Raw genomic sequence first — 230,686 nt, 5'->3', positions numbered from 1 at the left:
GAACTCTAAGGCTTCGCTTAAAGTTGTTGCTCGCTCTTGATTCATAACGCGCGCTTGTACTAGGGCTTTTAGCCGATCTCGAGTGCTAGGAACATGTAAGATGTCGTACTCCAAGGCCATAGCCCGTATGCCGTGTACCAAAGGAAAGATACCCGCTTTTTTTAGATCGATAGTACTACTAGAGGGCTTACCCAGTATAGGCACAAACCTTTGCCACCACTGATTGACATCACCGAATTGTAGAGCGGCGCGTGCGAATTGACGCACAAACATAGGATCGGACTGACGATGCGCGACCTTTAGATGATTACGAACTTGGGTCAATAGCGACTCATCACCACAGACATACTCGCCATCAAGTATCGCTGATAGATAAATACCGTGCATAGCATCAGTGTTTCTAAACCATAAGCTAATTTGTGCCTCAAACTTTTTAAGCGGTTGTCGCCACATTGGGTTGGTCATCATAATATTACCATCACAAAGCGGGTAGCCCAGCGTCGCTAATTGATGGTTAAAAGTCTCAGCGAACTGCGCTAGCTGTGGATGCTCAAAACCATCGCGGATAATAAGCGCATTGTCTTGATCGGTACGCATGATCTGCTCGCCGCGTCCCTCAGAGCCCATAACGATGACGCAAGTATTTTGCAGGACTTCCTCAGGGACAATAAGTTGCCACAGTTTAGTAAATACCTGCGCGTTTAGGGTCTGTACCATTCTACTGACCACGCCTATTTTTACCCCGTTTTGCTGCTGGGCGCGAATATAACGACCAATGAGCTCGACGGCGGTATCAATACTCTCAAAATCCTTAGCTTGTTCTATTTGTATACTAATCAGCTGTGAGTGCTGACCGATATAGGCCAGCATATCACTTTGACCCAAGATACCTACCACTTTGCCATTATTATCGATAACGGGTAGACGGTGGATACGGTAGCGGGTCATGGTCAATAAGGCATCGCCAATCTCGCTATCGGCGTTGATGGTACGCAGATTAAAGCTAGCATAGTCTTGGCAAGGCGTTGTAGCCGGATTTTGCTCATCACTTACCGCTCGGCAAATATCGGCATCAGTCAAAATACCAAACTGGCTGTCATTAGCATTATGGAATGCGCTGTCAGCCAAGGTAGAATGATCCGGTAATTCAGTGGCAGGACGAACTAAAACATGCTTGAGCCGAGCCTCTGTCATAACTTGAGCAGCTTGTTGCAAACTACTACTTGCATCAATAATATGTACCGATAATAAGGTTACATCGGTCACAGGTTGCAGCATAATTTGTTGTACTTCTTGCTGAGCAGTATAACCGGTATTACTGATAGATAGGTTTTGTGAGGTGGTGCCTTGGCGTTGTTGTAAGGCTTTTATCTTTTCGGGTAATTTGTCGGAGAGGAGCTGACGCACCAGATGATTTTGGGCACTGATTTTATCGATAGCAGCGCCATCTATTTGCAGCAATAGCGTATCTTCGCTAGCGCGGTAATCATAAGGCTGAGTAGATGACGAATCGCTTTGAGTGGATTGGGGAGTACGGCGACTATCAAACCAATCATTACTATGAAGATGATCGGAGTGATTGCTTCCTAAGTAAGCAGCGACAAACTCACCTGCCAAGCTTTGCTCAATTTGACCTTTTATTACCACATAAAAATACTGTAAATCCTCAGCGGGTAAACTCTCATCTGCTGCTAAATAACGTATCTTTGTATGTTTTCTAATGCTTTGACGCTCAGCTAAGCTCAAGACATCGAAGGGCGGTTGAGTAAAATCAAGATGGTTCATAATATCATCCATGATAGCGCTGTTAATCATTCATACAGCTATATTAAATATAGTAAATTAAATATAGTAACCGTGACTTTTCTAACTTTATTTACTATAGCATTATCTATCGCTGTTATCCCTAATAAGATTAGGGTTATTTTATAAACTGAGCACTATAGAGCTTAGCCTATCAGTTAATTTATCAATTGAACGACTTATCAATCTTTAGTGATCATGTTACGGATACGGCTAATAGCTTCCCGGCTCTCTGACACGCTAGCCACTAGGGCTATACGCACGTAACCTTGACCTGGGTTTTTACCATTGACCTCGCGCGATAGATAACGCCCAGCCAAAGCATGAATATTAGCCTCTTCATAAAGCGCTGTGACAAAAGCCTCGTCATCGCCTGCAAAAAGCGGCGGCACTTTTATCCAAAAATAAAACCCCGCATCCGGCATGCGTAAATCTAATAGCTCGCCAAGCTCCTCCATCCATAAGGCAAACTTCTCTTTATACAAGGCTCGATTGTGCGCCACATGCTTCTCATCTTGCCAAGCTGCAATAGAGGCTAGTTGATGAGGAATAGGCATCGCGCAGCCTTGGTAAGTGCGATATTGTAAATAAGACTTTAAGATATCAGCGTCACCAGCGACAAAGCCTGAGCGTAGACCGGGAAGGTTTGAGCGTTTCGACAACGAATGAAAAACGATGCAGTTCTTATAATTATCACGGCCAAAACTAGTACAAGCTTGCAATAAACCAATAGGCGGCTGATCAAAATACAGCTCGCTATAGCACTCGTCACTAGCAATAATAAAGCCATACTTGTCAGATAAACGCATGATAAATTCCCAATCATCCAAGCTCATCATCGAGCCAGTCGGATTATTGGGGCTACAAACAAATAACAGCTGTGTGCGACTCCAAACCTCTATTGGCACAGCGCGATAATCACCTTTAAAGTTATTCTCGAAAGTACAAGGAACAAAATAAGGGGTGGCATTTGCCAAAATAGTAGCGCCTTCATAGATCTGATAAAAAGGATTGGGCATGACTACTACCGGTTCTAGCGTATGGTTCTCGCCATGATTGACCACTGCTTGCACCAAGCTAAAAATAGCCTCACGGGTTCCCATGACTGGTAAAACTTGCTGATGAGCATTAACATGACGCAAAAAAAAGCGCTTCTCTAACCAATGAGCGATGGTTTGACGCAGCTCAAATAGCCCCTCTGTGGTTGGATAACGATTGAAGCGGTCCAGATTTTGTTGTAAGACGTCCAAAACAAAACTTGGCGGCGGATGTTTTGGCTCGCCAATACCAAGCTTTATTTCACTACAAGCAGTATTGGCTATGCTATCGGCCAATAGACTGTTCATCTTAGCGAACGGATAAGAATGCAGATGCGACAAGTTGTGATTCATAGGCGTAGTAACTATAATAGACAATTGATAATAAAGTTATAAAGAAAAATTACAATAGGGCAGTGTAGCACCTCTCTGATTTTTTGTCCTTTTCTTATAGTAGCTATCAAGCCAAGACCAGCTTTGGCTCTATGATAACTGCTTAGTGTGACCTAATAGTTGGGGTCACCCTAGTTACTCACTTTTGAGGAGTGTTATAAAATGACCCAAAGTTACAAGACTTCCAAGTCTGACAATCTAAGCAATTTGGAGCTTACTAACCCCTCAAACTTTGAGCGTGACCAAAATCATGAGCACAAGGTATGTGAACAACTAAAAAATCGCGAACAGCAGTGGTGGCAGGCTCGTCAGCGTCTTATTGATCTCAAAGAGCGCCAAGTGTTTTGGTTTGGGGATAACAGTGGCATGATGTGGCTGCTTTGGCAATTGGTCAGCTATGTGGTTATGGGTCTATTACTGATGCTAGCGACCAAAATGTTCGAGATATCTTTTTCTTTAAAACAATACATCCTTATATTTACGCTACAAACGCTAGTCTTCATCGTGGCTTTTATTTTTAAGGGCAATTTAGCCAATTTATTACAAAACAAGATTAAGACGGCAGAGCTACAACGTGATCAATGTTTGAATGAGATGATTATATTAGCCTCCGATAGTCTTTTTCCTCGGGTTTATGCTCAGGCTCCGTTATCGCTGCAAACTATCTACGAAAGCAATCAGCGCCAGCTACGGCTGGTAAGCTTGCATGCCTTATTAACTCATGAGATTAATGCTGGAAGACTAATCTTGCAGCATCAAACTCAAGCTAATTTATTACCGTTAGAGCTGGCTGAGGATGAGTTAAATCATCTGGCTTGTGAGATGATTTATAGAAGCGCTATTGCTTAGCTCTCAACCATAGCTTGGATCATGACGCACGCTAAGACTGGCTATCAAAGCCTGTTTTAGAGTTTCAAGCATCGCCTCAGATAAAGGCGCGTCATTTTGATCACTAATATAAAACATATCCTCTGCGCGCTCGCCTAAAGTCGTGATACGCGCTGAGTGCACCTCGATACCTTGCTGCAAAAATACCTGTCCGACGCGAGCTAACAATCCGGGTTGATCAAGGGTTTGTAGACTCATGATATGTTGACCAGAGGCTTCATTGAATTCAAAGCTGATAGTCGTTGGTATATCGAAATGCAGCAATTGACGGGGCAAGCGCTTACTTGTCAGTTTAGGTGCTGTTGGGTTTTTGAACGCCTCAATCAAACGTCGTTTCAGCTCCTCTTGTTCGTCTTTTTCGGTCAGTAAAGTACCACTACGATCGAGCAGCACATAAGAGTCCAAAGCAAAATCGCGAGTAGCGGTAATAATGCGAGCATCTAGTACATCCAAATTCATCTGATCAAACACAGCCATGGTGACCGCAAATAAGTTCGCTTGATCTTGGGTGTAAACAAACACTTGTACTGCATCTAGTGCCAACTCTCGATGCTCACGCAGCACTACTAGCGGCGCACTATCGGCATCTGAGGCGCGACCCATCGGCGGATGCGCCAAAATCGCCTCGGTATGCCAAAGAATATCTTCTGCAATCTCTCTTAAAAAGTACTCATCGCCTAAGTCGTCCCATAGCCTTAGCACTTCCTCGCGATTCATATGCTGATTATCCACAGTATCGAGCATCTGTAGCGCTTGCTTACGGGTGGCAGCAATCATATCTTGACGATTGGTAGGAGCGTCGATGTCAGCGCGTAATATCCGCCGCGTCTGCGTATACAGCTGCTTCATAAGGCTGGCGCGCCAGCTGTTCCATAGCTGCGGATTGGTCGCATTCATATCAGCAACGGTTAGGACATACAGATGATTTAGATGAGTGACGTTGCTGACTAAATCGGCAAAAACTGTTACTACCTCTGGATCTGAGATGTCCTTTTTTTGCGCGGTCATCGACATCAGTAAATGATAGCGCGTCAGCCAGCCTACTAGATTGGCATCCGCAACACTCATGCCGTGCTTGAGACAAAACTCAATCGATTCGCTTTGTCCCAGCTCGCTATGGTTGCCGCCGCGACCTTTGGCTATATCATGGAACATCGCCGCTAGTACCAAGATCTCTTTGCGCTCAATACGCTGAAAGATAGCACTGACTAACGGGAAGTCTTGCTGAAAACGATCATCGGTAAATCTATGCAAAATCCGAATAAGAAATAGCGTGTGCGCGTCAACCGTATAACGATGAAACAAGTCATATTGCATCAAACCGGTGACTTGCGCAAAAGAAGGAATATAGTTGCCTAATACCCCGTAGCGGTTCATAGTGCGCAGACGATGAAACAGATAGTTCTGCTCTTTTAGATTGGCCAAAAACAGTGCTTGATGCTCGGTATTATCACGATAGTTTTGATCAATGCCGCGCGCTGCGACTTTGAGCGCCCGTAGCGTATGAGTACGCACTTTTTTGAGACCATGCTGACCCATGAGTAAAAACATCTCTAGGATAGCTTCGGGATGCTGAGCGAAGACGCGGTGATGGGCGATAGCGATTTGATCGCCGATTTGATTGAAGCGCGCATTTAACGGATGCTTGCTTGGGCGCTCATCGACAGGCAGGTGCGGCTCTATAATGGTTTCAAAATAGTGATTGGTTAGCATCTCAGATAATGTTGAGATTTGCATAGCGCAGCGATAATAGTCGCGCATAAAACGCTCAACTGCAGCATTAGGCTCGTCATCAGGCTGAGTCTCATAACCCATCAGCTGCGCGATATCTCGCTGATAATCGAACAATAAGCGGTTCTCATTACGCCCGGTCAACTCATGTAGATGATGACGAATTTGCCACAGATAGCTCTCAGCAAAGCTTAGCTCATCAAACTCTTTTTCAGTCAAAAAATTCTGCTGAACTAAGTCATAAAGCTTACTGACTCTAAAATAACGCTTAGTCACCCAGCCAATGATATGAATATCACGCAGACCGCCAGGAGCGGTTTTTATATTAGGCTCAAGATTATATTCAGTAGCATTATGCTGCAGGTAACGGTTTTTGGCTTCTTCTATTTTGACCTCATAAAACTCACGCTGCGTCCAAAGCTTGTTGACCACCGCGGTAGGGGTATCTTTTAGCTCCTCATTACCTACTAGTAGCCTAGCCTCAAGCAAGGTACTAGCGACAGTATGATCGGTAGCCGCTTCTAGACAGTCTTTGACGCTACGTACAGACAGGGCAGGCTCAAGACCGATGTCCCACAGCATAGCTACTAGGCCATTGATTTGAGTCGTCATACTAGCGGCAATCTCATCGGGAGCTAGCAGTAAGATATCAACGTCTGAATACAGCGACAACTCGCCGCGTCCGTAGCCGCCAGTGGCAAACAGCGCAAGATCCGTCTTATCAAGCTCAAACCAAGAAAACAGCGCAGTAAGCAGCTCATCTATCGCACAGGCACGCGCTGTCACTAATTGGCGAATATTGACCCCGCGTTCTAGCGCGCGGCTGATGTCTTCATTGATTTGAATGAGCCACTCAGGAATGCCAAGCAGCGACTTTTTAGTAGGGTCGTTGACAACTAGCAAAGGGGTTTCCATCGTGCCATTTGGAGGTGACAACGCCGGCAGAGGCGTAATATAGACCGAGGCAACATCACAAGTAAACATGATCGCTATTCCATAAAATATGCAGCTAAAAACTAAAATCTTTAAAATTAGGCGCTTATAACTAACCTGGCTATGCTCTTATTTTTTGCTAAATTGCGAGTCCGTAACAATAGTTAATAATATAAAGCAAAAGCAAAATTAAAAGCAAAAAAAAGACCGCGTAAGCGATCTTCTCTTTAACTAACTACTGGCGCAAAAAACTTAAATCTTCTTCAGGGCGCGTCGTAAATACCTCACAACCGTTATCGGTCACGACCATAGTATGCTCCCACTGGGCTGAGAGCTTACGGTCTTTGGTAATCGCCGTCCACTCGTCAGGCAAAATCTTCGTCTGCCAAGTGCCTTGGTTAATCATCGGCTCAATGGTAAAGGTCATGCCTGTCTTAAGCTCAAAGCCGGTGCCTTTTTTACCATAATGCATCACTTGCGGCTCATGATGAAACTCATTAGAGATACCATGACCACAGAACTCGCGCACGATACTAAAACGCTCAGGCTCGACCACTTCTTGAATAGCCGCACCTATATCACCAAGACGCGCACCGTTTTTGACCACGCTCATTCCTGCATACAGCGCATCTTGTGCCACTTTGCAAATACGCTGCGCCATGATAGAGCCATTACCGACGATCCACATTTTTGAGGTATCACCGTAGTAGCCATCCTTGATGACCGTGACATCAATATTGATAATATCGCCATCTTTGAGCAGCTTATTATCGCTAGGAATACCGTGACAAACCACATGATTGACTGAGGTGCAGATCGATTTTGGGAAGCCGTTATAGTTGAGCGGTGCAGGAATTGCATCTTGTACGTTGACAATATAGTCATGAGCAATTTGATTGAGCGCTTCGGTGCTGACCCCAACTTTGACATGCTCATCTAGCATTACTAATACATCGCTAGCTAGCTTACCAGCGATACGCATTTTGTCTAAAGCTTCAGGAGACTGAATGAGAGATTTTTTTGTCATATTCTTATACTTACGCTTATAGATTTGAAGTGGCCTAATTATAGCATAAATGCACTATTAAGGACTATTGAGCCATTAGTGATGGTTATATTAGGACAATGCTTGATAATCACAATACTTTGTTTGCTATATTATTTTATAAAATGAGCGAAAAAGCTTGGCAGGTTACAGCGCGCTGCAATCTATTAATAACAACAACAAACCCTAGATAAGTCAGTCTTCGATAACACAAAATTGATGTTTTGAATTTATGTAGCAGCTAATAAGTCAATAAACAAGTGCTGTTAGCAAAATCTGTCTAAAGTAAAACAAAGCGCTGGTTACCCTATACTTAACTCTTCATGACAGTCACAATTTAATCCTGCATAATGGCCTCATTGTTTAGTTCAATGAATAAAACAATGAATTTATCATTACAAACTAGCAAAATAAAAACCAGTTATTTATAACTATTTACTTATAATCATAATTAATTTTTTAACTTTTAGGAGCAAAATATGAGAAATATGACCAAAATAGCACTAGCCGCTACCTTAGCAGTGGGTACGCTTGCAGGTTGTCAAACTACGCCAGGCGTTACCGCACCAGTAGCTCAGCCGCTAACCGTCAATGCGCTAGAAGCTTACAACTGGCAGTTGGTAGATGCCAAACGTGCAAATGGTGATAAAGTCACTCAGCTATTTACTATGCCCAATAAACCTTTGACTTTGAATTTCTTTAGAGACAATGGCAATAAGCGCGTTAGCTTTATGAATACGTGTAATAATATGGGCGCTAACTATAGTATCGTCAACAATAACGTGCAGTTAGGTAACGTGTTGAGTACTATGATGGCTTGCCCAGAGCCGCAAGCTAGCTTTGATACTGCGACGATGGCTACTGTACAAGGCAAATATAGCCTAACTAAAAACGCTAACAATGTCCCTATCTTAACTATTCGTAATGATAACCAGATTGCTCAATTTAAAGCGGTTGCTAAGTAATTTTAATTATTTATCAATCAGTGTAGCTAACAACTATTAAAGTTTTAAAGCTCATTAAAATAGCAAAAATGCCTCACTACTAAGTGGGGTATTTTTTTGAGTAAAATTAACTAAGGTTTAGGGTAAACTTATGCTTATATTCTTTTTATGAGAGTTAAAGCATGCCCAAAGTCATCCTTAGTCCTTTTGCTATGAGCCAAAATACTTTTATGGCTATCTTTGCCGTAACGCTTCTTACCGCCTGCCAAACTCTACCAAGCCACTATACAGCAGCTATCGATAGAGCCCATCCTTTGACCGCTAACATGCCTACTATAGACCGCGCAGGACGTATCGCTTATATCGAAGAGCAAGGCATAGGAGTTACCAAAGTCTCTACTTTATATAGTATTCGTCCTGATGGTAGCGATAGGCAGATGATAACGCAGCTCAATGGCTATCTCTATTCGCCAGCTTGGTCCGCTGATGGCCAATTGCTGGCTTATAGCAAACAATTACCGCGCCAAAGCCCCAAGATTTATATCTACGATCACAGTAATCAAACCCATAACCTCGTTGTCCATAATAATGGTAGCAATCTATCTGCGGTATTTTCTCCCGATAATCAAAAACTGCTTTATAGCTCCACGGTCGGCGGCAATGCTGATATTTATGAGCTAAACCTCGCTGATGGTAGGAGCAAACAGCTAACGACTTTGCCAAGTACCGAAGTGCAACCTAGTTACGCCGCTGACGGTCAAAGCTTTGTTTATGTCAGTGATAAAGTTCGCGCCGGTCGTCCCCGGTTGTATCGCTATGATTTTGCTAGCGCTAAAGCCACGCTTATACCAACTGATGGCTATGCTGCCAGCCCGCAGTTGAGCTTAGATGGTACGCGCATGAGCTATCTCAGTGGTAGCCAAGCTGCGATAATGACGTTAGCCACCGGACAAGTTGTCAATCTAGCTGACACTGGACTTGATGAGCCGGCAAGACTATCTCCCTCTGGTCAATACGCGGTTTATCCGACAAGGCAGTCGCAAATAAGCGGACAGCAGGGCGGCAGTTTGGTTATTCGCTCTTTGACGGGCGGCGATAGTTACGCCATAGGCAGTAAAACAGGCGGAGTAGTGCGTTCACCAGTGTGGGGAAAGTCGCTTCTTAATTATCATTGATTTTATAAAACAGGAGGGGAATTATGGCACATAAAAAAGAAAATCTACCCCAAAAAATATGCCCCGTCTGCCAGCGACCTTTTACGTGGCGCAAGAAGTGGGCAAAGGATTGGGAGCAGGTGATTTATTGTTCTGAGCGTTGTCGGCGGACAAAGGGTAAGAGCGCTGACTAAAATTAAAATAAAAATTCAGCCTATAATAAATAAGCTGAATTTTATATTGTAGTGTTCTTTTTAATGATTATTGACGATCAAAGATAATGGTTTCGCCATCATTATTTTGTACTTCAGTTTGATCTTCGTAGCCAGTAAATGTCAATGTATCACCTACGACATTGATAGTCATCTTATAGAAAAATGACAAATCATCATTACCAGTACTGCTATACAGTGACTGACCCAGGGTGAATAGACCACTATTGTTTAGGGTATAGAGATTCCAGTCCATACCAGAGAGGGGCACAGTACCATATTCATAAGGGAGCTCTTGGTCAACTTCTATATGGAAAAAGGTCTGGTTGTCTAAAAAGCCAAACAACACCAACTCATCATTAAGTTGACCCGCTTGCGCCTTCCAAATACCTAGCTCGTTTTCGGACTTGGCTTTTGAGAACGTATAAAGCTCATTGTTCTCTATGACTTTATTGTTGTTTTCATCCACACCTAGCGTTAATGTATTGCCGGAGATTTGTACGGTTCTTAGCAAATCATCTGATAAACCCGCGTTGCCATTGTTATCATAAACTACTTCATCAACTTTTAGCTCATTATTAGCTTTGAGAGAGTATTTACCCCATTCAATGCCGCTATTGCTATCTCTTAATGAGGTAGGGCCAGTCACTTGGGTTTGTACATAAGTGCCATCATCTAAAAAGGCTAAAGTCACTAGCTCTTCATTACCTTGAGCCATCTGCCAAAGCCCAGATAGTCTCTCAGGGTCAACTGTATTATCAGTCTCTGAGCCCAAGCCATCTCTTGAGAAGTTGAACATCTCATCAGTCTCTATCGTACCATTTTGATTGTTATCGACTTCAATGGTAAGAGCAGTGTCACCAGTCACACGCGCGTAACGGGTGCGTGGTTCTGATAAGCCAACTTCACCATTATCATCATAAAATTGAGAAGTTGTTAATTCTTCAGTCGCAGCATTAATGGTGTAAGAGCCCCATTCCATGCCATTTTCAGGATTACTGATCAAACCATCTTTATCGACTTGTACATAGAGGTAAGTGTTATTTTCTAAGAAAGCCAACCCAACCAGCTCATCATCATCAGCATCATCCAAACTCCAAGGTCCTAAGATACCTTTGGGTTTAACCTTTGAGAACACGTATTGCTCATTGCTAGTAATAACGCCATCTTCATTTTCATCGACTTCGAGAATAAGCTTGCCATTAACGACTTTAACAAAAGGGTTAGGAGCATCTGATAATCCAGCGTCACCATTTTTATCAAAAGTAGGTGTAGCGGTGAGTGCACCTGTCTGATTATTAATGCTATAAGTTCCTGACTCCATACCATTTTCAGGATCAGTTGTTGAACGACTGGCATTGACTTGAGTTTGTATATATTTACCGTCATCGGTAAAAACAATCACTGATAAGTCGTTACCCGCATTATCGCTACTCCACATTCCAACGATTTTAGTATTGAGATCTGTCTGATTAGAGGGAGGTACGTACAATACATTGGAATCGTTATCGTCATTACATCCTGGTAGTAATAAGGCCATTGAGACCGCTAATAAAGCTATTTTAAATGGTTTTATTTCATCTCTCCTTGATTAAATAATTGAATATCGCTACCACATCATTTATTTTTACCTCCTTGTAGCAATGTAGATTTACTCTTCATTTATGGCTATTTATTAGATTCACTAAAGAGACTTTAATATTCATAATTTTGAATATAGCAAAAATATTTATGATAAGCTAATTAAAATAGTAACTTTTATTCATTATTAAATCAGAGTCTGCAACTTACAATAATTTATCAAAATCTTATATCTAGCAAGATCTTTTAGGGCAGTAGACAACTCGACGCTATCAAACGTGCTATAGATAGGTCTGATAAGCCTGTTTATTTGGTTGTTTATGTCCATGGCTGGAATAATAATGCAGATGATAAAGACAAAGAGGATAAACAGAATTTTGATACCGCTGCTTTTCCCTATCTCCTTGCTCGTCGCCACTTCCAAAATCCTAATATGAACGTCATTGGAGTGTATGTTGGTTGGCAAGGCACTAAATTTAAATTTCCTCCCGCACATTTTTTAACACCGCTGAATAGAGCTCTTGTCGCTGACGCTATTGGTAACGGTGATGAGATAAGAGACGACATAGTGAGTCTGACCAACCATGTTGAACAAAGCATTCACTCAGGCTATTCACCGATCCTGAGAAGTAGGGGTATTATTTATAGTTTGTAAGAGCTAAATTCGTTACTTGTTTTACTACCTAAAAGGGCGCTACTCCCTTGAGCAGTGCCTTTTTTGAGTCAGTGATTGTATTAGACTAAAGTTGCTAATATATAAGTTTAAAATCACTATTGTCAGGTGTAAGATTAATATCTCAATTGATTTAATGGATATAAACAAATGATTTTATATAAAACGAATAATCTTAATTTTACGAAATAATTTATAAATTTTTAGGGGTTATCATCTTTTATAATTACGATTTAAAACCAATCAACAATTTGCAAACCCTCCACACGTTCAAACTCTTTAATATTATGCGTCACCAAGGTGGCGTTATTGGCAAGCGCACAACCTGCAATCTGAATGTCGTAAGGTCCAATAGTTTTGCCTTGACGTTCAAGCTTTGCTCGAATCTGCGCTGAAACCTCCGCCTCTTTGCGACCAAACGGCATTACTTGAACTTGTTTCAAAAGAGTAGATAGTTGACTCAAACGTTTATCAGGGCTAGTAGATTTTTGGATACCTACATTTAGCTCATAAAGTACAATAGTAGGAATGATAATTTCATTTGGGTCGCAAGAATAAAGGTGTGAAGCAACTTGTCCCACACCTTTAAAAAAGTAAATGAGCGTATTCGTATCTAAGACGTAGCTCATAATGATTCACGCTCGGCATCATCACCTTGAGCGCTTCTAATTTCATCCAAACTCGGAAAATCAGCCCAACTACCAGCCAGTGCTTTAACCTCTGGCGACCAGCCTTTATGCTGTTTGACTTGTTGCTTGATAAACTGACTTAACCAAAGAGCAGGCGCTATGTTTTCAGCATCCGCCATTTGATAAATGATAGCTTCAACCTCTTCGTCTAGCGTTAAAGTAATTTGGCTCATATTAGTTCTCCTTCTATCTACCTATAGTTATAAACTATATAGGGTTATATAGATAAACTCCATCATCTTTGATTCAGATATATAGAACAACTCTGCCATAGCAAAGCTTTTTAGCCCCGATTGTCGCGGATATCCTGACGGGCTAGGCGAGTTGCGGTAGATCGTTTTGAGACGGTATCGAGGCAACAGGAACAGCTCAAAACTTAGCCACCGCCTCGGCTAGACTGGCAGATAAAAGCAAAAGCAGGATCAGCTGTAAAAACTAATCCCACAACAAAAAATTTCTCTAGCAAACCTTAAAACCGCTCCTACAAATTCGGATTTAACCATTTCTCAGCCGTTTTGATATCCCACTCTTTACGTTTGGCATAATCTTCTAACTGATCTCGGCTGATTTTACCGACATTAAAGTATTCGCTATCTGGATGCGAGTAATAAAAGCCGCTGACTGAGGACGCAGGCCACATCGCAAAGCTTTCGGTGAGCGTGGTGCCAATCGCCTCAACGGTACCAAGCCAATCAAACAGTTTGCCTTTTTCGGTGTGCTCAGGACAAGCCGGATAGCCCGGAGCCGGACGGATACCGACGTATTTTTCTTTAATCATCTCATCATTGGTTAAGTTCTCATCAGCCTGATAGCCCCAGTAGTCTTTACGAATCAGCTCATGCAGATGCTCAGCAAAGGCTTCGGCGAGACGATCAGACAGCGCTTGTACCATGATAGCGTTATAGTCATCGCCTGCTTCTTTATACTGCTCAGCCAACTCTTCTGTGCCAACGATAGATACGGTAAAGCCGCCGATATGATCAGTGTGCTTATCTGATGGCGAGATAAAGTCAGCCAAGCTAAAATTAGGCTTGCCGCTCGCTTTATCAGACTGTTGACGCAAATGCTCAAAGGTATAGGTCGGTTTGCCGCCTTGAGTAGGATCATTATCATAGACTGTGATGGTATCAGCGCTGGTACGACGCGCAGGCATAATCTTAAACACGCCTTTAGCGACGATAAGCTTTTTATCGATCATGTTTTTCAGTAGCTCTTTGGCATTATCAAACAAATCGCGCGCCGCTTCACCAACGACTTCATCTTGCAAGATTTTGGGATATTTGCCAGCCAGACCCCAGGAGATAAAGAACGGCGTCCAGTCGATATAAGGCACTATATTATCGATAGGGTAGTCGTCCAGTATCACTTGACCTAGAGTGTTTGGTACAGGCGGCGTGTAATTGTCCCAATCGTACTGGAAGCCGCCTTCGATTGATTCTACATAAGATAGCTTAGCCGCTTTGGGTTGGCGTTTTGCTAGACGCTCGCGCACTTTGATGTACTCGCTACGGGTCTCATCGATTAGCTGTTGGCGATGCTCCTTTGAGAGTAGTTTGGTCACTACTCCAACTGAGCGCGAAGCATCAGTGACATAGATGACACCATCGTTTTGATATTGCGGTTCGACCTTGACTGCGGTATGCGCTTTAGAAGTAGTCGCGCCGCCGATCATCAAGGGCAGAGTCATACCGCGCTCTTGCATTTGCTTAGCAACATAGACCATTTCATCGAGACTTGGGGTAATTAGACCAGACAGTCCGATGATATCGACTTTCTCTTTGATGGCGGTATCAAGAATCGTTTCGCACGGTACCATCACGCCAAGATCAACAATATCGTAACCATTACAGCCGAGCACTACGCCGACGATGTTTTTGCCAATATCGTGAACGTCGCCTTTCACCGTCGCCATCAAGATTTTACCTTTGACTTCCCCTTCAACTTTTTCCGCTTCGATGTACGGGTTTAGCCAAGCCACTGATTGTTTCATCACACGCGCTGATTTGACCACTTGCGGCAAGAACATTTTGCCTGCGCCAAACAGATCACCGACGATATTCATGCCATCCATCAATGGCCCTTCGATGACTTCTAGTGGTTTGGGATATTTCTCCCATGCCTCTTTGGTATCTTCTTCAATAAAGGTAGTGATACCTTTGACCAGGGCATGGGCGATACGCTCTTCTACTGTGCCTTCGCGCCAGCTCATATCGACGGTGCTGTCTTTTTTCTTCCCATCGTTTTGGAAGTTCTCTGCTACCGTCATTAGTCTTTCAGTGGCGTCTTGACCGCTCTCACCTTGATTACGGTTTAGCATCACATCTTCGATAGCATCGCGAGCCTCGATAGGAATATCGTCATAAATCTCTAACATAGCAGGATTGACGATACCCATCGTCAAGCCGTTTTTGATGGCGTGATATAAGAATACCGAGTTGATCGCTTCACGAATGGGGTTACCACGGAAGCTAAAGGAGACGTTAGAGACGCCGCCTGATACCATGGCATTAGGTAAGTTTTCAATGATCCATTTAGTAGCATTGATAAAGTCGGCCCCATAGTTATTGTGCTCAGTGATGCCGGTGGCGACTGCGAAGATATTGGGATCAAAGATGATATCCTCAGACGGGAAGCCCACTTCATCAACGAGTACATCATAGCTACGCTTACAGATCTCAATTTTGCGCTCAAAGGTGTCCGCCTGACCGTCTTCATCAAAGGCCATGACGATGACGGCTGCGCCATAACGCATACACAGCTTGGCACGCTCGACAAATTCGTCGTAGCCTTCTTTTAAGGAGATGGAGTTGACGACTGACTTACCTTGTACGCGTTTTAGACCTTCTTCAATGATGTCCCATTTGGACGAATCGAGCATCAAGGGTACTCGGCTGATATCTGGCTCACCGGAGACTAAATTGACGAAATGAATCATCGCTTGCTTAGAGTCAAGCATGCCCTCATCCATATTGATATCGACGATTTGCGCGCCGCCTTCGACTTGATCGCGAGCGACATCGAGCGCCTCGGTATAAGCTTCGGTCTTGATTAGGCGCAGAAACTTTTTGGAGCCAGTAACGTTAGTACGCTCACCGACGTTGACGAACAGGCTGTCTTTAGTGATATTGAACGGCTCGAGCCCTGATAAGCGGCAGGCAGGAGCAATCTCAGGAATCACGCGCGGTGCGTAGTTGGCGACCATGTTAGCGATTAAGCGGATGTGCTCAGGTGTGGTACCACAGCAGCCACCAACGATATTTAAGATACCCGCTTTAGCGAAGCCTTCTAGTAAAGCCGTGGTCTCTTCAGGAGTCTCATCATACTCGCCAAATTCATTGGGCAAGCCGGCATTAGGATGCGCTGAGACGTAGACATCAGCGATGTTTGAGAGCGTCTGAATGTGTGGTCGTAGCGCATCAGCGCCTAAGGCGCAGTTAAAGCCTACTGATAAAGGCTTGGCATGGCGCACCGAATTATAAAAAGCCTCAGCCGTTTGCCCTGATAGAGTACGTCCTGAGGCATCAGTAATAGTACCCGATATCATAATCGGTAGCTCAAAGCCGATATCATCGAAGACGCCGGTAATGGCGAAAATAGCCGCTTTGGCATTTAAGGTATCAAATACCGTTTCAATCAAGATAATATCGACGCCGCCTTCTATTAGCGCCAGCGTCGCCTCGCGATAGTTGTCTGCTAACTGATCAAAGGTAATATTGCGATAGGCAGGATCATTGACATCAGGCGATAGCGAACAGGTGCGAGAAGTCGGGCCGATGACACCAGCGACAAAACGCGGCTTATCAGGGTTTTTTGCAGTAAACTCATCAGCCGCCTCGCGTGCTATTTTCGCTGCGGTAATATTAAGCTCAGGGACTAGATATTCCATATCGTAATCCGCCATGGATAAGCGCGTACCGTTGAAGCTATTGGTTTCAATAATATCAGCGCCAGCGGCTAGATGATCATTATGGATATCTTTGATCATTTGCGGCTGGGTCAGCACGAGTAGATCATTGTTACCACGTACATCTTGCTTAATATCGGCAAAACGCTCACCGCGATAGTCGGCCTCTTCAAGCTTATAGGTCTGAATTTGCGTACCCATAGCGCCATCGAGCATCAAAATACGCTTGGCCATTTGTGCTTCAATACGTGCGCGTGCGGTGAGTTGTTGCTCTTTATAAGGAAAGATACTCGGAGGCGTTAAGATAAAATCGTCAGCAGAGGCGGTACTAGTATCAGGAGCTTGAGTATTTGCAGAGATGGTTTCAATCATAGGAATACAGCTTATATCGTCAGTTATATAGAGGAGTGAATCAGCTAATTATATATAAAGTATAGAGTCAAATGAGAGCTATTTTAGCATGAAAACCTAGGCAGTCAGGGCCCACTTAGCGCTAGAGTGATTATCCTTATACCCTTTATTTAATCAAGGTTGCATAGCTGTCTAAAAAACAGTCAAAACTTACATTCTCATTACAAAAAGTAGCGTAATAGTAGAATTATATTATTGTGCTATATGTTAATTTAAGTTTAGAAGAATTACCGTTATATAAGAATTACTTACTAGTTTTTATATTTTTTGATAGCTTTCTTTGTAATGGTGTCTTTTACAAGCAAATCTTAGAATAATTAACTTTAATAGATAAAATACTACTCTTTAAAATAATTAGTAGCATGGCTCTCATAAATAAGGATATCACTATGAAAATGACTAAACTGGCGACCATTGGAGCATTAGCAATATCATTAGCAGGCCTTTCGGCTTGTAATAATATGATGCCTGCCAAGAGCGCTGCAATGAAAACACCGATGATAAAGCCTGCTATGGCGAATATGAATGTAGTACAAGTGGCACAAAGCAATGCTGACTTCTCAATTCTAGTAGAGGCAGTGCAAGCAGCAGGATTGGCTGGTGCATTGTCTAACCCTGACACTAATTTTACGATATTAGCGCCCACTAATGCCGCCTTTGCGCAAGCCTTGGCAGAAACTGGTATGACCAAAGCCCAGCTTTTTGCTAATAAGCCGCTATTGACCAAGATTTTATCTTATCATGTCATCAACGGTAGTGCGCCTGTCTACAAAAAAGATGTTATGCCTGGCAATGTCACTATGCTTAGTAATGATACGTTGATGATTACGCCACAAGGGACATTGATGGATGAGAACGGTCGTACAGCCAACATTCTAAAAACCGACATTATGGCTACTAACGGCGTAGTACACGTTATCGACAAAGTGTTATTACCTAAATAAACCTACTTAAGCGCTAATAAAACCTTAGCCCCACTATAAGTATCAGCGATAGTAATAATAAAAAGTGCCAATATTGGAGAATTTCGATATTGGCGCTTTGATAATTGGTGCTTTGATAGCGGTACTTTTAATATTGATAATATTGACACTATTATCAACCGCTTATCAAAACCACCCAGCAGATTACAAAGTCTACTTTTTATTAAATCTATCTACTACCCTAAAGCTAGTCTTAGCTTTACCAAAAGTAATACTCATATCAATACCTATACATAGCATGAGTCGTGTTTTGTGTTAAGCTAGCAGATAGATTACTAATGTTGTATTTTATCGTTTAATATTAGTAGTTCCCGTATTTAATTCACTGTTATAGTCTAGCAATTACAGATAATTGCTAACGATAGTTATAGTTACTGCATTTACAAATATTTAGTGACTATAAGTTTGTAAAAAACGTTTTTTACTTAATATTAATTGGAAAGGATATCTCTATGTTAAAAAAGACTTTATTATCTCTAGCGATTGCTACTACTGCTCTATCACTAGCTGCCTGTAACGATACAGAAACCGTTGCTGATCCTGTAGAGCCAGAAGTAACCACTACTGAAGAAGTCGTTGAGCCTGAAGTTGTCGTTGATCCAGCAGTGGAAGTGGACCCAATGGCAGAGACTATGGCCACTCAGTCTATTGCTGAGATAGCAGCAGGTAATGAGAATCTAACTATCTTGACAGCAGCGTTACAAGCCGCTGGATTAGATACTATGATGATGGATGCAGGAACTTATACTGTATTTGCACCAACTGATGATGCTTTTGCTCCAGTCCTAGAAAAACTAGGCGTGACAAAAGAAGAGCTACTAGCAAATACAGATTTGCTCAAAAAAGTACTTCCTTATCATGTCGTACCTATGGTTGTAAAAGCAGCTGATATTCCTTACGGTACTGATATCGAAACGGTCAATGGTGCTACTATTTCTATCAGTGATGCTAACGTCATTACAGATGCTATCGGTGGTACTGCTAATATTACGGGTACAGATATCATGGCTACCAATGGGGTAGTGCATACTATCGATGCAGTATTAATGCCTGAGTAAGTTCAGCGTATGAACTTATTATAGTTATTTAACTTCTCCAAAAGCCTAGCTGTTAATGCTGGGCTTTTTTGTGGATGAAGATAAAGTAGCCAAGCTGGTGAGTATCAATAAGTGAATACTAATCAGTAGTAGAGCTGTAGTAGAGCTATATAAACTTACTAATCTAAACTAGCTGGCTAAGAGGTGAATGCAAAAATAAAAAAACTCGCAACCTAAGCTGCGAGTTTTTATCAAAAGAGCAAATCATCTTTAGCAAAAATTCTGCTAGTTAGACTTATACTCTAGGCTGTTTGCGAAGGGCATCTTGCTTAAGCAATTCTTGCTCTTTAAGATGACGCTCTTCCCAGTAAGGCGCATTTTTGATACCGAATTTCTTTGGATCAAAGCTATAGCGTGCTACGCCAGCTTTACGCTGCGCTTCATAGTCTCTAAGCATAGTAAGCGTCGGACGTGCTACAACAAAGATAACTAAGATACCAACGATATTTAACCAAGCCATCAAGCCTACACCGATGTCACCGATAGCCCAGATGTAACCTGCTGAGTTAAGACCACCATAAGCGACCATAACCATAATTAGTACTTTGACTAAGAATAAACCTGTCTTATTAGCATTACGGCCTAAGAAACGAGTTAAGTAAGCTACGTTCACCTCAGCAATATAGTAATAAGCTAAAATAGTAGTAAAGGCAAAGAAGAATACCGCGATTGCAATAAAGGTATTACCAAAATTACCATAGACGGATTCCATCGCCATTTGGGTAAAGGCTGGCGCGTTAATCTCAGTAGTAGCGGCCACGTTTTGTACGATGAATTGACCGTCTGGTAGAGTACCTTGAATGTTGTACATACCAGTAGATAAAATCATAAAGGCAGTAGCCGAACAGACTAGTAAGGTATCGACATAGACTGAGAATGCCTGTACTAGACCCTGCTGTGAGGGATGCTCAACTTCAGCAGCAGCAGCAGCGTGAGGGCCTGTACCTTGTCCAGCTTCGTTAGAGTAAATACCACGTTTTACACCCCAACCGATAGCAGCACCGAAGCCTGCTTGAGCTGTGAAGGCGTCACCTACGATCATGCCAAATACATCAGGGATCAGGCTAAGATTAGAGAACATGATAATTAGAGCTAAGATGATATAACCTAGCGCCATAAAAGGGACTGCGTACTCAGTAAAGGTTGCAATACGCTTAATACCACCAAAGATGATGACCCCTAATACAAAAAGGATAATACCTAAGGCAACTAGACGCATAGAGCCAACTTCTAGGCTGCCGATATTCATAACTGTACCTTCACCCATAACCTGAGCAAAAGCATTGATAACGCCGTTAGCCTGTACGCCTGGTAAGAACATACCACAAGCTAAAATAGAGGAGATGGCAAAGATAATACCGTACCATTTTTGACCTAGGGCACGCTCAAAGTAATAAGCAGGACCACCACGATATTCGCCGGTCACCACGTCTTTTTCTTTGTAAATCTGTGCCAATGTGGCTTCGACATAAGCGGTTGAAGCGCCTAAAAAGGCTACTACCCACATCCAAAATACCGCGCCTGGGCCACCAAAACCAATAGCAGCGGCAACCCCTGCGATGTTACCCATACCTACACGTCCCGCTAGAGAGACGGCAAGGGCCTGAAATGATGAAATACCATCAGCACTAGACTTACCAGTGAAGAGTAGTTTAATCATTTCACCAAAAAGACGCACTTGTACGAAGCGCGTCATAATAGAATAAAATAAACCTGCGCCCAAACAGAGGTAAACTAACGCTGGGCTCCAAATAATTCCGTTTACTAGATTGACTAAACCTTCCATATCTATATTCCTCAAACGTCCTCAGCAGAGAAAATAATAAAAGAAGCGGCATGACCGTTAACAGTAATTAGTGCTTCTATTAAATTGACTACTGAGTATGGATATTAGTTGTCTGTGTTTACCCGCTAATCTTACTTACTCACTCTATTAATACCTCTAGGTAAATATTTGAAGAAGCTAGTAAGCTGCGGTGCAATTCCTTTTGCCGTATTGGTTGTTATAATATAGCAGTTTTATCACTTTATAATGACTTAAAATATCATAAGCTAATGTTTTAAAACATCATAAAATAAAATAACGGGTCCATCAGTACTAACCAATGACTTAATAACTATACTCTAAATATTTAGTGTTTGTAACAGACTATCTCTACATAGTACTAAATATACTGCTAAATGTATGTCAACCGTACGGCTGCGTAACAGCAATTTGCCACAGTTTTTGGCAAATTACTAGATATTTCTTAACTCATAACTTATTTTTTGCATAAAAATAATAATTGATGATTAATAATAAATCTCAAGATCAGTTGTATTGATATCCATAATTGAGTGTAGAAAAAACCCTTATGTTATCGAGGGTTACTAATAATATTGCGGTTGTGTTTTAGTAACGGTCAATTGTAAAACGGCTATGATGTTGCCATTATTAGCACCATAACCTTATATTAACTATATTATAGTAGTTTATATGCTTTATTATTAAAGCTTACTCTTTGGAGAAATAGAGATGACACGTAAATCTATCCTTAAACCCATGCTGTTATCAGCGGTATTAGCAACCTCTGCTGTAAGTTTAAGTGGTTGTGGTTATAACAACTTGCAGGCTCAAGATGAGCAAGTTACCGCCTCTTGGTCGGAGGTTGTCAACCAGTATCAGCGCCGAGCGGACTTGGTACCTAATTTGGTAAAAGTAGTACAGCAATATGCCGATCAAGAACAAGAGATATTCACGGAAGTGGCGGCAGCGCGTTCGCAGGCAGGCGGTATCACGGTGACGCCTGAATTATTGAATGATCCTGAGGCAATGGAGCGCTACGCTGAGGCGCAGTCCCAGCTCACTGGTGCTTTATCAAGACTGATGGCAGTCTCAGAGCGCTATCCTGATCTAAAATCTGATGCTTTATTTCAAGATTTACAGGCGCAATTAGAAGGCACGGAAAACCGTATTGCTGTAGCTCGTAACCGCTATATTCAAGAAGTGCAGGGTTATAATACTACTGTGCGTCAATTTCCAACCAATATTACCGCCAAGGTATTTGGGATGGATGCCAAGCCGAACTTTACGGTCGACAATGAAGACGCTATTTCCACAGCACCTGAAGTTAATTTTGGTGAGTAGCTGTTTGCAAAAACCGCTAATTAACTATTTTCAAATAGTAAGGTAGGTTTTAGTGAAGTTATGGCGTGAAAATCTAAGGCTTGGAAAAGGTTTTATTTTTACTACTTTATTAGTAAGCCAGTTTTTCTTAAGTGCTTGTAATCATGATGATGTAATAGTTCAAGAGGCCAAAAGTTATAGTGATCCGTTTAAAAGCGAAATTGCTGAAAAAGAAATTTACTCAACAAGGAGTCAGCTAACTTCAACAGAAAACCTTTCAACAACTAAAGAGGTACTTAAACCTTCTTTTGTTGATAAGGACTTATCAGAAACCTACATTACACCAGAAGCTTTAAGCAAACAGCTTAAGCATCCGGTTAATGATTTTACTAATAGCTTAAGCACGGCTGAGCTTACTTATTTGAATGAAAAATTGCGTGAGATTTATGAAGAAGGATTGCTACAAATAGGAATTGTCGTTGTTGCAACTACACAAGATACACCCATTTTTGATTATTCGATGAAAGTGGCAAAAAGTTGGCAACTGGGGAGTTCTGAGAACAATAACGGACTATTAATATTAATGGCACTTAATGACCGCCAGATTTATATTTTAACCGGTCTTGATATCGAAGATGAGCTAACAGATGAGCGTGTTGCTAGTGTCATCGATAAGGACATGACACCCCATTTCCAAAAGGGAAATTATGTAACAGGACTATCAGCAGGCATTGATTCATTAGTTGATAGCATCAGGATGTCTCATTAATATAGAGCTCTAGTAAACTGTTTATTAGACTAAAACACTAGGTAAAATAGATCAGATGAATAACTCAAGAGCAATAGCTACAGCATTATTAGTTACCCTCAGCGCGGCTACTGCCACTGCATCCAATGCCGCGCAGAATGATGTCGCTGTGGCTACTGCTGACGACGCTAACGGTTTACAAAGCAATCGTAGTGTGGAAGAGCTGGTAGCTATTGCCAAAGCTAGTGAGAATAACGAAGCGCTTAATGAGGCGGTGCTGGGTAACGAAGCCATCAATGACGCTATACTTGGTAATGAGGCTATTAATCCAAATTCGGTAAATACGGATAATAGCGCTACTACTAATCAAAACCAAGCTAATAATTTACCACCAGTTCAATCTACCGCTGCCAGTGTTGACGCTGATAAACTCATTCTTAATAGTCCAGTAGTTGATCAGGCCAATATCTTAAATCCGCAACAAAAGCAGCGCCTGCAAGCACAGTTGCAAGGAATTTACCGTAAGGGCCTAGCACAAGCGGCAGTAGTGATAGTGCCGACGACTAACGGAGTTCCTATTTTTGACTACTCTCTTCAAGCCGCTGAGAGATGGCAATTAGGTGAGGCCGATACTGATGATGGTCTGCTTATATTGGTAGCGGTGAATGATCGTGATATATATATTCAGTCCGGTTATGGCTTAGAAGGGGTATTACCTGATGCAGCTCTTAATCGCATTATTCGAGAGGATATCACCCCTTACTTTAAGCAAAACGATTATGGCGCCGGGTTAATAGCTGGATTAAATAAAATCCAACAACGCCTAGAAGCGGATCCAGAGATATTAGCGCAAGCTGATGCTCAAGCCGAAGCGCGCAGTGCTCAACAAGGATCGGATGAGCTACCATCACCTATTTTCTTATTCATAATGGCGATGATCTTTGGTAGTTTTATTACTAATATATTTGGCCGTGTTTTTGGTTCTATTTTGACCGCGGGCGGGTTTTTTGCTGGATCTTTAGCCTTGGGTGGTGGGTTTTTTATGACTGTCATCATGGCGATATTTATATGGTTGTTCCTGATTTCTCGTGGCAGCGGCGGTGGTCGTGGCGGACGAGGAGGGGGCGGCGGCGGTATGGTGTTCTTACCGGGTCTGGGCGGCGGTGGCGGTTTCGGCGGCGGTGGTTTTGGTGGTGGCGGCTTTGGCGGCGGCGGTGGCGGCTTTGGTGGCGGCGGCGCTGGCGGCTCTTGGTAACTCAAAGTCGCTTACCTATTATAAAAAAGAGCTTGTTTGGCAGTGAGCTTAATTTAATCAGTGTTTATCGATTTGGTACTTATTCATAGCGCGATAGTATATTTGAGGAAAGACAAGCATGGTTCAAAACAACTCGTCACAGGCAAGTTTCGCTCGCTTATGGCGTCAAGTCATATTTGTACCCGTGCTTCATAGTAGATGGCTAACCGCTGAGGCTAGAACACGTTTGACCGTAAAAGTCACCGAAGCTGAAAAGGGTCATCGCGGAGAGGTGTTTTTGATTATAGAAAATGCTTTGCCTATTCAAACCGCCTACTATACGGATGCGCGCGCCCGAGCTGTTGAGCTGTTTAGTGATTACCGTGTGTGGGATACCGAAGAGAACACCGGCGTGCTAATTTATGTCAACGTCTGTGAACAAAGCTTGGATATCATCGCTGATCGCGGTATTAGTGGTCATGTTAGTCCCACCGTTTGGCGAGCGATGTGTGACAAAGCGGTAGCTGGTATCGCTAATAAAAAAGTCGAGGAAAGTTTGTCAGATTTACTCGATGAGGTCGGGCAACTGCTACGTCAATACTACCATCTTGAGCATGATCCCGCTGGCAATGAGTTATCTGATGCGGTCGTCTTTTTAAAATAGATAGTATGGATAAAGCCTTTATAAGGTATAAAACAAGGTTGAGATAAGATGATTGAGCTGATAAAAAGATTGCCAAAAGCCGAGCTGCATCTCCATATTGAGGGCTCTTTAGAGCCTGAATTGATGTTTAGGCTCGCTCACAAAAATAACGTAGCCATTCCCTATAATAGCGTCGAGGAAGTTCGTAGTGCTTATAACTTTACCAACTTGCAGACTTTTTTGGATATCTACTATGCTGGGGCCAATGTTTTACTGACCGAAGATGACTTTTATGATTTGACTTGGGACTATATTAAAAGGTGTGTTGAGAATAATATCATTCATACTGAGATATTTTTTGACCCACAAACCCATACTTCTCGAGGTATTGCTTTTGACACTATCATCAGTGGTATCAAAAGAGCGCTTAGCGATGCTAAAGAGCAATACGGCATTAGCTCTTGTATTATTATGTGCTTTTTACGTCATCTCTCAGAGCAACAAGCCTTTGAGACTCTTGAACAAGCCTTAGCTTATAAAGACGATATCATCGGTGTCGGCCTTGATTCGGCTGAGATTGGTAACCCGCCTTCAAAATTTGCAGCGGTCTTCAAAAAAGCTAAAGCGGAAGGTTTTAAACTGGTAGCTCACGCTGGCGAGGAGGCCGACTTTAGCTATATATATGAAGCGCTTGATTTGTTAAATATTCAAAGAATCGATCATGGCGTACAGTCTATTCATAGCCCAGAGCTGATGGCTAGGTTAAAACAGGAGCAAATACCGCTTACCGTCTGTCCAAACTCTAACATCGAGCTAAAAGTATTTGATAACTATCAAGCGCATAATATCAAGCAGCTATTAGACTACGGTCTAAACGTCAGTGTCAATTCTGACGACCCTGCTTATTTCAAAGGCTACGTCAATCAAAATTTTATCAACTTATATGAGAATATTGACTTATCAGCAGAGGATATTATTACTTTAGTCCGTAATTCCTTTAAGGCAGCTTTTATTGATGATCAGTTAAAAGCAGAATATTTGGCCAAAGTAGATGCTGCTATTTCATGTACTTAAATACTCTAAGCTTAGCTAACTTTGTATTACTAACTTTATATCACTAACTTTGTCATTAGCTTTTTGACTGCTCTAATGTGCTCACCAATAATGGCATTACTGCTCCTGCTTTGGCCGCTAAAGTAATGTCCACTACGGTACTTGGCGTAGGATTGGGGTTTATCTCAATAATCTTGGCGCCGTTTTGTTTGGCAAGCTGCGCCAGACCGGCCGCAGGATAAACCAAGCTTGAGGTGCCAATACTTATAAACACCTCACAATTGGCAGCGGCTTCTTCAGCTTGTTGCCAAGCCTCTACTGGCAATGACTCTCCGAACCAAACAATATCAGGCCTGATATAACCGCCGCACTGCGGACAGGCTATCAATTCATCACTAAAGCGCTTTATTTTCTCTACAGCATTCTTGGTTTCTTCGTTATTTGCTGAGCTTTCTACAAAAACACTATCGCATTGGCTACAGCGATTGCGCCATAGATGCCCATGCAGATGAATAGCTTCGCTGCCTGCTTGCTCATGCAAGTCATCAACGTTTTGGGTGATTAAAGTGAGGCGCTGTTTTGAGGCTAGATTTTTTAAAGCTAACCCTTGTTGCCATTTTGCTAGCGCCCGGTGTGCCGGATTAGGAGCTTTATCCTGCACTAGCTCGCGTCGCCATTGATACCATGACCATACCAGTTTTGGGTCACGGGCAAAAGCAGTAGGACTAGCTAAGTCTTCGGCGCTAAAATTCTCCCACAACCCTGTTTGCTTATCCCGAAAAGTTGGAATACCACTCTCGGCCGAGATACCAGCACCGCTTAAGATACAAACTTGCTTAGCTGAGCGTAATAACTTTGCTGCTTGCTCAACTTGTGCTACTAATTTTGTTGATAATTCTGCTACCATAACTTAACCCTCATTAATAATGGATAACTCTCTTTATGATAGACGGAATTTGGTGGCTTGTCATATTGCTAAGCGTAGTTGTGGCTCTATGGCTGCTAGCGAAGTCGCGCGGCGCAAAAGTAGCAGCGCAACAAAAGGGTGGCGCTGATAAAAAATTACCAAGCAACGATGCGCTACAAAAAACCTCACTATTGATAAAAAAACATCTTCCTGATTATCGAGTAACGCGAAAGACCAATCATCTGCTAGTCACCAAACAAGGAAAAAAGATAGTAATGATTACTATCGATAAACAGCTAGCGGCCGGTCAGCGCCTATTAGATGATGTTGCTGTTATCAATTATCACCGTGTCCCTAGTCGTGAGTTGATAGCGGTAAGTTTAGAGAATGCCAAATAAAGTCATAATAAATAGATTGGTGGCGTTTATAGCAAATATATGTTCTGGTTTTGATAACTATAAAACCCTAATAAATATACTAAGATAGGTAGGTGTTAAGATATCTCGATAAGTGAGCTACTTTTGCGTTTTTGTGTATGCAGAGTGCTAACAAACGAAAGTACACATTTCTTGCTAACACTTTACATCAAAGAACATGATTTTTTGCTAGTATTAGCTAGTGCTAGATAAGCCTAATGTAATAACTAAGATAACTAAGTAGTCAATCAAAAAGTGGTCAATCAAAAGTTATCTTCGAGTTAATAATTAAGGTCTATTCTTTAAATCACTATCGCCCTATCACTTACTTAATAAAAGGATGACTTATAATGACTTTAAAAGTCTTTAGACAAGCAAATCGCGTTATTGCCATTACCGCTATTAGCAGCCTTGCTATGCTCAGTATTACCACTCACGCGGCCACTTACGAGCTTGATCCTAAACATACGGCAGTACGCTTCACTGTCGATCATTTTGGTACTTCTACCAATGCAGGCGGTTTTTATAACCTATCAGGTATGCTTGAGTACGCTCCTAAAGAGCAAAAGGGTTTTGTAGGTATTACTATTCCTATGGGCAGCTTAGATACTGGTCTCAAAGCTTTTAATAATCATCTAAAATCAGCTGACTTTTTTAATGTAGAAAAATACCCAACCGCTTATTTTAAGTCAACGAACTGGCAGTTTAATGGTGATAAAGTGAGCGCGGTTACGGGTGATTTGACTTTACTGGGCAAAACACACCCTGTGACTTTGATCGCCACCAAGTTCAATTGTTATGATAGCCCAGTTTTAGGTGTCGAGGCTTGTGGCGGCGATTTTGAAACCACTATCGATAGAACCAAATGGGGTATGGACACTTATACCACCGGCGGTATGATGAAAGACATCAAACTAGTGGTGCAAGTAGAAGGCAGCAAAAAAGCAGATCTAAAATCGCAGTAATTTATTCCCTAAAATTATCTTTTAAGGGATAGAGACTATCTAAAGCCTAAGCCCTAAAAGGTATAGTAAATGCCAGATTGAGTATCTAACTTAGTCTGGTATTTTTTATTTAACAATAAAAAGGTTGAGAGCGGCAATCATGGCATCGTCTACCAGAGCTTATAGGGAATGTGTAAAGATGTGAGTTTTTTGAGAGAAAGGAAGGAGAGAACAGGATAATAATAGTGGTGCGCTCGGCGGGAGTCAATCATAAACCTGTAACCCTTTAATTTAAAAGGATTCGAATATATTTTAAATTATTTTAACAACGGATTTAACAACATTTTGTAGTTGTTACTCTTGGCTTATAACGTGGTAAGTTACTCTTAGCTGTTTACAAAATAATTATGCTAATGAAAGTGAGTTATCTGATTTTAGCAATTAATATCTTATAAGCTGACTCAACCCATACTTGCTCACTAGAATAACCATATAGTAAAGGGTTGAAGTCAAAGCTGTTAGCTTCAAAAGTTGTTTTTGCGAGATTGTTCTCTATTATATATTCAAGATCTTGAACTAAGCTGTTTAAAGTCTCTAAATTTTCCTTACTTGCAAAGTGAATGATTACATCTGCGTCATTCACTTTGGTATCAGAATACTCCGCCCACCAACTTTGATAGAAGTAGGCGTTCATTAGATATATAAATGTATTTATCATAATGTCTTCTGTAGAGAATCTTCGCTAACTTATTATTCTTTATCTGCAAGCTAATTCTACTGCTTGCAATGCGGAGTCTCCATAACTATCAAGCATATCAGTAATCTTACAGCCTTCATCAGAACACTTCAATGAAAAGTCCTTATAGTTGTTAAAGTCACTGTCTGCGATATCTTCATCACCTTCAAGCAAGATACTAGCGCGCACATTACCATTATCTAGCACCTTATATTTTACATCAGCCGCTTCATCTATTGAATAGCCGTTCCCCACGCTTAAGTTCAAGATATAACGAACTTCACTGCAGTCTGAAATTTCATCAGCATAGCCATCATAAGTATTCATAGAATCCGCTTTAACAAGAGCAATAGCATTTTGTAAATCTCTATCTGCGTAAGCGAATAGTGTGTCTAACTCTTCAGCTGTATCATCGTTTTTAAGTGAAAGCACGGCATCGCGATACAAAAATTTAATAATATCTTTCTTATGACTATCATTATTAACTATTTCATCTTTAATCTGAGGCGCTTCTTCAGTTTTTTCAGGTGTTGGAAGGATTACTTCATCACTACTTAAAGTATCAATATTTTCTGAAGCTTGATCATTAGGGCTATTATCAGTCTGATTATTGGCATTATTGCAAGCCGATAATAAAAGGGCGATTGTCAGAGGTAGGACAAGAGCAATATTTTTCATGTAGTATTTCTAACCTAATTTCTAATAGATGATGAACCAATATACTTGTGATAGCACAAATGTGCGCGTTATCGCGCGCAAAATTGCACTTTTTCGCGCCATAAAAATCAGCGTATTTTGTAAGCCGTTGTATTAATTGGCTATATTTTTTTAAATAATGTGTTTTTCGCGCGAAAATGGCCTCTAGGGCGCGCAACAATGAGCGAAATATGGGTATATAGAGTTAAATTATTATTGCCGCTTAACTTTAAAAAATAATAATTTGGCATGCTTTAATACTGTAGTTATTGTTGTGTCATTCCTACACATCGCATTCTCTCCTAACTACCTTTTGTATGCAACAAAGTTCTATTCTTATTACCTGCCATGCCTGCAACTCACCTATGGAACTGATATAATCCCAAGTATTTTATCGGTATTCCTATATTTTGGTTTATCCTTATAAGTTTTCCTTTATCAGACTCAAATAATAAGACTCTCCTATGACGACCAAAAACTTCTCTCAAACAGCGGCTTTCATCTGGTCTGTCGCTGACCTATTACGCGGTGACTTTAAGCAATCTCAGTACGGTCGCATCATTCTGCCGTTTACGCTATTGCGCCGCTTAGAGTGCGTATTAGAAGATACTAAGGCAGAGGTGGTCGCTGAGAGCCAGCGTATCGCTGAGATGGGTTTGCCTGAGGAAGCGCAAGAGAAGTTCTTGATACGTGCCAGCAAACGCCCCTTCTATAATATCTCGCCGATGGATCTCAGCAAGATGGGTCAAAGCGACATCAAGGATAACCTCAATACTTACGTGCAATCTTTCTCTAAAGACGCGCGTGAGATATTTGAGCATTTCAAGTTTGAAGAGTTTGTCGGTCAATTGGCTGATGCTAACTTGCTGTATAAAGTCGTGCAGATGTTCGCCAATACCGACCTTAGTCCTGAGACTATCTCCAATCATGAAATGGGCTTTGTGTTTGAAGAGCTGATCCGCCGCTTTGCTGAAAGCTCAAACGAAACGGCAGGGGAGCACTTTACCCCGCGCGATATCGTGCGCCTGACTACCTCATTGGTATTTATGGAAGATGATGACGCACTGACCAAAGATGGCATTATTCGCACCATTTATGACCCTACAGCGGGGACGGGCGGCTTCCTATCCTCTGGTATGGAATATGTGCTAGAACTCAACCCTGACGCAGTCATGCGCACCTATGGCCAAGAGTTAAACCCTGAGTCTTATGCCATCTGTAAAGCCGATATGCTGATCAAAGGGCAAGAGGTGAATAACATTAAGCTGGGTAATACCTTATCCAATGATCAGCTGGTGGTTGAGAAGTTCGACTACATGCTATCTAACCCGCCGTTTGGGGTGGACTGGAAAAAAATAGCAGGCGAGATCAACGATGAGCATACACAAAAAGGTTTTGACGGCCGCTTTGGGGCTGGCTTGCCGCGCGTGTCTGATGGGTCGCTATTGTTCCTAATGCATCTGCTTAGCAAGATGCGTCCGATTACTGGTGATGATAAAGCGACAGATAACGGCAGTACTCAAAACAGTAATCAAGGCAGCCGTATCGGTATCATTTTAAATGGTTCACCGTTATTCACGGGCGGCGCGGGTAGTGGTGAGAGTGAGATTCGCCGTTATATCTTAGAAGCCGATTTGCTAGAGGCCATCATCGCCTTGCCAAACGATATGTTTTATAACACGGGCATTGCTACTTATATCTGGATATTAAGCAATAAGAAAGCCGCTGAGCGCCGCGGCAAAGTGCAATTGATTGATGGTAGTAACCTATATAGCAAGATGCGTAAATCTCTTGGCTCTAAGCGTAATGAGATGAATGATGACGATATCAAGACCATTACCAAAAGCTTCGGTAACTTTGAAGTGGTTGATGCGCGCGTACTCGATAAGGTTGATGAGGTAAAATCTAACCGTGGCCGTCAGTCTGCCAACCCAAAAACTGAACCTGCCAAGACCTTCGCCAGTAAGATATTTAAGACCCATGAATTTGGCTATCGCCGTATCACCATTGAGCGGCCGCTACGTCTATCGGCTCAGCTGTCAGATAACGCGTTAGAGACCCTACGTTATGCACCTAAACCATTCGATATGGTCATGCCAGCGCTGTATGAGGCGTTTGGTGGTAATTGGACGACTGATAGCTATGGCGACTTATCGGCGGTCACGTTAGAAGCGCGTGCGATGATTAAGGCGGACTTCTCTGAGCTAAAAGAAAAGCAAATCAAAGACGTGCTTGACTCTAAAGTATGGCGAGATCAGCTTGAGATCATGAATAAAGCCAAAGCCTTGCAAGCCGCGATAGGTGAAAACCAATTCGATGACTTTAATGAGTTTGAAAAAGTGTTTAAGCAAGCGTTAAAAGACGCTGAGATTAGCTTAGACACCAAAGAGAAAAAGCAGCTGATGGATGCTATCACATGGAAAAACCCTGAAGCAGAACCCGTCATCAAAAAAGCGGTCAAGGTTGCCAGTCCGCTTTATGGTGCGTTTACTTATCGTTCCAAAAATAGCACCGATCCTGCCAGCAAGACCAAAATAGTTGAGTTCCAAACAGATAGCGACTTACGTGATTATGAAAACGTGCCACTTAATCCTGAAGTGACGACCACTGAGCTGATTGAAAGTTACTTCGCCCGTGAAGTACAGCCGCATGTGCCTGATGCGTGGATCAATGCGGACAAAGTAGATGCGATTGATGAAGAGGTTGGCGTTGTGGGCTTTGAGATACCGTTTAACCGTCATTTCTATGTGTATGAGCCACCGCGTCCGCTAGCTGAGATTGATGCAGATTTGGATGCGGTTAGTAGCGAGATTATGCAGTTATTGGGTGAGGTGCATTCGTAATGGCTATATATAACGATTATAAAGCCACTCAAACCTTGGGTTTCGAAAGTATTCCTTATGACTGGGAGATCAAAAAAGTTAAATATCTTTTTAGTATTGGTCGAGGAAGAGTCATTGCGCAAGAAGAGTTGATGGTTGATGGTCTCTATCCTGTATATTCTTCACAAACTCAAAATAATGGCTGCTTGGGTTATATAAACTCTTTTGATTTTGATTGTGATCAATTAACTTGGACAACAGATGGTGCAAATGCTGGAACCATATTTATTAGATCAGGAAAACATAACTGTACGAATGTTTGTGGAACGTTGCAGTTGAAAGGTAATTTAACTTCCTTAGATTTTATTTATTATGCACTTCAGTATGCTGCACAGTTTTATAAAAGACCTGATACAAATGGTGCCAAAATCATGAATAATGAGATGGCAGAAATTGGATTGGCTACTCCATCGATATTAGAACAACAAAAAATTATAGGATTCCTCGACCATGAAACCGCCCAAATCGATACCTTAATCGAAAAACAGCAAACCCTTATCCAACTGTTAAAAGAAAAGCGCCAAGCCGTCATCAGTCATGCCGTGACTAAAGGCTTGAACCCTGATGCACCGATGAAAGATTCGGGCGTGGAGTGGTTGGGGGACGTGCCGGAGCATTGGGATATTATGCCTGCAAAGCGATTTTTTAAATTAGTTGCTGAGCCAGCACCTTCAAATAACGATTATGAGTTATTATCGGTTTATACAGCGATTGGAGTTCGTCCTCGTAAAGATTTAGAGCAGAAAGGGAATAAAGCGTCTACGACTGATGGGTACTGGAAAGTAGAGAAAGGGGATATAGTTGTAAATAAACTATTGGCTTGGATGGGTGCAGTAGGCTATTCGGATTATGAGGGAGTTACTAGTCCAGCGTATGATATTTTGCGAGCAACAAAAGATATTAATTCTAAGTTTTATCATTATTTGTTTAGAACTAAATTAGCTAATATGGAGTTTAAGCGATGGTCTAGAGGAATAATGGAGATGCGTTTGAGACTTTATTTTGATGAGTTAGGTCGTATTTTTATGCCTTTACCTTCAAAAAAAGAGCAAGACCTAATAGTTAAAAAAATTGAAAAAATGGATAATCAATTTGATAATTTGATCAAAAAGTCAGAGTACAACATCCAACTCATGCAAGAACGACGCACTGCTTTAATCTCCGCCGCCGTTACGGGTAAGATTGATGTGCGGGGTTGGCGAGCGCCTGAGTAGCTGTAAATAGAGATTAAGCGCATATTGCGTTTGATAAAAGAAAATCAATAAAAGGAGTTATATGATGAAAGCAGTTACCGTAGCAGCTCTATTAGCATCAATGGCCGTGACCACCATCGCCCAAGCACAGACCTATAAATGGCAAGATGATTTTTGCAGTATGCAGGGTGACTTTGACAGTAATAAATATACCGCTAAGCAAATCAAGAATTCACATTTAGTATTAGAAAGCTTAACCAGATCAAATCTAGATAGCTTTTTTCCACCGATGGATATTGACGCGCTAGACAAGTTATCGATGAAAGACTTAGACAAGCTTACTGAAGAATATATAAAAGTTAAGAATAATATTGAACGACTTGATGTGGTGCCTGAAGCAAAAGGTTATAAGCAAGAGTTGGTCAAGTCTATTGACGGCGAATATGAACAAAATAAATTGACGATTTTGGGATATCTGAATCCCAGTGAGGCACTCAAGCAAAGCCCGCAAATGTGTAAAACTTATATTGAGCCGTTATTAAAGAATGAAACGGCTGTGCAAAATAGATGGAAGCAGTTTGTTGAAGAGCAAATTCAAGAACAAGCAGATATCACAGACGATGGTGGTAAGTATTACCGCAGTTTGGCTACCAAGCGCTATCAGGAAGAAAAAGCCAGCAACCCTACTAAGTACGCCAAGATAAACTTGGTTACTTTTGGTTTTGGTAATTGCGTCAATGATCAGGTCTATCATGCCGACTCTGATGAAGTGTTTAGTAATCAGCAAAAACTGAATAAAACATTATTTGGTAAAAGCTTTAAGCAGATGTGCGATGAGCCGTAAAACTTGGATTACGTTTTTTAATGAAGCCGAATAAACCGCCCAACTCGTGCAAGTATGCCGCACCGCTTTAATATCTGCTGCTGTTACGGGTAAGATTTATGCGGGAGGTTAGCGAGTGCCTGATACTCTATAGGAGTAATACAGCAGGAACTTTACTTCATATTTATATATCGACTATTTTGTAATACGTGTTGTAATACTTGTAGAATTACAATATGATGGTGACTCTTACCAATAATTGAGGGTCAACCATGTCCACATCTAGTCGTATTAAAAATTTATTGAACCATAAGGGTGATTTACAGGTATTGTCATTGCGCCTTAAGCCTGAGCTAATTAATAAGTTGGATGAGTATTCACAAACAGTATCAGCCCTTACTTCTGAGACCGTTACCCGCTCTAGTCTAATAGAGACTTTTATACAAGGCGGTATTGAAGAACTAGAAAAACAACTTGCTAAAGAGAATGATGACGACGCATTAATCACTACTAAAGACAATCAACAAGAGCAACAAAGGTTTTTCCTACTCAATACTAACTTCACTAACGATGAAAATGATCATTATAAAATGCTAGAAAACGGTGAAGCTTCAGCATTCTATGGTGATTGGAAACACAATATAGAACGCTTAAAGGAAGGCGATATCGTCTTCCTTTATCAAAGCGGTCATGGCATAGTTGGCTATGGCAACGCTGATGCTTATTTAGATAAACGAGAGCACCATGGTGAAGTAGCAGAATGTTATACCCGTAAGCTAAACAATTTTATCCGTTTAGATAATGCTCTATCAGCACGAAAAATGAAAGATGTCACTAAAACAGATTTTAACTTCATGCGAACAATGGTGCAGTTAAATAAAAAACAAGGCGAGGCACTTCTAAACAGTTTTAAGGCATAATTTCCGTTAAAGTTTACAAGCCTTCGTGGTCAGTTTACTCGCCTCTAGTCTCAATAATCAGGGACTGGAGGTGAATAGTATCTTATTGGCAGTAGTTATTTATAAGCGCTTTAGGCTCAATAATAGCGATACTTGCATCTTAATCATGCAAGGGCGGCTAATGTAATCTAAGTATCACGGCATTACTAACGAAACCCGTAAACTACCTCTTAAATGGACTTAACATGACCGACACTACCTACGAATCTGTCTTCCAAGCCGATATCGTCACTCAGATGCAAGCGCAAGGCTGGCAATTGGGTAGTCCTAGCGGCTATCAGGCAGAGACGGCACTTTATGAGCAAGACGTACTAGACTTTGTACAGACCACCCAGCCGCAAGAGTGGGAGAAGTTCTGCCGCACCTTTCCTATCGACTCAGAGCGCCACTTTATCGCCGCATTGGTCAAGCAGCTCAATAAGGCAGACGCGCAAGCCACCGATAGAGCCTCGCGCACTTATGGCACACTAGGCGTCTTACGTCATGGCCTCAAGATTCGTAACGCGCGCTTTTCATTATGCCAGTTTAAGCCTGAGCATAGCCTAAACCCTGAGACCATGGCGCGCTATGAAGCCAATATTTGCCGTGTTGTGCCTGAAGTCGTCTATAGCCCTCATACCAGTCTTAAAAACGGCGCTGACGCTAATGGCAAGGTCGCTAAGCGTAACCGTATTGATGTGGTGCTGTTCGTCAATGGCTTGCCCGTCACAACGATGGAGCTAAAGTCGGAGTTTAAGCAAGCGGTACAAAATGCCATTACTCAGTATAAGAAGACCCGCCTGCCGAAAGATCCTGATACCAAGAAACCTGAGCCGCTACTGACGTTTAAGCGTGGCGCATTGGTTCATTTCGCTGTCAGTCAGTATGAAGTCTATATGACCACTAGGCTGGCAGGAGACAGCACGTACTTCTTGCCGTTTAACAAAGGCACCAGTGAGGGTGGCGCAGGTAACGATATCCCTGACGATATCAGCCAATATGCCACTGACTATCTATGGAATGAAGTACTCACACCAGAGAACTTACTCGCCATCCTCGGCCACTTTATGCACTTGCAGATAGACGAGGAAGAAGACGCTATTGGCCGCAAGTCCAAAAAAGAAACCATGATGTTCCCGCGCTACCATCAGTGGGATGTGGTGACCAAGTTGGTTAATGCTGCTGTGTCTGAAGGCGCTGGTCAAAAGTACCTCATTCAACACAGTGCAGGCTCAGGAAAATCTAACTCTATCGCATGGACTGCCCATCAGCTATCCACCTTATACAACAGTGACGGCGATAAGCAATTTCACTCTGTTATTGTCATTACCGACCGTACCGTGCTTGATGACCAGCTTCAAGATACTATTTATCAGTTTGAACATGCCGATGGCGTGGTCGGTAAGATCAATAGAAAAGAAGGTGACGGCTCAAAGTCTGAGCAGCTTGCCAGTGCATTGGTCAACTCACAGCCGATCATTATCGTGACCATTCAAACTTTCCCGTTTGTACTCAAAGCTATTGAAGACTCTAGCGTTTTAAAGTCGCGCCGTTATGCGATCATCGCCGATGAAGCGCATTCCTCACAAACAGGCTCTACCGCCCGCCAGCTCAAAGAAGTGTTGGTCTCAGGTGATATAGAGAGTAATGCTGCCGAGAATGATGCACCGCTATCTAGCGAAGACATATTGGACGCCACGCTAGCCGCCCGCCGTAGCAGTCCTAACCTAAGCTATTACGCCTTTACTGCCACGCCTAAGCCAAAAACTATTGAGCTGTTTGGGCGCTTGCCTAACCCTGACTTGCCAGCTGCTAGCGATAACTTGCCCGCCGCTTATCATGTGTATTCCATGCGCCAAGCCATTGAAGAAGGCTTCATCCTAGATGTGCTAAAAAACTACACCAACTATAAGGTTGTCTATCAGCTTAAGCAGAAGCTTGCTGCCGAAGATGATGAGGTCGATGCTCGCCGCGCCAAGATTAAGCTCAATAACTGGGTGCGCCTCCATGAGCACAATATCGCACAGAAAGTTAAGATCATCATTGAGCACTTTAACGACAACATTAAAGGCTTACTCGGCGGGCAAGCCAAAGCCATGGTCGTGACAGGGTCGCGTAAAGAAGCGGTACGTTATAAAATCGCCTTTGATGACTATATTGCAGATAGTGGCTATCGTGGCATCAATGCCATGGTCGCCTTCTCAGGGGAAGTCACCTTCAATGATAACGACCCTGACAGCGGCGCACTCATCGGTGAGAAGTTCACTGAGCACAATATGAATATTGGCCTAAAAGGCCGTGACCTACGTAAAGCTTTTGACAGCGATGACTATCAAGTGATGCTGGTGGCTAACAAGTTCCAGACAGGCTTTGATCAGCCGAAACTGTGCGCTATGTACGTCGATAAGAAGCTGACAGGCGTGGACTGCGTACAGACCTTATCACGGCTTAACCGTACCTATAAAGGTAAGGCGGAGAGTGGCACGTTTGTCCTCGATTTCTTTAATGATCCTGAGGATATTTTAGAGTCCTTTCAGCCGTATTATGAGACCGCCACCTTAGCAGATGTGTCCGATCCCGATCAGGTGTATGACCTGTATGAGAAACTACGTGCCAGCGGCATCTTCTTATGGAATGAGGTCGAGCAGTTTGTTGAAGCCTTCTATAGCAAGAATAAGTCTAACGCGGCCATTAGTAATATCTGCAAGCCAGCGGTCGAGCGTTGGCAGAAGCGTTATAAGCTGGCGCGCGAACAAGCACAGCACGCCAAAGTGATGCTAGAGCGTACCAAAGCGACTGGTGATGTGGTGCTGATGACCAATGCCGAAAATGATTACAAAGGCTTTAAGGCCGATCAAGATGCGCTGGAGATCTTTAAAAAGGATTTAGGGACATTCACCCGCCAGTATGAGTTTATGTCGCAAATCGTCGATTATGACGATAAAGAGCTGGAAAAGCTGAGCCTATATGCGCGTAACCTACAGCCGCTACTGCGCGAAAGTGTGGACAACGAAGATGACGTTGATCTAAGTAATATTGTCATGAGTCATTACCGCGTCTCAAAGCTGTATCAACAAGATCTAAAGCTACAAGAGGGTAGTGGTGAGCTAGAAGCAGGCGGCGGTGGTGGTACAGGAAAGCCAAAGGATCAGAAAGAAGAGCTGCTGTCGAAAGTCATTAATAGATTGAACGAGGTGTTTGCGGGCGAGGACTTTACTGATAAAGACAAAGTTAATTTTATGAACACTATTTGGGATAAGGTCACGGAAAACGAAATTGTGGTCAAGCAATTCAGTAATAACAGTACCGATCAGATTATGCTTGGTGGTTATCCTGATGCCGCCGAAGACGCTATGTTTGAAGCGAAGGATGCGTTTGAAGATATGACTATGCACTTACTGTCTAATCCCAATCAGTTTAAGAAGTTTATTAGATTGATGCTTGATACGAAGTTGGGTGCTTAAAGGTTAGGTTTTTCACTTATGACATATGTTAATTAAGTTAAATCTGAGGTTTTATGAGGTTTTGACAAGTTTTTATTCTATATAGATGTTGGGTTTTAACCTTAAATTTTCTAAACCAATTACAACAAAAAAAGGCACTACTTCTACATAATGCCCTAATTTGAATAGAATATTTAAAATAGTCTAACTATCAATAACAGTAGCCTTTAGAAAGCTCCCACTGTTTACCGTCTTGGTCATAACCTTCGTTACCAAAGTAGCTAAGGTATCGATTATCAAGTTTAATGACCGTTGTACCATTATTACTCCAAAACATGACCGCATATTTTGAAAAGCTATCATAACAAGAATAGCAACTAGTCTTACTTTTAAGCTCACTGCCATCGATCAAAGTGGCACTTACTTTATAAGACTTTGACCATTCACCAAAAGCTTGCCTATATTTGGCACATACTTCTTCTACCTCAGCGGCATTTGCTAAAGGGATAAAACCTATAATAGCAAGAGTAATTAAAGGAGTTGTTAAGTATTTCATAAATATTCCATAAAATAAAAAATATAAATTATTTTTAACCTTCTGTTTTTTAAACAATATCTTATAAATATTTATTGGTGGTGTGTCAAAAAGTATGCTGATCAAAATTTGAACAATTTTTGAAGCTTTGAAAGCCATATAGAATCAGAGAACTTAGCATAGACTTCTTATTGACTTTTAGCGCCAGCATACTTTTTAGAACACCACCATATTTATTTAAACGCTCATCTACCATACTACCATTATAATACAAACAGGAAATAATACAGATAAAAAAGGACGCTATTTTTTAATAGCACTCAGATATAGCACTGACATAACTGACAAAACCTATAAAAGCTCGGTTAATCTTAAGTTGATATAATAACGCTCTGTTGGTCTGCCTCCTTGCCCTGTGCTTTTTACTTCCTGCCAGCTTAGCCAGTTGTGTTCGACTAATATTTCAAGCGCATTGAGTACGTCATCAGCATCAGTTAACCCTTTCCAACCTTTGCGGATTAGCTGCCTAGCTGTAAAGCCATGACTAATCCAGTCGGTTGTGTCAGTTTTGTCAGTTCCCTTTCTGACCATTTTCATTATTTTATCGGCTAAATAAGACGCTTTGATATTAGCGCTATCAGTGACAGTGCTATATATTCTAATCATGTGGCTTTCTAATACTTCGCACCATGCTAGCGCTGCTCTAAGTGCGTTCATGTTGACTGCACCTAAAGATTTGCCGTGTTCGATACAATCCACTAAGTGAAAGACTAGCGCTAATGACGGCACTGTTTTAGCATATTTGATGAGATGCTCAGCTATGATGCTATGCTCAGCTTCACCGGCTCTGAGTTTAAGCGCGTCATACCAACTCATAAATTCTTGATAAGCCTCATCGGTAAAGCGGTAGTAAGGACGCTTGTGGTACTCATCAATGGGGTTTGCACCGTAGCGTAGGAAGTCACCTAACTGCATACTGTCGATAGTTTCAAACAAGTTATAGATAGCATCACGGCTTAGCTTGTCAGGTGGCAAGTCACGCTCTTTACTGTTCGGTAGTGAGTCAGGATAGACCATTAATTGAAAGCGTTGTATCAAGCCGTCATTGCCTAGACCTTTCATCGTCTTAGATAAATAATACTCAAGCTTGTCAGGCTGTATGCCACCAATAACCGATAGACAATGAGTATCGATAAATACTGAGCCGCGACCTATTCTATCCACTTGAAAGCTACCTAAGCCGTTAAAGCCCTCAAGATAGAATGATCTTGCTTGTTGATTGCTTTCATTCTCTAGTGAAGCAAGCCAACCTGTCAGCTCATCACGCTTAATTAGCATACCGTTTTTGTGTTTGCTCTCAAGTTCTCCGATACTCTCAATCGTACCGTCATCAGTAACATAGCGTTTAATCTCAGGTATCAGCTCATCACTCTGCTTTGCCTCTGCCAACTCTTTCGCTTTAACTTTTAAGTCATCTCGACTGATCTCAGCATCGTCATTGGTTTGGGTCGCTAGCTTCTTGGTAAGGTCACTGAGCTGCTTCTCAGCTGCCTTTGTCATGTGCTTGCTTAGCTCTTTTTGGGTGTCATGCTCAAGCTTATCTTCATCATACTTATTTTTAGCGAGTGTGACTAAATGCGATAATGGCTTTAGTCCATCAGATAATGACGGTGATTTCTTACTCGATGGGTTGCCAATGATTGCACCATAAAAGTTAGGTACTACTTCCCAGTTATCATACATTTTTGGGTAAATGCTCAGCTTAGCGCCTATCAAGCTGCCTAACGTTACCATCAAGGGCATGAGTACATACTCAATAGGTACGCTCAAACGCTCAGCACAGTTTGAAGCATAATCCCATAGCAGTTTTGGCATCATTGAGCTTGTTAGCGTTTTAACCGGCGGCAGTGTGCGATTGATTTGTTTTGGCTTTGGTTTACCAAGTATCTTCAAGTCGATGGTATTTGCGGCAGATATCAAGTCGTCATAGTTAGCGTCGAACTCAAGCGCGTCATAAACAAGCGTATGATCACAAATAATAGCTTTAACATTCACGCCTTTAAGCGGTGTTATCACTTTGGCTTTGTGCTGTGAGGTGGTCATGATTGTCACTTGCTGCACTTCCGCAAAATGCTTCACCGTCTGATTAAATAAACTAGGTATAAGACAAGTGAGTACCGTCACATCAATCTCTAGCTTGCGATAAGCGTTATAACATCGCACTGCCTCAGCCAAGTCAGCTATGACTATCCATTTACTCTCTTTACTCATTGAGCCAATGACAAACGCGCTTGGTGTATTGGTATCAGAGATGAAAGTGCGTCCGTTATCCTCAAGCGGTATGCTGGCAAGATTAACTTGCTCAGCTTGGTTATTGAGCATAACCAGCCCTATCGTATCGGCGGTATCAAGCTTTTTTTCTCCTACAAGCGCTCCTGTAAATATGCTAATATCTTCATCTAGATAGATGACTGAGTTTGATATTCCATTGCTTAGTAAGCTTTCTAGCGTGTTATGACAAGCTACATCTGCCAATGTAGCTTGTCTAAAGTCTGCAATGTACTGTGACAAGCCTGTGCTAATAGCACGGGCTTTTTCTTCGCTGTCTGTTTGATTTGAAACAATCATAACTTATACCTCACTATTTTTAGTAGTGTTATGACTTTCTACCCATTGGTTGATTTCAGACAAGCGCCATAGACTCGCTCGTCCGATCTTTACGGGGGCTGGAAATTTGTCTTGATTGATTAGGTGGTAGATATGCTTAGCACTAAAGCCTGTGATACCGCGTGTAGCGAGTTTGGCGGTGACGGTGCGCTGCTGACCTGATTTTGTGATGTAGGTCTTAGCGGTTCGCGCTGGCTGGTTGGCGAGGTCTGCCATTCTTAGGTATTGGTCAATAAGTGTCATGATATATCACTCCATAGCGGTTAAAGGGATTGCCAGTAATGGCGGGTTGCTATGGAGTTGATAATAAGTTTTAAATAAAGATTATAGAATAGACATGCTAAGCAGGTAGTATTGCTTACTTAGCAAATAGTAGTGGATGCATCGCAAACCCTATTTTAATCATTAGTAAAAATACCTTTACGTGCTTTGCTTAAGTGCTCTCTGATAGTTTCATACTGTAAATTAGATTCATTATGGTGTTCATAAATCCACGTAGCAGAGTATTTTATTGAGAGTTTTTTGCCAAGCTCGGCTTGCCTTCTTTTATCAAGCTCTAAGTAACTTCGTCTTAGTTTTTCAACATGACCTTGCCAGCGCGCTTCATTAGCTATAATAGATTTCTGTTTATTTATAAGAGAAATAGCTTCACTTACGGTGTCAGAAGAATTATCCTCTTTTTTCAGCTTCATACCCATTATTGTTTCACTGTACATATCCCTATAGGAGAACATACTCATATAATCTTTGTTTTCTAAAGATATTTGAGCAAAGCAAAGTAGTATTAAGGCGTTTACAACTTCATTCATTAAGTCTTGATTTGGATAGCTCTTCATATATTGAGATAAAGTTTTATCAACTAAGTTGATTCTTGCCAGAATTTCACTAGGATTTTTTATAATATTTTTTATCCCGTCTTTATTAGGCTTTAGTCGTGACATATCTTCATGAATAATTTTTGCTAGCTTAAATATAAAGTCGAAATCACGGCTATTTTGACTTGATAACTCATTACTGGATATATTTTTAACACCCTTTAAATCATCAACATATAACTTAATACAAGGAAACTCGAAAAAGTTTTCTAAAATCTCCATCAATCGATCAGGAATAAATAAAGTATGCGCCGCAGTCAACTCCATAGAGGCGTCATACCTTTCAATAGTAGTTGTTTTCTTACTTTCGTCTAATAGTCTTCTAAATTCGCTATCCATAACGCACACCTTCAAACACACCTTTAAATATAAAAAGGTGCAAGGCGCTGCTGTCCTAAAGGTGTGTAGGACGGCATTAGGGTAATTAATCCTAGCCTTGCAGTTGGTGATGACAGTGATCGACACTATCAATTTCGGCTTGTCAGCTTAATACTGACGATGATTATTCAAGTGATGTTGTTAAATGTTGTCGTTAAAGCTCTTCGGCAAGTTTTGCTAGTACCTCTTGCGATACGCCTTGTGCCTGTAAACTCTTTATTAAAATATCCTTATCATGCAGTGCTATATCGGTGGCTTGTTCGTTACGGCTATCCACTTCTTTAGCGATTTGCTCAGGAGTTAATAAATCGAAGCTAACCGCCTTGCCCGCGCGCAAGTCATCAAGATAGTTCGCCCATCGATTCATCATCATTTGGCGCTCGGCTAAGTGTTCTGATAAGTCATACCGTCTTCTGACACTGGATTGTTCAAGGTGGGCAAGTTGTATCTCAATCAAACTTTCAGAAAACTGCAGCTCATACAATCCCGTGCTGGCAAGCTGTCTAAAGCCGTGACCTGTCATCTTAGGGTAGGGGTCACCTGAATAGCCCATACGTTGTAATGCTTGATTAAACCATGCTTCACTATAAGGCTTGTTTGACTCGAAGTTATAGAATACATAGCCTGTCTGTTCGGTGAGGGGGCGCATACGCTCGATGATAGCCATGGCTTGCGTTGATAGTGGGATAATATGATCTTGACGCATTTTCATCTTGGTGGCTGGAATACGCCATACGCTTTTATGGTAATCAATCTCTGACCACTCAAAGTATCTAAGCTCTTTGGTACGCACGAAGCACAACGTCATCAGCTGTAAGCCAGCCAGCGTCTGCTGATGACCGTTAGGATGCTTTTCTATGTAGCTATCTATGTTGCGTAGTAGGTCGGGGAATTGGTGCTGCTCGACTGCTTTCATGCGCTCGGCTTTATGCGGTCTGAGTGCTTTGTTGCGTCCAATGGCAATGTTAGTAATATCGTAGCCTAGTGTATTGATAGCGTACTCAAAGATGGCGCTAATCAATCCCATGCACTTATGCGCGGTTTCTGAGGTGTGTTTGCCTTGCTGCTCAAAAGTGGCTTGAATGGCAAGCCCTGTCTTAATAATATCTTGCGCGGTGATCGCCCCAATAGGGTATGAGCCTAAGTGCTTTAAGATATGATTGTCTAAGAACCCTTGCAGCTTTTGCACATTCTTAGTGGTGGTCTTAGATTTTTCATCGATATAACTTTTGGCAATGGCTTTGAATAAGTCCTTTTGCTCAAAGTTATTTTTCTCAGCACCTTTATGGGCGGTGGGGTCGATACCATCAGCGAGTAGCGCCTTTGCCTTGTCACGCTCGATACGTGCTTGCTTTAGCGACACATGCGGCTTGAATGATATATCAATGAATTGCTTTGACGATTTATAGATACCGATTTGATAGGTTTTTTGCTTTGGCTTAATATCTTTGTCCGATTGGTAGCGGTATGACATTTGCCAAAATAATGAGCCGTTCGGGTGTTGTATTAGAGATAGGCTGTTACCATCGCTATGACGGACAATTTTATCAGGCGCTGACTGCTTGGCGATAGACTTCACGCCACTGTCAGTCAATAGATAGTCTTTTCTATTATTCATACCAGACCCAAAAATGTTAAAAAAGTTTTAACAACAAATTTAACAACATTCTATAGGTGCTACTAGGTAATGACAAGTAATATTGAAAGACTTGAATTGTTGATAACAAAGGGGTTTGGAGGTTTCTGGTAATGCTGGGGAAAGGCGAAATACGATGATTGGTGCGCTCGGCGGGAATCGAACCCACGACCCTCGGCTTCGGAGACCGATACTCTATCCAACTGAGCTACGAGCGCTTGTCTAAAAATAAAGACCGCTTAGTCTAACAAATAAAAGCGATAAAGCCAATGAATGAAGCTTGCTATTGTGGTTTTTTAAGAAAAAACAGCTTAGTCTGCAAACAATCATGGCAATTTACCTTCCTTTTCCCTTATAATGTCAGGGAGAATTTAGATTACTAAAAACTGATTAATAATCACCGATGACAAGTGAGCCTGCTAGTAGCCTAACTGTGAGCGTTTGATAAAGAATTATTATTCTACTCTATACGTGTATTAAACAGCTAGCTTAAACTACGCCCGCCACTTGCCTACGTAATAAGAGAACGTGACGAATGAGAAAAGTAGTGATGTTATCGGCAGCTGCCATTCTAGGAATCGCTAGTATCGCTGTGAGCCAAGCTGAAGAAGTAGTAGACACTCCTGTAACTATCTCTGATGTAGAAGAAGCGCAGGAAGTGGTAGAGAACGCCCCTGAAGTATTGGGTGATGATACCCAAGCGGCAGCTGATACTACTGATGACGCAGCAATAGCTGAGGGTGATGAGGTACAAGCTGCAGCGGCACCTGCTGTCGTCGAAGAAGAGCCTATTCCTGAAGATACGCCTCAGGTTCAAAAGCTAATTGCCTTATATCCTAACCTTATTGCTCGTATTCAGCCTGTTGGCAATGTGTGCTTTGAAGGTGAGGTTTGTAACGTGACTACGCGCGCAGCAGGTCCTGCAGCGGGTGATGGCCCTCGTGATGGTGCAGCTGTCTATACAGCAGTTTGTCAAACTTGTCATGGTGCAGGCCTATTGGGCTCGCCTGTTTTGGGTGACGCTGGTGCTTGGGGTCCTCGTATCGCACAAGGAGCTGATACTCTATACACCCACGCTATTCAAGGTTATAACGCTATGCCTGCAAAAGGTGGAGCGGATATTCCTGATGAAGAAGTACAAAACGCAGTAGATTATATGATTGCTGAAGCTAGCTGATTTAATGGCCTTAACGATTTCGCTGGCTTTTAAACGGCTTATAACTGATCTTTCTGCTTATTAATACCGCGCCTATCTACTTAGATGAGATAGGCGTTTTTTTTGAGCATTTTTTATACAAAGTTTATTTACAAAAGGGCTGGTTTATAAAAACACAGGATATAAAAATGCAGAAATGATGATTGAAATTATTAATATAAGGTATAAGGCTAGTTGAGTCATCGCTCAGTTGAAATATGACTCAACTAGCCTCACTTAGACAGATTGTAGCAATAATTATAAAATCTTTTATAGCAGCGTTATAAACTATCTATATTAATAATAAAGAGGTCTTCATGTCTGAGGCACCAGCACTCGAAATTAAGAACTTATCTAAGACTTATGATAATGGCTTTTCTGCCCTAAAAGGAGTCGATTTAACCGTACCGCAAGGTGGGTTTTTTGCGCTGCTTGGGCCTAATGGAGCTGGTAAATCAACGATGATCGGTATTATCAGCTCGCTATTTAAGCCAACAACGGGCAGTGTGGAGATTTTTGGTACCGATCTATTGGCCAACCCTTCAGTAGCTAAGCAGTATCTTGGGGTAGTGCCGCAAGAGTTTAACTTTAATCAGTTTGAGAAGGTTGAAGATATCCTAATCACGCAGGCAGGTTATTTTGGTATTACTGCCAAAGAAGCTAAGCCGCGTGCCAAGCGACTCTTAACTGCGCTTGGATTATGGGATAAGCGTGATAGCAAATCGCGTGAGCTATCAGGCGGTATGAAGCGGCGTTTGATGATTGCTCGGGCTTTAATTCATAAGCCTAAGCTACTAATTCTTGATGAACCTACCGCTGGTGTCGATATCGAGCTGCGCCGCTCTATGTGGGAGTTTATGCAGCAAATTAACGTTGAAGAAAATACCACTATCATTTTGACAACCCACTACCTAGAAGAAGCGGAGCAACTGTGTAAGCGTATTGCTATCTTAGATCATGGCGAGATTCGTATTAATACTGATATGAAAGATCTGCTCGCACAGTTATCAGTAGAGACTTTCGTTTTAGATCTGACTAAGCCATTAACCAAAAAGTTAGCTATTGAGCGGGTGACTCATATCGAGCAACCTGATGAGCTTACGGTTGAAGTCACTCTGAGTGAAGGCGAAACTTTAAATGGCGTCTTTGAGCAGCTAACTGAGATGGATATCAAAGTCGCTAGCATGCGTAACAAGTCGAATAGATTAGAAGAGCTCTTTATGCGTTTGGTAGAAAAAAATATTCAAAGTGAAGATAGCATGAAGGAGGCAGGACTATGAGAGAGCCGGTCGTTGTAGATGCTAGTGAGACTATGTCTTGGAGTAGGAAATGGGTCGCTTTTAATACTATTTTATTAAAAGAGATCCGCCGGATATTGCGTATTTGGCCTCAAACCTTATTGCCGCCTGTCATTACTATGACTTTGTACTTTATCATTTTTGGTAGAATGATTGGCGATAGAGTCGGTGAGATGGGCGGTGTGCCTTACATGCAGTTCATCGTGCCGGGTCTTATCATGATGGCGATTATTACCAATAGCTACTCCAACGTAGTCTCAAGTTTCTTTAGCGCTAAGTTTACTGCTAGTATCGAAGAGCTTTTGGTCTCGCCGGTCTCCAAACATGCCATATTGTCAGGGTATGTCAGCGGCGGTATTTTTCGCGGTTTAGTCATTGCCCTTATTGTCTCAATTGTAGCGCTGTTCTTCACTGAGCTTGGTATTGAGCATTTATTTGTTACGATATTTACCGTTTTGGGAACCTCTATTTTGTTCTCATTAGGCGGTTTTATAAATGCAGTTTATGCGCGCTCTTTCGATGATATCTCCATCATTCCAAGTTTTGTATTGACGCCATTGACCTTTTTGGGCGGGGTGTTTTATTCGATGGAAGACTTATCAAGCTTTTGGCAAAATGTGTCACTACTCAATCCTATCGTCTATATGGTAAACGCCTTTCGTTATGGTATTTTGGGCTATTCTGATGTCAATGTTTGGTATTCGATGGCGGCTATTTTCGTGTTTTGTGTGATTTTTTATATTATCTCTTATCGTTTATTAAGCGATGGCTCGCGCATTCGTTTGTAGGCTGGTAGCAAGGTTTTTTTATTAAAAAGTAAAAGGCGTTATTGATGAGTATTCATGGCATTTTAGGTGAGCAAACCACTGATTATCCAACCCAGTACGCTCCAGAAATCTTGTATCCGATTGCCCGTAGTATGGGTCGCGAGGCTATTAGCGAGCAAGCCGAGAAACTTAGTATCGGTATGGACTGGTGGCATGCTTTTGAGATGTCGTGGCTCAATAAGCAAGGTATCTCACAAGTGGCGATGGCGCGCTTTAGTATTGCTGCAACATCTACTTTTATTGTGGAGTCCAAGTCGCTTAAGCTGTATCTAAATAGTATTAATTTTACTGAGTTTGCTAGCTGGGATGAAGTCGAGGCGCTACTCACCAAAGATCTGTCAGCTTGTGTACAGGGCGAGGTGCAAGTTGAGTTATTTGATTTGAATAATAAAGCGTCAGAGTTATTAATCTCTCAGCCAACAGGCGTTTGTATTGACAACGCTTTAGTAGATAGTACCGATAAGGTGGCTTTGACGCATGACCCTGATGCTACCTTGCTAAAGAGCAAACCGTTAAAGAGTAATGCGGCGGTATCTAATAATAGCAGTGAGCCTTACGCTTTTTATTCTAATCTGCTACGTAGTAATTGTCCGGTGACCAATCAGCCCGATTGGGGTACTTTGGCCGTAGAGATAAGTAGTGACATAGCCATTGATGAAGCCAGTATGCTGCGTTATATCTTAAGCTTCCGTCAGCATAACGGTTTTCATGAGCAGTGTGTCGAGCAAATATTTGCCGATTTAAGCGAGGTTTATCAGCCAAGTCAGCTAATGGTTAGAGCTTGGTATACGCGCCGCGGCGGTATCGATATCAACCCTTGCCGTGTTAGTGACATCTCGTTATTGCCGAAGCCCAGTCGTCTGATTCGTCAGTAGTGATTTAGCATCTAATAAAAAATCGCCTACCTCAGCTACTGAGATAGGCGATTTTTTATTGTAAAATTAATCAAGAAGCCGGCTAGTAAGTGAGCTAGTTTTTGATAATTTTTGCCAATACTTCTTCGCGGCTAAGCATTTGTTTGTCGCTATCACGGCGATCGACGTATTCGTACTTATCCTCAGCAAGGTTGCGATCGGATACCACAATACGATGCGGAATACCAATAAGTTCAAGGTCAGCAAACTTCACACCCGGGCGCTCATTACGGTCATCGAGCAACACGTTGACGCCTTTTGCCTTTAGCTCTTCATACAGTGCGGTCGCCGTCTGCATTACTATATCTTCTTTAGATTTCATCGGTACGATAGCGACTTCAAACGGCGCTAATGAGTCATTAACATCAGGCGTTTGCGGCCACATGATACCGTTTTCATCGTTATTTTGCTCGATAGCCGCGGCAATAATACGGCTGACACCGATACCGTAGCAGCCCATCATCAGTGTCACAGGTTTGCCATCTTCGCCGGAGACGGTGGCATTCATCGCTTGTGAGTACTTATCACCTAGCTGGAAGATGTGGCCAACTTCGATACCGCGCTTAATCTTCAGCGTGCCTTTGCCATCTGGAGACGGGTCGCCTTCTTGTACATTACGCACATCGACGATACGAGTAATACGTGCATCACGTGCCCAGTTCATACCGATGGTGTGTTTATTCACCACATTAGCGCCGCTCACAAAATCGGATAAAGTGGCCGCCGAGCGATCGACAAACACTGGCATATCGAGATCAACGCCGATATAGCCCTTGTGCAGACCAGCGGCTTTTAGCTCTTCATCGGAGGCCATGGTTAATGGCACATTTGCTTCTTCGATTTTCTCAGCCTTGATAGTGTTTAGCTGATGATCACCGCGTAAGACAATGGCGATAAGCTGCGGGGTATCGTCTTCTTTATGACCATGGACAATCAAGGTTTTGACCGTATTAGCAAGCGGGATATCTAAGTGCTCAGCGACCATCTTACAAGTGGTCATGCCTTCGGTGAGTACATCCTCGCGCTCTTGCTTTGGCGGTTGGCGCTCAGCCATATTGAACGATATGGATTCAGCAAGCTCAACGTTAGCAGCATAGTCTGAGGAATCTGAAAAAGCGATATCATCTTCACCACTATTAGCTAAGACATGAAACTCATGCGAAGCAAAGCCGCCAATAGAGCCGGTATCTGCTTGTACCGCGCGGAAGTTTAAGCCTAAGCGGGTAAAGATACGCGTATAAGCCTCATACATATCATGATAAGTCTTTGCAAGCGACACCTGATCGACATGGAACGAGTAAGCGTCTTTCATAGTGAATTCGCGCGCTCGCATTACCCCAAAGCGCGGACGAATCTCATCACGAAATTTACCTTGAATCTGGAAAAAGGTAATCGGCAACTGCTTATAACTACGCAGCTCGCTTTGCGCTAGAGTAGTAATGACTTCCTCATGCGTGGGCCCGAGCACAAAGTCGCGATCATGACGGTCTTTAAAACGTAGGAGCTCAGGACCATAGTCATTGAAACGCCCTGTGGTTTGCCACAGCTCAGCGGGCTGAGTCATCGGCATTAGCACTTCTTGCGCACCGACATTTTGCATCTCTTCCCGGACGATACGCTCGACCTTTTGTAAAACGCGTAGCCCTAAAGGCAACCAAATATATAATCCAGAAGCGATTTTACGAATAAGACCGGCACGCACCATCAATTGGCTAGAGGCGATATCGGCATCACTTGGAGTCTCTTTTAGAGTGGCGAACAAGAACTGACTGGCTTTCATAAATAAAGCGGAACCTTATCTTTGATAAAACAATAAATAAAAAAGACGCTAAGCGTATGGCTAACTATTTTTAAGCCAGCGCCAGCTTGCCTTGATAACGAGGGTGCTAATAGGAGTTAATCAGCCCTTTTATAATATAGTGACACAAACTGTCTATGGTAGGTAAAGTTAGACTAAGACGCAATGACTTTTTATCATTATCGTTATCATTTTTACTATAACAAGTCGCTACTGTTAAAACAAAGCCCATTAGCAAAAAACAGAGCATAATAAGCAGTTGTATAGAAAATAGCTAGTCATTACTTGAAGTTAGCGACACTGATAGCATTTAAGTAGCCATATCAAAGCATTCTACAAATAATAAATGATAAAAGGTAGCTACAATGACAACTTCTGCATCGCCAGATCCTAATCTGCAAGATAATAATCTCATTAAACGGCCTAAACCTAAGCCAAAAATAGCCAAAATATCATGGCTGTTACTAATTGTAGGCTTAGCGGCTTTAGTTTTTGCTATTTATATGATGCAAAACGGCCCTGAGGAAGAACCTGTCGAGACTATTACTCGTGAAGGGGTAGTCACCCAAATCCAGCAGCTTAATCGTTTGCAAACGGTAGCCTTTAGTGTCGATACGATTATTACTAGTGAGCGCGCGGGAAGCTGGATGAAACTGTGGCAGGATGAGCAAAAGGCGCTGTTTATCGCCAAAGGCCGCGTGCAAGCGGGTATCGATTTAAGGGCACTGACGCCTGAGATGGTGCAAGTGGTGCAGCCGAGTGAAGCGCTGGTCACGGCTGATGATGAACAAAATGTTAGCGCTGAAAATCCCGTTTCTATTATGCCAAAGATTAATATTACTATCCCGCCCTCGGAGGTTTTTGCCGTCTACCTTGATGATATTGAGATTTACGACTGGCAAACGGGCGTGTTTGGCATAATGCAAGTCGATCCAAAGATATTGGAACAGGCGCAAAGCACCGCTAAAAAAGAAGTGCTTGAGCGCGCTTGTCGCGGTGATGTGATGAACTTAGCGCTACAAAACGCTCAGCAGCAATTGCAACAGCTGTTTGCCATGACGGGCGCGGTAGTAACCGTGACTACTCAAGGAGCAGGCGCATGTCAGATGCCGGCTAGTACCGCATAAATTTTAGTGATAAAAACTGATACCGCGCGTTGACAGATCTCGCTTGATATTACTGGAGATAGCGCTATCATATTATAAAGTAAGACTTATTTATTATTTATCATAGTCTTATCAATGCTATTGATAAAATAAGCTAATATGATAGGAGGCGTCTATGTCCGTTTCTAATAATAAGTCAACTACCAGTAATAAGCGCAACAAACGCAATAAAATAAGTAAGCGGCCTAAGTCTAATGACCGGCTATCTTTTGCTACTTGGGTATTACTGATCATTAGCTTTACCTTATTAACCCCAGTTCGGGATAAGCCACATTGTAACTCATTGATACTATTTACAATGTGGCTACCTGTCTCTGCTGAGGCATGTTTTTGATGGTGGGTTTATAGGGAAACCAGCAATAAGCAATTAAACCTGACAGCAAGTTTGTGATAAACCCCGTGACACTACGATGGCGTGAGTGTTCGATTTGGCACAAGTTTTTAAGCTCTCCAAAAACCGTTTCAACCAAAGAGCGATGATTGAGTAGCGCCTCATCCATCGGCTTGAGTACTTGCGGTTTCATATTACGCCGAAGTTTGGTTATCAACGTGGTATCACTGTGTTTTGTGAGCCACGCGTTTAGTGCTTTACTGATGTATCCTCTATCACCAAACACCTTGCCAAACACAGACGTTGCCATATCCTTAACAGGCACTCTGTCATCGGTATTACCCGCAGTGACTTTAACAGATACAAGCTCGCCCTTATGATTGATAATGGCATGCAGCTTAAAGCCATAGAACCAGCCCATGCTGCTTTTGCCTCGGGTTGCAAGTCCTTCAAAGACTTTGTGACGGTAGATACGCTTGTTATGACAAACTGCTATCTTGGTTGAATCAATATAGCTGATACCCGTACAGTCGCCCATTATGCTTTGCAAGTAGCTGCACAGTGGCATGATACTGCGCGGCACTAGCTCTATAAATCGCGAGTAGCTCGGCAGATTTGGAAACTCCCGTTTCATCATGCCAAGCATGTGATGGTAGTAAAACGCCTTAAACTGTCGATAACGCAGTTGATGAAACAGTACCAAGACAGTCATAATCTCTGCTACACTTATCTGGCATGCTCTTAACCTTTGGTGTTTCGTTGCGATTAAATGAGCGTCAAACTCAGGTTTGAATTGCTGATAAAAGTCGTCAATATGGCAGTATAGTTCGGTTAGGTTGTCCATGTAAGAAGTCCTTGTTGTGAAGTTTGTCTTGGTAAACTCACTTTAACAACTTCGGACTTCTTTTTTTATCTTTTTTTTGAGCCCTTATCCCGAACTGGGGTTTATTAGGCTACGCTTTATATGTGATTCAAACTCGAATACTAGAAACCAATATTGATAATGCTAAAGCAACTACAAGCGTTATCCAGCAATCAAAGCCGTCATAGAAGCTAAAGAATGGGCGAATTCAGTACTTTTTTTCAGTACTTTTTGGTCTAAGCTGATTCACCAACGCTGCTATCTTTAGCCTCTAGTGCGCTTATTTCTTAAATTCAGCAATAGCTAATTGCCGTGCTTCTTTGTGCTCAACCATCGGTGCTGGGTAGTCTATCTTGGCAAACTGACCGCCTTTTTTTACCGCCTTACGCATTTTATCTTCACTGTGCAAAGTGCTAGCAGGAATGTCTTTTAATTCTGGCAGCCAAGTTTTTATAAATTCGCCTTTTGCGTCATGACTTTTGCCTTGGCTAAAAGGATTCATAATACGAAAGTAGGGCGCAGAATCGGTGCCTACCGATGCGCTCCATTGCCAGCCGCCATTGTTAGAAGCGAAGTCACCATCTATGAGTTGCTGCATAAAGTAGCGCTCTCCTAAGCGCCAATCAATGAGCAAATCTTTGGTCAAAAACATCGCCGTTACCATGCGTAAGCGATTATGCATAAAGCCTGTGGCGTTTAGACAGCGCATCGCCGCATCGACTAGCGGCACGCCCGTCATCCCCGCACACCAAGCGGCAAAGTCGTCTTTATCATATGACCAATTGATACTTTTATCCATCTCATCTTTATAAGCTTGATGGCGGATCAGCTCAGGCTTATCGACTAGCACATGACGATAAAAATCTCGCCATGCCAGCTCGCTTATCCAGCGATTGATGTCCTCGTTATCGCTATCATTACCATGTAGTTTTTCTTGCGCTTGTACCGCCTGCAAATAGCAGCGCCTTGGACTAATAGCACCAATGGTTAAGTAAGCCGATAGATGGCTAGTACCTTGCAAAATGGGCTTATCACGGCTGACATCATAATGATGAATATCATCAGCTATAAAATCATACAAACGCTGGGTAGCGGCTTGCTCTCCAGCTGGATAATCTTCGCGTGCTTGCTTTAGCTGCGCCTCATGATCGGCGCAGTGCTTAAACTCATCTTTTGCAAGCGCTTTGAGATAGTTATCGACAGTTTTTTCGCCAAGCTTTTCTATACTAGTGCTGGTATTAGCGTTGTCTTTTGCTGAGTTCAGCGCCATCGACTTTATAGTATTATTGGTTTTATTATTGGCCTCAATTCTAGCGGGTTCATGCGCAGTTATTGAGCCGGCCTCCAGCGTGTCGCGCCATTTTCGATAAAAAGGCGTAAACACTTTATACATGCTATCGCCATCATTGGTAGTAATACTCAGCGGCGGTAAAATACACTGATCGTGATGACGAATAAACTCAATATTGTCTTTAGCAAGCTGCTCTGCTAGTCTTTCATCACGCTCAATCTCATTGCCTTCATACTCATGATTGGTCATCACTGTAGTGATCTGCTGGTCTTTACAAAGCTCAATAATAGTATCAATACTATCGGCAAAATCGGTGCAGAGATAAACATTTAGCGTAATATTGAGCGGCTGTTGTAAGCTTTGCGCCAGTATCGGCAAAGTACGAGCAATATGATCAAGCTGAGCGACGGACATATCATGCTCATGCCACTGCTTTGGGGTTAAGCAATATACCGCGGTGACAGGCGCGTTGTTGTCGTTGGCCTGCTCACAGATAGCCGCCAAAGCGGTGTTGTCATGAAGGCGCAAATCACGACGAAACCACAGCAAATAATGCAGCGACTTTGAGCTATTATTTGGCTTATTATTGTTATCACTCTCTTTATCACGGCTAGCTGCTGCGCTCTTTTTAGGCATTGAAAAATCCTTATGGTAATCATAAACAAAACTAGGGTTAAAAGTATGCTAGGATAAGTTTTTGGATGCAATTGATTTGCTCTTTAATTAACAAATTACATTCATTGCTCATGATAGCTGTCTTAATTCAAAGCTACCTCTATTTGATAAACACACCCTTTAAGTTAACTGGCTAAGGCTAAAAGATGCACGTAAAGTTTTGTGGATTTACTGAGCTTACTGACATAAAAACCGCGGCCCGATTAGGGGTTGAGGCGGTAGGTCTAGTATTTTATCCGCCAAGTCCGCGTGCCGTTAGTATCGCGCAAGCTCAGCAATTAATTAGCGCTGTGCCAGCCTTTACTAGTGTGGTGGCGTTAGTCGTTAATATCAGCCCTGAAGATCTCATTGAGCTGGCTGATAAAGTCGCGTTTGATATCATTCAATTTCATGGCGATGAAAGCCCAGAGCAGTGTCAGCAGCTAGCAGCTAGCGTCAATAAACGCTGGATAAAAGCTTTGCGTATCAATAATGAACAACATACGCTATCGAGTGTTAGCGCCCAAATCGAGAAGTTCGCTTTGGCAGGCGCGAGTAGTATTTTACTCGATACCTATAATCCACAAAAATACGGCGGTACTGGTGAGCGCTTTGATTGGGATTTGATACCAAAGGACAGTGCGCTGCCTATTATTTTGGCAGGTGGGCTGGATGCTGATAATGTGGCGGCGACTCTAGATTTGCCTATCTATGCACTTGATGTAAGCGGCGGTATTGAATCTAGTAAAGGTAAAAAAGACGAAGCTAAAATGCGCGGCTTTATGAAAGCGGTCAAACGCGATCGATGGCAAAATGCGACGCTAAGCGAACCTCTAAAGCAGTAAATCCAAGCCCTTATATTTAAAAACTATTAAAAATATCTATCCAAAATATCCTTTATTAAGTAGGAATTATTATGAGTTATGTCGAAAGTAAAACCCCTGCTACTGGTGCACAAGCGATCAATACTTTTATCAATCCAGAAGGCGTAGCCGATTTTAATCAATATCCAGATGCTCGCGGTCATTTTGGCGTGCATGGTGGCCGTTTTGTCTCTGAAACCCTGATGGCAGCGCTAGAAGAACTTGAGACGCTATACACCAAAGTCAAAACCGATCCAGCGTTTTGGGAGGAGTATCACAACGATTTGGTCAATTACGTCGGTCGTCCCACACCGCTTTATCATGCCAAGCGCTTAAGTGATGAAATAGGCGGCGCGCAGATTTATTTTAAGCGTGAAGATTTAAACCATACTGGCGCGCACAAGGTCAATAATACTATCGGACAAGCACTGCTTGCCAAAATGAGCGGCAAAAAACGCATTATTGCTGAAACGGGTGCAGGACAGCACGGCGTTGCAACCGCGACGATTGCCGCGCGTTTGGGACTTGAATGTATCGTTTATATGGGCGCGGATGATGTTGAGCGGCAAAAGATGAACGTTTATCGTATGCGTTTATTAGGGACAACAGTAGTGCCAGTAACCTCAGGTTCGCGCACGCTCAAAGACGCGATGAATGAAGCGATGCGCGACTGGGTCACTAACGTTGATACCACTTACTATATTATCGGTACGGTAGCAGGCCCACATCCTTATCCTTTATTAGTACGCGATTTCCAAGCGATTATCGGTAAAGAAACCCGCGTACAACATCTACAACAAACGGGTAAATTACCGGATGCATTAGTGGCTTGTGTCGGCGGTGGCTCTAACGCTATTGGCTTGTTCTTTGATTTCCTAAACGACACTGAGGTGAAGATGTATGGCGTCGAAGCTACTGGCGATGGTATTGAAAGTGGTCGTCATTCTGCGCCTCTAGCGGCAGGCCGTATTGGCGTATTACACGGCAATCGGACTTATCTGATGGCGGATGATGAAGGCCAAATCCAAGAGACTCATTCGATCTCTGCTGGCCTTGACTATCCTGGCGTGGGTCCTGAGCATAGTTTTCTAAAAGACATGCACCGTGTTGAATATGTCGGCTGTACCGACAAAGAAGCGTTAGAGGGTTTCCATGAAGTGACTCGTAAAGAAGGGATTATTCCCGCGCTTGAGACCGCTCACGCTTGTGCTTATGCCTTGAAGCTCGCTAAAACCATGTCGCCGGAGCAAACCATCGTGGTGAATATGTCCGGTCGCGGCGATAAAGATCTGCATTCAGTGATGAAGGCGGAAGGGATTGAGCTGTAAGTTAAGAAATTAAAAAAGGAGGCTACTAATCATAGCCTCTATTTTTTATTAAATGAATAATGCTAAATTATAAATTAGAGAAAATTATGACCCGAATAGAAAGCACCTTTGATACCCTAAAATCGCAAAATAAAAAAGCGCTGATTCCTTATGTGATGGCAGGCGACCCCAATCCCAGCAACTTTGTCAATCTGCTGCATGATTTGGTCAAACACGGCGCTGATATGATTGAGGTCGGTTTGCCATTCTCAGATCCTATGGCCGATGGCCCAACCGTGGCTTTAGCAGGTGAGCGCGCCTTGGCGGCTGGTACGAGCACGCGTGATGCGCTAAATATGGTGGCAGAATTTCGCAAAACAGATAGTCAAACGCCTGTTATCTTGATGGGTTATCTCAATCCGGTTGAGATTATTGGTTACGATACCTTTGTCGCGCTTTGCGAGCAGTCTGGCGTCGATGGTATTTTGATGGTGGATTTGCCACCAGCCGAGGCAGGCAGTTTTACTCAGCATTTAACCGAGCACTCGATGAATGAGATTTTCTTATTATCACCAACCACTTTGCCTGAGCGCCGTGAGCAAGTATTGACTCATTGCGGCGGTTATATCTATTACGTCTCATTAAAAGGGGTGACAGGTTCAGCCACGCTAAATACTGATGACGTAGCTGCGCAAGTACAAGCTATCAAAGCCGAAACGGATTTGCCAGTATGTGTCGGTTTTGGTATTCGTGATGGGGCTTCTGCTAAAGCTATTGGCCTGCATGCGGATGGGGTGATTGTTGGTAGCGCTTTAGTACAGAACTTTGCCGATATTGACGCTAGTGATGCGCAAGCGGTCGCCGCGGCGCAGCAACGTATCATGCTCAAGATGGATGAATTACGCGACGCTTTAGACAGCCTGTAATTTTATATCTAAGCTTTGATTGGTAGTTAGTGATGTTTCAATACAGCCTAATAAGTCATAATTTTATAGTTTAGATAAAGGCAAAAATTATCTATTATCAAAATACCGAATGACTTTGCTAATTTTAGTTTACGTGTGTAAACTAAGACCATAGATAACCTATTGCATATTACTGCTGACAATAGGTATAAACGGACTGCAATACCCCTAAAAAGTATAAACGGTTATGAGCAATTTGCTCAGTAGCCTTTGATAATGGCGAATAATATGACTGAAATTATGGATAAATCTGCGACGCAAAATGATGGTAGTAAGGCGGCTATAGAGTCAGCTAGTCAATCTTGGTTTAATCGTCCGATACCGGGTATTAAACAGCAACTAGTGCCGACCTTGACCGCTGTTGAAACCGAACCGTCAACTAAGTGTCCAAACTGTCACTCGATGATTACCAATACCGCGCTTATCTTCAACTGCTATGTCTGCCCGCACTGCGATCATCATTTGGCGATGACGGCTCGCGAGCGCTTACAATGGTTTTTGGATCAAGTCGATGGCGAGCTTGGCCAAGAGTTTGTAGCAAAAGATCCATTAGGTTTTGTCGATAGTAAGCCTTATCCGCAGCGTATGGAACAGGCTCAAACCAAGACGGGCGAGAGTGAAGCGCTAATTGTATTGTACGGTAAGCTGCGTAACCTTGAAGTGGTTGCTTGTGCTTTTGATTTCCAGTTTATGGGCGGCTCTATGGGCTCAGTAGTTGGCGATCGTTTTGTACAAGCGGCTGAGAAGTCACTGGCTGAGCGTAAGCCTTTGGTCTGCTTTGCAGCTTCCGGCGGCGCGCGTATGCAAGAAGGGCTATTGTCTTTGATGCAAATGGCGCGTACGGCGGCGGCGGTTGAGCGTCTGCGTATAGCAGGTATTCCTTATATCGTGGTACTGACCAACCCTGTCTATGGCGGTGTTACCGCCTCGCTTGCTATGCTTGGTGATATTCATTTAGCTGAGCCAAAAGCTATGGTCGGTTTTGCTGGTAAGCGTGTTATTGAACAGACGGTGCGCGAAACGCTAGAAGAGCCGTTCCAACGTGCTGAGTTCTTGTTAGAGCATGGCGTGGTTGACGAGGTGGTGCATCGTCATCAGATGATAGATACTATTTATCGTCTACTAGCCAAGCTGTGTCATCAGCCTAATGTAGACGCTTAATTCGGTATTTTTGTCTTTTTGAGACAAACTACCCGCATAGCCAATAGCATTTATTACAAATAGTGATAAATGCTATTTTTTTGGCTTAAAAATAAGCGGTTTAATAATAAATAGCATTGCTTGCTAGAGGCTTGAGCTTTATCATCATGGCCAGCATCTCTTTTATATAGTCAATCTTAAATAAAAACAGTACAGCTATTACAGCGTGCTACTGGTATAAATTTTCCTGGCGTGCTGCGTTCCCATAGGCTGCTGAAAATCCATCCCAGTAGCACTATATTTATTTCATAGTGGATCGACTATAAAATTATAATTTTTCAATTTCAACTTGTGAATATAGGCTTCATTCATGGCATCTTCTTTTAACTCCTCTCCTTTTACTAGTCCTAACCGTAATTCAAGCTTGACGGAGTGGCTCAATTACATGCAGCAGATCCATGTGTCTGCTATAGACATGGGCTTATCAAGGGTGCTACCGGTAGCTGAGCACTTAGGCATCGTACAGTCCGCAAAAGAGGACACCTACGTATTTATGGTAGCAGGCACTAATGGTAAAGGCTCGACCACCGCTATGATTAGCGAGATCTGTCAAGCCGCAGGTTATAAGACAGCGCTATATCAATCACCGCATTTAAGCATCTTTAATGAGCGGGTTCGTATCAACGGTCAGATGGTTAGTGATGACACTCTGATTGCCGCTTTTCATAAAGTTGAGTTGGCAAGATTAGCTTGCGCGCTGACCCTTTCTTTTTTTGAGATGACAACTTTAGCGGCGTTATTGATATTTGCAGAGGTCGACTGCGATGTTTGGGTGTTAGAAGTCGGTTTAGGCGGACGCTTAGATGTGGTCAATATCATTGACGCTGATATGGCAGTCATTACCAACATTGGCATCGATCACGTCGATTGGTTAGGCGATAACATAGAGGATATAGGCCGCGAGAAAGCGGGCATTTTACGCGATAATATTAGCTTAATTTATGGCTCAACTGAGATGCCAGATAGCGTAAAACAGCGCATTGAGCAGCATAAAGTAACTTGTTATCAAGTTGGTACAGATTTTTATTATCGTGAATTAGGCTTTGATAACAGTAACCAAGAGCATGAGTGGCAGTATAGTAATGCTGCCGTTACTTTACAGCTGCCGCGTCCTAAGCTGTCATTGATGAATACAGCTAATGGGTTGTCGGCAGTACTGGCCAGTCCATTAAATGTCGATATTAGCGCTATTAAACAAGCGCTAAAAACCGTCAAATTGGCTGGTCGCTTTGATTATCGTCAATGGGCTAACCGCCACTGGCTATTTGATGTGGCGCATAATGAGCATGGTGTGGAGTTTATGCTATCGCAATTATTACCCTTGTGGCAGCAGCATGTAGAGCGTTTATCGGACCATAAAACGGCAAATATTAAGCTGTTATTCTCAATGCTCGGAGATAAAGATATCGAGCTAGTGGTGAAACGCTTAACGCAAGCCAATTTACCTATTACGGATTGGTATATCGCTGAGATTGATTATCCACGGGCAGCCAGTGTTGAGCAATTGACCGAAGCGCTAAACCCTCACGTCGATAGTAGTAAAATTAACGCCTTTGATAATTTGTCACAAGCGACCGATGCTATAATCCAAGCCAGCCAGCCTGAAGATTTGCTCTTAGTTTGCGGCTCGTTTCATACTATTGGCGAGGCGCTTGCCGCTTTGGCAATACAGCCTGCTAGTTAAAGAGTTTTTGACTAGATTTTCTATAGAAGGTGGCAATAGCACGATAGCAGACAATGTCAAAAAATTGTTTTATAATCAAAGCGCTTTGCTAAGCTTGTGATAGCTTTAGGCGACAAATGGTTTATATTAAAAACAGCGTTGATGTATAGTAAAGCTTTAGATACTACTGCTTGAATACAGGTTTATTAGGTGATCATTTTTACCAACTAAGGAATTTAAACGGATGAATTTTTCTAGACAAGCCTTATTGGGCATAGGAATGATTATTGGTGGTAGCGTGATGTTATACGCTATGGTGCAGCAGATTGGTACTAGTGATAACAATGTAACTGCGCCTGCTATAGTAGCGAGCTCAACTACTGAACCAGCGACAACGGCACCACTGACTACAGATATTGATACCGAAAAAAAGCTGCTGGCACAAAAACAAAAAGAGCGTGCTATGCGTGTGGCTGAGCAAGAAAAGCGGGCCAAACAGTTTTTGGCTGAGCAAGAGTCGGCAGAAGCGACAGCGCTAGCCAAGTCGCGAGCTGAAAACCAACGATATATCGATAATAATACCCCAGAAGTTGTCGTTGATAAGGTTAGTGAAGAAACGCTAGCAACGCCTAGCATGCAGCCGCGTACAGAGACTTCTAACACTGCTGTGTCACAAACTAGTACAACAACTGACACTAACGCTGCTAAGGCTCAACAGCAAGCGGCAGAGGCTAATAAGTTGGCAGAAGCCAAGCGAGTAGTAGAGCGTCAACAAGCCGCCCAACAAAAAGCAGAGGCCGAAGCTAAAGCTAAAGAAAAGGCTCTTGCTAAGCAAAAAGCTGAGCAAAAAGCAGCTGAGCAAAAAGCACAAGCGGCTAAAACTGAGCCACCAAGCTCGCCTACCGACTATACGGTTAAATCAGGTGACGGCCTGATCAAATTGGCACGTCAATACAATGTTCCTGTCGAAGCTTTGGCGCAGGCTAATAATACTTCACCCTCAGCAACACTACAGTTAGGTCAAACCATTACTATCCCTTCGCGCAAACAGATTCAGCGTCTAGAACGTGAGGCGGCAGAAGCTGAGCGCAAGCGTGAACAAGAAAAAGCGCAGGCTCAGGCCAAACGTGAGGCTCAGCAGCGTCTGATAGAGGCACGTAAGGAAGTCAAGGAGACTGATGCAAAAGGTAGCTTTGGCGTTCAAGTTTCGCTAGCAAGCGATCAAGCGGCTGCCGAAAAAGTTGCTAAGAAATTTAGAGAGGCTGGATATCAAGTTACTACTAGCAAAACCAGTCGCGGTGTACGCGTCGTCGTTGGTCCCGAGCGTGGTAAAGTAGCTGCCTTAGCGCTAAAAGATAAGATTAATAATGATCCCAAAGTAGACACTAGTGGGGCGTGGGTCAAATATTGGTAAGTATTGATCTTATCAAAAGTAGTCACTCACTTATTTAGCCTAAACACGACATTTGCTGTCGTGTTTTTTATTTTATGTATTGCTGATCATCGCAAGCTTAGCTACGATAACGGCTGCTTGTGCTAGTCATATTCTATTTACTACTGTATGACCTATCAGCCTACCAAGGCTGGGACGTCGCTTTGAACCTTATAAGGTAAACCTATGTCAATTGGCATTATATTTTTGCTCGCTGCTATCGGATTTTTAGGTCTGATAGCGGTGCTAAAACGGCAAGCAAGCTCTAATAAAGCACAGCCAGATCCGCAGCCGGTACGCGGTGATGACTTAGCGATTTGGCCTTTTGCGCCGATGCCTATTATGACTGACACCGAAGTTATATTTTTTAATAAACTCAAAAATGCTTTACCTGAATATCATATCTTTGTGCAAGTACAGCTCTCGCGTATTATTGAGGCTAATAGTGAAGAGGCGAGCGAGCGCAGCTTTTGGTTCAACCGTATCTGTCGGCAAAGCGTTGACTACGTGATTACCGATATCGACGCGCAAACTACTTTAGTCGCCATAGAATTGGACGATTGGACGCATAGTAGTAAGTCACGGCAAAAAGCCGATGACAAAAAAGATAAAGCGCTAGCGAGTGCGGGTATCGCAATTGTACGTTTTCATGCCGAGCGTATGCCTAGCGCTGATATGCTTAGATATGAGATCATGCAGGTGATTGAGAATTATTGATGAGTAGTTTTAAGACTGCTATTTATCATAAGCAGTTTGCCTAGGATAAATAACGATAGGACAGTCGTTTTCAAAATATAACCCAGTCCTAGGTTGCTTATCGTCTGGCCAAGTAGGTAAAGAGTGCTGACCATCATAAAAATCGCGTTTGGTAAACCATTCTATATAGTGCGCGAAGCGTAAGTGGCTCAAATTAAGCTTAGCAAGACTGCTGTTATCGTTTATATCGCACCACTGATGCATAGGAAAATTTGTAGCCAACCACTTAGGATAAGTAAAATCAGTCATGCCCATTGGCAAAAAGAAGCGTCCTTTTATTATCCCATAGCGCTTATCAATCTTGACGCGGCCATGATCCTTAGTATCTACCCAAATGGCGCGAAATTGCTTATTTTGCATATAAGTCATTTTGCGCTGTAGATTATCATTAGAATTAATACCAACCCAATCAGTAGGCGCAAAGGGCTTTGAACCTATAAAAAATTTAATCGCTAACTCCCAATGCTCAGTCAGCTTGTCTGTATGATTATAGAGAATCAAATCCAGCTCACCGACGGTCTGCTTGCCGTTATATAGCTGAATATTACTTGCAAGCGTCTCATAAGGGTGTAATCCACGTGCGTAGCCGTCCTCTAACCAAAATGATAATAAGCCCTCAAAATGAAAGCCTAAACGATTCGGGCTAGGACGCGATAGTAAGTAGCGCGTCAACTGCTGATAAGCATTAGTGGCATCTAACTCATCCAAACGTGATTTGTAAGCCTCAAACTGCATTGTCCAAAATTCGCTATTATGTACGGCAATAGGATGAGTATTTTGATGCGGCGAGAAGTCAATCCACTGAGTCAAAACGTTAGGGCAAGCGAGAACGTATGCTAGATCACGCACGAAGGGACGACGAAAAACCTCCCATGGAGCATAGTCTTTATCCAAAACAAAGTTAGAGAGCGGCTGAGTCGCTAGCTTGAACATAGTATAAGCCAAAGTCGTTAACGAAGTATTTAACCTAACCGCTCGCTGGCTAAAAGTCTATAGTGAGTTGTGCTATCTTTGCCTTAATTGACAAAACCCTAATATCGCCTATAATTTAATAAATTGTATAATGTTGAGAGTTTTTAATTAATAATAGGAATAAAAAATGAAATACCTTTTACAGATGGACTTTCCATATACAGGCCCTTTTGGTGATGCGTTTTTTGAGCAGATGCAAGATCTTGCCAAAGACATCGCTACCGAGGACGGTTTGGTCTATAAGCTGTGGACGGAGAACGAAGAAACGCAAGAGGCAGGCGGTATATATGTTTTTGATAACTTAGCAGATGCCAATAGATATCAAGCTAAACATACCGAGCGTTTGCAGTCGTTTGGCTTTAGCGGTATTCGAGCTAAAACTTTTATCATTAATGAAGAGCTCAGCGCTATTACTAAGGCTTCTTTTTGATATTAATAAGTCGCCTAAACAGAAAAGCCAACCATTGATAACAATGATTGGCTTCTTCTTAATCTCAGTGTTTGGTCGGAACGGCAGGATTTGAACCTGCGACCACTACACCCCCAGTGTAGTGCGCTACCAGACTGCGCTACGCCCCGAATGATTGCTATTCTACCCAAATTTATTTAGATTGCAAGGGCTAATTATCCTAGCTAACCATTGCAAACTAATTTTGGCGATAGCAGTCGTTAAGACTTGATGCCGTGTTATCCTAGAGTGGGTATTAACCAAGCAGCTCTTTTAAGATCTGATTGACCTGTTGCGGATTAGCACTACCACGGCTAGCTTTCATCACTTGACCGACTAGACCGTTAAAGGCTTTTTCTTTACCACCTTTATATTCATCGACCATCGCTTGATTATTTGCGATGACTTCTTCGACAATAGCTTTAATCGCGCCGGTATCAGTTTCTTGCTTTAGTCCTTTATCTTTGATGATTTTATCAGCGGCATCATCGCTATCACCGCCCGCGCGTTCGTATAAAGCTCTAAAGACTTTTTTGGCAAGTTTACCCGATAAAGTATCGTCAAATAGTCGTGCCAGCAGTCCCGCCATTTGCTTAGCGCTGATAGGCGAGTCGGTGATTTCTTTATCGTCCTTATTAAGCGCACCAAGTAGATCGCCCATGACCCAGTTAGCTGCGGTTTTGGCGTTGTCTTTACCGACCTCGTTTACCACATCTTCAAAGTAGTCCGCAATTTGACGACTGCCAGTTAAGATACGCGCGTCATATTCTGATAAGCCAAGCTCATCCTCAAAACGGGCACGGCGCGCTACTGGCAGCTCAGGCATAGCGGCTTTGATTTCATCAACGGTATGTTGTTCGATACGCACTGGCAATAGATCAGGATCAGGGAAGTAGCGATAATCATTGGCATCTTCTTTAGTACGCATGACGCGAGTTTCGTCTTTATCAGCATCATAAAGCATAGTGGCTTGTACCACTTTGCCGCCGTCCTCGACAATATCGATTTGACGTTCAATCTCGCGAGCGATAGCGCGTTCGATAGAGCGAAACGAGTTTAGGTTTTTAAGCTCCGTACGCGTACCAAGCTCTTCCCCTGGCTGACGCACAGAGACGTTACAGTCGCAGCGGAATGAGCCTTCAGCCATAATAGCGTCTGAGATGCCAAGCCAAGTGACCAGCTGATGAATAGCTTTGATATAAGCTAAGGCCTCAGCGGCTGAGCGCATATCTGGCTCAGAGACGATCTCGACGAGTGGCGTGCCGGCACGGTTGAGATCAACGCCAGTCATACCCTCTACGGCATCATGTACCGACTTGCCAGCATCTTCTTCTAAGTGCGCGCGGGTGATACCCATACGTTTAGGGTACTCGTTCTTTTCGCCCTCATTGACCACGACATCAATATAGCCTTTACCAACTATAGGATTGGCCATTTGGGTGATTTGATAACCTTTGGGCAAGTCTGGATAAAAGTAGTTCTTACGATCAAAGGTATTAAATAAGCCTAATTCTGCATTAACGCCAATACCGAACTTTAGCGCACGCTCGACCACACCGTGATTGAGTACCGGTAACACACCTGGCAGACCTAAATCGACAATGTTAGCTTGAGTGTTTGGCTCATGACCAAAATCAGTTGGCGCACTAGAGAATATTTTACTTTCCGTGTTGAGCTGGCAGTGAATTTCGATACCGATGACGACTTCATAGCCATCAATTAGCAAGTCTTTACGGATGGCTTGAGTGCTATCGTTAGTCGCTGTTGTTGTAGTCATTATACTGTCTCCTTGGCGATAGCAGAATGTTGTAAATGGTGATCGGTGTGCAATTGGAATAAATGCGTGGTACTAAGTAGTTTACTCTCTTGCCAATATTGACCGATAAGCTGTAAACCTACTGGCAAACCCTTAGAAGTCAGGCCTACAGGATGGCTAAGCGCTGGTAAACCTGCCAAATTGACGCCGATAGTATAGACGTCGCCTAAATACATAGAAGCAGGATCTAGATTATCGCTAAGCTTATAAGCCGCAGTTGGGGCGGTTGGGCTAGCAATAACATCACAATTAGCAAAAGCCTTTTTGAAATCCTCAACAATCATACGGCGCACCTTTTGTGCCTTGATATAGTAAGCATCGAAGTAGCCTGCTGATAGCGCGTAAGTACCGGTCAAGATACGGCGCTGCACCTCAGCGCCAAAGCCTTCAGAACGCGTACGCGTATAAAGATCCGTCAAGTCTTTAGGGTCTTCACAGCGATAGCCAAAGCGCACGCCATCAAAGCGTGATAAGTTTGAAGAGGCCTCAGCAGGAGCAAGCATATAATAAGTCGCGAGCGTCACATCCGGATTGGTAATATTGACCTCTACAATAGTAGCGCCAAGCTCTTCATATTGCTTGAGAGCTGCTCGTACTGTTTGTTCGACTTCTTGATCTAAACCTTCAGTGAAGTACTCTTTTGCTACCCCAATCCGTAGTCCGGCGAAAGGCTTGTCGCCAGCATTGGCCTCGGCGTCCTTGATATCTTGTACATAATCTGGAATATCATGTTTGACTGAGGTGGCATCACGTACATCATAACTGACCATCGGCTGCAACAGGTAAGCGCAGTCTTTAGCGCTACGACCCATAGTACCAGCTTGATCGAGGCTCGAAGCATAAGCAATCATGCCAAAGCGTGAGACTCGGCCATAAGTAGGTTTAATACCCGTCAAGCCGCAGAATGAGGCGGGTTGACGAATAGAGCCGCCCGTGTCACTAGCTGTTGCTAGCGGTACAAAGCCTGCTGCGACCGCTGAGGCACTACCGCCTGAGGAACCACCAGGGACATGCTCAAGATTCCAAGGGTTTTGTACTTTGCCATAATAAGAGCTGCTATTGTCTGAGCCCATCGCAAACTCATCCATATTAAGCTTGCCCAAATTAATCATTCCAGCTTCGCGGATATTAGTAACAATGGTTGCATCGTAAGGCGAGATGAAGTTATGCAGCATTTTTGAGCCACAAGTGGTGAGCACTCCTTGGGTACAAAAGATATCTTTATGCGCCATTGGTACGCCTAGCAGCGTCCGTTTATCACCTTGGGCGCGCATGCCATCGGCTGCCTGCGCTTGCGCGCGAGCGGTGTTAAAGGTAGTAGTAATAAAGCTATTAATTTTATTATCTAAGCTTTCTATACGCTTAATATAATGTTCGGTTAATTCTGCGCTACTAAATTGTTTGTTTTGCAAGCCGGTAATCAGCTGCTCGGTAGTTAATAGATGCATCTCAGACATAAGGGGTCGTCCGTTATAGTTATAAAGGTAACTTATATAAAGCTAAACGAGAGGGTCATAGTAGAGCCCATTAACAGGCTGCTAGCTATAGATTATTCGATAACTTGCGGTACTAGATATAGCCCATCTTCTACTGCAGGCGCCATAGACTGATTACGCGCGCGATCAATATCGTGCTTAGCTACATCACTACGCAGCTCTTGGCAAACTTCATGGATATTTGGTAAAGCAGTGACGCCAGTGGTGTCAACGCTGCCAAGAGTCTTCATCAAGCCCAGTACTTTGCTAATATCATTAGCGTAGCTTCCAGCGGTATTCTCGTCGATACCTAGACGCGCTAGAGTAGCGATTTCCAAAATCTCCTCACGGCTAACTTGATCATGTTCAATAGAGGTTTTATCGGGCGATTGCGATGACATAATTTCTCCAACTAAAAGCTAGGTTAAATGCGTTTTGTAAGAATGAATCGATACCAGAGAGTCGCCATCATGACAGCTTTTTGATAAGCCTGCATTTATAGACGCCAACTAGGTATTACTATGAGCTCATTATAAAGCATCTAGCTTAAGTTTACAGAGTAGCGCGCCAGATTAGCCGCTAATCTTTGATGATTTCACCTTTAAGCTTAGTTATCAATGATACTACAGACAAATAAATAGTATTTATTATCAAAAGCTTAACGATTATGGTGATAAATGCGTTATGGTAAGTGACCTAGGTGAATAAAACTAGCAGCGCAAGCTTAGCGCTTATATTGTATGAATAGGGACTATTATGAGCATCGCTTGCATTTTGGTAACAAATTCTAGCATTTAAGATAGTTTTTATTGCATTACCTATGCAAATAGCTATGTTTTTTTTGTGCTAAATCGGTATAATTTAGCCCACTTTAATCTTTGTAGTTTAGGTTCGACTTGTTGCGCAGGTAAGCTTTCGTTACCATAGGCGGTAAATACCGACCTCTCGATGCAATGAGTATACCTTAGCCGCCTCATTCGCCTCATTTGCCTTAATTTGTAAAGCGCTGGATATATTAGTCATGAACCTGTTTGGATTTTTATCAAGTAACATCGCCATTGATCTTGGCACTGCCAACACCTTAATTTTTATCCCTGGTAAAGGGGTAGTACTCGATGAGCCTACGGTGGTTGCTTTGCGTAGTAACCGTACTCAGAATCCAACGGTTGCCGCTGTAGGTATCGATGCCAAGCAAATGCTAGGTCGTACGCCTGCCAATATCACTGCTATACGTCCGCTAAAAGACGGGGTGATTGCAGATTTTGAAGTCACCCAAAAGATGCTTAAGCATTTTATTAGTAAGGTAAAAGCCAAACGTTTTTTAGCTCAGCCTAATGTAGTGGTCTGTGTTCCTTGCAAGTCGACGCTAGTAGAGCGTAAAGCCATTCGTGAAGCGGTGTCTTCAGCTGGCGCAAGTAAAGTATTATTGTTAGAGGAGCCAATGGCGGCGGCTATCGGTGCTGGCATGCCCGTCCATGAAGCTAGCGGTTCTATGGTTGTCGATATCGGCGGCGGTACTACTGAGATTGCCGTTATCGCGCTATCAGGCTGTGTTTACGCCGAATCTATCCGTATTGGCGGCGACATCTTTGATGAGGCTATTATTACTCATGTGCGCCGTACGCATGGCTGCGTGATTGGTGAGACCACTGCTGAACGTATCAAAACCGAGGTCGGCTCTGCGCTCAATGAAGAAGAGCAGCTTGAGGTAGAAGTTCGTGGTCGTAGTATGGCAGAAGGAGTGCCAAAGACTTTTACGATCAATTCGCAAGAGATTCAAAAAGCGCTAAGTGATCCGCTAAGTGGTATCGTTAGTGCGGTAAAAGCAGCGCTTGAGCAGACTCCGCCTGAGCTATCTTCCGATATCGCTGAGCGCGGTATTGTCTTGACCGGCGGCGGCGCTTTGTTACGCGATTTAGATAAGCTGATCTCTAGAGAGACGGGACTACCGGTAACTGTCGCTGAAGATCCGTTGACTTGTGTGAGTCGCGGCGGCGGCATGGCACTAGATTTTATTAATAATAAAAGCCTGAATATGATTTTTGTCTAACCCGCCCAGTAATAGCTTTAATCGTTTGATAAATCAATAAAGGCGGTCAATAAGACGGCCTTTATTGCTATTAGCCTTGACTATCAGTTGCAAACACCTATTACTTTATTTATACGCTTTAATGACATTAGACTTTATATGACTCCAAGTATTTTTACTCGTCAACCGTTATCACTACGTAAGACTGCTATCGTGCTGATAGTAGCTATGGTTTTGATGTGGTTTGATAGTAAAAATCCAGAATGGTTTAATCCGGTACGCGATACTAGCCACGCCTCCATGCAGCCTATCTATCAATCGTCTTTATTACCCAGTTATGCCAAGCACTGGGCTAGCGGCAGTTTGGAATCAAAAGAGTCGCTGCGTCGCGAAAACGTACAGCTCAAATCACAATTATTACATGCCCAGGCCAAATTGCAGCAGCAAGATTATATCTTAGCGCAAAACGCGCGATTGCAAGGCATCTTATCGACCACCAGACCCGAGCAGTTTGATCTTAATTTAGCGCAAGTTATCGGGACCGATACCAATTTGCTCAAGCAAATCGTGGTGATTAATAAAGGCGAGCGTGATGGGGTGAAAGTGGCGCAAACGGTTATTGATGAAAACGGCATATTAGGACAGGTTATTAACGTTTATCCTAATACTAGCCGCGTCTTGCTAATTAGTGATGAGCAGCAGTCAGTAGCGGTCACCGTCAAGCGTACTGGCCAACGTGCTATTGTCACAGGCGTAGGGCTGCCTACTTCGTTGAGCCTTAATTATGTGTTTAAGACCTCAGATGTGCGTGTTGGCGATACTTTGATATCATCAGGTTTAGGGGGCCGTATTCCAGCAGGGTACCGCGTGGGCACTATTGCTCATATTGAAGATACTCAAGCGGATAATTTCAAAACTATTGAGGTAACGCCTGCGGCTAACTTTATCGATAATGCCTATGTACTCGTGTTACAAGACAAAAATGACTCAGCTATCAATCAAGCTAATGATTGATACATTGATTGATACATTGATTGATTCATAGATTAATTGGGTAGCTAGTAATTGATAGTTTTAGTGTCAATAATCCTTTATTTATAGCATTCGCTGTTCGGTAAACCTATAAGCATCACTGACTAAATACACGCAAAGGTAGCATTTATGGCGTATCCGGACTCTGAACATCCTACTGGTCTATTACTGAGCGCTATTGCGCTAAGCTTAATAGTCGCCTCCTCACTCAGTGTCTATCCATTAAGTCAGTACCTCTCGACTCTACGACCGATGTTTATGATTATGGTGCTTGTTTTTTGGCTGCTGTTTCAACCTCGTTATGTAGGCGTGTTTATTGCTTTTGCAGTCGGTCTTATCGCTGATTTGTTGACAGACAGTCGACTTGGACAACAAGCCTTTGCCGCTGTAATAATGGCCTTTGCTATTAGACTCACAAGCTTTTATCTTAAGCAATTAAACACCCTTAGCGCTTGGCTGGTTGCGGCCTTGAGTTTGTTTGTTTTTCAATTGACTCTTTGGATATTGCAAATCATTACCCAAAGTACCTTTGTGGCGCAGTCGGCTTTTTCTTTAGTATTAAGTATCGTTAGTTGGCCGCTAGTATTGCTAGCACTGCGCAAATTTACCCGCTAGCCTCTCTAGAACCCTTTTTAATGATAAATAAATAAGAGAGTTATTATGACTATCCTCTTAGCTTCCGGTTCACCGCGTCGGCGTGAGCTATTAGATTCTGCCCAATTGAGTTTTAGTACACTGAGTGTCGATATCGATGAGACGCCATTAGCTAATGAGTTGCCAACCGCTTATATAAAACGCATGGTCAAAGACAAGTCTGTCGCTGCTGTTAAGCAATTAAACTTGCAAGCCTCGTCGCACATCGAAGAAGGTCAGAACTTTACTACTTCTGAGCCTATTATTATTTTGACCGCCGATACTATTGGCGTGCTAGCCGATGGTAAGACAGTATTAGTTAAGCCTGCTAATCGCGCGCATGCTTATAGTATGTGGCAGCAAATGTCTGATACTACTCATCAGGTATGGACGGCCGTACAGGCGCTAAAGGTGCAGCCTAGTTATGATGATAAAGGTATAACACAATGGCAAGTGCTAGCACAGCGACAAATTATGGAAAGTACCGAGGTAAGCTTTGTACCACTGACCAGCGCTATGATGGCTCAGTATTGGGAGAGTGGCGAGCCTGCTGATAAAGCTGGCGGTTATGCCATTCAAGGATTGGCAGCGGCATGGGTCACTTATATCAATGGCAGTTATACTAATGTGGTAGGCCTGCCTTTAGCACAGACTTTAGCATTAATTGACGAGCTACAAGCCAGCTAAAGATAGCAAACTCACATAATGATACGGCAGGGAAGTGGGCAAAAGGGCGGCGCATTTGCTACACTGCTAAACAGTTTAGATACTTAGAATAAATCAACTTAAGTCATAGGATAAGGGACATTATGTCTGAAGAGCTGCTGATAAATGTTAGTCCGATGGAATCTCGCGTAGCAGTCATGGACAATGGGATACTCAGTGAGATTTATATTGAACGTCATCATAAACTCGGCTTAGTTGGCAATATTTATTTGGGCACAGTAGTACGTGTACTACCCGGTATGCAGGCAGCGTTTGTCGATATTGGTCAGTCGCGCACCGCGTTTTTGCATGTTAATGATATGCAGCGTCCTCCTAGAGCTATCACTCAAAACGATAGCGATTTGACTACTGAAACAAGCGAGCCAATTGTCAAAAACAAAGCTACTAGTACGCTTAAGATAAAAACTAATAAAGCAGCAGATTTGGCGGAAGATATAGCAGCGACGCCGCCGATTGTTAGCTCTCGAAATACAGAGGTTGTCACTGTCGCCAGTCAAAACCTTATTCAGCATCGCTTGCATGAAGGCCAACGCCTATTAGTGCAAGTGACCAAGGATCAGCTAGGTAGTAAAGGCGCTAGGCTCACTACCAATATCTCGCTACCCTCACGTTATCTCGTTTATCTGCCGTCAAGCGATCATATTGGTATCTCTCAGCGTATCGATGGGGAAGAGGAACGCACGCGGTTAAAGACTGAGCTTAGTAGTATTATGCAAGCGGTCAATCTCCAAGGCGGTTTGATCGCACGTACCGCAGCGGAGCGCGTTCCGGTTAATAAACTAGAAGAAGATATTTATTATCTATTGCAACTTTGGCGAACTATTTGCGCGCGCCAGCAAGAAACGAGACATCATCAAAGCTCGGAGCTTATCTATCAAGAGCTATCTCTGCCGCTGCGCTCCATTCGTGATTTGGTGCATGCCGATACCGAAAAGGTGGTTATTGATAATGCGCAAATCTACGCCCAAATACGTCATTTTGCCAAAGAGTTTGTGCCCTTTGTCTACGAGCGTATTGTTCATTATACTGCTGAGCCAGCGCTGTTTGATGTGCACCGAGTAGAGGAGGATCTAAGCGCTGCACTAAAGCGCCGCGTCAACCTAAAGTCAGGCGGTTATTTGATTATCGATCAAACAGAAGCGATGACTACCGTTGATGTCAATACCGGCTCTTATGTCGGTGGTCGCTCTTTAGAAGACACCGTTTACAAGACTAACTTGGAGGCTACCCACGCTATCGCACGGCAACTGCGCCTACGTAACTTGGGCGGCATTATTATTCTTGATTTTATCGATATGCTTGAACAGGAGCACAAAGACGATGTACTCACAAGCTTACAAGAGCAGCTAACGCAAGATTATGCCAAGACCAATATTACTCAAGTCAGTGAGCTTGGACTTGTTGAGATGACGCGTAAGCGTACGCGTGAGTCTTTAGGGCAGCAGCTGTGTGAGCCTTGTAGTACTTGTGAAGGTCGCGGCTTTGTCAAAACTGCTGAAACCGTCTGCTTTGAGATATTTCGTGAGATCATGCGCTGCGCTCGCACTTATAACTCGCCCAAGAAATTTACCGTCGTTGCGCATGCGGCCGTTATCGACTTACTATTGACTTCAGAGGCTGACACCGTAGCTGATTTAGAATATCTATTAGGCCGTGTTATTACCTTTGAGGTTGAAAACTTATATACCCAAGAGCAATATGATATTGTGCTCGATTGAATATTGCCCTTGCAATGACTCAAATACTCTGTATAATACACACCACTGAATTATAAGCGTCTGCCCCAGTAAACCGCCGGCGCTATGACAGCTAGAGCATCGTTTCTAGCACTATTTCATTATGGCTTTGCTGATTTTCCAATAAATGGAAGAGTCGGTGGGGCTTTAAATTATTTTGCTTTTGGCACGCTGCTGGTTCTCTTAAAGAGACTGATTTTTCAGAGAAGTCTGATAAAGAATGGGAAGCCGCTTAAAGTAGATCTTTAACCAAACGGCTTTTGCTTATCTCCTTGCATAGCAAGAATGAGCAAAGCATATATTAGGAGCTTGCTGGCATGGCTAACCAGAGAATCCGTATCCGATTAAAATCTTTCGATCATAGATTGATTGATCAGTCGGCACAAGAGATTGTCGATACTGCAAAGCGCACTGGTGCGCAAGTTTGTGGTCCTGTACCGTTGCCGACTCGCATTGAGCGCTTCGACGTTTTAACCTCGCCACACGTCAACAAAGACGCCCGTGACCAGTACGAGATTCGTACTCACAAGCGTATGGTTGACATCGTTCAGCCTACTGACAAAACTGTGGACGCGTTAATGAAGTTAGATTTAGCGGCAGGTGTTGACGTCCAAATTGCTTTGGGTTAATACGCAACAACGCCCAATCCATTAATAGAAGATATAAAGAGGTTTAAAATGGCGATCGGTTTAGTCGGTAAAAAATGCGGCATGACCCGTGTCTTCACTGAAGCAGGTGTTTCTATCCCTGTAACCGTGATTGAGGTCGATGCAAACCGCATTACTCAAGTAAAAAGTAATGATGTAGATGGCTACCAAGCCATTCAAATCACCACAGGTACTCGTCGTGACAGCCGCGTAACAGCAGCTCAAAAAGGTCACTTCGCAAAAGCTGGCGTAAAAGCCGGTCGTGGTGTTTGGGAATTTCGTGCCAATGATAGTGACCTTGAAGGTTATGAGATTGGTGGTGAGATCCTAGCTGACTTGTTCGAACAAGGTCAGATGGTTGATGTCACAGGACAGAGTAAAGGTAAAGGCTTTCAAGGCGGCGTAAAGCGTCACAACTTTAGCATGCAAGATGCCACTCATGGTAACTCAGTCTCTCATCGCGCCCTTGGTTCTACTGGTCAAAACCAGTCACCAGGTAAAGTATTCAAAGGCAAAAAAATGCCAGGCCAGATGGGTAACAAGCGTGTCACGGTTCAAGGCCTAGAAGTAGTGTCAGTTGATGCTGAAAAAGGGTTACTTGTCATCAAGGGTGCAATCCCTGGTGCCACCGGTGGCGATGTTATCGTACGTCCGTCAGTCAAAGCCTAAGCAAGGGGATTAACGTGGATTTAAAAACAGTTACAGGTGCGGCGGTTGAGCTTTCTGATACGGCTTTTGGTCGTGAATTCAACGAAGCATTAGTGCATCAAGTCGTCACCGCTTATTTAGCGGGCGGACGCCAAGGTACACGTGCACAAAAAACCCGTGCCGAAGTTTCTGGCGGTGGTATCAAGCCATGGCGCCAAAAAGGTACTGGTCGCGCTCGTGCAGGCTCTATTCGTAGCCCAATCTGGCGTTCTGGTGGTCGTGCATTTGCCGCGAAACCACAGGACTGGTCACAAAAAGTTAACCGCAAAATGTATCGCGGTGCTATGCAGTGCATCCTAGCTGAACTCATTCGTCAAGAGCGTCTGATTTTGGTAGAAGAGATAAGTGTTTCTGCACCTAAGACCAAAGAGTTGATCGCAAAGCTAAATGAATTAAATGCACCGCGTGCATTAATCGTCACTAACGATATCGACGAAAATTTATATTTAGCAGCTCGCAACATTCCACATGTCAGCGTACTAGGTACCTCTGAAGTGGATCCAGTGAGTCTGATCGCCTTTGACAAAGTCATCATGTCAGTTGAAGCTGCGAAACAATTTGAGGAAGCACTAGCATGAATAACGCAAGACTTTATCAGGTCTTAAGAGGACCTGTATTCTCAGAAAAATCTCAAATGCTCGGTGATTCATTTGGTGTGCAAGTATTCAAAGTTGATTCTAATGCCACTAAGCTTGAGATCAAAAAAGCAGTTGAGTTGATGTTTGAAGGTGTTGAAGTGACTAAAGTAAACACTTTGAACGTTAAAGGTAAGACAAAGCGTTTTGGTAAGAGCATCGGCCGTCGTAACGACTTCAAAAAAGCCTATGTCACCTTAAAAGCTGGTCAAGATGTACAAATGGCTGATGCTGGCGAAGAAGTAGGTAATACTACTGACTCTGCTAGTGAAACAGCGAACAACGAATAAGGATTACACTCATGCCTATCGTAAAAGCAAAGCCAACATCACCAGGCCGTCGTTTTGTTGAAAAAGTAGTGCATCCACACCTTTATAAAGGTCGTCCGTATGCAGCGCTTGTCGAATCAAAAAGTAAGTCAGGTGGTCGTAACAATAATGGTCGTATAACGACCCGCCATATCGGCGGTGGTCATAAGCATCATTATCGTATTATTGACTTCAAACGTACTAAAGACAATATCCCAGCAGTGGTAGAGCGTATTGAATACGATCCTAACCGTACCGCTCATATTGCTCTACTTAAGTATGCTGATGGCGAACGCCGTTACATCATCGCTGCCAAAAAGCAAGCGGTTGGTGATACGGTACTATCGGGCGATACTGCTCCGATTCGTCCAGGTAACTGTATGCCGCTTAAAAACATCCCACTGGGTACTGTGATCCATAATATCGAGCTTAAAATCGGTAAAGGCGCACAGATGGCTCGTTCAGCGGGTGCAAGCGTTCAGCTACTAGGTCGTGACGGTATTTACGCTATTCTACGTATGCGCTCAGGCGAGACTCGCCGTGTACACGTTGAATGTCGTGCAGTTATCGGTGAAGTTTCAAACACTGAAAACAACTTGAAATCACTTGGTAAAGCCGGTGCTTCACGTTGGCGCGGTGTTCGTCCTTCTGTTCGCGGTGTCGCTATGAACCCGGTTGATCACCCACACGGTGGTGGTGAAGGTCGTAACAAAGGTCGCCATCCAACTAGCCCATGGGGTCAGAAGTCTAAAGGACTTAAAACGCGTCATAATAAGCGTACTGACAATATGATCATCCGTCGCCGTCGCGCCAAGAAGAAATAAAGGAAGAATTTCATGCCTCGTTCATTGAAAAAAGGTCCATTCATTGATGCGCATTTGTTTGCTAAAGTTGAGTCTGCTATCGAAGCCAACTCACGCAAACCCATTAAAACATGGTCGCGTCGCTCGATGATTCTGCCCCAAATGGTTGGCTTAACTCTATCTGTTCACAACGGCCGTACTCATGTACCGGTTATTATCAGTGAGCAAATGGTTGGTCATAAACTAGGTGAATTTGCCCCCACTCGTACGTATCGTGGTCATGGCATTGACAAGAAAGCTAAGAGATAAGGTGCTTACCATGGAAGTAACTGCAAAATTACGCGGTGCCGCCATCTCGGCACAAAAAGTTAGACTCGTTGCTGATGAAGTTCGTGGCAAGCCAATTGAGCGTGCTTTGGATATCCTAACGTATAGCAATAAAAAAGGCGCTGTGTTTGTTAAGAAATGCCTTAACTCAGCCATCGCCAATGCCGAACATAATCACGGCTTAGATATCGACGATTTAAAAGTCGCGACTATCTATGTTGATGAAGGCATTACGCTAAAGCGTATCCTACCACGTGCTAAAGGTCGCGCTGATCGTATCAGTAAGCGTACCTGTCATATCACTATAAAGGTAGGAGAATAAGCTATGGGTCAAAAAGTACATCCAATCGGAATTCGTCTTGGTGTGGTCAAAAAGCATAACGCAAACTGGTATGCTGATCCTAAACAGTATTCAGAATACCTTATCAACGACATCCAAGTTCGTGAATATCTACGCAAAAAGCTAGACAACGCTATGATCAGCAACATCATGATCGAGCGTCCTACTGGCGCTGCTAAGATTACCATCGCCACTGCGCGTCCTGGTATCGTTATCGGTAAAAAAGGCGAAGATATCGAAAGACTTCAAAAAGAATTGACCAAAATTATGGGCGTACCTGCTCAGGTCAATATTGAAGAGATCACCTCACCTGATCTTGATGCACGCTTAGTCGCTGACGGTATTGCCAGTCAGCTTGAGCGCCGTGTTATGTTCCGCCGTGCTATGAAGCGTGCGGTACAAAACAGCATGCGCTCTGGTGCAAAAGGAATCAAAGTTGAGCTGTCTGGCCGTCTTGGCGGCGCTGAGATTGCTCGTACTGAATGGTACCGTGAAGGTCGTGTGCCATTGCATACATTACGTGCTGATATTGACTATGCGTCAGTACGTGCGGAAACTACTTACGGCACTATCGGTGTAAAAGTTTGGATCTTCCGTGGTGAAATCCTTGACGGTATGAACAGTGTTTATAATCCGGTCAAAGAAGAGCAGACGCGCGCGCCAAAACGCCGTGGTCGTGGAAACGGAAACCGTCGAAACACAGACAGAGGTTAAACTATGTTACAGCCAAAACGTACCAAGTTTCGTAAAATGCATAAAGGTCGTAACACAGGTCTTTCTCATCGTGGAAGCACCGTTGCATTCGGACAAATTGGTCTAAAATCTTTGACTCGTGGTCGTATGACTGCCCGTCAAATTGAAGCAGCACGTCGTACCATTACGCGTAAAATTAAGCGTGGCGGTAAGATTTGGATTCGTGTTTTTCCAGACAAACCTATTACTAATAAACCACTCGAAGTACGTATGGGTAAAGGTAAAGGTCCAGTCGAGTATTGGGTATGCGAAGTCAAACCTGGTAAAGTGCTATATGAAATCGAAGGGGTTTCAGAAGAGCTTGCTCGCGAAGCCTTAACGCTTGCAGCAGCAAAACTGCCCTTTAAAACTACCATTGTTAAGCGGACGATAATGTAATGAAGATCAGTGAATTACGTGATAAATCATTAGAAGAACTGACCCAGTTACTTGATGAAAAGCAACTTGATGCTTTCCGTATTCGTATGGCTAAAGCAACGGGTCAGTTGGGGAATACCCATGAAGTTCGTAGTAATCGTCGTACGATTGCTCAGCTTCAGACTTTGATTAACGAGAAACAACGAGGCGACTCATGAGCGATAACAATCAAACAGCCAATGCTAGCGTATTGACAGGACGAGTTGTCAGCAACAAGATGGATAAATCCATCACGGTTTTGATTGAGCGCCTAGTTCGCCATCCTTTGTATGGCAAACAGCTTCGTCGTTCTACTAAGATCAAAGCCCATGATGAAGACAATATCTGCCAACAAGGCGACCTTGTCCGTATCAAAGAAACGCGTCCAATCTCAAAAACTAAGTCTTGGACTTTAGTTGAAGTGGTTGAAAAAGTAGAAAAAATCTAAGTAAATTGCATTAGAAGCCAGAAGCTGTTAAAATGTCCGCCTTTTTAGGGATGCTGATTGCGCCGAGCGTATATCACACGCCTATGAGTAAAATGCGGTTATGACTATAAAACTGCCGCCTACTCATACTGTGTTAGCGGCAGCAACTGGCTTTTTATTGCTCATACGTGTGGAGTAACGCTATGATTCAGGTTGAATCTATGCTGGAAGTTGCAGACAATAGCGGTGCAAGAAGAGTTCAGTGCATTAAAGTACTGGGTGGTTCTCATCGTCGTTATGCATCAGTCGGCGATATCATCAAGATAACGGTTAAAGAAGCCATTCCTCGTGGTCGTGTCAAAAAAGGCGACGTGATGAATGCGGTAGTTGTACGCACCAAAAAAGGCGTTCGTCGTCCTGATGGTTCGGTTATTCGTTTTGACGACAATGCTGCGGTATTGCTCAATCAAAACAAAGCACCTATTGCAACTCGTATTTTTGGACCGGTAACTCGTGAACTACGTGGTGATCAGTTTATGAAAATTGTATCCCTAGCACCAGAAGTATTGTGAGGTAACCCATGGCTAAATTACGTAAAGGCGATACAGTTATCGTGATTGCTGGTAAAGATAAAGGCAAACAAGGTACTGTACAAGCTGTTAAAAACGATCGCATCAAAGTTGAAGGCATTAACATCGTCACTAAGCATCAGAAGCCAAATCAGGCAACTGGTACTGAAGGCGGTATTGTTAAGCAAGAAGCTTTTTTGCATATTTCAAATGTCGCAATTTTAAATGCGCAAACCCAAAAAGCAGACCGTATTAGTTACCAGACTAATGATGAAGGCGTCAAACAACGCGTTTATCGTTCGAATGGTGAAGTAGTGGCGACTGCGTAAGACACTAAGGGTGTAATAGTAATGGCAAGATTAAAAGCTTTATATAATAATGAACTAAAGCAACAGATTCAAAAAGAGCTTGATGTTAAAAATGTAATGCAGGTGCCTAAAATCACTAAAATTACATTGAACATGGGCGTTGGCGGCGCGTCTCAAGACAAGAAATTGCTTGAAGGTGCTGTAGCAGATATGACCGCTATTGCTGGTCAAAAGCCTGTGGTCACCAAAGCACGCAAATCAGTTGCTGGGTTTAAGATTCGTGAAGAATGGCCAATCGGCTGTAAAGTAACGCTTCGCGGTGAGCAAATGTACGAATTTTTAGATCGTCTCATTGCTATTGCGATTCCTCGTATTCGTGACTTCCGTGGTTTTTCACCTAAAGCCTTTGATGGTCGTGGCAACTACTCACTGGGCATTAAAGAGCAAATCGTATTCCCAGAAGTAGATTTTGACAAGATCGATCGTATCCGCGGTATGGATGTGACGATTACCACGTCAGCTCAGAATGATGAAGAAGGTCGTGCGTTACTCAAAGCATTCGGCTTCCCATTTAAATAAGGTAAAGACGTTATGGCAAAGAAGAGCATGATCAACCGCGAATTAAAGCGCGAAAAAATGGTTGCTAAATATGCTGAGAAGCGTATTAAGCTAAAAGAAACTATCAATGATATCAACGCATCTGACGAAGAGCGTATGGACGCTATGCTAGAGCTACAAGCTCTACCACGTAATTCATCGCCAGTACGTCTACGTAATCGTTGTGCTATCACTGGTCGTCCTCATGGCTACTTCCGTAAGTTTGGCTTATCACGCAATATGCTGCGTGAACGTGTCATGCAAGGCGATGTGCCTGGTGTTCGTAAAGCAAGCTGGTAAGGAGTAATTACATGAGTATGCAAGATACTGTTGGGGATATGCTAACCCGTATTCGTAACGCACAAATGGCTAATAAAGTGTCCGTAGCTATGCCAAGCTCAAAACTACGTAAGTCTATCGCTGACCTATTGGTTGACGAAGGTTATGTAGCCAGCGCCGTTGTTAGTGAAGAAGCTAATAACAAAGCGACACTAACTATTGAATTGAAATACTTCGAAGGCAAAGCTGTCATCGAGACTATTCAACGCTTTAGCCGTCCTGGCCTGCGCCAGCATCGCGGCAAAGATAACATCCCTACCGTTAAACAAGGTATGGGTGTGGCTATCGTATCAACTAGTCAAGGCATCATGAGTGATCGTGCTGCACGCGCTGCTGGTATTGGTGGCGAAGTTGTAGCATTCGTTGCTTAATTAGCATTTTTGCTTCAAGCAATCAGCTGATCCAGCAAAGTCTGTTTAGACCTTATTAGACTTATAGCTTTAATTGATTCATGAGCCGTAAGTCTAATATAAATTTAAAGCCTAATAATTTTATTGAATTGATAGGTGCTAAGTTAGGTCAACTATGATAAACTAACACGCTTTTTGGCCTGTTAGTTTTTTCGCTATTATCCTAACCGATTATAATTTTAGGTTTTGATAAGAGTTTGCTAACAGAAGTTTTAATTTTTTTAAGGAATATTCCTATGTCTCGTGTGGCTAAAGCCCCAGTGACACTGCCTAGTGGCGTAAGTGTTACTTTGAACGATCGGCAGGTCGAAGTAAAAGGCAAGAACGGTACTTTGTCTTTACACCTGCATGAATTGGTCGAGCTGAAACAGGAAGATGATGCTATCATTCTCTCACCTGCAGTCGATTCAAAAGAAGCCATGATGCATACTGGCACCGTCCGCGCTCTACTTAACAACCATGTTATCGGCGTGACTGAAGGCTTTGAAAGACGCCTGCAACTTATCGGTGTTGGTTATCGTGCACAAGCTGCTGGCGATAAAATAACCTTGAACGTTGGTTATTCACATCCAGTAGAGTATACGTTACCTGAAAGTGTGTCAGCTGAAACCCCAACGCAAACTGAAATTGTTTTGAAATCAAACAATAAGCAGCAGCTAGGTCAAGCAGCGGCTAATATCCGTGGTTTCCGCCCACCAGAGCCTTATAAAGGTAAAGGTATTCGTTATAGTGACGAACATGTGATTCGCAAAGAAGCCAAGAAAAAATAAGGTGAGATGAAATGTTTGATAAAAAAGCAGCTCGTCTGCGTCGAGCTAAAAAAACCCGTGCGCATATCCGTCATTTGGGTGTCAATCGCCTAACGGTTAACCGCACACCAAAACACATTTATGCCCAGATTATCTCTCCTACTGGTGGTGAAGTGATCGCTCAGGCATCTACCTTAGACAGCAGCTTGCGTTCAGGCGCAACTGGTAACGCTGATGCAGCGACGTCTGTAGGCCAATTGATCGCAGAACGCGCAAAAGCCGCTGGCATTACTAAAGTTGCTTTTGACCGTAGTGGTTTTAAATATCATGGTCGAGTAAAAGCTTTAGCTGAAGCTGCTCGCGAAAATGGATTGGAGTTTTAATCATGGCTAGAAACGATAGAAATGATAAAAATGAACAAAGCGATGGTTTAGTAGAACGCCTAGTTACCGTTGATCGCGTTGCAAAAGTAGTCAAGGGTGGTCGTATTTTCTCTTTCACTGCTTTAACAGTAGTCGGCGACGGCAATGGCCGTGTTGGTTTTGGTCGCGGTAAAGCCCGTGAAGTACCAGCCGCCATTCAAAAAGCACTAGAAGCGGCTAAACGCAATATGATTACGGTTGAGCTTAACGAAGCCACTTTATATCATCCAATCAAAGCACGTCATGGTGCGAGCAAAGTCTATATGCAGCCTGCATCTGAAGGTACTGGCGTAATCGCTGGTGGCGCAATGCGTGCGGTATTAGAAGTTGCTGGTGTCAAAGATGTTTTGACTAAATGTTATGGTTCTACCAATACTGCTAACGTGGTTCGCGCTACGTTTAACGGTTTACGTGATATGTCAACTCCAGAAAAGATGGCAGCGAAACGTGGTAAATCTGTAGACGAAATCTTGGGTTAACTTAGACTAGGTGAGTTACGATGAAAAAAATGAAAGTCACTCAATTTAAATCGGGTGCCCATCGCCTCAAGAGCCACAAAGCGAGCTTGAAAGGATTGGGTTTACGCCGCATTAACCATTCTGTGATTGTTGAAGATACTCCTTCAACTCGTGGTATGGTCAATCGCGTTAACTACATGGTAAAAGTGGAGGAAGCGTAATGGGACTTAGATTAAATGAATTATCACCAGGTGTTGGCGCGAAAAAAACTGCCCAACGTCGTGGTCGTGGTATCGGTTCAGGCCTTGGTAAAACAGGCGGCCGTGGTGTAAAAGGTCAAAAGTCACGTTCAGGTTCTAGCATTCGCTCAGGATTTGAGGGCGGACAAATGCCTTTATATCGCCGTCTACCAAAATTTGGCTTTACCAGTAAAATGGCAATGACGACTGCTGAAGTCCGTTTGTCTGAATTGAATAAAGTTGAAGGCGATGTGGTTAGCGTAGCGACTTTAAAAGAAGCTAACATCATTCGTCATGATATGAAGCGTGCGCGTATTATCTTGTCAGGCGACGTCACTAAAGCTTATACCTTCCAAGGTGTAAAAGTGACTAAAGGCGCTAAGCAAGCCATCGAAGCTGCTGGTGGTAGCATCGAGGAGTAGTAACGTGTCAAAACAATCAATGACCTCAAGCGGTATTCCGCTCAATCCTTTTGCTTTTATACGTAAGTATGATGAGCTTTGGACGCGCTTACTGTTTTTAATCGGCGCATTGATTGTTTACCGTTTAGGGTCACACATTCCTGTACCTGGTATTAACCCCGTTAATTTGGCCGATCTGTTCTCGCGTAACGAAAACACTATCCTTAGCATGTTTAACATGTTCTCAGGTGGCGCGCTGGAGCGGATGTCCATTATGGCACTGGGTATCATGCCGTACATCTCAGCGTCAATTATTGTACAGATGATGTCTGCGGTAGTACCGTCGCTTGAAGCCCTCAAAAAAGAGGGCGAAGCGGGTCGGCGTAAGCTAAATAAGTATACCCGTCAAGGGACACTTGCTTTAGCGCTAGTACAGTCGTTAGGAATGTGTGCCGGCCTGATCAGTCAAAATCTGACTTTATCATCCGGTTTAACCTTTTATATTCCTGCGGTGACCTCTTTGGTTGCCGGTGCTATGTTCTTAATGTGGCTGGGTGAGCAGATTACAGAGCGCGGCGTGGGTAATGGTATCTCAATGCTTATTTTTGCTAGCATTGTTGCCGGTACACCGGGAATGATTTCGCAGTCTATCGAACAAGTCAATCAAGGGCAGATGAACTTGATTGTACTCTTTATCTTTGTGGTATTAGGTGTCGCGGTGACGGCGGGTATCGTTTATATCGAACGTGCTCAGCGTCAAGTACCGGTGAACTATGCACAAAAACAGCAGCAAGGTCGCAAGATTTATGCTCAGCAGCAGTCGCATTTGCCGCTGAAATTAAATATGGCAGGGGTTATTCCTGCTATTTTTGCCAGCTCCTTATTGTTGTTTCCAGCAAGTTTAGGACAATGGGTAGGTCAATCGGCTGATCCTACTTTTACCCAAAAGATATTACAAAATATAGCGTTAGTGTTGTCTCCTGGACAGCCGCTGTATCTGGTACTGTTCGGTGCGATGATTATTTTCTTTTGCTATTTTTATACGGCATTAGTCTTTAGTCCACGCGAAGTTGCTGAAAACCTTAAACGTAGTGGTGCGTATATTCCAGGTATTCGCCCAGGACAACAAACTCAGCGTTATCTTGACCATGTATTAAACCGTTTGACCTTTATTGGCGCGATGTACATGACGGTTATTTGTTTGATGCCTATGGTCGTTCAATCCTCATTTGGTGTGCCGTTCCAACTTGGTGGTACGTCGCTACTGATTATGGTGGTTGTGGTAATGGACTTCATCTCGCAAATTCAAGCGCATTTGATGACCCATCAATATCATGATCAGACGTTAATTCAATCACCCACACAATCTTAGAGCTCAAACTTTAAGTCAATTGGGTGGTTATTCAAGGAGCATTCCATGAAAGTTCAAGCCTCAGTAAAAAAGATTTGTGGTAGCTGTAAAATTGTCCGCCGTAAAGGTCGCGTTCATGTGATCTGCACAGCAGAACCGCGCCACAAGCAACGCCAAGGTTAATAGATAATAGCTTATCGATTTTATATCTTGTAGCTAATATCAAATTAATACTTGAAAAAAAGTGGCGGATGCGATATCATCCGCCACTTGCCGTAGTTCATACCGAAAACTTTTATTGCTTTTGCTTTAGATACTCTTTTTATTGGCTATTTATCAATGATAAGTGCTCTTTACATTAAGCAAATATTAGCTAAGTATAAACAGCAACAAATCTGAAAAAGTGCGCTATTTATGATGAATAATGCATATTTTTCTTTAATGGAGAGAAATCAATGGCTCGTATTGCCGGCGTAAACATTCCGGATAATAAGCATGCTGTTATTTCACTAACTTACATCTTTGGTGTAGGTCGTACCACTGCTCAGAAAATCTTAGAAGCAGTTGGCATTGCCCCTACTACTAAAGTTAGCCAGTTAGATGATACGCAGTTAGATGCTATCCGCGCACAAGTAGCAAACTACATGACGGAAGGTGATCTTCGTCGTGAAGTGTCAATGAATATTAAGCGTTTAGTTGATCTTGGTTGTTACCGTGGCATCCGCCATCGTCGTAATCTGCCTGTTCGTGGTCAGAATACTAAGAACAACGCTCGTACGCGTAAGGGTCCAACACGCCCTCTCAAAAGATAATTAACTTAGGAAGCTAAAAGATGGCAAAAGACACTCGTAGTCGCAAAAAGGTGACTCGTCGTTCAGTATCGGAGGGCGTAGCCCATATCCATGCGTCTTTTAATAACACCATTGTTACGATTACCGATCGTCAAGGTAATGCTTTGGCTTGGGCCACTTCAGGTGGACAAGGCTTCCGTGGTTCACGTAAATCTACACCATTTGCTGCTCAGGTTGCAGCTGAAGTCGCTGGTAAAGCGGCCCAAGAATATGGTGTTAAGAATGTCGATGTTTTGGTCAAAGGACCAGGACCGGGTCGTGAGTCTGCGGTAAGAGCACTTGGTGCATTGGGTTATAAAATTAATAGCATCTCTGATGTAACCCCAATCCCACACAATGGTTGCCGTGCGCCCAAAAAGCGCCGCGTCTAATATTAAAGACGAAGCTTTTTATTATAAGAGCTTATAGGAGACATAACAATGGCCCGTTATATTGGACCAAAACTGAAATTATCACGCCGCGAAGGCACTGACTTAGGTCTTAAGTCTGGTGTTAAGCCGTATGATGTAAAAACCAAAAAAGCAGCTCGTCCACCTGGTCAACATGGTGTAAGCCGTAACAAGAGCTCGGAGTATTCTCTACAGCTGCGTGAAAAACAAAAAGTTAAGCGCATCTATGGCGTACTTGAGCGTCAGTTTGCAAACTACTATAAAGAAGCGGCTCGTAAGCGCGGCGCTACTGGTGAGAACCTGCTAGCTATGCTTGAGAGTCGTTTAGATAACGTAGTATACCGCATGGGCTTTGGCTCAACGCGCGCTGAAGCACGTCAGCTAGTAAGCCATCGCACTGTTATGCTTAAAAAAGCGGGTCGTGATGAGTTTGTTCGAGTGAACATTCCATCAATCCAGTTACAAGATGGTGATGTCATCGCTATTCAAGAGAAATCTCGCGAACAGCTACGTATCAAAAACGCTATAGAGCTTGCGTCACAACGTGGTATTCCAGAATGGCTTGAAGTTGATAACAGCAAACTACAGGGCACGTTTAAGCATGCTCCAGATCGTATTGATCTACCTGCTGAAATCAACGAAAGCTTGATCGTTGAGCTATACTCTAAGTAAGTAACGTAGGGCTCAATGTTATGGTTATAACATTGAGCTATTAGCGTTAATTAATCCAGATAAACAAATCGAGGTGACATCATGATGCTAAATGCAACTGAGTTTCTAACGCCGAATGCCATTAACGTGGATACGGTTAATGAGACGATTGCGAAAGTCACGCTCGAACCGTTAGAACGCGGCTTTGGGCATACCCTTGGGAATGCTCTACGTCGTATTTTATTATCTTCATTACCTGGTGCTGCAGTCATTGAAGCTGAGATTGATGGTGTTGACCATGAATACTCTACGCTCGAAGGTTTGCAGGAAGACGTCCTTGACTTGCTTTTGAATCTCAAAGGCTTGGCATTGACGCTTCATGACCAAAATGAAGTATTCTTGACCTTGGATAAACAAGGTCCAGGCACCATTACTGCTGCAGATATTGACTTGCCGCATAATGTAGACATTATTAATCCAGAATTAGTATTGGGTACATTAAGTGAGCGCGGTCATCTAAAAATGCGTTTGCGGGTAGTGATGGGTCGTGGATATGAGCCAGCAAATCAGCGCCGTGAAGATGGTGATACCAAAGCAATTGGCCGCTTAAAGCTTGATGCAAGCTTTAGCCCAGTGCTACGTGTTGCCTATCAGGTTGAGAACGCTCGTGTTGAGCAGCGTACTGACCTTGATCGTCTTATCATTGAGCTTGAAACCAATGGCACTATTGATCCTGAAGAAGCAATTCGTAAAGCAGCTACTATCTTGCAACAACAGATTTCTATCTTTGTTGATCTAGAAGCTGAAGAAGCGCCTGAGCCTGTGAAAGAAAAAGAAGAGGTTGATCCAGTGCTACTGCGCCCTGTGGACGATCTTGAACTAACGGTTCGCTCAGCCAACTGCTTAAAAGCTGAAAACATTTACTATATCGGTGATTTGGTACAGCGTTCAGAGACTGAACTACTAAAAACCCCAAATCTTGGTAAGAAATCATTAACCGAAATCAAAGACGTACTAGCGTCTAAAGATTTAGAGCTTGGTATGCGCCTAGATAACTGGCCACCAGCTGATTTACGGGTTGATGATCGCTTCTCTTATCGCAGCCGTTAAACATTAAGGATATTTGACTATGCGCCATCGTAAGAGTGGAGTCAAGCTGGGTCGTACCGGCAGTCATCGCAAAGCTATGTTCCAGAACATGACTAACTCATTATTTGAGCATGAACTGATCAAAACTACTTTACCTAAAGCAAAAGAATTACGTCGCGTCGCTGAGCCATTAATCACTATGGCTAAAGAAGACAGTGTTGCTAATCGCCGTTTGGCCTTTAGTCGCATGCGTAGCAAAGCTATGGTTGGTAAGTTATTTGGCACTTTAGGCCCACGTTACCAAAATCGTCCAGGCGGCTACTTACGTATCGTTAAGTGCGGTCATCGTGACGGTGATAACGCGCCTATGGCTTATGTAGAGTTAGTTGATCGTGACTAATCTATAACTAGTTTAGATGTTGTATAAAAAAGCTCCAATTTATTGGAGCTTTTTTGTGCCTGAAATATAGCTACAACATCAAATCACTGACATCAGCGGCACCTTGTCTAATAACCTCAGGCTGAGAGCTAGTCATATCGACGATAGTAGTCAGTAACGTAGTCTTAACTCCGGCATTAATAAGCGCGTCTATTTGATTTTCTAATAACTCTTCGATATCAAATGGATCATCCAAAATATCATCGCGATTAGGTAGGATTAATGAGCTGGTTAAGATAGGCTCATCCATCGCCTCAAGTAATGCTTGAGCAATAGGGTTGCTCGGTACGCGAATACCAATAGTTTTCTTTTTAGGGTGAGCTAATTTCTTTGGCACATCTTTGGTAGCGTTCAAAATAAAAGTAATAGGCGCTGGGGTATGAGCCTTAAGTTGTTTAAATTGATGGTTATCGACCGTAGCATAATTGGCAATCTCACTTAAATCTCGACACAGCAAAGTGAATTGATGCTTGTCATCAAGCTCGCGAATTTGCTTAAGTTTCTCAAGCGCATCCTTAGCTCCCAAGCGGCAGCCAAAAGCATAGCTGGTATCTGTTGGATAGATAATGAGCTTATCATTACGTAGCATATCAGCGGCTTGTTCAATAAGCCTCGGTTGCGGATTTTCTGGGTGAATATAAAGGGTTTGCATACTAGCTCCTAGTTTATAGTTATTTTTTTATTATCAGCCTAATTTATTTTGAATAAATCAAGCTTTGATGATTAGTATAAAATCAAAGCGGTTTTGGATAGTAGTAGCGAGACGTTACAAATGGTGGAAAATCGTTAAACGATTAGTTATTGCCAATAAATAGGCGCAAGAGTGCTGTCAATAAATTTTGAGCGTCTCTAGGTAAGCTTTGCGGATTAGCGATATAAGTTTTAGCCTGCTCATAAACATCATAAGCAAAGCTGCTATCGCTAGTATCAAAATCGGCAAACAGGTTATCTTGCGAGACTTGAAAAGGCCTGTTGCAAGCTAGAGTAAATAAGCATTCTAATGCTTGCGGTTTGATCTCTACGCGCTCAAAAGCTCGCTGCTGCGCCTCATTACGCCCATCAGCAGCATACCAGTAGCCAAAGTCGCTAAGCTGCCGACGAGCCTTACCAGCGATACACCAATGGCTGATCTCGTGCAAAGCACTGGCAAAAAAACCGTGCGCAAATTCAATACGGGCAGGGTTGTCGTTATCTGCTGGAAAATACTCAGGCTCATGCTCACCTCTTACCAGCTGTACCTGCTGATCGGCAAATAAGCGATTAAATAATGTTATTAAAGCTTCAGTAGCTTTGTGCTCATCGGCTAATAGTTTAAGATCATTAAAATAGAACACTTTATTACCGCTACTGTCTAAATAAGGCTTATGACTTTTATTTGGCAGTAAATCATTAAGTTCCGCTAATAATTTACTAGCATCATTACTAGTCAGTAACTCAGAAAAGGTAACAGTTGTTTTATTTTTGGTAATAAAATTGGTAGCAATAAGAGAAGTCATAAAAAGTACTAATTATCTAGAAATATTAACGAAGAGGGCATCACTAAAAGGTAATGTTGAAAGAGTAGAGGTATTGCAGCGTTAACTTAGCAGGGCTTATCAATAATGTCTAAAAATAAAGCCACTTAACCGCTATCTTAAGCCAACAAAAACAGTAACATACTAGCGCTAGTGTCAAATGGCGCTTTCGGTTAGTATGGCAGGCAACATTATACCCCATTTTCATCCGCGAGGCCGCTTATGTCATCTTCCCAAACTAACTCAAAAACAACGACTGCTATTGATGATAATCAGGCTAAGTCGTCCACTCGTATGCCTGAGCATATCTCGTTAAACAAGTGGGAGGATACCGGCTTTGAATGGCAAGGTGCCGTTGCTCCTGTAGATTTTGAGCGTCTAAATGCTTTATTAACCACTGAGCATGAGCAAGCTAATCTACACATAAAAACCAAGCTATATCGTCATAATAATGTGCTGCATTTGTCTTTCGAGGTTGATGGCGAGGTATGGCTAACCTGCCAGCGCTGTCTGCAACCGGTAGCAACCGATCTGACTGATGATTATGATATTGCGTTGTTAGAAGAGGAGAGTCAGGCAAGCTTAGTCGATGAAGAACAGGACTATCTGTTATTAGAGGAAGTCGTTGATAATCAAACGCCTGAACGCTTATTGCCTTTCAAAAAGCTAATCGAGGACGAGCTGCTACTAAAAGTGCCAATGGCGCCTAAACATGATGATTGTGAGATGAGTGTTGAGCAGTTTGGCGAGATACCCGAAGAGGAAGAGGGTGAAAACCCTTTTGCCGCTTTATCCGCATTAAAGGGTAAGCTGTAGTTTTTTAAATCCCTTTTTTGTCAACTCTACACAGAAGAGTTTGCAGCAGGGCTTTATTAATGCGTAAAAGATGCGTATAATGTCCCGTTTATTGCACTCTGGCAACAAGCTGCTTGTGAATAAAATTGATTAAATAAAATATTTGTAGAGTTTAGATTTAGTCAGCGGGTTCATACCAGTAGCAAACTCATTAATTTAGTACTGTATTAGCTTATAGTGATTTAGATTTTATAAGTCATAAGGTAAGTCAGTATCGATTAAAGCTGAATTTTAAGCTTACCCCTTTTTAAGTATAGGAGCTATATCATGGCTGTTCAAAAAAGTCGTAAAAGCCGTTCTCGTCGTGACATGCGCCGCTCACACCATCGTATGGAAGTGGCTGAATTGAGCGTTGATGCTACTACCGGTGAGAAGCATCGTCGTCACCACATGACTAAAGACGGTTTTTATCGTGGTCGTCAGTTATTCAAAGTTAGTCAAGACGCTTAATTTATTAGTCAAATAGTAAAGGTCTCAATCTAAAATAATCGCTGTCTGTTCTAATAGGCAGCTTTTATATTGCTGACTATTTACTATCGATCATTATGAATTATGCTGATAAAAGCCAAGTTATCTTGCTATTATAAATTTAATAGTTCGATGGCTTGGCTTTTTGTCGTTTATTATTTGACTGTCTATCTGAGTTTATGCTCAAGTCTCAACTTAAGTCGCTATGATAATCGCTTAGAGCAGTGTATAGTTTGCTAATGCTAGATAGCTGTCAGTCTTACTCTTTTGTCATTTTTATCATGGGTTGATGAGATTGGCTTGCAACACTAGCATTTGCTATTATTTTTGTTATTACCCTATTTTGCGACGATAATTGGTTCAAACAAAGAGCGCTTTTAATCATTAAGGAATATTGGCTATGGCATCAACGCCTGATACGATAACAACAAAGCCCCGTATTGCAATTGTCTTTCCTGGGCAAGGTGCGCAAGCAGTAGGTATGACCGCAGAGCTTGCTGAGATTTATCCGCAAATTCATGAGACTTTTAATGAGGCAAGTGAGGCCCTTGGAGAGGACTTATGGGCGATCTGTCAAGATGAAGAGCGCTTAAATCAGACCAAGTATACTCAGCCTGCTTTGCTAGCTGCTAGCATTGCTATTTGGCGAGTACTAAAAGACAAGCTAGCTCAAAAAAATATTACTCCTTGCTATATGGCAGGACATTCTTTGGGGGAGTATAGTGCGCTGTGTGCCTCTGGGGTGATAAGTTTCGCTGAGGCCATACAGCTAGTGCATAAGCGCGGCCAGTTAATGCAAGAGGCCGTTGCAGGCATTGAGACCGCTATGGCTGCCGTATTGGGGCTTGAGGACAATCGCGTTGAGACTTTATGTGAGCAAGCGACAGAGCACGTTGATGGCGCTATCGTTAATGCGGCAAATTTTAATAGCCCAGGACAAGTGGTTATCTCTGGCAACGCGATAGGGGTAGCGGCGGTTATTGATAAAGTACAAAACACTGGCAAAAAAGCCATTCCTCTAAAGGTTAGCGTCCCTTCGCATTGTGCCTTGATGGAGCCTGCTAGCCAAGCTTTAGCCGAAGCTTTGGCGGCTATTCAGTTTGACCAAGCGACTATTCCGGTTATTCAAAACCGTCACGCTCATGTTGAGACTAGCGCCCAAGGTATCAAGCAAGCCTTGACCGAGCAGCTTAGTGAAGCGGTACTGTGGTCAAAAACTATGCAAGAATTGGCAGATAAACAAATTAATATTTTAATCGAATGTGGCAGCGGTAATGTGCTTAGTAATTTGGCAAAACGTCAGGCTCAGCCTATTACTAGTTATCCTACTGATAAGCCAGCTCGTCTTGATAAGTTAATGGAGATATTATCATGAGTCGTACAATCACCTTAGTAACAGGGGCTAGCCGAGGGATCGGTAAAGCGGTCGCCAAACGTTTTGCCAAAGAAGGCCATTTTGTCATTGGTACGGCAACGACTGAAAAAGGCGCGGCTTTAATCGATGATTATTTGCATGATTCTGGTGGTATAGGCCGGGTATTGGATGTCTGCGACCCAGCACAAATTGACAAGCTATTTGAAGAGATCGAAAGCGTTTATGGTGCCGTGCAAGTACTGGTCAACAATGCTGGTATCACTAAAGACGGCTTATTGATGCGCATGAAAGATGAAGATTGGGAAAGTGTGATCGACACCAACTTAACCTCTGTCTACCGCATGAGTAAGCGCGCTGTTCGCGGTATGATGAAAGCTCGCCGTGGTCGTATTATCAATATCAGCTCAGTGGTGGCGCAGATGGGTAATGCTGGCCAGTCCAACTATGCTGCTACTAAAGCTGGTTTGGAAGGTTTTAGTCGTACTTTAGCGCGTGAGATTGGCTCACGGCAAGTGACTATCAACTGTGTCGCGCCTGGTCTTATTGAAACGGATATGACCGATGAGCTTGATGAGCGCTTGCTCAATTCTATGCTAGATGCGGTGCCTATTGGCCGTCTAGGTCAGCCAGAAGATATCGCTGCAGCGGTGCTGTTTTTGGCAGGTGATGAGGCCAGTTACATAACCGGCGCCGTTCTGCCCGTTAATGGTGGTATGTACATGTAATTCGCTACAACGCATACAAAAACAGTCATAAAACTTAAATATTAAATGTTACATTAGTCCTATAATAATTTGTGTGAACGAGTGTAAACTCTAATAAATGCTGTTATAATGACGGACACTTTTAGACCAAAGCCCAATACTATAGTGAATTGATTATAGTAAATTGTTGTCAAATACCAAAAAGCTTGGCATGATGATGGTGTTTTTCTGCGAATTTATTCATAATCTTAAAGCCAATAGACAACTGGTCAACAATTCTCAAATCGATAGATAAAAAGGAGTATTTTTAATGAGTAATGATACTGAGCTAAAGATAAAATCTGCAGTAGCAGAGCAATTAGGTATGAACGTTGAAGACGTAAAAAACGAAGCTTCTTTTATGGAAGATTTGGGCGCTGATTCTTTAGATCTAGTTGAGTTAGTCATGTCGTTCGAAAGTGATTTTGGTATCACTATTCCTGATGAAGACTCAGCTGAATTGACTACCGTACAAAAAGCAATTGATTACGTACAAGCACAGCTATAATTATTAACAGGTATTATAAGTTGCTATTTAAATTGCTATTAGCATAACTAGCAAAAACTAATACCCGTTATTGATTTTACCGCTTATCTGTATAGATAAGCGGTTTTTTTGTCCTTATCAGTTTAACTTAGCAAAAGTTATTAGGTATTAAAGCAGATTTTTTAGCTTAACATTACTCAACATACCGCTACTATGCAAAGTCGTTGCCTTTGTTATAATCATAAAGTCCAAGACACTTACTGACTGTCGTTTGTTATAACTGAGAGCTTTCATAAGTAACAAACGATTAGAGTCAGTAGAAAAAATAAATAATTAATAAAATATCTGAAGGAGTAGTTAAATGGGAATATTCAGCTTTGCAAAAGATATCGGTGATAAGATTTTTAATCGTGATGATGATAAACATGAGGCCAAAGTCGAGACCAAAGCCGATGCCAACACCCCTGTAAAAGATAGCGAGCCATCAGCACAATCGGTAGCTAATATTTTGCTTCGTCGTATCCAGCAGCAAAATCTGCAAATTAGTAATCTAAAAGTTAAGTATAACGGCTCAACAGATACTGCTGAGATTAGTGGTAATGCCAAGACGCAAGCGGATCGCGAAAAAGCGATTATTGCTATAGGTAACGTCCAAAACGTAGCCAAGGTCATTGATAATATCGATATCGAAGAAGATGCACCAGAATCAACTATGTATACGGTCAAATCTGGTGATAGCTTATCAAAAATCGCTAAGGACGTTTATGGTTCGGCTAATGACTATATGAAAATATTTGAAGCTAATAAGCCGATGTTATCTGATCCTGACAAAATCTACCCAGGTCAAGTACTGCGTATTCCTAAGCCATAGATTCTATAAGAGCTAATTATTAAATTGGCTCATAGTAATCATTTTAAAGACGTCTCTTATGCATTAAGAGGCGTTTTTTATTGCCTTTATTTTGAATTAGAGTGATCACCAGCGGCTAGTTTGCTAGCTTGCTCTTCTATAGCCCAGTGAATATGCTCATCTAACATCTCATTATGCACCGTCAGCTTAGATTTAAGTTGTTGAACGGTCTCTTGACTGGCATTGGCATTGCCTAAGCCGATAGCGATATTGCGCAAAAAATTGACATAGCCGGTGCGCCGTAGCGGACTACCTTCGGTATATTTTAAGAAATCCGTCTCCCTCCACTGCCATAATTCTAGTAAGCTACTACTATCAAGCTGGTGGCGAGGCTCAAAATCCTTAACGCTGGTTATTTTGGCATAACGATTCCATGGACAAATCAGCTGGCAGTCATCACAGCCAAACACGCGGTTGCCAATAGCTCGCCGATATTTAGTATCGATAACGCCGTCATGTTCGATAGTCAAATAAGAGATACAAGCGGCCGCATTGAGCTGATGGGGCGCGACAATCGCTTGAGTCGGGCAGATGTCAATACAGGCGGTGCAGCTACCACAATGAGGGCTAACAGGCTTGTCATCAGGAAGCTCAAGACTGATAAATAACTCGCCTAAGACGAAGAATGAGCCGGCTTGTTTATTGAGTAATAAAGTATGCTTACCCGTCCAGCCAAGGCCCGCTGCATCAGCGATAGGCCGCTCAAAAATAGGCGCTGAGTCACTAAAGGGGCGAAAGACAAAATCGCAGTTAGCGCCGATATCCGCACCAATAGTTAAGGATTGCCATTCCGGTAGCATCGCTTCTATCTTTAACGCCAGTTGCTTTAGGCGGCTACGCATCGTTTTATGATAATCACGACCACGTGCATAGCGCGCGATGATGCCGTGATTCGGTCGATCATTGTCTTCAATAGTGCGCGGTTTAGGAGTCTCAGTCAGATAATCCATCCGTACACTAATAATGGTCTTTGCGCCTATGACTAACTGCTCAGGATGGGCACGCAAGTGATGATTATTATGCATAAACTGCAACTGCCCCTCATAACCTTTGGCAAGCCACAGCTCAAGTTGCTTAAGTTGCTGTTTAAATAAAGGATGCTGCACCGATATAAAACCACAGTCGGTAAAGCCTAACGCTTGCGCTTGCGTCTTAATCCAGCGCTTTATATCTTCAGCGCTATTAACAACGATTTTTTCAGTGCTAGTAATCTCAGTGCTAGCAATAAGGTGTGTAGATGATTTCATAAAGGAAAATACAGAGCTAAATGGGCGAATGGTATTATGTCATGATAAGCGAGTCTAACTCAAAAAAGATAGCAAGATTATGATGATATCGACATAGAAGATGAAGCTGATATTTGCTAGGCTTATGCTAATCTTTTTATAAAAACCGATAATAACTGATAATAACTAAGGACTTTTTATGTCTACTAAAGCTATATCTGGCAAAAACCTATCAACTTCAAATCCTTCAGTGATACGCATTGCTTTGTATAATAGCCAACAAGTTTATGCAATGGAGCAAGACTGGTTTGCTCAAGGTTATGACAGTTTTGCCTTGATGCAACAAGCCGCTTGGCAAATGACCCAGCGTATTATTGAGCTTGAGAGTACTAAAAATAGTGGCTTAGATAGCGAATTAGTTAGCAATGACCACTATCATCATTGTATAAAAGCTCAGTCATTAAGGACTGGTAAACGAGCAATACTCTGGGTTGGGCAGGGTAATAACGGTGGTGACGGCTGGCTAATAGCACTGTATCTACAGCAAGCAGGCTGGCAGGTAAAAGTGATTACCGTTGGCATAGAGGATATTGAGGAAGTAAATGACAATAACAAAGCAGAGGATAATAGCGAAATAGCAGCAACAGCGCAGATTGATGACGCTATTAAAGCACGACATATGGCTTTGGCGGCGGATTGTCCTTATGTGCGTTTTGAGGACAATGAGATTAGCGCTGATAGTTTGCTTAATGCTGATGTTTATATTGATGCCATATTTGGGATAGGTTTAGATCGGGCTCCAGAAGGCGCTTATAAACAGGCTATCACTACCTTTAATCAAATGGCTAAACAAGCAGACGCCTTAGTCGCTGCGGTAGATATTCCAAGTGGCTTGGTCGCAGCTACCGGGCAAGTCTTTGAGGGTTTGGCTATAAAAGCAGATGTGAGCTTATGCCTTGTCGCTCGTAAGCTTGGTTTACATACCAAAGATGGCATGGATTATGCTGGCACAGTAATTGATCTACCGTTGATACCTATAAAACCAACTTTGCCTAGCGCAACTTTGCTGAGTACCGCTTATGCGCTAGCCCCGCGTCAGCAAAACAGCTATAAAGGCAGCTATGGTCACGTGTTAGTAATAGGCGGCAACCGTATAGATGGCTCACAAGGTATGGGAGGGGCCGCTATTCTCTCAGCATCTAGTGCTATGGCGACGGGTGCTGGCAAGATAACAGTCGCCTGTCACGATGCTTTTCATGGAGCGCTATTAACCTCTTTGCCTGACGCTATGACTGTTGATCTGCACGATGTCGATGGCGTCAAATCCTTGATCAAGGAAGCAAGCGTCATCGCTATTGGCATGGGATTAGGTCGCGATGATAAAGCTAAGGACTTATTTATTAATTATATCCAAGCCATCATAAGCGCAGAGAAAGCTGTAGTTATTGACGCTGATGGTCTCTATCATCTAGCAACGCTGCAAAGAGAAAATTATCCGCTAATCAAAGAGCTAAAAGCCCATAGTAAAAAGCAAAAAGTGTATTTGACTCCGCACAGCGGCGAGGCGGCAAGACTCTTGGATACGGATATTACAAAGATAGAGGCAGATCGTATAAGCTCAATCAAACAATGCGCTGATAGCTATGGTGGTGATTGGGTCTTAAAAGGTGCTGGATCCTTGATATTAGAACAAGGCTTAGGGCAACAAGGTCTTGAGTCGGCAATTTATATCTGCGCCGTGGGTAATCCAGGAATGGCGACTGCCGGTATGGGTGACGTGCTCTCAGGAGTCTGTGCCGGACTGATAGCGCAGCAAGATCTACTTGATAAGCAGCGAAGTCTGGCTCAAGCAGCTCTCATTCATGGTTTGGCTGGGGATGTACTACTAGATCAATTGAGAGGTCCGACCTCAAATATAAGCAGATCCGCTTTAATGGTAGGGCAGCGCGGCATGCAAGCACAAGATATGCCAGCTGCCGTTCGTCATGTGATGGAGCTGTTAACTCAGTAAGAGGCTAGTAAGTTTTAAAATCTTTGAAGCTAATAACTCATTTTGAATCTAATAACTAATAGTGCTATTAATTACAATATTGATTAATAGCTTGCTGTACTTGCTCGCGTTTGAGCTCAATCTCGCGACTGTCTAAATATTGGCGTTTACCGTTAGCGTCCATCTCATAAATGCGGCCACCTACGTTGAGATTCGTCAAATTATTGCGTAGTGACTGGCAACGCTGGGCATTGGCATTGGCTTCTTGCTCCTTAATACGTGCCTCTAACTGCTCGATGCGCTGCGCTTCAGCATCTTTTGGAGCCGTGTTTGTATTATCACTGGTTCTACCAGCCATTTGGCCAGGATCTGCTTGCCGCCCATCGCTACGAAATTCAATCATCTCGACATTTTTGCCATTTTGCGGTGCATGTTGACTGTACTTAACCTCGCCATATGCTCCAACAGACTTATAGACCTGAATAGCATGACTTGAATTGATAGATGCTAATAAAACAGCTGTAGTCAGCAAACCTAAAAAAAGTTTAGATAAGGTCGTTTTTAAAGGGGCATAAAGCATTCACAGCGTCCTTTTACTTATAAAAAGTGAGGTTTTGTTTAGTGACGTTTCTATATGGTTATATCAATCTATAAAAAGTAACCAGCTATAAGAGGTAATAGTTAACTACAAACATGAGACTACGAGCATATTATACATAATAATAAAAACTTAGCTCAATTTTAGCAAAAAACATTCGCCATGATTTAGGTAAAGTTTTTTATTTAACACCCTGTTTTAAAGCCATAAAATCATATATTAGCTTATAACTCTATTTCAGCCTTACAAAACTTATAGTTAGGTTTGGGCTTCATAAGTTTTTCTTGACAATAGCGGTTAAAACGGTGACTATAATGACAGTTGGTTGGTCAGTGAGCGGCATCTATGATATTGCCGTAGCACTTGAAAATAAGGTCTGCAAACGACTTATCAGTGGTTTTGTCAGCTTTATTTTCTTTGTGACAATAGTGCAGCAAGGATAGCAGTCATCAATAGGCTTGTTGTCGCTTGTGCTATTTGTCTCCGGACTTATCGGTCTACAATGACTAAGAAAAACTTATTATTTAATTATTTATACACCTGTAACTTATAATCCGATTTATTAGCTATTAATAGTGGCTTGTTTATTATATAAATCGATTTGAGTAAACGTTATAAAGGTTTTATAGCTCATAACAGTAAGTACGCTAATTGAAAGTAAAGCACAATTTAATCATTGTCTTTAGGAGCACGTTTTTATAGTGTTTGCTTTTAGCTGCTCATATTATCAGTTGTTACTTTTTATCATGTTATAGGTTTAAGCCCATAATAAGCTTCCTTTATAGGTGCGTCCGCATCTAGTCATTATATCGATAATATCCCATCACAAAACTGACCCTAAAAATAGCTGTGTTCGAGTAGCAATGGGCTTTGTATGTTATAAAGCTAAGCTATTTTTGCATAGTGGGTAGATACTCTTCTATGGACAATGATGAGCACTATTTTTGAGTAGTATAGGCAGCTTAATTCATAATTAGGCACTGATAACTACTTATAAAAGCTGCGACTCTGCGCTGTAAATAAAGGTGATGATAGTGACGCAAACTACGCAAAGTCCGAATATGACCGGACATACGCAAACGGCTAATGCCGCCAAACATTTCGAAGAAAAGCAGCAACAGCTTGCTGAAGGTAATCACGAGCCTGTGATGCTATCAGGCGCTGAGATGCTGATTCAAGCGCTGACTGACGAAGGCGTCAAGTATATCTTCGGTTATCCCGGTGGAGCAGTTTTGCATATTTATGATGCGCTGTTTCAACAAGAAACTATTGAGCACATTTTGGTGCGTCATGAGCAGGCGGCAGGCCATATGGCGGATGCTTACTCACGAGTGACGGGTAATACGGGTGTGGTACTCGCCACTTCAGGCCCTGGCGCGACCAATACCGTGACCGCTATCGCGACGGCCTTTATGGACTCAGTGCCGATGGTTATCATCTCAGGTCAGGTACCTAGTAGCCTTATCGGTGAAGATGCCTTCCAAGAGACCGATATGGTAGGTGTCTCTCGTCCTATCGTTAAGCATAGCTTCCAAGTGCGCCATGCTAGCGAAATTCCGATGATTGTCAAAAAAGCTTTTCATATCGCCAGCTCCGGTCGTCCAGGCCCTGTGGTTATCGATGTGCCAAAAGATATGACTGCGCCTAGCGAAAAGTATGCTTATGAGTATCCAGCGGAAGTCGTCATGCGCTCTTATCAGCCATCCATGAAAGGTCACGGCGGTCAGATCAAAAAAGCGGTTGAGACTTTACTAGCGGCCAAGCGTCCAGTAGTGTACTCAGGTGGCGGTGTCATTTGGAGTAATGCGCACACGGAGCTTCGCGATTTGGCGCATCGTTTGAATTTGCCCGTGACTAATACCTTAATGGGTCTTGGTGCTTTTGATGGTACTGATGAGCAGTTCTTAGGTATGCTAGGTATGCATGGCACTTATGAGGCCAACATGAGCATGCACCACGCTGATGTTATCTTGGCAGTGGGCGCGCGTTTTGATGATCGCGTCACTAATAATGTGAAAAAATTCTGTCCAAACGCGACAATTATTCATATTGATATTGATCCGGCTTCGATCTCAAAGACTATTTTTGCCCATATTCCTATTGTAGGCGATGTCAAATCTGTACTCACGGACATGCTTGATATCATCGGAGACGATAAAGAACTTGATCAGCCAGCATTAACCGATTGGTGGTCGCAGATTAATGAATGGCGTAAGCGTCATGGCCTTCGTTATGATACTAGCACTGAGCACGGTATCAAGCCGCAAAGTGTAGTGCAAGCGCTAGACAAAGTGACGAATAGCAATGCCATTATCACCAGTGACGTCGGTCAGCATCAGATGTTTGCCGCTTTGTATTACACTTATAGAGAGCCGCGTCAATGGCTCAACTCAGGTGGTCTAGGTACGATGGGTGTGGGCCTGCCTTATGCGATGGCCGCTAAATTGGCTTGTCCGGAGCGTGATGTCGTTTGTATCACTGGTGAGGGCTCTATTCAGATGAATATTCAAGAGCTATCGACTTGCTTGCAATATAACCTACCGGTCAAAATCTTAAATATTAACAATGCTCAGCTTGGTATGGTTAAGCAGTGGCAAGACATGCTCTATGAGGGCCGTCATGCTCAGTCTTATATGAATTCTTTACCCGATTTTGTCAAATTGGTCGAGAGCTACGGTCATGTTGGGATAAAGATCACTGACCCTGAAACCATGGAAGCACAAATAGCTGAAGCCATGGCTATGACAGATAAGCTAGTATTTATTGATGTCTATGTTGATCGTAATGAGCACGTCTACCCTATGCAAATAGCAGGACAGACGATGCGTGATATGTGGCTAACCAAAGGAGAGCGTACCTAATGCAACAACCCCATTTGATCTCGGTATTAATGGAAAACGAAGCAGGATCGTTGTCGCGATTGGTCGGTTTATTCTCGCAGCGTGGCTATAATATCGAGACCTTGAACGTCGCTCCAACGGATGATCCAACTATCTCACGTTTGACGCTAACGACGATTACCTCTCCTGAAAAAATAGAGCAGATCACCAAGCAGTTGCATAAGCTTATCGAAGTGGTTAAAGTGCTTAATCTGTCGGATACGGTTCACGTAGAGCGCGAGCTGATGCTGATTAAAGTACGAGCTACAGGAAGTACTCGCGAAGAGATTAAACGTAGCGCTGATATTTTCCGTGCACAAATCGTTGATGTTAATGCCAATTTATATACTATTCAGATCGTAGGTGACAAAGCCAAGCTCGATGGCTTTATCGATACTATTGGTCGTGAGAGGGTATTAGAAGTGGTACGCTCTGGGGTCATCGGTATCGCTCGCGGTGAAAAAACGCTAAGCGTCTGATAAACGGTACAACTATTATTTATTTAAAACTGTAAACTCAAGCTCTAAACTTATTTTTATTATTACTATGAAGCTTATAGCAGACAGTCGTTAGACAGACTGTTGCTGCTATAAGCGTTTACTAGCCATGGCTTCCCATGATTGAGGAAAAGGACTCTATATATGAACGTTTTTTATGATAAAGACTGTGATCTCTCTATTATCCAAGGCAAAAAAGTAGCCATTATTGGTTACGGCTCACAAGGCCATGCTCATGCTCTAAACTTACAAGACTCTGGCGTAGACGTCACGGTAGGTCTTCGCGCCAATTCTGGCTCATGGAAAAAAGCGGAAAACGCTGGCTTGAAAGTAGCTGAAGTTGCTGATGCAGTAAAAGCGGCTGACGTGGTTATGATTTTGACTCCTGATGAGTTCCAAAAAGAGCTTTATAATAATGAGATCGAGCCAAATATCAAAGAAGGGGCAACGCTTGCCTTCGCTCATGGTTTTGCTATTCATTATAACCAAGTAGAGCCGCGTCAAGATCTTGACGTTATCATGGTTGCGCCAAAAGCGCCGGGTCATACCGTACGTAACGAATTCACCAAAGGCGGCGGTATCCCTGATCTTATCGCCGTTTATCAAGACGCTTCAGGTACAGCCAAGCAATTAGCCTTGTCTTATGCGGCAGGCGTTGGTGGTGGTCGTTCAGGTATCATTGAGACGACTTTTAAAGATGAGACGGAAACCGATCTATTTGGCGAGCAAGCAGTCCTTTGTGGCGGCGCGGTAGAGCTAGTAAAAATGGGCTTTGAGACGCTTACCGAAGCTGGTTATGCGCCAGAGATGGCTTATTTTGAGTGCTTACATGAGCTCAAGCTTATCGTTGATTTGATGTATGAGGGCGGCATCGCTGATATGAACTACTCTATCAGTAACAACGCTGAGTACGGCGAATATGTGACGGGTACTGAGGTCATCAATGAGCAATCACGCGAAGCGATGCGTAACGCGCTAAAACGCATCCAGTCTGGCGAATACGCCAAGATGTTCATCTCTGAGGGCGCCACCAACTATCCTTCAATGACTGCTCGTCGCCGTAATAACGCTGAGCATCAAATTGAGATTACTGGCGCCAAATTGCGCGGTATGATGCCTTGGATCGGTGGTAATAAAATTATCGATAAAGACAAAAACTAAGCCATAAAAGCTAAAATATAAGCGCTATTTATAGTCCTAGTTTTAAGCGTAAATTTTTATATCAATAGTAGCCCGTGTTATCACTTTGATAGCATGGGTTTTTTATTAAGTCCTATCCGTTATAAGCATAGTAAGGTTTCTATAACCCTTATAACTTACTTGAAAACCGCTGCTGGTTCCCTCATAAAGATAGTTGCCCCAATTCTTTGACTGTTTTAGGTGTATAAATCAAGCGGCTCATAATCTAAGCTTACTTGTAAAATAACTCAAAACTAAATTTTTCTTCAAAACTATAGGTTGTGTTGTGCAAATACCAAATCTAGACTGGCTAACGCCGCAGTTCATATATATCACTCTTAGCGCCGTAGTAGCTATTCTTATTTGGATAGAGTGTTCAATGCTCAAGCGCAGTGAAGGTAAGCTGCCCAAATCAGCACTTTTTAAGTTTAGCTCTTTTGCCGATACCGCTTGGTTTTTTGTCTCAACGATCGTGCTTTATGCTATAGATTTAGCGCCACTAGCGGTAGCAGTGCCAGCCGCTTATGGTATCTACACCGTTTTTGGCTGGATATATGGCACGCGTTTACTCAAGCGTAAAGGCATTCCAGACTCGCCCGCTGATTTGGTGGTACCTGTCAAATACATCGCTTATAGCCAATCTTTTGCTATGATATTTTTTGCTTTATGTCTGTTGGTATTGGCATCGCCTTGGTTACCAATTGCTAGCTAAAAGGGTCTGAGTTATAGTAGTTTTTATTTGAGGCTTTATTTTAATAGATTTTTTTGGAATAAAAATATCATAATAGTGATATATTTCATGGACATAGGATAAGATAGTTAGCGAGCAATATTTTACAAATATAGCTAATTTATCCTGCCATTAGCTCTAAAAGCTGCTATAATCAAGGAGTATTCATGAATGGTAAGACCATTAACGGCAAATTATCATTAAGATATATTACTATTATTGGTTAGGCAATCGCCAATAAATTCATTGAATATTTATCAATTAATCGGTGTTGACAGTCGTCTCACCAATAGTCAAAGAGTTAGGAAAATTTATGTCTGATAAAGTTGAAGGCACTGTAAAGTGGTTTAATGAAGCTAAAGGTTTTGGTTTCATTGCACAAGATAACGGCGGACAAGACGTATTCGCTCATTACAGCGCTATCCAAGGTAGCGGTTTCAAAACGCTAGCTGAAGGCCAAAAAGTATCTTTCATCTTAGGTGAAGGTCAAAAAGGTCCACAAGCTGAGCAAATCGAAGCCCTTTAATCTTAATTACAGTTAAGCTTGATTGAATAATCAGTCACTCTTACTGTTCAAAGATTTTATTGCTACAAAGCTTACTGTGTTGTTATAACAACAAAAATATTGTTTAGACTGTATCCCAAAAGCAACCTCTGATAAGGTTGCTTTTTTTTGTTTAAATTTAAGCGGAGTTTATCAATTTATAAGCCAAATTCTTTTTGGAGTTAAAGGCATCACTTACCAATGTTCAACAGCTTCTAATACATAGTAAAAAGAAAATAACAGGCAGAGGTGGTTTGATATCTTACAATACCTATTATTTATACTATACATCTTTAATACTACTAGGAAAATAATATGGACTGGCAAGCTTGGTTTTTGATTGATTGGCAACAAGTTGTTGGTATAGCTCTATCAGTGCTTGGGTTTTACTTTTGTCTTATCCTATTTACCCGTCTCAATGGTTTGCGTAGTTTCTCAAAATTATCAAGTTATGATCTGGCTATGACGGTGGGTATCGGTAGTATTTTGGCCTCTACGGTATTGTCAAAATCAACTTCGCTAATGCAGGGCGTGTTTGCTATAGCTATGTTATTTACCTTGCAAGGATTGTTATCTATCGTTAGACGAAAATTCAAACCTGTTAAAACGCTTATTGATAATCAGCCTGTTATTTTGATGGCAAATGGAGAGTATCTTTTTGATAACTTAAAAGAGGCGAAGTTAAGTGAGAATGATATCAAGCAGATATTACGCAAAAACGGAGTCAAATCTAAGTCTGAGGTCTTTGCAGTCATTATGGAGACCACCGCTGACATAAGTGTCATAAAAACTAGCGATACTAGTCCTGATTGGTCATTGTTTGATGATATTCGCGATAATAAAATCCTGGTAACCGCCTATGATAACGGTATTAAGCAAAAAAATAGAGTTGAGGTGTTTTCGAAACAATAACAAAAAGTTAAGCAATTTGCGAGTCACTAATGCTATAAAGGGTAATAATAGCAAGGCTTCAAAAAGACTAGCAAGCCAAGTATACTTTTAATTATGGTATTTATTCAAATACTTATAAATTTATGACCCATTATTCACGGCGTCATCTTGACCTACAGGCCTTGCTCACGCAAGATAGTCAGGTCTTATAGTTAGCTTAATGAACAAGTACAATAAACCAGCTTAACCAATAAATAGAGTTAGTCTGATTTATAATAGTGAATCTTCATTTTAAAAGTAAACTCTCTAATAACCATAAATAAATGGTTTTAATCCATAATATCTAAAAAAAGAGGAACGTATGAAAGCATTAGTCGCGGTCAAGCGTGTCATTGATTATAACGTAAAAGTTCGTGTCAAAGCCGATCACTCTGGGGTAGATTTGTCGAACACCAAGATGTCTATCAACCCATTTGACGAGATCGCTGTTGAAGAAGCAGTACGTCTTAAAGAAGCGGGCGTCATTGATGAGATCATTGTCGCTTCTATTGGCCCAAAAGAGTCACAAGAGCAAATCCGTGCCGCTCTAGCTTTAGGAGCTGACCGCGGGGTATTGGTACAGACTGACGAGAAGCCATATCCTTTGCAAGTGGCTAAAATCCTAAAAAGCATTGCTGAGTCGGAGTCTACCGATATTATCTTACTAGGTAAGCAAGCTATCGACGATGATAATAACCAAACCGGTCAGATGTTAGCGGCGCTAATGGGTATCGGTCAGGGTACTTTTGCCTCAGAAGTAAAAGTCGAAGGTGATAAAGTTAACGTCACTCGTGAGATTGATGGTGGTCTACAGACGGTTGCATTGACGTTACCAGCAGTTATCACTACTGACCTGCGTTTGAATGAGCCACGTTACGCTAAGCTGCCTAACATCATGAAAGCGAAGAAAAAGCCGCTTGATGAAAAAACCCCAGCCGATTTTGGTGTGGATATGACCTCTAAGCAGCAAATTACTAAGGTTGAACCACCTGCTGAGCGCAAAGCTGGTATTACAGTGAAGTCAGTGGATGAGTTGGTTGATAAGCTCAAAAATGAAGCTAAAGTAATCTAATATTTTAAGGATTTAGTGCTATCAAAAAATAGTATTAATAGATTGATAGCGATGACCTTTTATATTTACAAAACAATGATTACGCGAACTTATAAAGGATAAAAACAATGGCCATTTTGGTATATGCAGAACATGACAATGCCAGTCTAAAAAAGGCAACTCTAAATACTATCGCTGCTGCGAAAAAGATGGGCGATGACATTCATGTATTAGTCGCTGGTAGTGGCGCGCAAGCCGCAGCCGATGAAGCGGCAAAAGCGGAAGGCGTGAGCAAAGTATTGTTAGCAGACAACGCCGCTTATGAGCATCAATTAGCCGCAAACATTGCTTTATTAGTGGCTGATGTGGCAGGCGATTATAGTCATATCGTCGCTCCTGCTACTACTACTGGTAAAAACTTCATGCCGCGCGTAGCAGCTTTGCTTGATGTAAGCATGCTATCAGAGATCTCAGCGGTTATAGATGCACAAACCTTTGAGCGTCCTATCTATGCAGGTAACGCTACTGCTACCGTTAAGACCTCGGAGGACAAAGTAGTAGTCACAGTCCGTACCACTGCTTTTGATCCAGTCGCTAGCGAAGGGGGTTCAGCGACCGTTGAAACTATCGATAACGTACAAGATGCAGGCAAATCAAGCTTTGTCAATGAAGAGATGGCGAGCTCTGATCGTCCAGAGCTTACCTCAGCTGGTATCGTCGTTTCTGGTGGCCGTGCGTTAGCTAATGGCGAGAACTTCACTAAGTATATCGAACCACTAGCTGATAAGTTAGGGGCTGCTATTGGTGCATCGCGAGCAGCAGTTGATGCCGGTTATGTGCCTAATGATATGCAGGTCGGTCAAACGGGTAAAATCGTTGCGCCGCAGCTTTATATTGCTGCTGGTATCTCAGGCGCTATTCAGCATTTAGCGGGTATGAAGGACTCTAAAGTTATCGTAGCTATCAATAATGATCCAGAAGCTCCGATAGCTAGTGTTGCTGATTATTTCTTAGAAGCAGATTTGTTTGATGCTTTACCTGAGCTAACTAGTAAAATCTAAGTGATCAGTCCAAAAAGATTATAATTAATTAAACCCTACTATTAGAAATAGTAGGGTTTTTTATTGATCAATTTTTATATTTAGCGAGTTGCCTACGATAGTTATGACAGACGCTAAGGATAGCTTTAGTATTAACGATAACTCCTTTGCCGCAAAGTCTCATAAAGACACAGTGAGCCTGCAATAGCGACGTTTAAGCTTTCTTGACCATTGGGCTGCGGTAGCGCAATTGGGGTAGCGCACTGCATCAGCTCATCGCTAACTCCTTGACCTTCGTGACCCATTATCCAAGCTACTGGCTTAGATAAGTCATAATCATAAATAAGGGTATCGGTATGCGAGCTGGTAGCTAATAAAGGAGACTTTACCTTAGCTAAAATATCATCAATAGCTAAATTCTCATAAATTGTTAGCGCAAACTGAGCGCCCATGCCAGCACGCAGAGTCTTAGGTGACCATGCCTGTGCGCTGTTGATCGTGCAAAGTACGGTCTCAATACCAACAGCGGCAGCGGTGCGCAACAACGTACCGACATTACCGCTATCTTGTACATCATTTAAGATCAAGCAGTCACTCTCAATCACTGGTAGATCTAACGCAGGTATCTTGATGATGGCCATGATATCAACGCCAGTGCCAAGCGTACGGATACTGCTGTATAGCGAGTCTGACAAAATCAAAACGCTGGTATATGTGGGCAGGCGCGATAGTATCTGCTGTACCTCGCTATGGCTTTGCGCTGACTCAGCTACTAATACTTGCACCAGCGAGTAGTCACTACGTAAGGCAGCATCCAGCAAATGAATGCCTTCTATGACCGTTTGCGCTTGCTTTTTGCGCTGGCGAGCTTGAGTCAGTAGAGCTTTGGCTAGCTTTACCGTGGCATTTTTGTCTGAGGTAATAAGCTCGGTAGGATTAGAGATCATAAAAGGCCATTTAAGGTTTTAACAGTTAGATTGATAATAAAGCGTAGAATAACATTTTTAAAAGTGGGTGTTATTCGCCGTGCTGAATATGTAACTGCTTGATATAGTCCACTTCATTTTTACTGCCTAATACCACAGGAACGCGCTGATGGATATCGGTAGGCTCAATATCTAAGATACGAGTGACCGCATTGGTTGCCATACCACCAGCACGCTCTATAAGTAAGCTCATAGGATTGGCTTCATACATCAAGCGTAATTTACCAGCCTTATTGGCATACTTAGTATCAAAAGGATAAGTAAATAGACCGCCGCGGCATAAAATACGGTGTATGTCGCCGACCATAGCAGCGACCCAGCGCGTATTGAAGTCGCGACCCCTTACGCCTGTCTCTCCAGCAATGACCTCATCGATATATTGCTGCATAGGCTTGCGCCAATAACGATAGTTTGAGGCATTGATAGCATATTCGCTGGTGTCGGCGGCGATTTGTACATGGTCATTAATCAATAAATAATCACCGCTGTCAGGGTCTAAGCTGAACATCACCACTTTGTCATTAACGCTCAAGGCTAGCATAGTGGATGTGCCATATAATAAGTAGCCTGCTGCTAGCTGCTGCGAGCCGGCTTGCAAAAAGTCTTGATCTTCACTGCTATGACCTTGGCGCTGATAAGGCAAAATTGAGAAAATAGTACCCACTGCCATATTGATATCAATGTTGGAGGAGCCATCGAGTGGATCAAATAAAATCAGCAAGCTGCCATCTTTATTGGCTGGAGTTGCATGATCAAGCTCTTCTGACGCAACTCCTGCGCAATGAGGGTTTTGTGCTAGGGCTTTTAGTAGCATATCATTGGCTAGTACATCGAGCTTTTTTTGTTCTTCACCTTGCACGTTTTGATTACCAGCTTCACCTAAGATGTCAGCTAACGCGCCTTTTTGTAGCAGTTGTGAGATAGTTTTGCCAACCTCAGTGACGGTAGTGATAAGATCACTGACCGCAGCGTTTGCTGAGTGCTCATTAAGATATTGTGCCAAGGTAATCATAGGGTATCCTAAAGTATAAAAGGGTAATAAGGGTGAAGGTAGTGGCTAAATCGCTAATAACTTTATTCTATTTTTCATCATTCCAAAAATCAGCTACACTATAAGAATTCTTGACGAGAATTATTGGCTTAGGCTTATCGCTACTATAGCTATTAATAAAGCTACTACTGCCACTTGCTATGACAAAAAGAGCTGCCCCAAAATATAAGCAGTGTAAAGGGTTTTATATTGACTTAAACTTTGCCAAATAGCGCCAGCTTACTCTTAATAATAGCTGAAATCGACATTCAACATAGAGCAGGGTAAAGTGTAGCAAATAAGCGCTATAAAGTCTTTTGCTCTCTGCCTTTTGCTCTATGATTATATAAAAGTTAACAAGCGATGTAAGTATGAATTTTTATGATTGTCTATAACAATAGTCAAAATTAGATTACCACTCTACAACCCTTTAGTCCTCTAAACCCATTTATAAAGACTTGCTACTATGTCAACTTCTACTCAAACTCATCCCGCCCAGCCTTCCTTATCCACTGACTCGGCTAAGCCTGATCCTAAAGCTATTCATGAGCAGCTCGATATCTCTCTGAGTCGTCCGCAGCTCAATAGTGATGGTAGTATCCGTCATTTTTTGGGAGTGGAAGGGCTTAACAAGGTGCAATTACAAAAAATCATCGCCAAAGCTGAGACTTTTATTGATGATAATGGCCAGCTTATCAACCGTCCTGAGCTTGAAGGCTGTACGGTGATGAATTTGTTTTTTGAGCCCTCCACTCGGACGCGTACCACCTTTGAGGTAGCCGAAAAGCGTCTAGGGGCAAATGTGTTAAATCTAGATATTGCCAGCTCTAGTGCCAAAAAAGGCGAGAGTCTACGCGATACGTTATGGAACTTGCAAGCAATGACGGCAGATATTTTTGTGGTACGTCATTCAGCGTCAGGAGCCGCCCATTTTATGGCAACCGAAGTGACACCCGACATTGCTATTATCAATGGCGGTGATGGCTGGCACGCGCACCCGACGCAAGGGATGCTTGATATGCTCACCATTCACCGTGAAGCGCCGCGTCCGTTTGAGGAGCTCTCGGTAGCGATTATCGGTGATATCAAACACTCACGAGTGGCGCGCTCTGATATTAGTGCGCTACAAACACTTGGGGTAAAAGATATACGAGTGATTGCCCCGCGTACGCTTTTACCTAAAGGGATTGAGCGGTTTGGCGTCAATGTTTTTGAGGACATGAATGAGTGCGTGACCGACTGTGATGTCATTATGGGTTTGCGTATCCAAAATGAGCGTATTGGCTCGCCGCTGCTCGCTTCATCAAGCGAGTACTATAAGCACTATGGTATTACACCTGAGCGCGTTGCATTAGCAAAGCCTGATGTGCTTATTATGCATCCAGGCCCGATGAACCGAGGCGTTGAGATTGCCTCAAGTGTAGCAGATGGCGCGCAGTCTGTGATCTTAAAGCAAGTTAGCAATGGAGTCGCCATTCGTATGGCAGTATTGTCGCTAGCGATGGAGGGTCAGCGCCGCCATCAAGCGCTTGCTAACTGATATTTACATACGCCTTTTTAGACTTTTTTAGCCCTTTTATCGATACGGTAATAACGCTCATGACCCAAATTACAAATTCAGATACTACTATGCACGATTTACTGCCAGAGATATTTAAACAATCATTATCAGCAGCGGCTACGACTCAGCTTGCAGGCCTAGATGCTAATAGTGAGAGGTGGTTATTACCGCCCTTAGTCGATCTATGTGCGCGCTTGCGTGAACCGGGGCAACAGCAGCATGGCACCTTGATCTCAGAGGGGCGTGCTGCCCGCGGCAATGGCTTTTTGCATGTGGTAACGCCGCCTGATACCAATCCTATTTTGGAGAATGGTTCTTTATTAAAAGGCTTACGTGAGCGTGCTTTGGAGGATGGTGGTATTTACTTGCACATTCTTGGCGCTTTGACTGAGGGTCTAAAAGGGCAAAACCCTTCTAATATAGCGGGTCTAAAAAAAGGCGGCTGTATCGCCGTCTCGAACGCGCGAAGACCTTTTGCTAATGACTTAGTGCTACTGCGTACTTTGGAATATGCCGCAACTTTTGGCCTAAAAGTATTTTTTTATCCTGATGAGCCTAGCCTCTCCAGCGAAGGAGTAGCGCATGAAGGTTATATTGCCTCTTATCATGGCTTGCAAGGCATTCCTTGGATCGCTGAAACGGTAGCTTTATCCACTCAGCTTTTGATGGTGGAGGAGACAGGGATTTCTGCGCACTTTAGCCAATTATCGTGCAAGTCGTCGGTTGAGCTGATGCGCTGGGCGAAAGATAAGGGTTTGCCTGTAACCTGTGATGTGGCGATGCATCAATTGTATCTAACTGATGATAATTTGGAGGGGTTCAATGCGCAAGCGTACGTATTACCGCCGCTACGCAGTAATACCGATCAGCAAGCGCTGCGCCGCGGCCTACAAGATGGCACCATAGATGCGATTTGTAGTCATCATGAGCCTCTCAATGCCACTGCCAAAAAAGCGCCTTTTGCGGAGAGTACGCCAGGCATTTCTAACTTTGATACTTTTATGGCTTTGGCCTGTCAGTTAGTGCGCGATGAGATATTAACCTTAGCGCAATTGGTTGACAAGATCTGTCTTAATCCTGCCAAAATTGCTGGTATTAGCCATCAATATGAAAGCATTGGCGGCGCTATTTTGGTAGATCCTAATATGAAGTGGCAAGTGACTAACGATACTATGCTATCCAATGGTAAAAATACGCCTTTCTTTGCGCAGCAGCTGCAGGGGCGAGTAGTGGAGACTTTCTTTGCCTAAGCATTCTTGGCCTAATAGTCGGTTGTCTAATGCTAATAGGCACAATAAAAGCACCGCTAGTGAATCGATCAAAGCGGTCGCTATTTATGAGATTGTCAAAGGGCTAGGCGCTTTATTAGGGGCAGTCGCCTTATGGCGATGGCATAGTAATCTTGAGCTGTGGCTACAGACAGCGACAGTCTCTTGGCAGCGTAACTTTGGCAAGATATTAGCGCCGCAAATAGAGAGCAGCGTGCAGATTGCGCAGCGAGCCAGTCAAAACTGGCCGCTGTTCTTATTATTTATCTGTATCTACGCCACTATTCGTTTTGTTGAAGCTTATGGCTTATGGCAGGATAAAACTTGGGCTTATTGGTTTAGCGTCTTGGGCTACGGGATATTTATTCCCGTTGAGGTATATTATCTAGTTACTAGCCCCTTTGACTGGTTTAAACTATTTATTTTGCTGCTTAATATTATTATCGTCATCATCGTTTATCGCAACATGAAACGTAAGGGTTTGATATAAAAGGCGTAATAAGCTGCTATCTATAATGTTTAACTCAATGTTTTGTGAGCTTTAGCTATAGGCTCCTCTTCGCTACGGATGCTTTTGGCAACTTTGCCGACGCTAAGACCTTGCACTAATATTGAGAAGACCACCACCGCATAAGTTAAGGCTAATAAGATATCGCGCTCGGCTCCAGCAGGCAGCTGTAATACTAACGCTACAGAAATACCGCCGCGCAGTCCGCCCCAAGTCAGCACTTTCCAAGCGCCAGAGGGCAGATCCAATTGACGGTTAAAAGTCTTAGTGGTCATTCCTACAACGATAAAACGGGCGGCAAGAGCGATAACAATAGCTAAGCCGCCTGCGATAAATAAATTGCCAGAGTAAGCAATGATGACGATCTCAAGCCCGATTAATACAAATAAAATAGCGTTTAAGATCTCATCGATTAATTCCCAAAATAGGTCGATGTAGTGCCGCGTTTTATCGCTCATGGCTAAAGCGCGGCCGCGATTACCTACCATCAAGCCCATCATCACCATCGCTAATGGCCCTGATAGATGCCAGTGACTAGCAAGAGCATAGCCACCAATGACGCCAGCCAAATTAAGTAACACCTCTTCTTGATAGCTATCGATGCTCTTAAGTAAGTAGTACAAAATAGCGCCTAGCCCTAAGCCAAAGACAATACCGCCGCCAGCCTCTACGGCTAAAGTATGAGCGACATAATTGGCCGTTGGAATATCACCGCTGGTTAAAATCCCTAATAAAATAACAAAAATGACTACGCCGATACCATCATTAAATAAGGACTCGCCAGCGATGACGGTCTCCAAACTTTTGGGCGCGCCAGCAGAAGCCAAAATACCCATGACAGCAATAGGATCAGTTGGCGATATTAACGCACCAAATAATAAACACCAGATAAAGGGTAGAGAAAAACCTAACAGTGGCAGCATCAAATAAATAGCAGTGGCTATCAGTACGGCAGAGACGATAGTGCCAATGCAAGCTAAGATACCAATGGGCAGCTTATAGCGCCGTAAGTCGCCAATATTGATATGTAAAGCGCCAGCAAACAGCAGCATCGAGAGCATACCATCCAATAACACTTCAGTAAAATCAAGCTGCTCTAACAGACTAACTTCATAATCGATCAGTTGATCAAAGCCTAAAAAGCCCAAAAATATAGCAAAAATAGACAGCAGGATAGAGATGACCATGACGCCGATAGTGGTAGGTAACCCAATAAAGCGATGATTGACATAGCTTAACAGTGCGGTTATCGATAAAAAGATAGCGCTAATCTCAAGGATGCTTAAGCTGGCAGTAGCTGTCATAAAAAGCTCTCAACTGGTTTGATAGAAATATAATAATAAAAATAAGGATAAGTCACACAAAAAAGAGCTAAAGAGGATACCGCACTAACTTATTATGATTGGCTCGCTAATGCTCTACTAATGTGCTTATCAAACTGACTGGTATAAGTAAAATACTGATGCTGAGCATCTTCACTTTGAATAAATTGTCTGGCTTGCGCGCATATATCGCTAAGATCAGCTGCCAACTCGCTATAGGCCAGATTGTTTTGTCCAGCGGCTTCAATAAGTTTTAGCTCGTGTAATAAAGCCTGCCTTTGCGCGCTATTTACCCTAGCATAATTAAGATCCGTTAAAGCGTGGCAAAGCGCCTTTAGCACCATCAAATTTGTAATAGCATAACGGCGTATCTCTCCTAAAGAGGTATCAATAAAGTCTGATATCTTTGGCGTTTTTGTGACCAATGCTAGAATAGAGGCTTTGGGTTGATTGACTGTTATATCGGTAACATCTTTATTAGGTTCAGGCGTATAAAAATGATAAGGACTAGGGGGTTGCCGCCGCATCATCACACTCAAGCAAGAGGTTAGAGACTGGACACAGTTCACCGCAGTCTTTGGGTCATTGATACCAGGGGATAGCGCGCGTATCGCAATCTCAGTGATTTGACTCAAGCTGTAGCCAATATCATTAGAATGAGAAGGACGCTTGGCTAATTGAATACTAGTAGCAAAGCGCTGCCAAAATAGCGCATCGGGTGCACGGGGCAGAATGGCTAAATTTGAGGTTTTGGTTTTTTGCACATAACTGTGATGATCGGCAGGACGCTGATGAAAATAGCCCATAATGTTTTTATCAGTGACAAAGCTGCCCAAGTTGCTATGCAGTTGAATAACGCCGCCATAGTCTTGGGCTAATACTACCAAAGATTCGGTATAAATCTGTAATAGGTAGCCTGAAATTGGCGCATATATAGCGGCGGCTGGCCAATCTAGATACTCATCGATATCTTTGGCAGTGGCATCACGCTGATGCTGAATATCGCAGTTATCACTATACCAATAGTGAATATTTTCGATAGCATCGCTACTAGCCCCTTGTATCACGTGAGAGGCCTGAATGCCGTGTACCATATGTTGAATGAAATACACCAACAATAACGCGCAAATAATAGCCATGATAATGGCAAAGGTTACCGCTAGCTGCGGTACGCCAAAGCTGACATCAAACTTATGAATGGATTTTAATACCAGTAGGCTATAGCTAAAGGTGCCAATAAAAGCCCCTAACACTATCTGGTTGGAGGTATCGGTCAAAAAATTACGCAGCAGCCTAGGCCCAAACTGGGAGGAGGCCATCGACAAGACTGCGATAGTAATAGAGAAAGTAGTACCAGCAACGCCAAGCACCGCCCCTGCAATAGAGGTCATAATGGCTCTAGCCGCATCATCATCACCAGTAAAAGCAAAGCTGATATCTCTGACAGTCTCACGATCTAGGCGCTGATCAATAGCCAGTAGTAATGGCGCTAGTAGTATTCCTAAGAGTACAAATGAGGTCGGTATAAACCAATAAGAACCTAACAGACGTTGCCAGATACTTTCTAGACGATCGGGTAGGCTGGTTAGGGTTTGCTTTGACCAAAGATCAGCAAAGCGCCTTAGACTCTCTTGACTAGCGCTTATCAAACGGTTGAGTAGCTTTGTTTTGCTATTATTAGGGTCACTCACTAGCGCAGACTCCCCAGTCTTTATTTTTCTAATTATTAGGGCATGTTTAACATTCACAAATGAGCACTGCTGATAGCTAAAATGGTTCTAGTCTAAGTAAAAATCGCAGGCAATGCTCATTGCATTGGCTAGCTGATTTTAGTCAGACGGTTACAACGAATAGAGCGATTTTAGCATCAGCCCTTCTTTATAAATAGCTGTGGACAGGACTCTTTTTTGCCGCTTCATTGTTAAAAAAAAGACGCTTAGAATGACTAAACTTACTATTTTTATTTTCGAATCGCCTAAAAAATAGTCTCTGTCAGTGCCACGGTCGAGTGTTCAACACGCCCTAGTAACCATCCTATAAATACTTGTTTTGACAATATAGTTTATAGCGGCTCATAGAGCGATATAGTAAAGCTACTTTTTTGCTGCCGGATTATCAGCTTCTGTAATAATACTATCAGCCGCATTACCTAGCGGCTGCTTAAAAACATTACGTTTAGGCGAGTTATTTTTATGACGTCTGCCAAAGCGGTAATTATTAGTAGGCTCTTCAGGAATAAGCGCTTTTGGCTGATCATTTTCGCTAGTGTCACTGTCTTTATCGTAAGCTTCAGGGTCAAAATGCGGGCTATGATCGTTATCAAAGCGCTGATGTTTGCTGGTATCCACCGCATGCTTTTTTCGAGGCTGACTATGGGCAAATACAGCGGCAAGCGGCAAGTTTAGCTGCTCTTTAGCAAAAGCTTCCGTATGCTCAAAACGATCTACTAATAGACTAAGCCAAGGCTGTTGATCCTCAGCGCTCATCTCATCAAGCTCGTCTTTGATGGGCAGCGGGTAGGGCAAAGTACGATAAAAGTCCCATAAGCTCATTTTGCTTAGATCTCTTTTTAGCACATAATCATCCTCTTCAGTCATGGTAATTAAGTTACTATCTTTGAGATAATTGATATAGATATACCATTTAGGCAGCTCTTTACGGCCTAGTACATTACGTAGCTCTTGTTCACTGACGACCTCGCCCTTTAGATAACGGCTATAGATCAAGTTGAGCATATCAAGTAAGCTCAATAAAGGATGGCGTGGATAGACCTCTTCGGTCTCAAAGATAGTCAAGGTATAGCTGATCTCAACCCCTAATAAAATCAAATTCCAAGATAAAAATATCCATAATAAGAATATCGGTAAGGCGGCAAAGGCCCCATAAATCGCCTCATAGCTGGTAAAGTTGGTCATCACCGTACCAAAGATATGTTTGAGTAACTCAAATACTACCGCCACAATGACACCTGCAATGATAGCGCTTTTCGCCGGCACGCGAGCTTTAGGAATAAACCAATACATACCGATAAAGCCTGCTACCGTAATACCGATAGAGACTAGCTGCACCCAAAAAGACCAGTCAATCCCGTAGCCTGCGATTTGACGATTCAAAAAGCTCAAACTTTGTACCGTACTTGAGACGATAAAAGCAGTACCTAGCACTAAAGGCCCAAGAGTAATAATGGTCCAGTAGCGAAGGATGCTTTTGAGGCCGCCTGAGCGCTCCTCTACGCGCCATATCTGGTTAAAAGCGCGCTCAACGGTGGTTAAAGTGACAATAGTAGTGACAAATAAAATCATCACCCCAATAGCGGTAAGATTGGTCGATTTTTCGGCAAAATTATTAATGTACTTACTAACCTGTAGGCTTGATTGCGGTAGCAAGTTACTATAAATGACCTCATAAATCTGCGCTCTGACGGAGGCCAAAGCAGGCACTGAAGATAAGATCATCAGTAGCACGGTCACTATAGGCACGATGGATAGCATAGTGGTATAGGTCAGTGAAGCCGCTTTTTGTTGGCAGTTATCTTCAAAAAAGTGCCGAATCAAAAACTTTAAAAACTGAAACCAGCGCTGCTGCAAAAAGGGCAGCTTTTTTATTAACTTTTCCATATCGACTATCTAGAAATATAAAGGTGACAATAGTGTAACAAAATGCTCTATCTACAAGGGTCAGTTATTTGTGTCAAAATGCTAGACAAAGACGCCTAATGGCTTTTGGCTATTAGTGACAAACTCTGACTATGGCTAAGGGCAAATTTGCATGTCAGTTAACGACTCGGGCATAATGCAGTTAATTGAGCGCCTTTATATTAGCTTACTAATCATTATGCTTATAAACCCGTCTTATAAACTAGTATCGTCCAAGAGGAAGTTTCGCCCATGAGTCAGATCGATCCCTATGTGTTAGTGCTCTATTACTCCAGTTACGGTACCACAAAGACTTTGGCCTACGCCATCGCTCAAGGTATAGAGGATGCAGGTATCAAAGCGCGTATTCGCACAGTACCGACTGTAGCGGCTGAAACCACTTCGAGCAAACCTGCTATTCCTGATGAGGGTGATCTTTATTGCACTATGGATGATCTAAAAAACTGCATAGGACTGGCTTTAGGTAGCCCCACGCATTTTGGCAATATGGCAGCGCCTATGAAGTATTTTTGGGATAATACCGTGACTCTTTGGCTAGCGGGAAACCTACAAAACAAACCAGCCTCAGTGTTTACGGCGACAGGCTCTATGCATGGCGGACAAGAGAGCACTTTGTTAACCATGATGTTGCCGCTTTTGCATCATGGTATGATGATAGTTGGCCTGCCTTACGGAGAGCCTGCGCTCAATCGTACTATACGCGGCGGGACTCCTTATGGCGCCAGCCATGTTAGCGGTGCTGCGCACGATCAGCCGGTATCTAATGATGAGCGCGAATTGGCTATTGCTCAAGGTCATCGTCTGGCTATTACTGCCAAAGCACTGTCGCAGGCTAATTGGAATCGCTAAGCGCTAAACCTTGCTGATAAGGATTTAGATTATAATGGTTTAATGCATAATAATTTTGATCATAAAACGGCGCTATAAATTAGGGAAACACAGTATCTAATGTCTACGACTTCTAGTAAAGCTGCGAATACAAAATCGGCTAAAGCTATTAAGCCGAATAAACCGATTGCGCCTATGCAGCAGCGTTTACGGCTGACTTGGCTGATTTGGCTGGCTTATCGCTTATTAGTATTACCGATACTGATTAGCCTTTTTAATCCGACCAATCCTGATATTATCGGTGGTATCGCCTGGTATGGACTGTGGCTCATTCCCGCCTTTATCATTACCCCGTTTATTTTAAAAGGGCGCTCTCCTTATATGCTATTGGTCGGTAGTATGCTGACCTTGGTATATCTAGGCGCTAGTGGCGTGGTGCTATTTACTAGGGTTTATGGCAGTAGTTGGACGGAGATTATCGTTTATGGCCTTGATTTTGCTTTGCTACTAGCGGTCAATGTTTGGTTATTTGTGCTGCTAAAACGCTTGCCATCGATGAATAAGGTAGAAAAATAGCAGTAGTTTACAACCGCTGAAAATGATTACTCTTTGACATAAAAAAGTGGCGCTCTACTATTAAACAGAGTGCCACTTTCTCGTTTTTCACGTAAGAATTCTAGTCGTAATAAAGTGCGTTAAACCTACTTCACGCCTACTAACTAGTTAACGTACTTTACTTAATTCTAAGTCCATTTTCTTACCATCGTTGATCTGACTGACTTTTACCGGTAGATAATCAAGACTTGGCGCTAACCAAAAGCTCGTTGAGCGGCTGTTATCATCATGGATACGGTCCACTCTCACGGTGTCAAAGGTACCGGCTGGCACGGTGATTTTGGTACTGCCAGATCTCTTGAAAGGCGTTTTTTCGACCTTATCTTTTTTGGCCATGTAGTAATTGCCTGAGAATTTACCGTTTAATAAATCTTGGCGAATTTGCACCTCAAGACTCAAATCATCAAAAGCTTGCTGCGCCATGTTAGAGGTAGTGGTTTTGCCTTTATAGCTACTAGTAACTTTTTTACCGGCTGAATTAAAGCTCAGATTATGAGTACGACCCACACCCAACAGCTTATAAGTGGTACTAGCTTTACTGGGACTGACATTATTACCGTTGATCACAAAAGTGCTGCTTTGTGAGGCGCTAGCTACCCCAGCGACTCTCGCTTTGACATTGTAATTCCAAGTGTTACCCGATTTGCTTAAGGTGCGAGTAGCCGTACCCTTATACTTATCCTCAACGGTAAAGCTATAATCAGCGGTTGAGGGCTGAATGGTTTTGGCACTAGCCAGAGTAGGGGCAGTCATAGATAAAGCTCCGATAGCAGCGATAGTGGCACCAGTAGTAAGCATAGTTGCCAGTTTGTTTTTGCTGCGTTTTTCAGGGTTAGAATGATGAATAGAAGATAATAAACTCATGGATAATCCTTAATAATGAAATAGGTAGATAGGAGCTGACGGTGAAGCCAATGCTAATATTTTTCCTAGTCGCTTATTTATTTTAATAACTATTGTTTTTGTGACCCATATTTTTATAAATAGGGTTTGTTCGATGACTAACCCTTATGATGGTCATACCTTGTTACATTTTCAAGAGTAGCCCTCAAATCATACGTTTGCCTCTTGTAGCCAATGTTACCTCAAAGCTTTAATCACTCAAGCTAAGTAACAAGCTGTCAGCTAAGTTGCTACTACGCCTCTATTGATAACTTTTTATTGTCATTAATCCTGTAAATTTTTGGGCTTTACCCTTGAAGCGATACTGCACTGCCCCCACTTTTTGTAACAAGCTCAAAGCTTGTACTTGAACGAATTTTTAGCTGATTTTTAATAACTAAGTTCATGATTAAGGTTAATGATCAAGCTTTATCATTTGGTTTGGGCGCAAGTCTATTGAGACCTTATAAACCCTTAATTTTAATCAACCTTTTGGAGTCATATCGATGAATATCCGTCCTTTACATGATCGTATCGTTGTGCGCCGCATAGAAGAAGAGACAAAAACGGCTGGCGGCATTTTATTGCCAGGTTCAGCGCAAGAAAAGCCGTCACAAGGTGAGGTGCTCGCGACTGGTAATGGTCAAGTCCGTGACAATGGTGAGACTCGTGCGCTAGATGTAAAAGTAGGCGATAAAGTCTTGTTCGGTCAGTATGCTGGTCAAACGGTAAAAGTTGATGGCGAAGAATTACTTATTATGAAAGAGTCTGATGTATTAGGCGTACTAGAAGGTTAATCTCAAAACCTCATACCTTGATTGGTATTAAAGTATTCGAACGAATTGATATCACATTAACTAAAATAAATAATGGAGCAAGTTAACATGGCAAAAGACGTAAAGTTTGGCATTGATGCCCGTAAACAAATGATGGATGGCGTAAACATTCTAGCAAACGCGGTACGAGTCACTTTGGGACCAAAAGGTCGCAACGTCGTCATCGACAAATCTTTTGGCGCGCCAACCATCACTAAAGATGGGGTTTCGGTTGCAAAAGAGATTGAGCTTGAAAACAAATTTGAAAACATGGGCGCACAATTGGTTCGCGAAGTCGCTAGCCGTACTAACGATGTCGCCGGTGACGGTACCACTACTGCTACCGTATTGGCGCAGTCTATCTTGCAAGAGGGCATGAAATCAGTCGCCGCTGGCATGAACCCTATGGATCTAAAACGCGGTATCGATAAAGCGGTACGCGAAGCAGTTCAAGAGATTCATAAGTTATCGACGCCAGCGGATGATTCAAAAGCTATCGCGCAAGTGGGTTCAATCTCTGCTAACTCCGACACCAAAATCGGTGAGCTGATCGCGCAAGCGATGGAAAAAGTCGGTAAGCAAGGCGTTATCACGGTTGAAGAAGGGTCAAGCTTCGAAGATACGCTAGAAGTGGTCGAAGGTATGCAGTTTGACCGCGGTTACATCAGCCCATATTTTGCTAATAAGCAAGATAGCTTGACTGCTGAATTTGAAAACCCATATATTTTATTGGTTGACAAAAAAATCGGCAACATTCGCGAAATCGTGCCATTACTTGAGCAAGTCATGCAATCAAGTAAGCCCTTGCTAATCATCGCAGAAGACGTCGAAAATGAAGCGCTCGCGACATTAGTAGTGAACAACATGCGCGGCGGCCTAAAAACTTGTGCGGTAAAAGCACCAGGTTTTGGCGATCGTCGTAAAGCTATGCTGCAAGATATCGCAATCTTGACAGGCGGTACTGTTATCTCTGAAGAGATTGGTCTAAGCCTAGAAGAAACCACCCTTGAGCAATTGGGTACGGCCAAAAAAGTCACTGTCGGTAAAGAAAACACTGTTATCGTTGATGGCGCTGGTCAAAAAGCTGACATCGAAGCGCGCGTTGACTCTATCAAACGTCAAGTCGAAGAGTCTACCTCTGATTATGATAAAGAAAAGCTACAAGAGCGTATGGCAAAACTTGCCGGCGGCGTAGCGGTTATCAAAGTTGGCGCAGCTACTGAAACTGAGATGAAAGAGAAGAAAGATCGCGTTGATGATGCCTTGCATGCTACGCGCGCAGCGGTTGAAGAAGGCGTCGTGCCTGGTGGTGGTGTGGCTCTAGTTCGTGCTATGAATGCACTATCTGAGTTACGCGGTGATAACGATGATCAAAACGCTGGTATCAATATCCTACGCCGTGCGATGGAAGCACCACTGCGTCAAATCGTTACCAACTCGGGTGAAGAAGCGTCAGTAGTGGTTAACGAAGTTAAGAGTGGTAGCGGTAATTATGGCTACAACGCCGCTTCTGGCGAATACGGCGATATGCTAGAGATGGGTATCCTAGATCCTGCAAAAGTCGCGCGTTCAGCTCTAGAGAATGCGGCTTCTGTAGCAGGTCTCATGCTCACCACCGAAGCGATGATCACCGATCTGCCAGAGAAAGAGGATCCAATGGCTGGCATGGGCGGTGCTGGTGGTATGGGCGGCATGGGTGGTATGGGCGGCATGATGTAATTAGCTCATTCACCTGTAATGCTTAGCAGTTAGAAAAACAGAACCCTGATAGGCTTTAGCTTATCGGGGTTTTTTATGGCTAAAACATTATATGTTCTAAAAAGATAGCTTCTAAAAAGATAGGTTCTAAAAATCTTTTCTTCGTGATCTATTTACTGATCCGCCTCATCCCGCCTAAAAGTCCAAGTGCTATCGTCAGATATTTCATCGACATAATAATAGCCTGCTAAATCAAACTTCTTTAGCTGCTCAGCTTTGGTTAGCTTATTATCGGCGGCATATTTCACCATCAAGCCTCGCGCTTTTTTGGCATAAAAGCTAATGACTTTATATTGACCATTCTTCTCATCTTCAAATCTTGGGGTGATAATCTGCGCGTCCAGCGATTTTTTCTTAATCGCTTTGAAGTATTCATTAGAAGCTAAATTTACTAACACCTTATCATCGCTATCGGCCATTTGCTTATTGATAGTATCAGTGATTTGCTCGCCCCAAAACTCATAGAGAGTATCGCCGCGCTCGTTTTTTAGTTTGGTGCCCATCTCTAAGCGGTAGGGCTGCATGAGATCTAACGGCTTTAGTAGGCCGTATAGTCCTGACAAAATCCCTAAATGCTCATTGAGATACAGCATGGTTTCTTTATCCATATTGTAGCTATCAAGTCCAGTATAGACATCGCCATCAAATAGATATGCCGCAGGCTTGGCATTGTCAGAGTCATGAGGCATCTGCCAAGCTTGATTACGCTGAGCATTTAGCTGCGCCAAATCAGCGGAGATACTCATTAACTCTTGCAAGTCGATAGGGTCTTTGGCCTTGAGGGTTTTGATCAATTCTGCTGAGTGTTCAATTAGGATGGGCTGACTATAGTAATTGCCAAGGTTCAATGGTACAGCGTCCGTTTCATTTAATGATTTGGCTGGAGAGAGTACAAAGTACATGAGTTTTCCTTTTAGAGGTTGGTGTTATTTGACGGTATTTTTATTAGAGTGTGATGAAACCAGTCATAAATTAACCTTACCATAGCATAAAGATTAGGCCAGTAAGTCATGGTGTCAATAATACCGGGCAGGCCTTTTTTGACCTTATTAATAATGTATGCCATTAAGATTATATCGTTATTAAAAATAAGCATAAATAGTCAAAATAATTATGCTTATAATCATAAAAGTTATAGCTAAAGCTTTACGCTTAACTTTTTATTTACTTATGAGTCATCATTAAACAATGAAAGGTAGGCGATGATATCTCTATAATAAAAATAGATGATGAAAACGCTATTATCATTCATAGAATTGATAGTCTTTGCTCAACGTATTACTACAAGAGTAAGCGCTAAGCAGGAATTTTTTATATAGCGCTTATATATTAAAAAAAACATATCGCGAGTCATGTATTCAAAGGCAAGGAGACAGTATGAAAATCGGTGTTATCAGTGCAGACAGCACACAAGAGAGCCGCGTAGCACTAACCCCAGATGCGGTAAAAAAGCTACGGAAGCTTGGGTTTGAAGTCATCATACAGTCAGGTGCAGGTCAAGCGGCTTACTATACCGATGAGAGCTATCAAGCGGCTGGAGCTGATATTGCTAATAGTAGCAGTGATGTCGTTAATCAGGCGCAAATTATTACCACCGTCCATGATTTGCCTGCTAGTGTTACTGAGCAATTAACCGCCGGTCAAATTGTCATCGGTATGCTTGATCCTTATCGTAATACTCAGCTAGAGACATACGCCGCTAAAGGTGCGACTGCTTATGCGATGGAGCTATTGCCTCGTACTTTATCTCGCGCCCAAAATATGGATGTCTTATCTTCACAAGCCAACCTTGCCGGTTATAAGGCGGTACTGATAGCAGCTAACGAGTACTCGCGACCCTTCCCGATGTTTATGACCTCAGCGGGTACCGTCAAGCCTGCCAAAGTCGTGATCTTAGGGGTTGGGGTGGCAGGCTTACAGGCTATCGCTACGGCCAAGCGTTTAGGCGCGGTCGTCGAAGCTAGTGATCTGCGACCAACTGCTCGCGAGCAAGTAGAGTCATTGGGCGGTAAATGGCTAGAGGTACCAATGAGCGCAGAGGAAGCTGAAAAGGCTAAATCCACCGGCGGTTATGCTTGGACGCCATCAGAGCAGTATATGAAAGATCAGGCGACAGTGGTCGATAAAGCGCTAAGCGCCGCTGATATTGTCATTACGACAGCGCAAATCCCTGGTCGTCAAGCGCCGCGTTTAGTGCATAAAGCCACGCTCGATAAAATGAAAGCCGGCTCAGTATTAATCGATATGGCGGCAGGCACAGGCGGTAACGTCGAAGGTGTCATCGCTGATCAAACTATTACTACCGATAATGGCGTACGCATCGTTGGTGCGGCTAATATTCCATCGCAGCTAGCGGCGCAGTCCTCAGATCTTTACGCCAATAATTTAGTGAACTTTATCACTACTTTGATCGCTAAAGATAAGGCTGACACTACAGAAAAGACTAGTACCGAGACTATGTCAAATACGCCAAATACACTGGCACTGCATTTAGACATGGACGATGAGATTCAAGGCGCTTTAGCCGTGACTCACGAAGGTCAAGTGCGACTCGCTAAGCGTTAACTTATACCTTAAGTCCTTTTTGACTCAATAATGAATTTGCTAGTAATGAATAAATTTTAGGAGGATAAGATGATTGCCACTATTTTTGCCGCGGCCCCTACCGGTGCGGCTATGGCTAGCACGCCATTCGTAGCAATTTTTACCGTATTCGTACTCGCTATTTTTGTGGGATATTACGTCGTGTGGGGCGTGACCCCAGCTCTGCATACTCCACTTATGGCAGTGACCAACGCGCTATCGAGTATCGTAATCGTAGGTGCAATGCTACAGACTGTGGTCATTGATGGTTCAGTATTTACGCCCACCAGCTTGCTTGGAGCCTTTGCCGTATTTTTAGCCAGTATTAATATCTTCGGTGGTTTTTCAGTGACGGAGCGTATGCTATCTATGTTCAAACCTAAACCCAAAAAAGTAGCGGCGACTGAGACTACTGACGGAGGCAATGTATGAGCGATTTTTCAACAATGATTGCCACTAATGCCGATTGGTTTTATTTAGTGGGCGCTATTCTTTTTGTCTTAACCTTACGTGGACTCTCTAGCCCAAAGACTGCTATTCGCGGTAATCGTATGGGTATGGTAGCGATGGCAATTGCGGTCATTACTACTTTTTTCCTAGCCGAAGGGCCTGTCCTGTGGATGATTATTGGTGCTATGGTCTTAGGAGCGGCGGTTGGTATTTGGAAATCAAAAACTGTAGCGATGACACAAATGCCAGAAACAGTCGCTCTGATGCACTCTTTAGTCGGCCTTGCCGCAGTAGCCATTGCCCTAGCGACAGTGTTACATACAGAGCAAGAGCATGGCGCGGTGGCCCGTGTAGAGCTATTTATTGGTTGCTTTATCGGTGCTATTACCTTCTCAGCCTCAGTCTTTGCTTTTGGTAAACTTGCGGCAAAAAGCTGGGCGAAAACTGTCAATGGTAGCTGGGTCAAGCCCGTACAAGCGCTATTGTTTATCGCTATGCTAGGCTTTGGTGCTCTGTACTTTGTCACTGATTCATTGCCGGCATTTTATGCGATGACCGTAATCGCTATCCTTTTTGGTTGGATGTGGATTGCGCCAATTGGTGGCGGTGATATGCCAGTAGTCGTGTCCTTATTGAACTCCTTCTCAGGCTGGGCGGCAGCGGGTATCGGTTTTACCCTTGGCAACTCGATGCTTATTATTGCAGGCTCCCTAGTAGGCTCCTCAGGGGCGATTCTATCTTACATTATGTGTAAAGCGATGAACCGCTCATTGATTAACGTCTTATTCGGCGGTATAGGTAGTGCCGCAGTAGCGGGCGGCGCGGATGATGGCGCGCCAAAGAATTATAAGTCAGGCTCAGCAGAAGACGCAGGCTTTTTGATGTCTAATGCTAGCGACGTGATTATCGTCCCAGGTTATGGCATGGCACAAGGCCGCGCACAAAACGCTGTCAAAGAGTTATATGAGCTACTAAAATCTGAGGGCGTTAACGTGCGCTTCGCAATTCACCCGGTCGCTGGTCGTATGCCAGGTCATATGAACGTCCTATTGGCCGAAGCTGACGTCCCGTATGACGATATTATGGAGATGGATGAGATTAACTCCGACTTTGCCAGCACTGATGTAGTACTCGTTATCGGTGCCAATGATGTCGTTAACCCATCGGCAAAAGATGATCCTAGCTCACCCATCTTTGGTATGCCGATTTTAGAAGTGACTAAAGCGCAAACAGTGATGGTCATTAAGCGCTCAATGAGTACTGGTTACGCTGGTCTTGATAACAGTCTATTTTATATGGATAAAACCATGATGATCTTTGGTGATGCCAAAAAAATGGTTGAAGAGATGGTACGCAGTATCAATGGCGGCGGTCACTAGTTAATCGTTAATGATTACTAAGCTGTTGATAAAAAAGTCACTTAGGTGGCTTTTTTTGCGTTATGGTATGGCGCAGTTATCTTTATAAAATACAAATATAATCGTTAAGAGACTCCCTTATGAATATGTTGATTCGTTTCTTTATTATGTATGGTTTATTGCAGCAGCAGCTAAAGCGGCAGTCCGTCAGCCCGCAACTGAGCAAAGACACCCTAAACACACCCGTGGTTCGTCATTATCGAGTCTTACCTCATGATATGGGCTTTCGGGATCATCTACCCAACTATCGCTACCTGTGTTTTATCGAGATTAACGTGACGCAATGGCTGATAGCCTGCTGTCATAAAAAAGGTATCAAAACCTTAGATTGGGTGATTGCTATGCAAGAGATGGTTTATCTAAAAGAGATTAAGTTTTTGGATAAAATGACGCTTAGTAGCGAGCTTGCAGGATGGGACAATAAGTATGTGTATTTTGAAAACCGCTTTTTTGTCAAAAGCCAACTGATGGCTGTCGGTATGACCAAGTTTGTATTAAAGGATAATCGAGGTAATAAATGTACCCCGGATATCTTAGATATGATGGATGAGCAGTTGACAGCGGTGATTAATAGTTGGAATAAACACCAAGTCGCGGTTAAATCCAAAGAGGATAACTAAAGTTAAGCATATAGGGCGCGTTCCATACACCCGTGATTATTTGCATTCAACTAACGGTGCTTAAAAAGCACCCTGTAATAACCAATATTGCTACCAGATAATTTATCTATCTACTTTGCCTATACAATCGGTGAGTGAATTTTGTTAGGATAGGGCGTATCAACTTTATAACCCTAATTAAGGATCTACTATGACTCCACAAAAGTTAAAATGGACCGATAGCTTAGATATCGCTATCGAGCTATATGAGAAGTTCCCTGAGACCGATCCACAGTACATTCGTTTCACTGATTTGCATCGCTGGGTGACAGAGCTTGAGGGCTTTGATGATGATCCACAAAAATCAAACGAAGGTATCTTAGAGGCGATTCAGATGAATTGGATAGATGAAGCGGATTAATCTGATTTTATAGTCCAAACTAACTTTAATCCTCCCTCTAATCCATCAGGAAATACTATGAGTTCACAAGTCAAAGAGCTATCGACAGCGATAGTTTGTAAAGGTATCAGCACTCGCACGACTAATAACGCTGAGATCAGCCATGAAACTGCCAAGCTTGGCAGACTGTGGCAAAAGTTCTACCAAAACCACGTTAGTCACCTTAATGATGGTGAGGATATTTACGGTGTTTATCAGAATTATGAGAGTGAGGATTTAGTTGGTGCTTTCGATGTGGTCGCTAGTTGGAAAGTAGAGAGTGAAGCTGAAAAAGGTGAGGATGGCGATAAAAATAGCAACGAAGATCATAGCAAAGATAGCAATGTGCTGAGTCCTGAGAATATCCTGAGCGCCGCTCATGGTAGCGATGTAATAACGGTCACTATCCCAGAAGGCAGATATCTAGTATTTACCGAAGAGGGTAGAATGCCTAATACCGTGATGAATGCGTGGGAGAAGGCGTGGGAGTATTTCCATAATCCAGACTGCGAACACACCCGCACTTATAATGTCGATTTTGAGCATTATATCGGCGGTAATTTGGAGTTTGGACAAGTGGATCTTTATATTGGGATTAAGTAAATTTAATAAAAAGAATTTAGATATTTTAAGATCACATAGGGTGGGTTAGCCAAGTGTAACCCACCTATTCAATAGAGCTAATCGTTCAATAGTAAATTCTCCAAAATCCCCTCATAAATTTGCGCCAGCCTTCCCAAATCATCAACTTCTACCTTTTCATCGACTTGATGAATGGTAGCATTACGTACGCCAAGCTCAACCACTTGCGCGCCCGTTGGTGCGATAAAGCGCCCGTCGGATGTACCGCCTGAAGTTGATAAAGTGCTCTTTGTGCCGGTAACTGATTTAATCGCTTGCTGGCAGGCGAATACTAACTTGCCTTCTGGCGTTAAGAAGGGTTGGCCTGATAGTTTCCAGTCAATATCGTAGTTGGCTTTGCTATCGCTAAAGTGTTTATCAAAGATAGCATGAGTTTTTTGCTTTAACTCATCTTCATTGGTTTCAGTCGAAAAGCGAAAATTAAAGACGGCTGTCAGCGTTTCAGGAATCACGTTAGTTGCGCCTGTGCCGCTATTGATATTAGAGATTTGCAAGGAAGTCGCAGGGAAGTAATCGTTACCTTTATCCCATTGTGCAGCGGTCAACTCGCTTAGTGCTGTCATCGCTGCGTGAATAGGATTACAGGCCAGATGCGGATAAGCCACATGACCTTGCTTGCCCGTCACGGTTAGCTCAGCTCCTAAAGAGCCACGACGACCATTTTTGATAATATCGCCGAGCGTATCAGTACTTGATGGTTCACCCACTAAGCAGTAAGTTATTTTTTCTTGACGTGCCTCTAAAGTTTCAATTACTTTTACCGTGCCATTGATAGACGGCCCTTCTTCATCAGAGGTAATGAGCATAGCAATCGAGCCTTTATGCTCAGGATGATTAGCGACAAAACGCTCGGCGGCTACGGTAAAAGCGGCAATGCCAGTTTTCATATCGGCAGCCCCGCGCGCCCAAAGATAACCGTCGGCAATGGTCGGCGTAAAAGGCGGATACTTCCAATTATTAACATCGCCTGTCGGCACCACATCGGTATGACCGGCAAAGCAAATCACCGGATCTGTGCTGCCACGCCTTGCCCATAAGTTTTTGACCTCAGCCAGCTCGCCTTTAGCTTGCCTGTCACCGTAGTACATAAACTCGCAGTTAAAGCCTGCCTGCTGCAAGCGCTCGGACAAGATATCTTGGCAGCCGTCATCATCAGGGGTTACCGAAGGGCGTTCAAGCAGCTCAATACTTAATTCCAGTGTGGCTTGTTGGTGGGTTTGAGCTAATACATGTTTATCGTTGTTGTCTGACATAGGTAACCTTTTAAAGTAAATGTTTGGCAGTTGATAAGCTAACCTGTAGATAATTAACCCTCTTCAACAAACGGCACCAAGCCATCACGGCGCATCCAAGTAGCGATAGAGTAGCGCTGCCGATGAGCGATTTGCACTTGATGTTGCAGATTACTATCAAAGATAATTAAGCGATTGGCTACTGGCATCACCTCATGATGAATACCCTGGCTATCCACGATTTCTACGGCGCCGCCATCTGTAGCTTCCCAATTATCATTTAGATAAAATACTGCTGAGATAACGCGCTCATCGCGGCCGGCAGGATTATCGCTATGCCATTGATAACCAAAGCCTGTAGGATAGCAGGCGTAATGAGCTTCGCTGTGACGGATGCCCGTATATAAGCTGCGGTTCAGATGGCTTGCCAGCTGGTTAATACTTTGCAAATAATAAAACCCTGCAAAAAAGTCTTTGTTAATCCAGCGAATTTTATCACCGCGGATATGACTAATTCGAACGCCAGCGGTTAGATTCGCTTCTCGATAATCAATAAAACCACTCTCGGATTGCAGGGCTAATAGTGCTTTGTCCTCAAAGACATTATCGATAACTATCCAGCCTTCCAAAGCTAGTTTATCTAGGACAGAATCGCTCACTTTTTCTTCCCAATTGACAGCAAAATCAGATAATTGCAAAGCTTGTTGAGTGGTACCATTGGGATCAGTATGGGCATTATTATCAATAGAGTTATCAAAACTAGTAATAAGTAGCGGAGGATTATCTTTACCGATAGGATCGGTAATCACAAGCTCTTTTAGATCTAAATCGATTAATTCAACATTACTAATAATTGCTGTCATCTGCTCCTCCTATCGATAAAGCTACGGATTGCATCAGTTGTTGGAGTCAGTATTGGGATCAGGCACTTATCACTCACCGTTCAATTACCAAAACCATTACTAAAAGCACTGATATCTTTTACTCCGTCTATGCTACCATAGATGCAATTTTTCCTATTCAAAATTTTGAGACTATGAACTATAAACATGCCTACCACGCTGGTAACTTTGCCGATGTGGTCAAACATATCTTATTAGTACAACTGTTAAACCAGTTAAGCCAAAAAAACAAACCTTTTTATGTTCTCGATGCTTATGGCGGCCGTGGACTTTACTCGCTGGCTAGTGAAGAGGCGCGTAAGACAGGCGAGGCGAAAGGCGGTATCCAAGCTTTGCTAAAAGCTACCGATATCGATCTAGATAAAGCGCCAGCAGCTGTCAAAGATTATATTGAAGGCATGAAACAAGCGCGTTTTACTTATGATAATAAAGTTTATCCTGGTTCGCCATGGTGGATTGCTCACCATATTGAAAAGAACCCTGATAGCGGCGTGCGCGGTGAAGCCTTTGAAGCCAAAGCTTCTGAATACGATGCGCTTAATTATCAGCTGCATAAACTGCCTATCGGCATTCATCACCGCGATGCTTTTGAAGGTATTCGCGCGGTGATTCCGCCCGCTGAGCGTCGCGGTTTGATATTTTTAGATCCGCCTTATGAGCAAGAGCATAAAGATTTTACGCGGCTGATTGATTTGTTAGTGGCCTCTTATAATAAGTGGCCTCAAGGCACCTATGCTTTATGGTTCCCGATCAAAAATGTTGAAGCGGTTGAGCTATTTTATAAAAAGCTTAAACGGACAGAGATGCGTCGTCAGCTAATTTGTGAGCTTAATATCTATCCAAATGATGTGGCCGTTGGTCTAAATGGTACTGGTATGCTGATTATCAATCCGCCTTGGCAGTTCGATAATCAGGCGCGTGAGATATTAAAGTTCTTACAGCCTGCTCTTAAGGTTGCTGATGCTCCAAACATGACTCCTGATAGCGCTACTAATGTACGCTGGCTGGTGGGCGAATAAAGAGAAGCTTATGAGTACCGATAATAAAATAGATCAGACTAATAATAACTTGACTGACAGCTTAGCAAATAAACAAGCTGAGCCACCACTCAATGATAACTTGGATCATATCAGTGATAGCGCGGCAACTCAGCCTCCTTTTATGGATGAGCATGAGTTTAATATTCGCTTAGCAGATAATGATGACTATGAAGGTCTGACCTTTGAGGTAATCGAAGCTGAAGTCGCTGAAGGCCAGCAAGTGGTTAGCCGCGGAGTTTACCTAGCGCCTAATCTGATTACCACTTTATCGCTGTTATCCGGTTTTTATTCTATTTTAGCAAGTACTCAAGGCGAATTTTACAAAGCAGCATTAGCGATATTTTTATCAGCTATTTTGGACGGCGCTGATGGCCGCGTAGCTAGAATGCTTAATGCGCAAAGTCCTTTTGGTGAGCAGTATGACTCATTAGCAGACATGCTTGCCTTTGGCGTAGCACCGGCTATTTTGGTTTATAGTTTTGCCTTAGAGCCGTTAGGCCGCATCGGTCTAGGCTGTGCTTTTGTCTTTACTGCTTGCGGCGCTTTTCGCTTAGCACGCTTTAATGTACAAGTGGGCATTGTTGATAAAAAGTACTTTGTGGGTCTGGCAAGTCCACTTGCTGCTATTTTAGTTACGGCAGCAGTGATGGTAGCGGTTGATCACAATGAGTGGGTCGGTCAATACGATAGTCTCATCACCATACTATTCGCCGCTTGGGTGGTTGTTTGCGGTCTGTTGATGGTTAGCAATGTCAAATACTATAGCTTTAAAGAGTTTGACAAAAAGAAAGTACCTTTTGTCGCTTTGATCGTAGCGGTATTGGTGCTTAGTATCGCCATCTATGACATCCCAGTAGGTATTTTAGCTATCGGTATTATTTATGCTTTATCAGGAATAGTGACCACTATAAAGGCTAAAATGTAGTAGCGAAGATAACCAATAATAGCTACATACAACCGTAAGCCACTTATGAGATAAGTGGCTTTTTTACGTTTAAAGAATGATTGCTCACTCATTAAATTGGCTTTGCTGCGATTTGTTGTAAATGATGGCGTAACGTAACAGGGTCTATAGGTTTGTGCAGTACAGTAGGGTTAATAACCTTTGTTGCTTTGAATAACTTGGGAGAAGTATTAGCGGTAAGAATGATAAAAGAGGCGGCGTTAAAAACAGGGCTCTCACTAGCATTTTGAATAGCAATAATGACCTGTTCACCAGTTTCGTTGTTCGCTAAGCGATAATCAGAGATGACAATGTCCGGTTGGTACGCCTCAAAAGCTATAACCGCTTCTGCCACAGTTTGAGCAGTAAGGGCTTCACAGCCCCAAATCTCTAGTAACAGTTGCATTGATTTGCTAACAATAGCATTGTCATCGACAACTAATACAGTCTTACCGGGTAAGTAATCGACTACGCTATGACTACAAAAAATATCTTTGTCACTTTTTTCGCAAACAGGAAGTACTATTGAGAACTGAGATCCTCGATTCAATTTAGACTTCACCTCCACATTTGCTTTTAATAGCTCAGCCATGCCCTTAACAATAGCAAGTCCCAATCCTAGCCCTTGATTGATGACATTATTACGCTCTATTTGATAAAAGGAGTCAAAAATATGCTCAATCTCCATCGGTGTCAAACCTCCTCCAGTATCCCAGATACTTATCCGGCAATAGCTTAGCGAAAGTAGCTGATCATTCACGGGTAGCTTACGTACTCCGATTAACACTCCACCTTTATCGGTGTAACGTATAGCATTACTGATTAAATTTCTCAGTATTAATGCCATCATAATAGGATCCGTCATTACCCAAAGGTTAGTCGGTATAAAGCGCAGAGTAAGCTGTTTGTTATGAGCTTCTATACCAAACTCATCGACCAAACTTTGAAAAATGACATTAAGCTCAGTTGGCATAAAATGCGGAATCATCTCACCGGTTTCTAAATGAGCATAATCTAATATTGAATTGAGCATCTCACGACTAGATTGGCTAGCTGAGCTGGCATAATCTACAATCTGAGACTGTTGAACATCAAGATTGGTATCTTTGAGGGCTTCAATAAACAGGCTCAATGCTTGGACAGGTTGACGCAAATCATGACTAGCAGCCGCCAAAAGCTGCGTTTTAGCAGAGCTAGCCTTTTGGACTTGTTGAGTTTTTATCTGCAATCTAGTTACTAAGTTATTATTTTCTAAGTAAATTAAAATAGCTTTAAGAGTATTCATCGAAGAGTACTTTGCAAAGAAAATATCAAAGAACAGTAGTGATATGACGGCAAATGCCAAAATAACAAATTCAACATTGCCTATATAAAAAAAGAGAAATCCCCACATAAATACGCTAGGTAATACATAGGCAATGTAGACGCGCCAAAACATAGCTAGGCTTGAGATACCGCCACTTAATAGTCCCAAATGCAAACCTAAAAGCACGATGACTTGATTAGAGTTTTGGATATTATTAGTAAAAGCTTTACCAATAGCTAACGCCCATAAACAAGCCGTGGCTAAAGTACAAATGAATAAGACACTATAAACCGCATAGTGCGCTAAATAGTGGTCATAATTTTTAGCAGAGGGTGATGGTACTTCATAAGTTAAAGTAAAAAAAGAGCGGCTAGGTTCAATAACTAATTGAGGGTTAAGTTTATTTGAAAATGGCTGATCTTCTTCGCTAATATCTAGCTTTTTACTATTATCAAAAGCTTTTTTTGCTAAGAGCTTAATTTTTCTCCAATTAAACCAACAAACATACAAAATAATGATATGAAAAAATATCCAAATAACAATCAATGCTTTAGCTGCATTTATCTCCATAAGTGGCACACGGTTCAGCATAGCGATAAATATAGGTAAGCAAACCACCATAGCAATAAAAAACAACAAGGCCAAAGCGGCAAATATTTTTTTTAAAAAGCTTATTTTTAAGGTATCAGGTCTTTTAAGTATAAGCCTTACAATTAGCCATAATCCTCCTATTATTATCGCATGATAAACCAACCAAATAGTGTTCAATGTCTGTTGATTCGCGCTCAAGTTGTTACTTACGAACATAGTCGCAAAAAAACAAACACTGGTAAAAATAGTTCCCAACAATGCTAGGGGCAGGTTTCTAAGCAACAATCTAATTTGCGCAGCCAAGACTAACTTATGATTATAAGTGCTAGGAATAAGGTTAGGAAGGACTTCAATATCGTCATTATACATAGTCTGTAACCTGCGCCTTGTAAATGCTGTATAGGAATGCTTGTATAGACGCTCATGAAAAAATAATTTTTATTCTTGCTTAGTAAGATACCCTGCTTGTTGAGCGACGATAATAATTTTGGTACGGTTGTGAACCTCAAAATGATCCATTAAGGCGGCGACATGATTACGGATAGTATTCTCACTCAAAGAAAGCTTATCTGCGATGTACTTATTGCTATGACCTTCTGCCATAAGCGCTAATACTTCTAATAACCGAGTACTTAATATGGTCTTCGTTTCAGTAATAATAAGAGAGGGATGTGTTTGAGAGTGATTGTTTTTAGTAGATAAACGGTTGAGTAGTAGTGATTGGACCGTATTACAAATGATCGTAGAGTCAGTGTTTTTATGCAAAAAGCAACTAGCGCCCAAAGCTAAGGATCTATTGATTTCTTCGTGATTACTGAGGGCGGAGAGCAGCATGATACGCGCCTGCGGCCAACGCTGTTGTAGAATAATCATCCCATCGATACCATTAAGTCCTGGCAGACAAATATCAAGCAATATTACATCGATATCTATCTCAATATCATTAGTATCGCTAATTTTTTCAACCTCAACGATGTTTGCCTTTATTTTGGTTTGTAAAATAAGGCGCAACCCTGTGCGGAACAGAGCGTGGTCATCAATTAGAAGAATATTTTTTTGTATTTTATTATGAGTCATCGTGTGCTCCCATGGGCATCATTGATATCTCTATTTCATCCTTGAATTAATACTATTTTTTGGCGCTAAAAAATAATGATAATGGTTAAATGTAAAACGAATTCCCAAAAAGGAGAGAGTCTTATCAATTATTTTCTATGATTAGTATATTTGTACTATTATAAGTAATAAATGTACATACTATACTGTGAATATATGACTATAAAGTAAAGTGTCAAACTATATTCTCAACAACAGTTGCAGGATCTAGTCCTTTAGCGCTTACTAATTAGCCAATATAAATATATTCACAGGAAGCTAGTGCAGGGCAATGAAGAGTAAATAAACTTTTACTTATTATTTGTTACAGAGTCGTTATTTACTTTGTTGTTATAAGTAGGCTCTGATGATAAATTTGTGATAGGAGTGTTAGCATAATCTACTGCAGATGGTGAGTTTTTTTCATCACTAGTTATAGGAGTTTGATGTTGCTGAATTTTGCTTTGGTTGTACTTTTTTACTTCATTGATTAATTCTGATAGCTTCTCGCTATCTTTTTCTATCTCACCCTCTAGTTTTTCGTACTCTTGAGTTTGTTTTAGTTTGTATTGAACACTCTTATCTTTGTTATTAATCTCTAAGTTATTGATACTATTAAAAGCCTTTTCTTCGGTAGAAGAAGCGACTACTGAAGAGTCTGTTACGACTTTACTTGGAAGATCTATAATAGGTTTTTCACGAGTAGCAACGTTTGCCACTTTAGGTTCATTCTCTTTTTGACTGATATCTGTTGTTTTAATAGGACGAACTTTATCGGTATCTTTATCTAGAGAAGATAGTTCGGTTGACAATGGAGCTTCCTCTTGTGCTATCAAGCTTGGCTGTGTCTGTAAAGTAGTTGTCGTGGATGGATCGATGGTGCTGGGTAGAGGTTGGAGCGCTGCTTCTTTATCAAAAACGGTAAAATAGACAATAATAGCAAATACCGCATGTAGCAACACTGTTAGTACTATTGCCATAACGGTACGATCTTTCGTCTTTTTTACTAAGCGTGGCGGGGTTGGTGGATTCATTGGTTAATAGTCCATTATTTTATTTACTTTTTGCAGTAACTATAATTATAGTTTTATAACTTTTTGATTTAAATACTTGTGCCAACAGCTTAAGTTTGCTTAAAAAGTACTTTTATTTATATATACAATACTATTTTCATAGTATATTGTTAATGGAATATTTCAAAGTATTTAAATACTTTATTCACTAAGAGTAAAAGTGGATTAACATTAATGACGACTTATAAGCGTGATCTGTCGATAAGGATATTGCTAAAGATGCGATACATCACAAAAAGCCTCCTGCACAAAATAGTACGTAACTTATCTTTGAGCGTATGTGTCATAGCGGCATCCAATAGTGTTTTCGCTAATGACGATGTCTATGTGAATGCTTTAATCAATCAAGCTATTCAGACTCATCCTTTGGTAGGCGCTGCACGCGCAGAGCAACAAGCCACTAATGAGAGTATTCGTGCCGCTAAGCTCAATCTACTACCTGCTCCTAGTCTGTCCTCAGGCTATGATCGTGATGACGGGATGATTTCGCAATTTCAGCTCAGACAGTCATTGTGGACAGGAGGCAAGCTGACTGCCAATATTAATCAAGCTATCTTTGATGATAGAGCGGCGACAGAATATATTTATGAGCAGCAAAACCAAGTCGCTAAAACCACTATTGAAGGTTGGCAGAGCTATATCACTGCTGTCGCCAAACAGCGCGTATTTTATGAAAATCTACAATTGCTATCAGAGTTTGAAGCCATGATGCAGCGACGCGTGGCTCAAGGGGTATCTGCGCGTATCGAGATGGATTTGGTGACTAACCGTATTTTGCAAGAGCAAAATTCTTATCAAGCTGCTGTTGAACAACAACGTATTGCAATAGCTCGCTTAGAGCAAATCACTGGTCGTCGGCTGACTCCCGCCGATCTACCAGAACCGAACTTAGCTGAGCTGGTAAATCGGGCAAAAAGCTATTCACAAGCTTTTGAGAGAATGGCTTTTGATCAAGCCAGTTTTTATAATCCCACAGTAGTCAAAGAGCATTATCAAATAGAGGCGGCTAAGCAAGGAGTCAAATCACTACAGGCCGCCCGCTATCCCACACTTTATGCACAATATGAGTATGATTATTATCATGAAAGCGAGAGAGAGGAGAATGACGGGGAGTTCTCGGTGGGTTTGAGTTATGATCCAGGAGCTGGCTTTTCTAATTTGGCGCTAGCTAAAGCTTCGTCTGCTAGAGTAGACAGCCTTAGTCAATCAAAAGAGGCCTCTAGACGGCTAGTGTTAGAAAATATTCAGACTCAGTATCAGCAGTTTGCTAGTGCTAAGGATCAAGAGCGCTCTTTAATTGCAGCTGTAGCAGGCGCTCAGATCGTAGTGAGCTCTTATCGTCGTCAGTTTATCGCTGGTCGTAAATCATGGCTTGAGGTGTTGAACGCAGTACGTGAGCACTCGCAGTATCAAGCGCAGCTAGTTGATGTGCGCTCCTCTATTATTGCCGCTTATTATAAGCTACAAGTTGAATTTGGCATGATGTCATGGCAACAATTCGACCAAAACCGTCAAGAAAAACCTCTTTTTAGTCCGCTTGATCCGGTACAAAACTGGTTAATCCGTCAAGATAGCACCAGACAGCCCTCCGATACCGTGATTATCCAACCTGTAATTAGACAGACATCAGAGTTAATCACTTATCCTATGGATGACGCTGTAAGCGATTCTGTTTATGTTTCACAAATCAATGATGTAGATGAGTCGCCGCTAGAGGTGCAATAGTTTTATGACAAAATAGTTTTATCGCAAAGTATTTATTGGTCTATAAAAGAGTCTTAACTACTTTTTAATTTTTATTAGCAGCTAATGAGTGGGATGTTTTTATCATGAGTACACCTATGCCAGCTTCGAGTGATCATACCTCCGATAGTGAGGTGATGGCGCAGTCAAAATCGCCGCTAGCGACCTCTACACTAGGGGAGCGAAGCGATCCACAAGCGCAGCATTTGGCAACAGCTCTACATACTTTGCTCACTCAACAAGGCTATCCTATTGATAACGTGCGTCTATATGGGGTGATTGATCAGCAAGCGAATTTGACGACGCTGGCTGGAATCATTGCTATCTTAAAGCAGCTAGGGGTAGAGCAGCTACCAGAAGCACTACCAATACCTGATGCCGCGTTTTTACCTTTGTTGGCTCTACATCCTACTGAGGGTTGGGGCGTTATTGAACAACAAAACCCGCAAGGATTATGGCAGTTTCGTCAAGCCGAGCAGATGACGGCTCATCCAGGTCATATCTTTACCCATCTGTTACGGGTGCGCTTAGACAGTGAGCCGAGCAAACGTCGGCAACTCTCCTTTAATCAAATACTAAAAAAAGATCTAAAAAACTATCGTGGTATCGTGGTTGAGGCGGTAGTCGCCTCGTTTTTGATTAATGTACTTGCGCTAGCAGTGTCTTTATTTTCGATGCAAGTCTATGATCGGGTCATTCCAACTCGTAGCGAGTACACTTTAATCATCTTGGCAAGTGGGGTAGGGCTAGTCATCTTATTCGAGACCTTTATGAAGTTTGCTCGCTCAAAGATTATGGATAAAGTGGTAGTAAATCTTGATCAGTACTTATCTCGTGAAGTTTTTCAGCGCCTCTTAAGCGTTCGTATCGATCAAATGCCAGGGTCAGTAGGTTCAATGGCGGCGCAGCTACGCGGCTATGAGCAAGTACGAGGGTTTTATACTGCGAGCACCCTGTTTGGCTTAGTTGATATGCCGATGGCTATTATATTTGTCTCTCTAATAGTGATTATCGGAAATCCGCTAGTCGCTTTAGTACCGATTGTAGCGGCGATCGTTGCTATCATATTGGGCCTTAGTGCGCGTAGAAAGATCGATAAAATTGCCGCTATTGGAGCCTCAGCTTCTTATCGTAAGACAGGTATTTTGGTTGAAACAGTAGAAGGGGTAGAAACTATCAAGGCCGGATCTGGTAGTTGGAAGTTTTTATCACGCTGGCTTGATGTGATGAATATCACTACCAAAAATGATCTAGATATGAAACATGCTAACGATAATCTAAGCTACCTATCGCAAATGATACAGCAGACTAGCTATGTGGGTATTGTGATTGTTGGCTCGTTTGTAGTGATGTCAGGGGATATGACGATGGGCGGGCTTATTGCTTGCTCTATTCTTGGCGGGCGTATCTTAGCGCCTATTATGGGTATCCCTAATCTTTTAGTACAGCACTCCCATGCCAAAGCCGCTAAGCTCAATATCGAGCAGCTGTTTGCACTACAGCAAGATAATCATGGAGTCAGCCATCCTTTGTCGCCTAGTCATATCGCCGGTCACTTTGATTTGGAGCAAGTGAGCTTTAATTATCAAGGTAATGACCAGCCAGCGCTAACTATTGATAAGTTACAAATCAAAGCAGGAGAGCGCATTGCCGTTCTAGGCCCTATTGGTTCAGGGAAGTCAACTTTACTTAAAGTGCTATCAGGTTTGTATGCGCCAACACAAGGTAGGATACTTCTAGATGGACTCGATATGCAGCAGATTAGCCGTGAGTCTTTGAGTGAGCAAGTCGGCTATCTACAACAAGATCATCGGCTATTTGAGGGAACGCTGCGAGAGAATTTATTAATTGGTCTGCCAGCGCCTAGTGATGATGTCATGCGTGATGCGCTAGTAAAAACAGGATTGATAAAATTGGTAGCCAGTCACTCAAGTGGCTTGGATCTACCTATTAGTGAGGGCGGCAAGGGACTATCTGGAGGTCAAAAACAGCTGGTTGCTTTTACGCGCTTATTATTAACGCGACCTTCTATTTTGTTAATGGATGAGCCCACCGCTTCCATGGATAACCGCCAAGAACTACAGTGTATAGACGTATTAAGTAAAGAGTTTGCACAAGCGCAAACCTTAGTGGTCGCTACTCATAAAATGCCCTTATTACAGCTGGTTGATCGTATCATCATAATGGACAATCAAAAAATAGTAATGGATGGCCCTAAAGCACAAGTTTTAGCAAAACTTAAAGGCAATGAAAGTAGTACATCGCAGAATCAAGAGGGTAAAAACCCCAATAAAACCTCTATCAAAGTGAGCAAACCAAAAATAAAGGCTATCACTAAGCAAGGCTTTGACCAACCGTCAACTAGCGACGACTGAATTTGACTTTATTTTATATAGTATAGGGCACGATAATGGATAACTATCAATATAAACCTCATGACCCTAAAGTTGGGCGTACCCGAATTATTATATGGGTAGCACTGATTGGTATTATTGTACTAGTGGTTTGGGCATATTTTGCCAAAATTGATCAGGTTACTCGCGCTACAGGCACGGTGATTGCTAGCGCTCGAACCCAAGACATTCAAGCGGTAGAAGGCGGGGTATTGACTGAGATATTGGTAAAAGAAGGCGAAGAGGTCACTAAAGGACAATTATTGGTGACTTTGGAGGAGGAACGCGCCCAAGCGGCAGTGGCGAACTCAAACTCTAAGATAGCGGCGCTAAAAGCTAGGCTGGCGCGTTTGGAGGCGGAGATTTTTGAGCGGCCTTTACAGTTCCCAGATGATATCAAAAGTTATAGTGAATATGTAGAAAACCAAACTCAGTTATATAATCGCCGTCGCCAAGCAATTGATCAAGACGTCAGCTCACTACAAAAGATGATGGTATTAGCGAATCAAGAGCTGAGCATGAATGAGCCATTATTAACCTATGGTGATGTCAGTCAGGCGGATGTGATTAAACTGCGTAGGCAAGTGGCAGAGATTCAAGCGCAAATCACTAATAAGCGTAATAAATACTTTGAAGAAGCACAAAGCGAGATGACCAAAGCTCAAGAAGAGCTAGATACTGAGCTTGAACAGTTGCGTGATTACTCACAAGTGTTAGAAGAGAAAAACCTATTTGCTCCTACCGATGGTAAGGTAAATAATATTTTGATTACCACTATCGGCGGTGTGGTCAAACCGGGCGAGATCATCATGAAGATACTGCCTACCAGTAGCGATTTGATCGTTGAAGCTAAGGTCACCCCTGTAGATATAGCTTATGTAAAAGAAGGGCAAGCGGCCACTGTCAAGCTTGATGCTTATGATTATTCTATCTTTGGAGCTATGAATGGATCGGTTACTTATATTAGTCCAGATACTTTGATGGAGCAAACACCGAATGGTGAAGAGCCTTATTACCGAGTACAGATAAAAATTACAGGCGCCGAATTTGCAGAGCGCCGTGATGAGATTGTGATCAAGCCAGGTATGACCGCTTCAGTAGATATAAAGGCGCAAGAGAGATCTGTGCTTTCTTACTTGACCAAACCTATTACCAAGACCTTCTCTGAAGGATTAGGTGAGCGCTAATATCTGTACTAAACCTTTAGCCTACTATGTGTTTTAAAGTTATTTTATCAATGAGACGCCCCTATATTTAGGGGCGTTTTTTTTAGTCAAAAACTCATTAAAACTAATCAATCTCATAGCTATTTAATAATAAATCTCTACTTTTGATCTGTAGTCTAGTCAACAACATCTTCAATAAAACCCTCCTAAAACCTAGTACCTGAGCCTCCTTAAACCTCCTGTCTCTGTCTCAATTACTTCTCTGATTAGTACGTTTGTACTATTACAAAGCCTATACCCTCTCTCTACACTAAATAGATAGTTTAATTTTTTAGTCATAGAAGCGCCTCATTACTACCATTGACATTTATTTAAAACCAATAACCAAAAATGCATTTTATAAATGATTTCTTGAAGTTAGCTAAACATTTTTATTAAACCGCTTATAAATCTTATTAGGAGTCTGCTATGGACAAGCTACTTAAAACAACCCTTATTACCTTATTACTACCCACTATAGCTTTGAGCTTTACCGCTTGTACAACGACTAATGGTGGGGTTTATAACGAAGGTGATAATCGAAGAGTGAATGGTGTGGCATGGAAAACCAAAGCCGATGTAGATGTAAAGGCACTATTAGCGCAAGAGATAGATAGCACTAAAACTCGCTTAGTATTCATTCGTAAAAATGATGATGACGCTGAGCAAACGAGCGCCAATATTGCCGTTAACAATAGATTTCAAGTGAGCCTGCAGCCTGGTAGTTATACCGTAGTCGAGTCTTGCGTAGGTACTAACAGTCTAAGCGCTCAAGCGACTGGCTTTAAAAACAATAATTTATCAGCAAATGCCAAAAACTTCCAACTCGCAGGTGGTCAGACTTATTTTATATATGTCGATATGGATGAGCAAGGCAACAGCTCCCTTATGCAAATTACTGAAAACAATGCCTTACAGATGTTAGCCAATAAGCGCTATCAGACACATCAGGTTAGCCGCGTGGTACCAAACTGTCCACCGCCTGTTGTCGTGAGTGCTCCAGTTGTCGTCACACCACCAGTAGTCGTTAGACAGCAGACTGTCGTACTAGAAGAGCCAGCTACTATCGATCTAGAAGTCTTGTTCGATACGGATAAATCAGTGGTCAAGCCAGAATACTTCTCGGAAGTTGCCGAAGTTGCAGATTTTATGAACCGCTATGCAAACACTACGACAGTCATCGAAGGTCATACCGATAGTCAAGGTAGTGACAGCTATAACCAAGCCCTATCACAGCGTCGAGTAAATGCGGTAAGAGACGTTTTAATAAATCAATTTGGCATTGCCGCTGATCGCTTAACGGCTATCGGTTACGGAGAGTCGCGTCCAAGAGCAACTAATGATACAGCAGAAGGTAGACAACTTAATCGCCGTGTTGTCGCTCTGATCAAAGAGAGACGCAGCAATTAAGTCGAACAATCTTATAGAACGTATTTGAGTTACTAAATTTTGAAAAAAGAGAGAATATCATGAATACTATTATCGTAAAAACCAACGACGCGACTCAAACTATAAGCCAAGTGCAAGTCGTCACCGAAGATGGTACCCCAACTGTCATCACTGCAATGGATAAAGTGAACTATGAGTTCTATGATACGGCTATTAATCGTGCACCTAATCATATTATCACTAAACGCGTGAATAATGATTTACATGTCTCGTTTGAAGAAAATGGACAAAATAGCGATCTTATTATAGAAGGTTTTTATGATCGTGAAGATAGCGCACTATTAGGCATGGCTGAAGATGGTCAGTATTATTACTATGTCCCAGATACTGGCGAAGCCTACGATTATGTGACTCAGCTAGAGGCAGGAGATGTAGAAGGTCAAGCTTTAGGTGGTCAAGACTATACGGCAGTGGCTGTCATACCTTGGTGGATACCGGCTGCAGCAGGATTAGGACTGATCGGTATAATTGCTGCTGCTAGTAGTAGTAGTGATGATGATAATGATAGTTTGCCACCACCTATAACACCTACCGTTAGTATAACAGGTACAACTACTCTTAATGAGACCGCTGAAGATGGCACTGCTAGTAAAGCCACATATACTGTCAGTTTGAGTAGTCCAAGCACTGTCGATACTGCTGTAACAATAACTATTAATAATGGTTCAGCTGAGTCAAATGATTATAATGCGCCTGCTACTCAAACGGTTATTATTCCCGCAGGTGCTACCTCAGTGACTTTTAGTATACCTATTATCGATGATAATGTATTCGAAGGTCCAGAGGACTTTGATGTCATAATTACTAGTGTGAATTCTGGTAACGCTACTATTAATCCTACTCAAAATACTGTAAATACTATTATTTATGATAATGGTACTACCGATGGCGAGACACCGTTAGATCCTGAGAATCCACCGCTTGGCGATGATACGCCAGTAGTAAGTATTATCGGTACCACTAATCTTAACGAAACAAGTTTTGATGGCACGCCAAGTGAGGCAGTTTATACCGTTAATCTAAGCAATCCAAGTACAGTTGATACGAGTATAATCGTAACAATCATCGATGGCTCTACAGAAGGTAGTGCTGATTATACTGCACCAGTTACTCAAACGATTACTATTCCTGCAGGTGCTACCTCAGCAACTTTTAGTGTCCCTATTGTCGATGACAGTTTATTTGAAGGACCAGAGGATTTTAATGTAACTGTCACCAGTATAGATTCAGGTAGTGCCACTATTAATCCTACTCAAAATACTGTAAATACTACTATTTATGATGATGGTACTACTGATGGCGAGACGCCATTAGACCCTGAGAATCCACCACTTGGTGACGATACGCCAGTAGTAAGTGTTTCAAATGAAACAGTAAGTGAAGGTGATATCTTAGTACACACTGTCACCTTAAGTAATCCTTCAGCTACTGATATGATCTGTAGCTTTAGTATAGCCGATGGTTCCGCCACCGCAGGGGATGATTATAGCAACATTCCTATGTTTAGCGATCGCGTTACTTATGATTCTATCACTGAAACTATTACGGTTCCTGCGGGAGTGACTAGCTTTACGGTCAGATACCCAACCCTCGATGATGCTATCGCAGAACCAAACGAAACGGTTCTAATTACCGTTAATGGCGTTACTGGAATAGGTACAATCGTCGATGAAGACGAGCCAGGTCCTGAGGATACCATCACCGTCTCTATTGCCGACACCGTGGGCGACGTTGAAGAGGGTAATAGTGCCAGCTTCCCAGTCAGCTTAACCGATAGCAATGGCAACCCGGTCAATGCGATCACCGATGTGGTGGTTGATGTGACTTATAGTGGCGTGGCCATTGACGGCACCGACTTTACCGGTGTGGTGCAAGTGACCATCCTTGCAGGCACTAGCAGCACCGATCTTGACATTGATACCATCGATGACTTTATCGCTGAGGGTAGTGAGCTGGTTGGCATCACCATCAGTAACCCACAAGGCGGCGGCTTTGAGGCCATCGTGGTCGGTCAAGCCACTGCGGATATGAACATTGTTGATGAAGCTGATCCTGGGGCGGAGGATACCATCACCGTCTCGATCGCCGACACCGTGGGCGACGTTGAAGAGGGTAATAGTGCCAGCTTCCCGATCAGCTTAACCGATAGCAATGGCAACCCGGTCAATGCGATCACCGATGTGGTGGTTGATGTGACTTATAGTGGCGTGGCCATTGACGGCACCGACTTTACCGGTGTGGTGCAAGTGACCATCCTTGCAGGCACTAGCAGCACCGATCTTGACATTGATACCATCGATGACTTTATCGCTGAGGGTAGTGAGCTGGTTGGCATCACCATCAGTAATCCGGTCGGCGGCGGCTTTGAGGCCATCGTGGTCGGTCAAGCCACTGCGGATATGAACATTGTTGATGAAGCTGATCCTGGGGCGGAGGATACCATCACCGTCTCGATCGCCGACACCGTGGGCGACGTTGAAGAGGGTAATAGTGCCAGCTTCCCGATCAGCTTAACCGATAGCAATGGCAACCCGGTCAATGCGATCACCGATGTGGTGGTTGATGTGACTTATAGTGGCGTGGCCATTGACGGCACCGACTTTACCGGTGTGGTGCAAGTGACCATCCTTGCAGGCACTAGCAGCACCGATCTTGACATTGATACCATCGATGACTTTATCGCTGAGGGTAGTGAGCTGGTTGGCATCACCATCAGTAATCCGGTCGGCGGCGGCTTTGAGGCCATCGTGGTCGGTCAAGCCACTGCGGATATGAACATTGTTGATGAAGCTGATCCTGGGGCGGAGGATACCATCACCGTCTCGATCGCCGACACCGTGGGCGACGTTGAAGAGGGTAATAGTGCCAGCTTCCCGATCAGCTTAACCGATAGCAATGGCAACCCGGTCAATGCGATCACCGATGTGGTGGTTGATGTGACTTATAGTGGCGTGGCCATTGACGGCACCGACTTTACCGGTGTGGTGCAAGTGACCATCCTTGCAGGCACTAGCAGCACCGATCTTGACATTGATACCATCGATGACTTTATCGCTGAGGGTAGTGAGCTGGTTGGCATCACCATCAGTAATCCGGTCGGCGGCGGCTTTGAGGCCATCGTGGTCGGTCAAGCCACTGCGGATATGAACATTGTTGATGAAGCTGATCCTGGGGCGGAGGATACCATCACCGTCTCGATCGCCGACACCGTGGGCGACGTTGAAGAGGGTAATAGTGCCAGCTTCCCGATCAGCTTAACCGATAGCAATGGCAACCCGGTCAATGCGATCACCGATGTGGTGGTTGATGTGACTTATAGTGGCGTGGCCATTGACGGCACCGACTTTACCGGTGTGGTGCAAGTGACCATCCTTGCAGGCACTAGAAGCACCGATCTTGACATTGATACCATCGATGACTTTATCGCTGAGGGTAGTGAGCTGGTTGGCATCACCATCAGTAATCCGGTCGGCGGCGGCTTTGAGGCCATCGTGGTCGGTCAAGCCACTGCGGATATGAACATTGTTGATGAAGCTGATCCTGGGGCGGAGGATACCATCACCGTCTCGATCGCCGACACCGTGGGCGACGTTGAAGAGGGTAATAGTGCCAGCTTCCCGATCAGCTTAACCGATAGCAATGGCAACCCGGTCAATGCGATCACCGATGTGGTGGTTGATGTGACTTATAGTGGCGTGGCCATTGACGGCACCGACTTTACCGGTGTGGTGCAAGTGACCATCCTTGCAGGCACTAGCAGCACCGATCTTGACATTGATACCATCGATGACTTTATCGCTGAGGGTAGTGAGCTGGTTGGCATCACCATCAGTAATCCGGTCGGCGGCGGCTTTGAGGCCATCGTGGTCGGTCAAGCCACTGCGGATATGAACATTGTTGATGAAGCTGATCCTGGAGCGGAGGATACCATCACCGTCTCGATCGCCGACACCGTGGGCGACGTTGAAGAGGGTAATAGTGCCAGCTTCCCGATCAGCTTAACCGATAGCAATGGCAACCCGGTCAATGCGATCACCGATGTGGTGGTTGATGTGACTTATAGTGGCGTGGCCATTGACGGCACCGACTTTACCGGTGTGGTGCAAGTGACCATCCTTGCAGGCACTAGCAGCACCGATCTTGACATTGATACCATCGATGACTTTATCGCTGAGGGTAGTGAGCTGGTTGGCATCACCATCAGTAATCCGGTCGGCGGCGGCTTTGAGGCCATCGTGGTCGGTCAAGCCACTGCGGATATGAACATTGTTGATGAAGCTGATCCTGGAGCGGAGGATACCATCACCGTCTCGATCGCCGACACCGTGGGCGACGTTGAAGAGGGTAATAGTGCCAGCTTCCCGATCAGCTTAACCGATAGCAATGGCAACCCGGTCAATGCGATCACCGATGTGGTGGTTGATGTGACTTATAGTGGCGTGGCCATTGACGGCACCGACTTTACCGGTGTGGTGCAAGTGACCATCCTTGCAGGCACTAGCAGCACCGATCTTGACATTGATACCATCGATGACTTTATCGCTGAGGGTAGTGAGCTGGTTGGCATCACCATCAGTAATCCGGTCGGCGGCGGCTTTGAGGCCATCGTGGTCGGTCAAGCCACTGCGGATATGAACATTGTTGATGAAGCTGATCCTGGGGCGGAGGATACCATCACCGTCTCGATCGCCGACACCGTGGGCGACGTTGAAGAGGGTAATAGTGCCAGCTTCCCGATCAGCTTAACCGATAGCAATGGCAACCCGGTCAATGCGATCACCGATGTGGTGGTTGATGTGACTTATAGTGGCGTGGCCATTGACGGCACCGACTTTACCGGTGTGGTGCAAGTGACCATCCTTGCAGGCACTAGCAGCACCGATCTTGACATTGATACCATCGATGACTTTATCGCTGAGGGTAGTGAGCTGGTTGGCATCACCATCAGTAATCCGGTCGGCGGCGGCTTTGAGGCCATCGTGGTCGGTCAAGCCACTGCGGATATGAACATTGTTGATGAAGCTGATCCTGGGGCGGAGGATACCATCACCGTCTCGATCGCCGACACCGTGGGCGACGTTGAAGAGGGTAATAGTGCCAGCTTCCCGATCAGCTTAACCGATAGCAATGGCAACCCGGTCAATGCGATCACCGATGTGGTGGTTGATGTGACTTATAGTGGCGTGGCCATTGACGGCACCGACTTTACCGGTGTGGTGCAAGTGACCATCCTTGCAGGCACTAGCAGCACCGATCTTGACATTGATACCATCGATGACTTTATCGCTGAGGGTAGTGAGCTGGTTGGCATCACCATCAGTAATCCGGTCGGCGGCGGCTTTGAGGCCATCGTGGTCGGTCAAGCCACTGCGGATATGAACATTGTTGATGAAGCTGATCCTGGGGCGGAGGATACCATCACCGTCTCGATCGCCGACACCGTGGGCGACGTTGAAGAGGGTAATAGTGCCAGCTTCCCGATCAGCTTAACCGATAGCAATGGCAACCCGGTCAATGCGATCACCGATGTGGTGGTTGATGTGACTTATAGTGGCGTGGCCATTGACGGCACCGACTTTACCGGTGTGGTGCAAGTGACCATCCTTGCAGGCACTAGCAGCACCGATCTTGACATTGATACCATCGATGACTTTATCGCTGAGGGTAGTGAGCTGGTTGGCATCACCATCAGTAATCCGGTCGGCGGCGGCTTTGAGGCCATCGTGGTCGGTCAAGCCACTGCGGATATGAACATTGTTGATGAAGCTGATCCTGGGGCGGAGGATACCATCACCGTCTCGATCGCCGACACCGTGGGCGACGTTGAAGAGGGTAATAGTGCCAGCTTCCCGATCAGCTTAACCGATAGCAATGGCAACCCGGTCAATGCGATCACCGATGTGGTGGTTGATGTGACTTATAGTGGCGTGGCCATTGACGGCACCGACTTTACCGGTGTGGTGCAAGTGACCATCCTTGCAGGCACTAGCAGCACCGATCTTGACATTGATACCATCGATGACTTTATCGCTGAGGGTAGTGAGCTGGTTGGCATCACCATCAGTAATCCGGTCGGCGGCGGCTTTGAGGCCATCGTGGTCGGTCAAGCCACTGCGGATATGAACATTGTTGATGAAGCTGATCCTGGGGCGGAGGATACCATCACCGTCTCGATCGCCGACACCGTGGGCGACGTTGAAGAGGGTAATAGTGCCAGCTTCCCGATCAGCTTAACCGATAGCAATGGCAACCCGGTCAATGCGATCACCGATGTGGTGGTTGATGTGACTTATAGTGGCGTGGCCATTGACGGCACCGACTTTACCGGTGTGGTGCAAGTGACCATCCTTGCAGGCACTAGCAGCACCGATCTTGACATTGATACCATCGATGACTTTATCGCTGAGGGTAGTGAGCTGGTTGGCATCACCATCAGTAATCCGGTCGGCGGCGGCTTTGAGGCCATCGTGGTCGGTCAAGCCACTGCGGATATGAACATTGTTGATGAAGCTGATCCTGGAGCGGAGGATACCATCACCGTCTCGATCGCCGACACCGTGGGCGACGTTGAAGAGGGTAATAGTGCCAGCTTCCCGATCAGCTTAACCGATAGCAATGGCAACCCGGTCAATGCGATCACCGATGTGGTGGTTGATGTGACTTATAGTGGCGTGGCCATTGACGGCACCGACTTTACCGGTGTGGTGCAAGTGACCATCCTTGCAGGCACTAGCAGCACCGATCTTGACATTGATACCATCGATGACTTTATCGCTGAGGGTAGTGAGCTGGTTGGCATCACCATCAGTAATCCGGTCGGCGGCGGCTTTGAGGCCATCGTGGTCGGTCAAGCCACTGCGGATATGAACATTGTTGATGAAGCTGATCCTGGAGCGGAGGATACCATCACCGTCTCGATCGCCGACACCGTGGGCGACGTTGAAGAGGGTAATAGTGCCAGCTTCCCGATCAGCTTAACCGATAGCAATGGCAACCCGGTCAATGCGATCACCGATGTGGTGGTTGATGTGACTTATAGTGGCGTGGCCATTGACGGCACCGACTTTACCGGTGTGGTGCAAGTGACCATCCTTGCAGGCACTAGCAGCACCGATCTTGACATTGATACCATCGATGACTTTATCGCTGAGGGTAGTGAGCTGGTTGGCATCACCATCAGTAATCCGGTCGGCGGCGGCTTTGAGGCCATCGTGGTCGGTCAAGCCACTGCGGATATGAACATTGTTGATGAAGCTGATCCTGGGGCGGAGGATACCATCACCGTCTCGATCGCCGACACCGTGGGCGACGTTGAAGAGGGTAATAGTGCCAGCTTCCCGATCAGCTTAACCGATAGCAATGGCAACCCGGTCAATGCGATCACCGATGTGGTGGTTGATGTGACTTATAGTGGCGTGGCCATTGACGGCACCGACTTTACCGGTGTGGTGCAAGTGACCATCCTTGCAGGCACTAGCAGCACCGATCTTGACATTGATACCATCGATGACTTTATCGCTGAGGGTAGTGAGCTGGTTGGCATCACCATCAGTAATCCGGTCGGCGGCGGCTTTGAGGCCATCGTGGTCGGTCAAGCCACTGCGGATATGAACATTGTTGATGAAGCTGATCCTGGGGCGGAGGATACCATCACCGTCTCGATCGCCGACACCGTGGGCGACGTTGAAGAGGGTAATAGTGCCAGCTTCCCGATCAGCTTAACCGATAGCAATGGCAACCCGGTCAATGCGATCACCGATGTGGTGGTTGATGTGACTTATAGTGGCGTGGCCATTGACGGCACCGACTTTACCGGTGTGGTGCAAGTGACCATCCTTGCAGGCACTAGCAGCACCGATCTTGACATTGATACCATCGATGACTTTATCGCTGAGGGTAGTGAGCTGGTTGGCATCACCATCAGTAATCCGGTCGGCGGCGGCTTTGAGGCCATCGTGATCGGTCAAGCCACTGCGGATATGAACATTGTTGATGAAGCTGATCCTGGGGCGGAGGATACCATCACCGTCTCGATCGCCGACACCGTGGGCGACGTTGAAGAGGGTAATAGTGCCAGCTTCCCGATCAGCTTAACCGATAGCAATGGCAACCCGGTCAATGCGATCACCGATGTGGTGGTTGATGTGACTTATAGTGGCGTGGCCATTGACGGCACCGACTTTACCGGTGTGGTGCAAGTGACCATCCTTGCAGGCACTAGCAGCACCGATCTTGACATTGATACCATCGATGACTTTATCGCTGAGGGTAGTGAGCTGGTTGGCATCACCATCAGTAATCCGGTCGGCGGCGGCTTTGAGGCCATCGTGGTCGGTCAAGCCACTGCGGATATGAACATTGTTGATGAAGCTGATCCTGGAGCGGAGGATACCATCACCGTCTCGATCGCCGACACCGTGGGCGACGTTGAAGAGGGTAATAGTGCCAGCTTCCCGATCAGCTTAACCGATAGCAATGGCAACCCGGTCAATGCGATCACCGATGTGGTGGTTGATGTGACTTATAGTGGCGTGGCCATTGACGGCACCGACTTTACCGGTGTGGTGCAAGTGACCATCCTTGCAGGCACTAGCAGCACCGATCTTGACATTGATACCATCGATGACTTTATCGCTGAGGGTAGTGAGCTGGTTGGCATCACCATCAGTAATCCGGTCGGCGGCGGCTTTGAGGCCATCGTGGTCGGTCAAGCCACTGCGGATATGAACATTGTTGATGAAGCTGATCCTGGGGCGGAGGATACCATCACCGTCTCGATCGCCGACACCGTGGGCGACGTTGAAGAGGGTAATAGTGCCAGCTTCCCGATCAGCTTAACCGATAGCAATGGCAACCCGGTCAATGCGATCACCGATGTGGTGGTTGATGTGACTTATAGTGGCGTGGCCATTGACGGCACCGACTTTACCGGTGTGGTGCAAGTGACCATCCTTGCAGGCACTAGCAGCACCGATCTTGACATTGATACCATCGATGACTTTATCGCTGAGGGTAGTGAGCTGGTTGGCATCACCATCAGTAATCCGGTCGGCGGCGGCTTTGAGGCCATCGTGGTCGGTCAAGCCACTGCGGATATGAACATTGTTGATGAAGCTGATCCTGGGGCGGAGGATACCATCACCGTCTCGATCGCCGACACCGTGGGCGACGTTGAAGAGGGTAATAGTGCCAGCTTCCCGATCAGCTTAACCGATAGCAATGGCAACCCGGTCAATGCGATCACCGATGTGGTGGTTGATGTGACTTATAGTGGCGTGGCCATTGACGGCACCGACTTTACCGGTGTGGTGCAAGTGACCATCCTTGCAGGCACTAGCAGCACCGATCTTGACATTGATACCATCGATGACTTTATCGCTGAGGGTAGTGAGCTGGTTGGCATCACCATCAGTAATCCGGTCGGCGGCGGCTTTGAGGCCATCGTGGTCGGTCAAGCCACTGCGGATATGAACATTGTTGATGAAGCTGATCCTGGAGCGGAGGATACCATCACCGTCTCGATCGCCGACACCGTGGGCGACGTTGAAGAGGGTAATAGTGCCAGCTTCCCAGTCAGCTTAACCGATAGCAATGGCAACCCGGTCAATGCGATCACCGATGTGGTGGTTGATGTGACTTATAGTGGCGTGGCCATTGACGGCACCGACTTTACCGGTGTGGTGCAAGTGACCATCCTTGCAGGCACTAGCAGCACCGATCTTGACATTGATACCATCGATGACTTTATCGCTGAGGGTAGTGAGCTGGTTGGCATCACCATCAGTAATCCGGTCGGCGGCGGCTTTGAGGCCATCGTGGTCGGTCAAGCCACTGCGGATATGAACATTGTTGATGAAGCTGATCCTGGGGCGGAGGATACCATCACCGTCTCGATCGCCGACACCGTGGGCGACGTTGAAGAGGGTAATAGTGCCAGCTTCCCGATCAGCTTAACCGATAGCAATGGCAACCCGGTCAATGCGATCACCGATGTGGTGGTTGATGTGACTTATAGTGGCGTGGCCATTGACGGCACCGACTTTACCGGTGTGGTGCAAGTGACCATCCTTGCAGGCACTAGCAGCACCGATCTTGACATTGATACCATCGATGACTTTATCGCTGAGGGTAGTGAGCTGGTTGGCATCACCATCAGTAATCCGGTCGGCGGCGGCTTTGAGGCCATCGTGGTCGGTCAAGCCACTGCGGATATGAACATTGTTGATGAAGCTGATCCTGGGGCGGAGGATACCATCACCGTCTCGATCGCCGACACCGTGGGCGACGTTGAAGAGGGTAATAGTGCCAGCTTCCCGATCAGCTTAACCGATAGCAATGGCAACCCGGTCAATGCGATCACCGATGTGGTGGTTGATGTGACTTATAGTGGCGTGGCCATTGACGGCACCGACTTTACCGGTGTGGTGCAAGTGACCATCCTTGCAGGCACTAGCAGCACCGATCTTGACATTGATACCATCGATGACTTTATCGCTGAGGGTAGTGAGCTGGTTGGCATCACCATCAGTAATCCGGTCGGCGGCGGCTTTGAGGCCATCGTGGTCGGTCAAGCCACTGCGGATATGAACATTGTTGATGAAGCTGATCCTGGAGCGGAGGATACCATCACCGTCTCGATCGCCGACACCGTGGGCGACGTTGAAGAGGGTAATAGTGCCAGCTTCCCAGTCAGCTTAACCGATAGCAATGGCAACCCGGTCAATGCGATCACCGATGTGGTGGTTGATGTGACTTATAGTGGCGTGGCCATTGACGGCACCGACTTTACCGGTGTGGTGCAAGTGACCATCCTTGCAGGCACTAGCAGCACCGATCTTGACATTGATACCATCGATGACTTTATCACTGAGGGTAGTGAGCTGGTTGGCATCACCATCAGTAATCCGGTCGGCGGCGGCTTTGAGGCCATCGTGGTCGGTCAAGCCACTGCGGATATGAACATTGTTGATGAAGCTGATCCTGGGGCGGAGGATACCATCACCGTCTCGATCGCCGACACCGTGGGCGACGTTGAAGAGGGTAATAGTGCCAGCTTCCCGATCAGCTTAACCGATAGCAATGGCAACCCGGTCAATGCGATCACCGATGTGGTGGTTGATGTGACTTATAGTGGCGTGGCCATTGACGGCACCGACTTTACCGGTGTGGTGCAAGTGACCATCCTTGCAGGCACTAGCAGCACCGATCTTGACATTGATACCATCGATGACTTTATCGCTGAGGGTAGTGAGCTGGTTGGCATCACCATCAGTAATCCGGTCGGCGGCGGCTTTGAGGCCATCGTGGTCGGTCAAGCCACTGCGGATATGAACATTGTTGATGAAGCTGATCCTGGAGCGGAGGATACCATCACCGTCTCGATCGCCGACACCGTGGGCGACGTTGAAGAGGGTAATAGTGCCAGCTTCCCGATCAGCTTAACCGATAGCAATGGCAACCCGGTCAATGCGATCACCGATGTGGTGGTTGATGTGACTTATAGTGGCGTGGCCATTGACGGCACCGACTTTACCGGTGTGGTGCAAGTGACCATCCTTGCAGGCACTAGCAGCACCGATCTTGACATTGATACCATCGATGACTTTATCGCTGAGGGTAGTGAGCTGGTTGGCATCACCATCAGTAATCCGGTCGGCGGCGGCTTTGAGGCCATCGTGGTCGGTCAAGCCACTGCGGATATGAACATTGTTGATGAAGCTGATCCTGGAGCGGAGGATACCATCACCGTCTCGATCGCCGACACCGTGGGCGACGTTGAAGAGGGTAATAGTGCCAGCTTCCCGATCAGCTTAACCGATAGCAATGGCAACCCGGTCAATGCGATCACCGATGTGGTGGTTGATGTGACTTATAGTGGCGTGGCCATTGACGGCACCGACTTTACCGGTGTGGTGCAAGTGACCATCCTTGCAGGCACTAGCAGCACCGATCTTGACATTGATACCATCGATGACTTTATCGCTGAGGGTAGTGAGCTGGTTGGCATCACCATCAGTAATCCGGTCGGCGGCGGCTTTGAGGCCATCGTGGTCGGTCAAGCCACTGCGGATATGAACATTGTTGATGAAGCTGATCCTGGGGCGGAGGATACCATCACCGTCTCGATCGCCGACACCGTGGGCGACGTTGAAGAGGGTAATAGTGCCAGCTTCCCGATCAGCTTAACCGATAGCAATGGCAACCCGGTCAATGCGATCACCGATGTGGTGGTTGATGTGACTTATAGTGGCGTGGCCATTGACGGCACCGACTTTACCGGTGTGGTGCAAGTGACCATCCTTGCAGGCACTAGCAGCACCGATCTTGACATTGATACCATCGATGACTTTATCGCTGAGGGTAGTGAGCTGGTTGGCATCACCATCAGTAATCCGGTCGGCGGCGGCTTTGAGGCCATCGTGGTCGGTCAAGCCACTGCGGATATGAACATTGTTGATGAAGCTGATCCTGGGGCGGAGGATACCATCACCGTCTCGATCGCCGACACCGTGGGCGACGTTGAAGAGGGTAATAGTGCCAGCTTCCCGATCAGCTTAACCGATAGCAATGGCAACCCGGTCAATGCGATCACCGATGTGGTGGTTGATGTGACTTATAGTGGCGTGGCCATTGACGGCACCGACTTTACCGGTGTGGTGCAAGTGACCATCCTTGCAGGCACTAGCAGCACCGATCTTGACATTGATACCATCGATGACTTTATCGCTGAGGGTAGTGAGCTGGTTGGCATCACCATCAGTAATCCGGTCGGCGGCGGCTTTGAGGCCATCGTGGTCGGTCAAGCCACTGCGGATATGAACATTGTTGATGAAGCTGATCCTGGGGCGGAGGATACCATCACCGTCTCGATCGCCGACACCGTGGGCGACGTTGAAGAGGGTAATAGTGCCAGCTTCCCGATCAGCTTAACCGATAGCAATGGCAACCCGGTCAATGCGATCACCGATGTGGTGGTTGATGTGACTTATAGTGGCGTGGCCATTGACGGCACCGACTTTACCGGTGTGGTGCAAGTGACCATCCTTGCAGGCACTAGCAGCACCGATCTTGACATTGATACCATCGATGACTTTATCGCTGAGGGTAGTGAGCTGGTTGGCATCACCATCAGTAATCCGGTCGGCGGCGGCTTTGAGGCCATCGTGGTCGGTCAAGCCACTGCGGATATGAACATTGTTGATGAAGCTGATCCTGGGGCGGAGGATACCATCACCGTCTCGATCGCCGACACCGTGGGCGACGTTGAAGAGGGTAATAGTGCCAGCTTCCCGATCAGCTTAACCGATAGCAATGGCAACCCGGTCAATGCGATCACCGATGTGGTGGTTGATGTGACTTATAGTGGCGTGGCCATTGACGGCACCGACTTTACCGGTGTGGTGCAAGTGACCATCCTTGCAGGCACTAGCAGCACCGATCTTGACATTGATACCATCGATGACTTTATCGCTGAGGGTAGTGAGCTGGTTGGCATCACCATCAGTAATCCGGTCGGCGGCGGCTTTGAGGCCATCGTGGTCGGTCAAGCCACTGCGGATATGAACATTGTTGATGAAGCTGATCCTGGAGCGGAGGATACCATCACCGTCTCGATCGCCGACACCGTGGGCGACGTTGAAGAGGGTAATAGTGCCAGCTTCCCAGTCAGCTTAACCGATAGCAATGGCAACCCGGTCAATGCGATCACCGATGTGGTGGTTGATGTGACTTATAGTGGCGTGGCCATTGACGGCACCGACTTTACCGGTGTGGTGCAAGTGACCATCCTTGCAGGCACTAGCAGCACCGATCTTGACATTGATACCATCGATGACTTTATCGCTGAGGGTAGTGAGCTGGTTGGCATCACCATCAGTAATCCGGTCGGCGGCGGCTTTGAGGCCATCGTGGTCGGTCAAGCCACTGCGGATATGAACATTGTTGATGAAGCTGATCCTGGGGCGGAGGATACCATCACCGTCTCGATCGCCGACACCGTGGGCGACGTTGAAGAGGGTAATAGTGCCAGCTTCCCGATCAGCTTAACCGATAGCAATGGCAACCCGGTCAATGCGATCACCGATGTGGTGGTTGATGTGACTTATAGTGGCGTGGCCATTGACGGCACCGACTTTACCGGTGTGGTGCAAGTGACCATCCTTGCAGGCACTAGCAGCACCGATCTTGACATTGATACCATCGATGACTTTATCGCTGAGGGTAGTGAGCTGGTTGGCATCACCATCAGTAATCCGGTCGGCGGCGGCTTTGAGGCCATCGTGGTCGGTCAAGCCACTGCGGATATGAACATTGTTGATAACGACACCGTACCAACGATTAGTATCAGCTCTACCACAGTTTCCGAAGAAGGCTTACCAGGAGGTATCCCTGACAATGACGCTCTCCCACCATTTACTGACAATGCTTTTTTAACAACACAGACCGGAGTCATTACAGTAGTCGATCCAGACCCTATGTCTGCTAGCGACTTTAGTGTGACCTTAAATGGGCCTACTGGAAATAATGCAATTACTTCAGGCGGCAGTCAAGTCACTTGGTCACAGGCTGGCAATGTCTTAACAGGCTCAGCTATGATAGGAGGCAATCCAGTAGACGTGATTACTATGACCATCGATGCGTTTACCGATAATGGTAATGGCAACTACTCAGCTAACTATACTGCAGAGCTCTTAAAACCAATTGATCATCCAAATACTAATGGCGAAGACAATCTTGACTTGAGCTTTACGGCTACCGTTAGTGACGGTTTCAATACCTCAAGCTCATCAGTATTCACGCTCACTATCGAAGATGATTCGCCACTGGCTAATGATGTTAATGAAAACATTTTAGTAGAGCCTGTTAATACTAATTTGCTATTGATGCTTGATGTATCTGGAAGCATGAGAGGAGAAAGGTTAGCTTTAGCAAAATCAGCTTTGATACAAGCTATTAGTAAGTATGATGAGTTTGGTGAAGTTGCGGTGAGACTAGTCACTTTCCAATCAACTAGTAATATTATTGGATCCACATGGTTATCTGCTGCAGATGCACTTGTTGCAATTGATAATATCAATGTCTCTAATGGCTTTACTAATTATGATGCTGCATTAGCTGCAGCAATAACTGCATTCGGTAGCAGTGGTAAAATTGCAGATGTTAGTGGAGCTACGCTATTAAATAAAGCTATTTTTATTACCGATGGAGAACCTAACCGAGGTAATGGCGGTCCAAGTCTTTTGGAGGGTTCTGCGAACAGCAACTTTAATGACGTAGGTATTCAGGCAGCAGAAGAGGCCATTTGGACTGGCTTCTTGAATACCAATAAGATAGACGCAGCCGCTTATTCAATCGTAAATTTAGGTTCTAACACCTTGCTTGATCCTATCGCTTATGATGGTAGTGGTGTTATGGGCATTGATAAGGATGGCGTGACAGTGACTCCTCAAACCTTAGAGGACAGTATTTTAAACGACATTGATATTACTACGTTATCAGGTAATCTTGCTGGTTCCTCTAGTGTGCAGTTCGGCGCAGACGGCAATGGCCTGACTCTCACAACCATTAATATCGGTGGTGTTGGTAATTTCACTTATAACATAGACACAGCTGTACTTACTTCTACAGCAGCTACTACTAGTTATAGCTATGACATGGCAACAAATACAGTCACAGTAACGACAACCAACAATGGTATCTTCGTAATTGATTTTGATAATGCTGATTATAGCTATACGGCACCAAAAACAGTAAGCGCAGACTATCAGGAGACCATATCATATACCGCTATTGATAATGATGGTGATCAAGATATGACTACTTTAACTATAAGTCTGACTTACGATGCTAACAATAGTAATAGAATGATGACTAGCCAAGCAAGCAGAGCCGTCGACATCGATGATGAGTCGACAGACGCTTTAATAGGTGATGGTTCTCAAAATATAGATACGCTATACTTTGACAGTATCTCGATTGATTTAAACAATGTTAATGATATTGAAGTTATAGAGATGACTAATGGTATCTCTCAAACTCTAAGTCTTTCATTACAGGATGTCATTGGTATCACTGATGATGACAATACGCTGTTCATCAATGGCGATAGTGCGAATGAAACTTCAGGAGATGCCGATAAGGTCGTATTAACAGACTTTACCAAAGCAGCGACTTCTAATCAAGTAGGCTATGATCTCTATCAAAGCAACAACGATGATACTATGCTATACATTGATACAGATATCACGGTCATCTGATAATATTAAATGCCGAGCTGAGCAATTTCGAATCAAACGTCTCTTACTAGAGGCGTTTTTTACAAGTTAATTAATAGTACAACTCACAAAAGCTAGCTTCAAAGCAATAAAGGTAATAAAATCAACAGTCAAAAGCGCTAGAAAATATAAGGTTTGTCAGACAATACGGAAATAGTAAATTAATTTCCAAAACCCCTTGACGCCCAAAGCAAAGCGCGTATAATGCCACCCAGTCGGAAGGGAAGGCGGATTGAGAAGTGGTTTACCACTTATTATTAATAGCGAAGCTATTAACTAATCACCCAACCCACTAAATTACTTTTAGAATAAAATAATTTAATTCTTGACTTAGCAAATAAAGCGTCTATAATACGCACCTCATTAAGGGACAGGACGAGACAAACTACCAAATAAGGTAGTTAAATCAAATTCTTAACTTAAGATACAAATTATAAAGATTTAAAATAAAAGCTTGACAGACACATCGAATATGATATGATAGTCAGCTCGCTAGATAGAACGGCCCATAAGGGTTTAAGGCTATCTTAGCAAACAAGATTGATATAACTCTTTAACTGGACGACAGTAAAGAGACACTATTTAAAAGCATAACTAAAGAACAACTTGTGTGGATTTTTGCTGAGCAAGAGTGCTAAAAATAAAGTTGGTTTGAACTTCTTTTCGGAGTTTATTCTAACTATAAAAATTATCATTTAAGACAGCAGAAAAACTCAAAGTTAATTCATTACGAACATAATTTAAAGCGATTTTGCCAGATTAAATGAGCCAAGTTTCGTAACCTCTTTAAAGGGTTACATGCAGATTAAACTGAAGAGTTTGATCATGGCTCAGATTGAACGCTGGCGGCAGGCTTAACACATGCAAGTCGAGCGGTAACATTGGGAGCTTGCTCCCAGATGACGAGCGGCGGACGGGTGAGTAATACTTAGGAATCTACCTAGTAGTGGGGGATAGCACGGGGAAACTCGTATTAATACCGCATACGACCTACGGGAGAAAGGGGGCAACTTGTTGCTCTCGCTATTAGATGAGCCTAAGTCGGATTAGCTAGATGGTGGGGTAAAGGCCTACCATGGCGACGATCTGTAGCTGGTCTGAGAGGATGATCAGCCACACCGGGACTGAGACACGGCCCGGACTCCTACGGGAGGCAGCAGTGGGGAATATTGGACAATGGGGGCAACCCTGATCCAGCCATGCCGCGTGTGTGAAGAAGGCCTTTTGGTTGTAAAGCACTTTAAGCAGTGAAGAAGACTCCGTGGTTAATACCCACGGACGATGACATTAGCTGCAGAATAAGCACCGGCTAACTCTGTGCCAGCAGCCGCGGTAATACAGAGGGTGCAAGCGTTAATCGGAATTACTGGGCGTAAAGCGAGCGTAGGTGGCTTGATAAGTCAGATGTGAAATCCCCGGGCTTAACCTGGGAACTGCATCTGATACTGTTAGGCTAGAATAGGTGAGAGGAAGGTAGAATTCCAGGTGTAGCGGTGAAATGCGTAGAGATCTGGAGGAATACCGATGGCGAAGGCAGCCTTCTGGCATCATATTGACACTGAGGTTCGAAAGCGTGGGTAGCAAACAGGATTAGATACCCTGGTAGTCCACGCCGTAAACGATGTCTACTAGTCGTTGGGTCCCTTGAGGACTTAGTGACGCAGCTAACGCAATAAGTAGACCGCCTGGGGAGTACGGCCGCAAGGTTAAAACTCAAATGAATTGACGGGGGCCCGCACAAGCGGTGGAGCATGTGGTTTAATTCGATGCAACGCGAAGAACCTTACCTGGTCTTGACATATCTAGAATCCTGCAGAGATGCGGGAGTGCCTTCGGGAATTAGAATACAGGTGCTGCATGGCTGTCGTCAGCTCGTGTCGTGAGATGTTGGGTTAAGTCCCGCAACGAGCGCAACCCTTGTCCTTAGTTACCAGCGGGTTAAGCCGGGAACTCTAAGGATACTGCCAGTGACAAACTGGAGGAAGGCGGGGACGACGTCAAGTCATCATGGCCCTTACGACCAGGGCTACACACGTGCTACAATGGTAGGTACAGAGGGCAGCTACACAGCGATGTGATGCGAATCTCTTAAAGCCTATCGTAGTCCAGATTGGAGTCTGCAACTCGACTCCATGAAGTAGGAATCGCTAGTAATCGCGGATCAGAATGCCGCGGTGAATACGTTCCCGGGCCTTGTACACACCGCCCGTCACACCATGGGAGTTGATTGCACCAGAAGTGGATAGCCGAACCTTTTAGGACGGCGTTCACCACGGTGTGGTTGATGACTGGGGTGAAGTCGTAACAAGGTAGCCGTAGGGGAACCTGCGGCTGGATCACCTCCTTATAGACGGCATTCACTTGGCAAGAATTCACAACAAGTTGTTCTTTAGTTTAAGCTAGTTTATTAGCTAGAGGTATATGCCTCGTACAGGCCTGTAGCTCAGCTGGTTAGAGCACCGTGTTGATAACGCGGGGGTCGGCAGTTCAAGTCTGCCCAGGCCTACCATTATTTAGGGGCCATAGCTCAGTTGGTAGAGCGCCTGCCTTGCACGCAGGAGGTCAACGGTTCGACTCCGTTTGGCTCCACCATTAATAAACAAGCGCGATTAAATAGAATATTTAGAATAGCATAAACAGAAACAAGTGATTATCAAATGATTACTTCTTTCTGTTTTATACAGAACTTACTACTCGACGAGAGAGTAAGAACTATTTAAAAACATAGATATGAGTCTGGGTTAAGAAGAGCGTGTTCACGCGCACTTCTTAACCTTAATAATCAGCTCTTTAACGACATTGTTTGTTATCCCAAGAGTTGGTTATTAAAAAAGTAAAGAGAACTGAATCAAGCGTAAACATAGGTGATATCGTTATAATTGCGAAACTAATAGACCCTTTGGGGTTGTATGGTCAAGTAATTAAGCGCACATGGTGGATGCCTTGGCAGTCAGAGGCGATGAAAGACGTGACAGCCTGCGATAAGCTTCGGGGAGGCGGCAATATCCTGTGATCCGGAGATTTCTGAATGGGGAAACCCACTTAGCATAAGCTAGGTATCTTGTACTTGTACAAGAGGCGAACGAGGGGAAGTGAAACATCTCAGTACCCTTAGGAAAAGACATCAAATGAGATTCCCCAAGTAGCGGCGAGCGAACGGGGAGAAGCCGATTGATATTAGAATAGAAGAACAGCGTGGGAAAGCTGACCGTAGTAGGTGATAGTCCTGTATTTTAAATTCTAGTATCAACATATTAAGTAGAGCGGGACACGAGAAATCCTGTTTGAAGATGGGGGGACCATCCTCCAAGGCTAAATACTCCTGACTGACCGATAGTGAACCAGTACCGTGAGGGAAAGGCGAAAAGAACCCCTGTGAGGGGAGTGAAATAGAACCTGAAACCGTGTGCGTACAAGCAGTGGGAGCCACCTTGCGTGGTGACCGCGTACCTTTTGTATAATGGGTCAGCGACTTATATTCTGTAGCAAGGTTAACCGTTAGGGGAGCCGTAGGGAAACCGAGTCTTAATAGGGCGATGAGTTGCAGGGTATAGACCCGAAACCGAGTGATCTATCCATGAGCAGGTTGAAAGTGCCGTAACAGGCACCGGAGGACCGAACCCACTGTCGTTGAAAAGCCAGGGGATGACTTGTGGATAGGGGTGAAAGGCTAATCAAACTCGGTGATAGCTGGTTCTCCCCGAAAGCTATTTAGGTAGCGCCTCGGACGAACACCATTGGGGGTAGAGCACTGTTTCGGCTAGGGGGTCATACCGACTTACCAAACCGATGCAAACTCCGAATACCGATGAGTGATATCCGGGAGACACACAGTGGGTGCTAACGTCCATTGTGGAGAGGGAAACAACCCAGACCGCCAGCTAAGGCCCCAAATTCCTAGTTAAGTGGGAAACGAGGTGGGAAGGCATAGACAGCTAGGAGGTTGGCTTAGAAGCAGCCATCCTTTAAAGAAAGCGTAATAGCTCACTAGTCGAGTCGGCCCGCGCGGAAGATGTAACGGGGCTCAAACTAGGAGCCGAAGCTGCGGATTTGAATTTGTTTTCAAGTGGTAGGGGAGCGTTGTGTAAGCCTGTGAAGGTGCATTGTAAAGTGTGCTGGAGGTATCACAAGAGCGAATGCTGACGTGAGTAACGATAATGCGAGTGAAAAGCTCGCACGCCGGAAGATCAAGGGTTCCAGTCCAACGTTAATCGGGGCTGGGTGAGTCGACCCCTAAGGCGAGGCCGAAAGGCGTAGTCGATGGGAAATCGGTTAATATTCCGATACTTGTTTATGATGCGATGGAGGGACGGAGAAGGTTATGTCAGCCTGGCGTTGGTTGTCCAGGTGAAAGGATGTAGGCTTGCAGCTTAGGTAAATCCGGGCTGCTATATGGTCGAGATCTGATAGCAAGCCCTACTTGTAGGGTGAAGTGGCAAATACCATGCTTCCAGGAAAAGCTTCTAAGCGATAGTCATAAACGAATCGTACCCTAAACCGACACAGGTGATCAGGTAGAGAATACCAAGGCGCTTGAGAGAACTCTGCTGAAGGAACTAGGCAAAATGGTACCGTAACTTCGGGAGAAGGTACGCTGTTGATGGTGATAGGACTTGCTCCTTGAGCTGTTGACAGTCGCAGATACCAGGCTGCTGCAACTGTTTATTAAAAACACAGCACTCTGCAAACACGAAAGTGGACGTATAGGGTGTGATGTCTGCCCGGTGCTGGAAGGTTAATTGATGGGGTTAGCGTATGCGAAGCTCTTGATCGAAGCCCCAGTAAACGGCGGCCGTAACTATAACGGTCCTAAGGTAGCGAAATTCCTTGTCGGGTAAGTTCCGACCTGCACGAATGACATAATGATGGCAGCGCTGTCTCCAGCAGAGACTCAGTGAAATCGAAATCGCAGTGAAGATGCTGTGTACCCGCGGCTAGACGGAAAGACCCCGTGAACCTTTACTACAGCTTTACATTGAACTTTGACCTGACTTGTGCAGGATAGGTGGGAGGCTTTGAAACCGAGACGCTAGTCTTGGTGGAGCCAATCTTGAAATACCACCCTGGTCATGTTGGGGTTCTAACTCAGGCATCACAATGCCGAGGACAATGTATGGTGGGTAGTTTGACTGGGGCGGTCTCCTCCTAAAGAGTAACGGAGGAGTACGAAGGTGCGCTCAGACCGGTCGGAAATCGGTCGTAGAGTATAAAGGCAAAAGCGCGCTTAACTGCGAGACCCACAAGTCGAGCAGGTACGAAAGTAGGTCTTAGTGATCCGGTGGTTCTGTATGGAAGGGCCATCGCTCAACGGATAAAAGGTACTCTGGGGATAACAGGCTGATACCGCCCAAGAGTTCATATCGACGGCGGTGTTTGGCACCTCGATGTCGGCTCATCTCATCCTAGGGCTGAAGCAGGTCCTAAGGGTATGGCTGTTCGCCATTTAAAGAGGTACGCGAGCTGGGTTTAGAACGTCGTGAGACAGTTCGGTCCCTATCTACCGTGGGCGTTGGAAATTTGAGAGGAGCTGCTCCTAGTACGAGAGGACCAGAGTGGACGAACCACTGGTGTTCGGGTTGTCATGCCAATGGCATTGCCCGGTAGCTACGTTCGGATGGGATAACCGCTGAAAGCATCTAAGCGGGAAGCCCACCTCAAGATAAGATTTCCCTAAAGAGCCGTTCAAGACTAGGACGTTGATAGGCAGGGTGTGGAAGCGCAGCGATGCGTGTAGCTAACCTGTACTAATTGCTCGTTTGGCTTGACCATACAACACCCAAGTGGTTTGTAATTGTCTATAGAGAACTCAGTTGTGCGTCTGTCACGCACCTTCAATTACTTGAAGGTCCCTTGACAGACAAAACGCGCAATGGTTATTCATAGAATGGTAAGCATTTATATCGATATCACCTTTATCCTTGATTCAGTTAGGATAAGTGATACTTAAGTCATTAAGTAAAACATCAGACTCATATCTAACCCCCTTTGCTGACGACAATAGCACGATGGTACCACCTGATCCCTTCCCGAACTCAGAAGTGAAACATCGTTGCGCCAATGGTAGTGTGGCTCCGGCCATGTGAGAGTAGGTCATCGTCAGCTCTCTATTCCTAAGAAGAGTCATCCTTAACCGGGTGGCTCTTTTTTTTACCTTTAATTTAGTCTTTACTATGTGACCTACGCAGCTATTTCTATTTAAAGGATTGGCTCTTGCGCTGCCTTGAGGAGGATTAAGCGAAACACGGTTTCGCCCGACGCAATACAAGAGCTGTGCTCGCAGTTAGCAGTGCTTTGCCTTAACGGTTCTCAGGTCATCGTCGGCTCCTTATTCCTAGACTAGCCCCAACATACTAATGTATGTTGGGGCTTTTCTTTGTCTGCTATTCTTTTATTGGTTTTGCCTTACCTGTAAGAATTATCTCTAACCCTTACGGTTTTTATCAAGAGCTATAGAACAGATGACTTACGGAAAATAAAAACATTATGATGAATAGCTTTATTAATTTTCTGCACATCGAACGTTTCTTTATCTTCAGGAAGTCTTAATACTTTAGGCAAACGTGTGATAACCATTTTGTCATTGGCGATAGCATAGTGTCTATAATATTCATTAATGGTCTCATCACAGTCAAACTCTAAATAAATAATATTATCAGTATGACTTTTTGCCAATCTAACGATCGATAAGAAAAACTCATTCTTTAATTGATTTTTTGAGTGTTCAATATCTTTGAAATCATATCTTGGTTGCCATCCTACTATTAGTCTTTGCCAAAGATTTCCTTTTTCCTTGGTCTCATGATAAAGCTTTAGCTTTTGTTCTAGACGCGATATCTGTTTGAGATTGCTTTCCACATCATCGAACTCTTCTTTGATTATATCTATGATCTCTTTGGAGGCTTCAGTAAGTCCTTTTGCATTATAGTTTTTATTCTCTAACGAATCGTAGATCATATCTAAAAAGTGCCTAAAGCTAATTAGTCTGGCAACCATAATCTCTACGTTATAAGAATAAGTTGCAATAGGTAGTAATTGAAAGTTCTGAATACTATCAATCATTCTATTAAAAATTTTACGTAAGTAATAAAATAGATAGTCTCGATCGTCCTTGTCGCTGATAGCGTTTTCGATGAGGTTGTTTAGCTTATTGAGTATCAATACAGTGATTTGTTGTTCATACTCATTCATACGCTTGTGAATATGAAATTCTGTTTCTTCACCGTCTTTTTCAAGGGGTTTTTTAAGTAACGGTTCAATTTGCGTCTTACATTTATATTGTGCATCTTCAATAAACTTGATAATCGTATCTGATACGCTAGCATCCAAAGTATAGAGTCGACTCATGCAATAAGTAACGTGCTCAAGGTAGCGCTCATTATCTAAAAGGTTTTTTCTGAGAACTACATGAGTTAAATATACGTATAGTTCATTTTGCATACTGTCTTCATGCAAAAAGCGTTTGAAGGAGTAAGGGTTTTGTCTAGGCTTATCAGCGATACCAATCAAATACCAATACTTTTCACTTTCGATTACAAAGAACTTTTTACGCTTAGCTTCTTCTCTGATAATACTAGGTAAGTTTTCTTGTTCTTGAAAATCAATATCAGTCGAGTCCCAAGCACGAAAGTCACGTTCTTGAATCTTTTGTTTGATAAAAACTTCTTTAAAATACGTTTTTACAACGTCAACATTAAGCTGTCTAATGCCAGGTTGTACTATCAGATTTACATTATCAATCCAAGTCGCTAAATCGTATAAAAAAGCACGCTTTATACTCTTTCGACTCTGTTGGTCTAAATGATGATCGCCTATATCAATTCGATTAATATAGTCGATCATAGCTTCTACTTTATCTGCAAGATCAATAGCATCGCAGGTTTGCGGTTGGGATTCGACCAACTTTAGCATCTGTACGCTAATCGCTTGCAACTCTTTATTGCGTACTGCGGTGTTAGATAATACACTTCTAAGGTTTTCTGGAATGATATAAGTAAAATTTGCGCTAATATTTCTCTTTGACAATATTTTTTCGTACACACTTTTACGACTAGCAGGGTCAAGCTTTGGCAAAATATTGGCAATGATTGTTTTCCAATTAGTACTCAAAGCTGGATCTATCGATTTTAATTGATAAATTTGATACTCTGAGAGCTCATATACGTGCATATTATAATTCCTTTGAACCATTTACAGTACTAATGTTTGCATAAGTGTCGTAATCTTAGCATTTATTAAATAGTCATAACACTGCCTATCATTCAAAATACTATTAAATCAGAAGGAGCCCTATGACAACTTCAAAAGTAACCTATCAAGGCGACTTGCGCACCACCGCCATCCATTTGCAATCAAACAATGAAATTATTACCGATGCACCGACTGATAATCAAGGTAAGGGTGAAGCTTTTTCACCGACTGATCTATTAGCGACAAGCTTAGCCAGCTGTATGCTAACGATCATTGGTATTAAAGCCCGTGATATGGAAATTGATATTGCAGGTACTACCGCTGAGGTGACCAAAGTGATGACAGCTGATCCAAGACGTGTCAGTGAAATACATGTTGCTATCTCTTTTAATCAGCAGCTCGATGAAAAAACACAAAAAATATTCTATAACACTGCGCTGACTTGTCCGGTTGCGAAAAGTATTCATCCTGATATTACGCAAAAGGTGACTATTCATTCTAAGAACTGATATATTTTATAACGGTGACTAATATGGCTTCCAAGACTTTACTTATCGTCGCTCATGCGCCATCACCCAATACTGAGAAATTGGCGAAGGCCGCTTACGATGGTGCCAACCATCCCGATATAGCTATCAATGTCCTTTTAAAGTCGCCGCAAGATACGCAGCCTGAAGATATACTCGCAGCGGATGCGTTATTATTAGGCACGACTGAGAATTTGGCGTATATGGCAGGACTGACAAAAGACTTCTTCGATCGCTGTTATTACGCGGTATTAGAGCACAAACAGGGGCTGCCTTTTGCATTATATATTCGCGCTGGGTTTGATGGGACGGGAACTAAACTGGCTATGAAAACGATTATTACTGGTTTGCGCTGGAATCAAATCCAAGATACGCTTATTTTAAGGGGTGATTGGCAAGAGGCGTTTACGGAGCAAGTGGAAGAATTAGCGATGACGCTTGCCGCGGGATTAGAAGCAGGTATTTATTGATATGATAGCCAATCTACCATTTTCGCAAGCCTGTGAGAATAATAAGCAAGCTATTTTAGCGGTGCTTGAAAAAGAATTAGTAGGGCATTCGCATGTGTTAGAAGTCGGCTCAGGCACGGGTCAGCATAGCGTCTACTTTGCGCCAAGACTAGCACACTTACAGTGGCAAACTAGTGATGTCAGCAATAATCATCAGGTGATTCAAGCTTGGCATGATAGCTACCCTGCGCCAAATTTACATCCGCCATTAGCGTTTGATTTGATGACAGATACCATGTCAACCTCAAAAAGTAATCAACCTTATGATGCTATATTCACCGCCAATACTTTACATATTATCGCTTGGCACTTAGTTGAGCGCTTGTTTGAATTAGTCGGGGAGGCGTTGCCGTTAGATGGCAAGCTAATCATCTATGGCCCTTTTAATGAACATGGGCGTTATACTAGCGCCAGTAATCAGAGTTTTGATCTATCGTTAAGGCAGCGTGATCCCAACAGTGGTATTCGTCATAAAGAAGACGTTGTAGCTTTAGCAAAAAAGCATGATTTAACCCTAAAAAACGAATATCAGCTGCCAGCAAATAACCAGATATTGGTCTTTAAAAAATAACCGCTACCTTATTTGGTGAGCGGTTATTTTAATCTAAAATCTTAACCGGTATTACGTAGTCCGGCAGCTAGGGCATTGATACTACGAATCAACGGATCTTCTACCGCCAATTTATCATTTCTATCCTCGCTATCATTGCCAGCAGCATTTTGCGCGCGCATACGTTTGAGTAACTCGATTTGAATGTAGTTTATCGGATCCAAATAAGCATTGCGCCACTTTAGGGAAGACGCTAACTCTTGTTGACTCGATAGCAGCGCTTGTTGATCAAGCAAGGAGTTAAGAGTGCTATGGGTGAGCTGGTGTTCATCAATCACTTTTTGCATCACTTGCTCACGCAACTTTTCATCCTCACATAATTGGCTATAAGCTTGCGCAATATCTATCTCACACTTAGTAAAGGCCATCTCAATATTACTCATAAAGACGGTGAAGAACGGCCAATGCTCATTCATCTCCTGCATTAAAGGCTCATCTTGTTTAACACTCTCTAATGCACTGCCGACTCCATACCATGCGGGTAGAGTAAAACGCGCTAATGACCAACCAAAGACCCAAGGTATTGCGCGAATAGTAGATTTGCTCGGTAAGCCTTTTTTACGATGAGCAGGTCGTGAGCCGATATTCAATAAAGAAATCTCTTGTACAGGAGTTGCTTGTGAATAGAACTTGTAAAAGCCTTCGGTATTATCAGTTAGGGCACGGTATTGCTGTTCACCGGCATCGGCTAAACGCGCAAAAAGCGCTTCGTAATTATCCAACTCGCTAGGCTGCTCAATAAATCTCGAAGAACTGGCTTTGAGAGCGCCAGTAATTCCCATCGTTAGCTCAAATACTGCTGTATCTGGATTGGCATATTTGGCATAAAGTACTTCACCTTGTTCAGTGAATTTGATTTGTCCCATTAAAGTGCCAGCAGGCTGCGCAGCGATAGCTTTATGGGTGGAGCCACCACCACGACTGACGGAACCACCTCGACCATGGAAAAGGCGAGTCGTGATGCCATATTGATGGGCAATGCTAGTGATGGTCTGCTGAGCGCTATAGAGCTGCCAAGCTGAGGTGATAATACCACCATCTTTAGAAGAGTCTGAGTAGCCAAGCATAATTTCTTGCAAGTTTCCTGAGTGCTCAAGCAACTGACGATAGAGCGGATTATCTAAAATCGTCGGCATGATCTTATCGATATTTTTTAGATCATCAATAGTCTCAAATAGCGGCGCAACAGGTAAAGCGGCAAACATATGACCTTCGTCTGTGATGCCAGATAATCCTGCAAACCGCATGAGTAATAGCACTTCTAACAGCTGACTAGCATTATTAGTCATGGAGATCACGTAGCTGCCAAAGGTATCCTCACCCACTAATTTTCGTAATTTTGCTACCGACTGCATCAAGGCTAGCTGCTCGCGCGTTTGATCGGTCAAATTATCGCTATAAATCAGCGGCGTACCCAGTTGACTTAGTAAACGTGTCAGCCATTCTTGACGCTCTGTTTCATTGAGCTGTTTATAATCCGGTAAGTTTGAGGCATTGGCAAAAATATCGGCAATGACCTCAAAGTGATATCCTGAATCTTGACGTATATCGAGCGCGGCTAAATGGAAACCGCAAGTTTTTACCAAACGAATCATGTCTAGTAAAGCGCCATCGGCATGAGCTTTATCGTGAGTACTGACACTTTCGCGGATAAGGCGTAAGTCTGCTAAGAAATCTTGCGGCGTGGAATAGGCTTGTTTTTCCGCTTCAGCATCCATGCCTTGGCTTTGAATATGAATATTAGTGGCCTTGATTTTGGCAATAATTATCGATAGTAAGCGCCGATAAGGCTCATTATTATAGTCATCAATATTATAAGAGAAGACTTGTTTGTCAAGCTCGCTATAATCAGCGATACGATCATAGACATCCGCTGCAATATCGACAATCGTGTCACTGTGAATCAGCTCGCGGCGTAGTTTTTTGAGCAGTACCTGATAATGACGCAGCACGGTATTAGCATGCATCAATACCGCCATCTCTGTAGTCTCATGAGTGACAAAGGGATTGCCATCTCTATCGCCACCGATCCAAGAGCCAAAGCTGACAAAGGCAGGTAGCGGATAATCCGTCAATTCAGGATAAATATCGATAATAGCATTTTTGATATTGCGATAGACTTTGGGAATGGCGGTAAATAAGCTGACATCGAAATAATGCAAGCCATTATTGATCTCGTCATAAACTAAAGGCTTGCGGGTACGAACTTCATCTGATGACCATAGTAGATCAATAGTCTCTGCCGTTTTTTGCTTGGCTTGCTCGAACGCTTGACTTCCTTCAGGCAGATCATTTAGCGCATCGCTGTGTTGATAAAGCGTCTGTAAGATATTCATGGTGGTGCGTCTACGCGCTTCTGTCGGATGCGCGGTAAACACTGGCATGAACTTCAATCGATCGATAAGCTCTTTGATCTGATTGGGCTCAATATTACGCTCACGGCACTCCAGCAAGGTATGGCGAAATGAGCCTTCCCAACTTTGATTAGACTCAGCACGTTGTGTACGACGTTGCTCGCGTAAGTAGTTTTCTTCCGTTAAGTTTGCTAGAAAGAAATAAATAGAAAAGGCACGAATAACATTTTTTAAAGTTTGATTATCTAAAGAGGCAATAAGTTCGATAAGCTGTTGTTTATTTTTGGGATTATGTTCACGGCGCTCCTGAATAAATCCGCTGCGTAAAGTTTCAATCGTGTTAACAGTATCTTCTCCAGACTGACGAGAAATCGCCTCTCCTAAAAATGATCCCAACAACCTGACACGGGTACGCAATACCTCATTATTCAACAGCATATCTGAACTCCTTATCTTTTATTGAAGTGTTTAACCTATAGTGAATTTACTTTATAGGTGTTATAGCATAACTGAAATAAAAATTGCGACGCCTCTGGAGCACGAAGCAACCAGCAAGCGAGACAACATTTATTCTAGTCAAAGGTATTACGGGCTTTACTACTTTTATGATATATAGACGACATAAAGGATAAAATTTCTGCTTAGTCTAGGCTACATTTATTTATATTCGCTAGATAAAAAGTCCATATAGCGCTTCCATGAGCGCGTATCTGCACGCTCGTCATATCTATCACTACCGAATACCGTATAGGCGTGTCTTGCGCCACTATAAGTGACCATTTCATGAGGGACTTTTGCCGCCTCAAGTGTTTTACCAAGGGTCATAAAGCTTTCCATAGAGACAGCTTCGTCAGCAGTACCATGGAAGACTAAGATCTCGCCTTTAGTATTCTCATAGTCCTGACCCTTGGGCATATCAAATGCGCCATGAAAAGGCACAAAGGCTTTTTGAGGAAAGCCTGCACGCGCCAGCTCTAACGCGACCGTACCACCGAAACAGTAGCCCATTGTCACACCTTCTTGAACGTTATTACCTTGATCCTGTCCGACATTCAATGCGGCTTCAAGCAATCGACGCATCTTAGCGCGATCATCATATAAAGCTCCCGTTAAGCGTTTTTTATCTTCCATTGCAGTCGGACGGACACCTGTGCCAAACATATCAGTAGCTAGCACATTGTATCCCTCTTCAGCTAGCATATCAGCACGCTTACGTTCATAGTCAGTGACGCCATCCCAATCATGAATGAGTAATATAAAAGGCGCATTAGGCACATCAGCACGGGCGTAGTAACCTTCATAAGCTTGATTGTCTACAGTATAAGTAAGGTTCTGTGTGGTAATGGCGCTCGCAGTTTGACTAACAAGTAACACCATTGCACTGATAGAGGCGCTGGCTAGCATCGATTGAGAAGGGGTTTTAGATAAACGTTGAATGAATGAAAACATAACTGACCTCACTATTTATATTAAGATAATTGGATCAAGCCGTTCTATTTAATAATGCTTCTAATATCTAAATCTACTCTAAATAATATCATAAGATAAAATACTATTGAGAATCTTTTTTATTTGTGCAAAATTTAACCAAACATCAACACGGATAGTCATGAATTTATTGATTTTTTTGAGTAATATTATTTATCTCTTCTCTTATAGTAAACTTAAAGAATTAGAGTTAATTTAAAGTATTTCTAAAACTGAACTCATAAAATCTAGCAAGGATGGATAATGAAAAATAATATTGATCATACCGACCCAGCTCTAACCATGAATCCTGAGCGTGGCAACGGTGGTGAGACTCATCAACGTGCAGATGCTGATGGCAAAGTTCTCACTACTCAACAAGGGGTAGCTATCGCAGACAATCAAAACTCTTTGAAAGCTGGCCCGCGTGGTCCTACGCTATTAGAGGACTTTGTGTTGCGTGAAAAGATTAATCATTTTGATCATGAGCGTATCCCTGAGCGTGTGGTTCATGCTCGTGGTAGTGCTGCGCATGGTTATTTTGAGTTGACTGAATCACTAGAAGAATATACTACAGCAAAGATTTTGACTGAAACTGGCAAACAGACGCCACTATTTACGCGTTTTTCTACGGTTGCCGGTAATAAGGGCTCAAAAGATACGCCGCGTGATGTTCGCGGATTCTCAGTGAAGATGTATACTGAAGAGGGTAACTGGGACTTGGTTGGCAACAATATGCCTATCTTCTTTATTCAAGATGCCATCAAGTTTCCAGATTTGATTCATGCGGTCAAGCCTGAGCCTGATCGCGGTTTTCCGCAAGCGGCTTCTGCTCATGATACCTTCTGGGATTTTGTCTCACTAAGTCCTGAGACTATGCACAATGTCATTTGGCTCATGAGTGATCGTGCCTTGCCGCGTAGCTTTAGTATGATGGAAGGCTTTGGTATTCATAGTTATCGCCTATTAAATAAAGAAGGTAAGAGTACTTTTTTCCGTTATCACTGGAAGCCAGTAGCAGGCGTGCAATCACTCATTTGGGATGAAGCGGTCAAAATCTCTGGTGCTGATCCTGACTACAACCGTCGTGATATGTTTGAGGCCATCGATAATAAGATGTATTTTGAATGGGAACTAGGGGTTCAGCTCTTTACTGAAGAAGAAGCTAATGAGTTCCCGTTTGATCATTTAGATGCCACTAAGCTGATTCCAGAAGAAATGGTACCTGTAAAAATCATCGGTAAAATGGTACTAAACCGCAATCCAGATAACTTCTTTGCTGAAACGGAGCAAGTCGCCTTCTGTCCGTCACATGTACCACCAGGAATCGATTTTAGTAATGATCCACTATTGCAAGGTCGCCTATTTAGTTATCTAGACACGCAACTGATTCGCTTGGGTTCACCGAACTTTGTGCAAATTCCAATCAATGCACCGAAATGTCCGTTTGCCAATAATCAGCAAGATGGCTATATGCAAATGCGAGTACCTAAAACTCGCGTGCTCTATGAGCCACAAAGTCTAGATCTAGATCGTCCACGCGAGAATCCTAAAAAAGGTTTTGAGTCGTTCCATGAGAAGCTAGATGATGGCGTTAAAGGACGCGTACGTGCTGAAAGCTTTGCTGATCATTATAGTCAGCCACGTATGTTCTATCATAGCCAGACACCAGCTGAACAGGCGCATATTGCTTCTGCTTATGCTTTTGAGCTTGGTAAGGTAGACACGCCGCACGTACGTACTCGTATGCTTAGCCATCTGATCAATATCGATGAAGATTTAGCTAATCGTGTGGCAAAAGCGTTGGGTATGAAACTGCCAGAAGCGGCGGAGCCTGCGGCGCCAGTATTGGATATGGCAACCTCAGAGCCACTGCAAACGATTGGACGTACACCTAAATCTTTACAGGGTCGTTTGATTGGTATCTTAGTAGCTGAGGGTTCAAGTCATGAACAGGTCAAAAAGTTTGAAGATGCTGTAAATGGTCAGGGCGGTATGGTAAAACTCGTCGCTCCTACCAAAGAAGTAGAATTAGACGATGGTACGCGCGTGCAAGCTGATGAGCGTGTTGCTGGTGCTCCGTCAGTCTTCTTTGATGCGGTAGTTAGTATCATTATGCCTGATCAAGCTAAAAAACTTGCTCAAGATAGCTCAACCTTGGACTGGTTTACCGATGCCTATGTACATTGTAAAGCGATTGCCTATTGCCCTGCAACTGAAGATCACATATTGAGCAAATTGCCGATTGAAAAAGATGCGTTTGTTACCCCGCTTGATAATGTTGATGGCTTTATTGAAAATGCCAAAACTCGTCTATGGGAGCGTGAGCCAAAGGTGCGTGACTTAGCATAATTACTAATTAGTTGAAATCAAGAACCCAGCCTAAGTGCTGGGTTTTTTAGTTTTCGTACTAAAATTAAGTAATTCAAAGTTTTCTACTGCTTACTAGAGCAAAAACACCACATAACCTTTGAAATGTGGGTTGTTTTCTAAAAACGCTGCACCTTGCCACTGACCACCCTCAATAATACCTACCTTAAAATCAAACGGCAAACTCTCTAACTTTTTTAAATATCGAGCGTAATTGGGTAAAGTTGTTGTGCCTTGATAGGTTTGTATAACTAGCTCATCGATGGCGTCACTTAGTTGAATAAATTGAGCATCGTCTGCTTGGTTTGACCAATCTAGCAATCCCGTTACACTCAATTGATACTGCGCTGGTAGCTGCTGACGAATACTCTTGAGCAGTTGTGCGTATTTATCGAGTCGATAGGTCGGAGCGTCATAGTCTATTTGAATGCCCATGACTTGATTGCCGGCCCACTGCCATTTCTCTAAGCGCTCAACAACCTGCACCATAACTTCGTCTGACCACTCTTGACTGGTCGCCCGATAAACGAGCCAAATATTTTTGCCACCTAAAGAGCGAACGCCTAAACCCTGAGGTATCAGTGTTGCAAGTGTAGCCTGAACTTTATTTTCAGTCACACTTTCACTCTCGCTCCCATCCGTATCAGTATTAAAGCGATAATAAGGCACTTTATGCGAACTAATTTCACCTTGTAAGAGGTATAAGGTATGAGCTTGTCTGAGTTTTGAGTCATCTTTGGGCGGTGTCCATAGCCAAAATTGCTCATAATCCTTAGGATTTATAACTTCATCGTTATTGATAGCACTGTTATTAATAGCACCATCGTTAACAAGAGTGATATCAGTAGACTGAGCGCTACTAAGACTGTTGAGACTATTAAGATGACTATCCACTACTGTTGCTTGTGCAGAGTTTTTAGACTGATGAGCTGGTAGAGAGTCCATGATTTGATGATAAATAAAAGTCGCAGCTATCAGTATAACTAAGCCAATAAAAGATAATCTCAACCCTCTATGTTTCTGCTGATTTTTGCTCAAATCAATAATCCTTTATATCTACCAGTAATATTTTTGATTTTGCGCCCAGCTGGTATTTTTAAAGTCCGATTTTAAACGTTTGAACCAGGCTTTACGCACTGACATATCTACGTCTTCATCGCTACATTGGTTATTACCAGAACTGGCAAAACAGCCAATAGCACGATGCAGTGCATAAGCGGATAGCTCATCATCTCGATTGCTTGCAAATATAGATTTATAGATGTCCAATCGATTCAATTTTTGACCTTTAAAACGACTGGGTATATCACCCAAATAAGGATAGCGATAGTTTGAGCCGCTTTGATCGAGAGAACGATAGTCTTGATCATAATCCTCAGAATAGTAGGAGATGCTTGTGTCGTACATAAATTCAGTTAAGCATATTTGTTGTAGTCTGTTTTTTGGATTTTTGCTTAGGCGAGTAACGGTCGTGGTTAAGTCTTGGCAGATTAGATTAGGACTTATCTTTTTACCTTGCCAATTAAACTCACTGAATGAAGGTAAATGCTGCAATGTCTCATCGACGCTATCATAACCTAAATATTCTTTAGAATTTTTTGGTAGATAGTCTTTTTTATAATTTAAGAAGTCGCTATAGCGTCCATGCAGTAGCGATTTGGTCAGTAGGGCATAGCGAGCTTCTGCACCAATAGTATCAGTGTTTGAGTAGCTATCAGCGATTTGTTTTAATAGCGCTGGATCAGCTGAATACTTTATAATACGCATTTTTAGAGTTTGAGACTTTATAGTAGCGTTATTGCCGAACAGTTTACTATAATCATTGCTTTGATCCGCTTGCAGCGCTAAAGCAAGCTCAGTTATGGTGTTTTGAAACGGTTGTTTGGGCAATTGATGCAAGCGATGCCATAGGGCGTTCGCTTCGTTTATATCTCCCATCTCCTGCAAAGCTCTTGCCTTTAATACATACTGACTAAACCTTGAATACGACATTTTTCCCGTTGGCACATCGGTTGATACATCTTTTGGTAAATGGTCCAAAGCTTGTTTTGGATTGTTTTCCTGCACAAGGTAATAGGTCGCTAGTAGATACTGATACAGATCCATACGATCTTTGAACTTGGGTTTTAACTGCTTGAGGTCGGTGAGTGTCAAAGGTTGCATAGCATTAAAAGAGCCGGCAAGTCTTAGGCGATATAATGCAAAACTGGTGAGTAAAATGGGGTCGTTAAACTCATCGATACTCATTGGTTCGTCATAGTTGGCAAAGAAAACTCTTCGTTCGATTTCTTCTGGCAATAAGCGACTGTCAAGATTAAAAAGGGGGGAGTCTGGATGGTTAATTTGCCATTCGATCTCAGTAATTAACTTACTATCTTGTCCTGACAACCAATATAATCTGCGCTGTAAGCCGCGAGCTGAGGCAATATAGCGGCCATCTTTGAAGCGACTAAGGTAGGTGTCAATAGCCTCTTGAGTGCTTAAAAACAGTCTCGGATCAACAGTCTCGCTTTTATAGCGGTAGTCTCCCATACCATCCTGATAACTACGGTTAATACCCATACGAATTAGCATGTAGTTAGTAGTATCGACTAGCCAAGCTAGCCCTGCATTGTTATCTGTTTCGAGATCAATTAAGGCACGGTATAAATTATTGGCACTATCAAAGTCTGATTTTTTACCTAAATAAAACAGTTGAGTTGCTAGGATATAGTCGGCGTAGGGTTGAGCGTTGATAGACCATTTCAATGGAAAGGTAGGGGTGCTCTTTGTTGATGTTGTGTCTACTGATGGAGTGTCATAACCGAATGAGTCAATACATTCGCTACGAATAGCCCCGCGAAATTGTATCAGTTGCAAGCGCTCTTTAGGTGTCAGTTTAGGATCAAGTTTTAGAGCTTCTTCTAGTGCCTTTCCACCCGTATAAAAGCTATTACAATACTCGGCATAGTTACTTTTTTCGGATTGCTCCAAAAAATCTTGATTCGGGTTTTTGACTTTATTCACCGCTATCTGCTTTAAACTCTGCAAACTTAATGGAAAGTCATGACCATAATAGAGCTCTGGACCAATCGATTCAGAGATGTCAAAGTCAACCAAGCCTTTGTCAGCGAGTAATAAATACAAATTGGTTTGGGTATCATTGCCTGTATCCAAGGTCGGAAAATTGATTTGGCACTCAGCATAGCTACGATTATCCAATGAAAAATTAGAGCTACAGTAGTCACCACCACCCGCTTTTGCAGCTATAGATAATCCTGTTAAGGCTGCTGTAAAGAGGGTTAACATTAGACCCTTAGTAAGAAGAGCAGTAGTAATGGTATTTAACAAGGGCTGCGTTGGCGATTTTACACTCTCTGTAAAGGTGTTCATAGTCAGCTCACTGATAATGGTTTCATTAGATCCTATAAGCATAACAGGGTTCTTTATAAAAACTAAATTCTAGGGTCGTTTAATAGACCTTATAGTTTTGTAAGATAAAATAGACACAACCGTTCACTGAAAGTGAGGTGCCAACTATTTTGGGGCGCTATAATGATTACCACTATCGGCTTGTAAGCCTGTAGTTCTTTCAAGATTAGAGTTTAAGTAGCAGTCAAAGGTCATTCTTGCGCCAGTACATAAATCATTATAAATCTTTAAAAGTGTCGTAGCAGATAAAGGAATGTCATGGATTTAATAGATATAGTTGCTATAGAAGGATATATTCAGACCACTTATATGGCTGTTTATGCTGATAAATTACTACTGCTAGATTCTGGATGCAGATGCGATGTCGATAAAATATTGACTTACATCACCGATGTTTTGCAGCGTCCCATCAGCCAGCTAAAAGTGGTTATGGTCACTCATATGCATCCTGACCATGCAGGCGGTGCAGAGCTATTAAAACAAAGAACAGGGTGTCAGATCGTCACTGCAAAATCTGTACAACCTTGGTATAAAGGTATTTTGGGTCGAGTTGAACATTTGAATGATTTGGGATTGACTTATTACGTTGCTAATAGGCAAGGTAAATCGGTCACTAACGTTTGGTATAACCCTATCTTAAAAGCTGATAGTGAGGTTCAAGATGGTGACTATGTACCCTATTTTGAAGATTGGATAATCCTAGAGACACCAGGACATACTGATCGTGATTTATCCTTATGGCACCCACAGACTAAGCAAGCCTATACAGCGGATTTGATATTGGTTATCAAAGATAGATTTGTGTCCCCTTATCTTATTACTTTACCTGATGCTTATCTGGCTTCTTTAAACAAGATTAGAGCATTGCAGCCAGAGAGCTTATTACTGGCACATGACAAGAGAGCTAAAATTTATGATGAGGATTTTGATCGATTGATAGAGAAAACGCCGAACGAGCCTCGTAAAACTTCGTTAAAGAATATTCTAGGCACTGCTATTCTAAAAATTAGATTCGCACGTAAGAGAGTTGATACGCCTTAATTAGAACAATAGATAGCGAATGTTTAGACAATAAGCGATTAAAACAATAAAAACCCCGATAACCTATAAAGGCTATCGGGGTTTTGCTAAGCTTATTACTAAATATGGTGGGCCGACCGCGACTCGAACGCGGGACCAATTGATTAAAAGTCAACTGCTCTACCAACTGAGCTATCGGCCCTGAAGAGCGTATAAAAAAAGCACTGCTTTTTTAGCTCTGCAAGAGAAAATTCTTTAAATAGAATTTTCTTACAACTAAACTCATTAAGCTAATACCGAGTAGGGCAAAATACTTAACAAGCATACTACTAAAATGGTGGGCCGACCGCGACTCGAACGCGGGACCAATTGATTAAAAGTCAACTGCTCTACCAACTGAGCTATCGGCCCTGAGAAGCGTTAAAAAATTGCACTGCAATTTTAGCTTCGCAAGAGAAAACCCTTTAAATAGGGTTTTCTAAAAATACTACTTACAACCTAAAGTTCGATATTTAATTTAGCAAGAGAATTTTCTTATCCGAAAATTCTAAAGGCTTTGCATCCAAACTAAGGTTGAAACTAAAAACTTGCAATTTTAACTCTGCAAGAATAATTCATTACAACTTAACTAATAAACGTAAGTTCTAATCCACATCGAGATAATTTCTATCCCTAAACGTGAGAGCACATTATATATAGTCTTGTGATAAATACAACCCTATAGACCCAAAAAAACGTAAATTCTATGTAAAAATTACTAAATGCTTAGTATATGCTTTTTTATATTCTGAGTTGTTTGGTTTAATCTCTTGATAAAGCCTCAACAGGATCAAGTTTGGCAGCATTACGTGCTGGCAAGAATCCAAAGATAATACCAATTAACGTCGAACAGACAAAAGCGGCAACGATAGAAGTTGTTGAATAAATAACTTGAAAGCTATCACCGCCGACTCGGTTAATCAGCTCGCCAATAGCAAAGGCTAAACCGATACCTAACAATCCTCCTAAAATACAAACTAGCACCGCTTCTATCAAGAACTGTTGCATTATATCGTTTTGACGAGCGCCAACTGCCATACGGACACCAATTTCATTGGTACGCTCAGTTACCGATACCAGCATAATGTTCATGACGCCAATACCGCCAACGATCAGGGCAATAATAGCGATCGAGGATATGAGTAGAGTTAACGCAGTCGTTGTTGACTCTATGGTCTCGCGAATAGAGTCTGAGTTACGAATACGAAAGTCATCGGTACCATGTCGGCTGATCATTAGGGTTGAGATGGCGGATTCAGCGGCAGCAGACGATATATTATTATCAATGAGCGCGACGAAGTTCTCAATATAAGTACCGCCTATCAGCCTTGACAGCATAGTAGTGTAGGGCATATAAAAGGTTGGTGTATCGGTATTTCTAAAGCCGCTATTGTTTTCTTCAAGCACACCAATAATACGTCCAGGTACGCTACCGATAAGCACGACTTCACCAATAGGGTTAGGGTTGTCGGGAAAAAAAGTCTGTAGGGCATTACTATCGATAATAACGTCTTGAGTACGGCGCAAAATACTCTGCTCATCAAAGCCCTGACCTTGGGCTAGGCTCTCGCCACTGACATTAAGATAGTCTTTGCCGACACCGCTGACACTAGCCGCTTCTTGTACATTACGGTAGCGTACATTCATATTGCTATCGAGCTGCGGGCTGACACTAATGACATAAGGCTGATCAGCGACCGCTTGCGCATCATCGGGTGTCAAATTATCATCACCGAAGTTTCGCCTAGGATCACCGAATGGATAACCATCGGTAACGGTAATAGTATTGGTGCCAAGTGAGCTAATATTAGATAGGATTTGCTCTTGAGAGCCTTTACCAAGCCCGACCACGGAGACCACCGAAGCAATACCAATGATAATACCTAGCATGGTCAAAAGCGTACGCATCTTATGTGCGCGCATGGCGAGTAGTGACATCTTAAAAGCTTCAAATAGGCGATCAATAAAGCTGCCAAACGCACTTTTTCGATGCTGATCAAGAATCGGCTCGGGCTGAGCATTTATCGGATTGTAGTGCTCGGTCTTATAATCCGCAATCTTGTACCCATCTTTGAGTTCAATGACGCGTTCGGCTTGTTCAGCTAGGTTTGGATCATGAGTAACCATGATAATCGTATGACCTTGAGCCTTTAGGTCATGCAAAATTTGCATCACATCATCACCAGACTTACTATCGAGCGCACCCGTTGGCTCATCAGCTAGAATGATATCGCCACCGTTCATCAAGGCCCGCGCAATAGAAACCCGTTGCTGCTGACCACCTGAGAGCTGATTAGGGCGATTACGAATTTTGTCTGCTAGTCCCAAATCTGAAAGCAGTTTCTCGGCGCGATCATTGCGAGCTTGCCCATCCATTCCTGCATAAACGGCAGGCACAGAGACATTGTCTTGCGCGCTGATATCGCCTAGTAGATGATAGCGCTGAAAAATAAAGCCAAAGTGCTCGCGACGTAGTTTTGCAAGCTCATCGGCATCAAGCTTGCTCACTGATTTACCAAAAATTTTATACTCGCCTGCGCTTGCCTGATCCAAGCAGCCCAAAATATTCATTAAAGTAGACTTGCCAGAGCCTGATTGACCGATGATAGCGACCATTTCACCTTGATTAATGGTCAAATCGATGTCTTGTAGCACGCGAATAGTCTGTTCGCCCGCTTTAAACTCTTTGATCAGTCCCTTTACTTGCATCAAAGGAGTACCTGCTGCGGTATTTACAATAGAGGGTTTGGTATCCATCTGCGCGTTTGCCTATATCAGTCTATCGGTCAAAATTATAAAAATTTTGAATCTATGCATCTCTACGTCTACAAATTATCATTAAAGCCTTTGATTAAAAGGGACGCCCACCACCACCACCTCTACTACTACCTTCTGCGCTAGCTTCGCTTAGAATGACTTCATCACCCTCGCTTAAGCCACTTAAAATTTGTACATTGACGCGATTATTGATACCTGTTGTAACAGGTTGATTGACGATTTCACCATCAGCCTTTAATACTCTTACCGTAGCAGTGGCTGCATTGTTTTTGACATTTTTTGGAGCGCTTTCTGTATCAGTTTTTGAGTTGTCAGGGGTATCCGCTTTATCAATACTAGTATTAGTATTACGAGTTGAACCATTAGGTTTGCTGGCTTGCAGGGCGGCTGATGGAATCAATAAAGCATTTTTTGCCTCATTGATAATGATATAAACTTGCGCGGTCATATCGATACGGAAACGACGATCCGTATTAGGTACTTCGATATAGCCGACATAATAGATAGCAGAATCAGTAGAGCTAGTATCGCTGATGGTTTCAGGGGCGGGCTCAATAGCTTTTAGGACTGAGTCGAACTTCTGATCAGGATTACCGATGATATTAAAATAAACAGGCATATTGGCTTGTACGTTAATGACGTCTGCTTCAGAGATTTGCGCGTTGATTCTAACAGTCGATAAATCCGCTAAAGTGACGATAGTGGGCGCAGTTTGATTGGCGTTGACTGTGGTGCCTTGTTCGGTCGTTACTGATACGACAGTACCTGACATTGGCGCGCGAATAGTGGTGTAGCTTAGGTCTTCTTTTGCTGTGCTGACGTTGGTCTCGGACTTTCGTAATGCCGCTTGTTGACTACTGACGTTAGCATTAGCCGTGGCAATAGCGGCCCTAGCTGTATCAATAGCAGCGCGAGCACTAGCGACGGCTGCCTGTGCCGTTTCAACTTTTGTCGCTTGGGTGTCATACTCTTGCTTTGAGATAGCGTCGATTGCGACCAATCCTTGCAGACGATCGAAGTCTGTTCGAGCTTGTCTTAGCTCTGATTGACGGCTAATAAGATCAGCTTGTGCGCTCTTTAGACTAGCTTGACGGCTAAGCACTTCTGCTTGTGCGCTTTGAATAGCGGCAACACTTTGCTCTAAAGTGGCCTGCTCATTACTTAGAGTGTTATTTTGGGTGACTTGATCGATTTGCGCAATTAAGTCTCCTTGCTGCACCTCATCACCCACCTCAACATAAAGCCGAGTCACTTCACCTGAGACTTGAGCACCAACATCAACGGTGTTTAACGCTTTGACTTTACCTGATGCCATGACATTATTTTCGATATCACCGATTTCGACCATTGCGGTAATATAGTTGGGAGTAATCTCTTTGGGTTTAAAGGTTCTGTAGGCTAATATTGCTAAAGCTATTACCACTAAGGCGATAACGCCCCATTTGATAGCGGATTTTTTATTCATTTTGCGCATCACAACAATCCAGTCACAGTTAAATCGAGTCTAACTATAATAAAGCGTTAAAGCATAAAAGGATATGGCAATTAGTTTGCGAAAGGTTAAGGTGCTTTGTAAAAAAACTAGAAGTTTAAAAATACGTTAGGATATTAGAGTGGTCTATATCAAAAAAGGAGTTTGTTATGCTAAATTATCAGCAAGTTCAAAAAATAATTAATGATTATAGTAAAAAGATAGGGCTGAATATTGAGGATGTTACTTTAAGAAATAGGCCTTCTGGATTTGGTGAGCCACACTTAGAGATAAGCGATGACTATTATCACTATGTAGTATGTGAGCGCGGTAGTGAGTTATCTAGAGAGTCTTTTTTAGATGTAGATGATTTCATTTTTAAATTTTTTGAGATGGTAACTTCTATGGTAGCAGGTGAGTATGAGCAAGAGAATAGTATCATTGGTGAAGATCAAAGAGTCATACGTTTTAGTAAGCAAATCGAACTTATGACGCAATTAAATTATGAGTGGGGTAGAAAAAAAGAAGCTGACATAGCAGAAACTTTGAAAAAAGCGCCTTATTCAGTTAATAACATAACTTGTAATAGGAAAACTTGGCTAAATAAGCTTGCAAACCTATTCAAATATTTAAACTAAAAACAATTTCTTTCCCGATAGCTCAAGAGCAGCTTGTAATAACAGCTCCCATGCAGGCTGACGTATCAGACCTTTAATTGCTTGATCACAGCGATAGAGCAGATCAGGCCATTGGGCCGTTTGAGCGGTAGATTGACGACGGCAAGCTTGGCTATATAAGCTTTGTTTACTGCGCCAAATACCTAAGCTTTGTGGATCTTGCCCATCCATCAAGGCCAAAATGAGCCGCATATCTTTGGCTATTGCCCAAAGTACTAGGGTAGTTGGCTCATCTGTGGCTTTGAGCTGATAAATGATTTTTGCTACTTGCGAGCTATTTCCGGCAAGCATGGCATCGGATAAATCAAACACACTAAACTGCGCGTCACTAACTAAAGCCGCTTGTAAGTCATTGATATCCAAGGCTAGGTTTTTATTATCACCATGATCAGCTAACTGCGGCGCAAACAGATAGGACAGTCGCCATAAGGTTTGATAAGCGCTGAGCAGATGATGCTCGGTATGTGACATCAGTAGCTGCCACGCCTCCGCCGATAAGCGTAAGCCAAATTGTTCTGCTTGCACTTGCAAGAGCTGCTGGCGCGCGCGCTCATCATAAAAATTGCAATCAATAATTTGACCGTACTTAGCAAAAGGGGCGAACCATTTGCTACTCTGACTGCGTTTATCTTGCTTTGGCGTCAGCCACAATAAGCTATGACTGTGAACGCCCGTCTGCGCCTCAAGCGCAAATCGTTCAAGCTCAGCGATAGTTTCTTTATCAGGCTTATGATTACCCGTCACTATCAGGGCGCTAGCATCATCAAATAGCGATAGGCTACTGAGCTCTGACAATACCTCTTGCCACGTCTTTACCGATATCAGCTCAATACGTTTTATGGCATAATTTTGTGCCTGCCAATGCGGACGTAGCGCGTCAACAAGCCACTGCTGTAATAGCGGCTCATCTCCATGCGCCAGCCACAAGCCAGCTACCGCAGCCGAGGACTGCAATAGTTTGGGGTAAGCTTGTAAAAAAGATTGCGTCATAGCAGGTGGGTCACCAGTTCAGCAAATGCAGACTAATCTAAGCGCTAAAATTAGTATGCCAATGCTTGTAGGATTAACAGTTAGAGGTTAGCAGTATAACGAGGTTCGTTTCGTTAATAGATAGTGATTATCAACAGCTAGTGGTTATTAATAGATAGTGATTAGGGATTTATTAGAGCTGAAGCTTTACGGGTATCAGGAGCGACTTTTGGTAAGTCAATAGCCACATATTGATCGGTAATCCGGCGAGCCAGACTATCATAGAGCCAATCTCGAATCTGATTACCCTGCTGATCATCGGTGCTCACTGACGCCTCATTATACTGATAGCTACGCTCAACTTGGATAGGATTGGTCAGCGTCACAGGTTGACCGTTTTGATAGCTATTATAAGTGACATCAGCGGAGAGCACTAGACGAATCTCAGTCAAAACTCCGACTAACTCATAGCGCTTAAAACGCAGGTTATCGACTTTAATAGTAGCGATTTGCTCAGCACTAGTATGGTTAGCCGTGCTATTAGCAGCGCGTTCGATCATACTAATCCCGTCAACGACCTCAATCCCTAAACTCTCTAAGCGTCTGGTAAGGGGCAGCTTTAACGGAAAAGACAGACGATTATCCTCGATAATAACCGCTGTTTTGGCAACTTCAAAACGTAATGGCACATCATAGCCGCGCAAGTGAAAGCCGCAGCCGGTCAAACTAGTGGCTGCCGCTGTTATCGTCACCATAGGCAGTGCTGCTAGTAACGAGGTGACTATCTTTTTGGCAACACTGTGTTTTACTGTAGTGACAACTGTGCTTTTTGCCAGTGTTAATAATTGCGCTTTTTGCAGTTGATACGCCATAATTACTATCCTTAATTGCTAAAAAAGCCTAAAACGCCACTACTTAATAAAACGTTCAATAAAAAACGGCACAAGTTAGCCGACAACCACAATATTGACTAGTTTATTAGGCACAACGATCTCTTTTTTGATCTCGCCGGTGAGAAACTTAGCCACGCTATCTATACTACGAGCTTGAGCTTTTAGTAGCTCAGGATCACTGTTAGGCGCGACTTCCATTTTGCCGCGCACCTTACCGTTGACCTGCACCACCATAGTTACCATATCTTGTACTAAGGCGCTCGCATCGAGGGTAGGGTAGCTCATGCTCATGGTGTCTATACTTAATTGCTCAAGCAGGTGCTCACCAGCATGTGGGGCGTAGACTGACAGCATAATAAGCAGATCTATCAGCGCTTCGTGCTGAACTTGCAAGTCTTGCTCGCCCTTAGCTTTGAAGCTAGTCAGCTCATTGGCAAGCTCCATAAGACTAGATACTGGCGTGTTTAGGGCTAAACGCTCGCCTAAATCCTTATCGATTTTGGCGACTGTCTCATGGGTCTTACGGCGCAAATTCTTAGCTTCGCGGCTGAGACTGTCCGTATTTAACGGCTGATTATTTAATGCTTGCAGCTCTAAGTTAGCGGTATTTAACGCCTCAATATGATCGTTAGTCAAACGCCAGACTTTTTTGACAAAATTATAAGGGCCTTTTAGAGCGTCATCTGACCACTCAAGCGTTTGATCAGCAGGCGCGGTAAATAGCGTATACAGGCGAACGGTATCTGCACCATATTGATCGATAGTGGTTTGTGGATCGACGCCGTTATTTTTTGACTTAGACATCTTCTCGATTTTGCCAATAGTCACCGGCTGCCCGTCAGCTTTGAGGATAGCTTTGATAGGTTGACCGCGCTCGTTATAATCGATATCGACATCATCGGCAAAGTAGTAAGTCGTGCTGCCATCGCTATTGGTACGATTAAAGGTACCGGCAAGTACCATACCTTGGGTCATCAGGTTTTTGAACGGCTCATCGCCTGAGACTAAGTTTTCATCGCGCATCAGCTTATGGAAAAAACGCGCATAAAGTAGATGCATCACCGCGTGCTCAACACCGCCGACATATTGATCAACCGGCAACCACTTATTAGCCGCTGACTTATTGACCATGTTTTGTGTGTCATGCGGACTGGCAAAACGGGCGTAATACCAGCTTGATTCGACAAAAGTATCAAAGGTATCAGTCTCGCGCTCGGCAGCATTGCCGCATTTAGGGCAAGTAGTATTGACAAACTCCGGCATATTTTTTAGCGGATTGCCGCGTCCATCCGGAACCACGTCAGTTGGCAACACCACAGGCAAATCTTGCTCTTCGACCGGTACAGTGCCGCAGTGCTCGCAGTTGACCATAGGGATAGGGCAGCCCCAATAACGCTGGCGCGATACGCCCCAATCACGCAGACGGAACTGGATTTTCTTATTGGCAAGGCCTAGTGGCTCAAGCTTCGCTAGCATCGCCTCGAAAGACTGCTCAAAGTCCATACCGTCGAACTCGCCTGAATTAACTAGCGTGTTGCGCTCAGTATAAGCCAGGTTGACCTCAGAGCCCTCTTTTTTAGCCTCTAATCTAGCCGCATCAAAATAACCTGCTGGTACGTCAATCACTTGCTTAATAGGTAAGTTGTATTTGGTAGCAAATTCATAATCGCGCTCATCGTGTGCCGGAACCGCCATCACCGCGCCTGAGCCATAGCTCATAAGTACATAATTAGCGACCCAAACTGGCAGCTCCTCGCCTGTTAGCGGATGAGTAACCGTCAAGCCAGTGTCCATGCCGATCTTTTCAGCTTTGGCTAAATCAGCTTCGGCGACAGAGCCTTTTTTGCACAAAGCATTAAACTGAGCAATGACTTCATCCTTTTCAGCGGCGTATTGCGCCAATGGATGCTCAGCGGCAACGGCCACGTAAGTCACGCCCATTAAAGTATCCGGACGGGTAGTAAAGACATCAAGCGTATTATCTTGACCTTCTAATTCATAAGGGAAATGCACCTCCATCCCAGCACTACGACCGATCCAATTGCGCTGCATGGTAAGTACTTCTGAGGGCCAATGACCCTCTAGTTGATCCAAATCATCAAGCAGCTCGTCCGCGTATTCAGTGATATTGAAGTAGTACATCGGGATATCGCGTTTCTCAACCGGCGCGCCACTACGCCAGCCTTTACCGTCGATGACTTGTTCGTTAGCTAGTACCGTATTGTCCACCGGATCCCAGTTAACGGTCGCAAGCTTCTTATAGACGAGGCCCTTTTTATAAAGTTGCAAAAACAGCCACTGCTCCCACTGATAATATTCAGGATCGCAGGTGGCAAACTCGCGTGACCAATCGATCGATAAGCCTAATAATTTGAGTTGCGCGCGCATATTGTCAATATTAGCAAAAGTCCACTGGGCAGGCGGCGTCTGATTGGCAATGGCCGCGTTTTCGGCAGGCAGGCCAAAACCATCCCAGCCCATCGGCTGCATAACCTCAAACCCTTTTAGACGGTAATAACGGCTCAGCACGTCAGAGATGGTATAGTTACGCACGTGGCCCATATGCAGCTTGCCACTAGGGTAAGGGAACATCGATAACATATAGCGACTCGGTTTATCGCTTGGCTCATTACCGACCTCAAAGCGCTTATCGGTCGCCCATTTAGCTTGCTGCGCGCTTTCTATCGCTTGCGGGTTATAATAATTATTTTCGGTTTGATCAGATGTCACTGTATTGCTCATAGTTGGCTCGAGATTGAATATTTTGATAAGAAATTAGATACGCTAGAATAGCGCAAATCGGCAAAAAATGCGATGGGCCAGCGTAATAATAGCGCAGTAATCAAGGACAAGAACTTTAATTTTAGATGAATATCATATAGGCAAACATTATGACCATCACTATCTACGGTATAAAATCATGCAGCACGATGAAAAAAGCGTTTAATAAGCTCGGTGAGCTAGGCGTTAGTTATGATTTTCATGACTATAAAAAACAAGGCATCGATAAAGAAACGGTACAGCGCTGGGTCAATGAATTAGGCATCGATAAAGTGCTAAATAAACGTGGAACCACTTGGCGAAAACTGACCGATGAGCAAAAACAGGCTGCTGACGCTGACGTTAATAAAGCTATCGATTTATTGGTAGAGAATACTAGTATGATTAAGCGTCCAATCGTAGTAGGTAAAATAGCAGATAACTCCGTATTACTTTGCGGTTTTGATGAAGACGAGTTTGAAGCTTTAGCTCAGAAATAACATAATTCTTTCATAAATATTCGTACTGTTTATCGTATTTTTGATGAGATATTTCGATAAAGTCTGAACTTAAAACAATCTAAGTTCGGGCTTTATTATCCCTAAAATAAACCAGATCACACTAAAGCTCCAAATAATCAGCACATAAAGCCGGATTTGCTCCGCTGTCCAATCAAGAGCGAACCACTCAATCATAAAAAACGACTTCCAGCCTTCTATCCATTTTGCGCCGCCATAGGCAATTATCCACCAACAATATAGGCTCTCAATAATAAAAAGCACACACCACAGTGTTAATGACATAGCAGCGCTCACTGTTGTGGCTATAGTTCATTCATTACTGAATCCAATTCGCGACTAATGAGCGTACCAACGCCCTCATTAGTGAAAATCTCCAGCAGTGTCGCATGGGGCACGCGGCCATCAACGATAACCGCACTTCTCACACCACTACGTACCGCATCAAGGGCACATTGAATCTTGGGAATCATACCGCCTGAGATAGTGCCGTCCTCTATCATCGCGTCGACTTTTTTGGGCGTGAGGCCAGTGACTACTTCACCATCACGACCTAACACACCTTTGATATTAGTCAGTAGCATCAGCTTTTCTGCTTGCAAAAACTCCGCCACTTTACCGGCCACTAGATCGGCGTTAATGTTATAAGTATCGCCATTACTATCGACACCAAGTGGGGCGATAACGGGGATAAAGTTAGACGCGATGAGCATGTTAATGACGTCTTTATTGACGCTGACCACATCACCGACATAACCTAAATCTATTGGCGTCTCAACACCGTCAGTATCTATCTTTGACATAGACATTTTTTTGGCTTGAATCAGATTGGCATCTTTACCAGTCAGGCCAATGGCGCTACCGCCATGCTTATTAATTAAGCTGACAATAGACTTATTGACGCCGCCGCCCAGCACCATCTCAACGATATCCATGGTGCTTTTATCAGTAACGCGCATACCATCGATACGCTTGGAGGTGCGGCCTAGCTCTTTGAGTAAAGTGTCGACTTGAGGGCCACCGCCATGCACGACGACCGGATGCAGACCAACCGTTTTTAATAGCACGATATCTCGAGCAAACGAGCTTTCAAGCTCAGGGTCGGTCATAGCATTACCACCGTATTTGACGACAATGAGTTTGCCAACGAAGCGTTGAATATAAGGTAAGGCAGTGGTTAAGACTTCGGCAGTGGTTTTGGCATCGGCAAAGTTAAGGGACATGAGAAACTCCTAACATAGGGTTTTAGTTTTATAGTTAAGGATTGTGTTCGATAGTTATTTTTAAGAATGATACAAAGTTTTTATGCTAGTTATACCGCTTCTATAGCTGCCATTTGCGCCGCTAAATCCTTATCGAACAGCTGACAAAGCGCTACAAAACGCGCTTTTACTTTTTGCATCTCTGCCCGGCTATCTCCTGCAAAGCGTACCGTCAGACTATTACTAGTATTGGATCGGCGTACTACGCCAAAACCATGGGCGAAGTCTAAACGTAAGCCATCTATAGTACACAATTTCGTTTCAGGCGGTAATAGTTGTCGTGCCTCACTTTTGGTCTTTAGCATAGGAGCTTTAGCACTAAAGCACTGACAAGAGATGGATTGCATAAATATAGAGTGCTGCATTGCTATATTATCTAGCGACTCATCATGCACTAAACGCAGTAGATAATGACAGTATTCTACTAAATGCTCAATAAAGGTACAGCTATTACCATTATTTTGGGCCAAAAAAGACTGACTCAAAGGCAGATAATGATCAGCGCTACTGACTAAAGTAGGTAGTTTTTGGGTAATATCGGTCAGCTGATAAGGCGGAATACTAGCTCTAGGCTCGCCCCATACGTCAGTAGCGGTCAATATATTAGCGCCTAGATTATCAGTGATGTCACTAATAGTAGGCACCAAAATATCTAAGGTAGGAGCAGTATAAGCCAACCAATGTAGTAGCCGTAAGCCTGCATACATCGCGTCATCATAAGCGATAAAATAGCCGTCATTAAAAATAAAATGTCCTGATAACTCACCTGCAAAGATAGGCGCTTGTTCATGCTTGGAGGCTTGTAGCTGTTGACGCAGTAAGCTACTTCCTGTCCTGGTCATCATCGCTACCGCCCCAAGCTCATTAAGCAAATGAGGCAGATGATGAGAGCATTTTATGTCAAATAAAACTTTTGGCGCGGACAGTGCGGTATGAGTGGGTCTATCAGTGATAGCTACTTGTGCTAATAAATATAACAAGTGATCAGCGACAATCACTTTGCCGCTATTATCAACGATCATGAGCCGATCGCCATCGCCATCAAAGGCAAAGCCCATATCGGCTTGATGGACGATAACCGCTTGTTGCAGCTCAGCTAAGCGATTAGGCTCGGTAGGATCGGGGTTGCCAATAGGAAAATCGCCGTTAGCAGTATCATTTAGCATAATAACGCGCTGACAAAAACGCGCAAATAATGGCTGAGCAACATTGCTAGTTGCGCCATTCATACAATCAATCACTAAGGTTAAATTGAGCTTATCGCTAGTTGTAGCTGGTGACGCATTAATATTGCGCTGATAGATAGTTTTGAGTGCTTGGGTAACAGCCTCGATATAACGATTAGCGATAAGCGGGGCTGGCAGGTCAGTAGTATGGTTTTGTTTAACATCAGCGGATATCGGTGGTGAGCTAAGCTGCTGATAAAGGCTTTGAATCTCTAAGCTACTAGGTGAGGTATTACTCAGTAACCATTTAATCCCTAAAGTATCTTTGGCAGAATGGCTCGCGGTCACCATAATGCCGTGACCGTCATATTGCTGTGCCCAAAAGGCCATCATTGGTGTAGTCACCAGTCCCAAATTAATAACTATTAAACCTTTGTTTTGTAGAGTATCGGCTAGCGTATTGGCAATAGTATCGCTACCAATGCGCACATCATAACCGATAACTACAGTAGTAGCTTTAACCGTATTATCGGTTTTATTACTTGATAAGTAGCTTTTTCGATACTGGCTTTTAGAATAAAGAGTTTTGGGATAAAGGCTCTTAGAATAAGAGTTTTGACAATAGTAGCTTTGAGTCTTATAAAGTTGAGCAAACACTACTGCTAAAGCGGCGACAAAATCAGTAGTAAAGTACTGACGCTCGCCGCGAATATCATAAGCACGAAATAACCCTTGTTGAGCCGCAAAAGAAGGCAGTGTTTTCATAGTATTAAACGACCTCCTATCTATTATTAGGCAAATATCAGACAAAAATTACGGCTTTGCGATTAGAGTTATTTTTTACTAGCGCTTTATGATGGTTTTAAGGGGCTGAGCTATTGAACTACTGGCGACCTGAATGACCAAAGCCGCCTACGCCGCGTACGCTGGTATCACTAAAGTCAGTGACAACTTCAAACTCCGGACGCGCCACAGGCACCACAATATACTGCGCCATACGCTCGCCTGGATTGAGGACAAAATCATCATGACTACGATTCCAGATGCTAACCATCAGCTCGCCTTGATAGTCGGCGTCTATCAAGCCTACTAAATTACCTAATACAATACCATGTTTATGACCGAGACCTGAGCGCGGCAAAATCATCCCAGCAAAGTTAGGATCAGCGATATATACCGCTAAGCCAGTACCGATTAGATGAGTCTCGCCTACTTTTATGGTTAAAGGCTCATCGATACAAGCACGCAAATCAATACCCGCTGAGCCATCAGTTGCTCTAGTGGGCAGTGAAAAGGCTTTATCTTCGATGATTTTGGAGTTTAACACTTTAACTTGCACCGCTTGCATAGCTTACTCACTTAATAGGTTATAAAATTTATGGGTAATTTTTAATAAAAATAAAGCTCTAGTTGGCTGGCTTGAGAGTAGGGATTTAGAGAATAAGAATACTTGCTAGCCCTAAAAACGACATAAAGCCGACGATATCAGTAACGGTAGTCAAAATGACTGACGCTGATAAAGCAGGGTCGATATTCATGCGCTTCAAGATAAGAGGGATACTAATTCCTGAGACATTAGCGGCGGTCATATTGATAGCTATAGCGCAGCCAATGACCGCGCTAATCTTAACATCATGAAACCAAAGCTGAGCAATACCTGCCATAATAATAGCCCAAATCATGCCATTAATAGCGCCTACCCACAGCTCTTTATTCAGTAGCCAAACGCGGTTAGAACCACCGATTTGACCCATAGCCATACCGCGGATCACTACAGTTAACGTCTGCGAGCCGGCGATACCGCCCATGCTCGCCACCACTGGCATCAAGATAGCGAGCGCCACAACTTTTGCCAGAACCGCTTCAAACTGACCGATGACCGCAGCAGCTAGCAGCGCGGTGCCTAGATTAATCCCTAACCAAATACTGCGACTCTTGGCACTGTCCAAAATAGGCGCAAACAGCTCGTCGTCTTGGCTAACACCCGCTAGATTACGCATGGTGCTATCGACATCATCTTGGATAATCTCCATGATATCCTCGCCGTTCAATTGTCCTACTAGCTCGCCATGACTGTTGATGACAGGGGCAAAGCGGATATCTTCTGAGCGAAAAATAGCCGCGGCATCGGTAATATCCAATCTATCATTGATAGTAATCGCATTATCAATAAAGTTGGCTACCATTGCCTGCTGATCGTGCTTAATCAAATCAACCAGACTAAGCAGTCCTAATAACTGCTGGCTTTGATCAACCACCAATAGCTCTTGGCTTTGATCATCGAGCAGATCCTCCTCAGCTCGTAGCCAAGCTTGAACTTCCGCTAAAGTGACATCATCATGCACCTGAATGATATCGGGATCCATGTAGCTACCCACTTCCCAGTCCTCATAGGTGTCAAGCTTATTGACCTGAACCCGAACCTCTTCATCCAGAGTTGCCATTACTGAGCTACGTACTGTCTCAGTAACCGTCTCTAAAATCTCTGAGATATCCTGTGCATCTAGATCTTGCGTTAATAACGATATCTCTTGCGAGGAGACGTTCTCTAGCAGCGGCTGGCGAGTATCAACCTCTAGCTCTGCTAGTACCTCACCTCTGATATCTTCTGGAACCTGCGCCCAAATCATCTTACGATCTGGCGTAGGGAAAGACTCTAAAAGGTTGGCAATCTCGTACTCAGACTGCTTAGCCAAAAACTCACTTATAGCCTGAAACTTATCATTGGCTACCAAATCCTGTAAGTATAATAATTTATACTCAGCACTATACTCCAGCGGATTGTAATCAGGCTGTAAGGTTGGCGTGCTCTCAGGACTAGGGGTAGGGACGGGCATAACTGATCCAAAAATGATAGCGATTAATAGTTAACGATTGCCTAATAAAGCACGAATATTTGCTAAGTACTCATCGGCAACGGCAGCGGGATCTTTGCTGGCTTTTTTCTTTTTGGCTTTGGCCGGCCAATCGATATGATCCTCTGGCAGCTCATCCAAAAACCGCGACTCGGAGGTAACGCGCATCTGACCACCTGCTCGGCGCTGCGCCGCTAAGGTCAGCGTCAACTCACGACGCGCGCGAGTGATGCCAACATACATCAAGCGCCGCTCCTCCTCAACCGTCTCGCTGAGGATCGAGTTGCGATGCGGTAGCATCTCTTCTTCTAAACCCATGATATAGACGTAGTTAAACTCCAGCCCCTTTGCTGCGTGTAACGTCATCAAGTTAACTTTATTGGTGTTTTCCTCTTCTTGCTGCTGCTCAAGCATATCTAGCAGTACTAATTTACGAATAATCGTATCAATGGTACGATCTTCATCTTCCTCGGCGCGATTGATCAAGGACTGAATACTGTTATAGAGCATATCAATGTTATCGATACGGTTTTTTTCTTGCTGCGGGGTCTTTGAGTCGCTCCGCACAAAATCAATGTAGCCAGTCTCATCGATCATCTGGCGTACGATAGGCACCGGATCAGGATGTTGATCAAGCTCGCGAGTATAGTGCTCAATAAAATCGCCAAACTCTTTTAAGGTGCTATAAGCCTTGCTAGGTAATACATGCGTGAGGCCGCCGTGAGTACAAGAAGCTAGTAGGGAGATACTATGCTCCTGCGCAAATAGGCCTAGTTTTTCTAAAGTTGCCGGTCCCATACCGCGCTTTGGGGTATTAATAATACGCAAAAAAGCACTATCATCTTCAGGGTTCAATATCAGGCGCAAATAGCCCATGACATCTTTTATCTCGCTACGCGAAAAAAAAGACTGACCGCCAGATAATTTATAAGGAATTTGTAATTGGCGCAGGTTAGCCTCCAACATCCGCGCTTGAAAATTACTGCGATAGAGCACCGCGTAATCTTCCCACTCATTACCAAATCGTAATTTGTGCGTGGCAATCTCTTTGGCCACGCGCTCGGCTTCATCATCGTCGTTACGGCAATTAATAATGCGAATCTTTTCGCCTTGACCTTTATCAGACCACAGCTTTTTTTCAAACAGATGCTCGTTATTGGTAATGACCGCGTTAGCCGAGGTTAAAATACGACTGGTCGAGCGGTAGTTTTGCTCCAGCATGACGATTTTAAGTTTGGGGAAGTCCTCTTTGAGTAGCGCCATGTTTTCAGGTTTAGCCCCGCGCCAAGCGTAGATAGATTGGTCATCATCACCCACGACAGTGAAGCGCCCTTGCGGCCCAACCAAATATTTAATCATCTCATACTGCGCGGTATTGGTATCTTGATACTCATCGACTAGCAAATAGCGAATCCGGTTTTGCCATTTATCGCGCAGCTCACGATTTTCACGCAATATCTTAGTGGGTAATACAATCAAATCATCAAAATCAACGGCGTTATAAGCGCGCAAATTTCGCTCATATAAAGCATATAAAGTGGCAAAAATCATATCCTCTGGATCATCTAACGTCTCCATCGCCTGATCCGGCTCAATGAGATCGTTTTTCCAATCAGAGATCATCTTAATCGCTTTGCCCACTAGCTCACGACTCTCAGCGCCTGATAGGTTATCGCGCATCATCAGCTCCATCAACAGCCGCTTACTATCGTCGCTATCCATGATGGAGAAATTACCTTTGAGCGGCGTATGAAGCAGCTCATAACGCAAAAACTGCAAACCAAACTGGTGAAAGGTGGATACCGTTAAGCCGCGCGTCTTTTCACTCGGCAGTAATTTGCTGACTCGCGCTTTCATCTCCCGCGCCGCTTTATTGGTAAAGGTGACCGCGGTGATACGCTCAGCTGGCATATTACATTCTTCGATAAGATAGGCAATCTTACGAGTAATGACCGAAGTCTTACCTGAGCCTGCTCCTGCCAATACCAGTAGCGGCCCAGATACATAGAGCATGGCTTCTTGTTGCCTAGGATTGAGTTGACTCATAGTGTAACCTTTGGGAAAAGTAGGGCAAAAGCGAATTTACGTCATAGTTAGCGCTATAAAATGAGGTAACTGCTACCAAGGTGCGCGCAAATATGGTGGGTTATTATAAAGCAAAAGCGCCGCCTTTTGGGAGCAGATAGATAATGATGCGTTCATACAAAAGCGCTAACTGAAGGGCATCAATTAGCGCTTGGCATTAAGCTAAAACTTTATAAAGGTGAGATTAAGCATTGTTTAATTGACGAGCCGCCTCAAGCGCAAAGTAAGTCAAAATCCCATCAGCGCCAGCACGGCGAAAGCCAATTAATGACTCTAAAATAACTGCATCAGTGAGCCAGCCATTTTGGATCGCCGCCATATGCATCGCGTATTCGCCTGAGACTTGATAAGCAAAGGTTGGTACGCCAAAAGTGTTTTTGACTTCGCGGATCAGATCCAGATATGGCTGACCGGGCTTAATCATCACCATATCCGCGCCCTCATTGATATCCATCGCCACTTCATGCAGCGCCTCAGCACGATTACCAAAGTCCATCTGGTATTGTTTTTTATGCCCGCCTTTTAGGTTACCGGCGCTACCGACCGCGTCACGAAAAGGACCGTAATAAGCCGAAGCATATTTGGCAGAGTAGGCCATGATAGCGGTATTGACAAAGCCCTCGCCCTCAAACGCATCACGCATGGCTTTGATACGGCCATCCATCATATCACTTGGCGAGATGATATCAGCGCCTGCGCGCGCATGAACTAAGGCTTGCTTGACTAGTACCTCTACGGTCTCATCATTGATGACATAACCTGAGTCATCAAGTAAACCATCTTGGCCGTGCGAGGTATAAGGGTCTAAGGCCACATCAGTCATCACTACCATCTCAGGCACGGCATCTTTGAGCGTTTTCACCGCGCGCGCACTTAACCCGTTTTCATCATAAGCAGACTTACCATCCGGGGTTTTTAACGAGTTATCGATAACGGGGAAAATATCGATAGTGGTGACCCCTTCGGCTAATAGCTCTTTGGCGTGCTTAATCAATAAATCAATCGATAAGCGCTCGACACCTGGCATACTAGCAACGGCCTCACGCTGATTGCTGCCTTCTAATACAAAGACTGGAGCGATAAAATGCTTAGGATGTAGCTCAACTTCGCGGATCATTGAGCGCACATTATCATTAAAACGTAAGCGACGCAGACGCGTAGCAGGATATTGGCGATTAAAAGTATAAGACATTGTTTTTCCTTTGTTATTTTAAGAGGAGGTATGGCTTTAACAGTTTCAAAACTAGCTCTAGTTAAAGGTAGCATACAAAAGCAAAAAGCCCCACCGAATGGGTAGAGCTGTTTGTAAAAAACTAGTCATCGTTATTGTAGCGTTAGCATAGCGACTAGCTAACTTATTAAGGCTCGATAATCTGAGTGATTGGCACCTGTTCAACGGGCGTATCTTGGATAATAGTGCCAACAGCGGCATCCGCGTCACCATCTTTATCAACATCAACAATAGCTTTAGGATCAAAAACAGCCGTTGCTGGCGTTTTGGATTGTTTGATATCAATAGCTTCTTGTAATGATGCCACACGAGCGGAGCTGGCAGCTTCCACAGCGTAGGCCGCTTTTGCTTCAGCATTATTATTAGTGGGGAAGCTAGCTATTTGCGCTAAGTTGGTGTACTGCGGTACTGGAATAGCCGTTGGTACCTCTAAATTGGCACCGCCACCTAAAGCTTGATACAGCTCTATTTGGCTAATGATTTTTTGTAGCTCTAAATTAAGAATGCCTTGCTGAGTAGAGAACAATGAACGCTGCGCATCAAGAACGTCTAAGTAGTTAGAGATACCTGCTTTAAAGCGAGCATTAGCAATCTCATAAGTCTGATCAAAGTTGTCTTGCAAACGATACTGTGCCGCTAGCTGCTCGCCTAAAGTAGCTCTGGTGGCAAGTACGTCAGAGACTTCGCGAAAGGCGGTTTGGATAGAGCGCTCATAATTGGCTAAAGTTTGCTCGCGCTCGATTTTTGCCACATCATAATTGGCATCTAAGCGCCCAGCATCAAAGATAGGAACGCTGATATTAGGCCCAAACGACCAGCCAAACGCATCACTGCTAAATAAGTCGTCTAACTTACCACTACTGACGCCGACATTGGTTGCCAGACTAATAGTGGGGAAGTAGGCGGCGCGGGCAACAGCGATATTAGCGCCAGCTGCTTTTAGATTGTACTCAGCTTGCAAGACATCAGGACGATAACGCAGTAGCTCGCTTGGGAGTCCGGCATTAAAGATCTCATGAGTAGTGATGTTACTGACCGCAGGAGCTGGTAGCAACGAGCTTGGAATAGGCGAGCCTACCAAAAACTGCAACGCATTACGCGACTGCAAGATACTGCTTTGAGCACGCAGTACCGCAAGTTTTGCCTCTTCTAGTGCCGCGCTTGATTGTAGCGAAGGTAGCTTTGGATCGATACCAGCCTTGAAGCGCTCATTAGCGATAAATAAAGAGCGCTCACGGCTCTCAACGGTAGCTTCTGCTAGCTTTAGCTGCGCTAAGCTATAGCTTAGATTGGCGTAGCTTTGAGCTATATTACTAATCAGACTGATCTGGGTAGCATCTTTAGCGGCAGCGGTTGCCAAAAAGTTTTGTAAGGCTTGATCTTTTAGGCTATCAATTCTGCCCCAAAAGTCTAACTCATAATTTGCTAGTCCTAGCTGCACATTGTAGCTATCGCCCGTTACACTACCACCTAAAGGGCTACCTTGACGACGACGAGAATAACCAGCCTGTCCCTCTATGGTAGGCAAGTCCCGTATATCGGTGATACGATACTGAGCTCGCGCTTTTTCGATCGCCAATCTTGCGCTCTCAAAATCTTTATTATTGTTTAGGCCTAAAGCGATCAGACCTTTTAGGCGCTCATCACTATAAAAATCTTGCCAGCGTTGTCCGGCCACACTAGGCTGCTCAGCGCTACTAGTGGTCTCACGATCAAAAGCGCCATAAGCTTGTTCAATTGGCAAATTAGGTTCGGCAAGAACGGGGAGGGTATCAGCTTTGGGAATGGTTTGACAAGCCGCCATGCTCATTGCCAACACGCTCAAAGCTAGTAGGCGTCCACTACTACGCAGGCGGGTGGTCAAGGCCAAAGGCTTTAAGGCTGAGTCAAAGGTAACTAATTGAGAACTCATTGTTTATTATCTCCAAAGCTTTCAGGCTGATAACTCTCAGAGGGAGTCGGTTCTGTGCTCTTATTAAGTGATGGCTTATCAGTAGGCGTAGTGGGCGGCTCATCATTAGGCGATGTTGGCGGCGTAAAATCGTTATCGTCATCATCATCAGGGTCATTATCATAGTTAACATTACGGCCATGACCAGCTACTTCGTGCGCTTCATTATTCATATAAGGGAACATACCACGCACCCAAATATAGAACATCGGAATAAAGAAGATACCTAGTAAAGTGGCACTAACCACACCACCTACGACACTGGTACCAATAGCAGTTTGGCTGCCTGACCCTGCGCCAGTAGCTATGGCTAATGGCACAACACCGATACCAAAGGCAAGCGAGGTCATAATAATTGGACGTAGACGTTGTCGCGCTGCGGTCATTACCGCCTCTCTGAGACTATAGCCTTCTTCTTGGTGCTCTTTGGCAAATTCAATAATCAAGATGGCGTTTTTGGCGGACAAACCAACGACGGTGAGTAGACCCACTTGCAAGTAGATGTCGTTAGCAAAACCGCGTAACCACGTAAATATCACCGCACCCAATACCCCAAGTGGAATAACCAATAGGACAGAGAAGGGGATAGACCAGCTCTCATAAAGCGCAGCTAGACATAAGAAGACAACTAGAATCGATAGCGCATAAAGCATAGGAGCTTGCGAGCCTGATTTTTGTTCTTCAAGTGATAACCCAGTCCATTCGTAACCGATACCTTCAGGGAGCTGACTGATCATGTTCTCCATAGCTGACATGGCTTCACCAGTACTAAGACCAGGTGCCGCATTACCTTGAATATTCATCGAAGGTAAGCTGTTATAACGAGTCAAACGCGGTGAGCCTGACTGCCATTCGCTACTTGAGAAAGCATCGAAAGAGACCATGTTACCGGTTTCGCCGCGCACATACCACTTGCCGATGTCATCAGGATTGGTACGGCTACTGGCTTCACCTTGAACATAGACACGCTTGATACGGCCACGATCGATAAAGTCATTGATGTAGCTTGAGCCCCAGGCGGTCGAGATAACGCTATTGATACTGCCTAAAGATAGACCATAAGCGGCGGCTTGTTCTTGATTGATATTGACTTTGAGCTGCGGCGCATCTTCTTGACCATTAGGACGGACACCGGCTACTTGATCATTTTGCGCGGCCATACCTAGCAGCATATTACGGGCTTCGAGCAGGCCATCGTGACCAACGTTACCCACGTCTTGTATCATCAAATCAAAACCACTAGCATTACCAAGCTCAGTAATCGCCGGCGGTACGATGGCAAATACTTGAGCTTCATTGAGCTGCGTGACGAAATAACCCATGGCTCGACCAGCAACGGCTTGCGCGGTGTTTTCATCGCCAGGACGTTCGTCCCAATCAGTTAAACGCACAAAAGCAAGCCCCATGTTTTGACCACTACCGGCAAAACTAAAGCCGGCAATGGTAAACACTGAGGCAATATTATCTGTCTCTTGGGTATCGTAATAGTCGCTAACCTTATCGAGCACGTCTTGTGTTTCATCTAGCGTCGAGCCTGCTGGTAGCTGCACTAAGGTAAACATAATGCCTTGGTCTTCTTCAGGTAAAAACGAGCCTGGAATACGCAAGAACACCACTGCCATAATACCGATGATAGCGGCATAAGCGATCAGATAGAGCCACTTTAAACGAATACTTTTACCAACCGTCTTTTCATAAGAGCGGCTGAGCTTAAAGAAGCTACGGTTAAACCAGCCAAAGAAGCCTTTTTGATTTTCCTCATTGCCTTTTTCGTGGCTTTTGCTACGTTTGAGCAAAGTCACACAAAGGGCAGGGGTAAAGATAAGGGCAACTAATGCTGAGAGCACCATTGCAGTAATCAACGTAATAGAAAACTGACGGTAAATGACCCCTGTTGAGCCGCCAAAGAAAGCCATTGGTACGAATACCGCAGATAGGATCAGTGCAATACCGATAACGATCTTACTGATCTCGCCCATCGATTGGATGGTGGCATCTTTAATGGAGATATCAGGATCTTCTTCCAAAATACGCTCGACGTTTTCAACGACAACGATCGCATCATCGACCAGTAGACCGATGGAGAGTACCATCGCAAACATGGTCAAGACGTTGATACTAAAGCCTGCGATATACAGCACGGCAAAAGTACCTAGCAAGACCACAGGAACGGCAAGCGTTGGAATAATAGTGGCACGCCAGTTCTGTAAGAAAATGAACATGACGATGAATACAAGCGCAATAGCTTCGAGTAGAGTCTTGACAACTTGTTCGATAGATAAGCGCACAAACGGCGTCGTATCGTAAGGAACAACAGAGCTTAGGCCTGCTGGAAAGTTGGTTTCTAGCTCGGCCATACGTGCGCCAACGGCCTCACGGGTCTCTAGCGCGTTTGCGCCTGCAGCCAATGAGATACCTAGACCTGCCGCTTCTTGACCGTTATACAAGGATATGACGCTATAGTTTTCACTACCGATTTTGACATCAGCGACATCGCCGAGGCGTACTTGCGCGCCCGAGGTGTCTGTTTTTAGCAAGATATCTTTAAACTCTTCAGGAGTTTGTAGATAGCTCTGTACGGTGACGGTGGCGTTAATCACCTGTTGATCGGTGTCAGCAGGTGCTTGTCCTAGCTGACCTGCAGATACCTGAGCGTTCTGTGCTCGTACGGCATTGACAACATCAGAGGGCACCATGTTATAGCTACGTAGGCGTGCAGGATCTAGCCAGATACGCATGGCGTAAGAGGAGCCAAACACTTGCACTTCACCCACACCTTCAACACGACTGATCGAATCGAGAACATTGGAGTTGATATAATCGGCAATATCGGCCCGATCCATACTACCGTCTTCAGAAATAAATGCCTGCACCATCAAAAAGCTGCTAGACGATTTATTGACGTTGACGCCTTGGCGCTGTACTGATTCAGGCAACGAGCTCATCGCTGCTTGTAGTTTGTTTTGTACTTGTACTTGCGCGGTATCAGGGTCTGTGCCATTTTCAAAGGTTAGCGTGACCGATGCACCACCATTTGAAGAACTCGATGATGACATGTACATCAAGCCATCTAGCCCCTTCATACGTTGTTCAATGATTTGCACCACAGAGTTTTCGACCGTTTGTGCGTTTGCACCAGGATAAGTGGCACTAACAGAAACGGTGGGCGGTGCGATACGCGGATACTGCTCAATCGGCAAATTAACAACCGAGATTACCCCGATAAGCATGACCAAAATGGCCAACACCCATGCAAAAATAGGGCGATCAATAAAAAAACGTGACATAGTATATCCCTAGGTCTTCCTATCTTTGAATGGAATTAGTTAGTGGTGGTAGCAGTGTCCTGCTCAGAAGTGTCATCAGCTACCGTTTTCGCAGCTTGCTGTGGTGTTTTGGCGGTAGGCGTTGCAGATGCACCATTAGCGTTTTCTAACGGCTTGACCACGACCTCCTGCTCAGGCTTAACTTTAGAGCCGCCTATAACCACTAGCTTATCGCCACTACTTAAGCCATCGGTGACCACCCATTGACCATCATAAGTACCATTAATGGTAACGGGACGGACTTGGATTTGATTGTTTTCATCAACGATGTAGACTTGTGAATCGCCTTTAGGCGTACGCATTACAGCGCTTTGCGGCACTAAGGCTGCATTAGGAATGACGCTTTGAGTCAGACGCGCTGAGACATACATACCTGGCAGTAGCACGTTATTAGGATTTGGGAAAATAGCTCGTAGAGTCACCGCGCCAGTAGATTGATCGACTTTAGCTTCAGACAGCGCAAGCTTGCCACGCACTGGATACACTGAGCCATCTTCTAGGACCAGCTCGACAGAATTCATACCCGCCTGCGCTTTACCTTCAGCTATCTGCTGACGAAGCTGCAATAGCTCGGATGATGACTGACTGATATCGACATAGATAGGATCTAAGCGCGAAATCGTCACTAAAGGCTCAGATTGACTAGCGTTAACTAAGGTTCCTGCAGTAACGCTTGAGCGGTCACTACGACCAGTCAACGGTGCACGGACGATAGTACGATTGAGATCCAAAGCGCTAGCATCTAAGTTTGATTGCGCGGTTTTAATCCCAGCCTCAGCGCTTCTAATGCTCGCTTCAGTTTGTCCGACTGCAGCGCGAGCACTCTCTAGAGCCGCTTGCGCTGTACGCACTTGAGTTTGCGCTTGGTCATATTGCTGCTTGGAGATAGCGTCAATCTCAACCAAGCCTTTTAGACGCTGAAAGTCATTTATCGCTTGTGCTAATGAGGCTTGGCGACTGGCTAGCTCTGCTTTAGCATTGGCATTATTGGCGATAGCGGTTTGGCGATTAGCCTGTGCTTGCGCGACCGCCGCTTGACCACTAGCGACCGAGGTCGTGTAGTTGTCAGTATTGATACGATAAAGCGGCTGGCCTTTTTTGACGTTACTGCCTTCACGGAACAGTACTTCGTCAATTACGCCGCTGACTTGAGGGCGTACATCAGCCGTCTGATAAGCGGCAGTACGACCAGAGAAAGTCTGAACTTGAGGCACAGTATCGAAGCTGACAGTTTGGACGTTGACGACAGCGGGCGGCATCTGCTGCTGAGCGTTTTCACCCGCAGCGGCGTCTTCTTTATTGTCACAGCCGACCAGTACTGTAGCCGATAGTACAGATGCTATTACAAGCGCAAGATAAGAATGCTTCATCAAGGTCCTCGGTAGAGTAGTAAAATATAGAATAAATGGTATAGAGGTAGAGCGTATCATAATCAAAAAATAGCTTATTTTTCGAAGAGCAATAATAAACTTTATAGAAGTTTATAGCCAAAAAATAAGAAGCTATTGATAAAATTGATAAATAGGGCAGTACCGCTAGCTAGTTATAGGACGTCAAGTAAATTTAAGGCGTTATTATAAACTATAGGGTTTACCCCGCAGTCAAGTGATTCACGATAGGAAAGCTGACAAAAACTGACCGCACTGTGCTCGCTGAGTAAATAAAATTCCGCCATAGTAACCGCTACACCAACCAGCAGCTAATAAGAAGATATACAACCCGCTATGCAAATTTATTGTAATTTTTTGTTATAATTGTAAAGCCATAGTGTTATTGAGGTTTTAAAACCGCCAAAAATCTGCTTTGTCAACAAATTGACTAATTTATCAACCCCTAATTATGACCTTTAAAGTATAGCGACTTAAACCAGTCAGTAGCCTCTAATGAGCGTGGTCAATCAGTATTTAACCATTAAAAAATCCTGACACAATTATAGTGCCGTCAGGATTTATGAAACTTAAAGAAAGGTAACTATTTGCTGACACACCCGTTTTAAGAGGGTGTCTTTTTAGAGACTGTTGCTTTTGATCAATGAATATTTATGGCTCGGTTGCTCAAAAACGCTGCTAAAAAATGAGCCGTCTCAATTAGCTAATAACACAGACGATTCATATGTCATTATACTAATCGTGCGCTAGCGAGCTCAGTCAGCTGGTACAGACCTTGACGATAACGGTTGTCAGGCAGTGTGCCTAGTGCTTGCTGGGCCAATCTGGTCTCTTCTAACGCCCGCTTGGTACAATAATCAAGTGACCCTGAGCTGCGGACGAGCTCGATAAGCTGCTCAGCATTCGGTGTTTTTCCCGTTTGTACGGCGATACGCAGCTGCTCATAACCTTGCTTGTCGCTGTTTTTGAGTAGCTCAAGCGCCTTAATAGTCGGTAGCGTTGGCTTACCTTCACTCAAATCATCGCCTAAGTTTTTGCCCATCAGCTCACTATCGCCGCTGTAATCAAGCACATCATCGATAATCTGGAAGGCATTACCAAAATGCTGACCAAAATCAGCTAGGGCTTGTAGATGCTGCTCTTGTCCTTGCAAGATAGCCGCGCCTTGGGTCGCCATCATAAATAGGCGTGAGGTCTTACCGTCGATAATATTGAGATAGTCGGTCTCTGTCGCCGCTGGATTATGCTGATGCTGTAATTGTAATACCTCACCTTCAGCGATATCACAAGTGCCATCAGAGAAGAGCTTTAGCAGCTCTAAGCTTTGAAAGCCAACCAATAAATTAAAGGCGCGAGCGATCAAATAGTCGCCCACTAATACTGCAGTGGCATTATCCCAAGTGGCATTAGCAGTGGGCTTGCCGCGGCGCTGACCAGATTCATCGATGACATCGTCATGTACTAACGTGGCCGTATGCAGCATCTCCGTAATAGCGGCTAGATGCATCGCTTGTTCGCTTGGCGCATCGTTGAACATACGCGCGCACAATAGGGTAATAAGCGGGCGCATGCGTTTGCCACCGGCATCAATCACATGCTTTGAGACGCTCATCACCAATTGTACTTTTGAATTGAGACTACCAAAGACTTGCTCATCCATAATGTCAAAATCATGAGCGACGATGCTTTGGATGTCCGTATAATTAGGCGCTTGAGAGGCAAGGTCTGAAGAAGCTAAAGAAGTGCTGGTCATAATATAGAGTCGTATTTATTAGATGGGTTTTAAGATTTGCCTATAATAGCACAGCCTATTTGGTTAATTGGTGACTAATATGTGTTATTGGTTTTAGTCACTAGGCCGCAGCCGGCTCATTGCTATCGACAATATTGCGTCATAGCGTCAGACTAAGTAAAACCTATAGAGTAGTTGCTAAATAATAGCTATTAAGCCGTCTCAATAAAAACAGAAATAGCTATTGGAAAAGTATGGAATAAAATAAGCTATATGTTATTGATTTAATGAGCTATAATACTACGCTTAAGGCTAGCTAGGCTATCGCTATGATTATTAAGATGATAAGACCTAATACGCGCTGCTAAAACCAGACAATTGGCTTGCTTTTATCATTCAGAAAACGTAAAATAACGCCTTTAATTTTTCCCTGTCGTGTTCGTTATTGAAGCGTAGGTATAATATCTACCACGGCACACGGGTTAAACGGAGTCAGACAATGTACGCAGTAATCAAAAGTGGTGGTAAGCAGCACCGTGTCGTAGCCGACGAATTGCTAAGAGTTGAATTGCTTAAAGCAGAGAAAGGCGAAACAATCAAATTTGAAGATGTTTTAATGGTTGTTGACGGCGATGACGTAAAAGTCGGTCAACCGATCGTTGACGGCGCAAGCGTAGAAGCCGAAGTGGTTGAGCATGGTCGCGGTGAAAAAATCCGTATCATCAAGCACAACCGCCGTAAGCATTATCACAAAGAGCAAGGTCACCGTCAGTGGTACACCTTGTTAAAAATCAAAGCGATTAATGCTTAATTAGCTATTATCATTTATTGATAATAAATAGCGCACTAAAAGCTTAAGAGTTATCACCTCAGTGATAAGTCATATTAACAAGGAGAATTATCCATGGCACATAAAAAAGCTGCCGGCTCAACCCGTAACGGTCGTGACTCAAACCCAAAAATGCTTGGTGTAAAAATCTTTGGTGGTCAAACCATCACTGCTGGTAACATCATCGTTCGTCAACGTGGTACAGAATTCCACGCCGGCGAAGGCGTTGGCATGGGCCGTGATCATACTTTATTTGCCCTAAATGATGGTGTGGTAAAGTTTGCAACTAAAGGTAAGTTTAACCGTCGTTATGTGATGGTTGAAAGCGCTTAATCGTTGCTTGATTAATAATGGTTTTAGCTTCTACTATTGTTTCTATAAGTTAATAATAGCAACAATGGCACAGCGGCTATAACGATTAAAAATTCCCTATTGCCTATTTGGTAGTAGGGAATTTTTTTGGCTGTTAGAACCGTTACAAGCGCGTATGGCAGCGGTAGTATTCATTGCAAATCAGCTCTAGGCGCGTAATATAAAAACTGGCAAACTGTGCTCATTATTTAATGGTACGGTTTTAGAGGCAGTGTAGCGCTGTTTGGACAGTACATTGAATAGTCAAAGTTAACAATAATTTAAAAAACACTTTTTAGTCAGGTTTATTATTAGATTAATATATTTTGACTAACTTCTTAGTTTATATCTTTCGAGAGGATTATTATGACAGTATCTATCAAGCAAACGACGCTAAAACAAAAGCTTATGAGCAGCGCGCTAGCTGGCGTGTTGATGACCACATTAGGGATAGCGGCTCCTATGGTCGCTTTGACTCAGACGGCTAGTGCCGCTCCGGCGGATAGTTTGCAAGCCGCTAAGCGCCTAAACAGCTTATTGACTAATACCAAAAGCATGACAGCTAATTTCTCGCAAACGACCAAGGGAGCCAATAGCGGCACTTTTAAGGGCTCAATGAGTGTACAGCGCCCGAATAATTTTCGCTGGGAAACCAAGTCGCCATCTGAGCAGTTGATTGTCGCTAATGGCAGCTCTATGTGGATTTATGATAAAGACTTAGAGCAAGCGACCAAGCAGGCAGTCGATAGCCAAGTGGGTAATACTCCAGCGTTGTTACTATCAGGCGATCCGGATAAAATAGCGCAAAACTTCAAAATCACTCAGCCTTATGCTAATAAAAACTACTATGTGCTTTATCCCAAATCTGGTGACGCTAGTTTCAAAAGCCTATCTATGAGCTTTAGTGGCGGCAAGCCGGTGATGATGGTATTGAACGACACACTGGGGCAGACCACCTCAATTAAGTTTAGTGGTATCAAGATGAATCCTAGTATCAGTGCTAGTCAATTCAAATTCACTCCGCCAAAAGGTGTCGATGTCATTAATCAGTAGTGATTTATTAAGCAGTTACTAATAAGCGTCTTAATAATTGTTAGTAGTATAAGCTACTTCTACATAAGCTACTGCTACTAAAAAGGGACAGACCCCATAAGGTCTGTCCCTTTTTTGATAATGGCAATTGGCTAAGCATAAAAATTAGTTCAGCCGTTACTCATGACTCTACCGCTTATTTGGTTCACTTGGCTTACTACTAATAACGCTAATAATATTATTTGCTAGGTTGCAATTGGGCGTATTTGGTTTACAATATCCGCCTATTTATTACGCTTATTATTAAGGTTAGTTAGCCCGTTTTTTATGTTAAGTATCTTGGTGCGCTGCTGATAAGGTTTGCTCACAGATATATTTTGTAGCATATAAAATGACCGCTCAATGCAGTGAAAAACTGGCTTTTAGAGCCTGATATGCGTATAGTATGTAAACCGTTTATGCCAGTTATCACGTCATTATTGAGCGTAGGTAATGAGTTATTAAATCAATTAAGTGTCTCAATATGATATTGATTTAATAAATTCATTTCTGTTTGATTTGAAAGGTTTGATGACCAGCCGTTATCTTAGTTTAACCTTAGCTAAGTCTAAGCTGTCTGTCCTCACATCTTATCGTCAATAATCTTGATAATTGGTCGTTACCAACACAGTTTTTTTGTGTTTTTATCTGCGTTACGGTGCTTAATAGGGTTGCTAGTATAGGTTATGATTTTGTTGACGGTTAAGACGGATAATCGCGGCAAATAGCCTATCGTTTATAGTAATCGCTCATTAACACCTGACACTGATTGGGTTAGGAGCAAGTATTATCATGTCTGCCTTGAATTGGTCAGCTGTTGCCTTTATTTTAGCCGCTATGGGTCTGGTCGTCTTTATGCTGACCGTACCGCGTTTGCTCGGTGGACGCTCAAAAGGTTTACAAAAAGAAGAGATATTTGAGGCGGGTGTTGTCGGAGCTGGCAATGCCCGTATTCGTTTGTCTGCCAAATTCTACCTAGTAGCGATTTTCTTCGTTATCTTCGATTTAGAAGCCCTATATTTATATGCTTACTCAGTATCGGTGCGTGAGACCGGTTGGCTGGGCTTTGCTGCGGCGGCGATATTTATTGGTGTTTTAATTGTCGGCTTGATTTATGAGCTGAGCCTTGGCGCTATGAACTGGTCACCGGCTGACAAGCTACGCAAAAAAGCGCGTTTATACGCCGCGCCTGCTGGTTTTAATCTAGCTGATATTACTAAGTTTGATGGCGTAGAAGAGTTAATGGTTGATCCTACTGGCAAAATACCTGCGCAGTCCTCAGGCCAGATAAACGTCTCTAACAGTATTGAGGCCAATCGCCGTCATCTACAAAATATTGATCATATTAATACTACCGGTAATGTTACCTCAGTAGACTTTTCGGTAGATCGCGAATCTTCGTAATCGATCTAATCTTAAGTATTAAACTTAGATCAGATTTACATCGCAAACCGTTTTTTTAGCAGCTATAGCTTTATATAGTTAATAGTCAAATAATAGCTGAGCTGCCCTTCATAAAAGGTTTTATGGTATGAAATATACACTAACCAAAGCCAATCCTGACGCAGATAGCTATCCTGCTCAAACTCGTGAAACTGTCAATGATCCTACAGAAGAAGAGGTTAATAAAAACGTCTTTATGGGTCGTTTAGAAGACATGGTTCACTCCACTGCCAACTGGGGTCGCAAACACTCCTTATGGCCTTTTAACTTCGGTACTTCTTGCTGTTATGTCGAATATGCCACCACCTTAACCGCGGTGCATGATTTGTCGCGTTTTGGCGCTGAGGTTATCCGTGCCTCGCCCCGTCAGGCGGATGTGATGATTGTCGCTGGTACTTGTTTTATAAAGATGGCACCAGTTATTCAGCGCCTCTATGAGCAAATGCTAGAGCCAAAATGGGTCATCTCCATGGGTGCCTGCGCCAACTCCGGCGGTATGTACGATATCTATTCGGTGGTGCAAGGAGTCGATAAAATCATTCCTGTTGATGTGTATGTTCCTGGCTGTCCGCCGCGTCCAGAAGCGCTTATACAAGGTTTGATGCTACTACAAGAATCTATTACCAAAGAGCGCCGTCCGCTAGGTATTCACGTCAATGATCAAGGCATTTATCAGCCACAGCTAACGGCTGAGCGTGATCGTAAACAAGCGGATCGTATCGCGGTGAAAAACTTACGCAGTCCAGATAGCATTTAGTCAATGTAGTATTTAGCCCATACCGCATTTAGCTACTATAGCAGTTAGTCCGTTTTATGCTCAGCGCCAGCTGGTTGTCCGTCAGCTTCGCCCAAACGTTATGATTAATGAAGGAAGATACCATTCATGGTCACGGTAGTCGAAAATAAAGATCCTAAAATAAAACCGGTACCAGCGGTCATCAGAGAGCTGGAGCATAAGTATGCTGGCAGGTTTGTGGTGCAGCATACGGTCGATGAGATTCCAACGGTTTGGGTCGCGCGCAGCGATGTGTTAGAAATCTTATTATTCTTACGTAAGCTGCCTAAGCCTTATGTGATGCTATTTGATCTCTCAGCTATTGATGAGCGCCTTCGTCAGCATCGCGCCGGTCTGCCAGAGAGCGACTTTACGGTGTTTTATCACTTGATGTCGCTTGAGCGTAATAGTGATGTACGTATCAAAGTGGCTCTCGATGAAGAGGATTTGACCCTGCCGAGCGCCACGCAGATCTGGCCAAACGCTAACTGGTATGAGCGTGAAGTTTGGGATATGTTCGGTATTGTCTTTAGCGGTCATCCGCATCTGACGCGTATTTTATTGCCAAAATACTGGGAAGGTCATCCGCTACGTAAAGAGTATCATGCTCGCGCTACCGAGTTTACCCCTTACTTCTTAAACACCGCTAAACAGCAATACGAGCAAGAAAACTTACGTTTTGTGCCAGAGGAGTGGGGCATGAAGCGCTCAGGCCGTGATGAAGACTTTATGTTTTTGAACATCGGTCCTAACCACCCCTCAGCCCATGGCGCGTTTCGCTTAGTACTACAGTTAGATGGCGAGGAGGTCATCGATTGTATTCCAGATATCGGTTATCACCACCGCGGCGCGGAGAAAATGGCTGAGCGTCAGACTTGGCATTCTTATATTCCTTACACCGACCGTATTGATTATCTTGGCGGCGTGATGAATGAGCTGCCCTATATTATGTCGGTTGAGAAGCTAGCGGGCATTACTATTCCGGCGCGTGCTGAAACCATCCGTGTGATGATGAGTGAGTTTTTCCGCATTACCAATAACTTGCTGTATGTCGGTACTTTTATTCAAGATGCCGGTGGTATGACGCCAGTCTTTTATATGTTTACCGATCGGCAAAAAGCTTATGATGTGATTGAGGCGGTAACCGGCTATCGTATGCACCCAGCTTGGTTCCGCATTGGTGGTACGGCTGCTGACTTGCCACGTGGCTGGCAACGATTAGTGCGCGAGTTCTTAGAATGGATGCCAAAACGCTTGGATGAATACGTCAAAGCGGCGCTAAAAAACAGCGTACTCAAAGGCCGTACTCAAGGTGTCGCACAGTACAATGCCAAGCAGGCACTCGCTTGGGGCGTGACTGGAGCTGGCTTGCGTGCGACGGGCGTTGACTTTGATCTGCGCAAAGCTCGTCCGTATATGGGCTACGAGAATTACGATTTTGAAGTGCCGATTGGCTATAACGGTGATGCTTATGATCGCTGTATGATTAAGATCGAAGAGATACGCCAATCGATGCGTATTATCAAGCAATGTATGGATAATATGCCGCAAGGCCCGTATAAAGCCGATCATCCGCTAGCGGTGCCGCCGCCAAAAGACCGTACATTGAACGATATCGAAACTTTGATTAATCATTTCTTGTCTGTCTCTTGGGGACCGGTAATGCCAGTGGGCGAGTGTGCGACGATTGTTGAAGCCACCAAAGGCTTGAACAGCTATTATATTACCTCGGACAAAGCAACGATGAGCTATCGTACCCGTATTCGTACGCCGACCTTTGCGCACCTGCAGCAGATGCCCTCGGTTATTAACGGTTCGCTAGTTTCTGATGCGATTATGTATCTGGCTTCTATTGATATCGTCATGGCAGATTGTGATCGCTAAAAGCTTTTGGTCAACAAGCTTTTTAGATAAAAAGTTAGTAGTGGATGTGTTAAGCCAGTATTTCATTAGCAGTAATTATTGAATTGATATCGCCAATAGGCACACCAAAACGCTGTAAACGTCTTATAAACTTTAAGGCGCAGCGTGATGAGTGAGGACAGAATAAAAGATTATGAAAATTGTTTCTGATAAAACGCCAAAGGTAGAGGTAGCTAGCATTTTGACCGCCAGTGAGATAGATGCTATCAATGAGTTTATGCATCATTATCCGCATCCGCGCGCCGCATCCTTAGATGCACTCAAAATCGTGCAACAGCGTAATGGCTGGGTAGATGATGCGCAGGTCAATGCGATTGCCAATATGTTAGATATACCCGTGACCGATATCGATGGCGTGGCTACTTTTTTTAACCGTATCTATCGTCAGCCAGTCGGTCGTCACGTTATTCTTATTTGCGACTCTATAGCCTGTTATTTGACCGGTTATGAGGCATTATCCGCTGCATTCAAAGCAGAGCTTGGTATCGACTATGGCCAAACCACCGCTGATGGTCGTTTTACTATTTTGCCGATCTGCTGTTTAGGGAATTGTGATAAAGGTCCGGCGGTATTAATCGATGAAGATACTTACGGCCCGGTACAACCTGATGAAGTCGCGCAACTTTTGGAGCTATACGCATGAGATTAACCGTTGCAGAGCAAATTGCCCTTCGCGCTCAAGGTAAAGCACCCAGTCAGTTAAATGAGCAGCGCATTCCTGTCTATGGTGACAAAGCCACAGCCACGAGTGAAACTAGACCGTTGACTTGGCGTTTAGCACATCATGATGCGGTGTTGGATGTCGATACTTATCAATCGCTACGCGGTTTTGAGGCATTAAAAATAGCGCTAAATCAATCCGCCGATACCACTATGAAGACTATCAAAGATGCAGTCATCAAAGGTCGCGGCGGCGCGGGGTTTCCGGCTGGTATCAAATGGTCGCTGATGGCGCCACCTGATGGCGGGCCGCGTTATCTCGTTTGTAACGCTGATGAGATGGAACCGGGTACCTTCAAAGATAGACTATTGATGGAACGTCTACCATTACAGCTGATAGAGGGCATGATTATCTCAGCCTATGCTATCGGTGCGACTGCCGGTTATATCTTTATTCGCGGCGAGTATATTTTAGCCGCTGAGCGCTTAAATGCCGCTCTTGCTGAGATGCGTGAGCGTAACCTTATCGGTAATAATATCTTAGGCTCAGATTACAGCTTTGATTTGCATGTGCATACTGGCGCGGGTCGTTATATTTGCGGTGAAGAAACCGCGCTATTGAACGCGCTAGAAGGTCGCCGTGCAAACCCGCGTACTAAGCCACCATTCCCGCAAGTTGCTGGTGCTTGGGGTCGTCCAACCATCGTTAATAACGTCGAGACTTTGCATAACGTCTCAGCGATTATCTTACATGGTAGCGAGTGGTATCAGAACTTATCAAAAGTTAAAGGCGTAGTCGAAACCCCGGGTACGAAGCTATTTGGCTGTTCAGGCTTAGTGAATGATCCTGGTCTTTGGGAGCTGCCTTTTGGTTATACTGCGCGCGAGATTATTGAGGATTTCGCAGGCGGCATGATCGAGGGCCGTACCCTTAAAGCTTGGTTGCCAGGTGGCGCGTCCACTGACTTTTTGACCGCTGATCATCTCGATACTATCGTTGATTTTGATACCATTCAAAAAGCCGGTAGCCGTATGGGTACTGGGCTGCTGATGGTGGTTGATGAAAGCCAAGACATGGTAGCGCTGCTGCGGAATTTAGAGATTTTCTTTCAGCGCGAGTCTTGCGGTTTTTGTACCCCTTGCCGTGATGGCTTGCCTTGGGGCGTCAAACTATTGACCGCTATCAATGATGGCGAGGGGCAAGTGGGCGATGTGGAGAAGTTAGAAGGCTTAACCCGCGATTTATGGATTGGTAAGACTTTTTGCGCTCACGCTCCTGGTGCTATGGAGCCGCTGATGAGCGCAATTAAATATTTCCGTCCTGAGTTTGATAATAAAATCGCTCAGGCGGTAGGCAAAGATGTTATTGAGGCCGCTGTCAGTCAGCAGCCAGTAGCGAAATAGGAGAGCGGCATGGCAGTCATACATATTGATGGAACCACTGTCGAAGTTGATGGCGCGGACAATTTGTTGCAGGCGTGCTTATCACTGGGCATTGATGTGCCGTACTTTTGTTATCACCCCGCATTAGGCTCGGTCGGTTCGTGCCGCCAGTGCGCCGTCAAGCAATATCAAAATCTCGAGGATTTAGAAGCCGGCAAAGGCCGCTTAGTAATGTCCTGTATGGTCGCGCCTAGCGATGATATGTACATCTCGGTCACTGATGATGAAGCTAAAGCGTTTCGGGCCTCGATGGTTGAGCTTTTGATGACCAACCATCCGCATGACTGTCCTACTTGTGAAGAGGGCGGTCATTGTCATTTGCAAGATATGACTTATATGTCCGGTCATAATACCCGCCGTTACCGCTTTACCAAACGTACCCATCATAACCAAGAGCTTGGACCATTTATTGCTCACGAGATGAATCGCTGTATCGCTTGCTATCGCTGTGTGCGTTTTTATAAGGACTATGCTGGCGGTAAAGATTTAGGGGTTTTTGCCTCTAATAACCGTGTCTATTTTGGCCGCGAAAAAGACGGACAGTTTGAAAGCGAGTTCTCCGGTAATTTAACCGAAGTATGCCCAACCGGTGTTTTCACTGACAAGACCCATTCTGATCGTTATAACCGTAAATGGGATATGCAGTACGCTCCTAGTATCTGTCATGGCTGCTCTGCTGGCTGTAACATCTCGCCAGGCGAGCGTTATGGCGAATTGCGCCGGATTGAAAACCGCTATAACGGCGAAGTAAATCGCTATTTTTTATGCGATAGAGGCCGTTTTGGCTATGGTTATGTCAACCGCGCTGATCGTCCAACCCAAGCGCTTGAGCGTATCAATGACAAGCACGTGAAAATTAATATCGACTATGCGTTAGATGAAACCATCAAGCGCCTAAAAGACAAAAAAATCGTCGGTATTGGCTCGCCGCGCGCCAGCTTAGAGACTAACTTTGCGCTAAAAAATCTAGTCGGTTTTGATAACTTCTCGACCGGTCTTAATCACCAGCAGCAGTCTTTAGTCAATAAATGTATCGAAGTGCTTAGCACCGAAGGCATTTATAATCCTAGCATGAGCGATATCGAAACTCATGATGCGGTGCTAATCTTAGGCGAAGATATTACCCAAACCTCATCACGGGTCGCGCTATCGGTACGTCAAGCGGCGAAGAATGAAGGCTTAAAAATGGCAGCAGCAGCCAAAACACAAGCGTGGCTTGCTGAACCGGTACAGCGTATAGCTCAAGGAGCGCTCAGCCCCGTTTATGTGGTCGATGTGGTTCAAACCAAGCTTGATGATATCAGCAAAGCTAGCGTGGTTGCGACGCCAGAAGACATTACTAAATTAGGTTTCAAAATCGCCGATGAGATTGAGAGTTTTGCTAATGACTTAACTCAAATCACTGATCCAAGTAAGCAGTCGCAAGAGGCTGACGCTAGTTCCGACACTGATGGTATGCAAGCCTTAGCCAAACAGATTGCTTATGACTTAATACAAGCCGATAAGCCTTTAATTATTGCCGGTACTAGCCTAGCCTCAAACGCTATGATCGAAGCGGCAGCGCAAATTACTCAAGTATTAACTAAGAAGCGCGCTAGTATAAAGGCAACTGAGCAGCAGCAAGTGGATGCTCATAATGCCAATGTGCGTGCCAAAGTAAAAGCGGCAGAGGAGCAAGCACAAACCGCGCAGCCGAAAGAAGATAAAGAGCTGGCGGCGAAGCCTGAAAAGCCGCAAACGGGTACTAATAAAGAGGCTCAAGACGATATCAATCGTGAGCCTGCAGATAAGCTGGAGCTAAAAGAGGCCAATGTTAATTATAGTGCCCAAGCCGGTATTTATCTGACTGTGCCAGATGCTAATAGTATGGGCGTCTGTATGCTTGGAGGTCAGTCAGTAGAGGAGCTACTAGCGACTGACTTTGAGGTAGTAATAGTGGTTGAGAATCAATTGACCGACGCTATTGCTGCGAGCAAATTAACGCAGTTATTGACCGACAAAACCATAATTGCGCTTGATCATCAATGGCTAGATTGGCATCAAGAAGCTGATATTGTCTTGCCAGCGGCGAGCTTCGCTGAGGCCGACGGTACCTTAGTATCAAGCGAGGGTAGAGCACAGCGCTTTTTCCAAGTTTATGATAATAATTACTATCATCCTATGAGCAGTATCAAAGAAGGCTGGCGCTGGTTGCACGCGGTGCATAGTAGCCTACAAGGCAAAGCGGTTGATTGGACGCAGCTTGACGATGTAATCAATGCTTTGATAGCGACTCACCCAATGCTTACAGCTATCAAAGGCGCGGCACCTGATGCCGACTATCGTATCAGTGGCTTAAAGATTGCTCGTCAGCCGCGCCGCTATTCGGGTCGTACCGCTATGCGCGCGCCCATCTCGGTTCATGAGCCGATGCAGCCCAAAGACTTAGATACCGGCCTGACTTTCTCAATGGAAGGCTATAGCGGTAAACAATCTAAAGGCTCGATGATTCCTTTTGCCGCAGCAGCAGGCTGGAACTCGCCACAAGCATGGAATAAATATCAAGACAAAGTCGGTGGTAGCCTAAAAGGAGGCGATCCTGGTGTGCGGCTATTTGATCTAGGTGAGCGTTTGGCTAAGCGTCAGTATGTAGCGCCTGAGACGACTTCAACTCATCGTACAGATATGCAGCAGGGCCAAGCCAAACTAGTGCCTATTTATAATATTTTTGCCAGCTCCATTATGGCGGCGCGTAGTCCAATTGTTGCTGAGCAATTGCCTATCGCCACTTGGCATATCGGCCGAGAAAATGCCAAAGAGTGGGATATCGCTAACGGCGATTATTTAGCCATAGAGATCGATCAGCAAACGACGACGTTGCCGGTGCAAGTGGTGGATTATTTAGCTGAAGGCTGTATTGGTTATCCGGTAGGGCAAGTGGCTATCGTGCATCCGTCCATGCCAGCTTCAGTCACTAAGGTAGCAGCGCCAGTAGCTAGCCTCAAAGTTAGCGATGAGATGAGCGCGGATGCAGCACTGATGGCTGAGTCTGTTGACACTAGTAATCATAACGCTGATAGCAGCACACAGGGGGTATAATATGCAAGTGACTCGTATCATTCCTGATGTGCCAAGCTTTTTAGCGAGTAGTTTGAGCGTTGAGACTTGGACCATTTTATTCATGGTGGTGCAAGCGATAGTGATCTTTTTGGTCGTCGTGATTACCGCCGCGCTAATGATTGTCTATGAGCGCCGGATGCTAGCTTTATGGCAGGATCGTTATGGTCCAAACCGGGTAGGACCTTTTGGCTCCTTGCAGCTTGTCGCTGATATGCTAAAGATCTTTTTTAAAGAAGATTGGACGCCAAACTTCACTGATAAATTTATTTTTGTGTTAGCGCCAGCGGTAGCGATGTTTACTGCCTTAGCTTCTTTTGCCATTATTCCAATATCGCCAACGCTTGGGGTGGCGGATTGGGATATAGGTATTTTATTCTTCTTTGCGATGGCAGGTTTGGCGGTCTACGCGGTGATGTTCGGGGGTTGGGCTTCAGCCAATAAGTTCTCACTACTTGGCGGTCTACGTTCTGCAGCACAAACCATCAGTTATGAGGTTTTCTTAGGCTTGTCACTTATGGGCGTTGTCGCCTTGACCGGCTCTTTTAACTTGCGCGAGATTGTTGAATCACAAATTGATGGCTGGTACATTATTCCGCAGTTTTTTGGCTTTTTGACTTTTGTGGTGGCAGGGGTTGCGGTTACTCACAGACATCCCTTTGATCAGCCAGAAGCTGAGCAAGAGCTTGCTGAGGGCTATCACGTCGAATACTCTGGCATGAAGTTTGGTATGTTCTTTATTGGCGAGTACGTCAACGTCGTGCTGATTTCTGCCTTGATGACCTGTCTATTCTTTGGTGGCTGGTTGCCTCCTTTTAATATAGATATCCCGTTTATTCCGCCGGCTTTTTGGTTCATTGTTAAGACGCTATTTTTTATGACTATGTTTGTGTTGGCGCGCGGCTCACTTATGCGTCCTCGCTACGATCAGGTGATGAATTTTGGCTGGAAAGTCTGTCTGCCAGTAACTTTGATCAATCTATTGATTACCGCTTTGGTTATTTTGATTTTTTATCCAACGCTGTAGGTTGACTGCTATTTAATAGGTGATTCAAAGAAATGCTGATAAGGATAATAATCCCATGTTAAACGCCATAAAAAAGACGGTTATTGGTCTTTTTACCATTGTCCGTAGTATGTGGATGGTCAATAGCCATGCCATCCGGCCACGTGATACCATCCTTTATCCAGAAGAGCCAGTACCTGTGCCGCCAAGGTTTCGGGGGCGTATTGTTTTGACTCGTGATCCTGATGGTGACGAGCGCTGCGTGGCTTGCAACTTGTGCGCGGTGGCCTGTCCGGTAGGTTGTATCTCGCTACAAAAAGCGGAGCGTGAAGACGGACGCTGGTATCCAGAGTTTTTCCGTATTAACTTCTCTCGCTGTATTTTTTGCGGGATGTGCGAAGAGGCTTGTCCAACGACAGCGATTCAGATGACTCCTGACTTTGAGATGGGCGAGTATGTGCGCCAAGATCTGGTTTATGAAAAAGAGCATTTACTGATCTCAGGTCCAGGCAAGTATCCTGACTATAATTATTACCGAGTGACTGGCATGGCAGTAGCTGATAAACCAAAAGGCTCAGCGCAAAATGAAGCTGCGCCTGTGGATCTAAGGAGTTTACTACCATGATGGAGTTTATGAACCATCCTGACTTGGTAGGGTTTTATGCCCTAGCAGCGGTAGCTATATTTGCAAGCTTACGAGTCGTCACTCATTCCAATCCAGTACACGCTATCTTGGCGATGATTGTCACCTTGCTTGCTATCTCAGGCATCTTTTTTGTATTAGGCGCGCCTTTTGCAGGAGCGCTGGAGATTGTGGTTTATGCTGGTGCGATTATGGTGCTATTCGTCTTTGTCATTATGATGCTCAATTTGGGCATGGCCGATGAGTCGCGTGAAAAGAGCTGGCTTAGTGCTGGTACATGGGCGGTTCCGACCGGATTGACGCTTATTATTGCAGTAGTGCTCTATGGCATGATAGGTCTCAATCATGATGAAGCGGCGGTGATTGGCGCAGTTAATATTCCGGCCAAAGCAGTAGGCACGGTGTTATTTACTAAATACATTATGCTTGTCGAAGTCGCTGCGCTATTGTTGCTCGCCGCCTTGGTTGCTGCTTATCATTTGGGTAAAGAGTCAGTTGATGACGAGATAGTAGGCAGTGACAACGTAGCTATGACGCCAAATATGGCTAGCATTGATAACAGTGCAGAGGTCACTGATGGGGACGAAAAGGCTAAGCCTTATGTTTACGAAACCGTTGATCCTCATGATTATGTGGCCGCGCCGCGTAATAAGCGTAAGGAGCTAGACTGATGGTACAAGCAATAAGCGTGGCCGCGGAGGTGGCAAGTGTGCCCTTTGCTCATGAAGTAGCAGGGCTTGCAGAGCCTGCTATAGCAATGCAAAACACTTTGGGTCTGATACCGATGAGCCACGGACTAATATTAGCCGGCATCCTATTCACCATCGGTCTATGCGGCGTGATGGTACGACGCAATTTCTTATTTATGCTAATGGGTCTTGAGATCATGATGAATGCGGCAGCACTCGCCTTTGTAGTGGCAGGCAGCCGCTGGGTCGATCCTGATGGACAAGTGATGTTTATCCTTATTTTGACCTTGGCCGCAGCGGAGGTCTCTATTGGCCTTGCGATACTATTACAGTTTTATCATAAGCGTGGGCATCTCGATGTCGATAGCGCCAATGAGATGAAAGGATGATGTCATGAGTTTATTACCATTAACCTTTATATTTCCGCTCATTGGCTTTTTAATTTTAGCCTTTATGCGTGATAAGTTGTCTGAGCAAGCGGCTGGCTTTGTCGGGGTTGGTAGCATGTTGCTATCAGCGCTATGCACTTTAGTCGCTAGCTTCACTTTTTTAACTAGCTATCCTCAAGGTACAGTACTACAAATACCGCTTTGGACTTGGTTTCAAGTCGGCGATTTTGCGCCAGGCTTTAGCTTAAGCTTTGATGGCTTAGCGCTAACCATGACTGGGGTCATTACCGGCGTGGGCTTTTTGATTCATCTCTTTGCCGCTTGGTACATGAAAGGCGATATTGGCTTTGCTCGCTTTTTTAGCTATATGAATTTGTTTGTCGCGAGCATGTTGTTGTTAGTGCTCGCTGATAACTTATTATTGTTATATCTTGGCTGGGAAGGGGTGGGTATCTGCTCTTACTTGCTGATTGGCTATTATTACCACGACTGCGCCAATGGTCGCGCGGCGATGAAAGCCTTTACCGTGACTCGTATTGGTGATGTGTTTTTGGCTTTTGGTTTATTCTTATTATTTCGCGAATTTGGTACGCTCAATATCCAGGAGATTATCACTCGCGCGCCAGAAGTGTTCGCTATTAATAATCCAACGATGATCTTGACCACCATGATGTTAGTAGGCGGGGCGATGGGTAAGTCAGCGCAGTTGCCGTTACATACTTGGCTTGCGGATGCGATGGCAGGACCGACGCCAGTATCGGCGCTGATTCATGCGGCGACGATGGTTACTGCAGGCGTTTATTTGATTGCCCGTATGCATCCGTTATTTGAGCTGACGCCAGGGATTTTACTCTATTGGGTCGGCGGTGTTGGTGCTTTGACTTTAGTGGTGGCTGGTTTTTGTGCATTGGCGCAAACCGATATCAAGCGTATTCTCGCTTATTCAACCATGAGTCAGATCGGCTATATGTTCCTAGCGCTTGGTGTTGGGGCGTGGCAAGGCGCTATCTTCCATTTGATGACCCATGCTTTTTTTAAGGCCTTATTATTCTTATCGTCAGGCGCAGTCATCCTTTCTGTACATCATGAACAAAACATCTTTAAGATGGGCGGTTTGCGTAAAAAGATACCACTAGTGTTTTGGTGTTACATTGTAGGCGGCGGCGCTTTAGCTGCTATCCCTTGGGTAACGGTCGGTTTTTATTCCAAAGAGGCTATCCTTTGGGAGGCTTACGCTACTGGCCATCAAGTGTTATTTTATATGGGCGTATTTGGCGCTTTCTTAACCGCTATCTATACTTTCCGGATGATTTGGATTATCTTTTTTGGCGAAGAAAAAACGCCGGCGCATAAGCTATCGGGTGTCTCTTATTGGTTACCGCTTAGCGTGCTATTAGTATTGTCAACGGCGGTTGGTGCGTGGATTATGCCGCCATTACAGGGCGTATTGCCAGAGAGCTTTGGTCATCTGCTTGAGCTATCCGGTGAGGCGCATGGCAAGCATACTGCTGAATATATAGCGATGGGCGCAATGCTAGTTGGCTTAATTATTGCCGCTTTATTATATGTAGTAGATAAGGGCCGGATGCTGACGAAGTTTAAACGCTCCACTATCGGTGGCGGGCTTTATTACTGGTGCTATCACGGCTTAGGCTTTGATGCCCTGTTCGATATAATATTTGTAAAACCCTTTTTATTCATCGGCCGCTTGTTCAAAGCGGATCCTGTCGATAAAGGCTGGCTTGTGCTACCTATGCTAGCCTCATTTGGTAATAAGGTATTCTCTCGGGCGCAGACAGGTTCCCTTCGTGGCTATGCGGCAAGCTTTGGCTTGGGCGTAGCGGTATTGCTGGTGCTGGTAATGATGACGGTGGTGTAAGATGATAGAGTTACAACAAACGTGGATGCTACCGGCATTGATCGCTATTCCGTTTATCGCGGGATTGTTATGCTGGTTGGTTGAGCGCTTTAATAAGCGCTTGCCGCGCTGGATTGCTTTGATCGGCATGATACTGACTTTTGTTTTGTCTTTAGTACTATGGCATTACGGTGATTTTGGTGGTATGAGCAAACAAGTCATCGCGCCGCAGTCAGCAGTGCCTTGGGTGGCTGAGTTTAGTGTGCCTTGGATACCGGCTATGGGTATTAGCTTTCATTTAGCGATGGATGGTATGTCGCTATTGATGGTGGCTTTGACTGGGTTTTTGGGCGTGGCAGCGGTCGCTTGTTCATGGAATGAGATTCAGCGCCGAGTGGGATTTTTTCACCTAAACTTGCTTTGGAGTTTGGGCGGCGTTATCGGTGTATTCTTAGCTATTGATTTATTCTTATTCTTCTTCTTTTGGGAGATGATGCTAGTTCCTATCTATTTCTTGATCGCTATTTGGGGTCATGATGTGGTTGGCGGCAAGACTAAAGAATACGCGGCGACCAAGTTCTTTATTTATACTCAAGCCTCAGGGCTTATTATGCTGATTGGGGTGTTATTACTAGTCATCTTCAACCGCGCGCAAACGGGCGTGGTCAGCTTCAATTATAACGATTTACTCGGTACTTCCTTAGGTGGTTGGGAATATCCGATTATGCTGTGCTTCTTTATTGGCTTTGCGGTCAAGCTACCGATTCTGCCTTTTCATGGCTGGTTACCAGACGCGCACGCGCAGGCACCAACGGCAGGTTCGGTCGATTTGGCAGGGGTGCTCATTAAGACGGCCGCTTACGGTTTGATACGTTTTGTATTGCCGCTATTTCCGGCCGCTTCACAAGACTTTGCGCCTATCGCTATGACTTTGGGTACTATCGGTATCTTCTATGGCGCATGGCTGGCCTTTATGCAGACGGATATGAAGCGTCTGCTTGCTTATACTAGTATCTCGCATATGGGCTTTATTGTTTTAGCTATTTATGCTGGTACTTTACTAAGCTTACAAGGATTGATGGTGCAGATGCTAGCGCACGGCCTTAGCTCAGCGGCGCTATTTATTATGGCCGGTCAGCTCTACGAGCGTCTTCATACTCGCAATATCACTTTGATGGGCGGTATGTGGGGTCAGTTCCGCTATTATGCGCCAATGCTGATGTTCTTCTGTGCTGCCTTACTGGGTATTCCAGGCACCGGTAACTTCATTGGCGAATTTATGATTTTGTTTGGCACCTTTGCTCAGTATCCAGTATTTGTCGTGCTAGCGACCTTTAGCTTAGTGTTGGCAGGTCTGTACTCATTACTGCTGGTTTATCGTACTTTGTTTGGCGCTAATAACACCAAAGACGTGGCGTTAGAACATACCAAGTACCATGGTCTACCTGAGCGTCCATTAAAGGACTTAGGCAAGCGCGAGATTACCTTACTGCTGACTTTAGCGGCAGGTCTAGTATGGCTTGGACTGTATCCACAGCCAATACTGGATACCTCAAGTCAGGCGATGCAGTGGATCAATAACGCCTATATTTATAGCGAAGTCACTCAAGTAGACGCATCAGATCTGCTTGATGCAATGGAGGCACGTTAAGTCATGACTGATATTACGATGAATGATTTGATGGGGCTGATGCCTTATGCGCCGATTATTATAGTAGTGATTACCGTTATTTTGGCGATGATTGCTATTACTATGAAGCGCTCGCATTTTATTACTGGCACTATCACGGTGATTGGGTTAAACCTTGGCCTCTTTACTTTGCTTGGCCAAATGACGGAAGTAGTAAGCTCAGGCTCTTTGTTGCCTTTAGCGGAGCAGCTGTTTGTCATTGATAATTTTGCCCAGTTTAATATGGTGGTGATCTTTATCTGTGCCTTGGCCTGCTGTACCTTAGCGTATGCTTATCTTGCCAAGCTAAATGATCATAAAGAAGAGCTGTATCTGCTCATCCTAATCTCTACGGTAGGGGCGCTGCTGATGGTCTGTGCTCAGCACATGGCCTCCTTCTTTGTCAGCTTAGAGCTGTTGTCAGTGCCTTTATATGGCCTGCTCGCTTATACCTTCTCGCGCAACAAATCACTGGAATCTGGTCTAAAGTATTTGGTACTCTCAGCGACCGCTTCAGCGACTTTATTGATGGGGATGGCTTTTGTCTACGCGCAAGTAGGAGCGCTTGGCTTTAAGCAAATCAGCATCATGCTTGCTACCTCTTATGATTCGCCGCTGCTGATCTTAGGAGCAGCTTTGATGATGTTTGGTATCGCTTTTAAACTATCGGCAGCGCCTTTTCATATGTGGACGCCTGATGTTTATGAAGGAGCGCCAGCGCCTATTGCTACTTATTTGGCCTCAGTCTCAAAAGTGGCAATGATGGCTTTAGCGGTACGCTTTTTGCTAGATACTGCGCTATTAGCGTTGCCATCGGTACAGTTACTACTGATGGTAATGGCAACTTTATCGATCCTAATAGGTAATATGCTAGCTATTCGACAGACTAATCTTAAGCGCTTATTGGGTTATTCCTCCATCGCGCACATGGGTTATGTATTGATTGTTATCGTTAGTATTGGCGCCGCCGCCGATAGCGTCTCTAGCATGTATATGGCAGTGTATGCCTTTACTTCAATCGGTGCCTTTGGGGTAGTTACCTTGATGTCTAGCCCTTATCGCTTATCGGGTGAGGCAGACGAGCTTATCCATTATCAAGGTCTGTTCTGGCGTCGTCCAGTATTGACTGCGGTGATGACTATCATGATGCTGTCACTAGCTGGTATTCCATTGACTGCAGGCTTTATTACCAAGCTATTTGCGATTTTAGCGGCAGTACAAGGCGCACAGTGGTTCTTAGCAGCGATGATTATCTTAGGTAGTGCCATAGGTCTATTCTATTACTTGCGCGTGATGCTCACCTTATTCAAACGACCAAAAGCGTTTATTGAGTTTGACGTAGCAGGGCATTGGGGTGTACGTATGGGCGGTATCATGGTCATTGCGGTCACTGTGTTGATCGTTGGCTTTGGCGTACTTCCTAACAATATGATTGAATGGGCAGCCTTAGCTCGTATTTGGTAGAGTGTAGTTAGACAGTTTGATTAAAATAAAGGTTAGCGCAGGCTAGCCTTTTTTATGATTGCTAAAATATAAAAGCTAAAACTATAAGATGAAAGTGCCAAGCTTGAATATACCATCGAGCGCCATAATCTATAGCAGTGATGAAAGCTTTTTTAACTGCTTTCTTAACTACTGTTTTAACTACTTAAGCAGATAGCTATTTATAAAAATAATAACGTTTGAGAAACTGATAACTATAAATCGATGACAGCATCCATCCATAACGATAAGTGATATTTTATTATGAGTGATAATATTCAAAGGGTAACGGTCTTAAGTAAGACCACTTGGACACCTAATCTCTTTAGCTTTACGGTGACTCGTCCTGAGAGTTTTAAATTTACCGCTGGGCAGTTTGTGCGTTTGGGCGTCAATCCTAGTAAGCTAAAGTACTATCAAAATAAGTCAGATGAAGTAGCTGACAAAGCGCTTGATGAGGATATCTTCCGCGCTTATTCTATCGTCTCATCGCCTTTTGATGAAGTATTAGAGTTTTTCTCAATTGTCATCGAGGATGGCGCTTTTACCTCGCAATTGCAGCATTTGCAAGTCGGTGATGAGCTACTACTCAACACTATGCCGTTTGGCTTTTTGACCTTAGCGCGCTACCAAAAACCGCTACCCAAAGACTTATGGCTGCTGGCTACGGGGACAGGGCTTGCGCCATTTTTGTCCATGCTACAAGACTTGCAGACTTGGGAGGACTATGAACATATCGTCTTAGCCTATAGCGCCCGTAGTAAAGATGAGCTGGCTTATATTGAGACTATTGAGCGCTTGCAAGAGGATTTTGGTACGCTGGTCGATAACCCTGCTAAGCTGATATTTGTGCCGATTGTCACTCGTGAAAAGATCGAAGGAGCGTTGAGCGAGCGTCTACCGCAGTTATTACTAAATGGTAAACTACAACAGCAGGCGGGTATTGCTTTGGATATCGATAGCGCGCACGTTATGCTATGCGGTAACCCTGAGATGGTTGAGGATACTAAAGAAACCCTTAAATCGATGGGTATGGTAATGAATCGCCGCGGTGAGGGTAATATAGCAGTCGAGAACTATTGGTAAATGTATCTTTGATCAAAAGTTAACTTCATAAAAAAGCCACACTCTGCCAAAACAGAAGATGGCTTTTTTATGGTACTGATAGGTCCAATGTAAAGCTAAGGTAGCGCTAATGAGCGTCTTGATAATACAGGCTCGTTTTAGCTTTCTTGCGCAGGCTCAGTAGCGTCCTCTATCGGATGGATAGGCCCTTTCATCAGCTCAGGCTCGTCATCTACTCGATCTTTTTCGCTGATAATATCATCACCTGCGCTGCCTAACAGATCGCGATAATTAACTTGCGTCTTTAGCACTAATTGCTCTTCTTCCACCTCACCATAGTTGACTTGCACCTTATGCAAAGCACCCATGATTTTTTTATTATTTTTAAGCCAGCGATGGATATCTAAATAAATAATCTCGTCTTTAGCGCGAGCAATATTGATATAAGTGAGGATAAAACCTAAAGGGTCTTTTTTGAGAATAGTGTGATAAAACCAGATAAATAACTTGATGCCTTGACGCTTGATAAAGGATTCACAGCGAAAGTTCAACACATCCGTATAAGTCTGCTGCCCAAAGACAAAACGCTGTACATTACGATCAAGCTGTACATGGACGAGACTAAAATTACTCGCCACCTCCGCATAGATGCCAGCGACATTGACCGTGCAATATAAGCGAAACCACTTATCATGTAGCTCCACGCGCAGCTCTAAGATCGCTTTTACATTGTCAGTGACAAACTTTTGTAGCGCGTCATTGACGTATTTTTGCGCTACTGGCAGTGGGATTTCATCATCTAATTTGTCCGTGGTTTTGCTATATAAATTTTTTATAGCGACCGTCAGGCTATCCCAACCTTCGTTAAAAGAGTCGTTAAAGCGGCTAGCAATAGCATCGGCGAAATCATAAAAATCATCAAAGTTTTTAGAATCAGTCAAACTTATTATCCTTATTGTTTATTATTGTAGGCTAAGTTATAAAACATAAAGTCTCAAGAGAGGTTTAAGCTAGTGAGACTAATACCGCACCAAATAGTCAATAAATAGCTAAAAAACAGTATATAGCAAAATAGGAGCCCAAAAAATGGCTGTTCGTTGATTGTAGCAAATAACCTAAACTAGCGTTTTAAAACGCTACCATTTTAGTAGTTATCATCTACTCACTAGGATAACCATTCAATTAAGGCTCGTGTTATCATAGCCAACTTATCATCTGTCAGATAGTTCGGTTAAGCTGAGATTTATTGTGGCGCATATCAAAGACTCACAAAGCTATCATTTTTCCAGTCAGGCGCCTAAGCGCAGCTTTAGCATGCCAGTAGCGATTGTGGTCGCAGTAGGGCTGCATGTGCTAGTTATCTTTGGTATTAGTTTTTCTATGGGCAGTAATCCAGCTACTATGATGCAGGACGTTGCCAAAGCGCTGACTGATAATATGCAGCCTAATGAGGACGCTTATTACATTGCTAATGCCTCACAAATGGGCGGCGGCAGCATTGAGGAGCAAATCCGCCAAGAAAGCGCGCAAACCAGTCCACTATCAGCCGAACAGATCAGTGAGACGCAAGATGTGATTAATTTGCAGCGGCAAGTGCGCCAACAACAGTATCAAGAGAGCTATTTGCGCACGACCTTGAGCTGGCGGCAAGCGAGTGATGACTCAGACAATGATAGCCAGCAAGCAAAAGACGATAGCATCCTACAAGAAGAGCGCTTGCGTAAGCAGATTGCAACTTTGGAGGCGCAGTTATCACAGCGTCAGCAAGTGTATGCTACTAAGTCAAAAGT

At 43.8% G+C, this 230,686-nt stretch carries 188 protein-coding genes, 6 tRNA genes and 3 rRNA genes (2 of these 197 cut by a window edge); 131 read left to right on the top strand and 66 right to left on the bottom strand.

Features of this window, described 5'->3' with window-relative positions; all coding sequences use genetic code 11:
• Together M0N77_RS09020 and dapC are read right to left on the bottom strand one after the other, a co-directional pair.
• Nucleotides 1-1,785, bottom strand: partial view of a DUF294 nucleotidyltransferase-like domain-containing protein gene (locus tag M0N77_RS09020; RefSeq protein ID WP_353104866.1) — the 5' portion only. Its footprint begins 171 nt before the window's first position; the window shows 1,785 of its 1,956 coding nt (coding positions 1-1,785); the start codon lies at nt 1,783-1,785; the stop codon falls past the left edge of the window.
• A gap of 200 nt (nt 1,786-1,985) precedes the next feature.
• Nucleotides 1,986-3,194, bottom strand: a complete 1,209-nt coding sequence (gene dapC / locus M0N77_RS09015) for a succinyldiaminopimelate transaminase (RefSeq protein ID WP_353104865.1) — start codon at nt 3,192-3,194, stop codon at nt 1,986-1,988.
• A 201-nt stretch (nt 3,195-3,395) separates the two neighbouring features.
• Between dapC and M0N77_RS09010 the strand changes: the two genes are divergently transcribed.
• Nucleotides 3,396-4,082: a hypothetical protein gene (locus tag M0N77_RS09010; protein WP_353104864.1), complete on the top strand. Its 687-nt coding sequence runs from the start codon at nt 3,396-3,398 to the stop codon at nt 4,080-4,082.
• 3 nt (nt 4,083-4,085) lie between these two features.
• Here the strand turns inward: M0N77_RS09010 and glnD are convergent, their stop codons facing one another.
• Both glnD and map read right to left on the bottom strand, forming a co-directional pair.
• Nucleotides 4,086-6,836 carry a [protein-PII] uridylyltransferase gene (gene glnD / locus M0N77_RS09005; protein WP_353104863.1) on the bottom strand — a complete coding sequence of 917 codons (2,751 nt, stop codon included), beginning with the start codon at nt 6,834-6,836 and terminating at the stop codon, nt 4,086-4,088.
• 184 nt (nt 6,837-7,020) lie between these two features.
• Nucleotides 7,021-7,812 (bottom strand): type I methionyl aminopeptidase, encoded by a 792-nt coding sequence (gene map / locus M0N77_RS09000; RefSeq protein ID WP_353104862.1) that lies wholly within the window; start codon nt 7,810-7,812, stop codon nt 7,021-7,023.
• Between the two features lie 497 nt (nt 7,813-8,309).
• Between map and M0N77_RS08995 the strand changes: the two genes are divergently transcribed.
• From M0N77_RS08995 to M0N77_RS08985, 3 genes are all read left to right on the top strand, one after another.
• Entirely contained in the window at nt 8,310-8,795 is a 486-nt protein-coding gene (locus M0N77_RS08995) for an META domain-containing protein (RefSeq protein WP_353104861.1), read from the top strand.
• Nucleotides 8,796-8,956: 161 nt separating this feature from the next.
• Nucleotides 8,957-9,949, top strand: coding sequence for a Xaa-Pro aminopeptidase (locus M0N77_RS08990; RefSeq protein WP_353104860.1), 993 nt, complete (start codon nt 8,957-8,959; stop codon nt 9,947-9,949).
• Between the two features lie 23 nt (nt 9,950-9,972).
• Entirely contained in the window at nt 9,973-10,122 is a 150-nt protein-coding gene (locus M0N77_RS08985) for a DUF2256 domain-containing protein (RefSeq protein ID WP_353104859.1), read from the top strand.
• 67 nt (nt 10,123-10,189) lie between these two features.
• Here the strand turns inward: M0N77_RS08985 and M0N77_RS08980 are convergent, their stop codons facing one another.
• Nucleotides 10,190-11,680, bottom strand: a complete 1,491-nt coding sequence (locus M0N77_RS08980) for a hypothetical protein (RefSeq protein ID WP_353104858.1) — start codon at nt 11,678-11,680, stop codon at nt 10,190-10,192.
• A 351-nt stretch (nt 11,681-12,031) separates the two neighbouring features.
• Here M0N77_RS08980 and M0N77_RS08975 point away from each other — a divergent pair, with 351 nt between their 5' ends.
• Complete coding sequence (locus M0N77_RS08975) at nt 12,032-12,376, top strand: hypothetical protein (protein WP_353104857.1); 345 nt, start codon at nt 12,032-12,034, stop codon at nt 12,374-12,376.
• A 251-nt stretch (nt 12,377-12,627) separates the two neighbouring features.
• Here M0N77_RS08975 and M0N77_RS08970 read toward each other — a convergent pair whose 3' ends face one another.
• The 3 genes from M0N77_RS08970 to metH all read right to left on the bottom strand — a co-directional run bounded on the left by M0N77_RS08970 (nt 12,628) and on the right by metH (nt 17,359).
• The gene (locus tag M0N77_RS08970) at nt 12,628-13,023 is read right to left on the bottom strand and encodes a type II toxin-antitoxin system VapC family toxin (RefSeq protein WP_353104856.1); all 396 of its coding nucleotides are present in this window, start codon (nt 13,021-13,023) and stop codon (nt 12,628-12,630) included.
• Nucleotides 13,020-13,256 carry a hypothetical protein gene (locus M0N77_RS08965; RefSeq protein ID WP_353104855.1) on the bottom strand — a complete coding sequence of 79 codons (237 nt, stop codon included), beginning with the start codon at nt 13,254-13,256 and terminating at the stop codon, nt 13,020-13,022. Before M0N77_RS08965 ends, M0N77_RS08970 begins: the two co-directional genes overlap by 4 nt.
• Nucleotides 13,257-13,564: 308 nt before the next feature.
• The gene (gene metH / locus M0N77_RS08960) at nt 13,565-17,359 is read right to left on the bottom strand and encodes a methionine synthase (protein WP_353104854.1); all 3,795 of its coding nucleotides are present in this window, start codon (nt 17,357-17,359) and stop codon (nt 13,565-13,567) included.
• A gap of 428 nt (nt 17,360-17,787) precedes the next feature.
• On the opposite strand from metH, the gene M0N77_RS08955 reads away from it, so the two are divergent.
• Nucleotides 17,788-18,342 carry a fasciclin domain-containing protein gene (locus M0N77_RS08955; RefSeq protein WP_353104853.1) on the top strand — a complete coding sequence of 185 codons (555 nt, stop codon included), beginning with the start codon at nt 17,788-17,790 and terminating at the stop codon, nt 18,340-18,342.
• Nucleotides 18,343-18,833: 491 nt separating this feature from the next.
• Entirely contained in the window at nt 18,834-19,439 is a 606-nt protein-coding gene (locus tag M0N77_RS08950; RefSeq protein ID WP_353104852.1) for a fasciclin domain-containing protein, read from the top strand.
• A 274-nt stretch (nt 19,440-19,713) separates the two neighbouring features.
• Here M0N77_RS08950 and M0N77_RS08945 read toward each other — a convergent pair whose 3' ends face one another.
• A complete protein-coding gene (locus M0N77_RS08945; RefSeq protein ID WP_353104851.1) occupies nt 19,714-21,264 on the bottom strand; it encodes an alanine/glycine:cation symporter family protein in 1,551 nt (516 codons plus the stop codon).
• A gap of 729 nt (nt 21,265-21,993) precedes the next feature.
• On the opposite strand from M0N77_RS08945, the gene M0N77_RS08940 reads away from it, so the two are divergent.
• From M0N77_RS08940 to M0N77_RS08920, 5 genes are all read left to right on the top strand, one after another.
• Entirely contained in the window at nt 21,994-22,605 is a 612-nt protein-coding gene (locus M0N77_RS08940) for a LemA family protein (RefSeq protein ID WP_353104850.1), read from the top strand.
• A 52-nt stretch (nt 22,606-22,657) separates the two neighbouring features.
• Nucleotides 22,658-23,353: a TPM domain-containing protein gene (locus M0N77_RS08935; RefSeq protein ID WP_353104849.1), complete on the top strand. Its 696-nt coding sequence runs from the start codon at nt 22,658-22,660 to the stop codon at nt 23,351-23,353.
• 55 nt (nt 23,354-23,408) lie between these two features.
• Nucleotides 23,409-24,587 (top strand): TPM domain-containing protein, encoded by a 1,179-nt coding sequence (locus M0N77_RS08930; RefSeq protein WP_353104848.1) that lies wholly within the window; start codon nt 23,409-23,411, stop codon nt 24,585-24,587.
• Between the two features lie 118 nt (nt 24,588-24,705).
• Nucleotides 24,706-25,230 (top strand): TPM domain-containing protein, encoded by a 525-nt coding sequence (locus M0N77_RS08925; RefSeq protein ID WP_353104847.1) that lies wholly within the window; start codon nt 24,706-24,708, stop codon nt 25,228-25,230.
• Between the two features lie 48 nt (nt 25,231-25,278).
• The gene (locus M0N77_RS08920; RefSeq protein WP_353104846.1) at nt 25,279-26,283 is read left to right on the top strand and encodes an adenosine deaminase; all 1,005 of its coding nucleotides are present in this window, start codon (nt 25,279-25,281) and stop codon (nt 26,281-26,283) included.
• A gap of 55 nt (nt 26,284-26,338) precedes the next feature.
• On the opposite strand, the gene M0N77_RS08915 is transcribed toward M0N77_RS08920, so the two are convergent.
• Nucleotides 26,339-27,169 carry an NAD-dependent deacylase gene (locus M0N77_RS08915; protein ID WP_353104845.1) on the bottom strand — a complete coding sequence of 277 codons (831 nt, stop codon included), beginning with the start codon at nt 27,167-27,169 and terminating at the stop codon, nt 26,339-26,341.
• 35 nt (nt 27,170-27,204) lie between these two features.
• Here M0N77_RS08915 and M0N77_RS08910 point away from each other — a divergent pair, with 35 nt between their 5' ends.
• The gene (locus M0N77_RS08910; RefSeq protein ID WP_353104844.1) at nt 27,205-27,567 is read left to right on the top strand and encodes a hypothetical protein; all 363 of its coding nucleotides are present in this window, start codon (nt 27,205-27,207) and stop codon (nt 27,565-27,567) included.
• Between the two features lie 368 nt (nt 27,568-27,935).
• A complete protein-coding gene (locus M0N77_RS08905; RefSeq protein WP_353104843.1) occupies nt 27,936-28,550 on the top strand; it encodes a YceI family protein in 615 nt (204 codons plus the stop codon).
• A gap of 403 nt (nt 28,551-28,953) precedes the next feature.
• Here M0N77_RS08905 and M0N77_RS08900 read toward each other — a convergent pair whose 3' ends face one another.
• The gene (locus M0N77_RS08900) at nt 28,954-29,247 is read right to left on the bottom strand and encodes a contact-dependent growth inhibition system immunity protein (protein WP_353104842.1); all 294 of its coding nucleotides are present in this window, start codon (nt 29,245-29,247) and stop codon (nt 28,954-28,956) included.
• Nucleotides 29,248-29,286: 39 nt separating this feature from the next.
• Complete coding sequence (locus tag M0N77_RS08895) at nt 29,287-29,943, bottom strand: hypothetical protein (RefSeq protein ID WP_353104841.1); 657 nt, start codon at nt 29,941-29,943, stop codon at nt 29,287-29,289.
• Nucleotides 29,944-30,425: 482 nt separating this feature from the next.
• On the opposite strand from M0N77_RS08895, the gene M0N77_RS08890 reads away from it, so the two are divergent.
• From M0N77_RS08890 to M0N77_RS08870, 5 genes are all read left to right on the top strand, one after another.
• Entirely contained in the window at nt 30,426-32,804 is a 2,379-nt protein-coding gene (locus M0N77_RS08890) for a class I SAM-dependent DNA methyltransferase (RefSeq protein ID WP_353104840.1), read from the top strand.
• Nucleotides 32,804-34,057, top strand: a complete 1,254-nt coding sequence (locus M0N77_RS08885; protein WP_353104839.1) for a restriction endonuclease subunit S — start codon at nt 32,804-32,806, stop codon at nt 34,055-34,057. Before M0N77_RS08890 ends, M0N77_RS08885 begins: the two co-directional genes overlap by 1 nt.
• Before the next feature lie 61 nt (nt 34,058-34,118).
• On the top strand, nt 34,119-34,880 hold the full coding sequence (locus tag M0N77_RS08880) for a hypothetical protein (protein WP_353104838.1): 762 nt from the start codon (nt 34,119-34,121) through the stop codon (nt 34,878-34,880).
• Nucleotides 34,881-35,131: 251 nt separating this feature from the next.
• On the top strand, nt 35,132-35,779 hold the full coding sequence (locus M0N77_RS08875) for a hypothetical protein (RefSeq protein ID WP_353104837.1): 648 nt from the start codon (nt 35,132-35,134) through the stop codon (nt 35,777-35,779).
• Nucleotides 35,780-36,003: 224 nt separating this feature from the next.
• Nucleotides 36,004-39,261, top strand: a complete 3,258-nt coding sequence (locus M0N77_RS08870; RefSeq protein WP_353104836.1) for a DEAD/DEAH box helicase family protein — start codon at nt 36,004-36,006, stop codon at nt 39,259-39,261.
• A gap of 190 nt (nt 39,262-39,451) precedes the next feature.
• On the opposite strand, the gene M0N77_RS08865 is transcribed toward M0N77_RS08870, so the two are convergent.
• The 6 genes from M0N77_RS08865 to M0N77_RS08840 form a co-directional block, all read right to left on the bottom strand.
• Nucleotides 39,452-39,796 (bottom strand): hypothetical protein, encoded by a 345-nt coding sequence (locus tag M0N77_RS08865; RefSeq protein ID WP_201611060.1) that lies wholly within the window; start codon nt 39,794-39,796, stop codon nt 39,452-39,454.
• Between the two features lie 330 nt (nt 39,797-40,126).
• Entirely contained in the window at nt 40,127-42,403 is a 2,277-nt protein-coding gene (locus M0N77_RS08860) for a YfjI family protein (RefSeq protein ID WP_353104835.1), read from the bottom strand.
• 3 nt (nt 42,404-42,406) lie between these two features.
• The gene (locus tag M0N77_RS08855; RefSeq protein ID WP_353104834.1) at nt 42,407-42,685 is read right to left on the bottom strand and encodes an AlpA family phage regulatory protein; all 279 of its coding nucleotides are present in this window, start codon (nt 42,683-42,685) and stop codon (nt 42,407-42,409) included.
• Nucleotides 42,686-42,840: 155 nt separating this feature from the next.
• A complete protein-coding gene (locus tag M0N77_RS08850) occupies nt 42,841-43,656 on the bottom strand; it encodes a hypothetical protein (protein ID WP_353104833.1) in 816 nt (271 codons plus the stop codon).
• Between the two features lie 193 nt (nt 43,657-43,849).
• Nucleotides 43,850-45,313, bottom strand: a complete 1,464-nt coding sequence (locus M0N77_RS08845) for a tyrosine-type recombinase/integrase (protein WP_353104832.1) — start codon at nt 45,311-45,313, stop codon at nt 43,850-43,852.
• Between the two features lie 159 nt (nt 45,314-45,472).
• Nucleotides 45,473-45,549: transfer RNA gene (locus M0N77_RS08840), tRNA-Arg, on the bottom strand.
• A 317-nt stretch (nt 45,550-45,866) separates the two neighbouring features.
• Here M0N77_RS08840 and M0N77_RS08835 point away from each other — a divergent pair.
• The 4 genes from M0N77_RS08835 to queF all read left to right on the top strand — a co-directional run bounded on the left by M0N77_RS08835 (nt 45,867) and on the right by queF (nt 49,526).
• Nucleotides 45,867-46,508 carry a c-type cytochrome gene (locus tag M0N77_RS08835; protein ID WP_353104831.1) on the top strand — a complete coding sequence of 214 codons (642 nt, stop codon included), beginning with the start codon at nt 45,867-45,869 and terminating at the stop codon, nt 46,506-46,508.
• Nucleotides 46,509-46,843: 335 nt separating this feature from the next.
• Nucleotides 46,844-47,806, top strand: a complete 963-nt coding sequence (locus M0N77_RS08830; RefSeq protein WP_353104830.1) for an ABC transporter ATP-binding protein — start codon at nt 46,844-46,846, stop codon at nt 47,804-47,806.
• Between the two features lie 32 nt (nt 47,807-47,838).
• Nucleotides 47,839-48,612 carry an ABC transporter permease gene (locus tag M0N77_RS08825; RefSeq protein WP_353105613.1) on the top strand — a complete coding sequence of 258 codons (774 nt, stop codon included), beginning with the start codon at nt 47,839-47,841 and terminating at the stop codon, nt 48,610-48,612.
• 44 nt (nt 48,613-48,656) lie between these two features.
• Nucleotides 48,657-49,526, top strand: coding sequence for an NADPH-dependent 7-cyano-7-deazaguanine reductase QueF (gene queF / locus M0N77_RS08820; protein ID WP_353104829.1), 870 nt, complete (start codon nt 48,657-48,659; stop codon nt 49,524-49,526).
• 94 nt (nt 49,527-49,620) lie between these two features.
• On the opposite strand, the gene M0N77_RS08815 is transcribed toward queF, so the two are convergent.
• Nucleotides 49,621-51,345, bottom strand: coding sequence for a proline--tRNA ligase (locus M0N77_RS08815; RefSeq protein ID WP_353104828.1), 1,725 nt, complete (start codon nt 51,343-51,345; stop codon nt 49,621-49,623).
• A gap of 383 nt (nt 51,346-51,728) precedes the next feature.
• Between M0N77_RS08815 and M0N77_RS08810 the strand changes: the two genes are divergently transcribed.
• Nucleotides 51,729-52,490 carry a DUF4230 domain-containing protein gene (locus tag M0N77_RS08810; protein ID WP_353104827.1) on the top strand — a complete coding sequence of 254 codons (762 nt, stop codon included), beginning with the start codon at nt 51,729-51,731 and terminating at the stop codon, nt 52,488-52,490.
• Nucleotides 52,491-52,607: 117 nt separating this feature from the next.
• Here the strand turns inward: M0N77_RS08810 and M0N77_RS08805 are convergent, their stop codons facing one another.
• The 3 genes from M0N77_RS08805 to M0N77_RS08795 all read right to left on the bottom strand — a co-directional run bounded on the left by M0N77_RS08805 (nt 52,608) and on the right by M0N77_RS08795 (nt 55,649).
• Nucleotides 52,608-52,763: a hypothetical protein gene (locus M0N77_RS08805; protein ID WP_353104826.1), complete on the bottom strand. Its 156-nt coding sequence runs from the start codon at nt 52,761-52,763 to the stop codon at nt 52,608-52,610.
• Between the two features lie 59 nt (nt 52,764-52,822).
• Nucleotides 52,823-53,704 (bottom strand): IS982 family transposase, encoded by an 882-nt coding sequence (locus tag M0N77_RS08800; RefSeq protein WP_353104825.1) that lies wholly within the window; start codon nt 53,702-53,704, stop codon nt 52,823-52,825.
• A gap of 298 nt (nt 53,705-54,002) precedes the next feature.
• Entirely contained in the window at nt 54,003-55,649 is a 1,647-nt protein-coding gene (locus tag M0N77_RS08795; protein WP_353104824.1) for an FAD-binding domain-containing protein, read from the bottom strand.
• Between the two features lie 185 nt (nt 55,650-55,834).
• On the opposite strand from M0N77_RS08795, the gene M0N77_RS08790 reads away from it, so the two are divergent.
• The 7 genes from M0N77_RS08790 (at nt 55,835) to M0N77_RS08760 (ending at nt 63,814) form a co-directional block, all read left to right on the top strand.
• Complete coding sequence (locus M0N77_RS08790; RefSeq protein WP_353104823.1) at nt 55,835-56,512, top strand: phosphoribosylanthranilate isomerase; 678 nt, start codon at nt 55,835-55,837, stop codon at nt 56,510-56,512.
• A 71-nt stretch (nt 56,513-56,583) separates the two neighbouring features.
• Nucleotides 56,584-57,858: a tryptophan synthase subunit beta gene (trpB, locus tag M0N77_RS08785; RefSeq protein ID WP_353104822.1), complete on the top strand. Its 1,275-nt coding sequence runs from the start codon at nt 56,584-56,586 to the stop codon at nt 57,856-57,858.
• Nucleotides 57,859-57,944: 86 nt separating this feature from the next.
• Nucleotides 57,945-58,763, top strand: coding sequence for a tryptophan synthase subunit alpha (gene trpA / locus M0N77_RS08780; protein ID WP_353104821.1), 819 nt, complete (start codon nt 57,945-57,947; stop codon nt 58,761-58,763).
• 255 nt (nt 58,764-59,018) lie between these two features.
• Entirely contained in the window at nt 59,019-59,963 is a 945-nt protein-coding gene (accD, locus tag M0N77_RS08775) for an acetyl-CoA carboxylase, carboxyltransferase subunit beta (protein ID WP_371834196.1), read from the top strand.
• A gap of 349 nt (nt 59,964-60,312) precedes the next feature.
• Nucleotides 60,313-61,686: a bifunctional tetrahydrofolate synthase/dihydrofolate synthase gene (gene folC / locus M0N77_RS08770; RefSeq protein ID WP_353104820.1), complete on the top strand. Its 1,374-nt coding sequence runs from the start codon at nt 60,313-60,315 to the stop codon at nt 61,684-61,686.
• Nucleotides 61,687-61,909: 223 nt separating this feature from the next.
• Nucleotides 61,910-63,079, top strand: a complete 1,170-nt coding sequence (locus M0N77_RS08765; RefSeq protein ID WP_353104819.1) for a LysM peptidoglycan-binding domain-containing protein — start codon at nt 61,910-61,912, stop codon at nt 63,077-63,079.
• Nucleotides 63,080-63,283: 204 nt separating this feature from the next.
• Nucleotides 63,284-63,814, top strand: a complete 531-nt coding sequence (locus M0N77_RS08760) for a DUF2726 domain-containing protein (protein ID WP_353104818.1) — start codon at nt 63,284-63,286, stop codon at nt 63,812-63,814.
• 18 nt (nt 63,815-63,832) lie between these two features.
• Here M0N77_RS08760 and M0N77_RS08755 read toward each other — a convergent pair whose 3' ends face one another.
• On the bottom strand, nt 63,833-64,786 hold the full coding sequence (locus M0N77_RS08755; protein WP_353104817.1) for a DUF1853 family protein: 954 nt from the start codon (nt 64,784-64,786) through the stop codon (nt 63,833-63,835).
• 166 nt (nt 64,787-64,952) lie between these two features.
• Here M0N77_RS08755 and M0N77_RS08750 point away from each other — a divergent pair, with 166 nt between their 5' ends.
• Nucleotides 64,953-65,255, top strand: coding sequence for a monooxygenase (locus M0N77_RS08750; RefSeq protein ID WP_353104816.1), 303 nt, complete (start codon nt 64,953-64,955; stop codon nt 65,253-65,255).
• Between the two features lie 72 nt (nt 65,256-65,327).
• Here the strand turns inward: M0N77_RS08750 and M0N77_RS08745 are convergent.
• From M0N77_RS08745 to gatC, 4 genes are all read right to left on the bottom strand, one after another.
• Nucleotides 65,328-65,404, bottom strand: a tRNA-Pro gene (locus tag M0N77_RS08745).
• Between the two features lie 125 nt (nt 65,405-65,529).
• Nucleotides 65,530-67,053 (bottom strand): Asp-tRNA(Asn)/Glu-tRNA(Gln) amidotransferase subunit GatB, encoded by a 1,524-nt coding sequence (gene gatB / locus M0N77_RS08740; RefSeq protein WP_371834227.1) that lies wholly within the window; start codon nt 67,051-67,053, stop codon nt 65,530-65,532.
• The gene (gene gatA / locus M0N77_RS08735) at nt 67,050-68,546 is read right to left on the bottom strand and encodes an Asp-tRNA(Asn)/Glu-tRNA(Gln) amidotransferase subunit GatA (RefSeq protein WP_353104814.1); all 1,497 of its coding nucleotides are present in this window, start codon (nt 68,544-68,546) and stop codon (nt 67,050-67,052) included. The genes gatB and gatA overlap by 4 nt, the downstream gene beginning before the upstream one ends.
• Nucleotides 68,547-68,638: 92 nt before the next feature.
• Nucleotides 68,639-68,965, bottom strand: a complete 327-nt coding sequence (gene gatC, locus M0N77_RS08730; RefSeq protein ID WP_353104813.1) for an Asp-tRNA(Asn)/Glu-tRNA(Gln) amidotransferase subunit GatC — start codon at nt 68,963-68,965, stop codon at nt 68,639-68,641.
• 620 nt (nt 68,966-69,585) lie between these two features.
• Between gatC and M0N77_RS08725 the strand changes: the two genes are divergently transcribed.
• The 33 genes from M0N77_RS08725 to rplQ all read left to right on the top strand — a co-directional run bounded on the left by M0N77_RS08725 (nt 69,586) and on the right by rplQ (nt 89,287).
• On the top strand, nt 69,586-70,614 hold the full coding sequence (locus M0N77_RS08725) for a rod shape-determining protein (RefSeq protein WP_353104812.1): 1,029 nt from the start codon (nt 69,586-69,588) through the stop codon (nt 70,612-70,614).
• Between the two features lie 138 nt (nt 70,615-70,752).
• On the top strand, nt 70,753-71,607 hold the full coding sequence (mreC, locus tag M0N77_RS08720; RefSeq protein WP_353104811.1) for a rod shape-determining protein MreC: 855 nt from the start codon (nt 70,753-70,755) through the stop codon (nt 71,605-71,607).
• Nucleotides 71,608-71,754: 147 nt separating this feature from the next.
• Entirely contained in the window at nt 71,755-72,240 is a 486-nt protein-coding gene (gene mreD, locus M0N77_RS08715; protein ID WP_353104810.1) for a rod shape-determining protein MreD, read from the top strand.
• Nucleotides 72,241-72,285: 45 nt separating this feature from the next.
• Complete coding sequence (locus M0N77_RS08710; RefSeq protein WP_353104809.1) at nt 72,286-72,945, top strand: Maf family protein; 660 nt, start codon at nt 72,286-72,288, stop codon at nt 72,943-72,945.
• 122 nt (nt 72,946-73,067) lie between these two features.
• Nucleotides 73,068-74,702, top strand: coding sequence for an Rne/Rng family ribonuclease (locus M0N77_RS08705; RefSeq protein ID WP_353104808.1), 1,635 nt, complete (start codon nt 73,068-73,070; stop codon nt 74,700-74,702).
• 335 nt (nt 74,703-75,037) lie between these two features.
• On the top strand, nt 75,038-75,349 hold the full coding sequence (gene rpsJ, locus M0N77_RS08700; RefSeq protein WP_025644420.1) for a 30S ribosomal protein S10: 312 nt from the start codon (nt 75,038-75,040) through the stop codon (nt 75,347-75,349).
• 48 nt (nt 75,350-75,397) lie between these two features.
• Nucleotides 75,398-76,036 carry a 50S ribosomal protein L3 gene (gene rplC / locus M0N77_RS08695; protein WP_353104807.1) on the top strand — a complete coding sequence of 213 codons (639 nt, stop codon included), beginning with the start codon at nt 75,398-75,400 and terminating at the stop codon, nt 76,034-76,036.
• A gap of 14 nt (nt 76,037-76,050) precedes the next feature.
• The gene (gene rplD, locus M0N77_RS08690; RefSeq protein ID WP_353104806.1) at nt 76,051-76,653 is read left to right on the top strand and encodes a 50S ribosomal protein L4; all 603 of its coding nucleotides are present in this window, start codon (nt 76,051-76,053) and stop codon (nt 76,651-76,653) included.
• The gene (gene rplW, locus M0N77_RS08685; protein ID WP_353104805.1) at nt 76,650-77,000 is read left to right on the top strand and encodes a 50S ribosomal protein L23; all 351 of its coding nucleotides are present in this window, start codon (nt 76,650-76,652) and stop codon (nt 76,998-77,000) included. The genes rplD and rplW overlap by 4 nt, the downstream gene beginning before the upstream one ends.
• An 11-nt stretch (nt 77,001-77,011) precedes the next feature.
• Nucleotides 77,012-77,842 (top strand): 50S ribosomal protein L2, encoded by an 831-nt coding sequence (gene rplB / locus M0N77_RS08680; protein WP_353104804.1) that lies wholly within the window; start codon nt 77,012-77,014, stop codon nt 77,840-77,842.
• 12 nt (nt 77,843-77,854) lie between these two features.
• On the top strand, nt 77,855-78,130 hold the full coding sequence (gene rpsS, locus M0N77_RS08675) for a 30S ribosomal protein S19 (RefSeq protein WP_353104803.1): 276 nt from the start codon (nt 77,855-77,857) through the stop codon (nt 78,128-78,130).
• A 10-nt stretch (nt 78,131-78,140) separates the two neighbouring features.
• On the top strand, nt 78,141-78,470 hold the full coding sequence (gene rplV / locus M0N77_RS08670; RefSeq protein ID WP_025644408.1) for a 50S ribosomal protein L22: 330 nt from the start codon (nt 78,141-78,143) through the stop codon (nt 78,468-78,470).
• Nucleotides 78,471-78,473: 3 nt separating this feature from the next.
• Nucleotides 78,474-79,202 (top strand): 30S ribosomal protein S3, encoded by a 729-nt coding sequence (rpsC, locus tag M0N77_RS08665; RefSeq protein WP_353104802.1) that lies wholly within the window; start codon nt 78,474-78,476, stop codon nt 79,200-79,202.
• Between the two features lie 3 nt (nt 79,203-79,205).
• A complete protein-coding gene (gene rplP / locus M0N77_RS08660) occupies nt 79,206-79,619 on the top strand; it encodes a 50S ribosomal protein L16 (protein WP_353104801.1) in 414 nt (137 codons plus the stop codon).
• A complete protein-coding gene (gene rpmC / locus M0N77_RS08655) occupies nt 79,619-79,816 on the top strand; it encodes a 50S ribosomal protein L29 (protein WP_353104800.1) in 198 nt (65 codons plus the stop codon). Before rplP ends, rpmC begins: the two co-directional genes overlap by 1 nt.
• Complete coding sequence (gene rpsQ / locus M0N77_RS08650) at nt 79,813-80,085, top strand: 30S ribosomal protein S17 (protein ID WP_353104799.1); 273 nt, start codon at nt 79,813-79,815, stop codon at nt 80,083-80,085. The genes rpmC and rpsQ overlap by 4 nt, the downstream gene beginning before the upstream one ends.
• Nucleotides 80,086-80,267: 182 nt before the next feature.
• Nucleotides 80,268-80,636 carry a 50S ribosomal protein L14 gene (rplN, locus tag M0N77_RS08645; RefSeq protein WP_317200662.1) on the top strand — a complete coding sequence of 123 codons (369 nt, stop codon included), beginning with the start codon at nt 80,268-80,270 and terminating at the stop codon, nt 80,634-80,636.
• A gap of 8 nt (nt 80,637-80,644) precedes the next feature.
• The gene (rplX, locus tag M0N77_RS08640; RefSeq protein WP_353104798.1) at nt 80,645-80,962 is read left to right on the top strand and encodes a 50S ribosomal protein L24; all 318 of its coding nucleotides are present in this window, start codon (nt 80,645-80,647) and stop codon (nt 80,960-80,962) included.
• A 21-nt stretch (nt 80,963-80,983) separates the two neighbouring features.
• The gene (gene rplE, locus M0N77_RS08635) at nt 80,984-81,520 is read left to right on the top strand and encodes a 50S ribosomal protein L5 (protein WP_353104797.1); all 537 of its coding nucleotides are present in this window, start codon (nt 80,984-80,986) and stop codon (nt 81,518-81,520) included.
• 12 nt (nt 81,521-81,532) lie between these two features.
• Nucleotides 81,533-81,838, top strand: coding sequence for a 30S ribosomal protein S14 (gene rpsN, locus M0N77_RS08630; protein WP_353104796.1), 306 nt, complete (start codon nt 81,533-81,535; stop codon nt 81,836-81,838).
• An 11-nt stretch (nt 81,839-81,849) separates the two neighbouring features.
• Nucleotides 81,850-82,248, top strand: coding sequence for a 30S ribosomal protein S8 (rpsH, locus tag M0N77_RS08625; protein ID WP_353104795.1), 399 nt, complete (start codon nt 81,850-81,852; stop codon nt 82,246-82,248).
• A 275-nt stretch (nt 82,249-82,523) separates the two neighbouring features.
• Complete coding sequence (gene rplF, locus M0N77_RS08620) at nt 82,524-83,057, top strand: 50S ribosomal protein L6 (protein ID WP_353104794.1); 534 nt, start codon at nt 82,524-82,526, stop codon at nt 83,055-83,057.
• Between the two features lie 11 nt (nt 83,058-83,068).
• Nucleotides 83,069-83,419, top strand: a complete 351-nt coding sequence (rplR, locus tag M0N77_RS08615) for a 50S ribosomal protein L18 (RefSeq protein ID WP_353104793.1) — start codon at nt 83,069-83,071, stop codon at nt 83,417-83,419.
• A 2-nt stretch (nt 83,420-83,421) separates the two neighbouring features.
• The gene (gene rpsE / locus M0N77_RS08610; protein WP_353104792.1) at nt 83,422-83,937 is read left to right on the top strand and encodes a 30S ribosomal protein S5; all 516 of its coding nucleotides are present in this window, start codon (nt 83,422-83,424) and stop codon (nt 83,935-83,937) included.
• Between the two features lie 20 nt (nt 83,938-83,957).
• Nucleotides 83,958-84,137 carry a 50S ribosomal protein L30 gene (gene rpmD / locus M0N77_RS08605; RefSeq protein ID WP_353104791.1) on the top strand — a complete coding sequence of 60 codons (180 nt, stop codon included), beginning with the start codon at nt 83,958-83,960 and terminating at the stop codon, nt 84,135-84,137.
• Nucleotides 84,137-84,577, top strand: coding sequence for a 50S ribosomal protein L15 (gene rplO / locus M0N77_RS08600; protein ID WP_353104790.1), 441 nt, complete (start codon nt 84,137-84,139; stop codon nt 84,575-84,577). Before rpmD ends, rplO begins: the two co-directional genes overlap by 1 nt.
• Before the next feature lie 19 nt (nt 84,578-84,596).
• Complete coding sequence (gene secY, locus M0N77_RS08595; RefSeq protein ID WP_353105611.1) at nt 84,597-85,928, top strand: preprotein translocase subunit SecY; 1,332 nt, start codon at nt 84,597-84,599, stop codon at nt 85,926-85,928.
• Between the two features lie 45 nt (nt 85,929-85,973).
• Nucleotides 85,974-86,090 (top strand): 50S ribosomal protein L36, encoded by a 117-nt coding sequence (gene rpmJ, locus M0N77_RS08590; protein WP_025644371.1) that lies wholly within the window; start codon nt 85,974-85,976, stop codon nt 86,088-86,090.
• A gap of 272 nt (nt 86,091-86,362) precedes the next feature.
• Complete coding sequence (gene rpsM, locus M0N77_RS08585) at nt 86,363-86,719, top strand: 30S ribosomal protein S13 (RefSeq protein WP_021813384.1); 357 nt, start codon at nt 86,363-86,365, stop codon at nt 86,717-86,719.
• Nucleotides 86,720-86,739: 20 nt separating this feature from the next.
• Nucleotides 86,740-87,129 (top strand): 30S ribosomal protein S11, encoded by a 390-nt coding sequence (rpsK, locus tag M0N77_RS08580; protein WP_025644368.1) that lies wholly within the window; start codon nt 86,740-86,742, stop codon nt 87,127-87,129.
• A 48-nt stretch (nt 87,130-87,177) separates the two neighbouring features.
• Complete coding sequence (gene rpsD, locus M0N77_RS08575; protein WP_353104789.1) at nt 87,178-87,819, top strand: 30S ribosomal protein S4; 642 nt, start codon at nt 87,178-87,180, stop codon at nt 87,817-87,819.
• 81 nt (nt 87,820-87,900) lie between these two features.
• Nucleotides 87,901-88,908 (top strand): DNA-directed RNA polymerase subunit alpha, encoded by a 1,008-nt coding sequence (rpoA, locus tag M0N77_RS08570; protein ID WP_353104788.1) that lies wholly within the window; start codon nt 87,901-87,903, stop codon nt 88,906-88,908.
• 19 nt (nt 88,909-88,927) lie between these two features.
• Nucleotides 88,928-89,287 carry a 50S ribosomal protein L17 gene (rplQ, locus tag M0N77_RS08565; protein WP_353104787.1) on the top strand — a complete coding sequence of 120 codons (360 nt, stop codon included), beginning with the start codon at nt 88,928-88,930 and terminating at the stop codon, nt 89,285-89,287.
• A 70-nt stretch (nt 89,288-89,357) separates the two neighbouring features.
• On the opposite strand, the gene M0N77_RS08560 is transcribed toward rplQ, so the two are convergent.
• On the bottom strand, nt 89,358-89,978 hold the full coding sequence (locus M0N77_RS08560) for an L-threonylcarbamoyladenylate synthase (RefSeq protein ID WP_353104786.1): 621 nt from the start codon (nt 89,976-89,978) through the stop codon (nt 89,358-89,360).
• 142 nt (nt 89,979-90,120) lie between these two features.
• Complete coding sequence (locus tag M0N77_RS08555; RefSeq protein ID WP_353104785.1) at nt 90,121-90,822, bottom strand: elongation factor P hydroxylase; 702 nt, start codon at nt 90,820-90,822, stop codon at nt 90,121-90,123.
• 240 nt (nt 90,823-91,062) lie between these two features.
• Between M0N77_RS08555 and M0N77_RS08550 the strand changes: the two genes are divergently transcribed.
• The 6 genes from M0N77_RS08550 (at nt 91,063) to lysM (ending at nt 95,639) form a co-directional block, all read left to right on the top strand.
• Nucleotides 91,063-91,656 (top strand): DUF177 domain-containing protein, encoded by a 594-nt coding sequence (locus tag M0N77_RS08550; protein ID WP_353104784.1) that lies wholly within the window; start codon nt 91,063-91,065, stop codon nt 91,654-91,656.
• Nucleotides 91,657-91,962: 306 nt separating this feature from the next.
• On the top strand, nt 91,963-92,145 hold the full coding sequence (gene rpmF / locus M0N77_RS08545; RefSeq protein ID WP_010196743.1) for a 50S ribosomal protein L32: 183 nt from the start codon (nt 91,963-91,965) through the stop codon (nt 92,143-92,145).
• A 418-nt stretch (nt 92,146-92,563) separates the two neighbouring features.
• Nucleotides 92,564-93,538, top strand: coding sequence for an ACP S-malonyltransferase (fabD, locus tag M0N77_RS08540; RefSeq protein WP_353104783.1), 975 nt, complete (start codon nt 92,564-92,566; stop codon nt 93,536-93,538).
• Entirely contained in the window at nt 93,529-94,263 is a 735-nt protein-coding gene (fabG, locus tag M0N77_RS08535; RefSeq protein WP_353105610.1) for a 3-oxoacyl-ACP reductase FabG, read from the top strand. Before fabD ends, fabG begins: the two co-directional genes overlap by 10 nt.
• A gap of 289 nt (nt 94,264-94,552) precedes the next feature.
• On the top strand, nt 94,553-94,789 hold the full coding sequence (gene acpP, locus M0N77_RS08530) for an acyl carrier protein (RefSeq protein WP_353104782.1): 237 nt from the start codon (nt 94,553-94,555) through the stop codon (nt 94,787-94,789).
• Nucleotides 94,790-95,129: 340 nt separating this feature from the next.
• Nucleotides 95,130-95,639, top strand: coding sequence for a peptidoglycan-binding protein LysM (gene lysM / locus M0N77_RS08525; protein WP_353104781.1), 510 nt, complete (start codon nt 95,130-95,132; stop codon nt 95,637-95,639).
• Between the two features lie 86 nt (nt 95,640-95,725).
• Here lysM and queG read toward each other — a convergent pair whose 3' ends face one another.
• A complete protein-coding gene (queG, locus tag M0N77_RS08520; RefSeq protein WP_353104780.1) occupies nt 95,726-96,925 on the bottom strand; it encodes a tRNA epoxyqueuosine(34) reductase QueG in 1,200 nt (399 codons plus the stop codon).
• Nucleotides 96,926-97,103: 178 nt separating this feature from the next.
• On the opposite strand from queG, the gene M0N77_RS08515 reads away from it, so the two are divergent.
• Nucleotides 97,104-98,915, top strand: coding sequence for an NAD(P)H-hydrate dehydratase (locus tag M0N77_RS08515; RefSeq protein ID WP_353104779.1), 1,812 nt, complete (start codon nt 97,104-97,106; stop codon nt 98,913-98,915).
• Between the two features lie 67 nt (nt 98,916-98,982).
• Here M0N77_RS08515 and M0N77_RS08510 read toward each other — a convergent pair whose 3' ends face one another.
• Complete coding sequence (locus tag M0N77_RS08510; RefSeq protein WP_353104778.1) at nt 98,983-99,474, bottom strand: DUF4124 domain-containing protein; 492 nt, start codon at nt 99,472-99,474, stop codon at nt 98,983-98,985.
• Nucleotides 99,475-99,806: 332 nt separating this feature from the next.
• Between M0N77_RS08510 and M0N77_RS08505 the strand changes: the two genes are divergently transcribed.
• The 9 genes from M0N77_RS08505 (at nt 99,807) to M0N77_RS08465 (ending at nt 108,363) form a co-directional block, all read left to right on the top strand.
• Nucleotides 99,807-99,935, top strand: coding sequence for a hypothetical protein (locus tag M0N77_RS08505; protein WP_353104777.1), 129 nt, complete (start codon nt 99,807-99,809; stop codon nt 99,933-99,935).
• A gap of 705 nt (nt 99,936-100,640) precedes the next feature.
• Nucleotides 100,641-102,353, top strand: a complete 1,713-nt coding sequence (locus M0N77_RS08500; RefSeq protein WP_353105609.1) for an acetolactate synthase 3 large subunit — start codon at nt 100,641-100,643, stop codon at nt 102,351-102,353.
• On the top strand, nt 102,353-102,850 hold the full coding sequence (gene ilvN / locus M0N77_RS08495; RefSeq protein ID WP_353104776.1) for an acetolactate synthase small subunit: 498 nt from the start codon (nt 102,353-102,355) through the stop codon (nt 102,848-102,850). Before M0N77_RS08500 ends, ilvN begins: the two co-directional genes overlap by 1 nt.
• Before the next feature lie 162 nt (nt 102,851-103,012).
• The gene (gene ilvC / locus M0N77_RS08490; protein ID WP_353104775.1) at nt 103,013-104,029 is read left to right on the top strand and encodes a ketol-acid reductoisomerase; all 1,017 of its coding nucleotides are present in this window, start codon (nt 103,013-103,015) and stop codon (nt 104,027-104,029) included.
• Nucleotides 104,030-104,333: 304 nt separating this feature from the next.
• A complete protein-coding gene (locus M0N77_RS08485) occupies nt 104,334-104,759 on the top strand; it encodes a hypothetical protein (protein ID WP_353104774.1) in 426 nt (141 codons plus the stop codon).
• Between the two features lie 331 nt (nt 104,760-105,090).
• The gene (locus tag M0N77_RS08480; RefSeq protein ID WP_353104773.1) at nt 105,091-105,303 is read left to right on the top strand and encodes a cold-shock protein; all 213 of its coding nucleotides are present in this window, start codon (nt 105,091-105,093) and stop codon (nt 105,301-105,303) included.
• A 333-nt stretch (nt 105,304-105,636) separates the two neighbouring features.
• Nucleotides 105,637-106,233, top strand: coding sequence for a YetF domain-containing protein (locus M0N77_RS08475; protein WP_353104772.1), 597 nt, complete (start codon nt 105,637-105,639; stop codon nt 106,231-106,233).
• Nucleotides 106,234-106,573: 340 nt separating this feature from the next.
• Complete coding sequence (locus tag M0N77_RS08470) at nt 106,574-107,323, top strand: electron transfer flavoprotein subunit beta/FixA family protein (RefSeq protein ID WP_353104771.1); 750 nt, start codon at nt 106,574-106,576, stop codon at nt 107,321-107,323.
• 107 nt (nt 107,324-107,430) lie between these two features.
• Nucleotides 107,431-108,363 (top strand): FAD-binding protein, encoded by a 933-nt coding sequence (locus tag M0N77_RS08465; RefSeq protein WP_353104770.1) that lies wholly within the window; start codon nt 107,431-107,433, stop codon nt 108,361-108,363.
• A 131-nt stretch (nt 108,364-108,494) separates the two neighbouring features.
• On the opposite strand, the gene M0N77_RS08460 is transcribed toward M0N77_RS08465, so the two are convergent.
• Both M0N77_RS08460 and M0N77_RS08455 read right to left on the bottom strand, forming a co-directional pair.
• Nucleotides 108,495-109,289, bottom strand: coding sequence for an RNA methyltransferase (locus M0N77_RS08460; RefSeq protein WP_353104769.1), 795 nt, complete (start codon nt 109,287-109,289; stop codon nt 108,495-108,497).
• Nucleotides 109,290-109,359: 70 nt separating this feature from the next.
• A complete protein-coding gene (locus tag M0N77_RS08455) occupies nt 109,360-110,340 on the bottom strand; it encodes a class 1 fructose-bisphosphatase (RefSeq protein ID WP_353104768.1) in 981 nt (326 codons plus the stop codon).
• 484 nt (nt 110,341-110,824) lie between these two features.
• Between M0N77_RS08455 and M0N77_RS08450 the strand changes: the two genes are divergently transcribed.
• The 3 genes from M0N77_RS08450 to M0N77_RS08440 all read left to right on the top strand — a co-directional run bounded on the left by M0N77_RS08450 (nt 110,825) and on the right by M0N77_RS08440 (nt 113,677).
• Nucleotides 110,825-111,898 (top strand): aspartate carbamoyltransferase catalytic subunit, encoded by a 1,074-nt coding sequence (locus tag M0N77_RS08450; protein WP_353104767.1) that lies wholly within the window; start codon nt 110,825-110,827, stop codon nt 111,896-111,898.
• Nucleotides 111,899-111,987: 89 nt separating this feature from the next.
• The gene (locus M0N77_RS08445) at nt 111,988-113,169 is read left to right on the top strand and encodes a dihydroorotase (protein WP_353105608.1); all 1,182 of its coding nucleotides are present in this window, start codon (nt 111,988-111,990) and stop codon (nt 113,167-113,169) included.
• Complete coding sequence (locus tag M0N77_RS08440) at nt 113,162-113,677, top strand: DUF2127 domain-containing protein (protein WP_353104766.1); 516 nt, start codon at nt 113,162-113,164, stop codon at nt 113,675-113,677. The genes M0N77_RS08445 and M0N77_RS08440 overlap by 8 nt, the downstream gene beginning before the upstream one ends.
• A 29-nt stretch (nt 113,678-113,706) precedes the next feature.
• Here M0N77_RS08440 and M0N77_RS08435 read toward each other — a convergent pair whose 3' ends face one another.
• From M0N77_RS08435 to M0N77_RS08425, 3 genes are all read right to left on the bottom strand, one after another.
• A complete protein-coding gene (locus M0N77_RS08435) occupies nt 113,707-114,999 on the bottom strand; it encodes a sodium:proton antiporter (RefSeq protein WP_353104765.1) in 1,293 nt (430 codons plus the stop codon).
• Nucleotides 115,000-115,091: 92 nt separating this feature from the next.
• On the bottom strand, nt 115,092-116,708 hold the full coding sequence (locus M0N77_RS08430; RefSeq protein ID WP_353104764.1) for a DUF2254 domain-containing protein: 1,617 nt from the start codon (nt 116,706-116,708) through the stop codon (nt 115,092-115,094).
• A gap of 402 nt (nt 116,709-117,110) precedes the next feature.
• Complete coding sequence (locus tag M0N77_RS08425) at nt 117,111-118,634, bottom strand: YihY family inner membrane protein (RefSeq protein ID WP_353104763.1); 1,524 nt, start codon at nt 118,632-118,634, stop codon at nt 117,111-117,113.
• 270 nt (nt 118,635-118,904) lie between these two features.
• On the opposite strand from M0N77_RS08425, the gene wrbA reads away from it, so the two are divergent.
• Nucleotides 118,905-119,522 (top strand): NAD(P)H:quinone oxidoreductase, encoded by a 618-nt coding sequence (gene wrbA, locus M0N77_RS08420; protein WP_353104762.1) that lies wholly within the window; start codon nt 118,905-118,907, stop codon nt 119,520-119,522.
• A 99-nt stretch (nt 119,523-119,621) separates the two neighbouring features.
• Entirely contained in the window at nt 119,622-120,077 is a 456-nt protein-coding gene (locus M0N77_RS08415; RefSeq protein ID WP_353104761.1) for a hypothetical protein, read from the top strand.
• Between the two features lie 147 nt (nt 120,078-120,224).
• Here M0N77_RS08415 and M0N77_RS08410 read toward each other — a convergent pair whose 3' ends face one another.
• A complete protein-coding gene (locus tag M0N77_RS08410) occupies nt 120,225-120,980 on the bottom strand; it encodes a DUF3108 domain-containing protein (RefSeq protein WP_371834195.1) in 756 nt (251 codons plus the stop codon).
• A gap of 524 nt (nt 120,981-121,504) precedes the next feature.
• Here M0N77_RS08410 and M0N77_RS08405 point away from each other — a divergent pair.
• Both M0N77_RS08405 and groL read left to right on the top strand, forming a co-directional pair.
• A complete protein-coding gene (locus tag M0N77_RS08405) occupies nt 121,505-121,795 on the top strand; it encodes a co-chaperone GroES (protein WP_353104760.1) in 291 nt (96 codons plus the stop codon).
• Between the two features lie 87 nt (nt 121,796-121,882).
• The gene (groL, locus tag M0N77_RS08400; RefSeq protein ID WP_353104759.1) at nt 121,883-123,532 is read left to right on the top strand and encodes a chaperonin GroEL; all 1,650 of its coding nucleotides are present in this window, start codon (nt 121,883-121,885) and stop codon (nt 123,530-123,532) included.
• A gap of 152 nt (nt 123,533-123,684) precedes the next feature.
• On the opposite strand, the gene yaaA is transcribed toward groL, so the two are convergent.
• Nucleotides 123,685-124,473, bottom strand: coding sequence for a peroxide stress protein YaaA (yaaA, locus tag M0N77_RS08395; protein WP_353104758.1), 789 nt, complete (start codon nt 124,471-124,473; stop codon nt 123,685-123,687).
• Between the two features lie 475 nt (nt 124,474-124,948).
• Here yaaA and M0N77_RS08390 point away from each other — a divergent pair, with 475 nt between their 5' ends.
• The 6 genes from M0N77_RS08390 (at nt 124,949) to M0N77_RS08365 (ending at nt 129,663) form a co-directional block, all read left to right on the top strand.
• Nucleotides 124,949-126,136: an NAD(P) transhydrogenase subunit alpha gene (locus M0N77_RS08390; protein ID WP_353104757.1), complete on the top strand. Its 1,188-nt coding sequence runs from the start codon at nt 124,949-124,951 to the stop codon at nt 126,134-126,136.
• A 111-nt stretch (nt 126,137-126,247) separates the two neighbouring features.
• Entirely contained in the window at nt 126,248-126,586 is a 339-nt protein-coding gene (locus M0N77_RS08385) for a proton-translocating transhydrogenase family protein (RefSeq protein WP_353105606.1), read from the top strand.
• The gene (locus tag M0N77_RS08380; RefSeq protein WP_371834194.1) at nt 126,583-127,983 is read left to right on the top strand and encodes an NAD(P)(+) transhydrogenase (Re/Si-specific) subunit beta; all 1,401 of its coding nucleotides are present in this window, start codon (nt 126,583-126,585) and stop codon (nt 127,981-127,983) included. The genes M0N77_RS08385 and M0N77_RS08380 overlap by 4 nt, the downstream gene beginning before the upstream one ends.
• A gap of 119 nt (nt 127,984-128,102) precedes the next feature.
• On the top strand, nt 128,103-128,642 hold the full coding sequence (locus tag M0N77_RS08375) for an acyl-CoA thioesterase (RefSeq protein ID WP_353104756.1): 540 nt from the start codon (nt 128,103-128,105) through the stop codon (nt 128,640-128,642).
• Between the two features lie 190 nt (nt 128,643-128,832).
• Entirely contained in the window at nt 128,833-129,042 is a 210-nt protein-coding gene (iscX, locus tag M0N77_RS08370; RefSeq protein WP_021812734.1) for a Fe-S cluster assembly protein IscX, read from the top strand.
• Nucleotides 129,043-129,099: 57 nt separating this feature from the next.
• The gene (locus M0N77_RS08365) at nt 129,100-129,663 is read left to right on the top strand and encodes a GyrI-like domain-containing protein (protein WP_353104755.1); all 564 of its coding nucleotides are present in this window, start codon (nt 129,100-129,102) and stop codon (nt 129,661-129,663) included.
• A 77-nt stretch (nt 129,664-129,740) separates the two neighbouring features.
• Here M0N77_RS08365 and dapE read toward each other — a convergent pair whose 3' ends face one another.
• Both dapE and M0N77_RS08355 read right to left on the bottom strand, forming a co-directional pair.
• Entirely contained in the window at nt 129,741-130,955 is a 1,215-nt protein-coding gene (gene dapE, locus M0N77_RS08360) for a succinyl-diaminopimelate desuccinylase (protein WP_353104754.1), read from the bottom strand.
• Between the two features lie 53 nt (nt 130,956-131,008).
• Nucleotides 131,009-131,797 (bottom strand): 2OG-Fe(II) oxygenase, encoded by a 789-nt coding sequence (locus M0N77_RS08355; protein ID WP_353104753.1) that lies wholly within the window; start codon nt 131,795-131,797, stop codon nt 131,009-131,011.
• Between the two features lie 173 nt (nt 131,798-131,970).
• On the opposite strand from M0N77_RS08355, the gene M0N77_RS08350 reads away from it, so the two are divergent.
• Together M0N77_RS08350 and pssA are read left to right on the top strand one after the other, a co-directional pair.
• A complete protein-coding gene (locus M0N77_RS08350) occupies nt 131,971-132,855 on the top strand; it encodes a 23S rRNA (adenine(2030)-N(6))-methyltransferase RlmJ (RefSeq protein ID WP_353104752.1) in 885 nt (294 codons plus the stop codon).
• A gap of 142 nt (nt 132,856-132,997) precedes the next feature.
• Complete coding sequence (gene pssA, locus M0N77_RS08345; RefSeq protein WP_353105604.1) at nt 132,998-133,801, top strand: CDP-diacylglycerol--serine O-phosphatidyltransferase; 804 nt, start codon at nt 132,998-133,000, stop codon at nt 133,799-133,801.
• Between the two features lie 91 nt (nt 133,802-133,892).
• On the opposite strand, the gene M0N77_RS08340 is transcribed toward pssA, so the two are convergent.
• From M0N77_RS08340 to M0N77_RS08330, 3 genes are all read right to left on the bottom strand, one after another.
• Nucleotides 133,893-136,085, bottom strand: a complete 2,193-nt coding sequence (locus tag M0N77_RS08340) for an ATP-binding protein (protein WP_353104751.1) — start codon at nt 136,083-136,085, stop codon at nt 133,893-133,895.
• Nucleotides 136,086-136,154: 69 nt separating this feature from the next.
• Nucleotides 136,155-136,793 carry a response regulator transcription factor gene (locus M0N77_RS08335; protein ID WP_353104750.1) on the bottom strand — a complete coding sequence of 213 codons (639 nt, stop codon included), beginning with the start codon at nt 136,791-136,793 and terminating at the stop codon, nt 136,155-136,157.
• A gap of 329 nt (nt 136,794-137,122) precedes the next feature.
• Nucleotides 137,123-137,791: a hypothetical protein gene (locus M0N77_RS08330; RefSeq protein WP_353104749.1), complete on the bottom strand. Its 669-nt coding sequence runs from the start codon at nt 137,789-137,791 to the stop codon at nt 137,123-137,125.
• Between the two features lie 312 nt (nt 137,792-138,103).
• On the opposite strand from M0N77_RS08330, the gene M0N77_RS08325 reads away from it, so the two are divergent.
• The 10 genes from M0N77_RS08325 to rrf all read left to right on the top strand — a co-directional run bounded on the left by M0N77_RS08325 (nt 138,104) and on the right by rrf (nt 167,050).
• Entirely contained in the window at nt 138,104-139,609 is a 1,506-nt protein-coding gene (locus M0N77_RS08325; RefSeq protein ID WP_353104748.1) for a TolC family protein, read from the top strand.
• A 116-nt stretch (nt 139,610-139,725) separates the two neighbouring features.
• Entirely contained in the window at nt 139,726-142,002 is a 2,277-nt protein-coding gene (locus M0N77_RS08320; protein WP_371834193.1) for a type I secretion system permease/ATPase, read from the top strand.
• Nucleotides 142,003-142,037: 35 nt separating this feature from the next.
• The gene (locus M0N77_RS08315; RefSeq protein WP_353104747.1) at nt 142,038-143,207 is read left to right on the top strand and encodes an HlyD family type I secretion periplasmic adaptor subunit; all 1,170 of its coding nucleotides are present in this window, start codon (nt 142,038-142,040) and stop codon (nt 143,205-143,207) included.
• Nucleotides 143,208-143,654: 447 nt separating this feature from the next.
• On the top strand, nt 143,655-144,635 hold the full coding sequence (locus tag M0N77_RS08310; protein ID WP_353104746.1) for an OmpA family protein: 981 nt from the start codon (nt 143,655-143,657) through the stop codon (nt 144,633-144,635).
• A 59-nt stretch (nt 144,636-144,694) separates the two neighbouring features.
• Complete coding sequence (locus tag M0N77_RS08305; RefSeq protein WP_353104745.1) at nt 144,695-160,930, top strand: Calx-beta domain-containing protein; 16,236 nt, start codon at nt 144,695-144,697, stop codon at nt 160,928-160,930.
• A gap of 825 nt (nt 160,931-161,755) precedes the next feature.
• Nucleotides 161,756-163,295 (top strand): 16S ribosomal RNA (locus tag M0N77_RS08300).
• An 85-nt stretch (nt 163,296-163,380) separates the two neighbouring features.
• A tRNA-Ile gene (locus tag M0N77_RS08295) sits at nt 163,381-163,457 on the top strand.
• A 7-nt stretch (nt 163,458-163,464) separates the two neighbouring features.
• Nucleotides 163,465-163,540 (top strand) — tRNA-Ala (locus M0N77_RS08290).
• A gap of 319 nt (nt 163,541-163,859) precedes the next feature.
• A 23S ribosomal RNA gene (locus M0N77_RS08285) occupies nt 163,860-166,717 on the top strand.
• Nucleotides 166,718-166,935: 218 nt separating this feature from the next.
• Nucleotides 166,936-167,050 (top strand): 5S ribosomal RNA (gene rrf / locus M0N77_RS08280).
• The 16S, 23S and 5S rRNA genes sit together here with 2 tRNA genes alongside, the layout of an rRNA operon.
• A gap of 345 nt (nt 167,051-167,395) precedes the next feature.
• Here the strand turns inward: rrf and M0N77_RS08275 are convergent.
• The gene (locus M0N77_RS08275) at nt 167,396-169,114 is read right to left on the bottom strand and encodes a hypothetical protein (RefSeq protein WP_353104744.1); all 1,719 of its coding nucleotides are present in this window, start codon (nt 169,112-169,114) and stop codon (nt 167,396-167,398) included.
• Nucleotides 169,115-169,236: 122 nt separating this feature from the next.
• Between M0N77_RS08275 and M0N77_RS08270 the strand changes: the two genes are divergently transcribed.
• Genes M0N77_RS08270 through M0N77_RS08260 form a run of 3 tightly spaced genes read left to right on the top strand, consistent with a single transcriptional unit; the run spans nt 169,237 to nt 170,742 of the window.
• Entirely contained in the window at nt 169,237-169,644 is a 408-nt protein-coding gene (locus M0N77_RS08270; RefSeq protein ID WP_353104743.1) for an OsmC family protein, read from the top strand.
• Nucleotides 169,645-169,667: 23 nt separating this feature from the next.
• On the top strand, nt 169,668-170,132 hold the full coding sequence (locus M0N77_RS08265; RefSeq protein ID WP_353104742.1) for a flavodoxin family protein: 465 nt from the start codon (nt 169,668-169,670) through the stop codon (nt 170,130-170,132).
• Between the two features lies 1 nt (nt 170,133).
• Nucleotides 170,134-170,742, top strand: a complete 609-nt coding sequence (locus M0N77_RS08260; RefSeq protein WP_353104741.1) for a DUF938 domain-containing protein — start codon at nt 170,134-170,136, stop codon at nt 170,740-170,742.
• Between the two features lie 41 nt (nt 170,743-170,783).
• On the opposite strand, the gene ppc is transcribed toward M0N77_RS08260, so the two are convergent.
• Both ppc and M0N77_RS08250 read right to left on the bottom strand, forming a co-directional pair.
• Nucleotides 170,784-173,573 carry a phosphoenolpyruvate carboxylase gene (gene ppc / locus M0N77_RS08255; protein WP_353104740.1) on the bottom strand — a complete coding sequence of 930 codons (2,790 nt, stop codon included), beginning with the start codon at nt 173,571-173,573 and terminating at the stop codon, nt 170,784-170,786.
• Nucleotides 173,574-173,792: 219 nt separating this feature from the next.
• A complete protein-coding gene (locus M0N77_RS08250; protein WP_353104739.1) occupies nt 173,793-174,584 on the bottom strand; it encodes a dienelactone hydrolase family protein in 792 nt (263 codons plus the stop codon).
• Nucleotides 174,585-174,866: 282 nt separating this feature from the next.
• Here M0N77_RS08250 and M0N77_RS08245 point away from each other — a divergent pair, with 282 nt between their 5' ends.
• The gene (locus M0N77_RS08245; protein ID WP_353104738.1) at nt 174,867-176,954 is read left to right on the top strand and encodes a catalase; all 2,088 of its coding nucleotides are present in this window, start codon (nt 174,867-174,869) and stop codon (nt 176,952-176,954) included.
• A 93-nt stretch (nt 176,955-177,047) separates the two neighbouring features.
• Here M0N77_RS08245 and M0N77_RS08240 read toward each other — a convergent pair whose 3' ends face one another.
• Nucleotides 177,048-178,010 (bottom strand): DUF3142 domain-containing protein, encoded by a 963-nt coding sequence (locus M0N77_RS08240; protein WP_353104737.1) that lies wholly within the window; start codon nt 178,008-178,010, stop codon nt 177,048-177,050.
• Nucleotides 178,011-178,028: 18 nt separating this feature from the next.
• Nucleotides 178,029-180,386 carry a hypothetical protein gene (locus tag M0N77_RS08235; protein ID WP_353104736.1) on the bottom strand — a complete coding sequence of 786 codons (2,358 nt, stop codon included), beginning with the start codon at nt 180,384-180,386 and terminating at the stop codon, nt 178,029-178,031.
• Between the two features lie 255 nt (nt 180,387-180,641).
• Here M0N77_RS08235 and M0N77_RS08230 point away from each other — a divergent pair, with 255 nt between their 5' ends.
• On the top strand, nt 180,642-181,424 hold the full coding sequence (locus M0N77_RS08230; RefSeq protein WP_201572277.1) for an MBL fold metallo-hydrolase: 783 nt from the start codon (nt 180,642-180,644) through the stop codon (nt 181,422-181,424).
• A 105-nt stretch (nt 181,425-181,529) separates the two neighbouring features.
• Here the strand turns inward: M0N77_RS08230 and M0N77_RS08225 are convergent.
• The 4 genes from M0N77_RS08225 to M0N77_RS08210 form a co-directional block, all read right to left on the bottom strand.
• Nucleotides 181,530-181,605: transfer RNA gene (locus M0N77_RS08225), tRNA-Lys, on the bottom strand.
• Nucleotides 181,606-181,738: 133 nt separating this feature from the next.
• Nucleotides 181,739-181,814: transfer RNA gene (locus M0N77_RS08220), tRNA-Lys, on the bottom strand.
• Between the two features lie 390 nt (nt 181,815-182,204).
• Entirely contained in the window at nt 182,205-184,199 is a 1,995-nt protein-coding gene (locus tag M0N77_RS08215; protein ID WP_353104735.1) for a MacB family efflux pump subunit, read from the bottom strand.
• 94 nt (nt 184,200-184,293) lie between these two features.
• Nucleotides 184,294-185,694 carry an efflux RND transporter periplasmic adaptor subunit gene (locus M0N77_RS08210; protein WP_353104734.1) on the bottom strand — a complete coding sequence of 467 codons (1,401 nt, stop codon included), beginning with the start codon at nt 185,692-185,694 and terminating at the stop codon, nt 184,294-184,296.
• 167 nt (nt 185,695-185,861) lie between these two features.
• Here M0N77_RS08210 and M0N77_RS08205 point away from each other — a divergent pair, with 167 nt between their 5' ends.
• Complete coding sequence (locus tag M0N77_RS08205; protein ID WP_353104733.1) at nt 185,862-186,329, top strand: Imm63 family immunity protein; 468 nt, start codon at nt 185,862-185,864, stop codon at nt 186,327-186,329.
• Here M0N77_RS08205 and holA read toward each other — a convergent pair.
• From holA to leuS, 3 genes are all read right to left on the bottom strand, one after another.
• Nucleotides 186,321-187,358 carry a DNA polymerase III subunit delta gene (gene holA, locus M0N77_RS08200; RefSeq protein WP_353104732.1) on the bottom strand — a complete coding sequence of 346 codons (1,038 nt, stop codon included), beginning with the start codon at nt 187,356-187,358 and terminating at the stop codon, nt 186,321-186,323. The genes M0N77_RS08205 and holA overlap by 9 nt on opposite strands.
• Before the next feature lie 161 nt (nt 187,359-187,519).
• The gene (locus tag M0N77_RS08195; protein WP_371834226.1) at nt 187,520-188,092 is read right to left on the bottom strand and encodes a hypothetical protein; all 573 of its coding nucleotides are present in this window, start codon (nt 188,090-188,092) and stop codon (nt 187,520-187,522) included.
• A 192-nt stretch (nt 188,093-188,284) separates the two neighbouring features.
• Entirely contained in the window at nt 188,285-190,972 is a 2,688-nt protein-coding gene (leuS, locus tag M0N77_RS08190; protein WP_353104730.1) for a leucine--tRNA ligase, read from the bottom strand.
• A gap of 149 nt (nt 190,973-191,121) precedes the next feature.
• Here leuS and M0N77_RS08185 point away from each other — a divergent pair, with 149 nt between their 5' ends.
• Nucleotides 191,122-191,490: an arsenate reductase gene (locus tag M0N77_RS08185; RefSeq protein ID WP_353104729.1), complete on the top strand. Its 369-nt coding sequence runs from the start codon at nt 191,122-191,124 to the stop codon at nt 191,488-191,490.
• Between the two features lie 323 nt (nt 191,491-191,813).
• On the opposite strand, the gene argB is transcribed toward M0N77_RS08185, so the two are convergent.
• From argB to M0N77_RS08135, 10 genes are all read right to left on the bottom strand, one after another.
• Nucleotides 191,814-192,731, bottom strand: coding sequence for an acetylglutamate kinase (gene argB / locus M0N77_RS08180; RefSeq protein ID WP_353104728.1), 918 nt, complete (start codon nt 192,729-192,731; stop codon nt 191,814-191,816).
• 89 nt (nt 192,732-192,820) lie between these two features.
• A complete protein-coding gene (locus M0N77_RS08175; protein ID WP_353104727.1) occupies nt 192,821-194,701 on the bottom strand; it encodes a phosphomannomutase in 1,881 nt (626 codons plus the stop codon).
• 118 nt (nt 194,702-194,819) lie between these two features.
• Nucleotides 194,820-195,284 carry a dUTP diphosphatase gene (dut, locus tag M0N77_RS08170; RefSeq protein WP_353104726.1) on the bottom strand — a complete coding sequence of 155 codons (465 nt, stop codon included), beginning with the start codon at nt 195,282-195,284 and terminating at the stop codon, nt 194,820-194,822.
• An 85-nt stretch (nt 195,285-195,369) separates the two neighbouring features.
• Nucleotides 195,370-196,773 (bottom strand): magnesium transporter, encoded by a 1,404-nt coding sequence (gene mgtE, locus M0N77_RS08165; RefSeq protein ID WP_353104725.1) that lies wholly within the window; start codon nt 196,771-196,773, stop codon nt 195,370-195,372.
• Between the two features lie 30 nt (nt 196,774-196,803).
• Nucleotides 196,804-198,837 (bottom strand): UvrD-helicase domain-containing protein, encoded by a 2,034-nt coding sequence (locus M0N77_RS08160; RefSeq protein ID WP_353104724.1) that lies wholly within the window; start codon nt 198,835-198,837, stop codon nt 196,804-196,806.
• A gap of 223 nt (nt 198,838-199,060) precedes the next feature.
• A complete protein-coding gene (gene hemB, locus M0N77_RS08155) occupies nt 199,061-200,068 on the bottom strand; it encodes a porphobilinogen synthase (RefSeq protein ID WP_353104723.1) in 1,008 nt (335 codons plus the stop codon).
• A gap of 166 nt (nt 200,069-200,234) precedes the next feature.
• Nucleotides 200,235-202,019 carry an efflux transporter outer membrane subunit gene (locus M0N77_RS08150; protein WP_353104722.1) on the bottom strand — a complete coding sequence of 595 codons (1,785 nt, stop codon included), beginning with the start codon at nt 202,017-202,019 and terminating at the stop codon, nt 200,235-200,237.
• Nucleotides 202,016-205,345 carry an efflux RND transporter permease subunit gene (locus M0N77_RS08145; RefSeq protein ID WP_353104721.1) on the bottom strand — a complete coding sequence of 1,110 codons (3,330 nt, stop codon included), beginning with the start codon at nt 205,343-205,345 and terminating at the stop codon, nt 202,016-202,018. Before M0N77_RS08145 ends, M0N77_RS08150 begins: the two co-directional genes overlap by 4 nt.
• Before the next feature lie 35 nt (nt 205,346-205,380).
• Nucleotides 205,381-206,754: an efflux RND transporter periplasmic adaptor subunit gene (locus tag M0N77_RS08140; protein ID WP_071001992.1), complete on the bottom strand. Its 1,374-nt coding sequence runs from the start codon at nt 206,752-206,754 to the stop codon at nt 205,381-205,383.
• 748 nt (nt 206,755-207,502) lie between these two features.
• Nucleotides 207,503-208,525, bottom strand: a complete 1,023-nt coding sequence (locus M0N77_RS08135) for a polyprenyl synthetase family protein (protein ID WP_300473880.1) — start codon at nt 208,523-208,525, stop codon at nt 207,503-207,505.
• Nucleotides 208,526-209,003: 478 nt separating this feature from the next.
• Here M0N77_RS08135 and rplU point away from each other — a divergent pair, with 478 nt between their 5' ends.
• The 17 genes from rplU to M0N77_RS08050 all read left to right on the top strand — a co-directional run bounded on the left by rplU (nt 209,004) and on the right by M0N77_RS08050 (nt 228,917).
• Nucleotides 209,004-209,315, top strand: a complete 312-nt coding sequence (gene rplU / locus M0N77_RS08130) for a 50S ribosomal protein L21 (protein ID WP_025647214.1) — start codon at nt 209,004-209,006, stop codon at nt 209,313-209,315.
• Nucleotides 209,316-209,408: 93 nt separating this feature from the next.
• On the top strand, nt 209,409-209,666 hold the full coding sequence (gene rpmA / locus M0N77_RS08125; protein WP_353104720.1) for a 50S ribosomal protein L27: 258 nt from the start codon (nt 209,409-209,411) through the stop codon (nt 209,664-209,666).
• 384 nt (nt 209,667-210,050) lie between these two features.
• Entirely contained in the window at nt 210,051-210,737 is a 687-nt protein-coding gene (gene lolA, locus M0N77_RS08120; protein ID WP_353104719.1) for an outer membrane lipoprotein chaperone LolA, read from the top strand.
• 810 nt (nt 210,738-211,547) lie between these two features.
• Nucleotides 211,548-212,159: an NADH-quinone oxidoreductase subunit A gene (ndhC, locus tag M0N77_RS08115; protein ID WP_353104718.1), complete on the top strand. Its 612-nt coding sequence runs from the start codon at nt 211,548-211,550 to the stop codon at nt 212,157-212,159.
• 127 nt (nt 212,160-212,286) lie between these two features.
• Entirely contained in the window at nt 212,287-212,955 is a 669-nt protein-coding gene (locus tag M0N77_RS08110; RefSeq protein WP_353104717.1) for an NADH-quinone oxidoreductase subunit B family protein, read from the top strand.
• 126 nt (nt 212,956-213,081) lie between these two features.
• A complete protein-coding gene (gene nuoC / locus M0N77_RS08105) occupies nt 213,082-214,857 on the top strand; it encodes an NADH-quinone oxidoreductase subunit C/D (protein WP_353104716.1) in 1,776 nt (591 codons plus the stop codon).
• A gap of 172 nt (nt 214,858-215,029) precedes the next feature.
• On the top strand, nt 215,030-215,539 hold the full coding sequence (gene nuoE / locus M0N77_RS08100) for an NADH-quinone oxidoreductase subunit NuoE (RefSeq protein WP_353104715.1): 510 nt from the start codon (nt 215,030-215,032) through the stop codon (nt 215,537-215,539).
• Nucleotides 215,536-216,960, top strand: a complete 1,425-nt coding sequence (nuoF, locus tag M0N77_RS08095) for an NADH-quinone oxidoreductase subunit NuoF (protein WP_353104714.1) — start codon at nt 215,536-215,538, stop codon at nt 216,958-216,960. The genes nuoE and nuoF overlap by 4 nt, the downstream gene beginning before the upstream one ends.
• A gap of 9 nt (nt 216,961-216,969) precedes the next feature.
• The gene (gene nuoG, locus M0N77_RS08090; protein WP_353104713.1) at nt 216,970-220,077 is read left to right on the top strand and encodes an NADH-quinone oxidoreductase subunit NuoG; all 3,108 of its coding nucleotides are present in this window, start codon (nt 216,970-216,972) and stop codon (nt 220,075-220,077) included.
• Between the two features lies 1 nt (nt 220,078).
• Entirely contained in the window at nt 220,079-221,122 is a 1,044-nt protein-coding gene (gene nuoH / locus M0N77_RS08085; RefSeq protein WP_353104712.1) for an NADH-quinone oxidoreductase subunit NuoH, read from the top strand.
• 55 nt (nt 221,123-221,177) lie between these two features.
• Nucleotides 221,178-221,726: an NADH-quinone oxidoreductase subunit NuoI gene (gene nuoI / locus M0N77_RS08080; RefSeq protein ID WP_353104711.1), complete on the top strand. Its 549-nt coding sequence runs from the start codon at nt 221,178-221,180 to the stop codon at nt 221,724-221,726.
• The gene (nuoJ, locus tag M0N77_RS08075) at nt 221,723-222,415 is read left to right on the top strand and encodes an NADH-quinone oxidoreductase subunit J (RefSeq protein ID WP_353104710.1); all 693 of its coding nucleotides are present in this window, start codon (nt 221,723-221,725) and stop codon (nt 222,413-222,415) included. Before nuoI ends, nuoJ begins: the two co-directional genes overlap by 4 nt.
• 98 nt (nt 222,416-222,513) lie before the next feature.
• The gene (gene nuoK / locus M0N77_RS08070; protein ID WP_353105602.1) at nt 222,514-222,822 is read left to right on the top strand and encodes an NADH-quinone oxidoreductase subunit NuoK; all 309 of its coding nucleotides are present in this window, start codon (nt 222,514-222,516) and stop codon (nt 222,820-222,822) included.
• Between the two features lie 4 nt (nt 222,823-222,826).
• Nucleotides 222,827-224,701 (top strand): NADH-quinone oxidoreductase subunit L, encoded by a 1,875-nt coding sequence (nuoL, locus tag M0N77_RS08065; RefSeq protein WP_353104709.1) that lies wholly within the window; start codon nt 222,827-222,829, stop codon nt 224,699-224,701.
• Between the two features lies 1 nt (nt 224,702).
• A complete protein-coding gene (nuoM, locus tag M0N77_RS08060; RefSeq protein WP_353104708.1) occupies nt 224,703-226,331 on the top strand; it encodes an NADH-quinone oxidoreductase subunit M in 1,629 nt (542 codons plus the stop codon).
• A 3-nt stretch (nt 226,332-226,334) separates the two neighbouring features.
• Complete coding sequence (locus M0N77_RS08055; protein WP_353104707.1) at nt 226,335-227,813, top strand: NADH-quinone oxidoreductase subunit N; 1,479 nt, start codon at nt 226,335-226,337, stop codon at nt 227,811-227,813.
• 282 nt (nt 227,814-228,095) lie between these two features.
• Nucleotides 228,096-228,917, top strand: a complete 822-nt coding sequence (locus M0N77_RS08050) for a ferredoxin--NADP reductase (RefSeq protein ID WP_353104706.1) — start codon at nt 228,096-228,098, stop codon at nt 228,915-228,917.
• Between the two features lie 137 nt (nt 228,918-229,054).
• Here the strand turns inward: M0N77_RS08050 and M0N77_RS08045 are convergent, their stop codons facing one another.
• Entirely contained in the window at nt 229,055-229,837 is a 783-nt protein-coding gene (locus tag M0N77_RS08045) for a hypothetical protein (RefSeq protein ID WP_353104705.1), read from the bottom strand.
• A gap of 307 nt (nt 229,838-230,144) precedes the next feature.
• Here M0N77_RS08045 and M0N77_RS08040 point away from each other — a divergent pair, with 307 nt between their 5' ends.
• A protein-coding gene (locus M0N77_RS08040; protein ID WP_353104704.1) for an energy transducer TonB crosses the window boundary here: on the top strand, nt 230,145-230,686 show its 5' portion. The gene runs 346 nt beyond the window's last position; 542 of the gene's 888 nt are visible here — the first part of the coding sequence; its start codon is at nt 230,145-230,147; its stop codon lies off the right edge, out of view.

Origin of the sequence: Psychrobacter sp. AH5 (genome assembly GCF_040371085.1) — a bacterium.
Classification (GTDB): domain Bacteria; phylum Pseudomonadota; class Gammaproteobacteria; order Pseudomonadales; family Moraxellaceae; genus Psychrobacter.
This window is presented reverse-complemented; position numbering and strand designations above follow the sequence as displayed.

What these genes read in the sequence shown, in the direction of transcription:
- dapC (WP_353104865.1), bottom strand. Translation starts at nt 3,194, where the DNA reads ATGAATCACAACTTGTCGCATCTGCATTCTTATCCGTTCGCTAAGATG.
- M0N77_RS09010 (WP_353104864.1), top strand. Translation starts at nt 3,396, where the DNA reads ATGACCCAAAGTTACAAGACTTCCAAGTCTGACAATCTAAGCAATTTG.
- glnD (WP_353104863.1), bottom strand. Translation starts at nt 6,836, where the DNA reads ATGTTTACTTGTGATGTTGCCTCGGTCTATATTACGCCTCTGCCGGCG.
- map (WP_353104862.1), bottom strand. Translation starts at nt 7,812, where the DNA reads ATGACAAAAAAATCTCTCATTCAGTCTCCTGAAGCTTTAGACAAAATG.
- M0N77_RS08995 (WP_353104861.1), top strand. Translation starts at nt 8,310, where the DNA reads ATGAGAAATATGACCAAAATAGCACTAGCCGCTACCTTAGCAGTGGGT.
- M0N77_RS08990 (WP_353104860.1), top strand. Translation starts at nt 8,957, where the DNA reads ATGCCCAAAGTCATCCTTAGTCCTTTTGCTATGAGCCAAAATACTTTT.
- M0N77_RS08985 (WP_353104859.1), top strand. Translation starts at nt 9,973, where the DNA reads ATGGCACATAAAAAAGAAAATCTACCCCAAAAAATATGCCCCGTCTGC.
- M0N77_RS08980 (WP_353104858.1), bottom strand. Translation starts at nt 11,680, where the DNA reads ATGGCCTTATTACTACCAGGATGTAATGACGATAACGATTCCAATGTA.
- M0N77_RS08970 (WP_353104856.1), bottom strand. Translation starts at nt 13,023, where the DNA reads ATGAGCTACGTCTTAGATACGAATACGCTCATTTACTTTTTTAAAGGT.
- M0N77_RS08965 (WP_353104855.1), bottom strand. Translation starts at nt 13,256, where the DNA reads ATGAGCCAAATTACTTTAACGCTAGACGAAGAGGTTGAAGCTATCATT.
- metH (WP_353104854.1), bottom strand. Translation starts at nt 17,359, where the DNA reads ATGATTGAAACCATCTCTGCAAATACTCAAGCTCCTGATACTAGTACC.
- M0N77_RS08955 (WP_353104853.1), top strand. Translation starts at nt 17,788, where the DNA reads ATGAAAATGACTAAACTGGCGACCATTGGAGCATTAGCAATATCATTA.
- M0N77_RS08950 (WP_353104852.1), top strand. Translation starts at nt 18,834, where the DNA reads ATGTTAAAAAAGACTTTATTATCTCTAGCGATTGCTACTACTGCTCTA.
- M0N77_RS08945 (WP_353104851.1), bottom strand. Translation starts at nt 21,264, where the DNA reads ATGGAAGGTTTAGTCAATCTAGTAAACGGAATTATTTGGAGCCCAGCG.
- M0N77_RS08940 (WP_353104850.1), top strand. Translation starts at nt 21,994, where the DNA reads ATGACACGTAAATCTATCCTTAAACCCATGCTGTTATCAGCGGTATTA.
- M0N77_RS08930 (WP_353104848.1), top strand. Translation starts at nt 23,409, where the DNA reads ATGAATAACTCAAGAGCAATAGCTACAGCATTATTAGTTACCCTCAGC.
- M0N77_RS08925 (WP_353104847.1), top strand. Translation starts at nt 24,706, where the DNA reads ATGGTTCAAAACAACTCGTCACAGGCAAGTTTCGCTCGCTTATGGCGT.
- M0N77_RS08920 (WP_353104846.1), top strand. Translation starts at nt 25,279, where the DNA reads ATGATTGAGCTGATAAAAAGATTGCCAAAAGCCGAGCTGCATCTCCAT.
- M0N77_RS08915 (WP_353104845.1), bottom strand. Translation starts at nt 27,169, where the DNA reads ATGGTAGCAGAATTATCAACAAAATTAGTAGCACAAGTTGAGCAAGCA.
- M0N77_RS08910 (WP_353104844.1), top strand. Translation starts at nt 27,205, where the DNA reads ATGATAGACGGAATTTGGTGGCTTGTCATATTGCTAAGCGTAGTTGTG.
- M0N77_RS08905 (WP_353104843.1), top strand. Translation starts at nt 27,936, where the DNA reads ATGACTTTAAAAGTCTTTAGACAAGCAAATCGCGTTATTGCCATTACC.
- M0N77_RS08900 (WP_353104842.1), bottom strand. Translation starts at nt 29,247, where the DNA reads ATGATAAATACATTTATATATCTAATGAACGCCTACTTCTATCAAAGT.
- M0N77_RS08895 (WP_353104841.1), bottom strand. Translation starts at nt 29,943, where the DNA reads ATGAAAAATATTGCTCTTGTCCTACCTCTGACAATCGCCCTTTTATTA.
- M0N77_RS08890 (WP_353104840.1), top strand. Translation starts at nt 30,426, where the DNA reads ATGACGACCAAAAACTTCTCTCAAACAGCGGCTTTCATCTGGTCTGTC.
- M0N77_RS08885 (WP_353104839.1), top strand. Translation starts at nt 32,804, where the DNA reads ATGGCTATATATAACGATTATAAAGCCACTCAAACCTTGGGTTTCGAA.
- M0N77_RS08880 (WP_353104838.1), top strand. Translation starts at nt 34,119, where the DNA reads ATGATGAAAGCAGTTACCGTAGCAGCTCTATTAGCATCAATGGCCGTG.
- M0N77_RS08875 (WP_353104837.1), top strand. Translation starts at nt 35,132, where the DNA reads ATGTCCACATCTAGTCGTATTAAAAATTTATTGAACCATAAGGGTGAT.
- M0N77_RS08870 (WP_353104836.1), top strand. Translation starts at nt 36,004, where the DNA reads ATGACCGACACTACCTACGAATCTGTCTTCCAAGCCGATATCGTCACT.
- M0N77_RS08865 (WP_201611060.1), bottom strand. Translation starts at nt 39,796, where the DNA reads ATGAAATACTTAACAACTCCTTTAATTACTCTTGCTATTATAGGTTTT.
- M0N77_RS08860 (WP_353104835.1), bottom strand. Translation starts at nt 42,403, where the DNA reads ATGATTGTTTCAAATCAAACAGACAGCGAAGAAAAAGCCCGTGCTATT.
- M0N77_RS08855 (WP_353104834.1), bottom strand. Translation starts at nt 42,685, where the DNA reads ATGACACTTATTGACCAATACCTAAGAATGGCAGACCTCGCCAACCAG.
- M0N77_RS08850 (WP_353104833.1), bottom strand. Translation starts at nt 43,656, where the DNA reads ATGGATAGCGAATTTAGAAGACTATTAGACGAAAGTAAGAAAACAACT.
- M0N77_RS08845 (WP_353104832.1), bottom strand. Translation starts at nt 45,313, where the DNA reads ATGAATAATAGAAAAGACTATCTATTGACTGACAGTGGCGTGAAGTCT.
- M0N77_RS08835 (WP_353104831.1), top strand. Translation starts at nt 45,867, where the DNA reads ATGAGAAAAGTAGTGATGTTATCGGCAGCTGCCATTCTAGGAATCGCT.
- M0N77_RS08830 (WP_353104830.1), top strand. Translation starts at nt 46,844, where the DNA reads ATGTCTGAGGCACCAGCACTCGAAATTAAGAACTTATCTAAGACTTAT.
- M0N77_RS08825 (WP_353105613.1), top strand. Translation starts at nt 47,839, where the DNA reads ATGTCTTGGAGTAGGAAATGGGTCGCTTTTAATACTATTTTATTAAAA.
- queF (WP_353104829.1), top strand. Translation starts at nt 48,657, where the DNA reads ATGAGTATTCATGGCATTTTAGGTGAGCAAACCACTGATTATCCAACC.
- M0N77_RS08815 (WP_353104828.1), bottom strand. Translation starts at nt 51,345, where the DNA reads ATGAAAGCCAGTCAGTTCTTGTTCGCCACTCTAAAAGAGACTCCAAGT.
- M0N77_RS08810 (WP_353104827.1), top strand. Translation starts at nt 51,729, where the DNA reads ATGACAACTTCTGCATCGCCAGATCCTAATCTGCAAGATAATAATCTC.
- M0N77_RS08805 (WP_353104826.1), bottom strand. Translation starts at nt 52,763, where the DNA reads ATGATCAGTAATACCCAAGTAGCAAAAGATAGCCGGTCATTAGACTTA.
- M0N77_RS08800 (WP_353104825.1), bottom strand. Translation starts at nt 53,704, where the DNA reads ATGGACAACCTAACCGAACTATACTGCCATATTGACGACTTTTATCAG.
- M0N77_RS08795 (WP_353104824.1), bottom strand. Translation starts at nt 55,649, where the DNA reads ATGCCTAAAAAGAGCGCAGCAGCTAGCCGTGATAAAGAGAGTGATAAC.
- M0N77_RS08790 (WP_353104823.1), top strand. Translation starts at nt 55,835, where the DNA reads ATGCACGTAAAGTTTTGTGGATTTACTGAGCTTACTGACATAAAAACC.
- trpB (WP_353104822.1), top strand. Translation starts at nt 56,584, where the DNA reads ATGAGTTATGTCGAAAGTAAAACCCCTGCTACTGGTGCACAAGCGATC.
- trpA (WP_353104821.1), top strand. Translation starts at nt 57,945, where the DNA reads ATGACCCGAATAGAAAGCACCTTTGATACCCTAAAATCGCAAAATAAA.
- accD (WP_371834196.1), top strand. Translation starts at nt 59,019, where the DNA reads ATGGCGAATAATATGACTGAAATTATGGATAAATCTGCGACGCAAAAT.
- folC (WP_353104820.1), top strand. Translation starts at nt 60,313, where the DNA reads ATGGCATCTTCTTTTAACTCCTCTCCTTTTACTAGTCCTAACCGTAAT.
- M0N77_RS08765 (WP_353104819.1), top strand. Translation starts at nt 61,910, where the DNA reads ATGAATTTTTCTAGACAAGCCTTATTGGGCATAGGAATGATTATTGGT.
- M0N77_RS08760 (WP_353104818.1), top strand. Translation starts at nt 63,284, where the DNA reads ATGTCAATTGGCATTATATTTTTGCTCGCTGCTATCGGATTTTTAGGT.
- M0N77_RS08755 (WP_353104817.1), bottom strand. Translation starts at nt 64,786, where the DNA reads ATGTTCAAGCTAGCGACTCAGCCGCTCTCTAACTTTGTTTTGGATAAA.
- M0N77_RS08750 (WP_353104816.1), top strand. Translation starts at nt 64,953, where the DNA reads ATGAAATACCTTTTACAGATGGACTTTCCATATACAGGCCCTTTTGGT.
- gatA (WP_353104814.1), bottom strand. Translation starts at nt 68,546, where the DNA reads ATGTCTGAGATGCATCTATTAACTACCGAGCAGCTGATTACCGGCTTG.
- gatC (WP_353104813.1), bottom strand. Translation starts at nt 68,965, where the DNA reads ATGTCATCGCAATCGCCCGATAAAACCTCTATTGAACATGATCAAGTT.
- M0N77_RS08725 (WP_353104812.1), top strand. Translation starts at nt 69,586, where the DNA reads ATGAACCTGTTTGGATTTTTATCAAGTAACATCGCCATTGATCTTGGC.
- mreC (WP_353104811.1), top strand. Translation starts at nt 70,753, where the DNA reads ATGACTCCAAGTATTTTTACTCGTCAACCGTTATCACTACGTAAGACT.
- mreD (WP_353104810.1), top strand. Translation starts at nt 71,755, where the DNA reads ATGGCGTATCCGGACTCTGAACATCCTACTGGTCTATTACTGAGCGCT.
- M0N77_RS08710 (WP_353104809.1), top strand. Translation starts at nt 72,286, where the DNA reads ATGACTATCCTCTTAGCTTCCGGTTCACCGCGTCGGCGTGAGCTATTA.
- M0N77_RS08705 (WP_353104808.1), top strand. Translation starts at nt 73,068, where the DNA reads ATGTCTGAAGAGCTGCTGATAAATGTTAGTCCGATGGAATCTCGCGTA.
- rpsJ (WP_025644420.1), top strand. Translation starts at nt 75,038, where the DNA reads ATGGCTAACCAGAGAATCCGTATCCGATTAAAATCTTTCGATCATAGA.
- rplC (WP_353104807.1), top strand. Translation starts at nt 75,398, where the DNA reads ATGGCGATCGGTTTAGTCGGTAAAAAATGCGGCATGACCCGTGTCTTC.
- rplW (WP_353104805.1), top strand. Translation starts at nt 76,650, where the DNA reads ATGAATAACGCAAGACTTTATCAGGTCTTAAGAGGACCTGTATTCTCA.
- rplB (WP_353104804.1), top strand. Translation starts at nt 77,012, where the DNA reads ATGCCTATCGTAAAAGCAAAGCCAACATCACCAGGCCGTCGTTTTGTT.
- rpsS (WP_353104803.1), top strand. Translation starts at nt 77,855, where the DNA reads ATGCCTCGTTCATTGAAAAAAGGTCCATTCATTGATGCGCATTTGTTT.
- rplV (WP_025644408.1), top strand. Translation starts at nt 78,141, where the DNA reads ATGGAAGTAACTGCAAAATTACGCGGTGCCGCCATCTCGGCACAAAAA.
- rpsC (WP_353104802.1), top strand. Translation starts at nt 78,474, where the DNA reads ATGGGTCAAAAAGTACATCCAATCGGAATTCGTCTTGGTGTGGTCAAA.
- rplP (WP_353104801.1), top strand. Translation starts at nt 79,206, where the DNA reads ATGTTACAGCCAAAACGTACCAAGTTTCGTAAAATGCATAAAGGTCGT.
- rpmC (WP_353104800.1), top strand. Translation starts at nt 79,619, where the DNA reads ATGAAGATCAGTGAATTACGTGATAAATCATTAGAAGAACTGACCCAG.
- rpsQ (WP_353104799.1), top strand. Translation starts at nt 79,813, where the DNA reads ATGAGCGATAACAATCAAACAGCCAATGCTAGCGTATTGACAGGACGA.
- rplN (WP_317200662.1), top strand. Translation starts at nt 80,268, where the DNA reads ATGATTCAGGTTGAATCTATGCTGGAAGTTGCAGACAATAGCGGTGCA.
- rplX (WP_353104798.1), top strand. Translation starts at nt 80,645, where the DNA reads ATGGCTAAATTACGTAAAGGCGATACAGTTATCGTGATTGCTGGTAAA.
- rplE (WP_353104797.1), top strand. Translation starts at nt 80,984, where the DNA reads ATGGCAAGATTAAAAGCTTTATATAATAATGAACTAAAGCAACAGATT.
- rpsN (WP_353104796.1), top strand. Translation starts at nt 81,533, where the DNA reads ATGGCAAAGAAGAGCATGATCAACCGCGAATTAAAGCGCGAAAAAATG.
- rpsH (WP_353104795.1), top strand. Translation starts at nt 81,850, where the DNA reads ATGAGTATGCAAGATACTGTTGGGGATATGCTAACCCGTATTCGTAAC.
- rplF (WP_353104794.1), top strand. Translation starts at nt 82,524, where the DNA reads ATGTCTCGTGTGGCTAAAGCCCCAGTGACACTGCCTAGTGGCGTAAGT.
- rplR (WP_353104793.1), top strand. Translation starts at nt 83,069, where the DNA reads ATGTTTGATAAAAAAGCAGCTCGTCTGCGTCGAGCTAAAAAAACCCGT.
- rpsE (WP_353104792.1), top strand. Translation starts at nt 83,422, where the DNA reads ATGGCTAGAAACGATAGAAATGATAAAAATGAACAAAGCGATGGTTTA.
- rpmD (WP_353104791.1), top strand. Translation starts at nt 83,958, where the DNA reads ATGAAAAAAATGAAAGTCACTCAATTTAAATCGGGTGCCCATCGCCTC.
- rplO (WP_353104790.1), top strand. Translation starts at nt 84,137, where the DNA reads ATGGGACTTAGATTAAATGAATTATCACCAGGTGTTGGCGCGAAAAAA.
- secY (WP_353105611.1), top strand. Translation starts at nt 84,597, where the DNA reads ATGACCTCAAGCGGTATTCCGCTCAATCCTTTTGCTTTTATACGTAAG.
- rpmJ (WP_025644371.1), top strand. Translation starts at nt 85,974, where the DNA reads ATGAAAGTTCAAGCCTCAGTAAAAAAGATTTGTGGTAGCTGTAAAATT.
- rpsM (WP_021813384.1), top strand. Translation starts at nt 86,363, where the DNA reads ATGGCTCGTATTGCCGGCGTAAACATTCCGGATAATAAGCATGCTGTT.
- rpsK (WP_025644368.1), top strand. Translation starts at nt 86,740, where the DNA reads ATGGCAAAAGACACTCGTAGTCGCAAAAAGGTGACTCGTCGTTCAGTA.
- rpsD (WP_353104789.1), top strand. Translation starts at nt 87,178, where the DNA reads ATGGCCCGTTATATTGGACCAAAACTGAAATTATCACGCCGCGAAGGC.
- rpoA (WP_353104788.1), top strand. Translation starts at nt 87,901, where the DNA reads ATGATGCTAAATGCAACTGAGTTTCTAACGCCGAATGCCATTAACGTG.
- rplQ (WP_353104787.1), top strand. Translation starts at nt 88,928, where the DNA reads ATGCGCCATCGTAAGAGTGGAGTCAAGCTGGGTCGTACCGGCAGTCAT.
- M0N77_RS08560 (WP_353104786.1), bottom strand. Translation starts at nt 89,978, where the DNA reads ATGCAAACCCTTTATATTCACCCAGAAAATCCGCAACCGAGGCTTATT.
- M0N77_RS08555 (WP_353104785.1), bottom strand. Translation starts at nt 90,822, where the DNA reads ATGACTTCTCTTATTGCTACCAATTTTATTACCAAAAATAAAACAACT.
- M0N77_RS08550 (WP_353104784.1), top strand. Translation starts at nt 91,063, where the DNA reads ATGTCATCTTCCCAAACTAACTCAAAAACAACGACTGCTATTGATGAT.
- rpmF (WP_010196743.1), top strand. Translation starts at nt 91,963, where the DNA reads ATGGCTGTTCAAAAAAGTCGTAAAAGCCGTTCTCGTCGTGACATGCGC.
- fabD (WP_353104783.1), top strand. Translation starts at nt 92,564, where the DNA reads ATGGCATCAACGCCTGATACGATAACAACAAAGCCCCGTATTGCAATT.
- acpP (WP_353104782.1), top strand. Translation starts at nt 94,553, where the DNA reads ATGAGTAATGATACTGAGCTAAAGATAAAATCTGCAGTAGCAGAGCAA.
- lysM (WP_353104781.1), top strand. Translation starts at nt 95,130, where the DNA reads ATGGGAATATTCAGCTTTGCAAAAGATATCGGTGATAAGATTTTTAAT.
- queG (WP_353104780.1), bottom strand. Translation starts at nt 96,925, where the DNA reads ATGAAATCATCTACACACCTTATTGCTAGCACTGAGATTACTAGCACT.
- M0N77_RS08515 (WP_353104779.1), top strand. Translation starts at nt 97,104, where the DNA reads ATGTCTACTAAAGCTATATCTGGCAAAAACCTATCAACTTCAAATCCT.
- M0N77_RS08510 (WP_353104778.1), bottom strand. Translation starts at nt 99,474, where the DNA reads ATGCTTTATGCCCCTTTAAAAACGACCTTATCTAAACTTTTTTTAGGT.
- M0N77_RS08505 (WP_353104777.1), top strand. Translation starts at nt 99,807, where the DNA reads ATGACAGTTGGTTGGTCAGTGAGCGGCATCTATGATATTGCCGTAGCA.
- M0N77_RS08500 (WP_353105609.1), top strand. Translation starts at nt 100,641, where the DNA reads ATGCTATCAGGCGCTGAGATGCTGATTCAAGCGCTGACTGACGAAGGC.
- ilvN (WP_353104776.1), top strand. Translation starts at nt 102,353, where the DNA reads ATGCAACAACCCCATTTGATCTCGGTATTAATGGAAAACGAAGCAGGA.
- ilvC (WP_353104775.1), top strand. Translation starts at nt 103,013, where the DNA reads ATGAACGTTTTTTATGATAAAGACTGTGATCTCTCTATTATCCAAGGC.
- M0N77_RS08480 (WP_353104773.1), top strand. Translation starts at nt 105,091, where the DNA reads ATGTCTGATAAAGTTGAAGGCACTGTAAAGTGGTTTAATGAAGCTAAA.
- M0N77_RS08475 (WP_353104772.1), top strand. Translation starts at nt 105,637, where the DNA reads ATGGACTGGCAAGCTTGGTTTTTGATTGATTGGCAACAAGTTGTTGGT.
- M0N77_RS08470 (WP_353104771.1), top strand. Translation starts at nt 106,574, where the DNA reads ATGAAAGCATTAGTCGCGGTCAAGCGTGTCATTGATTATAACGTAAAA.
- M0N77_RS08465 (WP_353104770.1), top strand. Translation starts at nt 107,431, where the DNA reads ATGGCCATTTTGGTATATGCAGAACATGACAATGCCAGTCTAAAAAAG.
- M0N77_RS08460 (WP_353104769.1), bottom strand. Translation starts at nt 109,289, where the DNA reads ATGATCTCTAATCCTACCGAGCTTATTACCTCAGACAAAAATGCCACG.
- M0N77_RS08455 (WP_353104768.1), bottom strand. Translation starts at nt 110,340, where the DNA reads ATGATTACCTTGGCACAATATCTTAATGAGCACTCAGCAAACGCTGCG.
- M0N77_RS08450 (WP_353104767.1), top strand. Translation starts at nt 110,825, where the DNA reads ATGTCAACTTCTACTCAAACTCATCCCGCCCAGCCTTCCTTATCCACT.
- M0N77_RS08445 (WP_353105608.1), top strand. Translation starts at nt 111,988, where the DNA reads ATGCACGATTTACTGCCAGAGATATTTAAACAATCATTATCAGCAGCG.
- M0N77_RS08435 (WP_353104765.1), bottom strand. Translation starts at nt 114,999, where the DNA reads ATGACAGCTACTGCCAGCTTAAGCATCCTTGAGATTAGCGCTATCTTT.
- M0N77_RS08425 (WP_353104763.1), bottom strand. Translation starts at nt 118,634, where the DNA reads ATGGAAAAGTTAATAAAAAAGCTGCCCTTTTTGCAGCAGCGCTGGTTT.
- wrbA (WP_353104762.1), top strand. Translation starts at nt 118,905, where the DNA reads ATGAGTCAGATCGATCCCTATGTGTTAGTGCTCTATTACTCCAGTTAC.
- M0N77_RS08415 (WP_353104761.1), top strand. Translation starts at nt 119,622, where the DNA reads ATGTCTACGACTTCTAGTAAAGCTGCGAATACAAAATCGGCTAAAGCT.
- M0N77_RS08410 (WP_371834195.1), bottom strand. Translation starts at nt 120,980, where the DNA reads ATGAGTTTATTATCTTCTATTCATCATTCTAACCCTGAAAAACGCAGC.
- M0N77_RS08405 (WP_353104760.1), top strand. Translation starts at nt 121,505, where the DNA reads ATGAATATCCGTCCTTTACATGATCGTATCGTTGTGCGCCGCATAGAA.
- groL (WP_353104759.1), top strand. Translation starts at nt 121,883, where the DNA reads ATGGCAAAAGACGTAAAGTTTGGCATTGATGCCCGTAAACAAATGATG.
- yaaA (WP_353104758.1), bottom strand. Translation starts at nt 124,473, where the DNA reads ATGTACTTTGTACTCTCTCCAGCCAAATCATTAAATGAAACGGACGCT.
- M0N77_RS08390 (WP_353104757.1), top strand. Translation starts at nt 124,949, where the DNA reads ATGAAAATCGGTGTTATCAGTGCAGACAGCACACAAGAGAGCCGCGTA.
- M0N77_RS08385 (WP_353105606.1), top strand. Translation starts at nt 126,248, where the DNA reads ATGGCTAGCACGCCATTCGTAGCAATTTTTACCGTATTCGTACTCGCT.
- M0N77_RS08380 (WP_371834194.1), top strand. Translation starts at nt 126,583, where the DNA reads ATGAGCGATTTTTCAACAATGATTGCCACTAATGCCGATTGGTTTTAT.
- M0N77_RS08375 (WP_353104756.1), top strand. Translation starts at nt 128,103, where the DNA reads ATGAATATGTTGATTCGTTTCTTTATTATGTATGGTTTATTGCAGCAG.
- iscX (WP_021812734.1), top strand. Translation starts at nt 128,833, where the DNA reads ATGACTCCACAAAAGTTAAAATGGACCGATAGCTTAGATATCGCTATC.
- M0N77_RS08365 (WP_353104755.1), top strand. Translation starts at nt 129,100, where the DNA reads ATGAGTTCACAAGTCAAAGAGCTATCGACAGCGATAGTTTGTAAAGGT.
- dapE (WP_353104754.1), bottom strand. Translation starts at nt 130,955, where the DNA reads ATGTCAGACAACAACGATAAACATGTATTAGCTCAAACCCACCAACAA.
- M0N77_RS08355 (WP_353104753.1), bottom strand. Translation starts at nt 131,797, where the DNA reads ATGACAGCAATTATTAGTAATGTTGAATTAATCGATTTAGATCTAAAA.
- M0N77_RS08350 (WP_353104752.1), top strand. Translation starts at nt 131,971, where the DNA reads ATGAACTATAAACATGCCTACCACGCTGGTAACTTTGCCGATGTGGTC.
- pssA (WP_353105604.1), top strand. Translation starts at nt 132,998, where the DNA reads ATGGATGAGCATGAGTTTAATATTCGCTTAGCAGATAATGATGACTAT.
- M0N77_RS08340 (WP_353104751.1), bottom strand. Translation starts at nt 136,085, where the DNA reads ATGTATAATGACGATATTGAAGTCCTTCCTAACCTTATTCCTAGCACT.
- M0N77_RS08335 (WP_353104750.1), bottom strand. Translation starts at nt 136,793, where the DNA reads ATGACTCATAATAAAATACAAAAAAATATTCTTCTAATTGATGACCAC.
- M0N77_RS08330 (WP_353104749.1), bottom strand. Translation starts at nt 137,791, where the DNA reads ATGGCAATAGTACTAACAGTGTTGCTACATGCGGTATTTGCTATTATT.
- M0N77_RS08325 (WP_353104748.1), top strand. Translation starts at nt 138,104, where the DNA reads ATGCGATACATCACAAAAAGCCTCCTGCACAAAATAGTACGTAACTTA.
- M0N77_RS08320 (WP_371834193.1), top strand. Translation starts at nt 139,726, where the DNA reads ATGCCAGCTTCGAGTGATCATACCTCCGATAGTGAGGTGATGGCGCAG.
- M0N77_RS08315 (WP_353104747.1), top strand. Translation starts at nt 142,038, where the DNA reads ATGGATAACTATCAATATAAACCTCATGACCCTAAAGTTGGGCGTACC.
- M0N77_RS08310 (WP_353104746.1), top strand. Translation starts at nt 143,655, where the DNA reads ATGGACAAGCTACTTAAAACAACCCTTATTACCTTATTACTACCCACT.
- M0N77_RS08305 (WP_353104745.1), top strand. Translation starts at nt 144,695, where the DNA reads ATGAATACTATTATCGTAAAAACCAACGACGCGACTCAAACTATAAGC.
- M0N77_RS08275 (WP_353104744.1), bottom strand. Translation starts at nt 169,114, where the DNA reads ATGCACGTATATGAGCTCTCAGAGTATCAAATTTATCAATTAAAATCG.
- M0N77_RS08270 (WP_353104743.1), top strand. Translation starts at nt 169,237, where the DNA reads ATGACAACTTCAAAAGTAACCTATCAAGGCGACTTGCGCACCACCGCC.
- M0N77_RS08265 (WP_353104742.1), top strand. Translation starts at nt 169,668, where the DNA reads ATGGCTTCCAAGACTTTACTTATCGTCGCTCATGCGCCATCACCCAAT.
- M0N77_RS08260 (WP_353104741.1), top strand. Translation starts at nt 170,134, where the DNA reads ATGATAGCCAATCTACCATTTTCGCAAGCCTGTGAGAATAATAAGCAA.
- ppc (WP_353104740.1), bottom strand. Translation starts at nt 173,573, where the DNA reads ATGCTGTTGAATAATGAGGTATTGCGTACCCGTGTCAGGTTGTTGGGA.
- M0N77_RS08250 (WP_353104739.1), bottom strand. Translation starts at nt 174,584, where the DNA reads ATGTTTTCATTCATTCAACGTTTATCTAAAACCCCTTCTCAATCGATG.
- M0N77_RS08245 (WP_353104738.1), top strand. Translation starts at nt 174,867, where the DNA reads ATGAAAAATAATATTGATCATACCGACCCAGCTCTAACCATGAATCCT.
- M0N77_RS08235 (WP_353104736.1), bottom strand. Translation starts at nt 180,386, where the DNA reads ATGCTTATAGGATCTAATGAAACCATTATCAGTGAGCTGACTATGAAC.
- M0N77_RS08230 (WP_201572277.1), top strand. Translation starts at nt 180,642, where the DNA reads ATGGATTTAATAGATATAGTTGCTATAGAAGGATATATTCAGACCACT.
- M0N77_RS08215 (WP_353104735.1), bottom strand. Translation starts at nt 184,199, where the DNA reads ATGGATACCAAACCCTCTATTGTAAATACCGCAGCAGGTACTCCTTTG.
- M0N77_RS08210 (WP_353104734.1), bottom strand. Translation starts at nt 185,694, where the DNA reads ATGCGCAAAATGAATAAAAAATCCGCTATCAAATGGGGCGTTATCGCC.
- M0N77_RS08205 (WP_353104733.1), top strand. Translation starts at nt 185,862, where the DNA reads ATGCTAAATTATCAGCAAGTTCAAAAAATAATTAATGATTATAGTAAA.
- holA (WP_353104732.1), bottom strand. Translation starts at nt 187,358, where the DNA reads ATGACGCAATCTTTTTTACAAGCTTACCCCAAACTATTGCAGTCCTCG.
- M0N77_RS08195 (WP_371834226.1), bottom strand. Translation starts at nt 188,092, where the DNA reads ATGGTGACGATAACAGCGGCAGCCACTAGTTTGACCGGCTGCGGCTTT.
- leuS (WP_353104730.1), bottom strand. Translation starts at nt 190,972, where the DNA reads ATGAGCAATACAGTGACATCTGATCAAACCGAAAATAATTATTATAAC.
- M0N77_RS08185 (WP_353104729.1), top strand. Translation starts at nt 191,122, where the DNA reads ATGACCATCACTATCTACGGTATAAAATCATGCAGCACGATGAAAAAA.
- argB (WP_353104728.1), bottom strand. Translation starts at nt 192,731, where the DNA reads ATGTCCCTTAACTTTGCCGATGCCAAAACCACTGCCGAAGTCTTAACC.
- M0N77_RS08175 (WP_353104727.1), bottom strand. Translation starts at nt 194,701, where the DNA reads ATGAAAACACTGCCTTCTTTTGCGGCTCAACAAGGGTTATTTCGTGCT.
- dut (WP_353104726.1), bottom strand. Translation starts at nt 195,284, where the DNA reads ATGCAAGCGGTGCAAGTTAAAGTGTTAAACTCCAAAATCATCGAAGAT.
- mgtE (WP_353104725.1), bottom strand. Translation starts at nt 196,773, where the DNA reads ATGCCCGTCCCTACCCCTAGTCCTGAGAGCACGCCAACCTTACAGCCT.
- M0N77_RS08160 (WP_353104724.1), bottom strand. Translation starts at nt 198,837, where the DNA reads ATGAGTCAACTCAATCCTAGGCAACAAGAAGCCATGCTCTATGTATCT.
- hemB (WP_353104723.1), bottom strand. Translation starts at nt 200,068, where the DNA reads ATGTCTTATACTTTTAATCGCCAATATCCTGCTACGCGTCTGCGTCGC.
- M0N77_RS08150 (WP_353104722.1), bottom strand. Translation starts at nt 202,019, where the DNA reads ATGAGTTCTCAATTAGTTACCTTTGACTCAGCCTTAAAGCCTTTGGCC.
- M0N77_RS08145 (WP_353104721.1), bottom strand. Translation starts at nt 205,345, where the DNA reads ATGTCACGTTTTTTTATTGATCGCCCTATTTTTGCATGGGTGTTGGCC.
- M0N77_RS08140 (WP_071001992.1), bottom strand. Translation starts at nt 206,754, where the DNA reads ATGAAGCATTCTTATCTTGCGCTTGTAATAGCATCTGTACTATCGGCT.
- M0N77_RS08135 (WP_300473880.1), bottom strand. Translation starts at nt 208,525, where the DNA reads ATGACCAGCACTTCTTTAGCTTCTTCAGACCTTGCCTCTCAAGCGCCT.
- rplU (WP_025647214.1), top strand. Translation starts at nt 209,004, where the DNA reads ATGTACGCAGTAATCAAAAGTGGTGGTAAGCAGCACCGTGTCGTAGCC.
- rpmA (WP_353104720.1), top strand. Translation starts at nt 209,409, where the DNA reads ATGGCACATAAAAAAGCTGCCGGCTCAACCCGTAACGGTCGTGACTCA.
- lolA (WP_353104719.1), top strand. Translation starts at nt 210,051, where the DNA reads ATGACAGTATCTATCAAGCAAACGACGCTAAAACAAAAGCTTATGAGC.
- ndhC (WP_353104718.1), top strand. Translation starts at nt 211,548, where the DNA reads ATGTCTGCCTTGAATTGGTCAGCTGTTGCCTTTATTTTAGCCGCTATG.
- M0N77_RS08110 (WP_353104717.1), top strand. Translation starts at nt 212,287, where the DNA reads ATGAAATATACACTAACCAAAGCCAATCCTGACGCAGATAGCTATCCT.
- nuoC (WP_353104716.1), top strand. Translation starts at nt 213,082, where the DNA reads ATGGTCACGGTAGTCGAAAATAAAGATCCTAAAATAAAACCGGTACCA.
- nuoE (WP_353104715.1), top strand. Translation starts at nt 215,030, where the DNA reads ATGAAAATTGTTTCTGATAAAACGCCAAAGGTAGAGGTAGCTAGCATT.
- nuoF (WP_353104714.1), top strand. Translation starts at nt 215,536, where the DNA reads ATGAGATTAACCGTTGCAGAGCAAATTGCCCTTCGCGCTCAAGGTAAA.
- nuoG (WP_353104713.1), top strand. Translation starts at nt 216,970, where the DNA reads ATGGCAGTCATACATATTGATGGAACCACTGTCGAAGTTGATGGCGCG.
- nuoH (WP_353104712.1), top strand. Translation starts at nt 220,079, where the DNA reads ATGCAAGTGACTCGTATCATTCCTGATGTGCCAAGCTTTTTAGCGAGT.
- nuoI (WP_353104711.1), top strand. Translation starts at nt 221,178, where the DNA reads ATGTTAAACGCCATAAAAAAGACGGTTATTGGTCTTTTTACCATTGTC.
- nuoJ (WP_353104710.1), top strand. Translation starts at nt 221,723, where the DNA reads ATGATGGAGTTTATGAACCATCCTGACTTGGTAGGGTTTTATGCCCTA.
- nuoL (WP_353104709.1), top strand. Translation starts at nt 222,827, where the DNA reads ATGAGTTTATTACCATTAACCTTTATATTTCCGCTCATTGGCTTTTTA.
- nuoM (WP_353104708.1), top strand. Translation starts at nt 224,703, where the DNA reads ATGATAGAGTTACAACAAACGTGGATGCTACCGGCATTGATCGCTATT.
- M0N77_RS08055 (WP_353104707.1), top strand. Translation starts at nt 226,335, where the DNA reads ATGACTGATATTACGATGAATGATTTGATGGGGCTGATGCCTTATGCG.
- M0N77_RS08050 (WP_353104706.1), top strand. Translation starts at nt 228,096, where the DNA reads ATGAGTGATAATATTCAAAGGGTAACGGTCTTAAGTAAGACCACTTGG.